The organism is Pseudovibrio sp. FO-BEG1 (assembly GCF_000236645.1).
GTDB lineage: Bacteria > Pseudomonadota > Alphaproteobacteria > Rhizobiales > Stappiaceae > Pseudovibrio.
This window is the reverse complement of record NC_016642.1, coordinates 2,822,415-3,053,100: the sequence shown is the minus strand read 5'-3', so window position 1 is coordinate 3,053,100 and position 230,686 is coordinate 2,822,415. Positions and strand designations below refer to the sequence as shown.

General features: G+C 52.6%; 185 protein-coding genes, 2 tRNA genes, 1 pseudogene and 1 riboswitch (2 of these 189 only partly in view). Of the genes and pseudogenes, 85 read left to right on the top strand and 103 right to left on the bottom strand.

The window, feature by feature from the left end:
* From tssG to PSE_RS13845, 16 genes are all read left to right on the top strand, one after another.
* Nucleotides 1-1,114 carry the 3' portion of a type VI secretion system baseplate subunit TssG gene (tssG, locus tag PSE_RS13920; protein ID WP_014285441.1) on the top strand. 53 nt of this gene lie to the left of the window's left edge, so 1,114 of the gene's 1,167 nt are visible here — the last part of the coding sequence; its start codon lies off the left edge, out of view; the stop codon is at nt 1,112-1,114.
* A gap of 8 nt (nt 1,115-1,122) precedes the next feature.
* The gene (gene tssH, locus PSE_RS13915) at nt 1,123-3,804 is read left to right on the top strand and encodes a type VI secretion system ATPase TssH (protein WP_041768501.1); all 2,682 of its coding nucleotides are present in this window, start codon (nt 1,123-1,125) and stop codon (nt 3,802-3,804) included.
* Between the two features lie 130 nt (nt 3,805-3,934).
* A complete protein-coding gene (locus tag PSE_RS13910; protein ID WP_008547162.1) occupies nt 3,935-4,822 on the top strand; it encodes an ion transporter in 888 nt (295 codons plus the stop codon).
* A complete protein-coding gene (locus tag PSE_RS13905; RefSeq protein WP_014285438.1) occupies nt 4,815-6,812 on the top strand; it encodes a type VI secretion system contractile sheath domain-containing protein in 1,998 nt (665 codons plus the stop codon). The genes PSE_RS13910 and PSE_RS13905 overlap by 8 nt, the downstream gene beginning before the upstream one ends.
* A gap of 21 nt (nt 6,813-6,833) precedes the next feature.
* Nucleotides 6,834-7,115, top strand: a complete 282-nt coding sequence (locus PSE_RS13900) for a hypothetical protein (protein WP_148266148.1) — start codon at nt 6,834-6,836, stop codon at nt 7,113-7,115.
* A 41-nt stretch (nt 7,116-7,156) separates the two neighbouring features.
* Nucleotides 7,157-9,265, top strand: coding sequence for a type VI secretion system Vgr family protein (locus PSE_RS13895; protein ID WP_014285436.1), 2,109 nt, complete (start codon nt 7,157-7,159; stop codon nt 9,263-9,265).
* A gap of 8 nt (nt 9,266-9,273) precedes the next feature.
* On the top strand, nt 9,274-9,867 hold the full coding sequence (locus PSE_RS13890) for a hypothetical protein (protein ID WP_008546483.1): 594 nt from the start codon (nt 9,274-9,276) through the stop codon (nt 9,865-9,867).
* Nucleotides 9,864-10,154 (top strand): PAAR domain-containing protein, encoded by a 291-nt coding sequence (locus tag PSE_RS13885; protein ID WP_037035904.1) that lies wholly within the window; start codon nt 9,864-9,866, stop codon nt 10,152-10,154. Before PSE_RS13890 ends, PSE_RS13885 begins: the two co-directional genes overlap by 4 nt.
* A gap of 4 nt (nt 10,155-10,158) precedes the next feature.
* Entirely contained in the window at nt 10,159-10,974 is an 816-nt protein-coding gene (locus PSE_RS13880; protein ID WP_208997937.1) for an FHA domain-containing protein, read from the top strand.
* Nucleotides 10,964-11,458 (top strand): type VI secretion system lipoprotein TssJ, encoded by a 495-nt coding sequence (gene tssJ / locus PSE_RS13875; RefSeq protein ID WP_041768498.1) that lies wholly within the window; start codon nt 10,964-10,966, stop codon nt 11,456-11,458. The genes PSE_RS13880 and tssJ overlap by 11 nt, the downstream gene beginning before the upstream one ends.
* On the top strand, nt 11,458-12,795 hold the full coding sequence (tssK, locus tag PSE_RS13870; RefSeq protein WP_014285432.1) for a type VI secretion system baseplate subunit TssK: 1,338 nt from the start codon (nt 11,458-11,460) through the stop codon (nt 12,793-12,795). Before tssJ ends, tssK begins: the two co-directional genes overlap by 1 nt.
* A gap of 28 nt (nt 12,796-12,823) precedes the next feature.
* Nucleotides 12,824-14,245: a type IVB secretion system protein IcmH/DotU gene (gene icmH, locus PSE_RS13865; RefSeq protein ID WP_041768497.1), complete on the top strand. Its 1,422-nt coding sequence runs from the start codon at nt 12,824-12,826 to the stop codon at nt 14,243-14,245.
* A complete protein-coding gene (gene tssM, locus PSE_RS13860) occupies nt 14,242-17,871 on the top strand; it encodes a type VI secretion system membrane subunit TssM (RefSeq protein ID WP_014285430.1) in 3,630 nt (1,209 codons plus the stop codon). Before icmH ends, tssM begins: the two co-directional genes overlap by 4 nt.
* Nucleotides 17,872-17,922: 51 nt before the next feature.
* Nucleotides 17,923-20,661 carry a hypothetical protein gene (locus tag PSE_RS13855; RefSeq protein ID WP_051125914.1) on the top strand — a complete coding sequence of 913 codons (2,739 nt, stop codon included), beginning with the start codon at nt 17,923-17,925 and terminating at the stop codon, nt 20,659-20,661.
* Nucleotides 20,662-20,707: 46 nt separating this feature from the next.
* Nucleotides 20,708-23,971 carry a hypothetical protein gene (locus PSE_RS13850; protein WP_041768495.1) on the top strand — a complete coding sequence of 1,088 codons (3,264 nt, stop codon included), beginning with the start codon at nt 20,708-20,710 and terminating at the stop codon, nt 23,969-23,971.
* Nucleotides 23,972-24,001: 30 nt separating this feature from the next.
* Complete coding sequence (locus PSE_RS13845; RefSeq protein ID WP_014285427.1) at nt 24,002-27,151, top strand: hypothetical protein; 3,150 nt, start codon at nt 24,002-24,004, stop codon at nt 27,149-27,151.
* Between the two features lie 81 nt (nt 27,152-27,232).
* Here PSE_RS13845 and PSE_RS13840 read toward each other — a convergent pair whose 3' ends face one another.
* The 10 genes from PSE_RS13840 to PSE_RS13795 form a co-directional block, all read right to left on the bottom strand.
* Nucleotides 27,233-28,321, bottom strand: coding sequence for an endonuclease/exonuclease/phosphatase family protein (locus PSE_RS13840; RefSeq protein ID WP_014285426.1), 1,089 nt, complete (start codon nt 28,319-28,321; stop codon nt 27,233-27,235).
* Nucleotides 28,322-28,474: 153 nt separating this feature from the next.
* The gene (locus tag PSE_RS13835) at nt 28,475-29,845 is read right to left on the bottom strand and encodes an L-serine ammonia-lyase (protein WP_014285425.1); all 1,371 of its coding nucleotides are present in this window, start codon (nt 29,843-29,845) and stop codon (nt 28,475-28,477) included.
* A 70-nt stretch (nt 29,846-29,915) separates the two neighbouring features.
* Nucleotides 29,916-31,193 carry an aromatic amino acid transport family protein gene (locus PSE_RS13830; RefSeq protein ID WP_014285424.1) on the bottom strand — a complete coding sequence of 426 codons (1,278 nt, stop codon included), beginning with the start codon at nt 31,191-31,193 and terminating at the stop codon, nt 29,916-29,918.
* Between the two features lie 580 nt (nt 31,194-31,773).
* On the bottom strand, nt 31,774-33,336 hold the full coding sequence (locus PSE_RS13825) for an indolepyruvate oxidoreductase subunit beta family protein (RefSeq protein ID WP_014285422.1): 1,563 nt from the start codon (nt 33,334-33,336) through the stop codon (nt 31,774-31,776).
* Nucleotides 33,336-35,489: an indolepyruvate ferredoxin oxidoreductase subunit alpha gene (locus tag PSE_RS13820; RefSeq protein ID WP_014285421.1), complete on the bottom strand. Its 2,154-nt coding sequence runs from the start codon at nt 35,487-35,489 to the stop codon at nt 33,336-33,338. The genes PSE_RS13825 and PSE_RS13820 overlap by 1 nt, the downstream gene beginning before the upstream one ends.
* 62 nt (nt 35,490-35,551) lie before the next feature.
* Nucleotides 35,552-36,073: a MarR family winged helix-turn-helix transcriptional regulator gene (locus tag PSE_RS13815; protein WP_008546380.1), complete on the bottom strand. Its 522-nt coding sequence runs from the start codon at nt 36,071-36,073 to the stop codon at nt 35,552-35,554.
* A 119-nt stretch (nt 36,074-36,192) separates the two neighbouring features.
* Complete coding sequence (locus PSE_RS13810; RefSeq protein WP_014285420.1) at nt 36,193-36,666, bottom strand: MarR family winged helix-turn-helix transcriptional regulator; 474 nt, start codon at nt 36,664-36,666, stop codon at nt 36,193-36,195.
* A 32-nt stretch (nt 36,667-36,698) separates the two neighbouring features.
* On the bottom strand, nt 36,699-37,985 hold the full coding sequence (locus PSE_RS13805) for a TRAP transporter large permease (protein WP_008546800.1): 1,287 nt from the start codon (nt 37,983-37,985) through the stop codon (nt 36,699-36,701).
* Nucleotides 37,985-38,494, bottom strand: coding sequence for a TRAP transporter small permease (locus tag PSE_RS13800; RefSeq protein ID WP_008546461.1), 510 nt, complete (start codon nt 38,492-38,494; stop codon nt 37,985-37,987). The genes PSE_RS13805 and PSE_RS13800 overlap by 1 nt, the downstream gene beginning before the upstream one ends.
* Entirely contained in the window at nt 38,491-39,519 is a 1,029-nt protein-coding gene (locus PSE_RS13795; RefSeq protein WP_014285419.1) for a TRAP transporter substrate-binding protein, read from the bottom strand. The genes PSE_RS13800 and PSE_RS13795 overlap by 4 nt, the downstream gene beginning before the upstream one ends.
* A gap of 199 nt (nt 39,520-39,718) precedes the next feature.
* Here PSE_RS13795 and PSE_RS13790 point away from each other — a divergent pair, with 199 nt between their 5' ends.
* From PSE_RS13790 to PSE_RS13755, 8 genes are all read left to right on the top strand, one after another.
* Nucleotides 39,719-40,678: a PDR/VanB family oxidoreductase gene (locus PSE_RS13790; protein ID WP_014285418.1), complete on the top strand. Its 960-nt coding sequence runs from the start codon at nt 39,719-39,721 to the stop codon at nt 40,676-40,678.
* Nucleotides 40,679-40,759: 81 nt separating this feature from the next.
* Nucleotides 40,760-42,115 (top strand): aromatic ring-hydroxylating dioxygenase subunit alpha, encoded by a 1,356-nt coding sequence (locus PSE_RS13785; protein WP_014285417.1) that lies wholly within the window; start codon nt 40,760-40,762, stop codon nt 42,113-42,115.
* On the top strand, nt 42,096-42,578 hold the full coding sequence (locus PSE_RS13780) for an aromatic-ring-hydroxylating dioxygenase subunit beta (RefSeq protein ID WP_008546673.1): 483 nt from the start codon (nt 42,096-42,098) through the stop codon (nt 42,576-42,578). The genes PSE_RS13785 and PSE_RS13780 overlap by 20 nt, the downstream gene beginning before the upstream one ends.
* A gap of 17 nt (nt 42,579-42,595) precedes the next feature.
* Nucleotides 42,596-44,215, top strand: a complete 1,620-nt coding sequence (locus PSE_RS13775; protein WP_014285416.1) for an AMP-binding protein — start codon at nt 42,596-42,598, stop codon at nt 44,213-44,215.
* Complete coding sequence (locus PSE_RS13770; RefSeq protein WP_014285415.1) at nt 44,212-45,390, top strand: thiolase family protein; 1,179 nt, start codon at nt 44,212-44,214, stop codon at nt 45,388-45,390. Before PSE_RS13775 ends, PSE_RS13770 begins: the two co-directional genes overlap by 4 nt.
* Complete coding sequence (locus tag PSE_RS13765; RefSeq protein WP_041768492.1) at nt 45,390-46,649, top strand: SDR family NAD(P)-dependent oxidoreductase; 1,260 nt, start codon at nt 45,390-45,392, stop codon at nt 46,647-46,649. Before PSE_RS13770 ends, PSE_RS13765 begins: the two co-directional genes overlap by 1 nt.
* A 2-nt stretch (nt 46,650-46,651) precedes the next feature.
* Nucleotides 46,652-47,458: a cyclase family protein gene (locus PSE_RS13760; protein ID WP_041768490.1), complete on the top strand. Its 807-nt coding sequence runs from the start codon at nt 46,652-46,654 to the stop codon at nt 47,456-47,458.
* On the top strand, nt 47,458-48,186 hold the full coding sequence (locus tag PSE_RS13755; RefSeq protein WP_014285412.1) for an SDR family NAD(P)-dependent oxidoreductase: 729 nt from the start codon (nt 47,458-47,460) through the stop codon (nt 48,184-48,186). Before PSE_RS13760 ends, PSE_RS13755 begins: the two co-directional genes overlap by 1 nt.
* 55 nt (nt 48,187-48,241) lie before the next feature.
* Here the strand turns inward: PSE_RS13755 and soxR are convergent, their stop codons facing one another.
* Entirely contained in the window at nt 48,242-48,709 is a 468-nt protein-coding gene (gene soxR / locus PSE_RS13750) for a redox-sensitive transcriptional activator SoxR (protein ID WP_083841570.1), read from the bottom strand.
* A 92-nt stretch (nt 48,710-48,801) separates the two neighbouring features.
* Between soxR and PSE_RS13745 the strand changes: the two genes are divergently transcribed.
* Complete coding sequence (locus tag PSE_RS13745) at nt 48,802-49,443, top strand: MBL fold metallo-hydrolase (RefSeq protein WP_014285410.1); 642 nt, start codon at nt 48,802-48,804, stop codon at nt 49,441-49,443.
* Nucleotides 49,444-49,497: 54 nt separating this feature from the next.
* Here the strand turns inward: PSE_RS13745 and PSE_RS13740 are convergent, their stop codons facing one another.
* The 4 genes from PSE_RS13740 to PSE_RS13725 all read right to left on the bottom strand — a co-directional run bounded on the left by PSE_RS13740 (nt 49,498) and on the right by PSE_RS13725 (nt 53,759).
* Complete coding sequence (locus tag PSE_RS13740; RefSeq protein WP_014285409.1) at nt 49,498-50,613, bottom strand: ABC transporter ATP-binding protein; 1,116 nt, start codon at nt 50,611-50,613, stop codon at nt 49,498-49,500.
* A gap of 5 nt (nt 50,614-50,618) precedes the next feature.
* Complete coding sequence (locus tag PSE_RS13735) at nt 50,619-51,500, bottom strand: carbohydrate ABC transporter permease (RefSeq protein ID WP_014285408.1); 882 nt, start codon at nt 51,498-51,500, stop codon at nt 50,619-50,621.
* Nucleotides 51,500-52,444, bottom strand: coding sequence for a carbohydrate ABC transporter permease (locus PSE_RS13730; protein ID WP_371260879.1), 945 nt, complete (start codon nt 52,442-52,444; stop codon nt 51,500-51,502). Before PSE_RS13730 ends, PSE_RS13735 begins: the two co-directional genes overlap by 1 nt.
* A gap of 64 nt (nt 52,445-52,508) precedes the next feature.
* The gene (locus tag PSE_RS13725; protein ID WP_041768487.1) at nt 52,509-53,759 is read right to left on the bottom strand and encodes an ABC transporter substrate-binding protein; all 1,251 of its coding nucleotides are present in this window, start codon (nt 53,757-53,759) and stop codon (nt 52,509-52,511) included.
* Nucleotides 53,760-53,965: 206 nt separating this feature from the next.
* Here PSE_RS13725 and PSE_RS13720 point away from each other — a divergent pair, with 206 nt between their 5' ends.
* A complete protein-coding gene (locus tag PSE_RS13720; protein ID WP_008546830.1) occupies nt 53,966-55,018 on the top strand; it encodes a LacI family transcriptional regulator in 1,053 nt (350 codons plus the stop codon).
* 3 nt (nt 55,019-55,021) lie between these two features.
* Here PSE_RS13720 and PSE_RS13715 read toward each other — a convergent pair whose 3' ends face one another.
* The gene (locus PSE_RS13715; protein ID WP_014285404.1) at nt 55,022-55,714 is read right to left on the bottom strand and encodes an HD domain-containing protein; all 693 of its coding nucleotides are present in this window, start codon (nt 55,712-55,714) and stop codon (nt 55,022-55,024) included.
* Nucleotides 55,715-55,866: 152 nt separating this feature from the next.
* A complete protein-coding gene (locus PSE_RS13710; RefSeq protein WP_014285403.1) occupies nt 55,867-57,363 on the bottom strand; it encodes an alkaline phosphatase in 1,497 nt (498 codons plus the stop codon).
* 211 nt (nt 57,364-57,574) lie between these two features.
* Here PSE_RS13710 and PSE_RS13705 point away from each other — a divergent pair, with 211 nt between their 5' ends.
* Nucleotides 57,575-58,885, top strand: a complete 1,311-nt coding sequence (locus PSE_RS13705; RefSeq protein WP_014285402.1) for a DUF3422 family protein — start codon at nt 57,575-57,577, stop codon at nt 58,883-58,885.
* A 41-nt stretch (nt 58,886-58,926) separates the two neighbouring features.
* Here the strand turns inward: PSE_RS13705 and PSE_RS13700 are convergent, their stop codons facing one another.
* The 4 genes from PSE_RS13700 to PSE_RS13685 all read right to left on the bottom strand — a co-directional run bounded on the left by PSE_RS13700 (nt 58,927) and on the right by PSE_RS13685 (nt 64,812).
* Nucleotides 58,927-60,588 carry an ABC transporter ATP-binding protein gene (locus PSE_RS13700; protein WP_371260878.1) on the bottom strand — a complete coding sequence of 554 codons (1,662 nt, stop codon included), beginning with the start codon at nt 60,586-60,588 and terminating at the stop codon, nt 58,927-58,929.
* Nucleotides 60,542-61,684, bottom strand: coding sequence for an ABC transporter permease (locus tag PSE_RS13695; RefSeq protein WP_014285400.1), 1,143 nt, complete (start codon nt 61,682-61,684; stop codon nt 60,542-60,544). The genes PSE_RS13700 and PSE_RS13695 overlap by 47 nt, the downstream gene beginning before the upstream one ends.
* Nucleotides 61,684-62,709: an ABC transporter permease gene (locus PSE_RS13690; protein WP_014285399.1), complete on the bottom strand. Its 1,026-nt coding sequence runs from the start codon at nt 62,707-62,709 to the stop codon at nt 61,684-61,686. Before PSE_RS13690 ends, PSE_RS13695 begins: the two co-directional genes overlap by 1 nt.
* A gap of 78 nt (nt 62,710-62,787) precedes the next feature.
* Nucleotides 62,788-64,812, bottom strand: coding sequence for an ABC transporter substrate-binding protein (locus tag PSE_RS13685; RefSeq protein ID WP_041768485.1), 2,025 nt, complete (start codon nt 64,810-64,812; stop codon nt 62,788-62,790).
* 222 nt (nt 64,813-65,034) lie between these two features.
* Between PSE_RS13685 and PSE_RS13680 the strand changes: the two genes are divergently transcribed.
* Nucleotides 65,035-65,922, top strand: coding sequence for a helix-turn-helix domain-containing protein (locus PSE_RS13680; RefSeq protein ID WP_208997934.1), 888 nt, complete (start codon nt 65,035-65,037; stop codon nt 65,920-65,922).
* Between the two features lie 28 nt (nt 65,923-65,950).
* On the opposite strand, the gene PSE_RS13675 is transcribed toward PSE_RS13680, so the two are convergent.
* The 6 genes from PSE_RS13675 to dctP all read right to left on the bottom strand — a co-directional run bounded on the left by PSE_RS13675 (nt 65,951) and on the right by dctP (nt 72,629).
* Complete coding sequence (locus PSE_RS13675) at nt 65,951-66,721, bottom strand: SDR family NAD(P)-dependent oxidoreductase (RefSeq protein ID WP_014285396.1); 771 nt, start codon at nt 66,719-66,721, stop codon at nt 65,951-65,953.
* Nucleotides 66,722-66,840: 119 nt separating this feature from the next.
* On the bottom strand, nt 66,841-68,211 hold the full coding sequence (locus PSE_RS13670; RefSeq protein ID WP_014285395.1) for an alpha-glucosidase/alpha-galactosidase: 1,371 nt from the start codon (nt 68,209-68,211) through the stop codon (nt 66,841-66,843).
* A gap of 185 nt (nt 68,212-68,396) precedes the next feature.
* Nucleotides 68,397-69,818, bottom strand: coding sequence for an amidase (locus PSE_RS13665; RefSeq protein ID WP_014285394.1), 1,422 nt, complete (start codon nt 69,816-69,818; stop codon nt 68,397-68,399).
* Between the two features lie 12 nt (nt 69,819-69,830).
* Nucleotides 69,831-71,093, bottom strand: a complete 1,263-nt coding sequence (locus tag PSE_RS13660; RefSeq protein ID WP_014285393.1) for a TRAP transporter large permease — start codon at nt 71,091-71,093, stop codon at nt 69,831-69,833.
* Nucleotides 71,090-71,578 (bottom strand): TRAP transporter small permease, encoded by a 489-nt coding sequence (locus tag PSE_RS13655; RefSeq protein ID WP_014285392.1) that lies wholly within the window; start codon nt 71,576-71,578, stop codon nt 71,090-71,092. The genes PSE_RS13660 and PSE_RS13655 overlap by 4 nt, the downstream gene beginning before the upstream one ends.
* Before the next feature lie 52 nt (nt 71,579-71,630).
* Nucleotides 71,631-72,629, bottom strand: a complete 999-nt coding sequence (dctP, locus tag PSE_RS13650) for a TRAP transporter substrate-binding protein DctP (protein ID WP_014285391.1) — start codon at nt 72,627-72,629, stop codon at nt 71,631-71,633.
* Between the two features lie 133 nt (nt 72,630-72,762).
* Between dctP and PSE_RS13645 the strand changes: the two genes are divergently transcribed.
* Nucleotides 72,763-73,431, top strand: a complete 669-nt coding sequence (locus PSE_RS13645; protein WP_014285390.1) for a TetR/AcrR family transcriptional regulator — start codon at nt 72,763-72,765, stop codon at nt 73,429-73,431.
* A gap of 59 nt (nt 73,432-73,490) precedes the next feature.
* On the top strand, nt 73,491-75,125 hold the full coding sequence (locus tag PSE_RS13640) for an AMP-binding protein (protein WP_041768483.1): 1,635 nt from the start codon (nt 73,491-73,493) through the stop codon (nt 75,123-75,125).
* A gap of 79 nt (nt 75,126-75,204) precedes the next feature.
* On the opposite strand, the gene PSE_RS13635 is transcribed toward PSE_RS13640, so the two are convergent.
* The 4 genes from PSE_RS13635 to PSE_RS13620 all read right to left on the bottom strand — a co-directional run bounded on the left by PSE_RS13635 (nt 75,205) and on the right by PSE_RS13620 (nt 80,038).
* Nucleotides 75,205-75,492 carry a DUF1330 domain-containing protein gene (locus PSE_RS13635; protein WP_008546710.1) on the bottom strand — a complete coding sequence of 96 codons (288 nt, stop codon included), beginning with the start codon at nt 75,490-75,492 and terminating at the stop codon, nt 75,205-75,207.
* Between the two features lie 77 nt (nt 75,493-75,569).
* Nucleotides 75,570-77,069 (bottom strand): NCS1 family nucleobase:cation symporter-1, encoded by a 1,500-nt coding sequence (locus PSE_RS13630; protein ID WP_014285388.1) that lies wholly within the window; start codon nt 77,067-77,069, stop codon nt 75,570-75,572.
* A 211-nt stretch (nt 77,070-77,280) separates the two neighbouring features.
* The gene (gene hydA, locus PSE_RS13625) at nt 77,281-78,735 is read right to left on the bottom strand and encodes a dihydropyrimidinase (protein WP_014285387.1); all 1,455 of its coding nucleotides are present in this window, start codon (nt 78,733-78,735) and stop codon (nt 77,281-77,283) included.
* A gap of 31 nt (nt 78,736-78,766) precedes the next feature.
* Entirely contained in the window at nt 78,767-80,038 is a 1,272-nt protein-coding gene (locus tag PSE_RS13620; protein ID WP_041768481.1) for a Zn-dependent hydrolase, read from the bottom strand.
* An 840-nt stretch (nt 80,039-80,878) separates the two neighbouring features.
* Here PSE_RS13620 and cofG point away from each other — a divergent pair.
* The 8 genes from cofG (at nt 80,879) to PSE_RS13580 (ending at nt 88,243) form a co-directional block, all read left to right on the top strand.
* On the top strand, nt 80,879-82,018 hold the full coding sequence (gene cofG, locus PSE_RS13615; RefSeq protein WP_193384367.1) for a 7,8-didemethyl-8-hydroxy-5-deazariboflavin synthase CofG: 1,140 nt from the start codon (nt 80,879-80,881) through the stop codon (nt 82,016-82,018).
* Complete coding sequence (gene cofH, locus PSE_RS13610; protein ID WP_014285383.1) at nt 82,015-83,289, top strand: 5-amino-6-(D-ribitylamino)uracil--L-tyrosine 4-hydroxyphenyl transferase CofH; 1,275 nt, start codon at nt 82,015-82,017, stop codon at nt 83,287-83,289. Before cofG ends, cofH begins: the two co-directional genes overlap by 4 nt.
* The gene (gene cofD, locus PSE_RS13605; RefSeq protein WP_014285382.1) at nt 83,286-84,260 is read left to right on the top strand and encodes a 2-phospho-L-lactate transferase; all 975 of its coding nucleotides are present in this window, start codon (nt 83,286-83,288) and stop codon (nt 84,258-84,260) included. Before cofH ends, cofD begins: the two co-directional genes overlap by 4 nt.
* On the top strand, nt 84,257-84,907 hold the full coding sequence (gene cofC, locus PSE_RS13600; RefSeq protein ID WP_014285381.1) for a 2-phospho-L-lactate guanylyltransferase: 651 nt from the start codon (nt 84,257-84,259) through the stop codon (nt 84,905-84,907). Before cofD ends, cofC begins: the two co-directional genes overlap by 4 nt.
* A complete protein-coding gene (cofE, locus tag PSE_RS13595) occupies nt 84,907-85,677 on the top strand; it encodes a coenzyme F420-0:L-glutamate ligase (protein WP_014285380.1) in 771 nt (256 codons plus the stop codon). The genes cofC and cofE overlap by 1 nt, the downstream gene beginning before the upstream one ends.
* Nucleotides 85,674-86,342, top strand: coding sequence for an NADPH-dependent F420 reductase (npdG, locus tag PSE_RS13590; RefSeq protein WP_014285379.1), 669 nt, complete (start codon nt 85,674-85,676; stop codon nt 86,340-86,342). The genes cofE and npdG overlap by 4 nt, the downstream gene beginning before the upstream one ends.
* 33 nt (nt 86,343-86,375) lie before the next feature.
* Entirely contained in the window at nt 86,376-87,410 is a 1,035-nt protein-coding gene (locus PSE_RS13585; protein WP_008547329.1) for a TIGR03842 family LLM class F420-dependent oxidoreductase, read from the top strand.
* Nucleotides 87,411-87,613: 203 nt separating this feature from the next.
* Nucleotides 87,614-88,243: a TetR family transcriptional regulator C-terminal domain-containing protein gene (locus tag PSE_RS13580; protein ID WP_014285378.1), complete on the top strand. Its 630-nt coding sequence runs from the start codon at nt 87,614-87,616 to the stop codon at nt 88,241-88,243.
* A gap of 9 nt (nt 88,244-88,252) precedes the next feature.
* Here PSE_RS13580 and PSE_RS13575 read toward each other — a convergent pair whose 3' ends face one another.
* From PSE_RS13575 to PSE_RS13555, 5 genes are all read right to left on the bottom strand, one after another.
* The gene (locus PSE_RS13575) at nt 88,253-89,014 is read right to left on the bottom strand and encodes an ABC transporter ATP-binding protein (RefSeq protein WP_014285377.1); all 762 of its coding nucleotides are present in this window, start codon (nt 89,012-89,014) and stop codon (nt 88,253-88,255) included.
* On the bottom strand, nt 89,014-90,012 hold the full coding sequence (locus PSE_RS13570) for an iron ABC transporter permease (RefSeq protein ID WP_014285376.1): 999 nt from the start codon (nt 90,010-90,012) through the stop codon (nt 89,014-89,016). Before PSE_RS13570 ends, PSE_RS13575 begins: the two co-directional genes overlap by 1 nt.
* On the bottom strand, nt 90,009-90,881 hold the full coding sequence (locus tag PSE_RS13565) for an ABC transporter substrate-binding protein (RefSeq protein WP_014285375.1): 873 nt from the start codon (nt 90,879-90,881) through the stop codon (nt 90,009-90,011). Before PSE_RS13565 ends, PSE_RS13570 begins: the two co-directional genes overlap by 4 nt.
* Nucleotides 90,882-90,980: 99 nt before the next feature.
* Nucleotides 90,981-92,792, bottom strand: a complete 1,812-nt coding sequence (locus PSE_RS13560) for a TonB-dependent siderophore receptor (RefSeq protein WP_014285374.1) — start codon at nt 92,790-92,792, stop codon at nt 90,981-90,983.
* Between the two features lie 174 nt (nt 92,793-92,966).
* A riboswitch (cobalamin riboswitch) is annotated at nt 92,967-93,180 on the bottom strand.
* A 176-nt stretch (nt 93,181-93,356) separates the two neighbouring features.
* Nucleotides 93,357-94,250 carry a DMT family transporter gene (locus PSE_RS13555; protein WP_014285373.1) on the bottom strand — a complete coding sequence of 298 codons (894 nt, stop codon included), beginning with the start codon at nt 94,248-94,250 and terminating at the stop codon, nt 93,357-93,359.
* A 332-nt stretch (nt 94,251-94,582) separates the two neighbouring features.
* Between PSE_RS13555 and PSE_RS13550 the strand changes: the two genes are divergently transcribed.
* On the top strand, nt 94,583-96,250 hold the full coding sequence (locus PSE_RS13550; protein ID WP_014285372.1) for a formate--tetrahydrofolate ligase: 1,668 nt from the start codon (nt 94,583-94,585) through the stop codon (nt 96,248-96,250).
* On the opposite strand, the gene PSE_RS13545 is transcribed toward PSE_RS13550, so the two are convergent.
* The 4 genes from PSE_RS13545 to PSE_RS13530 form a co-directional block, all read right to left on the bottom strand.
* Complete coding sequence (locus PSE_RS13545) at nt 96,247-97,371, bottom strand: heparin lyase I family protein (RefSeq protein WP_014285371.1); 1,125 nt, start codon at nt 97,369-97,371, stop codon at nt 96,247-96,249. The genes PSE_RS13550 and PSE_RS13545 overlap by 4 nt on opposite strands.
* A 116-nt stretch (nt 97,372-97,487) precedes the next feature.
* The gene (locus tag PSE_RS13540) at nt 97,488-98,021 is read right to left on the bottom strand and encodes a regulatory protein RecX (RefSeq protein WP_014285370.1); all 534 of its coding nucleotides are present in this window, start codon (nt 98,019-98,021) and stop codon (nt 97,488-97,490) included.
* A 156-nt stretch (nt 98,022-98,177) separates the two neighbouring features.
* Nucleotides 98,178-98,990: a ferredoxin--NADP reductase gene (locus PSE_RS13535; protein WP_014285369.1), complete on the bottom strand. Its 813-nt coding sequence runs from the start codon at nt 98,988-98,990 to the stop codon at nt 98,178-98,180.
* A gap of 341 nt (nt 98,991-99,331) precedes the next feature.
* Nucleotides 99,332-100,978, bottom strand: coding sequence for an EAL domain-containing protein (locus tag PSE_RS13530; RefSeq protein ID WP_014285368.1), 1,647 nt, complete (start codon nt 100,976-100,978; stop codon nt 99,332-99,334).
* 249 nt (nt 100,979-101,227) lie between these two features.
* Between PSE_RS13530 and PSE_RS13525 the strand changes: the two genes are divergently transcribed.
* Together PSE_RS13525 and PSE_RS13520 are read left to right on the top strand one after the other, a co-directional pair.
* On the top strand, nt 101,228-102,421 hold the full coding sequence (locus PSE_RS13525) for a hypothetical protein (protein ID WP_041768478.1): 1,194 nt from the start codon (nt 101,228-101,230) through the stop codon (nt 102,419-102,421).
* 250 nt (nt 102,422-102,671) lie between these two features.
* The gene (locus PSE_RS13520) at nt 102,672-104,576 is read left to right on the top strand and encodes a hypothetical protein (RefSeq protein WP_148266147.1); all 1,905 of its coding nucleotides are present in this window, start codon (nt 102,672-102,674) and stop codon (nt 104,574-104,576) included.
* A gap of 107 nt (nt 104,577-104,683) precedes the next feature.
* On the opposite strand, the gene PSE_RS13515 is transcribed toward PSE_RS13520, so the two are convergent.
* Nucleotides 104,684-106,489 carry an ABC transporter ATP-binding protein gene (locus tag PSE_RS13515; protein WP_014285365.1) on the bottom strand — a complete coding sequence of 602 codons (1,806 nt, stop codon included), beginning with the start codon at nt 106,487-106,489 and terminating at the stop codon, nt 104,684-104,686.
* A 155-nt stretch (nt 106,490-106,644) separates the two neighbouring features.
* On the bottom strand, nt 106,645-108,429 hold the full coding sequence (gene aspS / locus PSE_RS13510; RefSeq protein WP_008551974.1) for an aspartate--tRNA ligase: 1,785 nt from the start codon (nt 108,427-108,429) through the stop codon (nt 106,645-106,647).
* Nucleotides 108,430-108,726: 297 nt separating this feature from the next.
* Between aspS and rnd the strand changes: the two genes are divergently transcribed.
* Nucleotides 108,727-109,944 carry a ribonuclease D gene (gene rnd, locus PSE_RS13505; RefSeq protein ID WP_008551784.1) on the top strand — a complete coding sequence of 406 codons (1,218 nt, stop codon included), beginning with the start codon at nt 108,727-108,729 and terminating at the stop codon, nt 109,942-109,944.
* A 101-nt stretch (nt 109,945-110,045) separates the two neighbouring features.
* Here rnd and PSE_RS13500 read toward each other — a convergent pair whose 3' ends face one another.
* The 5 genes from PSE_RS13500 to PSE_RS13480 all read right to left on the bottom strand — a co-directional run bounded on the left by PSE_RS13500 (nt 110,046) and on the right by PSE_RS13480 (nt 116,096).
* Nucleotides 110,046-111,569, bottom strand: a complete 1,524-nt coding sequence (locus PSE_RS13500) for a Ppx/GppA phosphatase family protein (RefSeq protein ID WP_014285364.1) — start codon at nt 111,567-111,569, stop codon at nt 110,046-110,048.
* Nucleotides 111,547-113,760 carry an RNA degradosome polyphosphate kinase gene (locus PSE_RS13495; protein WP_208608752.1) on the bottom strand — a complete coding sequence of 738 codons (2,214 nt, stop codon included), beginning with the start codon at nt 113,758-113,760 and terminating at the stop codon, nt 111,547-111,549. The genes PSE_RS13500 and PSE_RS13495 overlap by 23 nt, the downstream gene beginning before the upstream one ends.
* Nucleotides 113,761-113,919: 159 nt before the next feature.
* Entirely contained in the window at nt 113,920-114,600 is a 681-nt protein-coding gene (locus PSE_RS13490) for a DnaA ATPase domain-containing protein (RefSeq protein ID WP_008551821.1), read from the bottom strand.
* Nucleotides 114,597-115,688 carry an AI-2E family transporter gene (locus PSE_RS13485; RefSeq protein ID WP_008551950.1) on the bottom strand — a complete coding sequence of 364 codons (1,092 nt, stop codon included), beginning with the start codon at nt 115,686-115,688 and terminating at the stop codon, nt 114,597-114,599. Before PSE_RS13485 ends, PSE_RS13490 begins: the two co-directional genes overlap by 4 nt.
* An 84-nt stretch (nt 115,689-115,772) precedes the next feature.
* On the bottom strand, nt 115,773-116,096 hold the full coding sequence (locus tag PSE_RS13480) for a hypothetical protein (protein WP_041768476.1): 324 nt from the start codon (nt 116,094-116,096) through the stop codon (nt 115,773-115,775).
* Here PSE_RS13480 and purM point away from each other — a divergent pair.
* Complete coding sequence (purM, locus tag PSE_RS13475; protein ID WP_014285362.1) at nt 116,095-117,180, top strand: phosphoribosylformylglycinamidine cyclo-ligase; 1,086 nt, start codon at nt 116,095-116,097, stop codon at nt 117,178-117,180. The two genes, PSE_RS13480 and purM, sit on opposite strands and share 2 nt — an antisense overlap.
* A complete protein-coding gene (gene purN / locus PSE_RS13470) occupies nt 117,177-117,830 on the top strand; it encodes a phosphoribosylglycinamide formyltransferase (protein WP_014285361.1) in 654 nt (217 codons plus the stop codon). The genes purM and purN overlap by 4 nt, the downstream gene beginning before the upstream one ends.
* 157 nt (nt 117,831-117,987) lie before the next feature.
* Here the strand turns inward: purN and PSE_RS13465 are convergent, their stop codons facing one another.
* Both PSE_RS13465 and PSE_RS13460 read right to left on the bottom strand, forming a co-directional pair.
* Nucleotides 117,988-119,250 carry a hypothetical protein gene (locus PSE_RS13465; protein WP_051125913.1) on the bottom strand — a complete coding sequence of 421 codons (1,263 nt, stop codon included), beginning with the start codon at nt 119,248-119,250 and terminating at the stop codon, nt 117,988-117,990.
* Nucleotides 119,251-119,477: 227 nt separating this feature from the next.
* Nucleotides 119,478-121,571 carry a molybdopterin-dependent oxidoreductase gene (locus PSE_RS13460; protein WP_014285359.1) on the bottom strand — a complete coding sequence of 698 codons (2,094 nt, stop codon included), beginning with the start codon at nt 121,569-121,571 and terminating at the stop codon, nt 119,478-119,480.
* 224 nt (nt 121,572-121,795) lie between these two features.
* On the opposite strand from PSE_RS13460, the gene PSE_RS13455 reads away from it, so the two are divergent.
* Complete coding sequence (locus PSE_RS13455) at nt 121,796-122,413, top strand: HAD family hydrolase (protein WP_014285358.1); 618 nt, start codon at nt 121,796-121,798, stop codon at nt 122,411-122,413.
* A gap of 9 nt (nt 122,414-122,422) precedes the next feature.
* Here PSE_RS13455 and PSE_RS13450 read toward each other — a convergent pair whose 3' ends face one another.
* Nucleotides 122,423-122,986: a TetR/AcrR family transcriptional regulator gene (locus PSE_RS13450; protein WP_014285357.1), complete on the bottom strand. Its 564-nt coding sequence runs from the start codon at nt 122,984-122,986 to the stop codon at nt 122,423-122,425.
* A 78-nt stretch (nt 122,987-123,064) separates the two neighbouring features.
* Between PSE_RS13450 and PSE_RS13445 the strand changes: the two genes are divergently transcribed.
* Nucleotides 123,065-123,463, top strand: coding sequence for a nuclear transport factor 2 family protein (locus tag PSE_RS13445; RefSeq protein ID WP_014285356.1), 399 nt, complete (start codon nt 123,065-123,067; stop codon nt 123,461-123,463).
* Nucleotides 123,464-123,516: 53 nt separating this feature from the next.
* On the opposite strand, the gene PSE_RS13440 is transcribed toward PSE_RS13445, so the two are convergent.
* The 8 genes from PSE_RS13440 to PSE_RS13405 all read right to left on the bottom strand — a co-directional run bounded on the left by PSE_RS13440 (nt 123,517) and on the right by PSE_RS13405 (nt 131,936).
* Nucleotides 123,517-124,107 carry a TetR/AcrR family transcriptional regulator gene (locus PSE_RS13440; protein ID WP_014285355.1) on the bottom strand — a complete coding sequence of 197 codons (591 nt, stop codon included), beginning with the start codon at nt 124,105-124,107 and terminating at the stop codon, nt 123,517-123,519.
* A 209-nt stretch (nt 124,108-124,316) separates the two neighbouring features.
* Complete coding sequence (locus PSE_RS13435) at nt 124,317-124,949, bottom strand: TetR/AcrR family transcriptional regulator (protein WP_014285353.1); 633 nt, start codon at nt 124,947-124,949, stop codon at nt 124,317-124,319.
* Nucleotides 124,950-125,066: 117 nt separating this feature from the next.
* Nucleotides 125,067-125,699: a TetR/AcrR family transcriptional regulator gene (locus PSE_RS13430; protein WP_008551892.1), complete on the bottom strand. Its 633-nt coding sequence runs from the start codon at nt 125,697-125,699 to the stop codon at nt 125,067-125,069.
* 499 nt (nt 125,700-126,198) lie between these two features.
* Entirely contained in the window at nt 126,199-126,786 is a 588-nt protein-coding gene (locus PSE_RS13425; RefSeq protein ID WP_041769007.1) for a TetR/AcrR family transcriptional regulator, read from the bottom strand.
* Nucleotides 126,787-127,020: 234 nt separating this feature from the next.
* Nucleotides 127,021-127,635, bottom strand: a complete 615-nt coding sequence (locus PSE_RS13420; RefSeq protein WP_014285351.1) for a TetR/AcrR family transcriptional regulator — start codon at nt 127,633-127,635, stop codon at nt 127,021-127,023.
* 507 nt (nt 127,636-128,142) lie between these two features.
* On the bottom strand, nt 128,143-128,751 hold the full coding sequence (locus PSE_RS13415; RefSeq protein WP_008551914.1) for a TetR/AcrR family transcriptional regulator: 609 nt from the start codon (nt 128,749-128,751) through the stop codon (nt 128,143-128,145).
* 238 nt (nt 128,752-128,989) lie between these two features.
* Nucleotides 128,990-129,562: a TetR/AcrR family transcriptional regulator gene (locus PSE_RS13410; protein WP_008551788.1), complete on the bottom strand. Its 573-nt coding sequence runs from the start codon at nt 129,560-129,562 to the stop codon at nt 128,990-128,992.
* A 382-nt stretch (nt 129,563-129,944) separates the two neighbouring features.
* The gene (locus PSE_RS13405) at nt 129,945-131,936 is read right to left on the bottom strand and encodes an inositol phosphate phosphatase SopB (protein ID WP_041768474.1); all 1,992 of its coding nucleotides are present in this window, start codon (nt 131,934-131,936) and stop codon (nt 129,945-129,947) included.
* Between the two features lie 161 nt (nt 131,937-132,097).
* On the opposite strand from PSE_RS13405, the gene PSE_RS13400 reads away from it, so the two are divergent.
* Nucleotides 132,098-132,535: a hypothetical protein gene (locus PSE_RS13400; RefSeq protein ID WP_014285347.1), complete on the top strand. Its 438-nt coding sequence runs from the start codon at nt 132,098-132,100 to the stop codon at nt 132,533-132,535.
* A gap of 76 nt (nt 132,536-132,611) precedes the next feature.
* On the opposite strand, the gene PSE_RS13395 is transcribed toward PSE_RS13400, so the two are convergent.
* Both PSE_RS13395 and ndk read right to left on the bottom strand, forming a co-directional pair.
* On the bottom strand, nt 132,612-133,085 hold the full coding sequence (locus tag PSE_RS13395; protein WP_041768472.1) for a heme-binding protein: 474 nt from the start codon (nt 133,083-133,085) through the stop codon (nt 132,612-132,614).
* Nucleotides 133,086-133,306: 221 nt separating this feature from the next.
* Nucleotides 133,307-133,729, bottom strand: a complete 423-nt coding sequence (ndk, locus tag PSE_RS13390) for a nucleoside-diphosphate kinase (RefSeq protein WP_008551976.1) — start codon at nt 133,727-133,729, stop codon at nt 133,307-133,309.
* A gap of 501 nt (nt 133,730-134,230) precedes the next feature.
* On the opposite strand from ndk, the gene PSE_RS13385 reads away from it, so the two are divergent.
* On the top strand, nt 134,231-134,764 hold the full coding sequence (locus PSE_RS13385) for a DinB family protein (RefSeq protein WP_014285345.1): 534 nt from the start codon (nt 134,231-134,233) through the stop codon (nt 134,762-134,764).
* A 107-nt stretch (nt 134,765-134,871) separates the two neighbouring features.
* Here PSE_RS13385 and PSE_RS13380 read toward each other — a convergent pair whose 3' ends face one another.
* Nucleotides 134,872-136,275, bottom strand: coding sequence for a YfcC family protein (locus PSE_RS13380; RefSeq protein ID WP_014285344.1), 1,404 nt, complete (start codon nt 136,273-136,275; stop codon nt 134,872-134,874).
* Nucleotides 136,276-136,414: 139 nt separating this feature from the next.
* Here PSE_RS13380 and PSE_RS13375 point away from each other — a divergent pair, with 139 nt between their 5' ends.
* From PSE_RS13375 to PSE_RS13360, 4 genes are all read left to right on the top strand, one after another.
* Nucleotides 136,415-136,855, top strand: a complete 441-nt coding sequence (locus tag PSE_RS13375; RefSeq protein ID WP_014285343.1) for a DUF1801 domain-containing protein — start codon at nt 136,415-136,417, stop codon at nt 136,853-136,855.
* Nucleotides 136,856-136,904: 49 nt separating this feature from the next.
* Nucleotides 136,905-137,939 (top strand): GTP pyrophosphokinase family protein, encoded by a 1,035-nt coding sequence (locus PSE_RS13370; RefSeq protein WP_008551804.1) that lies wholly within the window; start codon nt 136,905-136,907, stop codon nt 137,937-137,939.
* Nucleotides 137,940-138,111: 172 nt separating this feature from the next.
* Nucleotides 138,112-139,002, top strand: coding sequence for a DMT family transporter (locus PSE_RS13365; RefSeq protein WP_041769005.1), 891 nt, complete (start codon nt 138,112-138,114; stop codon nt 139,000-139,002).
* Nucleotides 139,003-139,134: 132 nt separating this feature from the next.
* The gene (locus PSE_RS13360) at nt 139,135-141,027 is read left to right on the top strand and encodes an ABC-F family ATP-binding cassette domain-containing protein (RefSeq protein WP_041769004.1); all 1,893 of its coding nucleotides are present in this window, start codon (nt 139,135-139,137) and stop codon (nt 141,025-141,027) included.
* A gap of 78 nt (nt 141,028-141,105) precedes the next feature.
* On the opposite strand, the gene PSE_RS13355 is transcribed toward PSE_RS13360, so the two are convergent.
* From PSE_RS13355 to PSE_RS13340, 4 genes are all read right to left on the bottom strand, one after another.
* Complete coding sequence (locus PSE_RS13355; RefSeq protein WP_041768470.1) at nt 141,106-141,558, bottom strand: hypothetical protein; 453 nt, start codon at nt 141,556-141,558, stop codon at nt 141,106-141,108.
* Between the two features lie 303 nt (nt 141,559-141,861).
* Nucleotides 141,862-142,554 carry a bifunctional 2-polyprenyl-6-hydroxyphenol methylase/3-demethylubiquinol 3-O-methyltransferase UbiG gene (locus PSE_RS13350; RefSeq protein WP_014285338.1) on the bottom strand — a complete coding sequence of 231 codons (693 nt, stop codon included), beginning with the start codon at nt 142,552-142,554 and terminating at the stop codon, nt 141,862-141,864.
* Nucleotides 142,551-143,000 (bottom strand): DNA polymerase III subunit chi, encoded by a 450-nt coding sequence (locus PSE_RS13345; RefSeq protein ID WP_041768469.1) that lies wholly within the window; start codon nt 142,998-143,000, stop codon nt 142,551-142,553. Before PSE_RS13345 ends, PSE_RS13350 begins: the two co-directional genes overlap by 4 nt.
* 720 nt (nt 143,001-143,720) lie before the next feature.
* A complete protein-coding gene (locus PSE_RS13340; protein ID WP_014285335.1) occupies nt 143,721-145,211 on the bottom strand; it encodes a leucyl aminopeptidase in 1,491 nt (496 codons plus the stop codon).
* Nucleotides 145,212-145,495: 284 nt separating this feature from the next.
* On the opposite strand from PSE_RS13340, the gene lptF reads away from it, so the two are divergent.
* From lptF to PSE_RS13305, 7 genes are all read left to right on the top strand, one after another.
* The gene (gene lptF, locus PSE_RS13335; protein ID WP_041769003.1) at nt 145,496-146,689 is read left to right on the top strand and encodes an LPS export ABC transporter permease LptF; all 1,194 of its coding nucleotides are present in this window, start codon (nt 145,496-145,498) and stop codon (nt 146,687-146,689) included.
* Complete coding sequence (lptG, locus tag PSE_RS13330) at nt 146,689-147,780, top strand: LPS export ABC transporter permease LptG (protein WP_014285332.1); 1,092 nt, start codon at nt 146,689-146,691, stop codon at nt 147,778-147,780. The genes lptF and lptG overlap by 1 nt, the downstream gene beginning before the upstream one ends.
* Nucleotides 147,780-150,182, top strand: coding sequence for an LPS-assembly protein LptD (locus tag PSE_RS13325; protein ID WP_014285331.1), 2,403 nt, complete (start codon nt 147,780-147,782; stop codon nt 150,180-150,182). Before lptG ends, PSE_RS13325 begins: the two co-directional genes overlap by 1 nt.
* Nucleotides 150,183-150,390: 208 nt before the next feature.
* Complete coding sequence (locus PSE_RS13320) at nt 150,391-151,332, top strand: SurA N-terminal domain-containing protein (protein WP_014285330.1); 942 nt, start codon at nt 150,391-150,393, stop codon at nt 151,330-151,332.
* Between the two features lie 34 nt (nt 151,333-151,366).
* Nucleotides 151,367-152,383: a 4-hydroxythreonine-4-phosphate dehydrogenase PdxA gene (pdxA, locus tag PSE_RS13315; protein ID WP_014285329.1), complete on the top strand. Its 1,017-nt coding sequence runs from the start codon at nt 151,367-151,369 to the stop codon at nt 152,381-152,383.
* Nucleotides 152,383-153,222, top strand: a complete 840-nt coding sequence (gene rsmA, locus PSE_RS13310; RefSeq protein WP_014285328.1) for a 16S rRNA (adenine(1518)-N(6)/adenine(1519)-N(6))-dimethyltransferase RsmA — start codon at nt 152,383-152,385, stop codon at nt 153,220-153,222. Before pdxA ends, rsmA begins: the two co-directional genes overlap by 1 nt.
* A 562-nt stretch (nt 153,223-153,784) precedes the next feature.
* Entirely contained in the window at nt 153,785-156,172 is a 2,388-nt protein-coding gene (locus PSE_RS13305) for a S8 family peptidase (protein WP_148266145.1), read from the top strand.
* A 74-nt stretch (nt 156,173-156,246) separates the two neighbouring features.
* On the opposite strand, the gene PSE_RS13300 is transcribed toward PSE_RS13305, so the two are convergent.
* The 8 genes from PSE_RS13300 to fabD form a co-directional block, all read right to left on the bottom strand.
* Entirely contained in the window at nt 156,247-157,626 is a 1,380-nt protein-coding gene (locus PSE_RS13300; RefSeq protein ID WP_014285326.1) for a multicopper oxidase family protein, read from the bottom strand.
* Nucleotides 157,627-157,832: 206 nt separating this feature from the next.
* The gene (gmk, locus tag PSE_RS13295; protein ID WP_008551826.1) at nt 157,833-158,525 is read right to left on the bottom strand and encodes a guanylate kinase; all 693 of its coding nucleotides are present in this window, start codon (nt 158,523-158,525) and stop codon (nt 157,833-157,835) included.
* 47 nt (nt 158,526-158,572) lie between these two features.
* Nucleotides 158,573-159,463: a YicC/YloC family endoribonuclease gene (locus PSE_RS13290; RefSeq protein ID WP_041768467.1), complete on the bottom strand. Its 891-nt coding sequence runs from the start codon at nt 159,461-159,463 to the stop codon at nt 158,573-158,575.
* Between the two features lie 323 nt (nt 159,464-159,786).
* Nucleotides 159,787-160,962 carry an endolytic transglycosylase MltG gene (gene mltG, locus PSE_RS13285; RefSeq protein ID WP_008551878.1) on the bottom strand — a complete coding sequence of 392 codons (1,176 nt, stop codon included), beginning with the start codon at nt 160,960-160,962 and terminating at the stop codon, nt 159,787-159,789.
* A gap of 192 nt (nt 160,963-161,154) precedes the next feature.
* Entirely contained in the window at nt 161,155-162,420 is a 1,266-nt protein-coding gene (fabF, locus tag PSE_RS13280) for a beta-ketoacyl-ACP synthase II (protein ID WP_041768465.1), read from the bottom strand.
* Between the two features lie 153 nt (nt 162,421-162,573).
* The gene (locus PSE_RS13275; RefSeq protein WP_008551920.1) at nt 162,574-162,810 is read right to left on the bottom strand and encodes an acyl carrier protein; all 237 of its coding nucleotides are present in this window, start codon (nt 162,808-162,810) and stop codon (nt 162,574-162,576) included.
* 274 nt (nt 162,811-163,084) lie between these two features.
* Complete coding sequence (fabG, locus tag PSE_RS13270; RefSeq protein ID WP_014285323.1) at nt 163,085-163,822, bottom strand: 3-oxoacyl-[acyl-carrier-protein] reductase; 738 nt, start codon at nt 163,820-163,822, stop codon at nt 163,085-163,087.
* Nucleotides 163,823-163,937: 115 nt separating this feature from the next.
* The gene (gene fabD, locus PSE_RS13265; RefSeq protein ID WP_041768463.1) at nt 163,938-164,891 is read right to left on the bottom strand and encodes an ACP S-malonyltransferase; all 954 of its coding nucleotides are present in this window, start codon (nt 164,889-164,891) and stop codon (nt 163,938-163,940) included.
* 514 nt (nt 164,892-165,405) lie between these two features.
* Between fabD and rpsF the strand changes: the two genes are divergently transcribed.
* From rpsF to PSE_RS13215, 10 genes are all read left to right on the top strand, one after another.
* A complete protein-coding gene (gene rpsF, locus PSE_RS13260) occupies nt 165,406-165,828 on the top strand; it encodes a 30S ribosomal protein S6 (protein WP_008551844.1) in 423 nt (140 codons plus the stop codon).
* Between the two features lie 6 nt (nt 165,829-165,834).
* Nucleotides 165,835-166,080: a 30S ribosomal protein S18 gene (gene rpsR, locus PSE_RS13255; RefSeq protein WP_008552033.1), complete on the top strand. Its 246-nt coding sequence runs from the start codon at nt 165,835-165,837 to the stop codon at nt 166,078-166,080.
* 150 nt (nt 166,081-166,230) lie between these two features.
* Entirely contained in the window at nt 166,231-166,836 is a 606-nt protein-coding gene (rplI, locus tag PSE_RS13250) for a 50S ribosomal protein L9 (protein WP_008551838.1), read from the top strand.
* 336 nt (nt 166,837-167,172) lie between these two features.
* Nucleotides 167,173-168,660 carry a replicative DNA helicase gene (locus tag PSE_RS13245; RefSeq protein WP_014285321.1) on the top strand — a complete coding sequence of 496 codons (1,488 nt, stop codon included), beginning with the start codon at nt 167,173-167,175 and terminating at the stop codon, nt 168,658-168,660.
* Between the two features lie 135 nt (nt 168,661-168,795).
* Complete coding sequence (gene alr / locus PSE_RS13240) at nt 168,796-169,947, top strand: alanine racemase (RefSeq protein WP_014285320.1); 1,152 nt, start codon at nt 168,796-168,798, stop codon at nt 169,945-169,947.
* Nucleotides 169,948-169,979: 32 nt separating this feature from the next.
* On the top strand, nt 169,980-171,383 hold the full coding sequence (gene radA / locus PSE_RS13235) for a DNA repair protein RadA (RefSeq protein ID WP_008551956.1): 1,404 nt from the start codon (nt 169,980-169,982) through the stop codon (nt 171,381-171,383).
* 81 nt (nt 171,384-171,464) lie between these two features.
* Nucleotides 171,465-172,091: a CvpA family protein gene (locus tag PSE_RS13230; protein WP_014285319.1), complete on the top strand. Its 627-nt coding sequence runs from the start codon at nt 171,465-171,467 to the stop codon at nt 172,089-172,091.
* Between the two features lie 47 nt (nt 172,092-172,138).
* Nucleotides 172,139-173,632 (top strand): amidophosphoribosyltransferase, encoded by a 1,494-nt coding sequence (gene purF / locus PSE_RS13225; RefSeq protein WP_008552038.1) that lies wholly within the window; start codon nt 172,139-172,141, stop codon nt 173,630-173,632.
* A gap of 5 nt (nt 173,633-173,637) precedes the next feature.
* A complete protein-coding gene (locus tag PSE_RS13220; protein ID WP_008551929.1) occupies nt 173,638-174,384 on the top strand; it encodes an SDR family NAD(P)-dependent oxidoreductase in 747 nt (248 codons plus the stop codon).
* 130 nt (nt 174,385-174,514) lie between these two features.
* Nucleotides 174,515-175,366 (top strand): DUF4238 domain-containing protein, encoded by an 852-nt coding sequence (locus PSE_RS13215; protein WP_014285317.1) that lies wholly within the window; start codon nt 174,515-174,517, stop codon nt 175,364-175,366.
* On the opposite strand, the gene PSE_RS13210 is transcribed toward PSE_RS13215, so the two are convergent.
* The 6 genes from PSE_RS13210 to PSE_RS13185 all read right to left on the bottom strand — a co-directional run bounded on the left by PSE_RS13210 (nt 175,363) and on the right by PSE_RS13185 (nt 182,018).
* Nucleotides 175,363-176,145, bottom strand: coding sequence for an inositol monophosphatase family protein (locus tag PSE_RS13210; protein ID WP_014285316.1), 783 nt, complete (start codon nt 176,143-176,145; stop codon nt 175,363-175,365). The two genes, PSE_RS13215 and PSE_RS13210, sit on opposite strands and share 4 nt — an antisense overlap.
* Nucleotides 176,146-176,920: 775 nt before the next feature.
* Nucleotides 176,921-178,327 carry a ribosome biogenesis GTPase Der gene (gene der / locus PSE_RS13205; protein ID WP_014285315.1) on the bottom strand — a complete coding sequence of 469 codons (1,407 nt, stop codon included), beginning with the start codon at nt 178,325-178,327 and terminating at the stop codon, nt 176,921-176,923.
* 129 nt (nt 178,328-178,456) lie between these two features.
* The gene (locus tag PSE_RS13200; RefSeq protein ID WP_014285314.1) at nt 178,457-179,803 is read right to left on the bottom strand and encodes a PQQ-binding-like beta-propeller repeat protein; all 1,347 of its coding nucleotides are present in this window, start codon (nt 179,801-179,803) and stop codon (nt 178,457-178,459) included.
* Nucleotides 179,804-180,475: a tetratricopeptide repeat protein gene (locus PSE_RS13195; protein WP_014285313.1), complete on the bottom strand. Its 672-nt coding sequence runs from the start codon at nt 180,473-180,475 to the stop codon at nt 179,804-179,806.
* 227 nt (nt 180,476-180,702) lie between these two features.
* Complete coding sequence (locus PSE_RS13190) at nt 180,703-181,281, bottom strand: NnrU family protein (protein ID WP_041768461.1); 579 nt, start codon at nt 181,279-181,281, stop codon at nt 180,703-180,705.
* 158 nt (nt 181,282-181,439) lie between these two features.
* Entirely contained in the window at nt 181,440-182,018 is a 579-nt protein-coding gene (locus tag PSE_RS13185; protein WP_014285311.1) for an NnrU family protein, read from the bottom strand.
* 278 nt (nt 182,019-182,296) lie between these two features.
* Between PSE_RS13185 and PSE_RS13180 the strand changes: the two genes are divergently transcribed.
* On the top strand, nt 182,297-182,605 hold the full coding sequence (locus PSE_RS13180) for a PilZ domain-containing protein (protein WP_014285310.1): 309 nt from the start codon (nt 182,297-182,299) through the stop codon (nt 182,603-182,605).
* Between the two features lie 105 nt (nt 182,606-182,710).
* Nucleotides 182,711-183,052, top strand: coding sequence for a TraR/DksA family transcriptional regulator (locus PSE_RS13175; protein WP_014285309.1), 342 nt, complete (start codon nt 182,711-182,713; stop codon nt 183,050-183,052).
* A gap of 9 nt (nt 183,053-183,061) precedes the next feature.
* On the opposite strand, the gene PSE_RS13170 is transcribed toward PSE_RS13175, so the two are convergent.
* From PSE_RS13170 to PSE_RS13160, 3 genes are all read right to left on the bottom strand, one after another.
* Nucleotides 183,062-183,748 carry a hypothetical protein gene (locus PSE_RS13170; RefSeq protein WP_148266142.1) on the bottom strand — a complete coding sequence of 229 codons (687 nt, stop codon included), beginning with the start codon at nt 183,746-183,748 and terminating at the stop codon, nt 183,062-183,064.
* Nucleotides 183,749-183,907: 159 nt separating this feature from the next.
* Nucleotides 183,908-185,455, bottom strand: coding sequence for a glutamine-hydrolyzing GMP synthase (guaA, locus tag PSE_RS13165; protein ID WP_008552051.1), 1,548 nt, complete (start codon nt 185,453-185,455; stop codon nt 183,908-183,910).
* Nucleotides 185,456-185,570: 115 nt separating this feature from the next.
* Nucleotides 185,571-186,065, bottom strand: a complete 495-nt coding sequence (locus PSE_RS13160) for a MarR family winged helix-turn-helix transcriptional regulator (protein ID WP_014285307.1) — start codon at nt 186,063-186,065, stop codon at nt 185,571-185,573.
* 310 nt (nt 186,066-186,375) lie between these two features.
* On the opposite strand from PSE_RS13160, the gene PSE_RS13155 reads away from it, so the two are divergent.
* Nucleotides 186,376-187,596, top strand: coding sequence for a lipopolysaccharide assembly protein LapB (locus PSE_RS13155; RefSeq protein ID WP_014285306.1), 1,221 nt, complete (start codon nt 186,376-186,378; stop codon nt 187,594-187,596).
* Between the two features lie 81 nt (nt 187,597-187,677).
* Here the strand turns inward: PSE_RS13155 and PSE_RS13150 are convergent, their stop codons facing one another.
* A complete protein-coding gene (locus PSE_RS13150; protein WP_014285305.1) occupies nt 187,678-188,970 on the bottom strand; it encodes an RsmB/NOP family class I SAM-dependent RNA methyltransferase in 1,293 nt (430 codons plus the stop codon).
* A 303-nt stretch (nt 188,971-189,273) separates the two neighbouring features.
* Between PSE_RS13150 and PSE_RS13145 the strand changes: the two genes are divergently transcribed.
* Nucleotides 189,274-189,570, top strand: coding sequence for a hypothetical protein (locus PSE_RS13145; RefSeq protein ID WP_008551962.1), 297 nt, complete (start codon nt 189,274-189,276; stop codon nt 189,568-189,570).
* Between the two features lie 66 nt (nt 189,571-189,636).
* Here PSE_RS13145 and PSE_RS13140 read toward each other — a convergent pair whose 3' ends face one another.
* The 4 genes from PSE_RS13140 to guaB all read right to left on the bottom strand — a co-directional run bounded on the left by PSE_RS13140 (nt 189,637) and on the right by guaB (nt 195,086).
* Complete coding sequence (locus PSE_RS13140; protein WP_014285304.1) at nt 189,637-191,667, bottom strand: methyl-accepting chemotaxis protein; 2,031 nt, start codon at nt 191,665-191,667, stop codon at nt 189,637-189,639.
* A 504-nt stretch (nt 191,668-192,171) separates the two neighbouring features.
* The gene (locus PSE_RS13135; protein ID WP_014285303.1) at nt 192,172-192,702 is read right to left on the bottom strand and encodes a GNAT family N-acetyltransferase; all 531 of its coding nucleotides are present in this window, start codon (nt 192,700-192,702) and stop codon (nt 192,172-192,174) included.
* A 210-nt stretch (nt 192,703-192,912) separates the two neighbouring features.
* Nucleotides 192,913-193,170: a YjhX family toxin gene (locus PSE_RS13130; RefSeq protein WP_014285302.1), complete on the bottom strand. Its 258-nt coding sequence runs from the start codon at nt 193,168-193,170 to the stop codon at nt 192,913-192,915.
* Nucleotides 193,171-193,583: 413 nt separating this feature from the next.
* The gene (gene guaB / locus PSE_RS13125; RefSeq protein WP_014285301.1) at nt 193,584-195,086 is read right to left on the bottom strand and encodes an IMP dehydrogenase; all 1,503 of its coding nucleotides are present in this window, start codon (nt 195,084-195,086) and stop codon (nt 193,584-193,586) included.
* 328 nt (nt 195,087-195,414) lie between these two features.
* Here guaB and PSE_RS13120 point away from each other — a divergent pair, with 328 nt between their 5' ends.
* A complete protein-coding gene (locus tag PSE_RS13120; protein ID WP_014285300.1) occupies nt 195,415-196,815 on the top strand; it encodes an MFS transporter in 1,401 nt (466 codons plus the stop codon).
* A 44-nt stretch (nt 196,816-196,859) separates the two neighbouring features.
* Here the strand turns inward: PSE_RS13120 and PSE_RS13115 are convergent, their stop codons facing one another.
* Together PSE_RS13115 and PSE_RS13110 are read right to left on the bottom strand one after the other, a co-directional pair.
* Nucleotides 196,860-197,561, bottom strand: coding sequence for an RlmE family RNA methyltransferase (locus tag PSE_RS13115; protein ID WP_014285299.1), 702 nt, complete (start codon nt 197,559-197,561; stop codon nt 196,860-196,862).
* Nucleotides 197,558-198,997, bottom strand: coding sequence for a Ppx/GppA phosphatase family protein (locus tag PSE_RS13110; protein WP_014285298.1), 1,440 nt, complete (start codon nt 198,995-198,997; stop codon nt 197,558-197,560). The genes PSE_RS13115 and PSE_RS13110 overlap by 4 nt, the downstream gene beginning before the upstream one ends.
* A gap of 546 nt (nt 198,998-199,543) precedes the next feature.
* Between PSE_RS13110 and PSE_RS13105 the strand changes: the two genes are divergently transcribed.
* The 3 genes from PSE_RS13105 to PSE_RS13095 all read left to right on the top strand — a co-directional run bounded on the left by PSE_RS13105 (nt 199,544) and on the right by PSE_RS13095 (nt 200,592).
* Nucleotides 199,544-199,617: transfer RNA gene (locus PSE_RS13105), tRNA-Gln, on the top strand.
* Between the two features lie 50 nt (nt 199,618-199,667).
* Nucleotides 199,668-199,741 (top strand) — tRNA-Gln (locus PSE_RS13100).
* Nucleotides 199,742-199,860: 119 nt separating this feature from the next.
* Entirely contained in the window at nt 199,861-200,592 is a 732-nt protein-coding gene (locus tag PSE_RS13095; protein ID WP_014285297.1) for an SDR family NAD(P)-dependent oxidoreductase, read from the top strand.
* Here the strand turns inward: PSE_RS13095 and PSE_RS13090 are convergent.
* Entirely contained in the window at nt 200,589-201,620 is a 1,032-nt protein-coding gene (locus PSE_RS13090) for a DUF2817 domain-containing protein (protein WP_014285296.1), read from the bottom strand. The genes PSE_RS13095 and PSE_RS13090 overlap by 4 nt on opposite strands.
* 216 nt (nt 201,621-201,836) lie before the next feature.
* Between PSE_RS13090 and PSE_RS13085 the strand changes: the two genes are divergently transcribed.
* Entirely contained in the window at nt 201,837-202,793 is a 957-nt protein-coding gene (locus PSE_RS13085) for a nucleoside hydrolase (RefSeq protein ID WP_041768458.1), read from the top strand.
* Nucleotides 202,794-202,840: 47 nt separating this feature from the next.
* Here PSE_RS13085 and PSE_RS13080 read toward each other — a convergent pair whose 3' ends face one another.
* On the bottom strand, nt 202,841-203,188 hold the full coding sequence (locus PSE_RS13080) for a hypothetical protein (RefSeq protein WP_041768456.1): 348 nt from the start codon (nt 203,186-203,188) through the stop codon (nt 202,841-202,843).
* Nucleotides 203,189-203,435: 247 nt separating this feature from the next.
* Here PSE_RS13080 and PSE_RS13075 point away from each other — a divergent pair, with 247 nt between their 5' ends.
* The gene (locus PSE_RS13075) at nt 203,436-203,783 is read left to right on the top strand and encodes a hypothetical protein (protein ID WP_008551973.1); all 348 of its coding nucleotides are present in this window, start codon (nt 203,436-203,438) and stop codon (nt 203,781-203,783) included.
* Nucleotides 203,784-203,789: 6 nt separating this feature from the next.
* Here the strand turns inward: PSE_RS13075 and PSE_RS13070 are convergent, their stop codons facing one another.
* From PSE_RS13070 to puuE, 4 genes and pseudogenes are all read right to left on the bottom strand, one after another.
* On the bottom strand, nt 203,790-206,948 hold the full coding sequence (locus tag PSE_RS13070) for an efflux RND transporter permease subunit (RefSeq protein WP_041768454.1): 3,159 nt from the start codon (nt 206,946-206,948) through the stop codon (nt 203,790-203,792).
* Nucleotides 206,949-206,971: 23 nt separating this feature from the next.
* Complete coding sequence (locus PSE_RS13065; protein ID WP_014285292.1) at nt 206,972-208,360, bottom strand: efflux RND transporter periplasmic adaptor subunit; 1,389 nt, start codon at nt 208,358-208,360, stop codon at nt 206,972-206,974.
* 305 nt (nt 208,361-208,665) lie between these two features.
* A complete protein-coding gene (locus PSE_RS13060; RefSeq protein ID WP_014285291.1) occupies nt 208,666-209,346 on the bottom strand; it encodes a L,D-transpeptidase in 681 nt (226 codons plus the stop codon).
* 371 nt (nt 209,347-209,717) lie between these two features.
* A pseudogene (gene puuE, locus PSE_RS13055) lies at nt 209,718-210,617 on the bottom strand (allantoinase PuuE); the annotation flags it as partial.
* Between the two features lie 422 nt (nt 210,618-211,039).
* Here puuE and PSE_RS13050 point away from each other — a divergent pair.
* From PSE_RS13050 to PSE_RS13040, 3 genes are read left to right on the top strand one after another with little or no spacing between them, the layout of a single operon-like run.
* Nucleotides 211,040-211,588: a PadR family transcriptional regulator gene (locus PSE_RS13050; protein ID WP_037037887.1), complete on the top strand. Its 549-nt coding sequence runs from the start codon at nt 211,040-211,042 to the stop codon at nt 211,586-211,588.
* A gap of 25 nt (nt 211,589-211,613) precedes the next feature.
* Nucleotides 211,614-212,717, top strand: coding sequence for an efflux RND transporter periplasmic adaptor subunit (locus PSE_RS13045; RefSeq protein WP_014285286.1), 1,104 nt, complete (start codon nt 211,614-211,616; stop codon nt 212,715-212,717).
* Entirely contained in the window at nt 212,714-216,190 is a 3,477-nt protein-coding gene (locus tag PSE_RS13040; RefSeq protein WP_014285285.1) for an efflux RND transporter permease subunit, read from the top strand. The genes PSE_RS13045 and PSE_RS13040 overlap by 4 nt, the downstream gene beginning before the upstream one ends.
* Before the next feature lie 224 nt (nt 216,191-216,414).
* On the opposite strand, the gene pssA is transcribed toward PSE_RS13040, so the two are convergent.
* The 4 genes from pssA to PSE_RS13020 all read right to left on the bottom strand — a co-directional run bounded on the left by pssA (nt 216,415) and on the right by PSE_RS13020 (nt 221,921).
* Nucleotides 216,415-217,362 carry a CDP-diacylglycerol--serine O-phosphatidyltransferase gene (gene pssA / locus PSE_RS13035; protein ID WP_014285284.1) on the bottom strand — a complete coding sequence of 316 codons (948 nt, stop codon included), beginning with the start codon at nt 217,360-217,362 and terminating at the stop codon, nt 216,415-216,417.
* Between the two features lie 11 nt (nt 217,363-217,373).
* Nucleotides 217,374-218,096 (bottom strand): phosphatidylserine decarboxylase, encoded by a 723-nt coding sequence (locus PSE_RS13030; RefSeq protein WP_256378189.1) that lies wholly within the window; start codon nt 218,094-218,096, stop codon nt 217,374-217,376.
* Between the two features lie 136 nt (nt 218,097-218,232).
* Nucleotides 218,233-220,173, bottom strand: a complete 1,941-nt coding sequence (locus PSE_RS13025; RefSeq protein ID WP_008551870.1) for an ABC transporter ATP-binding protein/permease — start codon at nt 220,171-220,173, stop codon at nt 218,233-218,235.
* Between the two features lie 293 nt (nt 220,174-220,466).
* Nucleotides 220,467-221,921 (bottom strand): Ig-like domain-containing protein, encoded by a 1,455-nt coding sequence (locus tag PSE_RS13020; RefSeq protein ID WP_244421312.1) that lies wholly within the window; start codon nt 221,919-221,921, stop codon nt 220,467-220,469.
* Between the two features lie 267 nt (nt 221,922-222,188).
* Between PSE_RS13020 and PSE_RS13015 the strand changes: the two genes are divergently transcribed.
* Nucleotides 222,189-222,779, top strand: coding sequence for a TIGR00730 family Rossman fold protein (locus tag PSE_RS13015; protein ID WP_008552018.1), 591 nt, complete (start codon nt 222,189-222,191; stop codon nt 222,777-222,779).
* Nucleotides 222,780-222,831: 52 nt separating this feature from the next.
* Here the strand turns inward: PSE_RS13015 and rarD are convergent, their stop codons facing one another.
* From rarD to cysS, 3 genes are all read right to left on the bottom strand, one after another.
* The gene (gene rarD, locus PSE_RS13010; protein ID WP_014285281.1) at nt 222,832-223,773 is read right to left on the bottom strand and encodes an EamA family transporter RarD; all 942 of its coding nucleotides are present in this window, start codon (nt 223,771-223,773) and stop codon (nt 222,832-222,834) included.
* 178 nt (nt 223,774-223,951) lie between these two features.
* Nucleotides 223,952-225,556, bottom strand: coding sequence for a citramalate synthase (cimA, locus tag PSE_RS13005; protein WP_008551760.1), 1,605 nt, complete (start codon nt 225,554-225,556; stop codon nt 223,952-223,954).
* A gap of 212 nt (nt 225,557-225,768) precedes the next feature.
* Nucleotides 225,769-227,220, bottom strand: coding sequence for a cysteine--tRNA ligase (cysS, locus tag PSE_RS13000; RefSeq protein WP_014285280.1), 1,452 nt, complete (start codon nt 227,218-227,220; stop codon nt 225,769-225,771).
* 278 nt (nt 227,221-227,498) lie between these two features.
* On the opposite strand from cysS, the gene PSE_RS12995 reads away from it, so the two are divergent.
* Both PSE_RS12995 and PSE_RS27320 read left to right on the top strand, forming a co-directional pair.
* Entirely contained in the window at nt 227,499-229,376 is a 1,878-nt protein-coding gene (locus PSE_RS12995; protein WP_014285279.1) for a murein L,D-transpeptidase, read from the top strand.
* A 496-nt stretch (nt 229,377-229,872) separates the two neighbouring features.
* Nucleotides 229,873-230,250 carry a hypothetical protein gene (locus PSE_RS27320; protein WP_158309189.1) on the top strand — a complete coding sequence of 126 codons (378 nt, stop codon included), beginning with the start codon at nt 229,873-229,875 and terminating at the stop codon, nt 230,248-230,250.
* A 173-nt stretch (nt 230,251-230,423) separates the two neighbouring features.
* Here PSE_RS27320 and PSE_RS12985 read toward each other — a convergent pair whose 3' ends face one another.
* A protein-coding gene (locus PSE_RS12985; RefSeq protein WP_208997932.1) for a serine hydrolase crosses the window boundary here: on the bottom strand, nt 230,424-230,686 show its 3' end. The gene runs 949 nt beyond the window's last position; 263 of the gene's 1,212 nt are visible here — the last part of the coding sequence; its start codon lies beyond the right edge, outside the window; the stop codon is at nt 230,424-230,426.

Here is a 230,686-nt window from a genome sequence, read left to right as displayed (position 1 = left end):
GCCTCCCAATGGTGCAAACAAGGTCCCTGCGGTAACACAGCAGCCTCCAACACAGGAAGCGCGCTGGAGGGGGCGTTTGCGTTCGGCTGAGAAAGACTTTCTCGACTACGAGTTCTTGCCTCTGGTCCGGCTTATTGAATGTGCCAATCCAGACAAGCCCCGCATCGGGACATCCCGCCGATGTCAGGATGACCCTGTTCGGTTCTCTCATGAGCCGCATTTGCAGTTTGAAGCTTCGACGATCACAGCTTTCAAGCAGGGTGTTGGCACTAATCCAAGTCGAATGACCAGCCGTTTCCTCGGTCTCTTTGGCCCGAATGGGCCGATGCCCCTGCATCTGACCGAATATGCGTTTAAGCGAGAGCATCAGCACCGCGATACGACCATGCGGGCGTTTGCGGATGTGTTTCATCACCGCATTCTCAGCCTGTTTTATCGGGCCGCAATCACCGGTGAACCTGCCTTCAGCTTTGATCGACCTGAACAGGATCGGTATTCAATCTATACCGGAGCACTGGCAGGCTTTGGGCCGACAGAATTCCGGCATCGAGATGATCTGCCAGACGTGGTGAAGTACCACTTTGCGGGACGGCTCGCACTTCAAACACGTGGTGCAGATGGTCTGCTGGCGATCCTCAGCTGTTACTTCAACCTCCCCGTTGAGCTTGAAGAGTTTATTGGTGAGTGGCTCTACTTACCTAAGAAGCAGGTGACTGCGCTCAATGGTTTCCGCAACGCTGGCCTTCTTGGAGTTGGTGCAGCTTTGGGTGGTCGTGTTTGGTCCAGCGACACCAAGTTTCGTGTTGCATTTGGACCGCTTTCTCTGCGCGATTACGAAGGTTTGTTGCCTGACGGCATTTCCATGCCGCGGCTGCTTTCTGCTGTTCGTGCCTATTGTGGTGATGAGCTGGAATGGGATGTGGCTTTGGTACTTAAACGCAACCAGGTGCCCACAACTCGTCTGGGTCAATACGGAAAACTTGGTTGGACCACGTGGCTCTCGCCCAAGAAACAGGGTGGCCCGGTTCGAGATCTCAATTTGCGCCCACGTCAAGTTACTGAAAAATCAAAAAAAGCGTCTGTTCATAGCAACGGTAGTGCGAAGGCTGCCTAGGAGTTCCCATGAGTGATATCAAACGAGCGTCCCTCTTCGGTAAATTAAATCCGACCTGTTATCAGGCAATCGACAGCGCTACGACTTTTTGTAAGATGCGCGGCAATCCCTATGTGGAGTTGGAACATTGGTTCCAGCAGCTTCTGAGTGCACAGGATTCAGATTTACACCGTATCATTCGCGATGCGGGTATCGATGAGGCACGGCTTGCGTCGGATCTCACCAAGGCTTTGGACAAACTCCCGCGCGGCGCAAGTTCTGTCAGCGACCTTTCCCAACACGTGGAGGAAGCGGTTGAACGTGGCTGGGTTTATGCCACGCTGATGTTTGGCGACAACGCCATCCGCAGTGGCTATCTCCTGATTGGCATTCTCAAGACCCCAGGCCTGCGCAACACCCTGTTTGGCATCTCTCGGTTGTTTGAGAACATATCTGCAGACGATACAGCAGCCCGTTACAAGAAGATTACGGAAGGCTCTCCTGAGGAAGGTAAAGCCAAGGATGGTACGCAACTGGATGCAGGTGAGCAACATGCTGCAGCTCCTGGATTAAAGACTGCAGATGAAGCCCTTGATGCTTACTGCACGGATGTGACTGCCAAGGCAAAAGAAGGCCAGCTGGATCCTGTTATTGGCCGCGAAGAAGAAATCCGGCAGATCATTGATACGCTGATGCGCCGCCGCCAGAACAACCCTATCCTGACGGGTGAAGCCGGTGTTGGTAAAACTGCTGTTGTTGAAGGTCTGGCGATCCGCATTGCAGAGGGCGATGTGCCACCGTCCATCAAAGACGTTCGTGTTCTGCTGCTGGATGTGGGTCTGCTTCAGGCCGGTGCTGGTGTTAAAGGTGAGTTTGAAGATCGTCTGCGCAAGATTTTGGATGCGGTTCGCTCCTCTGTACAGCCGATTATTCTGTTCATCGACGAAGCCCATACACTGATTGGTGCTGGTGGCGCCGCTGGTACCGGTGATGCCGCGAACCTGCTGAAACCGGCTTTGGCTCGTGGTGAGTTGCGGACGATCGCGGCGACCACATGGTCAGAATACAAGAAGCATATTGAGAAAGACCCAGCTCTTGCTCGCCGGTTCCAGAACATTCTGGTTGAAGAGCCAGATCCGGATAAAGCCGTTGCCATTATGCGTGGAGTAGCAGCAATGCTTGAAAAGCACCATCAGGTGCAGATCCTTGATGAAGCATTGGAAGCTGCAGTTCACCTTTCCATGCGCTTTATTCCAGCTCGGCAATTGCCCGACAAAGCAATCAGTTTGATTGATACGGCCTGTGCCCGCGTTGCCCTTTCCCAACACGCCACACCGGCAGCAGTGGATGATTGCCGAAAGCGGCAAGTGATGGTGGAGACAGAGCGAGACATTCTGGAACGCGAGTCTCAATCTGGTTTTGATGTAGGTGAGAAGCTCACCGACGTTAAAAAGAAACTGACCGAACTTGAGAAAGAACGCGAAGGTCTAGAAGCTGAGTGGATCAAAGAGCAAACGCTCGTTGGGGACATTCTGAAACTACGTGAGGTATTCCGCCAAACCAATGGCGATGAGAATGCCGATACAGCGCCAGTTAAGAAAGAGCTCGACGAGAAACTAGAAGAGCTGACGGAGCTTCAAGGCGAGCATCCGCTCATTTTGCCAGAGGTAGACGCTCAGGCGGTTGCCACCATTGTTTCTGACTGGACTGGCATTCCAACAGGCCGAATGGTTTCCAATGAAATCAACACCGTCCTCCATCTGAGCGATATTCTGCGCAAGCGGATTATTGGTCAGGACCATGCGATGGAAGTAATTGCACGCCGTGTGAAGACCTCCCGCGCCAATCTGGATAATCCAAGCCGCCCAATCGGTGTTTTCCTGCTTGTGGGTCCAAGTGGTGTCGGTAAGACTGAAACCGCTCTGGCCCTTGCCGAGACGCTTTATGGCGGAGAACAGAACCTCATTACAATCAACATGAGTGAGTTTCAGGAGAGCCATACTGTTTCGACTCTGAAGGGCTCACCTCCGGGTTATGTGGGTTACGGTGAAGGCGGCGTTCTGACAGAAGCTGTGCGCCGCAGACCTTATAGCATCGTGCTGCTTGATGAGGTTGAGAAGGCCCACCCAGATGTGCACGAGCTGTTCTTCCAGGTTTTTGATAAAGGTATGATGGAAGATGGTGAAGGGCGGAAGATCAACTTCAAGAACACGCTGATCCTTCTCACCGCGAACGTGGGCAGTGATCTCATACTGGATATGTGTGCTGACGAAGATCTGGTGCCGGATCCGGATGGCATTGCCAAGGCTTTGAGACCTCCGCTTCTCAAGGCCTTCCCAGCCGCCTTGCTCGGTCGTCTTGTGACTGTGCCTTACTACCCACTCAGCTCACCAGTTATTCATAAGATCATCAACCTGCAGCTTGGCCGCATTGGTGATCGTATTCTTGAGAACCACAATGTGAAGTTCACCTGGGATGACTCTGTTGTGAAGCTGATTGAAAGCAGGTGTGCTGAGATTGAGAGTGGTGGCCGCATGATTGATGCGATCCTGACCAACACGCTGCTGCCTGATATCAGCACCGAGTTCCTCAAGAACATGAGCGAAGACAAGAAGATCACAGAGCTCAAAGTGCATACAGATGGTGATGCCTTTGACTACAAGTTCAAGAAGTCACCTGTGGCGAAAAAGGATAAGCATAAGAAGAAGTGAGAGCCTGACCTGACAACCTAATAAACCTAAAAGAAAAATAGGAACATAGGCTTATCAGTTTTTTTACCACAGAAACTAACTGAAACAAAACACGTCGGAACTACTTTTCCAAGTGACGAGGAGTCCAACGATGCAGAAAGTCAAGCAATCGGCAAGGAGACGGTCGACGCGCATTCCTGCGTGGCGCCTCACTCTGCGCCGTATTGTTCGTTCTGATGCATTTCAGTACACTTTTCTCTTCCTGATTATTGTCAATGCCATCAGTCTTGGCTTGGCAACATCCCCCTCCGTGCGCCGGATCACTGGCGATGGTCAGGTGATCTTCGATGACGTGATCATCGGGCTCTTCATTCTGGAGTTTGTCCTGAAGATCATGGCTTTTGGCGTTCGCTTTTTCAAAAGCTGGTGGAACATCTTCGACATTTCGGTTGTCAGTTTCTCGCTCCTACCACAATCCGGCTACCTGAGCGTATTGCGTGCCCTTCGTGTCATGCGGGCCATGCGCGTGCTTTCCTTCCTGCCTCAGTACCGGCAGGTGATGCAGGCGCTGCTTGACGCTCTGCCCGGCATGTTCTCCGTGATGATCGTATTGGCACTGATTTATTACGTGTTTGCCGTGATGGCGACAGGTTTGTTTGGAGCAAGTTTCCCGGACTGGTTTGGTGATATTGGCCGGTCCCTCTACTCGCTCTTCCAGATCATGACACTTGAAAGCTGGTCCATGGGGATCGTGCGACCGGTGATGAAGATCTACCCATATGCTTGGGCGCTGTTCATACCCTTCATCTTCCTGACAGCCTTTGCGGTGCTCAACCTTTTCATCGGTCTGATCGTCAGCTCCATGCAGGGCATCTATCAGGAAGAACACAGTGAAGATGTTGAACGTCTTCGCCTCCTCGTTTCCGCAGAAAACCGCGCGATTGCTCACCAGCTGGAAGCTGCTCAGCTGCAAGTGATCAAAACCCTCGAACGTCTTGAAGAACAAATAGAAAATAACAAGAGAGATCGTGATGAATGACGCTGAAAAAGACGATGACCTTGACTCGCTGCTTAACGACATCATCGAGGAAAGTGACGCCCCTGCCGAAGGTGGAAGTGCCGAGAGCGCTTCTGCCAGCGTGTTTGAACCAGATTTTGGCGAGATCGACTGCGAAGCGCCAAAGCTGAACATTACGCTGGAAAGCCCCTTCCATCTGGCGGTCATTGGCGATTTCTCAGGCCGTGCCAATCGGATGGCGCTTTATACAGCAGATGAGCTTGCTGTGCTTAAAGGCCATAATGTTGATGTTGATACGGCAGAAGATCTCCCAGCCCGTTTTAAGATCAACATTGAGCTGGACCTTGCAGGTGATGACAAGGTTATCCGGTTTGAACCACGCTGCATTGAAGACTTCCATCCCGATGAGATCATCGAAGAGTTCGAGATCTTTGATGAGCTGAAAGCTCTGCGATCTTCTTTGAAGAACCCAGGGACCTTCAGCAGCGCAGCTGCAACCATTGATGAATGGCTGGAAAACCAGGGCGAGAAGCCTGTTTCTCAGCGGAACTCCCGCGGCTCTGTGATTGCCGTTGACAAGAAGCTCAGTGACTTTTCTGCTTTGATTGACCGGCCTGTCGAAGAGCATGAAGAAGTCGATGATCTTTCCGAAATGATCGGCAAAATGGTCTCGCCTTACATCAAAGCAGCCGACAATCCGCAGCTCGACGATTATCTTGAGATCGTTGAGGAAGTGATGACGACAACCCTTCGCAAGATCCTGCAAAATGCAGATTTTCAGGCATTGGAGAGTGTCTGGCGGGTTATTGATATGTTGTCACGCCGGATTGAGACTTCCACATCCTTGAAGATCACGCTCTACGACATTTCAGCGGAAGATTTTGCTCGTGACCTGAGCGCGACCAACAAGCTGGAAGAAACAGGTCTGTATCGTCTGTTCGTAGAAAATGCACTGCAGGATGAAGGTGTTGGCACGCCAAGTGCTATCGTGGGCCTTTACACATTCGACATGACACCTCCGCATGCGGAGCTTCTTGGTCGCATGTCAAAGATCTGTGCTCATGCTCATGCGCCGTTCCTGACTTCTCTGGATCGCAACAACGCAAACAGAAAATTTGAAGAGCTTCCTAAGATTACCGAAAAGACGTGGCAGAGTCTTAAGGCTATGCCAGAGAGCAATTACATTGGTCTGAGCTTGCCACGCTTCATGCTTCGGATGCCCTATGGAGCAAAAACCGATCCGATTGATGCATTCGACTTTGAAGAGTTTGACGAGAAGATTGGCCTGAAAGCCATGTTGTGGGGTAACCCGGCAGCACTGGTCGGCCTTGTGCTCGCAAAAGACTATGAGACCAATGGTGGCGGCATGCGGCCAGGTTCGATCCTGACCATCAACGATATGCCGTTCCATTACGTGCATGACCAGTACGGCGATCAAGTCGCCCTGCCCTGTACAGACCGCATGATCAGTCACCGCAGCGTTGAACCTTTGATGCGACAGCGGTTCATGCCGATTGTTTCCATGAAAGGACAGCCGGAAGTCCGGATCGCCTCTCTGAGTGGCCTTGCCGGAGATATTGTTTCCGGTCGCTGGTGTGATCAGATTGCGGTTTCCAAAGCAGCAGAAACCCCAAGCGCAAGTGCTGGTGCGCGCGTCAGCATTGCTGGCGGTGACGGTTATAACCCTGCCATTCAGGCAACGAAGGGTGCTGTGGTTGTTGAAACCATCCTGGATCCTAAGAAGACCCCGGAAACCGTCTTCAGGATCGAAACAGAAACACCTGAACCTCAAGTTAAAGAACCTGCGGCTGCAGAAGACGAGGACGAAGACGTCGAAGAAGCAGCTCCGGCACCTGCACCAAAACCTGCAGCAGCGGCTGCTCCACCTGAACCTGCCCATGACACATCTGAGCTGGACAACCTGCTAGCTGATCTATCTGCAGATGATGAAGACGAAGCTGACGAAGAAGGTATGGATCCAGAGCTCGAAGCTCTGCTTGCCGACCTATAACAATAAATAATGGAGTTCGATATGGCTGAAGTTGTTGAAATAGATAACCTTCCTGAAGTTTACGTCATGGAGTTCGGCGGCAATTACTACCTTGTGCGCGGTGCCCAGTACCTAGATCAAATCCTGTTTGGCAAAGAGCCATTGGGTTTCCCAGTCCTTATCAAATCCGTCAAAACCTGGGACGAGATTCTTTTGAACTGGGAAAACTCCGGTGGATCCATGCCCTGGATCCTTAATCCAGGCATCGTTGAACGGATGGAGCGGGACAACCGCAAACTGACCTCAGACAGCTTCAACGCCTGAGACCCGACTGTAACCCGATTTTGAGATAGGCAGGTCCTGGAATGTGTGCAAGCAAAGTAACTGAGAACCGGCTGTTCACGATCAATTTCGATGGCGGAGATGACAGCTTCCATCTTTGGAAGATGAAAATGACCAGCGAAATGAGTGAGCTTTATGAAATGGTCGTCGATTGCCGATCATTTGAACATGACCTGCCCCTCGATAAAATGCTTGGGCAGTCCCTCACTTTGGAAATGAAAAAGGTCTCTGGCACCAGTCTGTCTTCAGATCAATATCTGAACGGATTTGTGACCAAAGCAATCTATACCGGTCAGGATCACGGATACTCGACATATCGACTTTTAGTGCGCCCGTGGCTCTGGTTTTTGACACTGACCAGCAACTGCCGAATTTTTCAGGAAAAGTCGACACCGGATATTTTGAAGGAAGTGTTCCAGGATGCTGGGTTTACGGACTTCAAGAACAAACTGAGCGACAGTTACGATCCTCGCCCCTATTGTGTGCAGTTTCAAGAGAGTGACTTCAACTTTGTCTGCCGACTCATGGAACAGGAAGGTATTTACTACTACTTCGAACATGAAGACGGCCAGCACACTATGATTCTTGCGGATGCGTATAGTGCGCACGAGGACATCAAAGGCGAGTCAAGTCTTCCATTCTATTCAGAGGAAGATCACTTCCGCCGAGCAGCAGACCACCTTTGGGACTGGCGACATAACGAAGAGATCCAGACTGATGAAGTAGAGATCAACGACTATGACTTCACAAAGCCAACCAGTGATTTGAAAGCCAACGCAAGCGATAAGAAATCGCATCAGCTTTCTGGTCGCACGCGCTACATGTATCCCGGCGATTATGAAGAAGTCAGTGCAGGTGAAAAGCGTGCGAAAATACGCGTGGAAGAAGCTTCAGCCGCCTACGCCAAGGTTTATGCCCGCGGTAACGCGCGAGGCCTACGCCCCGGCTATCTCTTCAAACTGGACAAGTTCCCAGACGATCCAAGTCAGGAAAAAGAGTATCTGATTACCAAGGCTGTTTGCGAGGTCTCTATCGAGTTTGCGCGTGACGAGGAACAAGAGTTCTACGATGCAATCACCTATGAGATCGAAGCGATCGACTCCAGTGTTCAGTACCGCAGAGCCTCGACGACACCCTGGCCAAACATGAGCGGCCTGCAGTCTGCTGTTGTTACAGGTGCAGATGGTGAAGAGATCTGGACTGATGAGTATGGCCGGATCAAGGTACAATTCCATTGGGACCGTGACGGCCAGAACGACGACAAGTCATCCTGCTGGGTACGCGTTGCTCAGATGTGGGCCGGTAAGAGTTGGGGGGGCTTACACATTCCACGCGTAGGACAGGAGGTTCTTATCGACTTCCTGGATGGAAATCCTGACCGCCCTATTGTGGTAGGCAGTGTCTATAATGGCGAGCAGACTGTTCCCTATGACCTTCCCAGTGAAGCAACCAAATCCACGATCAAGAGTGAAACCTCCAAAGAAGGCGGAGGTAACAACGAGTTCCTGTTTGAAGACAAAAAGGACGAAGAACTCGTTCAGCTTACCGCTGAGAAGGACTACGAGCGAACCGTCAAGAACAACGAGACGGTCAAGATCGGGTTCGACAAGCAGGAGGATGGTGATCAGACCATCGAGGTTTACAACAACCGTAGCCTGACCGTTGATCAAGGTGACGAGACCTACACCATCAAGACCGGTGGCCGCACGACCACGGTTGAAAAAGATGACGCCCTGTCCGTCAAATCCGGCAATCACACCATCACGGTTGAGAGTGGTGATCAGTCGATCTCCATGAAACAAGGCGCGCAGACTGTTGAAGCAATGAAAGACATCGGTGTCACCTCGCAAACTGGTGATGTGAAAGTCGACGCCTCAGCCGGTTCGGTCAAAGTGTCTGGCACGCAGGCCATCGAACTGACGTGCGGCGGCAGCTCAATCAAAATGGATCCCATGTCGATCACTCTGACAGCTGGCCCAAGTTCTCTCAAACTGGAAGCGGCTCAGGCAGAGCTGAAAGGTTTGATGGTGACCGTTAAGGGTGATGTTCAGGCGACCGTCGACGGAACTCTGACCACCTTAAAAGGTGCTGGCATCACGACGGTACAAGGTGCCCTCGTCAAGATTAATTGAGGCGCATTATGGAAAATAGTGTGACAAATACTACATTGCTCCTCAATTCCTACAAGGAACTACTCGAAAAGAGACCTTTAGAACTTGGAGATGAGGCAACACCACTTGTAGAAGATAACAAGTCTTCTATCGAAGTTGTGGATACCCTGGCGGATGCAGAACTCCTGTCAGATGCCGTGAAGGTACTTGCTCACGCCCTGAGTAAACCGCGTGCAGTGTGGTGGGCCAGTCAAGTCAGCAGAGCGTCCTTTCCGGAAGGTACCGTGCCTACGGATGATGAGGAAATAGCGCTGAAAGCTGCGGAAGACTGGGTCCGAAAACCTGAAGAAGACCTGCGTCGTGCAGCAATGAAAATTGCCGATGACGGAGGATACAAAACTGCCGCTTGTCTGGCTGCTGCAGCAGCGGGATGGAGCGGTGGAAGTATGGGTTCCCCCGAGTTCGATCCTGCGCCTCCCCCAGAAAACCTAACTAGTATTGCCGTAGGGTCATCTATAGTTTTGTCTGTATATGACAGCAACGTGGAGGACCCCAAAGAGTTCTTAGTCAAAGCTTTCAAGTTGGGACGAGCACTCGCAGATAATGAAATAGAGGCCCTATGAGTTTCCCGGCAGCACGTATGACAGACATGCATGTCTGTCCAATGGTGAACGGTATCGTTCCTCACGTTGGAGGCCCGATATCCCTAGGAGCGCCAACCGTCTTAATCGGGAACCTTCCGGCGGCACGCATGTCGGATATGTGCGTCTGCGTTGGGCCTCCGGACACGATAATGAAAGGCAGTGTCACCACTTTGATCGTCGGATTGCCGGCGGCGCGTATGCTGGATGTCACTGCCCATGGCGGCACCATCATCCTTGGCTGGCCCACAGTACTTATCGGGGGCTGAGGATATGGCTGATAACACGAGCATCGTTTTAGTACTCATTTTGACCAAGGGGCATGAGTTGGTCGATACAGGAAAATGCACGCGCATATTGCGACAGGAACGCTGCGTTATAGGACGTGGCAGTACTGCGGATTGGATACTTCCCGATCCTGCAAACCAATTGTCACGCCGTCATTGCATTATTGAGTGGCATGAAGGCGGGTATCGCGTTGTTGACACTAGCTCCAACGGAACATTCGTCAATGACTGGGATGAGCCTATTCCGAACGGCGAAGCTTGTGGTTTGGAGGAAGGCGACATCATCCGCATTGGCGGCTATTACATCAGCACCCAGTTTCTGCCCGAAGGTGCCGATGCACGGCTGAAAACCGATGATTTCCTGGATGCTCCAGAAAATCCTGATCCACTTGCGGATCTGCTTCCCAAAGAACTTGAGAGTGAAGATGATGACTGGGTTGATGACCAGATTGTGTCTTCTGAGGACGAACTCTCTGAAGTTCTGAATGACCCGCTTGAGTCTCCTGAGTCCATCCTTCGCAAAGCTACTGAAACGCTGGACTCCTATCCTGCTAGCGAAGGAAAAGAGCCAATTCCACCAGTGAGTTATGGCTTTGAAGGTTACAAATACTCAAGCTCTGTACCTTTTGAAAGCGACAGCGGCATTTCCAGCGAAGAAGGTGCAAGTGCCTGGGACCACAATCGTACTGAATCTGACGCCTTTAAATTACCTAGAACGCATCACCAGACCATTCCGGAGGACTGGGATGTAGAACCGAAAAAAGACATTGAGAACAAAGCTCGTAAACCACATGACGATTAGCCACATCAAACGCATTGCGTACATTTTGCTTTTGAGTATCGGCCTGGCTTCCTGCTCCGCCGAGATGCCTATGCCTGTCATGATCACGACTACTGTCATCGCGGACAAGGAACTGAACCAGAACGCAGAAGGCATGTCGACACCTGTTCAGGTCAAGATCTTTTATCTTACTTCTGATGCCGAGTTTAAAACTCATGACTTTTTCACTCTGTTTGAAAAAGGAGACCAAGTTCTCGGCAAAAACCTGCTGGATATGAAGGAAGTTTTCATAGCTCCCGGAAAGATCATGAAGGTAGCAGTCAAGGTTGATCCGAGTGTGGCTTTCGTTGCTGTGCTTGGTGCCTTTCGGAAAGTGGATACAGGGACCTGGAGCTCGGTGATTATGGTTCCAAACAACAAACCATCGAGCCTCATCGCTTACTTGAGCAAGCTTGAAATTACTCTGCAGCCCGACAAGACAGTAAAAGAAGGATGGTTCTATTAATGACCACTCATAACAAAGTTGTCTGGTCAGAAGGCCTGTTTCTACAGCCGCAGCATTTTCAGCAGCATGATCGCTATCTGGAACAGCTGGTCAGTGACAGTATCTCGAGCATTCGCCCTCACCCATGGGGGCATACAGAGCTGAAAATCAATCAGGAAGCTCTGAAACTAGGACAATTCGCGCTCAATTTTGCCAGCGGCGTCATGCCGGATGGAACACCCTTCAAGATGCCACAGGAATGTGACGCTCCTGCGTCCATCCCAGTGCCTGAGAGCGTTAAAAACTCTGTCATCTATTTAGCTCTGCCCATTCGGCAACCCGGCGCTTATGAGTACGAGTATCCAGGCGTTCAGGAAACTGCAGCGCGTTATGTGGTGCATGAATCTGAAGCGCGGGATGCCATTACTGGCAGTGATGCCAGCGTGCAGATGGAAACCGGACGTCTGCGTTTTACTTTCAAGTTTGACTTTGAGGATCTGGATGGCTGGATCTGCCTGCCTATTGCACGTGTGATTGAGGTGCGGGCTGATAAGCAAGTGATCTTGGATGACGAGTACATCTCCACTTGCCTTGCCGCACATTCCTCTTCAGTGCTTTACGGCTATATTCGCGAAATCTGGGGCATGCTGAGTCACCGTGCAGATGCTTTGGCGGGCCGTGTCTCCAACTCTGGCAGCAAGGGTGTTGCAGAGATTTCTGACTTCCTGCTTTTGCAGACGGTCAATCGATACGAGCCACTTTACGCACACTTTGCTCAGACGCCCTCCCTTCATCCGGAAGCGCTCTATCGCATCTCCATTCAGCTGGTGGGTGAACTGGCGACATTTACAGCGGCGGCACGGCGACCCTCGACGCTTCAACCCTACCGCCATGAGGCTCTGACAGAGTCTTTTGCGCCGGTTATTGCCCATTTGAGGCAGCATCTTTCAGCGGTTCTGGAGCAGACAGCTGTTCCGATCCCACTGGAGGAGCGCAAGTACGGTGTGCGGGTTGGTATGTTGCTCGACCGCAGCCTGATCAAGTCAGCGCGCTTTGTTCTTGCTGTTAGTGCTGATCTGCCATCTGAGGTGATCAATCGTCACTTCCCAGGTCAGATCACGATCGGCTCAGTGGAGCAAATCCGCGACTTTGTGAACTCGGCGCTGGCAGGCATTGCGGTGAAGCAGTTGCCGGTTGCGCCACGACAGATCCCGTATCACACGGGCACAGCATATTTCGAACTGGATCCGGCCTCATCACATTGGGACGAAATCCGCGTTTCAGGCGGCCTTGCGCTGCATGTTGCGGGCGACTTCCCGAAACTTGTGATGGAACTCTGGGCGATCAGAGAGCAGTAGGCGATGAACGGACAGAGGAGCTGAGATTATGGCAAAGAAGGATTTCACTGCCCTTTCGGTGGACTCGATCGACACTGTCATCTCTACTGATGCCCCTAATCCGGATCATATGGAGCCGGGTGCCACCAATCTTCCGGCTCAAACCCCTGCAGGCTACTGGTTCCTCGGGGCGGATGACATTCAGTTCGTGCCCCTTGGTAACAATGCGCTCGTGAAAGCCGCAAGCAGCTTGCTTGCGCTTGCCGCACGCTTGCGGAACCATGCGCAGCACCGGGATGTAAATGCTCTTCGGTCTCACGTTATCTCTGAAATCCGCGCTTTTGAGCACAACTCGATGCTGGGTGGCCTCTCGTCCAAGACCATTCGCATTGCACGCTATGTTCTCTGTGCCACGCTTGATGACATCATTCTCAACACCCCCTGGGGGAGCCGCAGTATCTGGGCAACTCAGAGCCTTGTGAGCAATTTCCATAAGGACGTGTCCGGTGGTGACAGATTTTATGATCTATTGAGGAAGACGCAGGCCAATCCAAGTCGTGACAAAGATCTTCTGGAGTTGTTGTATCTTTGTATTTCACTCGGGTTTGAAGGTCGCTTGCGGATCATGCCGCAAGGCACCAACACCATGTCGCGGCTGCGCTATGGTATCTCTCGCCTCATTCGCTCCTTACGTGGAGATCAGGAAACTGACCTTTCCCCCCATTGGCGCGGTGTTGAGGATGCCTACAGGCCGCTGAAGTGGTCTATTCCGGTCTGGGGGATCTTCTTCGGTGCTGCTGTGCTCGGACTGCTGATTTACGGCATATTGCTGTTCTGGCTTGGTGAGAAGAGTGAGCGTATTGCATTTCAGTATGAATCCCTCATCAACACCAGTCCAATCGATCTGACGCATCAACCGGCACCACCACGCGCAGCATTGCCTAACCTGCCTCAGCAGCAGGCTACTCCGGGCACACCGGGTAGTCCTTCATCACCACAGGTTGTTCGCAGTTCAACGGCGTATCAGCAAATCAGTGCCTTCCTTGCCACTGAAATCCAGCAAGGCCTCGTGGTTGTGATGAATGCCAATGGGAATGTTGTTATCCGTCTGACCGGTTCAGGTATGTTTGCGACAGCACGCGATACGTTGACAGCCCGGTTTATTCCAGTTGTGAACCGTGTGGCTGAGGCGCTCAACACACGTCCGGGCAGGATCAATGTGGTTGGATACTCTGACAACATTCCGATCCGAAATGCCCAATTCAGAAACAATGTGGCGCTTTCCAAAGCTCGCGCGCAGACTGTGGCTGATCTGATCAAGGTTCGTCTGTCTGACAAGAACCGTGTAAGGGCCATTGGCAGAGGTTCTGCTGACCCTATTGCTTCCAATGCAACGGCTGAAGGGCGTGCGCAGAACAGGCGCATTGATATTACGCTGATCCCTAGCACTGGCCAGGGAGGTCAGCAATGAGTAGACTCAAACGCTTTTTCCCCTTCTGGTTCGTTACACTCCTCATCACACTGATCCTGTGTGCGGTTGTCTGGATCTATGGTCCAAGCCTTTCCATATTTGGTGCCAAACCATTTGCGATGGCTGTGGTGCGTATGCTGGTCGTGATGGGCCTGCTCATGATTTGGGCGGCTATCAACATTGCACGCTTATCTCGCCGCGCGCGGGAAGCTGAGGCGAAAAACGAAGAGGAAGAAGAGGAAGAAGAGCCTGAGGTCGACCCAGACGAGCTAGCAAAGAACGAGGCTGCTCTTGTAACCACCAAGGTGGAAAAGAGCCTGAACATTCTTAAAACAGCCAGTGTTGACGGAAAGCTCGGGCGCCGCGTTATCTACCAGCTTCCGTGGTATCTGATGATTGGTCCGGAAGAATCCGGCAAGACCACTGCCCTACTCCGGTCAGGCATGAAGTTTCCATTGGCTCACAAGCTGGGTCAGAAAGTGGATGCTGCGACCGTGGAGCCGACGGCGGAGTGTGAGTACTGGTTCAGCAATAACGCAATTATCGTGGACAGTGCTGGTCGTTACACGATGCAGGATCAGGACGAGATCATTGATGCGTCCGGCTGGAACACGCTTCTCACTTTGATCAAGAAAAATCGTCGTCGCCAGCCGCTCAACGGCATGATCATTGCGATCAATCTGGCAAAACTGGTTACGTTGAGGTCTGACCAGCGCCTTGATATGGCCCGGACAGTCAAGCAACGCGTCAAAGAAGCTGAGAAACAGCTGGGGCTTAGATTTCCGATCTATGTGATGTTCACCAAACTGGATCTGATCGCTGGTTTTACGGATTACTTCCAGATCCTTGGTCGTGATGAACGGCATCAGGTTTGGGGTATGACCTTCCCTGTTGATGACGGGAAATCCTCAGAGAATGCGATCAGTCACTTTGACGAGGAATACGAGCTGCTGATGGAGCAGCTCAACTCGCGTGTATACGACTACCTCAATAAAGAAACCGACATTCAACACAGAAGTCTGATCTTCAGCTTCCCGCAGCAAATGGCATCTTTGCAGACGGTGCTGAACGATTTTCTTACTGAGATGTTCCGGCCCAATCGTTATGAAGATCGTAGCTTCCTGCGTGGTGTTTACTTCACCTCAGCAACTCAAGAAGGGCAGCCTGTCGATCTGTTGGCGGGTTCTATTGCGCAGGCTTATGGGGTTGGCCGGCAAGCCCTTCCCTCAGCGCCATATGAGCGGCATTCCTATTTCCTCGAGCGTTTGTTCTTTGACCTGATTTTTGGTGAGGGCAACCTTGCAGGCGAAAGCAAGCAAGTAATGCGCAAGCAAAAGATCAGGAAACGTCTTTCACTGGCCGCTTGCTTTATAGCTCTGGCATTCCTAACAACCGTCTGGGTCATCAGCTATGAGCTTAATCAGGAAAACATCATCAATCGCGCGAATGCGGACCTGAAAGAGTTTCCAAAATTTGCAGATCGTATTGATGCGGTGCGTGTGAATGATGCGAACTATCTGGCTGTGTTGCCGCTGCTAAACTATCTTCGTGATCTGCCCGGAGGGTACTCTGATCAGCAGGAGAAACCACCGCAGAATGAGCGTTGGGGTCTTAACCAGATTCCGATTGTCGCTGAGGATGCTGACGCGCTTTATCACAACGGGCTAGAACGCTATCTCCGTCCCCGTATGATGTTGCGTCTTGAGCAGCAAATGGTTGCGAACATCGACAATCCTGAGTTTCTGTTCGAGGCTTTGCGCATCTATCTCGAGCTTGCTGATAAAGGACCGATTGAACCTGAAATCATTCAGCGTTGGGAAGAAACAGACTGGCAAACGCTCTACAGTGATCCACGTCAGGTCACGGAACGCGAACAGCTCTCCAATCACCTTGCCGCTTTGCTTCAACAACCTTTCAAGGTTCGAATTGATGTGAATACACAGTTGGTTAGCCAGGTTCGGGAAATCCTGAATGCGCAGCCAATTGCAGAGCTCGCCTACTCCTTTATCAAGGCCGGACAAGCTGCACAGAACCTACCTGAATGGCGTCCTGATGAAGCTGGCGGTTCTGCCACAACACGCGTCTTTACCCGCTCCTCAGGGAAACCGTTAACCGAAGGAATCCCTGGACTTTACACCTATGATGGTTTCCACGGTGTCTTCCTGCCTCAACTGGTGGACAGCATTCAGAGCTTCGTTCGAGAAAGCTGGGTGCTGGGTCCCAACGGGCAGCTTGAGAATAAGGAAGAGACGGTTACCCGTATCGAACGCGGTGTCCTTGGGCTTTATCTGGATGACTATGCACGTATGTGGGATGCGATGTTGGCAGACCTGCGGATCGTGAAATTCGGAAGTCTCGCACAAGCCACTGACGTCATTAACACCGCATCCGGTCCAAACTCGCCAATCCGTAACATGCTTGTTTCTGTTGCAGAACAAACCCAGCTAACCCGCACTGAAGCCCCTTCCAGCGCCACTGGCATTGCTCAGAACGTGGCTGGTGGTGCTGCACGGATTGCAGAGGAAGAAGCCCGCGCAACAACCAATCTGAGACAGCAGCAGCTGGTTGAAGTTCTTGGTCAAGCTGTCCCGACCCGTGAAGGTGGTCCAAGAACTGCACCTCCTGGGTCATCCGTTCAGTCCAGGTTTGAGGCCCTTGATAACTATACATTGGGCAGCGGCAGTGGCACGACGCCCTTAGATGCGTTGTTGATGCAAGTCACTGATCTTTATCGTGAACTGAACCGAATTCTACTTGCCAACAATAGTCAGCAGGATGCGCTTAGCTACATATTGGGTGGCGGTAGTGATGCGGTTAAGACGCTTAAGGACGAGGCTCCAAACCTGCCGATGCCATTGCAGAGCTGGATACAGGAGATGCTTCAGTTTTCATCTCAGGTGACGTCTAATGATGCACAAAAAGCAATCAATGCTGCATGGGATTCTGAAGTTTTGCCGCTTTGCAGTTCAGCTCTGACAAATCGGTATCCGGTGACAGATGGTCAACAAGCTGCTGTCATGCTGGATGATTTTTCGACCCTATTTAAACCCGGCGGTAAGATTGAAGCGTTTTTCAATACCAACATCAAATCCTTCGTCGATACCTCCAGTACGCCTTGGAAATGGAGAGATGGTGAGAATGCGCGGATTGGCGTCTCCAAAGACAGCCTTCAAGTCTTCGAAAAAGCTAACGATATTCGCAACGCATATTTCGCAAATGGGGGGGATAAACCATCTGTTGCATTCACGATGACCCCACTGGATCTGGATATCGGATCTACCCGTGTTGCGCTCACCGTGGATGGGACAACAGTAAGCTATGCACATGGTCCGTCTCGCCCCATTGAACTGAGTTGGCCCGGCGATGGCGTCCCTTCTGCTAGCTTGGCATTTTTTCCTGAGATTGCCGGAGAAGCAAACTCCATCAACCTCAGCGGACCTTGGTCCCTCTTTAGATTATTGGAAAAGGCACGCGTAACGAAGACCGATATACCTGATCAATACAAGGTGAGATTTTCGCTTGGAAATCGTTTTGCCACCTTCAATCTCATCGCGAACAGCGTGAACAATCCATTCTCCGCAAGGCTACTTCAGAATTTTACCTGCCCCAAGGAGCTCAACACCTAGAACACCAGGTTAAGTGGTTCTCAAAAATAACAATACTGAGTGGAGCCTCGAATGTCTGACGATCAACTAACACCCGAACAACTCCAATGGGTGCAAGCGGTTTATAAAGCTCTTGGCTGGACCTTTAAGGAAAAGGAAGAGGCTGAACGTGAGACAGCTGCCGCAATCAAAGAAAAAGAAGAAAAAGAGATTGCGCAGGCCACTGCGAAAACCAAAGCTGAAGACGACAAGAAGGTTGGCGCTGCAGTTACTGAAGCAACTGCTGAGCGCATTAAGCAAGAGAGTGATGAAAAACTCAAAGACGTTTCTGCTCAGCTGACGGACCTGAAAGCAGACGTCAAAGATCACTTTGTCCATGAGAATGAAGACACAGATTCAGACGCTATGGCGGCACTTGCAACTCAAAGCAAGCAGCTTTTGGAACGATTGAACTCTGTTTATGGGCATAAGAAGGATTTTGAGAAGTACCCAAGTGAAGCGATCGCTTTTGATAAGAGCTATGAAAACGCGAAGGCGCTTATCCAGGCCGCTGCTTTGGAAATCAAAACCAAAGATACAGACGGTGCGCACAACAGCCTATTGGATGCAGAAGCTGCCATTGATGACATGCAGACGCTTTGGCAAGGCGTTGTCGCTGCCGCCAAAAGCCAGCCTGCAGAGCCACCAGTTCCAGCAGAGCTAAAGGACTATGTGATGGATGTCGGTCATGGTATTAAAGCCATGACTGCTATCGGCTTTTCCGGTCCGGCAGAGCGACTTGGCAAGACCTTGAAGGATGTCAGAGCTGCCAAATTAGGCAAAAACGACCCAGCATGGGAAATCCTGCTTTATGAGACTGAGATGGCGGTGGCAGCCGTTGTTGAGTTCAATCAGCTTAAAACTCATATTCAGAAGCTTTCAACCAGTTTGAGAAACTCAGGTTTAACGGATGCTGCTGGGAATGTTGAGTCTGACCTCGACAAGTACATGGCCGACTCTGCCCATACAGTTCCAACCATTCGCAGTTTGTTGACGTCCCTCAAAGCTTCTGCAGCGCATAAGAACAGCATGCGGAAGGAAGAAAAGTGGGATACCGCTCAACTAAGTGAACGGACTGAGCGCTTCCGTAATGATCTGAAGAAACTGGTTCTTTATGACAAGGACGGCAATCTTGTCACTAAACCGGATGAGCGCCGCGCAGTTAAGCGTGCGGGGGATATTCCTGGTTTGGATAAGGATGTGATGATCCAGATCCCTCGGCGTCCGAAAGATGCCAAGGAGATACCTCGCAAGACCATCGATAGTCTGCTTGAAACCTTTGACTTCCTAGATGAACTGAAGGCCTCTGGTGTTACCGGTGTGGAAAATGTCGCAGTTGAAGAGTTTTTGAGAGCAGAAGCGATTCTGTCTGGAATTCAGAAAGATCCAGGTGGTTACAAAAAACTCACTAAAAACCTCGATAAACTTCGCGAGAAAATCGACAAAATCTCGAAAGGTAAAGAAGGCGCTTACTACATTGAAGAACGCCTGCGCCTGAAGGATGACATCGATGAGCTGGAGGACGAAGCTCTCTCAATGAATATTGAAAAGGCTTTGGCGGTTTGCACTGATATGGAAGCCAAGCAGCTTCATCCGCTTGAGGAAGGCGTTCGAAAAGCGGTGAAGAATCGCGAGTTGTTCGATAGTAAAGTCTATTTTATTGAGGGCCAGTTTATGGAGATACCTAAGCTGCTCTCTCAAATGGGCAAGGCTGACCCTAAACTTGCTAAGACAATCGGTTCTCTCTTTGCCCCCGATGAGATCAAGCAATATCATGGTGATCTGGATCTATACTTCGATCAGGCGAAAGACCTTGCCTATAACGCAACCACGAACGATGAACTCGCTCACTCGCTGGATCTGGCAAACCGCCTGATCTTCCGTGTTGATCGTTTCGTGCTTGAGTTGGAAGGCCAGCTGAGTCACCTACATAAGCTTGCTGAAATGGAAGCTAAAGGTGAGAAGATCACCGATGCAGATCGTTTCAGCGCTGAAGAGTTGAAACACTTCAAGAAGCTGGAAGACGACTACAAGAAGGGTGTTGCCCGCAAGAAAGAGCAGAAGGAAGCGAAGGAAGCCTTCCTTGCCAAGTCTGGCCCGCTCAAAGATGAGCTGGATATGATGACGTCGAAAGACATCTCCATCAAGCGTATCCTTGCCTACTACAAGGGTGTTGAACGTGTTGATCCAAGCAAGTTCGATACCTCACGGCTGAAGGAACTTCGGCTTGAAATTGCGGATCTTGAAGAGAACTCAGATGCGTCTCATTCGCATAAAGAGAACCTTGCTAAGCTGAAAGAGCTGGAAAGTGCTCTGGATGCAATGCGCAGTGAAATCACCGGTTTCCGCGAAGACATTGCCAAGGACATTTCCAAGTTCTCTGACAACTGCATCACATGTCTTGAGAAAGCCAAAAAGTACATTGACAACACATTTGTGAATGCGGTGATAGGCAAGCAAGATAAAGGTGAAGAAGTCGTGGATGTGGCGGCTCTGCGTAAGTTTACTTCAAGTATTTCACAGCCTCTGGCTCTTGCAGAACTGCCGAAGAATGTTGCTGTGATCGCTGACAAGTCAAAAGACCTGAAAGAGCGCAAAAAGGCCCGTGAGAACGCCCTTAGGCAGGTTCGTCCACTGATTGCGCAGCTCGATAACAGTAAGGCTATTCAGCTCTATATGCGGCATCCGTTCAGTGATCTGCCGAATGATCTGAACATTCTGCGCCCTGAGCTGGTCCAGCTTGAAGTGAAACTTCTGTCGCTTGGCGGCTAAAATATAAACAAGAAGGGCCGAAAACGGCCTCATCGTGGAGTTTGTTATGTCTTTAACTCCCTCCCAGATCGAATGGCTTTCTCAAGCCCAGGGCGGTGTTGAGAGCTTCGAAGCAGATAGCGAAAACGACGAGAAGAAATCTGCAGAACTGACCAATATTTTAGCCAAATTGGATGCAGACAAAGCAGTCATCCAAAAGGCTCAGGATTTCCAGATTGAACTGGCTCGTGATCCTGGTTTCTTCAAGCGGAAGCTGCAGAAAACCAAAATGGATTTTATGACGGGTGACATGCAGACAGAGGTCGACTCCTATGCCGATGTGACCTCCGAAACACCCCTGATCCCTGCCGAAAATGTTGATGCATTAAACATTGCATTCGACAAAATCCTTCAGAGGCAGGCAGAAATGCTTGCTGCCAAAAAGAAGGATGGAAAAACACGACTTTTCACGGATGAGGACATCACCCGTGAGCTGTGGACTCCTTTAGTTCGTCAAGGGATCATCCCTTCCAACCTGGTTCCGGATAAGTACAGCCAGTTTGTGCAGATGTTTCAGGGCGCTTCGGAGATTTACGAGAACAAGCTTGAACAGCACAGTGAAACAGCTTCCAGATATGAAAATACCCTCGAGGCTATTGGCTTTGCGCGGGATGTGGTCTCATTGGCCGGTACCGTTGGCAGCACTGCGATTACAATTGCAAACTTTGAGGACCAATCTCAGTCATTGGCAGAAAAGCGCGAGATTGCCGCCAAGCGTCAGGTTCTCAAAAGCAAGCAGGATCAGATTGCAGGTGATCTTCGCACTAAGTTGAAACTTGGACCGAATACAACAGATGGAGAAGTCCTGGATGCTGCTGCAGCGGCCCCAGATGGCAAGTACGCCTGTGAAATCCAAAGCTACCAGAATGTTGAACTCGCTCAAACACAGCTGGTTGAACAGCTGATGGGGCAAACCAAGCTCTTCGAAGAAGAGAAGGCTTTGCTGACCATGTCCACCTCTTTGTTGGATGGTGGTCTGGCCATGGCTGAGAAAGGCATCCAGTTCGCAGATAGGGAAAAGAATGCGAGGAACACTCTTGCATTTGCACAAGATGCGGCAGACGTCGTTGCCAGTCAGGTGAAACTTGCGTTGGAAGCAACCAGCAAAACCTATGAGCACGAAGAACATCAAACAACAGACAAAATTGAGTTTGCAGGCGCAGCTGATAAGGAAACTCTCCAGAACCTGTCTTACGCATCTGGCGCTATCACTGCAGCTATTGAGGCCAATCAGGTTGCGCGGAAAATTGTATTAGCAACACAAGCAAAAACCACTAAAGAAATAGAAAATGCTGTTTTACAGATTGCTGGTTCAGTTGCCGATACAATCGCTGAAGCGCTTTTTGCAGCAGGTGATGTTCAGGGATACGTCGATACCGGCAAAGAAGATTCCAAACACACTCTCAAAGATGAACGTAAGACGTTCGCCTATGGTGATCCCGATTCCGGTCCAGGTCCTGGAAATGCAGCTGACCAGACCGAGCTTATCGGTGTTTCAATCAAGGCATTTTTTGTAGCAGGCGTTAATGTCGGCACAGCCATCAAGGCGATAAAAGATAAAGATTACAAAGCCTTCGGAGAATCTCTAGTTCTGGGTCTCATGCAGGCTGCCTCATCTGCGACTACAGGCCCCCTCGCCGCTATGGCTAAACCTGACCTTGCTCTAAACACTGAAGAAGAAAAAGAAGAGCTCGGCAATCTCACTCCCCGCGAGTTGATGGCACGGAAACTGGATCGGTCTGGCTGTGCTTTTGTGCGAACGGAGCGAGAAAAATTTCTCGATGGATTTCAGGATCCAAGCTACCTGCACACAATCACCAACAATATGCGTGAGATGCAGGACGCTTTTCGCGAGGCGAATGAAAAGAAGAAGATGGATGCGGAAACGCTGAAGCGCACCAATGCCGCAATCCAGAAACTTGAAGCCAAGAAATCATGGGATGCTCTTGCTGACTTCAAAAAGAAACAATCAAAAAAGAAGGACCGCGAAGAGTTTATGGCGCAACTCGAAGCGGACGTGGAAGCTGAAACCAAGGCTCTCAAGAACCTAATCGCGGAAGCCTCCCCTCCTCCCGATCCGAAGGATGGCGAGGCGCTTGCTAAATCGATGGAAGCCGTTGAGAAGTTGATTGCAGACATCAAGGCTTCTGAGATGCAGTACAAGTTGATTGAGAAAATCGCCAAGGGCGGCGTTCAAGTGCTTGTGCGCGTTGTGCCAGCTACAGGGATGGTCGAGGCTTGTAGAAAGCTTGCTTTTGATGCAATCGCCCTTGGTAAGAAGGCAGCTGAGGTTGAGAAATGGCGCCGCAATGTGAAGATGGCACAAACCTCAAACTCACCCTACTACCACGCTTGTAAAGAACGCCATACGCAAGCAGCTGTTCAGGTGAGCCAGAAGACGATCAATACGTTCTTGTCCATGATTGGCGTTGCAACTGAAGCTGCTCGTCTTGCTGACTCAACACAGGCCGCCACCGGCATGTCGATGGTCAAGAACATGGGTCAGGCTCTTTCTGACTTCGGTTACAAGACCTATGGCCGTGCAAAGATTGTCTTTGGTTGGCGGAAGTATCTTGATGCGCGCAAAAACCCAGAGAACCGCAAGAAGGCTCGTGAAGCTATTGCATGGAACTCCACGCTTGCCAAGTGCGTGCTGGCCTATGGCATTGTTGAGGAGCGCGATCCGATTGCACAACAGGTTGGTCGGAACTGCGGCCTGACGCCTGAAGTACTTGTTTCCAACTCAGATGTTTGTGCAGCGGTGGTCCGCTACTTCGAGACACTTTATAGCGAAGACCCTGTTGTTCTTCGCCGCGTTCCAAAGGTCACCAACTGGCATCCAGGTACACCTGACCTTACCCTCAAGAGCTGGTTCAGCTTCAAGCGTGCGGCCTCCACAAAGGCTTACCCGCTGATGGCGAAGGCTTCTTGTAAGACACCGGCCATTGATCAGGCCTTGAAGGGACTTCACACGCTGTGTGGTGGTGACCCTTTCAATTACCCATCCGTACGTGATGATCTGATGTCCGATGAAGCGTGGCAGGCAAAGATCGTCACTTTGGCCACCGACGTGAAAAAGCATCTGGAAACCCTTGAGAAAGAGTTCAAAGGATTCCGGCCGGTCAACGCTGAGCCGAAAGATCCTAAAACTCAGGCGTGGCAAGGTGGAAAGTTGCATGTCGAAATGTCGGAAGTCGCTGATGCTTTGAAAGCGCAGGCCACACTGATCCTTCGAGATGTGAACTCAGATCTGAAAGCCTACACAGCTTAACCCGTTCTCCTCTGTGATTTGGAGTTTGTCATGACTTTTACCTCAAAGCAGCTTGATTGGCTCAAAACAGCGCAACAAGGCGCCGGTGAGTTTGAACAAAACTCCGAGCGTGTTGCCGCCAAAGCTGGCCGATTGAATGACATTATGACCAAGCTGGATGGGGACAAGGAAACCATTCGCGAGGCCCAGAATTTTGAAGTCACGCTGGCGCGGAATGAGAAGTGGTTCAAACTTCCCGGCTCTGGCACCAAGATGCCCTGGATGACCGGGGATATGCAGACAGAAATCGATACCCGTGCTGATATTCGCGCTGACAGTGGTGAGATCAATGCTGAAACGCTGAAAAAGCTGAATGCCGCTTTCGAGCGCATTCTGGCTCGTCAGGCTGAGATGATCGCCGCAAAAGACAAAGACGGTAACGATATGTTCTCTGAAGAGGACATTACACGAGAGCTTTGGACACCTCTGGTGCGTGAAGGGATTATTCCTTCCAATCTGGTGCCTTCCAGATACAGCCAGTTTGAGAAGATGTTCAAAGGCGGCTCCAAGATCTACGAGCAAAAACTCGAAGAGCATAGCGAGACAGCCTCCAAACATGAGAATGCGCTTGAGGCAATCGGCTTTGCGCGTGATGTGGTTACTCTTGCTACTTCCATCGGGTCCAATGCCATCACCTTGGCCAACCTGAACACAGTGGCAGAAGGTGCACCAGATAAAGACCAGATTTCTGCCAAGCAGGAAGTTCTGAACAATCAGAAAGGTCAGGTGACTGGAGACCTACGCAAGTCGCTCAATATGGATGCGAACGCAAGTTCGGAAGATGTGCTAAAGGCGGCGAAGGAAGCCGGATCTTATGGAGATCAGCTTCAGAAGGTTTCCAACATCGACAATGCCTTGAACTCTCTGAGTGACAACCTTTCCAAAGACGCGAACTGGGTTGCCGAGCAGCGGGCCCTGTTCACTGCAACAACCACTCTGCTCGATACAGGTCTGGCAGCAGCTGAGAAAGGTATCGTCTTTTCCGAACAGAAAGGTAAGACCGCGGCGGATAAGCTAAGTTTTGCCAATGAAGCGGGAGAGCTGATTGGTGAGCAGATCAAGAATGTTCTTTCTGTTGGTGCTGCCTTTGACAAATCTGCTTCAGATAGAAAAGGCGAAGACGATCACGGCAACATTTTTGAAGGCATATCCGGCCTGATTGACGTTGCCATGGCTGGTGGCCGCGTTTCTGAAAAGATCCTTCAGGCCACTCAGGCACCGGATAAAGAAGGTGCGCAGGAAGCTGTCATGTCCATTATTGGAACACTGGCAGATTCCTTGAGCACGACGATTTCATCCGGTGCACAATTGAGTGGAACAGAGTCCTCGACACCTGAAATTGTTGGTGAGGCTCTTAAAGCCGCGATGATTGCCACGACGGATGCCGGGGCAGCCACGAAAGCACTGATTGATGGTGACTATCAGGCCTTTGCTGAGGCGCTGACGGGTGGTCTTGCGAACCTTGCCAGTGCAACTGGATCTGATGCCATCGGTGATGCGATCTCCGGAAAGATCCAGCCTGACCAAGGTGAGCTGACGGAAGAAGGCGAAGCGGAAACAGAAGGCCTGACCCCACAGCAAATTCTTGAGAAAAAGCTGAAGCTTGCTGGTCCAAGTGCTGGTGTGCAAAGCGTTGAAAAGAGCATGGCGCTGCTTTCTGATGATGACATCATGGCAAACGTCAATGCTCTGCTGACTGGCGGTATCGGCAAACTGCAGAAGCCGGGCCGCGATGAGAAAGACGCAGAGATCGTCAAGAAGAACACGGCTGCTGCGCTGAAAAAAATCGAAGAACAAAAGACAGGCAACGCTCTTGCTGATCTGAAGACGAAACTCGCTGATCCAAAAGAACGCAAGGAGTACATGGATAAGATCGAGAAGGAAGCGGAAGAAGAGCATAAAGCGCTGCAACAGCTGATCGAAGAAGCTTCGTCTCCTGAAGATCCAAATGATGCGAAGGCCGTCGAGAAATCTTTGAAAGCGATCGATATTCTGCTTGCAGATATCAAGGCTTCTCAGATGAAGATGAAAATGATCGAAACCATCGCCAATGGTGGTGTGAAAGCGGTCACGACCATCTTCCCGGTCACAGGTCTTGCGGAAGCCATTCGCAAGCTGACCATGGATGCGATTGCACTGGCTAAAAAATCAGCTGAAGTTGAGAAATGGCGGAAGAACGTCAATCTCGCGGAAGCTAGTAACTCAGTTTACTACCATGCGATCAAAGAGCGCCATACGCAGGCTGCCATTCAGGTGAGCCAAAAGACGCTCAATACGTTCTTCTCTGTTGTTGGTGTGGCTGCCGAGATCGCGCGTCTGGCTGACGCAACCCAAGCTTCTGCCGGGATTTCTGCCGGTATGAACATGGGCCGTGCACTTTCTGACTTCGGCTACAAAACTTATGGCCGCGCGAAGATCATTTATGGTTGGAAGAAGTATCAGGAAGCCCGCAAAGACCCTGCCAACCGTAAGGCTGCCCGCGCCGCGATTGCCGGCAACTCTACACTCGCTAAGTGTGTGCTTGCCTATGGTATCGTGGAGGAGAAAGACCCTATTGCCCGTCAGGTTGGACGAAACTGCGGTCTGACACCAGAGGTGCTGGTTTCCAGCACTGATGTTTGCTCCGCTGTTGTCCGGTATTTTGAGACACTTTACAGCGATGACCCCGTGGTCCTACGCCGTGTTCCAAAAGTCGAGAACTGGCATCCTTGCACGCCGGATCTGACGTTGAAGTCCTGGTTCCTGTTCAAGAAAGCAGCAATTACCCGTGCTTATCCACGGATGTCGCAGGATAGTCGGCTGACACCGAATATCGACCGGTCCATCAAAGAGTTGCACAATCTGTGTCATGGTGATCCGTTCAAGTACCCAGAAGTACGCGATGAGCAGCTCAGTAAGCCTGATGGCATGAAAGCTGTTGTTGAGTATGCCACTCAGGTGGATACTGAACTGGAAAATCTGAAGAAGGCTTTGGATGCCTACTCACCTGTGGCTGCCAAGCCAACTGATCCGAAGGTTGAGAAATGGACCGCTGGTGAGCGTCACTCAGAGATGGAAGCTGTTGTAGATGCAATGTCTGCGCAGATTGAGCTGGTGCATCGTGAGATTACAGCGGACCTGAAGCTCTATAACACCGCATAGCAATGAAATAACTGGCATTGAAAAACCGGCCTGAGCATTCAGGCCGGTTCTTTTTTTGAGCTGAGCGATTAAGAGATGCTATCAGAAGCGTCTCAGGAACCGCATGAGGACTGGCCAGTGGTCACTGGCACCCTGATTGTTGTCGGCGTCAAAACGTTTTGGACGCACCTTATTGCGGGCATCCTGCGCATATTGGCTTGGGTGGGTGACGACTGTATGGAAGCTGCCCAAATCTGCAAACCATGTGCTGTTGCTGTCTTGATCAGGGCGCAAAGCGCTGGAGACAAGGATCATGTCCAGGAATGACCAGCTCTGGTCCCTGTAGTAGAACGCGCTACCGGGTGCTGCACAGCCTACGATCTCAGGCGGATAACTCCAGTGCCCTTCTCGCGCCAAGGCCTGAAACTCGCCATTTTGCACGTCGGTGCAGTTGAAGTTGAAGTCACCTGCAGCCACCACATTGGCGTCCTCAGGAAGCTTTGCCCGCTCTTTGTTGAGCACTTCCATCGCATCTTTGCGGCATTGATAAGCAGCACCTGATGGGAAGTGGACGCCGAAGACGTACATGCTTTCACCATCCGGCATTTCAAACTCTGCCTTCACGATGTCTCGGGTTGGCTTACAATCATGAGTGTTCTCATCCCCCTCCCCAAACACGGTGATGGTTTCCGGCTCGCCCTTCAACGGAAGGCGGGAGATGATACCGACGTCGATACCACGGTTATGCTCGTTGTTGGAGGTGTCGAGCTGAATGACAGACTTGTAATCCAATCCAGAAAGAGCTTTATCGAGCAGATCATCCAGCACTTGCTTGTTTTCTGTTTCAGGTAAAACAAGAATATCGGGCGTTTCCGGGAAGGATCGGATGACTTCACCAAGGGTCATCAGCTTTTTAGAGTAACTCTCTTCACCCCAGTTCAACTCGATGCATTGCTTGTAATAGTGGGAGCCCTTTTCATTGTAGCTTTCACAAGCCTCCTCATGTTCCTTGCCACGGGCTTCTTTCTCTTCCTTGGAGAGATAGGTGTCATCTTGTGGGTTGTTCTCGTCATCGATCGTGTCGAAAAGATTTTGGACGTTGTAGCTGACGACCGTGACGGGTTTGTCTTGGGCATAAGCTGCTGGCATTGCCAGCCCCAGGATCGTTGCGCCCAGTAACAAGGATTTCATGGGTTTCTCCCTTTTTTCTTTTGGGAGTACCAAACAGGAGTTAGTGGCCGGTTCCGAGTGCCCGTGCAGTTTTAAATGTTTCAGGAATTTGAAGGCTCAAACACAAAAAGCTGACCCGAGGGCCAGCTTTCTTCATAGGTTTGATTGCCGTGTTTACTCGGCTGCAATCGGCACCACTTTCAGCGCCAGACCGCCCTGAGAAGTTTCGCGGTACTTGGCCAGCATATCCTTGCCGGTTTCGTACATTGTCGCGATGACCTTATCGAGGGAAACGCATGGGTCTGAGTTTCTGCGCATTGCCATGCGGGTCGCGTTGATCGCTTTGACAGAGGCGATTGCGTTGCGCTCGATACATGGCACCTGCACCTGCCCCAGAACCGGGTCACATGTGAGGCCCAGATTGTGCTCCATGCCGATTTCAGCTGCGATGCAGACCTGAGCCGGGCTTGCACCCAAAAGCTCTGCAAGACCAGCTGCTGCCATAGAACATGCAACGCCAACTTCACCCTGACAGCCGACTTCAGCACCAGAGATGGAGGCGTTGGTCTTATACAGCGCTCCAATGGCACCTGCAGCGAGGAAGAACTTTGTGTAGTGCTCTGGCTCAAGGCGTTCGATAAACTTGTCGTAGTACGCGAGAACCGCAGGAATGATGCCTGCAGCACCGTTGGTTGGGGCTGTTACAACACGACCACCTGCTGCGTTTTCTTCTGATACAGCAAGCGCGAACATATTGACCCAGTCTACGGTTGCCATTGGGTCGTTGCTGCTGCGCTCTGTTGCTGTGAGCTGACGGCGCAAAGCTGCTGCACGGCGTGGGACTTTCAAAGGACCAGCCAGAAGACCTTCGGTGTTGCTGCCACGTTCGATGCCATCGCGCATGACGTTCCAGACACGGCCGAAACTTTCACGCAGTTCTGTTTCGCTGCGGAATGCTTTTTCATTTTCCAGAACCAGAGCAGAGATGCTCATGCCGTTCTGGCGGCAGTGGTCGAGCAGTTCAGCTGCGTATTTGTATGGGTAAGGGACAGCAACTTCGTTGGTTGCTTCCTTGCCGAAATTCTCTTCATCAACGATGAAGCCACCGCCGATGGAATAGTAGGTTTTGGAGAAGATCTTTTCTCCACCTGCAAAGGCATGAATGCGCATGCCGTTTTCGTGTAACTCCAGCGCTGGACGGTGGAATGTGATTGCATCATTTGGGAAGTCAACCACGTGGCAGTGCATGCCAACCGGAAGGCGTCCTGTCTGCTCTACGCGCTGGATGAACTCTGGAATACTGTCAATATCAACGGTTTCGGGAGAGTTTCCACCAAGTCCCATAATGATCGCTGTGTCTGTATGGTGACCTTTACCTGTCAAAGACAGCGAGCCATATATGTCGACTGCAATACGCGTCACATCACGTAGTTTATCCTGAGCACGCAGACTATCAATGAACTGCTTTGCCGCTTTCATAGGCCCGACTGTGTGGGAGCTGGATGGACCTACACCGATTTTGAAGATGTCAAAAACGCTGAACATAACGTGAACCTCAGTGGGAGAGAAAAACCGGTGTCCGAAGACACCGGTTCAATTTTGTTGGTCGACCTTCTTAGAAGAGGCCTTTTACGATCGCGGAGATTGCGATGACCCCCATTACGGTGATGAAGATGTTGGACAGCGCACCGTCGTACTTCTTCATGCTTGGGACTTTTTTGATTGCGTACATTGGCATCAGGAACAGGATTGCTGCGATGAACGGAGCACCCAGAGATTCAATCATGCCAAGAACGGATGGGTTGATGATTGCAACACCCCAGACGGAGAAGAAGAAGAATGCAACGAGGAGAGTGTTGAATTTCTTTTCGCCGAGGCCTTCGACAGCCTTTGGAGCAGCCTTTTTCGCAATACCTGCAAGACCTTCTTTTGCACCGAGGTAGTGGCCGAAGAAGGAAGAGAAGATTGCAAGGAACGCAACCAGTGGACCCATGAAGGAGATCAGTGGGCTGTCAAACACGTTTGCAAGGTAAGACAGGACTGGAAGGTTCTGCTGTTTTGCTTCCATCAGCTGTTCAGGAGACAGTGCGAGAACGCAGCTGAATACGAAGAACATAACGAAGCCAAGAAGCATCACAGAAGCGCGCTTCAGGATGATGTCGGACTTTGCAACTGCGTTATCGCCATGCGCTTCACGCTGAGCCAGAGCCATGGAGGAAACGGCTGGGCTGTGGTTGAAGGAGAAGATAAGCATTGGAATGGTGAGGTACACCACTGTCAGCAGAGTTCCAACTTCTGGAATGTTGTCGAAGCTCATTGCTTCAAAAGACCAGGATGGGATCAGGTAAACGGACATACCGAACAGGATGAGAACCAGTGGGTACACCAGAAGCTCAGTTGCTACGAGCATCAGGCGACGGCCCAGGATCATTACGCCCATCATCATTGCAACGAGAATACCAGACAGGAGCCAGCGTGGGATTGCAGGCATTGCGAGCTGGTTGACGATGAAGCTGTCGATGGTGTTGGTAATCGCGTTACCGTAGATCAACACGATTGGGTAAATCGCGAAGAAATAGAAGAAGGTAATCAGCAGACCTGCTGTTTTACCGAAGTGCTCTTCAACCACGTCAGTGATGTCTGCGTCTTTGTTCTTGGAGGAGAGAACAAAGCGAGCCAGTGCGCGGTGAGAGAAGTAGGTCATTGGACCTACGAGAGCTGCGATCAGGATCAGTGGCCAGAAGCCTTCAAGACCTGCACGGATTGGAAGAAACAGAACGCCGGCACCTACTGCAGTACCGAACATGGACAAAGACCAGGTAAGATCTTCTTTTGTAAACTTTACCGTTTCTTTAGGGGCGACTTCGACTTCGGTCGCATTAATGCTTGACATTTCTTTTATATCCCCATGTGCCACTCATGTGCCCTAGGAGAATTTCCCAGTCTCTCTAGGACGGGGACCTGATATACTTATGTTAAAATTTTAAGACCATACGTTTAAATACACATCATGCGCGCCATAATAACGCAGCGATACAAGATACGACTTCCGTTTAATAGCGCGTAGCACCATGAAGTGTGCAACAATCTGCCGCGGACGCGTAAATCACTCGATTAAATAGTATTTTTCACGGAAACCCGATTAATTGCCGTTTGCGTCACTGAAGACTTCACATTACTTAAACATGACGCCTTGCTAATATATGCAGTCAACACACTGTTTCACAACGGTATATCACTAACCTAGAGGTACTTTGGGGTATCTGAAGTATTGAAAATACGTATTATTGCATGCTGGTGTATGCTTTAAACCAGCGCGCTTACTTTCCTTCAAATGACGACAATATGCCTCTTGCGTGCGCATTCTGTGCGCCCGGCAAAATCGCCAAAATTCGCTAAGGCACACAAATGCATACATTAATTATAATCGGAGGAAAAATTTCAAATGCGTCATTCTTTCCCCCTGATTTCAATCAGAGGGTTTGAACTGTCTTCAATGCACCTTCCAAAGCATCCCCCTTTTCATCCAATAAAGCAGCTTCCCGAAGCCGTCTGAGCCAGTCTGAAGCGTCTTTTCGCCCTTTCAGCAGGGCAAGAGAGGATAAAACCCGGTCAAATTTGGAGTGACCGCGGATATGTGTATCTGAATACCCCTTGATGAGACGGCGGCATTTGAGGATTTCGACGGCGAGCTGGTAGTCTGAGTGGGCTGTCTTGAGCGCAATATCGCGCCAGCTTTGCAGGTGATCCGTCTCGATCTGATGGCGTAGGAAACTACGGCGCCACGGCTTTAAGCTGCTGATGAGCCAGAGACTTAGGAACCCGCGAACGGATCGGGTCCTGATGCGGCGACCTTTGTTGACGCGCCTGTCCAGCCAGTTGAAGACTGCAGGCCGCGCTTCGATCCATCTGCCAAGCCGTGTTGGCAGTGTACCGCAGATTTCCTCCATACGGGGGTGAAGATATTCAGTCAGCTCCAGTTGACTACCCGCCGCTGGACCCACTTCCCGATGAACGCGTTGAAAGCGTGTTTTTTGCGTTTTTATGTCGGCGACCCGGATCGTGTCGTCATAACACATAGCATTTGCGATATACTTAGCTGCTGTTCGGGTCAGCTCCCAACTCTCATTTTCGGTATCACTGGCGAGCACGATTTCGAGGTGGTTGAGATACTCTTCGCCGTACTCCAGATCCTGAAACTCAACTGTCTTACGAAGACCTGCCAGAGCTATGTCGCGAGCCTGATCCGGAAGCGCTTCGATGCGGGATAAGAGCAGTTGCCAGGCGGCCAGTTTTCGAGCTGGTCCGCGAGCTGTGAGCGAAGTTGCTGGCTTTGGTTGTTCTGGTCGCTTGGTAACAGGCGATCCGGCAACTCCAGCGGATTGAGCATGACTGAAACTGGCGTTGAAGGAGGCCAAACTAGCGTTGACGCCCTTGCCGCCTTTGCGGATGGTCTCTTCATATGTGCTTTTGGGGAACGGCAGTGCGCCGGAGCCTGCAAGTGCTCCAAAGAGGCTTGAGGAAATGACGCTGCCGTTTTCTGCGGCGACATCTTCCATGTTGAAGGCGACCAGCTTTTGCGAGGCGCTGCCAAGGCGGGAGAGAACGGCAGTACTGTCCTGCTCGCCTTTGCCCGGCACGATCTTTTCTGAGACTGCGAGGATACGATGGGAAGACGCGATGAGCGTTGTCTTGTCAGCGGTCACGAAACCACGGATGACAGCACGGCCTGCTTCCATGAGCTCGGCGCAGATGACGATGTCGACATCGCCTTGTGATGGACTGAGCGAGAAGACCGGGGCTTTGCCGTTATCAGGTGCCATTTCCACGTAGTAAATGGTCGCGCCGGTGCGCTGGGCGACCCCAGCGACGGAGGTGGACTGTGCTTTGTAGCCGTTGGCTTCGGCCAGATTGACGATCCAGTCCGTCAGAACACCGCCGCCCTGCCCGCCGACGGCGAAAATGGCGATCTTGGTGATGGTGCGGGTTGCGTCTTCGCCTGTGCCCAAGGCCTGCCATTGAGTGTCGATTTCCATCAGTTTACCTCCTCAATGATCAGGGTGCGGCGTTCACGCCAGTTTTGCAGGGCGCTGATGATACGGTCGCGTATCTTGCGGAAGAACCGCTCAGACTTGCTTGGATTATGGATGGTGTCGGCCTGATAGAACGATGGGCAGAGGATGGCGGCGTCTGCCACCTCCCCGCAGTTGCCACAGCCGACACAGTTCTGATCGATATGGGCGACCGGATCATCGCGCAGTGGATCATCCAACTCTTTAACTGTCAGGGACGGGCAACCGGACAGACGCATACAGGCGTGGTCGCCGGTACAGACGTCTTCATCGACACCGAAGCGGGTTTTCACCACGCGTTTTTGCTCTTTGACGGCCTGATTGATGATCGGCTTTTCGCGGCGCTGACGGTTTAGCATACATTCAGAGGAAGCAACGATCACCTTCGGGCCTTTGACGTCCGTCGTCAGCGCCTCTTTCAGGACAGACTGCATCTGAGTGACATCGTAGGTGCGATCTATCTGGCGGACCCATTTGACGCCGACGCCTTTCACCGCTTCCGTGATTGGGTGTTTGGTGGATTTGCTCTTGTTGTTAGCCCGCGAGGAAAGGATGTCCTGCCCGCCAGTGGCTGCTGAGTAGTAGTTGTCGACGACAACGATCACGCCGTCATTCTGGTTGAAGACCGCATTGCCGATGGAGGTGGTCAGGCCGTTGTGCCAGAAACCGCCATCGCCGATGAAAGAAATGGAGCGACGATCCGTTTCATCAGTATTAAAGGCTGAGGCTGAGGCCGGACCAAGTCCGTACCCCATGGTGGTGGAGCCGATTCCAAACGGCGGCATGATTGAGAACAGGTGGCAGCCAATATCGGAGGCGATGTGATGCGGGCCCAGCTCGTTCTCCACCAGCTTTGTCGCGGCAAAGATTGGGCGTTCCGGGCATCCGACACAGAACCCCGGCGGCCGCATGGGAACGACTTCTTTCAGCTGTTCTACATCTGGCAGCGGCCCTGGCGTGTTTGGGGCGCGCCCTTTGCCGGGCAGCGCATCTGAATGGGTGGCCAGGAAGGTTTGGATGCTGTCCAGCATCACCTGACCTGTATACTCGCCTGCTTCCGGGAATGGGCCTTTGCCTTCCAGCTTGGTGCTGAGACCCTCTTTTTGCAACATGGCGCCAATGGCTTGCTCGATGTAGTCAGGGTAGCCCTCCTCTACGACAAGCACGGCATCTTTGCCCTTGCAGAAATCCATGAGTTCTGCGGGGACCAGTGGGTAAGTCACGTTCATGACATAGAGAGGGATCTGGGTTTCACCGTTGATGTCTGCCAGCCCAAGGCGTTGCAGTGCACGGATCACGCCATTGTACATGCCGCCTTGCAGCACAATGCCAACCTTACGGTCCTGAGGCCCGAATAGTTCATTCAGTTTGTGCATTTGAATATAGTTCAGCGCTGCTGGCAGGCGTTTGGTCACCTTCTCCTGCTCATGAAGGAAGGACGCTGGTGGCAAGACGATGCGATTGAGATCGCGGCGGGGATTTTCCAGTGCGTCAGCCACTGTCATAGATGGGCGCACATTGTCTTTGGTGGTGAACTCCCCATGCACATGGCAGCTGCGGATGCGGACCTGAAGCATGACGGGCGTATTTGAAGCTTCGGAGAGCTCAAACCCATCGCCCACGGCTTTGACGATGGATGGCAGGTTGGGGCGTGGGTCGAGCAGCCAGATCTGGCTTTTCATGGCAAAGGCGTGGCTGCGCTCCTGCATGATGGAGGAGCCTTCACCGTAGTCCTCGCCCACAATCACAAGCGAGCCGCCGGTGACGCCGCCTGATGACAGGTTCGCCAGAGCATCGGAGGCCACGTTGGTGCCCACTGTTGATTTGAACGTGACGGCGCCGCGGATGGGATAATGAACTGAGGCGGCCAGCATGGCTGCTGCGGCGGCTTCACTGGCGCTGGCTTCATAATGCACGCCCAGTTCGCCTAGGATATCTTGCGCGTCGGCCAGTACATCCATGAGGTGGCTGATGGGAGAGCCCTGATAGCCGCCCACATAGCCCACGCCATTTTCCAGCAGTGCTTTGGTGATGGCGAGAATACCCTCACCGCGGAAAACCTCGCCCTCGCCTGCGCGAAGTTTCTCGACCTCTTTTACAAAGGATCTTTCTGCCATACTCCCTCCCGTGAAAGCATGACAGATCCCGTGAACGCGAACTTTGTTAGGAGTTCCGCGCCCTAGAAGTCGTGCTTTCGAATGTTTGTCAGTACCTTGCGCAGTGTCATCAGAAAGGCATCATGCTCGGCTTGCGAGACGCCTTCGAACATTGCGGTGTACTCGTCGCGCATATGCGGCCACATCTGCGCAAACGCTGCGCGTCCAGCTTCCGTCAGGAAGATATGGCGCACGCGGTTGTCCTGCTCGCTAGCCTTGCGATGGATCAGGCCTTCCTTCTCCATGGCGTCCAGCGTGCGACTCAGGGTTGATTGCTCAATCACCGAATAGACAGAGAGCTCGTTGATCATCAGTCCGTCCACTACTGACAACACAGCCAAGGCTCTCATTTTGGCGACCGACAACCCTGATCGTGTCAGTTTTTCACGCAAACTCTCATTGTACCTGCCCATGATCCGGTTCATCAGGTAAGGCGCAAAATGATTGAGCCCGACCTCGCCCAGAGTTCTTGGTGCAGTTACCGGTTTTGCGTGCTGTCCGTCCTGTTCAGTTTCGGGAGCTTGATCACCGAGAATCTCGTTCATGAGGTGCACTCTTTCTTTTTTGAACAAACTCCATCTGTTCCATGAAGCTTGAAAGTTATTATATGCATTTACATATTTATAGCAACTGCAATCCTGCAGATTATATCTTAAATATGTGATCATTCATTGTTTTCGAGAGTCTCAACCATATGAGAGAGAAAACTTTTGATCTGAGCAATGTCGCTTGCCCCCAGTTGCTGGACCAGCCGATCCTCATGGGCTTTGGCTTGTGACACCAGCCCGTTGGCCAGCTCCCTGCCCTTGTCACTGAGGAAGATGCGCACGCGGCGGCGATCCACCTCATCAGAGCGTCTTGTGACCAGTCCGCGCTCTGTCATCTGGTCAATGGTTTTGGTCAGGTGAGATTGCTCCATCAGGGCAAAGCGTGCGAGCTGAGTGACCATCTGCCCGTCTTCGTCCCGCAGACAGGCCAGTACACGCCATTCCGGGACGCGTATGCCTGCGCCCCGGAGTTCTTCATGAAATTGCCCGGAAGCCAGATGGCTTGCAGATGCCAACAGATACAAAAGGTATCCATCAACAAAGCCGGGCTCCTTTTCGTGAGCTTCGATCTCTTTCAGGTCTGCGTCCACCGGCCTACCTCTTCTTTTGTTTTTGCGCCGCGCTACATTGAGTACGGAATAATAAGTGCGAGTCCCGGAACTGCAATTAGCAGGATCAAGCGCACAACATCCATAGCTACAAACGGAACTACACCGACAAATATCTTCTCGACCGGCACTTCAGGGGCAACCGAGCGCATAACGAAGACATTCATGCCGATTGGCGGGGTGATGAAGCTCATTTCCGTAACGATGATGACGAAGATGCCGAACCAGATCGGGTCAAACCCAAGGCCAGTCACGATTGGAAAGAGAATCGGTACAGTGAGTGTCACCATGGACAGACTTTCCAGCAGACATCCCAGCACCAGATAGATCAGCACGATCATGGTGATGATGGCATATGGCCCCACACCCAACGCATTGACCCAGCCCCGCAGATCGGTGGTGAGGCCGGAAATGTTGACGTAGTTGAGGAAGTACAGCGCCCCAAACAGGATGAAGAACATCACTGCGGTGGTTTTTGCTGTCTCAAACAAAGTGTTGAGCGTGTCGCGATACGTCAGCTTGCCTCGTGCAGCGGTGAGCACCAGTGCGCCCCCTGCTCCGATGCCAGCAGCTTCAGTTGCGGTGAAGACGCCAAGATAGATGCCGCCAAGCACACAGATGAACAGCAGCAGCGCCCAGGAGACACCACGCAGTGCGATGATGCGCTCTATCAATGGCAGTTTACTCTGAACCTCTAGCTCTTCCTTATACATAACAAGGGACAGGCGCACGGCGAGCATGTAGCCGATGACGCCAACGAGGCCCGGCAGGATGCCAGCCAGGAACAGCGCGCCGATGTTTTGCTGTGTGAGGATGCCGTAGATGACGAGGATAACGGAGGGCGGGATCAGAATACCCAGCGTTCCGCCTGCAGCAATTGACGATGCGGCCAGACGGTCAGAGTAGCCGAAGCGGCGCATGGCGGGCAGCGAGACGCGGGCCATGGTCGCGGTGGTTGCCAAAGATGATCCGCAAACGGAAGAAAAGCCACCACAGGCCACGATTGTTGCCATGGCCAGACCGCCTTTGCGGTGGCGCAGCCATGCGTTCGCTGCCGTATACATGTCGCTAGCGATGCCGGACTGTACAATAAGATTGCCCATGAGCAGGAACAGCGGCACCACAGACAAGGTGTAGCTGCGGCCACTGTCAAAATAGACCTGCCCGACAAGGTGAAATGCCGGAGGAAGACCGATAATGGAGGCCACTCCGAAGAAACCAACGGCTGCCATTGCAAAGGCAATAGGCACGCCCACAAAAATCAATGCCATCAGGATGGCAAGACCCAAATACCATTCCATCAGGAACCGCCCCCAACACCTCTTGGAATTCTCAGAACTGCCAGCACAAATGTGATGAATGCGCAAAAGGCACTGATGACACCGGCTGCTTTGGAAAACGGCGCCAGCGGCACACGCAGATAGACCGTGACTTCCTGATAGCTCGCCAGCTGGTTTCCATGCTTCCACAGCTCCCACGCCACCACTGCTAGTACGATGGCGACGAAGATGCGCGAGAAGAACAGCTGCAGAGAGGCCAGACCGCCTCTGAACTTGGAGGTGAACAGGTCTACTGTGATATGGCCGTCATCCAGACAGACCGCAGGCAGACCGGTGAAGATCACCGCCATGAGCAGCAGTTCGGTGTATTCCGGCGCTCCGGGCAATGGGCTGGCAAACAGGTACCGACCGATTACGTCGATCACTGTTACAGCAACCAGCGCCAGAAGCAGTAGTCCGCAGAGAACAGAGGCGCCCGAGCGAAGTTTTCGCCGGGCGCGCGCTGCTATATCAACCAGATTCCCACTCATTTTTCAGAGGCAACCGCTGCAACTTCTTTCTGGAGCATGTCCATGGCAACTTCGAAGTCGATGCCTTTTTCGCCGTAGGATTTGGCAACACCGTCAAACATTGGACGGGTGGCTTCTTCCAACTGAGCACGCTCTTCTGCGGTGGCGTCGTGAATGGTCACCTTGCCCTGCATCTGCTCAAGACCCCAGGCATCAGCTGCATCCCAGGCCGCGCCAGCGAGGCGGGAGAATGCTTCACCAGAGATGGCCTCGATGGCCTTCTGGTCTGCCTCAGACAGGCTGGAGAACTTGGCGTTGTTGGCGATGAAGAAGAAAGAAACGTTGTAAAGTCCGCCATCCACGCGCAGGCCGTTGCTGAGCAGACCATCCAGCTTGAAGAACGGGATGGATTCTGTCGGGAACACGATACCGTCCGCAATGCCGCCTGAGAGGATTTCATAGGACTGCGGCGCTGGCGCCTGAATGGCAACCATGTTCATGGCTTGCACGAGCTGGTTGGTGATGCTGCCCGCCACGCGGATTTTTGCACCTTTCAACTCACTCAGAGGTGAGACGGCACGATCAGTGGTGTACAACAGGCCCGGGCCGTGGGTGAAGACGCCCAGCACCTTGGCACCGCGGTGCTCATTGGCTTTGGCCAGTGTGCTTTCATAGAGGCGCCAGTATGCCACGGACAGGCTGGTGGCATCTTTTGCGAGGAACGGCAGCTCGGCAATCTGTGTGAGCTTGAAGCGGCCCGGTGTGTAGCCGTGCACGCCGTAAGTGAGATCTGCGATACCGTTGGCAGCGAGATCGAAGTGAGCTGGTGGCGGGCCAAGCGGTGCGTCGAGGATCTGAACAGAGACGCGCCCCTCTGTCACTTCCTTTACTTTGGCAGCCCAAGGCACCATCATGCCTTTTACGATTGGGTGTGCCGGTGGCAGCCAGCTGGACATACGCAATACGGTTTCCTGCGCCATGGCAGATGCGCTGACGGAGAGCGCGGCAATAGTTGCAGCTGCAAATATCTTGAACTTCCTATTCATGTTCTCCCTCCCCAGAGAATACAGGATGAATGAGAAAAATGTGCACACATACCGTACGTTAATCAAGCACAAATATGAAATGGAAACTAATTCCGATTCATGCATTGACATCGTTTTATATGATATCGCATATTATATTTATCATTTATGCGAGAGGAGACTCTCCTTGTTTTGGCTCTGAGGGAGGACGCCAAAAAGCATGAAAACACTTATTATTGAGGGGGTTCGGACGGTCGCCCCGAAAATCAAAAGATTTGATTTAAAAGCCGAAGATAATGAGCCGCTCATGCAATTTGAAGCTGGTGCACATATCGCTGTTCAACTTAAGGATGACTCCTCACGCCAATATTCTCTGATCGATTTTGGTGAAAACTTACCTTACGAGAATCAACGATACACTCTTGGTATACTTTTGGAGCAAGACGGAAGTGGCGGTTCGGCTTTCATGCACTCTTTGCAGGTGGGCGATGCGATTCAGGCGGAGGCCCCTAAGAACGATTTTCCGCTGACTGAGGACGGCAGACCGGTTGTTCTGATTGCAGGCGGCATTGGTGTAACGCCGATCATCAGCATGGCAGCTGCGCTGAAGCGCGCGGGCAAACCTTACGCCCTGCACTACTCTGGCCGCTCGCTTGAAACCATGGCGTTTAAGGAGGAACTCTCCGAGCTGTGTGGTGAGGCTTTGACGCTCCACCACGATGATGATCCTGCGCGCTGTCTCGATCTTAGCGCCCTCATTCCGACGCTCGATACTTCCAGCCACATATATGTGTGCGGCCCTAAAGGCATGATTGAAGCGGTGCGCGAGCAGGCGCTGAGCGCTGGGTTCAGCAAAGAGCAGATCCACTTTGAGCTGTTTGCAAGCGCTGCCCCTTCCGGTGATGATGCCGGAGACGGGTTTGAAGTGGAGGTGAAGTCCTCTGGTGAGGTGTTCTGGGTGCCGCAGGATAAATCCATCGTGGACGTGCTGGAAGATGGCGGCGTTGACCTCGTTTACGACTGCCAGCGTGGGGACTGCGGAATTTGCCAAGTGGATGTGCTGGAGGGTGAACCGGACCACCGCGACGTGGTGCTGACAGATGATGAAAAAGCGGCTGGTGACGTGATGCATATTTGCGTATCGCGGGCCAAGTCCAAACGACTGGTGCTAGATTTGTAGAAGATCTTTTTCTCGCAGGCTTTGGAGGGATGCGATTTTAGCTCTGAGGCCTGTGATCTAAGCTTTTTGGGAGGGAAGCTTATGACCATGAAATACAAAGATAACCCGCAGGCGGTGGCTGATCTTGTACGCCCTGCCGAGGTGCATCGTGATCTATATATAGACGATGAAGTTTTTGACCTTGAAATGAAGCATCTGTTTGCCTCCACGTGGGTTTACGTGGGGCATGAAAGTCAGGTGCCGAATGCGGGCGATTACTTCGCAACCGAAGTTGCCGCACAGCCTATTTTGTTGGCACGGCATACGGATGGCGAAGTGTATGTGCTACACAATCGCTGCCCACATAAAGGCACCAAGATCGTCATTGATCGTGCTGGTAACACGGGCAAGTTTTTCCGCTGCCCGTATCATGCGTGGTCGTTCCGCACCAATGGCAAGCTGCTCGCGATCCCTTTGAAGAAGGGCTACAAAGACACCGGATTTGAGCAGAGCGAGGCCGGGCAAAGTGGCCTGCCGCCTGTGGGAGCGGTGAAGAACTACCGCGGCTTTATCTTTGTGCGCATGAAGCAGGACGGCATCAGCTTCGAAGACTTCTTCGGTGGCTCCCTCTCCTCTTTGGACAACATGATTGACCGCTCTCCGGTTGGAAAGCTGGAGGTGGCAGGCCCACCACTGCGCTACATGCACAACTGTAACTGGAAGATGCTGGTCGACAACCAAACGGACACCTGCCACCCGATGGTTGCCCACGAAAGCTCTGCGGGTACGGCGGTTGAGATCTGGGAGTCTCTTGAGAAGGACGAGAACACCAAAACGCCTATGGCGATGGAGGTGATTGCGCCGTTCATGTCGCCCTATGAGTTCTTTGAGGATATGGGCATTCGCACTTGGCCGAATGGGCATGGCCATACGGGCGCGCATCACTCCATTCACTCAGATTATTCCGCTATTCCCGGTTATCTGGAGATGATGGAAGAGGCTTATGGCAAGGAGCGCGCAAGAGCCATTTTGGGCGAGAACCGGCACAACACGGTCTACTTCCCGAACATCATGATCAAGGGCCCTATCCAACAGCTGCGTGTGTTCATTCCGCTGGCTGCCAACAAGACGCTAGTGGAGAGCTACATCTTCCGCCTCGTAGGGGCGCCGGACATGCTGTTAGAGCGCACGGCCATGTACAACCGTCTGATCAACGCACCGACCTCCATCGTGGGGCATGATGATCTGGAGATGTATGAGCGGGCGCAGGAAGGCCTGCATTGTCAGGAGCTTGAGTGGGTGAATGTGCAACGCCTTTATGAGGAAGGCGAAGACCTCGACCTTGAGGCCGTAGAGAACGGCACGACGGAACGACAGATGCGCAATCAGTTCCACGCCTGGAAGAAGTTTACCGTTGAAAGCATGGAGGCCGAAGCTCGTGACCTTGCCGACGCGTGATGATTTGATCGACCTTGTCTACCATGAAGCCCGTGTGATTGACGAAGGCCGCTTTGATGAGTGGCTGGAGCTGTGGGCTGCGGACAGTTACTACTGGATGCCGCTGGATTATCAGCAGGAAGATCCAAAAAACATGACCTCACTTATGTATGAGGATGCGTTTTTGCGGAAGCTTCGTGTTGAGCGCCTTAAGGGCCTGCGCACCTTCTCTCAAAAACCTAAGAGCCGCTGTTCTCACGTTCTGAATCGCCCGAGTGTTGAGGCATTTGATCCAAAGGCGGGTGAGTTCGTGACCCGTACTGCCGTTCATTATGTGGAGACGCGGCTGGATGACCAGTTTTTGCTGGCGGCGACCGTTCACCACCATTTTGAGATGGTTGAGGATGAGCTGAAGATTAAGCTGAAGCGGGTTGATCTGCTCAACTGCGATGCTGCCTTTGGCAACATTCAGCTGTTCATTTAAGAAAACAGGTTTTTTGAATGATTGAGCATAAATCTGTTTTCAGCGCGTTTTGTGCCGCTGCTGAAAAGTGGCCGGAGCGACCTTTTCTGAATGTTTTGCCGGAAACCGCAAAGGTCTACGGGATTGCTTCGGGTGAAACGTCTTACGCTGAGGTGTTGGCACAGACGCGAGATGCTCAGGAACGCTATTGCGCTGTGGGTTTGCAAGCTGGTGACAGGGTTCTGATGTTGCTTGAGAATCGCCCTGCCTTCTTCCTGCATTGGCTGGCGCTGAATGCGCTTGGCGTGGTGATCGTGCCGATCAATCCGGACCTGCAAAGCTCTGAGCTTGAGTATATCGGCAGACATGCGGAGCCAGTTCTGGCGATCTCAACGCCTGAACGCAAGGGCGATATGGAACAGGCTGCGCGCGACAGTGGGCAAGAGTTTGCCTGCGTGACATTGGCAGATACCCTGCCCGTTCTGCGTGCTTCTGACACTGCGAGTTATTCGGCTGTACAGGATGATCCGGCGGCAATGCTTTACACCTCGGGTACGACTGGTAGCCCAAAGGGGTGCGTGCTGGCCAATCGGTATTTTCTGGAAGCGGGTCACTGGTACGCCAATGCAGGTGGCACGTGCACGCTGAAAGAAGATGCTGAGCGGATGATCACGCCGCTGCCGATCTTCCATATGAATGCGATGGCATATTCGGCGATGGCGATGGTTGCGGTCGGCGGCTGTCTGACGGTTCTGGACCGTTTCCATCCGCGATCCTGGTGGCAGAATGTGCGCGATAGCCGTGCAACTTGCCTGCATTATCTGGGTGTGATGCCGTCCATTCTGATGAGCTTGCCGGAAGCGCCGGAAGATAAGAGGCATTCGGTTCGCTTTGGCTTTGGCGCTGGCATTGATGCCAAGCTGCACATTCCGTTTGAAGAGCGTTTTGGCATTCCTCTGGTGGAAGCCTGGGCCATGACAGAAACGGGTGCTGGCTCCGTGATTGCCGCCAATCAGGAGCCGCGCAAGCGTGGCATGAACTGTCTTGGCAAGCCCGGCCCAGAGATGGATGTGTGCATCATGGGCGATGATGGTGTGCCGATTGCAGGCACCGAGCCTGGAGAGTTGCTGGTGCGACGTAAGGGAGATGATCCGCGGGTCGGGTTCTATTCCCATTACTTCAAGGATGATGTTGCCACTAATGAGGCTTGGGCGGACGGCTGGTTCCATACGGGTGACATTGTTCGCCGTGATGAGGATGGTGATTTCTTCTTTGTGGACCGCAAGAAGAACGTGATCCGGCGTAGTGGCGAGAACATTGCAGCGGTGGATGTGGAGTCCGTGCTCATGCAGCACCCAGACATTGAAGCGGTGGCCGTTTGTCCGGTGCCGGATGCCATTCGCGGCGATGAGGTATTTGCCTCCATCGTCTGGCGCGGCGAGCAGAGCAAGGATGCAGCAGAGGCGATTGTGCGTTGGGGGCTGGAGCGCATGGCTTATTATAAAGTGCCCGGTTACATTGCATTTTGCAGCTCATTGAAGTTGACGGGGACGCAGAAAATCCAGCGGGCAGCACAAAAGCAGATGGCGTTGGAGTTGCTGGAGAAATCTGAGGCGTACGATACCATCCACCTGAAGCGGAGGCAGTTGGTTTCATGATCAAACCGCGCAAACGTATGGGGTATGACGGGGTTGTGGTGGCGGCACCAGCCAGCACGCCTTATGAGCGTTATTCGACTGAAACGGCCCATTGGTGGATTGCCAAGGCGCTGCGGCAGTCCATTAAAGCAGCTGGACTGACACCGCGCGATGTTGATGGGTTTTCTGTCGCCAGCTTTTCGCTGTTTCCAGATACCGCAGTGGGATTAACCCAGCATTTGGGGCTGGTTCCGCGATGGCTGGATCATATACCGCAGGGCGGTGCCAGTGGGCCGAGTGCGCTGCGCCGGGCTGCACGGGCGGTGCAGTGCGGAGATGCCTCTGTGGTGGCTTGCGTTGCCGGTGACACCAACCACGTGGACAGTTTCCGCCGCATGCTCTCCAGTTTTTCCCGGTTCGCACAGGATGCCTCTTACCCTTATGGCTCTGGCGGGCCCAATGCCTGCTTTGCGCTGCTCACCGACTATTACATGCGCGAGTTTGGAGTGAGCCGCGAGGACTTTGGGCGGATCTGCGTTTCTCAGCGTGACAATGCTTTGCGCAATGAGAATGCGGTGATGAAGAAGCCGCTAACCATGGATGCCTATCTGGCAGGCCGTGAGATCAGTGATCCGATCACCCTGTTTGATTGCGTGATGCCGGTGGCCGGGGCTGAGGCGTTTTTGGTGATGCGGGAGGAAGATGCGGTGGCTGCTGGCATTCCTTATGCGCACATCAGCGCAACCATTGAGCGGCACAATGCATTTCCAGAAGACCCGATCCAGATGCGTGGTGGTTGGGCGATGGATATTGACGAGTTTTATGGCATGGCGGGGCATGGACCGGAGTGCGTGGACCTTTTGCAGACCTATGATGATTATCCGGTCATCGTAATGATGCAGATGGAAGACCTTGGCTTTTGCGCAAAAGGTGAAGCGGCGCGGTTCATTGCTGACAAAGACCTGACGGTTTCCGGCGACTTTCCGCACAACACCTCAGGCGGGCAGCTTTCAGCTGGTCAGGCCGGCGCTGCTGGTGGGTTTATCGGGCTTGTTGAGGCAATCCGGCAGGTGACGAGCACAGCTGGTGCGACGCAGGTTACAGGTGCCAAGCGCGCGCTCGTTTCCGGCTTCGGGGTCATCAACTACGACCGCGGCGTTTGCACCAGTGCGACACTTTTGGAGGGGGCGAACTGATGGTGACACCACTCCAAAAGCCTCCAAGAAAGAACCCGCAGGTGCGCACCCGCGTGCCTACTTTGCCTTCCCATTATCGCAGCCGATCAGCGCTGTTTATGGCAGCAGCGGCCGCTGAGGGGCGGTTTATGCTGCAGGTTTGTTCGGAACCAGATTGCTCAACAGTTCAATACCCTGCGCGAGATGCTTGTGCCTGTTGTTTATCGGACCGACTGGTCTGGCAAGATGTATCGCCGCGCGGGAAGTTGATTGCGACATCTACAGTTCGCACGAGCACGAACACTTATTTCCGCGAACGTACGCCGTGGCGGCTGGGGACGGTACATCTGGATATTGGGCCTTCCGTTATATGCCATCTGCACAGTGAAGTGGCGGTTGGTGATGAGGTTCAGTTGATCAATCGGCTGGATAAATCCGGGCAAAGTGTCCTGCTTGCTTTGCCGTTGGAGAGAGCCCAGTTGCAGGAGGATGATATGCAGCTTCGTGAGCTTACCTGTGATCCGAAGTTCCGGCGCATTCTGATTACGGATGCACGCAATCCAAATGCCTATGCATTGGCAAAGAGCCTGCTGGAGGCTGGCGCCTCTACTGTGTTTGTGGGGGAAGCCGAGAGTTGGCGGCCCTACCCTGATCGCGCGAAACTGGAGTCGCTTCAAGATGTTGAGCTGGTTTCTTTAGATGTTACTGACACCTCCTCCGTTCAGGAGCTTGCTGGTGAGTTTGGTGGCAAGGTCGACATTCTGATCAACAATGCCCGTTTTGTGCGTCCCGGCGGCATTCAGGGTCGCGGCGATGTGGGCTTTGCCATGGATGAGATGCAGGTCAACTATTTCGGCATGATGCGGCTGGCACAGGCCTTTGCTCCAGCGATGGCGGGACGCAGTGCGGATGGTGTGAACAGCGCTGTGGCGTGGGTGAATGTGCTCTCGGCCTACTCGTTGGTGAGCAATCCCGGCTTTGGCAGCTTTTCTGCCTCCAATGCCGCCGCCCATTCTCTCTCACAGTGCCTGCGGGCGGAGATGGCCGCCTCTGGTGTGCGGGTGGTGAATGTGTATTGCGGACCGACTGAGGATGAGTGGCATCAGCCCTTGCCGCCGCCTAAGGTTCCTGCTGGTACGCTGGCGCGGGAGCTGGTGAAGGCACTGCAAGCGGGGCTGGAGGATGTGTATGTGGGCGACATTGCCAAGGATATCCGGCGCAAATTCATGGAAAGCCCGAAGGTGCTTGAAAAAGAAATGACAAGTCTGGAGGCGCTGTGACCATGGAAGCCTTGAAAGAGAAACTGGTGAACCCGGTTGAGCTGCTCAGCTCTGCTTTGCTTTCCGGTGATGTGGAGGTGGTGGACCTGACGCACACGCTTGATCCGGATTTTCCGGTGATCGTGCTGCCGCCCGAGTTTGGCCAATGCGCGCGCTTTCGGATGGAAGAGATTTCTTCCTATGATCATCGTGGGCCAGCGTGGAAGTGGAACACCTTCACCTGCTCAGAGCACACCGGCACCCATTTTGATGCACCGATCCATTGGATTTCCGGTAGGGATCTGCCCAATAACACTGTGGATTCCATTCCACCTGAGCACTTTGTTGGGCCTGTTGTGGTGATCGATTGCTCACAAGGTTCTGCGCAGGATGATGACTTTGAGCTGACACCGGAGATCATTGCCGGGTGGGAAGCTGAACATGGTCGCATTCCAGCGAACAGCTGGGTGTTCATGCGCACGGACTGGAGTAAGCGCAGCGGTGCGGCTTACCTGAATATGAGTGATGATGGGCCGCATTCACCGGGACCAACGCCAGAGGCGATCAAGCTTTTGATTGATGAGCGCGGCATACGCGGGTTTGGGACAGAAACTGTGGGGACGGATGCGGGGCAAGGCGCGCATTATACGCCGCCCTATCCGGCTCACTTTTATCTGCATGGTGCTGGCAAATATGGACTGCAATGCATGTGCAATCTGGATCAGTTGCCGGCAACAGGTGCCATGATCCTGTGTGCGCCACTGAAGATTAAGGGCGGGACTGGCAGTCCCTTGCGCGTGCTGGCGCTTGTGCCGAAGGAGAAACGTTGATGTCTGAAGAGTTCACTGCGGTCATCACTGGCGGCAACAAGGGCATTGGTGCGGCTTTGGCCAAGGAGATGCTGGAGGCTGGCTATACGGTGGTTTGCCTGTCGCGTCGGGAACCTGAGTTTGGGCACCCTAAGCTGCATTTTCATCAAACGGACCTGCTGGATCAGACGCAAGTGAGTGCGGCGGCGGAGGCGATTGCGGGGAAGCATGAGGTGACACACCTCATTCACAATGCAGGGCTTATCTTTCCCAACCTGATTGAGGAGGCTGAAGCGGATGATATTACGGGTCTGGCCCAGCTTCATCTGGGATCAGCTCTGACGCTGCTCAAGGCATTCTTGCCGAGCATGAAAGAGCGGCAGTTTGGGCGGGTTTTGTTTAATGGGTCACGTGCGGCTTTGGGTGCCAAGACGCGGACGGCTTACAGTGCCACCAAAGCAGGTATGATTGGTATGGCGCGGACATGGGCACTGGAGCTGGCGCAGCATCAGATTACCGTGAATGTGGTTGCGCCCGGTCCGGTGAAGACAGATAACTTCTGGGGCATTATTCCCAAGGGGAGCGAACAAGAGCAGAAGCTGGCTGATGGCATTCCTGTTGGCCGCATTGGCACGGTGGAAGACATCACCAATGCCTTTATGTTCTTTGCAGATCCCAAGTCCAGCTTCATCACCGGGCAGACGCTGTTTGTCTGTGGTGGCATGAGCGTGGGGACGGCCCTGCTCTAACTTAAAGTTCTGAATCAGATTCAGGTCATGCGCGTAGCTGATTGATGCCGCTGAGTCAGGCATCTTCGGTATATGGTTTTCTGCGCCATCCCAACAAGTGTGCGCCTGGGCCCTGACTTTTCATCTTATCTTCTGGGTTGAGGAGATGGCAGTCTGTCATCGACAAGCAGCCGCAGCCAATGCACTCGTTGAGGCCTTCACGCAGGTCCTGTAGTTCCGCGATGCGGTTGTCCAGATCCTTCTGCCACCACGTGGAGAGTTTGGCCCAGTCACCTGCTGAAATTTTCTTCTCATTGGGCAGCTGATCCATGGCTGCTTTGATCTCTTTAAGCGGCACCCCCAGCTTCTGAGCAGCCTTGATCACCGCGATCTTGCGCAGCACGGCTGCGGAGTATCTTCTGTGGTTCGCGTTGTTGCGCCAGGAGGTGATGAGCCCTTTTTCTTCGTAAAAATGTACCGCTGAGACGGCGATGCCACTGCGCTCGGCGACCTGCCCGACGGTTAGCCCTTGCAAGGAGACCATTGTCATTCCTTCATTTTTTGCCTTGACCTCAACATTACTTGAGGAATTAGAAGAGATCATGGCAACAATCAAGAGCTAATAAGGAATAGCTGATGAAGAAGATTTACGATGATCTGTGGCAGGTCCCTCTGGAGAAGCGATTTACGACATTGCTCTCCCACGCCTATTTTCTGAAAACACCAGATCGGAACGTCCTGATTTCACATTTTGAAAATCAGGATATCGCACATCAGTTACGTGAGATGGGCGGCGTTGATGAGCAGTATCTGACTCACAATCACGAAATCTCAGAGAGCCTAGGAGAGTTGCGTTTCGTGCTTGGCTCAAAGCTCATCGGGCATGAGAACATTGCCAAGTTCTTTTCTGGTGATGTTGCTCCAGATCGACTTCTTGAAGGCACCGGACCGTTTGCTGGAAACGACGGATTTCAGGCGCTTTATACGCCGGGGCATACGGACAACAATCTGTGCTTTTATTATGCCTCTCCCACTGGAAAGAACTACCTGTTTACCGGCGATACGATCTATTTGGACAATGGCCGTTTCAAAACGCTGGTGATGACCAGTGATGGGGGTAACAGGCAGGAGTTGGTCGCCACATTGCGCAGACTAAGAGAGCTGCCTGTGGATGTGATCCTTTGCAGCGTTGCCATGGGTCACTATGAGATCGTGGAAGTCACACAGTCTGAATGGCACGACCTGATAGACGAGAAAATCTGGGAGATCTTGGACTAACAAAAAAGCCGGAGTGAACCACTCCGGCTTTTGAACATGCTCTTACCTTTGAATTTACGCGATGCGCATTTCTGAGGATGGATCAAACGGGATGGCTTTATCCATGTTGATCGCGAACGGTACATCCTGACCAGCAGTTACCTGCGCATCGGCACGCATACGTGCGTTGCAGTCTTTTCCGCCCAGAGAAGACATCACGTAGGTGTCAGAGCCCGCTGGCTCAGTGACGATGACGCGATTGGTGATCTGTTCGATGTGGTTTGCCTTGCGGTCCGCCCCTTCAGGATCGGTGATCGCTTCCGGACGGATGCCCAGAACGATTTCCTTCTGATCAAAGCCCTTCAGAGCTTCTGTCGGGTTGGAGAACTTGAGGTTCACCTGATCGCTCAAACCGGTTGGCAGCTGCGCGAAGATACCATCGCCGTTGGCGACGACCTTTGCAGGCACCAGGTTCATGCTTGGAGAGCCCATGAAACTTGCCACAAACAGGTTTGCAGGCGTGTCATAGATCTCTTTTGGCGTGCCCAACTGCTGCACGTAACCGCCATTCATCACAGCAATGCGCGTGGACAGCGTCATTGCCTCAATCTGGTCGTGGGTCACGTAGACGATTGTGGTGCCAAGCTTCTGGTGCAGCTTCTTGATCTCGGTGCGCATATCTACGCGCAGCTTTGCATCAAGGTTGGAGAGCGGTTCATCAAACAGGAACACGTCCGGGTCACGCACAAGAGCACGGCCCATGGCCACACGCTGACGCTGACCACCTGAGAGCTGACCCGGCTTGCGGTTCAGCAGCTGCTTGATCTGCAGCATCTCAGCGACCTCGTTCATGGACTTGTCGCGCTCAGCCTTAGCAACGCCGTGCATTTCCAGACCGAACGTGATGTTCTGGCCTACGGTCATGTTTGGATACAGCGCGTAGGACTGGAACACCATGGCGATGTTACGTTTGGACGGGTGAACCCCGTTCATGGTCTGCCCTTTGATATCGATGGTGCCGGAGGTGATGTCCTCCAGACCAGCGATCATGTTGAGCAGCGTGGACTTACCGCAACCAGACGGCCCTACGAGTACAAGAAATTCCCCTTCCTGCACGTCGATATCGATGTTGTGAAGCACCTTGGTTGAGCCGTAAGACTTGGTCGCATTGTTGATTTTCAGAAAGCTCATAGGTCTTATCCCTTCACCGATCCGGCCATCAGGCCTCTTACGAAGTAGCGGCCAGCCACGATGTACACGAGCAGTGTCGGCAATGCGGCGAGGATCGCTCCGGCAAAATGAACGTTATATTCTTTGACGCCCGTTGAAGAGCTGACGAGGTTGTTCAGAGCCACGGTCATTGGCTGACTATCAAGGTCCGCAAAGGACGCACCAAACAGGAAGTCATTCCAGATGTTGGTGAACTGCCAGATGACGGAAACCACGATGATTGGACCTGAACTTGGCAGCATGATGCGCCAGAAGATGCGGAAGAACCCTGCCCCATCAATCTGTGCTGCGCGGATCAGCTCTGTTGGGAACACCTGATAGTAGTTTCTGAAGTACAGCGTGGTGAAGCCAAGGCCGTAGACCACGTGCACCAGAACAAGACCTGGTGTGGAGCCTGCGATGCCGAGGAAACCAAGCACACGCGCCATTGGGATCAGCACGATCTGGAACGGAATGAAGCAGGCAAACAGCATCAGACCGAACAGGATGGTATCCCCTTTAAAGCGCCATTTGGTCAGCACGTAGCCATTCAAAGCACCCAGAACAGTTGAAATCGCAACAGCCGGGAACACCATTTTCAGGGAGTTCCAGAAGTACGGTTTCAGTCCTGTTGGCTCAACGCCGATCTGCGCGCTGTTCCAGGCTTTCAGCCATGGTTCCAGTGTGAAGACCTGAGGCAGCGCCATCATGTTGCCGCCTGTGATTTCAGAGAGCGGCTTCACGGAGTTGATGACCATGATGCCGAAAGGCAGCAGGTAGAACGTGGCGAACAGGATCAACATCAGGTAGATGAACGCGCGCGTGATGCGCCCAGTGTTGATGGCATTATCTGTCGAGGCTACGGACATTATTTTTTCTCCCGCAGTTCGGCATAAAGGTACGGCACCATGATCGCGGCAATGGTCATGAGCATGATAACAGCGGAGCTGGCACCAATACCCATCTGGTTGCGCGTGAAGGTGTACGAGTACATGAAGGTCGCTGGCACCTCAGTAGCGCGGCCCGGTCCACCACCAGTCAATGCCACGACAAGGTCGTAGGACTTGATGGCGAGGTGTGACAGGATCACGAAGGCTGACAGGAATGCTGGACGCAGCTGCGGAATGATGATGCGGCGGTACATGTTCCAGTTGGACGCACCGTCGATCTGAGCTGCTTTGAGGATCTCATTATCGATGCCGCGCAAACCAGCCAGGAACATGGCCATCACAAAGCCAGATGTTTGCCAGACCGCAGCAATCACAACGGTGTAGATTGCAAAGTCGCGGTTTTTGATCCAGTCGAACTCGAAGCTTTCCCAGCCCCACAGGTGCATGGTGTGCTCAAGGCCGATGCCCGGATCGAGGAACCATTTCCACGCTGTCCCTGTCACGATGAAGCTGAGCGCCATCGGATACAGGAAGATTGGACGCAAGAAGCCCTCACCACGGATTTTCTGATCCAGAAAAATCGCAAGGCTCAAGCCGATGGCTGTACAGATTGCGATGTACAGACCAGCGAAGATGCCGAGGTTTTTGATGGCAATGGACCAATGCCGCAGCCGGAATAGCTTTTCATAGTTCTCCAGCCCTACCCAGTCATAAACCGGCAGGATGCGGCTTCCTGTGAAGGAGAGATATACGGAGAAAATGATAAATCCATAGACAAAGACTAAGATCAGAGCCAAGGAGGGTGATAGCACCAGTTTTGGAATGAGATTTTGGAGTCTTGTCCGCAGGTCCGGTTTTACTGCCGTTGGCGCCTGGTAGTCAGCGGCCATGGCAACGGATGAAGTGGTCTGGTCGACCATGATCCCTGCCCCCAGATTTTATGTTGTTTTGGGAAAAATGGGGCCGACGCATCGGCCCCACTTAAAATTACTTCGCGATGGAGACAGCGTCTACCAGCTCTTCAACAGCGGTAGCGGAGTCGTACTCACCGTTAAAGTGTGCAGTTACAACGTCATAAATGGCGTTTTTCACGGATGCTGGTGCAGAGTGGCCATGCGCCATGGAACCGAAGAGGTTGCCGCTTGCTGCAGCTGCTGCCAGGTCTTTCATGCCCTGCTTTGCACATGCATCAAACGCTTCGTCGGAAACGTCGGTACGTGCAGGAACAGAACCCTTCACTACGTTAAACGCAGACTGGAAGGTTGGCGAAAGGATCGCGCTTGCCAGAGCTGCCTGCTCTTTGGACACTTCACCGCCCTGATCGAACATTGCGAACTGATCAGCGTTGAAGGTTACTTTGTCCTGAGTGCCAGGGAAACGGAAGCAGAGGAAGTCTTCGCCCGGCTTTTTGCCAGCGCCGAGGAACTCACCCTTTGCCCAGTCACCCATCATCTGGAAACCAGCTTCGCCGTTGATGACCATTGCAGTTGCAAGGTTCCAATCACGACCGGAGAAGTTTTCGTCAACGTTTGCGCGCAGGACTGCCATGCGGTCAAACGCTTCTTTCATGGTGTCAGAACCAAGAGCAGCTTCGTCCAGATCGATGAATGCAGCTTTATAGAAGTCTGCGCCACCGGTGCTCATGACGATTGCGTCGAACAGGGTTGCGTCCTGCCAAGCCTGACCGCCGTGTGCCAGTGGAGTAACGCCAGCTGCTTTCAGCTTATCAAGCGCCGCAGTGAACTCTTCCCAAGTGGTTGGAGCTGCAATGCCGTGCTTGTCCAGCACTGCTTTGTTTGCCCATACCCAGTTGGTGGAGTGTACGTTTACTGGCGCGGAGATCCACTTGCCATCGTACTTCGCAAAACGCTGAAGAGCAGCAGGAACAACTTTGTCCCAGCCTTCTTTTGCAGCAACTGCGTTCAGGTCAGCCAGAGCGCCTTCTTTCGCCCAGTCCTGGATGTCGAAACCGAGCATCTGAACTGCAGTTGGCGCGTTGCCAGCTGTTACGCGTGCACGCAGAACGGTCATTGCGGATTCACCGCCGCCGCCTGCTACAGGCATATCAGCCCAACCGATGCCCTGAGATTCCAAGTCTTTCTTCAGTACGTTCAGCGCAGCCGCTTCACCGCCTGAAGTCCACCAGTGCAGAACTTCCACGTCTGCCGCTACGGATGTGGTTGCTGTTGCAGCCAGCAGTGCCAGAGCGGATGTGGTTTTCACTAGTAGTTTGTGCATGTGTTGCCTCCCGATCACAACTTAAAATTTCTACACAAAAATACGACTAACATAGTACTTATAACGTTACAAATATCGGATCTGTCAATGCCAAAAGTGAAGCCATTGACTTGAATGATCTTTTTTGTATCAAATGCTACTCACTGAATTTGTTGCATCGTTATAATGAAGATCTGGCTGACTTACGGGAGGTAAACTGGTTTCATATGCCGACGAAAAAACCAACAATTTCCTCCTCTCACTCCGCTTCGAAACCGACGCAGAAGACAATTGCGGAAATCACCGGTCTTGCGGTGACAACTGTCTCGCGGGCGCTTCAGGGGGATGAAAAGATTGCACAGGCAACCCGCCTGCGCGTAAGTAAAGTTGCTGAAGAAATCGGCTATGTTCCTGACCGCGCCGCTCAAAGGTTGCGTACGGGCAAGACCAAAGTTGTTTCGCTGATTCTCGATCCACACAACGAAATCCTCGGGTTTGGGAACTCCCTGATCACCGGTGTGGCCCATGCTTTGGCGGGGACGGATTATCATCTGAATGTGACACCGCAGTTTCTTGGCGGTGATCCGATTGAGCCGGTTGAGTACATCGTGCGCAATAAGCTGGCGGACGGAATCATCTTCTCGCGGACGCGGCCTTTTGATGAGCGGGTGCGGTTTCTTCGGGAGCGCAGTTTTCCGTTCACCACTCATGGGCGGACCGAGTTCGGCTATCAGCACTCCTATGTTGACTATGACAACGAGAAGTTTGCCTACGAATCTGTGCTGCGTTTGATGCAGAAAGGGCGGCGGCGGATTTGCATTATTCTGCCCCCTAACCAGTTCACCTTCCACCAGCATCTGAACTACGGCTATATGCGCGCCATCCGTCAGGAAGGGCTGCAGAGCTATATTCCGGGTGGGATCAGTCTGGATTCAGATATGCCGGAGGTGTTTGAATGGGCGAAGAACATCGCCAGTTCCCCGGAAGCCCCGGATGGGTTCATCTGTCCAGGTGAGACATCCTTCCTTGCGATTGCAAACGGCTATCGTCAGGCTGGGAAAGCCCGTGGGCTGGATTTTGATGCTGTGGTGAAATCAAGTTCGCAGACGCTGCATCAGATTGATCCGCACATCGACAACATCAGCGAAGACATTCAAGAAGCTGGCGTTCTGCTGGGTACCAACCTGCTGAAAACCATGGAACATCCGGATGGCCCATTCGAGCAGACCATCCAGGATCCGGATATCACTTTCCCGTCTCTCAAGTCCTTTCAGGACTGAGGTTCAGGAGACGACTTTCGGCGCTTCTTCTTCGATCCAGAGATCATGGCTTTCAGGATAGGTAAAGCCTGTTTCAGCGGCCAGTTGCTTCAGGAAACCAATCATGTAGTCGGTGCGTTCGCGGGCGACTTCACGGCCTTCTTTGGTCTGCATGGTTTTGTGCAATTTCAGCAGCTTCAGTGCGAAGTGATCGACACCGAAGGCTTTGTCATCAAGCTCACGCTCACTGGCGAACAGGTCACCACCATGGAACAGGTTGGAGTTCATGGTTTTGGCGATGTAGAACGTGCGCGCGATGCCGATAGCCCCGAGGGACTCCAGACGATCTGCGTCCTGCAAGATCTTGGCCTCGATGGTTTGTGGCTCAATTTCCGCTGAGAAGCTGTGCGCTTCAATCGCATGTTTGATCCGTTCGATTTTATCTGCAGATACGCTGAGTTCCTGAAGGATTGGCTCAGCGGCGTCTGCGGAGAGCTTGGAGGCTTTTGCGCGGTCCGGGGAGTTCTTGGGAACGTTGACCAGATCATGCAAATAGGCCGCAGCAACAAGCACTTCCTCGTCCCCTTCGCCACGACGGCCAGCGATATCCAGCGCAGCCAATTTTACGCGGCGGGCGTGGTAGAGGTCATGACTGGCATCATCGCTCTGATCATGCGCTTTCAGCGCGGCTTCCAACTTCTTTTCGAACTCAATCATCGGAACTCACTTTTGCAAAATGAGCCCGAAACCTACGTCAGGTCAGTGTGCATTTCGAGGTTAAACTGACCTGATCCCCCGACAAATTTTCGCAAGGTCCGAGAGATGCCAAAGTCGATATTGTGCATGATACACCAAGGTACCAGGCGCCTTCATTCCTCTTCTTTGGCGTTGGCGGCGTAGTTCATGACGTTGAAGATGTAGTTCTGCTCAATCGTGCCATCAAACAGGTGCGCCCATGGGCCTTTGGCATAGACAGCAACATCCGTTCCAGCATGTGTTTCCTTGTCCAGCGGAAGCAGCGATTGTTGCTTGTACTCCGAGTCCAGCGCTTCTTCCTGAGAGACGACAGGACGTGTGCCAAACCAGTTGTTTTCTTCTGTCAGAATTGAGCCTGTGCCGTTCAGATAACCAGCAACAGTGAAGGGCTTGCCATCCAGTCCCAGAAGCATTTCATCAGTGTGTTTGACGCCGTTGTTGTCGATGCCCATGCACAGGCCATTGATGGGTGAGCCGCGTCCACAATAGCCATTGAAAGAGAGCGTGTGGGCGTGGTCTGCTGTCACGATAATCAGCGTGTCCTGATCACTGGTCATCTGCTCTGCCATGGCGACTGCTTCAGCAAAAGCAACGCCATCAGTCAAAGCGCGGAAGAGGTTTCCGGCATGATTGGCATGGTCAACACGGCCTCCTTCCACCAGCATATAGAAGCCATTTTCATTATCCTGCAGCGATTCAATGGTCAGTTTCACCATTTCTGCGAGGGATGGCTGGTCTTTTCGGTCATAGTCGTAATCCATGTGACCTGAACTGAAAACACCAAGCACCGGCTTGCCCGCGGATGGATCAAGTTCGCTGAAAGACTTTTCATCCCACACATAGGTGACGCCAAACTCTTTGGCTTCGTCAATGAGATTGCGGCCATCTCTGCGGTTTCGATCTTTGCTGTCTTTGTCTGTTGCCGTTTCAGGGAGCATGTGGCGGCGCCCTCCTCCCATAGCGATGTCGATGGTGCCGTTTTTGATCTGCTTCAGCAGCTGTACAGCGATATCAGGAACATCACAGCCGTCCGGCACGCTGGCATCATCCTCATAACGCCTTGAGGCAACGTGAGCATAAGCTGAAGCTGGTGTTGCATCGGTCAGGCTGGCCGTTGTGATGATGCCAACAGCCTTGCCCTGGGCGGCCAGAACTTCAGCAATGGTCGCGACACGGCCCGCTTCCACTGCGGCGCAATCGGCGAAGTTCACCGTCTCATCGACACCCAGCACACCAGATTTGGTTTTGACCCCTGAATGGAAAGCAGTACCTGTTCCAGCTGAATCTGGTGTTTGCGCATTGACGTTGTAGGTCTTGACCAATGCGCTGTGAGGAAAGGCTTCCTGAGGCAGAACGTTTTCTTCCCCCAGCAAACCGTTTTGCTGGCCCTGAAAGATGCGTGTGGCGTAGTTGGTTGCGATGCCATTGCCATCCGCGATCATCAGGATGATGTTTTTGGCAGGCTTTGTGATGGGTTGTCGAGCCAGTTTGCTCTGGATTTCAGCTTCCGCAGCCTCGAACCATCGATTGTTTTTTTGAGGAAAATCAGGCTCTGCCCAAGCCAGAGCGGTAGAACAGGTCAACAGGACCGCAGCAAGTGGCACTCTCATATTCAGCCCTCAACAGGTGATGTTTTGGGCGCTGTGTTTAGTTTACAAGTCTTAGAGTTCACTGTGATGAACCCTAAGAATTCGACTTAGATTTCGTATTGTTTGCAACGACTGCCCTGCGACAATCGCGCGCAATACGTAGTTTTGTGTAGATCGCAAATGCTGTCTGCTTCACACTCAACCTTTCGGGCATGAAGATCATGAGGGCGCATTGAGTGAACTAGACGATCTGTTGGAGGCAATACCTGCAACTCAGCCATTTGCTGAACATCCGCTTCGACAAGCTATTCTTGCGGAAGTCCATGCACGCCCATTTGTGCCGATCCACGGTGAATGGCAGATTTTGCAGTATGCGTTCATGGTGGATCAGGACTGCAAACACGCGGAGCGACAGGCGCTTTCCACGTTTACTGGTGAGCATTCTGATGAGGCCTCAGAGCATTATTTGCACCATGCCTTTGAGGGCTATTCACTGCGCTGGGAGCAACATAGCGAGTTTTCGACCTATGCCGTTGAAAAGCCTCTGAAAGCAGCTCTCAGTTATGATCAGTCTATCAGCTCCTCTTTGTTCGCCAGTGGCAAACTCTCTCCTCCCGGCGAGCTGATTGCTGCTGTTCAGCTGACCGTAAAAACCGCTGCCTCCTCACTCTCAGAAGACCTGTTTGAAGAGTTCAACCAAGCTAGTCTAAGTGTCTCTGAAGTGATTGAAGGGCGCGCGACGTTAGTGACTGACTTTCGGGCCAATGAGGAAGGCATTGTTTCCTTTCTGCTGCTGGATCATGGGCTTTCTCCATTGGAACTCGGTGCAACTGTGCGGCGGGTGTTGGAACTCGAAACATACAAAACACTTTCTCTGCTGGGGCTTTATGAAGCGCGCAAGCAGCAGGTCATCGTCAGCCGGATTGAAGATGAGTTGGTTCAGATCACCTCGCAACTTCGCAGTTCCGGCAGTAAAGAGCCACAGTCACTGGCTCAAAACGAAGAGCTTTTGTCAGAGCTGTCCACGCTGGCCGCTGATCTGGAAGCCTCTGCGATGGAAAGCCTTTTCCGGTTTGGGGCGACGCGAGCTTACTCTGACATTGTGAGGCGTCGTCTTGAGACACTGGGAGAGGCCAGCGTTTCTGGTTACGACATGATTGGGCGTTTTTTGAACCGCCGGCTCGCCCCTGCCATGCAGACTTGCCGAGCCATTGAGGAGCGACAGGCCAACCTATCCCGTAAGCTGACGCGTGCAGTGGGTTTGCTGCGGGCCCGGGTGGATGTGGAGCTGGAACGGCAGAACCGGGATCTGTTGAGCTCGATGGATCAGCGTGCCAAGTTTCAGTTGCGCTTGCAGCAGACCGTAGAAGGCCTCTCCATCGCGGCGATCTCATATTATGTGATCAGTCTGATTGGGTATGCGCTGAAAGGTGCCAAGACGCTTGGGTCGCCGATTGATCCCGCTGTGGGCATGGCGGCATCCGTGCCGTTGGTGGTTGGGGTGCTTTGGTACTTCCTCAGAAAACTCAAGGCAGCGCACTGAAGGGACAGTGATGGCGACGATGCACGCCGCCATCGGAACTCTTAGAGATACGCCGCGGAAACCAGCCGCTGCGTGTATTCGGTTTGCGGTCTGTGCAGAACATCCAGCGTTTTGCCAGCCTCCACCACATTGCCGTGCTGCATGACCATCACGTTATGGCACAAGGCTTTAACGACTTTCAGATCATGACTGATGAAGAGATAGCTCAGCTTCAGCTTGTCGCGTAGGTCTTTCAGCAGGTCGATGATCTGCGCCTGAATGGATAGATCCAGCGCAGACGTTGGCTCATCCAACAGGATGAACTTGGGCTTTAAAACGATGGAGCGCGCAATGGCGATCCTCTGGCGCTGTCCGCCAGAGAACTCGTGAGGAAAGCGATCCATGGTGCTGCGCGGCATCTGCACAGCATCTAGAGCTTCTGCGACCATGGACTGACGCTCTTTATGACTGCCGCCGATGCCATTGACCTTAAGACCCTCGCCCACAATCTCACCCACGACCATACGCGGGTTGAGCGAAGAAAACGGATCCTGAAAGACCACTTGCAGGTCTGTTCTGAGCGGTTTCAGCTCCTTCTTGGTCAGGTTATCGATCCGGCTGCCATCAAAGGTGATGGCACCAGCATCAGCTTTCAGAAGCTGCAGGATCGACATGCCCAGAGTGGACTTGCCTGATCCAGACTCCCCTACGATCCCAAGCGTTTCGCCTGATTTGATTTTGAGAGAAATGTCATTGACCGCGACCAGTTCCTTGGTTTTACGGTTAAAGAAGCTGCCGTGTTTGGATTTGAACGTGACCCGCACTTTATCTGCCTGCAGCAGATCATACAGCCCCTCTTCCAGCTCATCCGGCGAGCCTGTTGGCTCACTGGCAATCAGATGCTGGGTGTACGGGTGGGATGGTGTTTCAAAGACCTCTTTGGTCGTTCCGGTCTCCACCAGTTTCCCTGCCCGCATAACACAAACACGATCACTCACTTGACGCACCACATTGAGGTCGTGGGTGATGAGGATGATTGCCATGTTGTGGCGCTGCTGTAGCTCTTTCATGAGCTTCAGGATTTCGGCCTGCACTGTAACGTCCAGCGCCGTGGTTGGCTCATCTGCAATCAGAAGATCCGGCTCATTTGCCAATGCCATGGCAATCATGACACGCTGGCGCTGGCCACCTGAGAGCTGGTGCGGATACTGGCTGAAGCGGACTTCGGGATCTGGGATCTTCACCTCATCCAGCATGCGGATGGCTTCGATTTTGGCATCTGCCTTCGAGATTTTGCGATGAGAGCGGATCATCTCGATGATCTGATCGCCGATGCGATAGACCGGATTGAGGCTGGTGAGTGGTTCCTGAAAGATCATGGAAATACGGTTGCCGCGGATCTTTTGCAGCTCCAGCTCACTCATCCTTGCAAGATCACGGTCATCAAACTGGATGTGCGAGCCTTTCGCCAAAGTGGCGTTTTCAGCCAGCATACCCATGATCGCGCGGGCGGTGACGGACTTGCCAGAGCCGGACTCGCCCACCACGGCCAGCGTTTCGCCCTTTGCCACGGAGTAGCTGACGCCTTTCACCGCCTCCACTGTTCCCGTCACGGTCTTGAAGCTGACGGCCACATCGCGGATGGTGAGAAGGTCTTTGTGTTGTGTTTGGTCGATACTAGGCATTGCTGTAGGGATCCATTGCATCACGAAGGCCATCGCCAGCGGCGTTGAAGGCGAGTACGGAAATGATGATCATCGCAACTGGTGCCATCATCCATGGCGCGGCGCTGAAGGACTGAAAGTCGAGGATCTGGTTGAGCATGCTGCCCCAAGAGACCATCGGCTGCTGAATGCCCACACCGAGGAACGACAGGAAGCTTTCCAGCAAGATGATTTCCGGCAGCTGGTAAGTCGCCCAGACGATGATGTGTGACGATGTATTCGGCACAATATGAGCACCGATGATACGGCTGTTGGATGCGCCAACAGCTTCAGCGGCCCGGACATACTCCAGATTGCGCATGGAGAAGACTTTACCGCGCAGCTCACGGCAGAGATCCGCCCATCTCAGCAGTACGAGAATGCATGCGAACATGATGAAGATGGTGATCGGTTCAGCGCGGCGCGGCAGCAAGGCAACCAGAGCCAGATAGAGCGGCAGATCCGGGAATGCTTTGATGAACTCCACCAGTCGCTGGACGACCAGATCATAAAGCCCGCCGAAGTAGCCTGAGCTGACGCCCATAATGATGCCAATCACGCAAGCGGAGCCCATCACCAGCAGTGCCATGAGCAGTGTGATTCGAGTGCCGTAGATCATACGGGAGTACACATCACGTCCCAGATTGTCCGTGCCCAGAATGTGGAACTTGCTGCCGTCTGTTGTGCCGAACAGGTGGGTGTTGAAGGTCATGCCCAGAAACTGCCAGGGCTCCCCTTCCACAAAGAGAGAGACATAGGAGATCTTATCGAGATCAGGTACGAATGTGATCTCGAAGGTCTGCATGTTCATTTCTTCTTTGAAGCCGGTGACGTATGGCGAGGTCAAACTACCGTCTGGTGTGAAGAAATGAAGTGTTTGCGGCGGTGAGTACAACGCCGCACGGTTGGCTGTCTGCGGTCCATATGGCGCGATGAAGCCCGCGAAAATGGCCGTCAGGAAAATCAGCATGCAGGCAATGAAGCCGACCATGCCGTATTTGTTGCGGACGAAGCGGCGAACGACGAGGCCCCAGTACGAAATGGAAGGCCGGTCTTCTGCCAGTTGCTGCGCATCTACACTGCCGTGTTCAATTGCATCGCTATCAATCTGGGTCATCACGTGTTTCCTTCCATTGCAGCCTGACGGACACGTGGGTCTACAACGGCCAGAAGCAGGTCAGCGACCAAATTTCCAACCACCATGATGGTGGCGACGAGCATGAAGATGGCAGCGACCACATACATGTCTCGCTCCGCAACTGAAGACAGGATCAGCGGACCAATGGTTGGAACACCAAGAACGATTGCAATCTCGATTTCGCCTTTGATCATATACTCAAAGCGGCTGCCGATGTTCATGATGACAGGGTGTAGTGCATTCGGGATGGCGTGCACCATGATGATGCGGCGGCGGGACAGGCCCTTAGCGCGAGCAGTTTCAATGTACTGGGATTTCATCACATCCAGCAGGTTCCCGCGCATCATGCGCAGCGTATATGCCTGCCCTGCCCAGATGGAGATGAGCAAGATTGGCCAGACGTGCTTGAGGAAGTCCCAAAGCTTATCAAGGGACCAATGATCCTGCAGAAGATATTCAGGCGACTGGAGCGCGCCGATGTAGGGTGAGTGCCAGACGAAGGCCAGATAATACAGAATAATCAGCGAGATCACGAATTTCGGGATGACGATGCCGAGAAAAGCAACGATGGTCGAAATGGTGTCGCCAAGTTTGTACTGGTTCATCGCTGCGTAAACACCAAGCGCACCACCGATGAACTGGGCGAGCACCATTGCGGTGAATGCCAGAGCCAATGTGCGTGGCAGACGCAGGCCGATAACTTCCGTGACTGGTTTGGAGAAGAAGAACGAGTCTCCGAAATTGCCAGCGGTGACAATGCCGACGATCCAGCGCCAGTACTGCACAACAACGGGCTGATCCAGCCCTAACTGCGCGCGAAGAATTTCTGCTTGAGGTTCCAAAGCTGCACGGGATTGTCCGGTTTGTGCGGCTGTGGTTGACATCCACATGTCAACGTAGTCGCCCGGTACGGCTTGTATGATTGCGAAGGATACAATGGAGATCCCAATCAACAAGACCAGTGTTGCAGCTGCACGTTGCGCCAAAAAGCGTAACAGGCCCATCTATCTAGCCCTCCCAGCTATGAGCATTTATTGCTTATTATTACGAGGGCGGGCCAGAAGTGGCCCGCCCTTTCTGCCTTAGTATTCAGCGATTGTTCCTGGGAGGAGTTCTTTCAACTGCTGATCCTTTGGTGTCCAGAGGCGCTCACGCACCACACCGTCTTCTGCCCATTCGAACATGTTGACTGGTGTGCCAGGGTGAGCGTTCTTGATGCGCTTGTTGACGAGAAGCGCAGCAGGAGCCTGAACGGTGCCAATGGTGTAGGCATTTTCGGTCCACAGTCGCTGGATTGTCTTGGCAGCTTCAGCTGCTTCAACGGCATCCCAGCTGGACAGGATGGTGTTGTAGGCGTCGACCATCTCAACTTCGAAGTCCATCAGATTGCGTGAGCCATCTGAGCCCGGCAGGTGCCGTGATGGGCAGCTGTTGGCGATTGGAAGCTGATAGCAGGTCTCGCGGGTTGGCAGGTTCCATTCCTTACGACGGATCAACATGTTGAAGTCGCCGCTCTTGGACGCGGTGTCGATTACATCCACGTTGCGGATGAGGACGCGGATGCCTGCTTCTGCCAGCATCAGGATGACAGCGTCTGCCTGCTTTTTGTCCGTTACCTGCTGGCGATCGGTCATCATATCGATTTCCAGATCAGCGCCAGTACCCGGCATGTTACGGATGCCGTTGCCATCTGTGTCTTTCAGGCCCAGAGCATCCAACATGGCGTTGGCTTTTGTCAGATCGTACGGATAGTAAACGGTGCTGTCGTAGTCGTAATACGGAGACCCGCTGGAGAAGCCGCCAGAGTATGGATACATGAACGGACCACGCGCAACGGACTGGCCGATTGCCTGACGATCCAGCGCATGACTGACAGCGACGCGGAAGTCTTTGTTTCTAAAGAACTTGCGCAGTTCTGCATCGACTTCATCCTGAACGCCGTTGGTCTCAGAGAAGTTGAACTCCAAACGCCAAGACAGAACGCGCGGACCGAAGTTGGCTTTAACTGGCGCATCTGCAGAAAGGGTCTGCTTGAGCGCTTCCACGTAGTTGCCCGGATTTTCCATGTTGGAAAAGTCGCCGGTGCCAGCCACCGCCTGTGTGGTACGGTCTGACCATGTGGTCAGCTTGAAGTGCATCTCGTTTAGGTATGGCAGCTGATTACCGGCTTCATCCGTTTTCCAATAGAACGGATTACGGCGCAGGATGACCAGCTCATCGGCTTTGTGGCGCACTGGCACCCAAGCACCCAGCACGGCTGGTGGCACCGCATCAGCTGGCATTGCGTTGCGATATTCTTCGTAGGATGCATCTTTGTTGTATTTCGGATGCTTTGCTTTTAAAGCGTGTGCAGGTCCAGGGCAGCCCTGAATGTAAGCCAGAGACTTCAGAATTTCCGGGCCTTGCGGCTTGGTAAAGGTGAACTTGAATGTGTAAGCATCAATCACTTCAAGAGTGGTGCCGTCGCCGAGACCACCTTTTGGCAAACGGGATGCAACGTTTTCATCCAGAACGTTGTCTTCCCACCAGAAGCGGATGTCCTCTGTATCAAACGGGTCGCCATCTGACCATTTGATACCTTCAACCAGATGCATGGTCAGCTCGGTCTTGTCTTCGCTCCACTCCCAGCTTTTAGCCAGATTTGGCAGCGGACCAGACTGTTCTTCAGCTTTAACCTGCCAGAGCGGTCCGTTGCGGACCAGACATTCCTGAACGGCCATGTTAATGCCGCCCCAGCCCTGATGCTGGCCAGCGAGCCAGTTCCAACCTTCCGGACGACCGCCGATCACATGGCGGAACACACCGCCGTAAACCCCGATACCATCGGACATTGCCATGGTCTTCATGACAAGCGGTTCTGCTGGCAAGCGCTCTTCGACTGGTGGCAACTTACCTGCTTTGACCAGATCATTCAGGAATGGTGCTTCGCTGTACCCATCCAGCTTTTTGTAGGTCCACAGATCACCGCGCGACAACAGCTCATATTCCAATGTGGACATGGACTGCTCAACCGGCATCTTATCGGCCAGTGCCGAACTTGCCATGACAGCGCAGAGGCTTACGCCTGCAGCTAAGCAAATTTTAGACACAAGGTTTGTTGAAGACATCAATTCCTCCCCCTTTTACGTTACTCCCAACACCATCATGGCCACCGGTGCAGTTCATTTTCCTCCGGCTTTCTACTCAAAAATTCCGATTTTCTTCGTAGATGCTTTTAAACTGCGTATTTCTCTATACTATACACATGGGAGAAAACAGAGAGCCGAACTCTCGTATAAATATCGATTCATTAGGCTCTTTGAATATTGACGTAAGAGGAGGATGTATAATTGAGTATTAGCGACGATCTATATCGCCAATATCTGGACCAGAGCGTTATCCCCTCGACAGATAATTTCTTAATTATGCGTCATAAACCTCATGTCTTCTCCAAAAGACCATACCACCATCATGCTTCTATTGAAGTCAATTTCCTGATCAACTGTGAAATGGACTATTCCTTCTCGGGAAGTCATGTGACGGTACATCCCGGTTACATGATTTGTTTCTGGGGGGCTGCGCCGCACGGTGTTGTGGATGTCCGCGGTGATGGTGATATGGTCAACCTTTACATCTCCTTTGCACAAATCTTGCAGTGGGGGCTGCCAACACGCATCACAGATGCACTCATTTCCGGAGATGTGATTTGCAACAAGGCGCCCTGCCCGATTGATGCTGTTCGCTTTGGACATTGGGCAACTGAGTTCAAAAGAGATGACATCAACTGGCGCAAGCTGGTGCTGAGTGAGATCTCATCGCGCTTTACCAGATTGGCACTGGATGGCTGGAACACTCTGCATCATGACTATCGTCAGTCGAGCACGGTGGTGGGTCGTGGAAAGTCCATGTTGCATGTGGAAGAGATGTTACGGTTCATATCCGAGAACCACACCTCCGATATTTCCGTCAGTGATGTTGCTGAATTTGTTGGCTTATCACCAAGCCATGCGATGACGCTGTTCAAGCGGATTGTGGGGCTGCCTATCAAGGAGCATCTGACCCGCGTGCGGCTTTCTCATGCGCGCATGTTGCTTGCAGAGTCTGAAATGAAGATCCTCTCCATTGCCATGGACTCCGGTTTCCGTTCGCTTTCAAGCTTTTATGAGGCGTTTCAGAACCACTTCAGCACGTCCCCAGCGGCGTTTCGCAAGCAGGCGCGGAACATAGGAAAAATATAGCGGGCAGTTTCCCACCCGCTCTTTGCTTTTAGCCAGTGACGACGACACCACCATCAATCACAAGCGCCTGACTGGTCATCATGCGGCTGGCTTTTGACGCCAAAAACAGTGTTGCATCAATGATATCGTCTGGTTCCAGATGCTCCTTCAGGCACTGACGGCCTAAATGCGCTTTCAGGTCTTCTGGCGTTGCCCAGAGGTCTTTCTGGCGCTGTGTGAGTACCCAACCCGGCATCAAAGCGTTGACGCGGATGTTGTCCGGTCCCAGCTCACGGGCCAGTGCGCGGGTCAAGCCGGTAATCGCTGCTTTGGAGGTCTCGTAGGCCGGATAACCTGCGTTGCCCATCATGTAGGAGATGGAGGAGAAGTTGATGATTGATCCACCGCCTGCTGCTTTCATACCAGCTGCAGCTGCCTGAGCGGTGAAGAAGTGCGGGCGCAAGTTTACGTTCATAGACGCATCCCATTGATCTTGCGTGAACTCTTCCAGGCGATGGCGGGTATCGTTTGCAGCATTGTTGACCAGCACGGTGACTGAACCATGCGCTTCTTCAGCCTGTTTAATGGCAGCCTGCAGAGCATCAATATCGGTGACATCACACTTGATGAACAAAGGTGCGATGCCGTGCTTTTCTTTCATCTGCTCTGCAAACTCGGAAGCGTCTGAGCGCTGTACGAATGCGACTTTGGCGCCCTGTTGCATGAAGCCGTCAGTGAGGCTCGCGCCGATCCCTGCTCCGCCGCCCGTGATGAATACACTTGCGTCCTTCAGATCATGAAAGGTGACATTCCCAGACATTTGTTCCCCCAGGGAGTGCTTGGCACTCTTCTTTGATATATCAGAATATACATAAGCGGCTGCCTCGTTCCAGACAACCGCTTATGTCATCGCATTACTCTAACAAGCACAGGTTCTTTTTACGCTGTTTCAAGCACTTGCTTCTGCGTCCATGCTGGCAACCAGTCCTTGTGCGCTTCCAGAAGCTCGTCCACCATTGCCCAAATCTGCTCCAGATCCAGCTCCGCAGCGGTGTGCGGATCCAACATGGCTGCGTGGTAGATATGCTCACGGTTCTCGGTCATGAGAGCTTCAACTGTCAGCTCCTGCGGGCCGATATTGGTGCGCATAAGTGCAGCCAGCTGTGCAGGCAGTTTGCTAATATGCGTTGGCTGAATGCCGTTGCGATCAACGAGGCAAGGCACTTCCACCGCGCAGTCCTGCGGCAGGGAGGTGATGTAGCCTTTGTTCTGGACGTTCCCGTAGATTACGGATGGTTCGCCAGTCCAGATGGAGTTCATGATTGTGGAAGCGTACTCTTGACTGCGCTCCACTTCGATACTCTCGGCGTTCTTGTAGTCTTCCACCTGAGACTTCCAGCGTTCGATCTGCTCGACGCAGCGGACTGGATATTCATCAAGCGGTATGGAGAACTTCTCCAGAAGATCAGGACGGTCGCGCTTGATAAACCACGGAACATACTCGGAAAAATGCTCTGAGCTTTCAGTCACGAAGTGACCAAGACGGGTGAGCATTTCGTAGCGCACGACGTTCTGACAGCGTGGATTCCAGGTAGACGGCTTCGGATAACGGCCTTCACGATAGCCCTCCATCAGACGTGGGTAGAGGTCTTCGAAAGTGCCGTCTTCCTTGATCTCTTCCAGATACAGATAGAACGCCATGTGATTGATACCTGCACATCTGTAGCGGATATTTGCAGGATCCAGATCAAGGTCGTGGGCCAGTTCTTTCACCGTACCCTGAACAGAGTGGCAGAGGCCTACCTGTTTGATTTGTGGGTACTTTTGCGCGATGGCCCAAGTGTTGATCGCCATTGGGTTCACGTATTGCAGCATGACCGCTTCCGGGCAAACCTTGAGCATATCTTCGCAGATGCTCCAGAGGTGCGGAACGGTGCGGAGGCCGCGCATGATGCCGCCGATGCCGAGGGTGTCGGCGATGGTTTGGCGCAGGTCGTACTTCTTCGGAATTTCGAAATCGGTAACAGTGCACGGCTCGTAGCCGCCGATCTGGAAGGCGACCACAACAAAGTCAGCGGAATCAAGTGCTTCCATCTGGTTGGTGTGAGTTGAAACAGTTGCGCTCACTCCCAGGGTCGCAATCAGTTTGCGGGCAACGATTTCAGATTCACCAAGGCGCTCTTCGTTGATATCCATGAGAGCAACATGTGCTCCAGACAGCGCGGGACGCTGCAGAATATCGCCGATAATGTTCTTCATGAAGGTGGTCGAACCGGCACCAACAAAGGTAATTTTGGGGTTTCGGGCCATGCTTTTCTCCCATTTCCCGAAGGGCTCGCCAGCGCTTCAGGTTGCATAGTTCTTGAGGGGATAACCGGAAAGCCTTGAGACGAACGTCCTGCAGCTCACCTTTGAGCAAAACCTATGGGGCGGCGGCGTCTATTTCTTCCCGTTTTCTATTCTAAATTTCCGGAAACCACGGCAAATGAGGGAAGTTACGCAGAATCGGCCATGCTTGACGCAGCGTCTTCACCTGCCAGCTGTGAAGAGATAAAGCCGTTTTGCTCCAGTACTTTAGCAGTTTTGAATAAATGCTCCTCGCCGTAGCGCGGGCCAATGAGTTGGATGCCGATTGGAACACCCTCATGTTTCTCTTTGCTTGGGATGCTCATGGACGGCAGGTCGAGGAAGTTCATAGATCCGAGGTAAGTGGTTGTTTTTATTATTTCTTCAAGGCTCTCAACTGATTTAACGTCGGCACCTGCCTCAAATGCGTTTTTTGTGCAAACGGGTGCGATGATTACGGGATATTTGCGTTGAAATTGGTCAATCAGGCGGTGGTAGTGGGATCTGGAGGCCAAAGCGCGCGCATAGCTGTGATAGTCCATGGGCGGGGATAATTGTGTATAGTACTCAAATACGGTGCGCAGCTGCTCTGAGGCGAACTTGTCGATGATTGTCTCTTTTTGCAGCGCCACTTCGGTGATCAGCAAAGAGGAGTAGCGGTCGAAGGCCTCCTGAATGAAGTCAATTGAGGTGCTCTCCACCTTGTATCCCCGCTGCGCCAGCACCTCTCCGGCCTGTTTCAGCACCTCGTTGATTTTCGGGTCAGCATCAGGCGGTGTGATGAGTGCGACGGTGTTGGGATAGGACTTATCCTCGTCCATGTCTGGCAGAGACCACGTATCCAGATCAGAATAACCACGCATGACATCATAGGCGAGTTTGAGGTCATCGACGGATCGTGCGAGCGGGCCTTGGGCGGAGGACAGCTGGATGGTCATGGGGCGCTCTGCCGGGCTGGTGGCGTTGTAAAACGGTATGCGGCCATGGGATGGGCGCAGGCCGAGGACACCGCAGCAAAAAGCCGGCAGGCGGATGGAGCCCGAAAGGTCTGAGCCGTGGGCGATGTAGCCGATACCTGCAGCCAGAGAGCTGCTTGCTCCGCCGCTTGAGCCGCCCGGCGTGAGGGCCGGGTTCCACGGGTTCAGCGTCTGGCCGAACAGGACGTTTTCTGTATGGAAGCGCCACGACATTTCCGGTGTGTTCGTGCGACCAATGGGAATGGCCCCTGCCCGTTTCAGACGCTCGACCAGAGGCGCATCCTGTTTGGCGATCAGGCCAGCAAAGGCTTTGACACCGTTGTTGGTTGAGGCGCCTTCCTGATCAACATTTTCCTTGATAGTCACGGGTACGCCGTGGAGTGGGCCGAGTTCATCGCCGCGTTCAACAGCCTGATCTGCCAGTTCAGCTGCTTTGCGGGCCTTATCGTCATATCGGGTGGTCACTGCATTCAGATGAGCTTTTTCATCTATGCGGGCCAGATGCTGGTCAATCACCTCAGAGCTGGAAATCTGGCGGTTGCGGATCGCGGCTGCGACTTCGGTAGCTGTCAGTTTGAAGATGTTGTCGGTCATTTTACAGGTTCCTCAGCTAACGAAAATCAGGGAGAGTTCTGGCAGGAAAGTGACGAGCAGCAAGACGATGAGCATAAGCAGGACAAAGGGCACGATAGATCTGGTGACTGTCCAGAAGCTTTCCTTGAAGGCCTGCGAGGCCACCACAAGGTTGATACCGACGGGCGGTGTGAGCAGACCAATCTCAAGATTGATGATCATGATGATGCCCAGATGCACCGGATCAATGCCGTAAGCGACGGCAACGGGTAGCAGGATTGGCGCCATGATCAGGAGTGCCGAGATGATTTCCATAAAGAAACCAACCAGCAGAAGCAGGATGTTGAGGCCAATCAGGAAAAGCCATTTTTCTTCAACATGGGCAGACAACCAATCTGCCAGCTGGCCCGGGACCTGCTCGGTGGTCAGCACCATGTTCAGGGTTGCGGCTATGGCAACGATAGGCAGCAGACCGCCGAGCAACTGAGTGGTGTGAATGACAGCATCCCAAAGCTGCGACAGCGTCAACTCCTTGTAGATGAACAGCTCAACAGCAAGCGCATATGCCAGTGCAATGGCCGCGCTTTCAGTTGCAGTGAAATAGCCGGAGTAGATGCCGCCGAGTAGGATGACGGGCATGAGCAAAGACCAGATGCCATTGGATATGGCTGAGCCCGCCTCTGCCAGATCAAAGCCGATGCGCGGTATGGTTCTGTTCACCCATGCGGAATAAGAGGCCAGAATGAGTGTGAGCTGCAAACCTGGAACAATCCCGGCCAAGAACATGTCGGTGATCGACGTTTCCGTGACCAGTCCGTAGATGATCATCGGGATGCTTGGCGGAATGACGACCCCCAGTGTGCCTGCGCTGGAGAGAGCTCCAAGGGCGTATGGGGTTGAATAGCCCTGCTCTTTCAAAGCCGGATAAAGGACGGTGCCCACGGCCAGCAGTGTGACCATTGAAGAGCCGGAAATCGCTGCAAAGAAGGCGCAGGACAAAATAGTTGCCACCCCAAGGCCGCCGGACAGCGAGCCGGTGAGCTGCTTTAGCACATTTACAAGACGCTCTGCGATGGCACCGCGGCTCATGATGGACCCGCAAAGCAGGAAGACCGGGATTGAGAGCAGCGCCTCACGGTCCAGTGCCGCCCAGAAGTCCTCTGCCATGAACATCAGCTCACCGTCGCTGTAAAACAGCTGCACAGCACCGCCCAGAACCATCAGGATCACGATCAGGTTCTGGCGCAAGACCAGCATGAGGATGACAGCGAGTGTTAGAAGGACAGCGGTGCTCATTCCAGATCAGCCTCCGCTGGTTTCAACGAGGGCATCACGGCAAAGCCAAAATGGCGGAGCGCATTGGAACAGAAGGCGTAGGGCATGATGGTTTGGAACCACCACAGTGGCCAATCCACAACGGGCACGAGAAAGCCAATCTCATAGGACGAGCGTACAAGCTCAAAAGAGATGTAGCCAGCAAGCAGGAAGAGGCATCCGCTCAAGACATCTCCCAGTTTTTGCAGCAGGGCCTGCCATGCGTGTGGCAGCACATTATCCGTGAACTTGGGGCGGATGTGGGTGCCGGAGAACGTTGCTAGCCCCAAGCCAAGCATGCCGGCGAAAATGGCGGAGAACAAAGCGATTTTGCTGCTGTGCATCAACGAGGTCTCAAAGAACTCGCGCGCAACTACATCTGCCAGCATAGCCACCACAACTATGATGTAGGCCAGAGCCGCGAAGGTCGCTTCAAAGCGGTAGAGCAGATGGAAAAATCGCTTCATGCAAAATGAAAAGAGCCCTTAAAACGGATGGGCTCTTCCTTTCTAGATCAGGTCAGAGTGTGCAGGCTTGTCTTGCCTCCAGAATTTTTGGCCAGATTTCTTCTGCCTGACCACCAATTGAGCTGACCAGCTGCTCTCGCAGTGGCACAACGGCTGTCTTCCACGCTTCGCGCTGTTCCGATGATAGCTTATGAACGTGACCACCGTTTTCCTGAAAACCAGCAACCATGCCCTCTGCCATATTGCGTACTTCGTCCCTCAGGCCCTGAACTGGCACCAGTGCGTTGGTGATGCTCTCCTGCTCCGTTGCGCTCAGCTTCCTCCAGGTGCGCATACTCATGACAAGCGCGCCAGACTGATGCAGGTGGGCAGAAAGAGTGAGATGGGGCGCTAGTTTGCCCATACCCATTGCTACATAGGTCATGGCTGGCAGGGTTCCGCCTTCCACCATTCCGGTCTGGATGGCAGATGGGGTTTCGGCCAGTGGCAACACGACCCCGTTTGCGCCCATGCCCTGCCAGAAGTTGGCGGAGTATTTTGCAGGAGCAGCACGGACTTTGACGCCTTTGACATCGTCCAGCGTGACCAGTGGTTTGGTTCCGAATGCATGGATCCAACCGAGTTCATTCCATTGGAGGAACTTCAGGCCCTTCTTTTCAAAAAGCGGCTCAAAAACAGATGTGAGGTGCTTGTCCATGGCGCAATCGATCTGGGCGTAACTGTCCCACAGGAACGGGACCCCCATGAGGGCCATTTCGGGCACCACAGTTGAAAATGCAGTCATGGAAGAGCCGAGAATATCAATGCGTCCGCGGATTGTTTTCTGGACCATCACAGGCTCTGTACCAAGCTGGCCTGCATGAAATAATTTCGCGCTTATTTTGCCTTCAGAATTTGTGCTGATCTTTTCGGCGATGGCATCAACATGTTTTACCCAAGGGGTACCCAGAGGTGCACTTGTTGCAAACTTCAGTTCTTTCGCGGCTTCAGCGCCCCCAGCTGACGCTACGATAGATACAGCGGCACCCAGCAATAATCCATGTATTTTCATCGTCCCCCCTATATGTTCCCAAATCACACATGCATTCTGCTATTATCGGTGGCCCCAACCTAAGAGATGCTATAGTTTGGCAACTCTATTCTCATTATCAAAAACAGAACTTATCGTCTAGTTTGAGTGTAAAATGAAATCTTATAAGCCAAAACAAAAACGAGGCTATGAGGCGGAGCAGAATTTCCTGCAAGCTGCAAAAACGATTTTTGCCAAGGAAGGTGTGGCACGGGCGCGGGTTTCAGATATCGTTCAACTCGCGGGCTCTTCAACGGGCAATTTTTACTTTCGATTCAAGAACAAAGAGATGTTGTTCGAGCGCCTTTTTGAAATATACGAGGAGCATGCGCAAGGCCTTATTCAGGACTTGCAGGACCCGTTGGGGTCTTTAGAGAGCACCATTTACTTTGTCACAGCCCTGAACCAGCAACTGCTTCAGGAAAATATCGGGCTTTACCGTGCTGCCCATGAAGTTTCCGCCAAAGAGCCTGAAACCTGGAAGCGATTCCAGCAGCTGACTCTTGCTACTGCAGAGCGCATTCTGACCCTCTGCGAGCCTTATAAAGACGAGATCCCCTTTGAGGATTGGGAGCTTCAGGTGCGTCAGGCGATTCAGCTGATCACTGGCTTTACAGCCAATCAGGCGATCCGCAATGCTGGCCCTGCCCATTTTGGGTCTCAAGCGATGGTCGACATGCTCTTCCTGGCCGCTATGGGTGTGCTGGGGCGTACTCCATCAAAAGAGTTTGAGAGTCAAAAAGAGAAAATCCATCAGATATTGAAGGATGACCGATATTCCTAAAGCGTAAGCTCAAAGAATATTCTAATATACGCGTATAAGTTTTAATTTTGGGAGGAATTATGACTGATACACTTAGTGCTCCAGCGTGGACACCTACTGTATTTACCAAGCCAATTAACGTGAATGGCTACAGATCTGTCGTGGAAATATTTGAGGAGGCAAATGGCCGCTTCGCAGATAATGTAGCCTTCACCAACTTTGGTCAGTCACTTACATTTAAAGAAGTTGATGAGAAGTCACGCGCAGTCGCTGCCTATTTGCAGAATGAGCTGGGGCTTAAAAAAGGCGACCGAGTCGCCATTATGCTGCCGAATATTCTGGCATTTCCGGTTATCATGTTCGGCATATTGCGCGCCGGACTGGTGCAGGTGAATGTCAATCCCCTCTACACTCCGCGCGAGTTGAAGCATCAGCTGAATGATGCGGATACGGACACCATCTTCATTTTCTCCGGCTCCAGCCCAACTCTGGCAGAAGTGGTTGCTGATACGCCGATCAAGAATGTGCTGATCGCGAATGTGGGAGATGCCACCGGAGTGGACATGCCCTCGCCGCCTGCGCATGAGATGTTTGCGGATCGTTTGACGGTCAAAGACGTTCTTGCGAAAGGCGAACAGCTGGAGTTTACGCCGCCGCAAATCAACCCAAGCGATCTGATCTATCTGCAGTATACGGGCGGCACGACTGGCCTTTCCAAAGGTGCTGCGCTGAGCCATGGCAACCTGGTGGCCAACATTGCGCAGTTTGATGCGGCGACAGATGGCTTTATGCGCGCGGGTGAAGAGATCGTGATTACGGCTCTGCCGCTCTATCATATCTTCGCGTTGATGGTGAACTGCCTGTCGTTCTACTGGCTTGGCTCGCAGAACGTTTTGATCACCAACCCGCGCGACATGCCGGGGTTTGTGGGTGAGCTGAAGAACTGGAAGTTCAGCGTGATCACTGGTGTGAACACGCTCTTCAACGGTCTTTTGCATACGCCGGGCTTTGATGAGCTGGACTTCAGCAACTACAAGTTCGCCATGGGTGGCGGTTCTGCCATTCAGCGGGCGATCTCAGATAAGTGGAAACAGGTGACCGGTCATCACATTATTGAAGGTTATGGCCTAAGTGAAACGTCACCGATCCTTTCTGTGAACCCGTTTGACAGCAAAGAGTTTACCGAGACTGTTGGTCAGTCCATGCCGATGACGGAGATTAAGCTGCTGGACGCGGAGGACAATGAAGTTCCGCTTGGCCAGCCGGGTGAGCTTTGTGCGCGCGGTCCGCAGATCATGCAGGGATATTGGCGCAAGCCGGATGCAACAGCTGCTGTGATGACCCCGGATGGGTTCTTCCGTACTGGTGACATTGCGATCATGGACAAGCGCAACAACTTCAAGATCGTGGACCGAAAGAAAGACATGGTGCTTGTGTCCGGCTTCAACGTTTATCCGGCTGAGGTTGAGGCAGTGATTGCCGAGATCAAGGGCGTGGTTGAAGTGGCCGTTGCAGGGACATCTGATGAGCGGACCGGTGAGGCTGTGAAGGCCTTTGTGGTGCGCAGCAGTGAGGATGTGACGCCGGAAGCGGTTCAGGAGTACTGCCATAAAGCGATGGCAGCCTACAAAGTACCGAAACACGTGGAGTTTCTGGAAGAGCTGCCGAAATCCACCGTGGGCAAGATCCTGCGCCGGGAACTGCGGGACAAGTAAGTTTCCTGTCAGACGACATAAAAAGAGCCGCAGTTTGATCGCTGCGGCTTTTTTCGTTTCATCAGATGCAGGTGACGCGTTATGCGCCTTCCACGATGATGATGTTGGCGATGCCAGCGTTTTCGCGATGTTTTTTGGCGGCCTGATACTCTTCGCTGTTGTAGCAAGCCATCGCGGTTTCCATATCGGCAAACTCGATCACCACGTTGCGGGGATGGTTGGTGCCTTCCAGATCCTCAAATTTGCCGCCGCGTGCCAGAACGTTGGCGTTGTACTTTTTGAAAGCGGCAGAGGCTCCGTCTGCGTACAGCTTGTATGGTTCAGGATCTGTGACTGTGACGTGAGCGACCCAATAGGCTTTTGGCATTTTCTCTTCCTTTAAAACAGGAGGAAGCGGCGCTTGATACGCCGCCCCCTCTTCTCGTTATTTAGCTTAGTTCGCTGTTACTTGTTCAGGATTTTTGCCAGAGCAAGGTAAGCGATGCCAGCCACGAACAGGCCGACAAACCATGCATATGTATAGATGGTTGCGAACAGTGGGGATGCCGGACCGGTGAGGCCTACGCCTGCCAGGAAGCCTGGAAGGTTTGGTAGGATACCGATGACCAGTGCCAGCACGCCTGCCCAGTTCCAGCCGTTGGAACCAGCATAGATGCCGTTGTGCTTGAATAGGTCTTCCACGTTGAGCTTGGTTTTGCGCAGCAGGTAGTAGTCTGCCAGCATTACGCCTGCGATCGGACCCAGCAGCGCTGAGTATGCAATTAGCCAGCCGATGATGTGGTTCACAAGGATCCACGGGAACATCACCAAACCGATCGCAGCGGTGATGTAGCCACCCATGCGCAGGTTGATCGCCTTTGGTGCCAGGTTGGAGAACCCATGCGCCGGAGCCACAACGTTTGCTGCCAGGTTGGTTGTCAGCGTTGCGACGATGAGTGCAAACAGAGCGATAATGATGCTCATCCCGCCCATTTTCTCAGCCAGTGCGATTGGATCCCAGATGGCTTCCCCGAAGATCACAACAGTTGCTGACGTCACAGCAGACGCGATGAACGCGAACAGTGCCATTGGGATTGGAAGGCCGATAGCCTGTCCCATGAACTGATCTTTCTGGCTTTTCGCATAACGGGTAAAGTCAGGAATGTTCAGTGCAAGGGTTGCCCAGAAGCCGACCATGCCTGTCAGGCTTGGCCAGAAGACGGACCAGAACTGGCCTTCCTTCGGCTGACCTTCAGCGAACTGGCTTGGTGTGGAGAGCATTGCGCCGAAACCACCTGCGTTGACGTAGGCCCATGCCAGCAGAGCCAGACCCATTGCGAGCAGGAATGGTGCTGCGTAGGTTTCCAGCCAGCGGATGGATTCTGTGCCATTTTTGATGAAGTACAGGTGCAGTGCCCAGAACGCCATGAAGCAGGCAAACTGGCCTGCGTTGATGCCGAGGATTGGCAACGGGTCACCAGCAAGGCCCCCACCCATAAGCGTGTTCAGGATCACGTAGATCGCGGAACCGCCGACCCATGTCTGAATACCGAACCAACCGCAGGCTACGATACCACGGGCAACAGCTGGAAATTTCGCACCAGCTGGACCGAAGGATGAGCGCAGCAGAACCGGGAACGGAATACCGTATTTGGTGCCTGCATGGCCGATCAAAACCATTGGAATGAGAACGATTGCGTTGGCGAGCAGGATTGTCATGACCGCCTGATCCCAGCTCATGCCTGCGCCAATCAGATAGGACGCGAGCAAGTAGGTTGGAATACAGACCACCATACCGACCCAGAGCGCGGCAATGGAAACCCAGTTCCATGTGCGTGCAACAGGCGCGGTTGGCAACTGATCTTCGTTGTAAAGATCGGCATCAATTCCGACAAGTTCCTGATGGATAATACCAAACTCGTCCGGTACTACATTCCCGGTTGAGCCTAGAGTTGAATCCGACATTGAGTTTTACCCCCTCAGCTTAAAAGCAGCAGATCCCCTCTAAAAATACCGCTGCGATTAATGACCAGCCCGCGTACCCCACGTGGGCCTGATGGCATATCGCAGCACTTTCAAGCCCGCGACATGCTCTAAATTGTTGCTTCCCGGCGCATCTGATTCCGAAAGCCAGTGCCCTCTTTTCGGAGATGCGCCGTTCGCTCTGTGGTCAGGCTTATACGCCTGCTGGCATCAATTCTGGCCGACGCTCAACTTTGCGCGGCGCTGTGATTTCTTTCCACTTTGACAGAGCTGCGCCGACCGGAGCATTTGGCTCGCGACCAACGAACTCACCGTGACCAGGTTCAGTCTTGACCGTGCTTTCCTCAATCGCGACTTTACCGCGGGTGAGTGTGAAGCGTGGCAGACCGACCACTTCCCTGCCTTCGAACACGTTGTATTCAACGCAGGACTGCTGGTTGGCTGCAGTGATTGTTTTTGAGCGGTTCGGATCCCAGACAACGATGTCTGCGTCCGCCCCTTCCAAAATCGCACCCTTTTTAGGATACATATTCAGGATCTTGGCGATATTGGTGGAAGTGACAGCTACGAACTCGTTCATGGTCAGGCGGCCAGTGCGCACACCGGTTGACCAGAGCATTGGCATGCGGTCTTCCAAGCCGCCGGTGCCGTTCGGGATTTTAGTGAAGTCGCCGACGCCAAACCGCTTCTGCTCCATTGTGAAGGCACAGTGGTCTGTTGCCACCACCTGCAAGGAACCAGACTGCAAACCAGCCCAGAGGCTGTCCTGATGCTGTTTGTTGCGGAATGGAGGAGACATGACGCGCTGTGCGGCATGATCCCAGCTTGGGTTGGAATATTCACTATCATCCAGTGTCAGGTGCTGGATCAGCGGCTCACCATAGACACGCATGCCTTTCTGGCGGGCGCGGCGAATGGCTTCATGGGCCTGCTCGCAGCTGGTATGCACGATATAGAGCGGCACACCGGCCATATCCGCGATCATGATAGCGCGGTTGGCTGCCTCGCCTTCCACCTCTGGCGGGCGGGAGTATGAGTGCGCTTCTGGTCCGTTGTTGCCTTCTGCCAGCAGTTTTTGCTGCATGGTAGCGACCACATCACCGTTTTCGGCATGCACAAGCGGCATTGCGCCAAGGGCTGCACAGCGTTGGAAGGATGCGAACATTTCGTCATCATCCACCATCAGTGCGCCTTTGTAGGCCATGAAATGCTTGAAGGTGTTGATGCCGCGATCAACCACTTCCTGCATTTCATTGAAGACCTGTTCCCCCCACCAGGTCACGGCCATGTGGTAGGAATAATCAGAGCATGCAGCGCCGGATTTTTGTTGCCAGATGGCAAGTGCTTCCATCATGGACTGGCCCGGCGCTGGCAGACAGAAGTCCACGACCATGGTGGTACCGCCCGCAAGGCCCGCTCTTGTGCCGATCTCGAAGTTGTCTGCGGAATGCGTTCCCATGAACGGCATTTCCAGATGCACGTGCGGGTCAATACCGCCCGGCATGACATAACAGCCGGAGGCATCCAGCGTTTCGTCACCGGAGAGGTTCTCGCCGATTTCGATGATCTTGCCACCATCCACGAGGACATCGGACTTGTAAGTTCTATCGGCAGTTACAATCGTGCCGCCTTTAATCACTGTAGACATTTTGGTCTCTCAACTCTTTCAGATCTAAGGGTTATTCGGCTGGCTCTGTGGTATCCTGCTCGATCTCGGCATACTCAAGCACTGCATGGAACAGCACATCGGCACCTGCAGTTGCCCACTCTCTTGAAATTTCTTCGTCTTCGTTGTGGCTCAGACCATCCACGCATGGGCACATGATCATGGCCGTTGGTGCAACACGGTTGATCCAGCAGGCATCGTGGCCTGCGCCGGAGATGATGTTGCGGTGGGAATAGTTCAGACGCTCAGCTGCGTTGCGAACAGCGGTGACACAGCCTTCATCGAAAGTGACCGGATCAAAGTGACCAACAGCTTCAATCTCGATATCAAGGCCGAGTTCTTCTGCGATTTTTGGCGCTTCCGCTTCCAGCTTGGCTTTCATACCATCCAGAACATCCTGATGTGGGGAACGGAAATCGATGGTGAAGACGGTTTTACCCGGGATCACGTTGCGACTGTTTGGATAGACATCGCAATGACCAATGGCGCCGACAGCCTCCGGCTGGTTTTCCATGGCGATCTGGTGCACCAGCTCAGTAATGCGTGCCATGCCGAGACCTGCGTTTTTGCGCATTGGCATTGGGGTTGAGCCGGTATGGCTGTCTTTGCCGGTGAGCGTGACCTGCAGCCACCAGAGACCCTGACCATGGGTGACAACACCGATGTCCTTTTCCTCAATTTCGAGGATTGGCCCCTGCTCGATGTGAAGCTCAAACATGGCATGCAGCTTGCGCTGGCCAACAGGCTCTTCCCCCACATAACCAATGCGTTTGAGTTCATCACCGAACTTCTTGCCTTCCGCATCTTCACGATCATAAGCCCAATCCTGCGTATGCATGCCTGCAAACACGCCGGAGGCCAGCATGGCCGGGGCAAAGCGGGTGCCCTCTTCGTTGGTCCAGTTGACCACTTCGATTGGACGTTTGGTTTTAATGCCGCGCTCACGGATAGAGCGGATCACTTCCAGACCTGCGAGTACGCCAAGCACACCATCATACTTGCCGCCAGTTGGCTGCGTATCCAGGTGAGAACCAATCATAATCGGATCGAGACTTGGGTCTTCCCCTTCTAGACGGGCGAATATGTTGCCCATTGTGTCGACGTGCATTGTCATGCCTTCGGCTTCACACCAGCTGGTGAAAAGCTTACGGCCCTCGGCATCTTCATCTGTCAGCGTTTGCCTGTTGTTGCCACCACGGACGCCGGGTCCGATCTGGGCCATATCCATCAGGCTACGCCACAGTCTGTCACCATTAATACGATGATTTGAGCCAAGTTTACTCATAGGTCTCTCCGATAACGTCTTTTCAACGCCGTTTTATTTAACTTACCCGAGAAATACTCTTCTGAAATACAACGGGTTAGCTGTCGTTATTTAATCTCCCGAGGGAGCATAAAACTGATAAAACCGATGAGGATATTCGCAGGATTCAAGCTCTATCTCTTTTTTGACATGCCTGACGGTCTACAACCGCGTAAAGACAGGTTGCAGGCAAATTATGTCAAAAATTCAATCTTCTAGATTTCCCGCAGGGTTATTTTTCCCATTTGGAACAGATAGATGTAGTTTGCAGAGATCTTTCGCTCTTGCAACAGCTTAACTCAGCTTAAATCTTGGATATTCCCCTCCCAAAACTTGGGGTAAATTGGACCAAACAGTCAATTATCTGTCAACCCACCTTCAAAAATGGATCAATTTCACCAGCCAACTTCAAAAATTCTCCTGATATTCCAATAGGTAAAACACTTAGAAGCCCTGCCAAATCCAGAGAATAAGCGTGTTGCAGACAAGAAAACTCCACAGGTTCCTAAGGTTTTTTGATGAAAAAATCCGATCTATCGGAATCAAAACCACTTCATTTGCTTACAAAAGAAAATAGCAATCTGGAAAGGTGCATATTTTTGCATGTACTGCTAAACTTTTGCGCAAATGAGCTTAAACTTCATAAATATTGCAGAGCAACTTTACAGAATGCGTTGCAAAATAAAGCTTTTCTTTGCTCAAATACGCCTTTTATTGTGCTTGTTTTATTTGCATTGCAGCATAATTATTCTACCCAGGAGATATTTCACGCTTGACTAACTGATAGTTGCAGATATTTTTTTGACCGAGAGGTAAAAAATTATGCTGACTGCTGACCAAGCGCGACACCTGGGGGAAGTGCGAGGCTCAGATCTTCGGGATCTGATGCAACAGGCCGCTACAGTAAAGCGCCAGTATTGGGGCGATACTGTCACCTACTCCCGTAAAGTTTTTGTACCACTGACAAACATGTGCCGAGATACATGTACGTATTGCACATTTGTCAAACACCCCAGCTCGCCCGAAGCCAACATCATGACACCTGAACAGGTGATGCGGACGGCGCAGCAGGGAGAAGAGACCGGCTGCAAGGAGCTCCTCTTCAGTCTGGGTGAGAAACCAGAGCTGCGTTACGAGCAAGCGAAAGCTGCTCTAGCACAGCTGGGTTACGGATCCATGGTCAGCTATCTGGCGGATGCCTGCGAGATGGTGTTGCGGGAGACAACCCTCCTGCCGCACGTGAATGCGGGCACACTGAGCGATGAGGAAATCGATCAGCTTCGCCCCTATGCGGCTTCTATGGGCATGATGCTGGAGACCACCAGCCGCCGTCTGATGAAGAAAGGCCAGCCTCATTTTGGTTGCCCGGACAAAGCGCCGGTTCAGCGATTGCGGACCTTGGAGCGGGCTGGTCAAAAGAAGATCCCGTTCACCACTGGCTTGCTGATTGGCATTGGCGAGACGTGGGAAGAGCGCATTGAGGCGCTGGAGGCGATCAACGAAAGCCATGCACGTCATGGACACATTCAGGAAGTGATCATCCAAAACTTCCAGCGCAAGCCTGGAATCGGGATGGAGAACCATCCAGAACCATCGCTGGATAACATGCTGCGCACGCTGGCCGTTGCGCGCCTGATCCTGTCCCCTGAGATCAGCCTGCAAGCGCCGCCGAACCTGAGCGAACGGCATATGGAGTACCTGAGCGCTGGCATCAATGACTGGGGCGGCATTTCTCCGGTGACCATTGACTTCATCAACCCGCAGCATCGCTGGCCTGTGATTGATGAGCTGGCCCAGTCAACACAGCAAGCCGGGCAGAAGCTGGAGGAGCGGTTGACCGTCTACCCGAGCTATCTGCGTGAGAAGAGTGAGTTTGTGGATCCTGTTGTGCTTTCAAAATCCAAGGGGCTTTGGGAGCAAATGGGTTCCTCCGCCGCAGTTCAGTCAGGAGGTTCCCTATGACGCTTCACAGTTTCCCTCGCTCAGCAAATGATGCATTGCGCTCACACGATTTGAGCACACCGACACACGATATTCTGAGCAAGGCGCTGTCTGGTATAGAGATTTCAGAGGCAGATGGTGAGCACCTGTTCCGCGCTCCTGCGCAAGAGTTTCCTGCCATTGCCTATGTGGCGGACACGCTGCGCCAGCGGGTGAATGGCGACAAGGTTGGCTTTGTGGTCAACCGGAACATCAACTTCACCAACATCTGCTACATGGGCTGCAAGTTCTGCGGTTTTGCCAAGCGGACGGAAGATCCCGACGCCGAATGGCTGGTGCCGGAGCAGATCGTTGCCCGTGCACAGGAAGCATGGGATCGCGGCGCAACAGAGGTTTGCATTCAGGGTGGTTTGCACCCGAAGATGGAAGGCACCTATTATCGTGAGATCGTTCTGGCGATCAAAAAAGCCCTCCCGGACATGCATATCCATGCATTTTCACCCTTTGAGGTGTGGTACGGCGCCGCCAAGACCAAACAGTCCTATCATGCGTTTTTACAGGATTTGAAAGACTGCGGCCTCGGCTCCCTGCCCGGCACGGCAGCGGAGATTCTGGACACCGACATCCGCCAGCAGCTGACACGCAACAAACTGAGCACCGAGAAGTGGGTGGAGATCATCAAGGCCGCGCATGAGGTGGGCATTCCGACCACAGCGACGATTATGTATGGCCATATTGATGGGCCGGAGCATTGGGCCGCTCACATTGCCTTACTGCGGGATATTCAGCAAGAGACTGGCGGTTTCACCGAGTTGGTTCCGTTAAGTTTCGTCCATTCAGAGAGCCCGCTTTATACGCTTGATCCAAAGAACGTGCGCCCCGGCCCGACAGATCTGGAAGTGCGCAAGATGCATGCGGTTTCGCGGATCATGCTGCACGGCTGGATCGATAACATTCAGGTGTCATGGACCAAGCTGGGACCAGAGTTTGCCTCTGATCTGCTGCAATGCGGGGTTAATGATCTAGGTGGCACATTGATGAACGAGAGCATCTCCCGTTCTGCCGGTGCAGCGCATGGTCAGGAGATCACCGCACACGAAATGTGCCAGATCATTCAGGATGCGGGCCGTCAGCCGATCCAGCGCAATACCGTTTATGATGTGATCAATGATTTTGCCGATGGCCTGCCAGAGCAACAAGCACCGCTGATTGCACGCGCCAACTCGACTCTTCTGAGCTTCCTGACGGAAGAAGATGGCGTTCCAGCAAAGGCGGTTGGAGGTGCCGGATGACGCAAAACGCACCTGTTAAAGTTACTCTGATTGCCGGTGGTGTTGGCGGCGCCAAGATGGCGGAAGGCCTTTATCATCTGGAGAATGTGGAGCTCTCCATCATTGGCAACATTGCCGATGATGATGCCTTCCACGGCCTTTGGGTATCGCCGGACATCGACACCCTCACCTACACACTGGCCGACGTAATTGACCGCCAGCAAGGCTGGGGTGTGGCGGATGAGAGCCACCGTGCGTTGGAGACACTTTCCAAATTTGGCGACGACACATGGATGTCTCTGGGGGATCGCGATTTCGGCCTGCACATCTACCGTACGCATCGTCGCCGTCAGGGCGATCGACCCACGTTGATTGCACAAGATATCGCCAGGAGTTTTGGGCTGAGCTGTAACCTTATTCTGCCGACGGATGATGTGGTGCAGACACGGGTGAAAACGGATGCGGGTTGGCTGAGTTTTCAGGAGTATTTTGTCAAGGAGCGCTGTGCCCCTGAGGTTCGGGAGCTGCATTACGACCATATTGAAGAGGCTCATGCGACTGAGGAAGCCCTGAAGGCGCTGGCAGAGGCTGATCTGATTGTAGTTGCACCGAGCAACCCACTGGTGAGCATTCTGCCGATCCTCAAGGTTCCCGGCATTCTGGAGGCGGTGAAGGCTGCGAAAGCCCCGAAGATTGGTGTTTCGCCAATCATCAATGGCGGCGTTGTGAAAGGTCCGGCGGACCGGATGCTAGCGTCCCTCGGCTTCGAATCCACGGCGTTTGGTGTTGCGCAGATTTATGCTGAGTTTCTGGACTGCTTCATCATTGATCATGCGGACGAGCAACACATCTCTGCCATCAACGGTTTGGGTCTGAGCACGTCACAGGATGCAATCCTGATGAAGACGCGAGAAGACAAGGTGCGGCTTGCAGCTGAGCTTCTCGCTGTTTCTGGTGTAGTTGATCGCTCTGGTGAGGAGCTGAGCGCATGACCGGGCTAGCTCCTAAAACACTTGTTGTTGTGCCCGTGAAGGACTTTGCCAAAGCGAAGTCTCGTCTTGGACCACATCTTGATGCCACTGAACGCGCAACTGTGGCGGCAAACCTGTTTGCACAGACACTTCGTTTTTTACAGGACGCACAGAAACCGTGTAGCACTGCCTTTGATATTGCTGTGGTGACCAGTTCACTTGAGATCGCAAGCACTGTGAACGAATGCTCTGTTCATCTGATCCTTGAAGGTCAGGAAGATGGGCTGAACTCTGCACTGACAACGGCAGCCCTTTGGGCCAAGGCTCATGGCTATGAGACGCTTTGCGTTCTGCCAGCGGATATTGCCGCGCCAGACTTCGATGAGTTTGAGCGGCTTTTGAGCCTTGCAGGTTCACCGCGTTCTCTCGTGCTGTGCCCGGCTCATGACTACGGTACCAACGTGCTGATTGCGACGCCACCGGATGCGATCACCTTCACTTACGGCAATGCTTCTTTCCAGAAACATCAGGCCCAGGCTGCAGAGCGCGGGCTGGACTGTGTGATTGCTCCCTCCTCCTCCTTTTCAAAAGATATCGATTATATGGAAGACCTCGCAGACCTTCAGCCCCGGCTTCTTGCAAAACATGGCGATCGGAGAGCTGTTTGATGCATACCCTATCATTACACGCGATCCCGAATATTCCGGAGATCAAACCGGGCGATGATCTGGCAAGCATTCTTGGTGATGCGATTGAAGCAGCTGGCCTTTCTTTACAGGACGGAGATGTTCTGACCTCGGCGCATAAGATTTTTTCCAAGGCCGAGGGGCGCATTGTCAATCTGGCAGATGTCACTCCCTCTGAGGAAGCCCAAGGCTATGCAAATGAGCTGAACAAAGATCCCCGCAAGGTCGAGGTGATCCTGCAGGAAAGCACGCGTGTGGTTCGTCATTTCAAGCGACCAACACAGAATGAAGGCACTATGATCTGTGAGCATCGTTTGGGCTTCATTTCCGCCAATGCCGCAGTGGATGAATCCAACAGCGGCGCGGATGAGACGCTGATTTTGCTGCCGGAAGATCCCGATGCCAGCGCTGCCTGTATGCAGGAAGCCCTTTCCAGGCGTTTCAATGCGCAGATCGGTTTTGCGATTACCGACACATTTGGACGTCCCTGGCGGCTTGGTCAGGTGAATGTAGCGGTGGGTCTTGCCGGTGTTCCGGCAACCATCAAAGAACAAGGCAACTCAGATGCACACGGGCGATTGCTTAGTGTGACGGAGCCTGCGTTTGCAGATGAGTTGGCAGCGGCCTCTGGATTGGTGATCAGCAAAGCCGGACAAACACCAGTGGTTCTGTTTCGCGGGCTCAACTGGTCGTTAGAAGCAAGTTCAGCACAGGATTTAATAAGATCGAAGAAGGAGGACATGTTCCGATGACATTAGCGATTATCGGAGGAACCGGGCCACAGGGTCAGGGGCTTGCGCTCAGGTTTGCCCGGGCTGGCGTGCCCGTTGCGCTCGGCTCTCGCGATGCTGCGCGCGGCAAGGACATTGCCGATGAGCTTATGACAAAGCTTCCGGAAGGCTCTGCTAAGATTGAAGGCATGGGCAATGAAGATGCTGTGGCTGCATCCACCGAATGTGTGATGCTGGCAGTGCCTTATGCAGCGCATGATGCGACGCTGGAAGCTCTGAAGCCGCATCTTTCCGGCAAGATCCTCATCGACATTGTTGTACCGCTGGCGCCGGGTGATCCAAAGACGGTTGAAATGCCGCCAGAAGGTTCTGCCACTGAGGCCGCTCAGGCGTTGCTCGGCCCAGATATTCCTGTTGTGGGTGCCTTGCACAATGTTTCTGCCACAACGCTGAACAATCTGGATTGGGCGATCAATTGCGACATCCTCGTGTGTGGTGACAGCCTTGCTGCCCGCAAGGTGGTGATGGAACTGGTCAATAAACTGGATGTGACAACCTACAACAGCGGCAATGCAAAAGCAGCGCGCTGCATTGAGGCGATCACCCCAATTCTCATTCGTCAGAATATTTCAAAAGCCGTGCCATTTACGCATGCGGGCATCCGCATTTGGGCACCGGATCATTAATTCCAGAACTTAACTTTCGTGGAGGAGAGACACATGGATTTTGGTATTTGCTTTAAAGGGTTCGTGGAACCTGATCGCGCAAAAGCGCTGGTTCGTCAGGCCGAAAATGCCGGCTTCAAATACTGCTGGTTCTATGACAGCCACATTCTGTGGCGTGAGAGTTTCGTGGCCATGGCAATGTGCATGGAACACACCAAAAACATGCGCTTTGGACCTTGCGTAACCAACCCAAACACTCGTGACTGGTCTCACGCAGCCAGCCTGTTTGGCTCCCTTGCCAAGCAATCCGGTGGTCGTTTTGATATCGGCCTTGGCCGTGGTGACAGTGCTGTGCGCGTGATGGGCAAAAAGCCTGCGCCGCTGAAACGTCTGGAAGAGTTCACCCACGTGGTTAAAGCGTTGGTGCGCGGCGATGAAGCGCAATACGGCGAGTGTCCGGAGCCAGTGAAGTTCCCATGGGCAGATGGTTATGAGCTGCCTGTTTGGGTTGCCGCTTATGGCCCAAAAGCGCTGAGTTCTGCTGGTCGTGTTGGTGATGGTCTTATTCTGCAGATCGCAGAACCAGGCATTTGTAAGTGGCTAGGTGATCAGGCTGTTGCTGCTGGTGAGGAAGCTGGCCGCGACATGAGCAACTTCGGCATCATGGCAGCTGCTCCAGCGCATACTGGCACTCTGGAAGAAGGCATTGAAAAGACTAAATGGTTCCCGGCAATGGTGGGCAACCACGTGGCGGATATCGTCGAGAAGTATGGCTCCAATACCGATCAGGTACCAGCTTCTCTAACGTCTTACATCGAGAACCGTCGTGGTTACGATTATTCCAAGCACGGTCAGAGCGACAACCCGTTCCTGGACTTCATCACCGATGATATCGTCGAGAGCTTTGCGGTGCTTGGCCCACCTGAGAACCACATCGAGAAGCTGAATAAGCTGAAGGATGCAGGCATCACGCAGTTCAATATCTATCTGGACAGCGGCGATGAAGAGAAGATCATCGCGGACTATGGCGAAAAGATCATTCCGGCTTTTAACGCGGACAACGCAAAAACACCGGAAGCTGTCAGCTGATAAAAACAGGCCGGGCTTCATGTGAGCTCGGCCTTTTCTCTATCTATTGCAGAAAAACAACAGTGATTAGAGTGAGCTGTCGCATCACAACTTTTCTACCAGAGTTTAGCTTGATAAGAGCACGTTGTTTTCGTAGGTGCTAACTTACTTATTAGCTGAGCGTGTATTTAAGGCTCGGCGCCTATGTAATTTTGGAAAAGAGTATGGCTAAAGCTTCTGAGGCAAAAGGTAAAACACGAATTCAGATGGAAAAGACCGAGAAGATCCTCGCTGCCGCGCTGGATGTGTTCTCAACCTATGGATTTCGTGGCTCCACTATTGATCAGGTGGCTCAGCAAGCTGGTTTATCCAAGCCCAACCTTTTCTATTACTACGACAGCAAAGACGCCATTCATGCAGAGCTGATCGAGCGTCTGCTTTATGTGTGGCTGGATCCGCTGCATCAGCTCAACCCTGAAGGCGAGCCGATTGAAGAGATTTGCGCATATGTGCGACGCAAGCTGGAAATGGCGCGAGATTATCCGCGTGAAAGCCGTCTGTTCGCCAACGAGATCCTGCAGGGTGCCCCGCGCATCAAATCCCTGATTGCTGGACCTTTGAAGTCACTGGTAGATGAGAAGACCGTTGTCATTCAGGGCTGGATGGATGCTGGCAAGATTGCAGAGACAGATCCTTATCATCTGCTGTTTTCTATCTGGTCCACCACACAGCACTACGCTGACTTTGACAGTCAGGTACAGACATTGCTGCCTGCGGACAAGTCCAAGGACCGGTTCAAAGAAGCTGCGTCTTACCTGGACCGGATGTTCCGCAAAAGCCTTGCAGCTGAATAAGTCACTGTTTTACAAGCGTGTCGTGGGGGTGATGACTGGCCCCTGCTCTGTTTCCAGAATATGCGCTTTGACACGGTAGACATCCTGAACGCGTTCCTGCGTCAGTACCTCCTCCGGTGAGCCGTAAGCAACCAGTCGGCCTTCTTTCAGCATTGCCAGACGCGTGCACAGGCGGGCGGCGTAGGTCCAGTCGTGCAGGCTAACCAGCATGGATGTGCCTTGTTGCTGTAGCTTCTGGAAGATTTCCTGAAGTTCCAGCTGGTGTTCCGGATCCAGTCCTGCAGTTGGTTCATCTGCAATGATGAGTGGCGTCTTCTGCATCAAAGCACGGCCCAGAAGTGCACGGGCTTTTTCTCCGCCAGAGACCTGAAGAATGGATTCTTTGCGGATTGGTTCCAGGCCAAGACTTGAGACGACTTCTTCCAGTTCTGCTTTATGTTTAGGAGTGCGAACGGAGCCACCAATGGCTTCGCAACCTAGCGCCAAGATGCGTTCTACAGACAGATCCCATGCCACATCCCGCTCCTGCGCCATGTAAGCAACATGCTTTGATAGCTGGCGTGCGGAGATGTTTTTTAGAGGCCGATTGTCGTAGCTGATCTCACCATTTGATGGGATGAGCCCAACCATCGCCTTCATCAAGGTGGACTTACCCGATCCGTTTGGTCCGATCAGGCCAACAATCTCGCCTTTCCCAATCTCCAGATTGATTGAAGAGAGGATGTTCTTTGGCCCGTAGTTGACGGAAAGGTCTTTGAGTTGCAGCAGCATCAGATCAACGCCCTCCGCTGTTTGATGATCAGCCAGAGGAAGAACGGCGCCCCGACGATTGCCGTCAGTACACCCAGCTTCAGGTTGGACTGAGGACCGAAGAGCTTTACCGTGATATCAGCGAGGGTCAGCAGGCAAGCTCCCGCAATCGCACTTGGAATGAGCAGGCGCTGCGGCTCTCCCCCTACCATCTTGCGCAGCAAATGCGGGACGATCAGGCCGATGAAGCCGATGGTGCCGGTTACCGCTGTCACAGCACCGACACTGGCCGCAGTTCCGGCAATAGCACAGAAGCGCAGGCGAGGCAGTGAGACGCCCATGGTGTGGGCAGTTTCTTCCCCCAAAGACAAGGCATTGAGGCCCTTGCCGGTGGTGAGCAACAAGCTCCAACCGACAACAATAAATGGAGCAATGATGAAAAGGTGCTGCATGGACCGGTCATTGAGCGAGCCAAGCATCCAGAACACAATTTCCATGGCTGCGAACGGGTTCGGAGACAGGTTGAGCGCTAAAGACGTGAGCGCGGTGGCGATGCTGGAAATGGCGACGCCTGCAAGGATCAGTGTCAGCGTCTGCCCTCTTCCCCCTGCCAACATTGGCAGTAGAACAGCAGCAATCGCAGCCCCCAGTAGCGCGAAAGCTGGGAGTGCGTAAGGCATGGTGATAGTCAGACCGGTGTAGATTGCAATCACAGCTCCAAGGCTGGCGGAGGAGCTGACGCCGATCAGGCCCGGCTCTGCAAGTGGATTGCGCAAAAGGCCCTGGAGGACTGCTCCAGACAACCCAAGCGTTGCGCCGGTGATCACCCCCAGCAGAGCACGCGGCACACGGATCTCCCAGAAGACGATGGAAACCGGCGTTTTCTCGGCAGCGAAAGCTGCTTCTATGAGCTGAGTTACTGTCAGATCAGCAGCGCCGATCATGAGAGAGGTCAGGAACAGCGTGATTGCGATCAGGCCGAGGATTACGATCAGAGGGGCATCAGGATGCTTTGTCATTCAGCTTGTGCCCCCAAGCGTTTGGATTGATTAGCCAGTTTCTCTATGGCTTCGGCGACAAACGGCAGGCCACAGATGGTATATTTGTCTTCCATCAAAACGCGTCCACTGTTGCCGAGTGTTCGTTTTAAGGCCGGATGAGCCAGCAGCTCAAATGCCAATGCAGGTTTGTCGGAAAACTGAGTACCCTCAACAAGCAACTGCGGGTCTTCCAGGATCAGCAGTTCAAGTGGCAGTTTGCTGGTGCCTTTGAGGCCGATATTGTTGGCGATGTTCTGCAGGCCTGCTGTCGTGATCAGCTCGTTGACAAGGCTGCCATCCCCAGCGGTGTAGCCGTTGGCGTAATAGACTCCTGCCCGTGCTTTCTCATCGGGCTGTGCTTCTACAAAACGCTGAACGGTAGCCTCAAACCGGCTGGCCAGTGCCTCAGCTTTTTGCTCTTGTCCCAGCACTTTACCGAGACGGCGGAGTTCTCTGGCGATATCCGGGATAGTGCGCACCGGCGGAACCTGCACCACGGTGATGCCAAGGCCGCGTAGCATCTGCACGGTGGTTTGATTGGTATAGGTGCCTGCGATCACCAGATCCGGGTTCATCAGGTAGATCTCTTCTGCCCCGCCGAAGTTGATCGGGTAGGCTTTTGCCTCTTCACTCATGACAGAGAGCGTTGGGTCTGATGCCAATCTGGAAACCGAGACAAGCTGCCCCTCACCTGCGAGCAACATGGAAAACTGGTCGGTGCACAGGTTCATGGATACGACCCGTCTGGGTGCACTCACTCCACTCACATCTGCATGGGCCGCTGCCGGGCTGATAACCAGCGTCATCAGCAGTGCGGTCTGCATGATCTTTTTGATCTTATTTCGCATTTAGACCTTTTGAGCAGCGTGAGAGTTTGGGACGCAGCATCGGGCAGTACTGAAGAAACCAGAGAATGCCGCCCAACCTTTGCTGAGCGGCATACTTAATCAGAAACTGGCGCTAACACCAGCGTAAACGGAAAGGCCCGGTGTCTGATAATCCTTGATCCGCTCATAGTCCTGATCCAACAGGTTCTCGCCGCGAACGTGGAATGTCAGATTATCATTGTACTGATAAGCCGCTTTTGCGTTGACCAAGACAAAATCGTCGAGGTCTCCGTTGTCTTCAATGCCAGAAACATAACTGGTGTTGAGGTTGAGAGACAAAACATCCACCGGCTTATACGTGGCGCCGACATTGACATCATGCAGAGGCACACGGCGCAGACGTTTTTTATCCGGCCCAACAGCCCATGTGTAGGTGTAAGCAGCATTGAAACTCAGGTTATCGAGCACATCCCAGCTGGCGGAGAGTTCTGCGCCCTGACTGCGGGACAAGCCGTCGATCTGTTCGTACTTGCTTGTGTACGCGATGAGATCTTCAGTCAGTATGTGGAAGTAAGTTGCTCCAAGACGTACTTTACCATCCAGGAAGTCCTGATCGATACCAGCATCAAAGCTCACGCTTGTTTCTGGCTTCAGATCTGGATTGGCTCCCCATTTGCCGAATAACTCGTTGAGAGAAGGTGCGCGGAAGCCATTGCCAAAACTTGAACGGAAGCGTGTTCCTTCCAGCAACTGGTAGGACGTGGTCGCGCGACCAGACCAGTATGTTCCAAAACGAGAATGGTGATCCAAACGGGATGACACAGAGAGACTAAGCTCGTCAGTCGGTTCAACCATTGCTTCAACAAAGCCACCAAATATACGACTGCTGCCATATTCAGCATAATCTTCATGCATCCAATCACCGCCAAAATTCAACGTGATTTCATCGGTTGCATCGAAGGTGTTCAACACATCAAACTTATAGCGATCGCCTTTATATGTACCAGGATTGTCACCGTAGTATTTACGAGTGGTATCAACAATCTGGAATGAAGCATCGGTTGTCATACGGTCATCCAACCAAGCAAAATTTGCTCCCAGTTTACCAATGTATTGGCGATAGTCCTGTTCGTTGCGGGCATCAGGATTATTAAAGCCATCATACTCGCTATGACCATCTGTACCGCGAGCGACAAAGTATAAGTTCAATGCATCTGTAACATCGACGGAGCCTTTTGCAGAGAAGGTCAGGTTTTCATATCCGTCTTCATCTGCAGCCCCGCCTTTGGGAGTTTGCGCGCTGAAACCATCGGTATGGTAACGCTGCACATTAACTGCAATGTCTGCTTTATCAGTAGCAGCCTGAAACCCATAGGACGCATTCACAGTCCCGTAACTACCACCCTCCACCGCAGCATTGTGTTTTACGGTGCCAGGCTCAGCTCGCTTGGTAATGATGTTGATGACACCACCAACAGCTTGTCCGCCATACAAAGCACTATGCGAACCTTTCAGAATCTCAATTCGCTCCACATCGTTTAACAGAATGTGCTCAAGACGCGCTTCGACTTGCGTTCCAGATGGGTCTGCAATATCGACCCCATCAACAAGGATTTTTGTGTAGTAGCCGCTCATTCCACGGATGCGTAGAGCACTTGCTTTCCCCGCCCCTCCGTTCTGCGAAAAGGAAATGCCTGGGAGTTTGATCAGGTATTCAGAGACGAACGTAGCGCCATCGTTTTTAAGGTCTTCTTCGGTGACGACATGGGTTGTGGAGCCGACTTTGCCGGCTTCGGTTTCCGTTCTGTTGGCGATGACGATGACTTCGTCGAGATCAGCTTCCTGCGCAGTTGATGCGAGGGTTGAGCTGAGGAGTGCTGAGAGAGCTACGCCGGATTTGAGGGTAGCTGCGATCCAAGATGTGTTACGCACGAGTTTGGTCCACCATTCACAGCAGCTTTCAGAACTGCTATGCTGTTGATTGCATTGTGCGTCTTTGGAGAAATCTACTCTAACCTCTTGAAAAGAGGTGTGTTTGATTGCCGGTCAGACGCACTGTGAATGTCACCTGAACGGAATACCGCCCCTTAGCACGCCCCGTGCTTTGGGTGAGTGACTGCATCTGGCAGGTCTCCTGGCTTGCGCGTCCTTATTGCTGCTCCGCCTTCCCAACACTGCTTTAAACAACAGCATCAGTGGCATGTGTGAGCAACAACTCTACGCTTACAGTTGCGGGGGCAGCCACGGCTTATCCAATAGGACCGTGTTCCCTTTTCATTTTCATCTGATCGATAAAAATACCAAATACCCGGCTATTGATCAGATTTCGGGGGCTTCCGTCAACTGCCTCTGCAAGGAACTTGATAAAATTCGACCAATTGCCGGGTAAACTCACAGAAATTGCAAGTGATTGTTCCACTACCAGATCTTGCGGTGCGGCCTTAGTCGGTCGCACCTGCTTGTGGTGGTTAGATAGAGTATGATCTTTCTCGCTGATTAGCTCATGAAGATCAGTGCACAGCCAACAATAACGAGGAGTGCTCCGATCCATGCACCGATGGCTGGGAACTCTTTGGTCTGCCACCAGAGAACTGGCAGCATCATTGCTGGTGTTGTTGCGGAAAGCGTAGAGACAATGCCTACTTCGCCGCCGCTGAGCGCATAGAGGATCAAGGTCATACCGATGCCCATGCCAAGCATGCCGGACAAGGATGCGAGTGCGACGATCTCTTTGTTGATCGGGTTTGCAAGGCGGAATGGACGGCCTGGCAGGTAGAACAGCGCCAGCAAGCCAAAGGCAGCGATAGTACAGCGCATGAGGGAGATCGCGACAGGATCAGCGCCGCTTTCCATGACGGGACGGATGATGATCGAACCCACGGACTGGGAGAGAGCCGCCAAAGTGCCGAAGAGGACGCCGACCACGACCGGACCTCTGATTGCTTCCCATTTATGCAGTTGGTCTTTGCGCTTTCCGAATGCGATGGCGAGGATAACGCCGACAAGAACGCAGGCAATGCCGATAACGGCCTGCAGAGACAGCTCCTCAGACAAGAACAACCAGCCCAGCAGAGCTGACATGGGTGCGTTCATAGAGAACAGAATGGCTGTACGGCGCGGCCCCATGCGATTGAGGGTGAGGAACAACAGTGTGTCCCCCATGAAGATGCCGATAAAGCCAGACAAGAAGATGAGTGATGCATGGCTAGAATCAACGGTATTCCATGTGCCGGTTGCAAACATATAGGCGCCCAGAAACAGCACAACGAACCACATGCGCACACAGTTGAAGCCGATGGCTCCTAAATGCGCAGCAGGTTTTGCAGAAATGAGACCACCGATGGCCCAGGTGGCAGCAGCACCGAGCGCGGCAACTTCGAATAAAAACATGGGGTGACCTAACCGACGAAACTACGGCCTTGGCGTAGATAATTTTGAAAACCCAAACAGCTCTAAAGCCCTTGGTTTTGTCGCGCAAGCTCAGTTTGGTGATATTTAGAACAGACCAACAGCTATTCAGGCAATAATGTTTCCAGTCTCAGCAAAAATGCAAATGACAGCCGTTAACTAAGTTGCTTTCAAGTGATCAGACACAATCTTGAACTTTCTACGTGCATTCGTTAGAGCTTCTACGTAGGGATTACATTGCTGTTCCTGCCTGATTTGCGTTTTGACGCTCTCTCCGGCTCCTTTGGTGACCTGTTCTAATCTGGAGTTTTTCCATGAAAGATATTGAAATTGCCCGCGCAGCAGACATGAAACCAATTGCGCGTATCGCTCAAAATCTGGAGATCCCGGAGGATGCTCTTGAGCCTTATGGTCGCTTCAAGGCCAAAGTGAACCTGGATGAGATGCCAGAGGTGAACAGCCGGCCACATGGAAAACTCATACTTGTGACTGCTGTTTCCCCTACTCCTGCAGGTGAGGGTAAAACAACAACGACGGTTGGCCTTGGTGATGCACTGAACCGCATTGGCCTGAAAACAACCATCTGCCTGCGTGAACCTTCTCTAGGCCCGTGTTTTGGCATGAAAGGTGGGGCTGCTGGTGGCGGTTATGCCCAGGTGGTGCCGATGGAAGATATCAATCTTCATTTCACCGGCGATCTGCATGCAATCACCGCAGCTCATAACCTGCTTTCAGCCATGATCGACAACCACATCTATTGGGGCAATGCGGAGAACATTGATCAGCGCCGCATCGTGTGGCGCCGCGTGGTGGACATCAATGATCGCTCACTGCGATCCATTACCACTGGCCTTGGCGGTGTGAGCAATGGATACCCAAGCGAGTCTGGCTATGACATCACCGTTGCCTCTGAAGTGATGGCGGTGTTGTGCTTAGCCGAGAACCTGCAGGATCTTCAGGACCGACTTGGCCGGTTGCTGATTGCGTATCGTAAAGACAAGACACCAGTTTACTGCCGTGACCTGAAAGCTGATGGTGCGATGACGGCTCTGCTGAAAGATGCCTTCCGCCCTAATCTAGTGCAGACACTGGAGAACAATCCGGCTTTTATTCACGGTGGCCCATTTGCGAACATCGCACATGGCTGCAACTCGGTGATCGCGACCAAGACTGCCTTGCGCCTTTCTGATTATGTGGTGACGGAGGCAGGATTTGGTGCAGATCTTGGTGCAGAAAAGTTCTTCAACATCAAATGCCGCCAAGCTGGTTTAACACCAAATGCGGTAGTGGTTGTGGCAACTGTGCGTGCCTTGAAGATGCATGGCGGCGTTGCCAAGAACGCGTTGACGGAAGAGAACATCGACGCACTTGAAAAAGGCATGAGCAATCTGGAGCGCCACGTCAAAAACTGCCAGAGCTACGGCGTGTCTGTAATTGTTGCCATCAATCGCTATGGCCCTGATACGGATCAGGAAATCGCCACCATAATGAAGCGTATGGAGAAACTTGGTGTAAAGGCCGTTCCATGCACACACTGGGCCAATGGTTCCAAGGGCACTGAGCAGCTCGCAACTTCAGTTTCTGAAATTCTGCAGACAACTGAATCTGACTTCAAGCACCTTTATGAGGATGATCTGGGTCTTTGGAAAAAGATCCGCCGCATCTGCAAGAAGATTTATGGTGCCTCCAAAATCACTTGCGATCAGTCTGTGAAGAATCAGCTGAAGGCCTATGAAGAGCAAGGCTACGGGCATCTTTCCGTTTGTATGGCGAAGACCCCCTACTCCTTCTCGACCGATCCTAGCCTGCTTGGGGCACCTACTGACTACAGCATTCATGTGCGGGCGGTACGGCTTTCAGCCGGTGCCGGGTTCATTGTGGCCCTGACGGGTGACATCATGGTGATGCCGGGTCTGCCACGCCATCCAGCTGCGGAAACCATTGGACTTGATGAGAACGGTCAGGTTGAAGGGCTGTTCTAATCCACATCTGATCGGTGTGGGCCTCTGCGAAAGCGGTCCAGATAGACGGTTGATTGCAGATCATCGCGATCATAATCCCGGTAATGCCCAAACTTGAAGTATTGGGTGTTACCGGAGAACTCATCATTGCCGATATAACCGGTAACACGGGCGATGAACCTATCATTGGCCCAGATCTCGATAATCCCCTGCCCGACGCGACTTCCCTTTACCCGATAGCGCATATCCACCCAGCCGTCAGTGGGGTCTGGCAGAACAGGATCATCGGAGAGTTCAATCTTGATGCCGGGGTAATCTGAATAGGTTTGTGGATCTGCCAGAAACGGGAACTTGGAGGTATCCTGCGTTTCAATCGCCTTCTTCAGCTCTTCCAGAGTGAGCCCGCTGCCAAGGAACTCGTCTGAGGTTCGGGTTGCGTCATTTCTGTTACGAAAACCCTGACGATCTAAACTCAGCATTTGCTGGAGTTCACGCGAGAAGCCTTTGAAGTCCTGTTGATAGCTACCCTCGGCTTGTGCCACTAACTTGCGTGTATCGTTGTGCTGCACCGTTATATGAAAGACGCCGTTGTCAAACCGTTGCGCGAGAAATGGACTGCCTCCGGAATCTTCTTTCCATTGACCGATCACCCATCGGGTTGAGCCTGCAGGCCAAACTGTTCCATCGATTTTGAAGCTGAACGAATACCAAACCTCATCTCCAAAATCGCAGCGCTTCTGGCGGGCTTCCCAAAGTTCGTTTTTGAGATTGCCTTCCGAATCCAGCTCATCATCACCGAAGACCGTGATTGCCAGCGCATGGCCGCCATCGCGCACCACATCACTTTCAATCTGGAAGTTTTCCGGCTTGTTCATCCGGTGGATGTCCCAGTTTTCCGGGCTGGGATACTCGTCGAAGTCATCGATGATAACAGCACACTTGGTTTGACGCATCTGGTCAACGTGTAGACCTCCACCTTGCTCGGGCGTAACGATGACATCCTTTTTTTCGGGGGGCTCATTTGCGGGTGTTCGATCATTTGCCAAGGAAGCAGCTGGCAATATCAGCAGGCTCACTCCGGCAAGCGCAGAAATCAGCAGATTGTGTTTTCTGAAGGTGGTGCGTCGATCTGAACCCGGCATCTTTTCTCCCAAAGGTGCGGTGCTGGATTAAGTACAGATCAGATCAATCTAGAGAAGAATTCTTGCTGCCTTTACAAAAGGCCCTTGGGATTTTTCAAAGGATTTGACGAAAATCCTCAGAGCACTGCCGCGTAGATGATGTCTTCGGCCTCTTCCAAAGTCATATCAACAATCTTTTGGGAGAGTGAATATGGGAAGCCAGCCCGCACAAGACTGGCCAGTTCCTTGTCGCGGCGCTCTTCTTTTGGCTTTGTGCGCCATGGGCCTAGTCTGCGACGTTTGGCATAGGAGATGGCGGCGCGCTGGTCGTCGTGCTCTTCATCATCAAAGGCAGTCTGGATGTTTTCGCCAGACACACCTTTAGCGCTGAGTTCCAGCTTGATACGGGACTTGGACTTGCCTTTGACCGTGCCAGACCTGATTTTGCTTTGGGCAAAGCGCAGGTCATCAATGAAGCTGTGCTCACGGCAAAACGCGACCACAGGCTCGATCAGCTCATAATACTCGTAGGGTTCTTCTTCTGCTTCTCTGGCTCGACGCTCAATCTTGCGTTTCAAAACACGCCGCAAGCTGTCTTCGGACGCGCTGTATCTGTTGAGATAATGTAGCGCGGCCCGGCGCAGATATTCAGAGGATATTTTCTTGCCCACGTGAGCCCATCTCCAATCCAGAGCAGTCTGCGCTCATATCTATTCGCGCATCTGGCTCTAAATCTTTTTCTTAGAGCGTATTCTCACCCGACAATCGAAACTCTTTTGCGGGAATACGCTGCAACAGAAATGAGCTATCACATATTTTGCGGCAGGTTAGCCCACGAACGCACGTTCAACAACAAAATCACCAGGATGGTTGTTGGCCCCTTCCGTAAAGCCGCGCTGTTCCAGCAGCGCTTTGGTGTCTGCGATCATGTGCATGGAACCGCAGATCATGGCTCGGTCTTCAGCAACGTCCAGTGGTGGCACTGAGAGATCATCAAAGAGCTTACCACTTTCGATCAGGTGCGTGATGCGCCCTTCCCGTTTGAAACGCTCACGGGTTACGGAGTTATAAAGGTGCAATTTGCCCGCTGCGACTTCACCGATCAGGGGATCATTGGTGATGTCAGCGACCAGCTCTTCCCCATAGCGTAGTTCAGCGATTTCACGAGTGGTGTGGGTCAGGATCACTTCCTCAAACTTCTCGTAGGTTTCTGGATCGCGGATCAGGCTGGCAAATGGCGCGATGCCAGTGCCGGAAGAGAACATGTAAAGACGCTTTGCCGGAGACAGTGCATCGAGGACAAGGGTACCGGTGGATTTCTTCTTCAGAAGAACATGATCCCCTTCTTTGATCTTCTGCAGATGCTGGGTCAGTGGGCCATCCGGAACCTTGATGGAGAAGAACTCCAGCTCTTCATCCCAGGATGGGCTGGCAATAGAGTACGCTCGGAACAGAGGCTTGCCGTCGATCATCAAACCGATCATCACAAACTCACCAGAGCGGAATCTGAAGCTTGTTGGGCGCGTGATTTTGAACCGGAAAAGACGGTCCGTGAAATGAGTCACTTCCGTTACTGTTTCTACAAAGACATTTGCAGGAACTGCGCTCTCCAATTCCGCACCCTTTATGATCTGGTTCATCGTTAGCCTTGCTCCGATTGATGAGTTTGGCAAAGGCTAACCCAAGCTGAAGGCTGTGCTGAGGCACATGCAGCTAATTAAACCCGTGCGAGTGAATATTTCTTTTCCAGTTGCTTTGTTCCGTAGAATGCTGTCTTCCACCTCCCCTACAGGAGCAAGAAATCAACCTATCCCCCTTGGAAGCCCTCGCAGTATAGTAATCTATCCAACATACGCCTTATTTAATTATGGAATAATTACTGATTATTCAACGGTACATGCAAAGTTGTGCATGCGGCGGCGTGATTAATGCCCTTCAACAGGCAATAAACGAAGGCTCTGTACGAACGAGATTGGGTGGATTAGTTGGTGCTGTCCTGAGACGCGACTTGCTCTAATGCAGCGTCTGAGGCTTCTTTCTTCTCTTCCAGCACCTTCACCGGATTGCGGCGATCTGTGAAGATATCTTCCGCAAACTCAAGGTACTTGCGAGCCGGTAGAGGTTTAGAGAAGATGTAGCCCTGTGCGGAAGATACGCCGAGCTCGCGTAGCAGAACGATTTGCTCGTACTTCTCTACGCCCTCTGCAATGATGCCCATGTTCATGGTGTCAGCCAGCTCAGCTATTGCATCAACCAGACGGAATGCATTTTCTTCACTGCCGAGAGGATCGATGAACATCTTATCGATCTTGACGATATCCATGCCAAGCTTTTGCAGGTATGCCAGACCACCGTGACCTGTTCCCACATCATCCAGCGCAACGCGAATGCCGTGCGCCTGCAGCTCCGCGATGATTTTTCTGGCCAGATCGATATCTTCCAAAGGCTGTCGTTCAGTCACCTCCATCACCACCTGATTAAGGGCGATTGGAGAATCCTCGTAGATATCGAGGAGATCATCCACGATGGACCGATCGTTGAAGTGGCCTGCAAACAGGTTCACAGAAAGCTTGAGTTCCGGATGCTTGGAATAGAGCTCTCCCAGATCATCAATGGACTGACGCATGATGCTGCGGGTCATCTCGAAGATGTGGCCTGAGGTCTCTGCATAGGTCATGAACTGGCCGGGAGGCACCATTTTACCGTTGGGAAGCTGCCACCTCATCAGCATTTCGCAGCCCTGTAGCTCACCTGTCACGATATCAACAACAGGCTGGTAATACGGAATGAACTCGTTGTTGCGGATGGAGGCGACAAAGTCGTCTTCTGCGTCCTTCTCCGGCTTCCAGGAAAGCCAGACGCCCAAAGCGATGAGGAAGATAGCAATACCAGAACAGGCGATCACAGCGACGATTTTGAGTTCTCCAACCAGGCTCATGACGGCATTACGGTCGCTTCTGATGCGCACATTAATTGGATAAATGGTGGAGGCTGCAAACTCTTCGATGAAGTTGCTGCCCATGATCACCGGCAGATTGCTGTTGGCCGGGTTCACCCAGACGTGGTCGCGGCCAAGACGCACTTCGATTTCAGAAGCGTGGCGCAGATAGTCAGGACCCGGTTCGATAGCCAGAACGGTTGGCGAGATGTTGGCCACCAAACGCCAGCCATTGCGCAGTTTCCATGAGACCAACGCTGTGCGGATGCCCTGATACTCCATCCAGGACATGCCAATTCCAACGCGGGGAGCATCGGGCTTCAGTGCGGGCAGAATGCTGCTGCCGCGGCGCACCTGAGCTGGGACATAGCACATGGGCACACCGCGATGATCCACGATGCCAATGGCGTTGATGATGACGTTTTCTGAAAGCGTCTTTTCAAACTCGCCCTGATTTTGGCGCGTACAGGACGTCAGCCCTTTCACCTGCATCTGGCGCAGAACTTCCACCACATCGGAGATTGCTGCTTCACTGCGAGAAATATACCGGTCTGCAATCGCGTTCATCTCGTTACGCGCCTGATGCATCGCGAAGTTCTCAAGGATCATATTTCCGATGAGCAGTGGCAGAAGCGCCAATCCCAAAGCAACCAAAATTGCGCGGACAAATACGAAATAATGGCGAGACACAACAACGACCTTAAATTGCAGACTACGGCTACCTATTTCTATGATTAAGGCTTACTTAAAACTGTAAAAATCATCCAAACACCCCAAACGATCCCCAGATGCTTTCAAAATTTGCATCCAAACGCGCAAATGCGACTTGTTTTCTCTTAGAGTGATTTGACTTTTTGCAGTGATATACACGCGCCCCTAACCCTCACTATGCCATTTTACGCTCCAACTGCCTTCAAACGGCAAACCTGGAGCCGAAACATGCACAGTTCTGAGTTACCACGTCATCGTTCTGCTTTTGCGTTCTTCCTTGCCCTCTTCTTTAGCTACATTTTCGCAACTGCGGCTTCAGCTCAGATCAATACTGACAATCCTGTTGCCAAGGCATTTTTGCAAAACCTGCAGGATCACGGACTGACGCTCACACATGTGGGGCCAGTAACGGTTGACAATGACGTGCTCTCAATTGGCGGCATTGAAGGTTACCCGACTGCGGATAAGACAACACGTTTTAAGATCGGTGATCTTGGTCTTGCGCAAGCATCGTTGGAAAGTGACGGCCGGATTTTTGTTGGCGCGTTTGCAGCCTCGAACTTTGAGATTGATGAAACAGATTTCGAGTTCTCAGCAGAAAGGATTGCGATTACGGATCTGTATCTGCCCAATGAAGATGATTTGAAAAATCCGGCATCAGATCTCCCTACTTCGCTTTATTCCACTGCCGAAGTCATGGGCTTGCTGTTTGAGGACCGCTCCAGCGGTCAATCCATGCCCATTGAGCGGGTGACGATTGACTTTGACATCAATAATGGCGGTTTTCCGATTGTTGCCAGCGTTCAGGTTGCAAACATAGTGCTGAACCGAACGATGTTTGCGCCTCCCCAACAGCAGCTTCTTGATGAGTTGGGATTGCCGCAAGTGAATGCAGATATTGATTTTGAAGGCGAATGGAATGGCGATACTGGCGAAGTGAACATTCCCAGCGCAGCCATTGTTTTGCGAGATCTCTTTTCCGTGCAGCTCTCTGTTCAGCTAGAAGGCCTCACAGATACCGTTGTTGAACAGATTGCCGAGCTGGCGACCAAAGACAACGTTATTGCATTGGACTTGCTGCAAAGCGCGGCAGTGGCAAACTTCGACCTGTCGCTGGTCAATGAAGGTGGCCTGGATGAGGTTTTAGAACAGCAGGCCCATCGGCAGGGTCAGTCCAAATCAGCGTATGTTCGCCAACTGACTGATCGGGCTGAGAAGCAGTTTAAGAGGATACCGGATCAAGCCAAGCAGCTGGAGTTCACAGAAGCCGTTTATAGCTTTTTGCAAAATCCGCAGAGTATCACGCTGAGCGCTACCCCTAAGGCACCAATAAGTGTAACACAAATTCTTGGGGTATCTGCAATTTCTCCCGTCTCGATCATTTCTTTGCTTGGCATCGCGCTTGAAGCAAATGTAAACTAGAGAGGAACCCTCCTACTGACCATTGAAGGTTTATTTAATGCCTTTCCAAAATTTTAAGCGGCAGGGATTTTTTGCCGTTTCAATCACTGTATTAGGTTTATCCGCCCAACCTGCCCTTTCCAGCCCAGCATCCGATCTTCTTGATAAGTACAATGCTTGGTTCCTTGCAAACGGTGCAGAGAAAGCATCTTATGCGCAGGCAGTTGACGACGGATCGAAAACTGAAATCCTGGATCATACAATCGAAGGAATGTTCACATTTTCGTTCGACGAGGACAAACCTAAAGCTGGCGTTTACTACATCATAAACACGCCTAAAGCAGTCTATGAAGGCTCATCGCGCGATGGTGAAACATTCAGTTTTGACACCGTTACCACTGATAAAGTGAATATCGAACTTGGCTTCTTTGATAAAACAGAGAACGTCAATAGCGTCGCTGAAGCTCAGGCCTCCAATGATGTCTTTAAGGTCACCAGCAGTGCGACAGGCTATGTGGTTTCAGGGTACACTGAAAACTGGATTAACTTGCCTGTTCTGGCCGATGGCATCACAGCAGATGAGTTTCAGCAACTACTCGTTGCGGCAACTCGTATTTCTTATGATCACAGCAGCATTGCTGAAGCAGCTGCAGATTTTGTTGTTGCCGACGCGGTTACTGGAACGTACTCAATCAAGAATGGCGTTTTTTCCGAAGCGAAAGACGGCGTAATCGCGTTGAACACCTTTGAAAAAGTCGCCTACTCTTCAACTACTTCAGTTGTTACAGACGGTCGTGATGTTTCGACAATATCTGAAACTGTCTACAATGACTTTAAAATCAAAAATCAAGACTTACGACCTTTGCTCGCACTGTTAGGTGCTGGCGACGCTCCATCTGACCTGTTGGTTGGTGAGTACAGTGTTGGCAGTTTCACAAGCTCAATGAAGACAGAGGGCGGGCCAGCATCTGCCCCATTTGGCGTCATGGAATCCAGCGCAGGCGCTTCTGTTACCAAAGATGTGCGCATGTCTGGAGGAGATGCCGGTAAGCTTTGGCAGGCATTTAACAATCTCAAGAGCAAACCAGAAGGCGAAGAAGCGGTAGAGCAGTTTTTTGGTCTTCTTGATGCTCTTGGGTCTTTCTCTATCGCCTATTCTGACGTGAATGATATGGCGGTTAAAGTCTGGGATCCAATCCGTGCTCGGATGAAAGACACTAAAGCGCCAAGCTTTGAAGCCACAATAAAGCACGTCTCAATGACTGATCTGACAAATAACAGTCTTGGGCAGATGAAGTTTGAAGGTTTGCATGGTGCCGTCGAAGGCGACGATGCGGTGTTTGATCTGGATACCTTTGAACTTGCGAATCTTGCATGGCCTAGCCTACGTACTATTGTTGAAAGCTCTCTAGTAGCAGAAGCTGATCCTGAAGCGGCGATGAAAGCCATTCCAACAATTGGTCGCATTTCTGCTGCTGGTCTAAACATACAGGCTGACGATCTGCCAACACCTGTTTCCCTTGATGAGCTCACCATCGAGATGGGCAACCATATCGGCCCTATCCCGACAAGCCTGTCTGAAGTTATTGGTGGCTTGAGCTTTGATGCTGTGCTCCTTCAAGAGCCAATGGTACTAGGTGTGCTTGACCGTCTTGGTATTGAGCGTGTCAATCTCACACAAGACTTCAAAATCGCTTGGGATGAGAGCACAGAAGATCTCACTCTTGAGAAGTTTGAGTTTGAGCTGGAGAACGGCCTGAAGCTGCGTGCTGACATTCAATTGGGCGGCATTCCTCGCTCCCTCTTTGAAAAGCCGCATGAAGCAGAAGCTGTGATTGCGCTGGCTACCTTCAAAGGCGCTCAGATTGAAGTGCTGGACTCCCCACTGATCCGTGAGTTGCTGGCGGCACAGGCTGAACAGGCAGGCGTTCCAGCTGAGATGCTGGCATCCATGATGATTGATGGTTCTCTGCAGCAGGCTGGCCCGCTGGCTGAGACTGAGTTTGCACTGGAACTGGCAAATGCTGCGAAGAAATTTGCTGGCAAGCCAACCAACATCCGCGTAACTTTGGCGCCACAGTCTGCGGTCCCACTCATGCAGCTTGGAGGTCTTGCAGCTCTGGCACCTCAACAGTTGCCTGAGTTGCTGGGTGCGACAGTGACTTACACCGAGTAAGTTCATCTGATCCAGAACAAGAAAAGCCGCTGTGATTGGATGATCACAGCGGCTTTTCTTGTTCTGGATCAGAGTTTTCTGCTCTGAGCCCAAACTTAAGAGGAACATCAGGCTTCTGAAGAGTCTTCCTGAGTTTCTTCTTTCGTGTTGGTGAACTGAAGCTCACACAAATGGCGGTAGTAACCATCCATCTCGTAGAGCTGATTGTGCGTACCACTTTCCAGAAGTTTGCCATGTGACAGAACATGGATTGTGTCTGCATCGCGTACTGTTGCGAGGCGGTGCGCAATCACCAATGTGGTGCGCCCTTTCATCAGCCTTGCGAGAGCCGTCTGCACTTTGTTCTCAGATTCAGCATCCAGAGCAGACGTAGCCTCATCAAGCAGCAGGATTGGAGCATTAGAAAGCATTGCACGCGCAATTGCCAAACGTTGACGTTGACCACCTGAGAGGCGTGTACCGCCCTCACCTGCATTGCTGTCATAGCCCTTCTCCATCTTCTCGATGAACTCATGGGCATTCGCATTCTTAGCAGCTTCGATGACTTCTTCATCTGTCGCATCCGGACGACCGATGAGGATGTTCTCTTTGATAGTCCGATCGAATAGGAACGTATCCTGTGTTACGATCGCGATGTTGCTACGCAGGCTCTCCATGTTGAAGTCACGGATGTTCTGGCCATCAATGATAATCTTACCAGAATCGACTTCATAAAAGCGTTCGATCAGAGAAAAGACCGTCGACTTACCAGCACCAGAAGCACCGACCAAAGCTGTAACGTCACCCGCTTTTGCAACGATATCCAGACCGTTCAAAGCTTTGGTTTCACCGTAGTCGAACTCAACCTTTTTGAACTCAATGCAGCCTTTCGAAACGACGAGGTCAGGCTTATCAGAGGTGACCTGATTTTCCTCTGGCATATCCAGAAGTTCGTACATCAGACGCACACCAACAAGCTTCGTATTCAAATTGACCTGGAACCGTGCAAGGCGTTTGATTGGCTCATATGCAAGCAGCAGCGCGGTAATGAAGGCAAAGAACGCACCTGGGTCCTGACCCAATGCAATCACACTATAACCGCCATAGAGAATGATGATACCAATTGCGATGCCACCCAAAGTTTCCATCAATGGCGACGTTCTGGCTGTTAGCTTCGCGATCTTATTGGACTGCTGTTCTACGCTGGATACCGCATCATCCATTGCTCCATGCATCTTCTCTTCATAGTTGAAAGACTTAACAACACGAATACCCAGAGCCATTTCCTTGACCAGCGAAAGGATCAATGTCTGGGAAACAAACTGGCTTTTTGCGATCTTCTTCACTCGACGTACAAGCTTTGACACCGCATAGACAGCTGGAGGCATGATTGCCAAGGAGATTAACGAGAGCAATGGATTCTGCCAAACCATAACGGTGACAAGACCAATTACGGACATAACGTCACGACCTGCGGACAAGATGATCAAATCCATAACACCGCGCGCAGCCCCAGTATTATGGCTGAAGCGCGTTGCTAGATCTCCAAAGGTCGTATGGTCGAAATAACTAACACCTAATCGCGTCACCTTTTCAAACATGTCGCGCTGGAGCTTGGCAACGATCGAGTTACCAATCTTGCTCAAAACGACTGTCTGCCCGTAGGTTGCCAATCCTTTGGTCAGGAAGATTGTCACCACTGCGCCTGAGATGATGTAGACCATGGTGATGTTGCGATCGATGAAGACCTGGTTGATCACATTCTTCATGATGGCTGCGCTGCCTGCACCTGCGGCTGCGGCTACCAGCATGAAAGCAAACGCGATCATGTATTGGAACTTGTATTGCCCGAAGTTTTCACGGAGAAGGCGGCGGATGAGGCTGGGAGCGCCTTCATCGTCCGCAAACAGCTTTTTGCTTATGGCGTCGAACACCTAAAACCCTCAGCTTTTCCAGCGAAATTAAGTATGGCTGCTTAATTTGCTACCGGTAGAAGATGAAAAGGCGACCGTAGATCTACGACCGCCCTTTCATGAGATTTATAACATTATGACGAGCTTCGCCATACCTGCTTTTCTGCCAGCGGCTCTTATGCTTCCGGCAGGTTCAGGCGGATGTGAAGATCGCGCAGCTGAGCTGGGAACACATCACTTGGAGCACCCATCATCAGGTCCTGTGCCTGCTGGTTCATTGGGAACAGGGTCACTTCACGCAGGTTCTTTGCGCCAACCAGCAGCATAACGATACGGTCAACACCAGCCGCCATACCGCCGTGTGGAGGAGCTCCGTACTGGAACGCGCGGTACATGCCGCCGAACTTTTCTTCCAGCAGGCTTTCGTCGTAACCAGCAATCTCGAAGGCTTTCTTCATGACTTCGACCTGGTGGTTACGGATCGCGCCGGAGCCGATTTCGTAACCGTTACAGACGACGTCGTACTGGTAGGCGTTCAGTTCAAGCGGCTCAACGTTGGTAAGGCCGTCCATACCGCCTTCTGGCATAGAGAATGGGTTGTGGCAGAAGTCAACTTTCTTGTTTTCTTCGTCCCATTCGTACATTGGGAAGTCAACGATCCAGCAGAGTGCGAACTGATCTTCGTCGATCAGGTTCAGCTCTTCAGCTGCACGGGTACGGGCTTTACCAGCAAAGTCAGCAAACTTCTTAGGATCGCCAGCAGCGAAGAATACTGCATCACCTTCATCAAGGCCAAGCTGTGTGCGGACAGCTTCGGTGCGCTCAGCGCCGATGTTTTTCGCAATTGGGCCTGCGCCGGCGATTGTGTCTTCTTCTTTGCGGAAGAAAATGTAGCCGAGGCCTGGCTGACCTTCGCTCTGTGCCCATGAGTTCATGCGGTCACAGAATGCACGGGAGCCGCCCTTAGGAGCTGGGATTGCCCAAACCTGAACCTTAGGATCGCTCTCGATCATACGTGCGAAGACTTTGAAGCCGGAGCCAGCAAAGTGTTCAGTGACTTCCTGCATTTCGATCGGGTTACGCAGGTCAGGCTTGTCGGAGCCGTACTTGCGGATCGCCTCAGCATAAGGAATGCGCGGGAATTCTTTGGTAACTGGCTTACCTTCAGAGAACTCCTCAAACACACCGCGGATCACTGGTTCCATGGTCTGCAGCACGTCTTCCTGAGTAACGAAGCTCATTTCCACGTCGAGCTGGTAGAACTCGCCTGGAAGACGGTCAGCGCGTGGATCTTCGTCGCGGAAACATGGTGCGATCTGGAAGTATTTGTCAAAGCCGGACATCATAAGCAGCTGTTTGAACTGCTGTGGTGCCTGTGGCAGTGCGTAGAACTTGCCTGGGTGAATACGAGATGGCACCAGGAAGTCGCGTGCACCTTCTGGGGAAGACGCGGTCAGGATTGGTGTCTGGAACTCGTTGAATTCCGCATCATTCATGCGCTTACGCATGGAGTTGATGATCTTTGTGCGCTTCATCAGGTTTGCGTGCAGTGTGTCGCGGCGCAGGTCTAGGAAGCGGTATTTCAGGCGGATGTCTTCCGGATATTCCAGTTCGCCGAAGACTGGCAGAGGCAGCTCCTGAGAGTCACCGAGAACTTCCATATCGCGGATAAAGATTTCGATTTCCCCGGTGCCGAGGTTTTCGTTGATGGTTTCGTCAGAACGTTTCTTCACGTCACCATCGATGCGAATGCACCATTCGGAGCGGACGGTTTCAGCCAGCTTGAAGGCTGCGGAGTCCGGATCAACAACACACTGCGTAATGCCGTAGTGGTCACGCAGGTCGATGAACAGCAGGCCGCCGTGATCGCGTACACGGTGTACCCAGCCAGAAAGGCGAGTGGTTTCACCTACATTGTTTGCCCGCAGCTCTCCGCAGGTATGGCTTCGATAACGATGCATAGCGTCCTCAGTGGTATTCAAGTGAATCATAAAATTCAGAAACTGGTTGACCCATTCAAAAGGTCATCCGGCTGGAAAAGACATGTCAGCATCCTAAAGTCAAGTAAGTGAGTGACTTTGGCGCTGTTTCTTGCGGACATTTCCCGAGTTTCCTCTACCTACGTGGTTTTCGCGAGGCTTTGACTGCGACCCCTTGGTCGCCAGAGAGCAAAAATCGACATTTACAACCACTTGATGAGAAAACGAGAAAGTTAGATAGGGACAAGCACCTTCGCTTGCGCTATAGACTTTGTCACCATGAAGATGATCACAACTACAGAAGAGCTTGCGCAAGCGTGTGCCAAGCTTGCTAATTCAGATTTCGTAACAGTTGATACCGAGTTTTTGCGGGAAACCACCTTCTGGCCAAAACTCTGCGTGATCCAAATCGCCAATCCAGATCACGCTGTGTTGGTTGATGCGCTGGCTGAAGATCTGGATCTTGAACCTTTTTTTGCATTGATGCGCAATACGGACATCGTGAAGGTGTTCCATGCAGCACGGCAAGATATTGAAATAATCTACCATCTGGGCGGTTTTGTGCCCTCACCTTTGTTCGACAGCCAGGTTGCCGCCATGGTTTGTGGCTTCGGAGATTCCGTTTCCTACGACCAACTGGTGTCCAAAGTGACTGGTGAGCGGATTGATAAATCCTCCCGATTTACCGACTGGTCCCGCCGTCCTTTGACCAACAAGCAGCTTGCTTATGCCTTGGCTGACGTGACCCACCTGCGCGAAGTCTACCTGTTCCTGAAAAAGCAGCTGGAACAGAAGGGCCGCAGCCATTGGGTAGAAGATGAGATGGCAACCCTGTCTTCCATCGACACCTATCGCAGTGACCCGGCAAAGGCATGGCAGCGCATGAAACTGCGTGTTCGCAAGCCGCGTGATCTTGCTGTGTTGAAAGAGCTGGCCTTCTGGCGTGAGCAGGAAGCGCAAAAGCGCGACATTCCACGCAACCGCGTCATCAAAGATGATGCGATTTTTGAAGTCTCCACTCAAAAGCCTCAGACATCTGAAGCCCTCGGCCATCTGCGCACCATTCCACGCGGTTTTGAGCGCTCTCGCCATGCGGAAGAGATCCTCAACGCTGTGAAGCGGGCTATGGCCATTGCTGAAGAGGATCTGCCTGAAGTTCCAAAGGGCCGCCCTTCTCCGGATGGGGCATCTGCAGCCGTTGATCTGCTCAAAGTGCTTTTGAAGATGAAGAGCGAGAGCTTTGGTGTTGCGCCAAAAGTGATTGCGACCGTGGATGATCTGGACAAGATTGCTTCCCATGATGAAGCAGATGTACAGGCTCTCTCCGGCTGGCGCAGAGAACTCTTTGGTGAAGACGCCCTTCGCCTGAAGAAGGGTGAGATTGGCCTTGCCTTTAATGGTCGTCAGGTTGTCATCTGCGAGCAAGGCGAGCCCGTTGAGCGCGTTGAAAACAGCTCTCGCCGTCGTGGTAGCCGTAACGGAAAAGCAAAATCCTGACCTGAGATTTTGAATCCAGTATTCAGTATAACCTACTGATAAATAAGAAAAGCCCCGGCAAGATTTGTCGGGGCTTTCTTGTTTGTATCAAACTTGATGGCTTAGAGCACTCTGACTTCAGCTTCCAGATCCATAACCCTTCCGAGTTGGTTCAGGCGTTTAGTCAGGCGGTCGCCCTGCATGTCTGCAAGTTCTGCCGGCAGTGCCAGTACGAGTTTGCCATTGACCAGAGACAGCTTGCTCTTAAGCAGTACGCCTTTCATGGAAGCGCTGATCAGAGCGGCAACACGCAAGGTCGCGCCAAGGATGCGCGCCAGCTTCATCAGGCGTGGGTTACTCAGGCTGCGGATTGCAGGAGACAGAGCATCATCCATCAGGCCTTCGTAGCGATAGAACACGGTGAGTGCCAGATAGGCCCTGCCCGCGTGATCGATGCCGACAAAGCCACCGTTGGAAATGATGTTCAGTGACTGCTGACCGCGATAGTCCGGGTGTGCCCGCCAGCCAATATCTGTGAGCTGACACGCTGATATGCGCAGGCGGCGTTCGCCCTCACTCTCATCAACACCAGCAACACGCATGGCTTGCTCACTCCACTCAACCACTTCGGCTGAATAGGATGGATCACGAGCCCGCAAAACCCCAAGCTCATGCGCTGCCGTGATCAAAGGATCCTGCTTCTTGCCTTCTTCATCAAGCTGATCATAAAGATAGCCTTCGCGCACGCCGAGGGCGGAGAAGACGACCTGATCGGCCTGACAGTGCAGCAGTGTTTGACGCATTACGGTTGCACCGTATGGCAGTAGCGCACGTCGAGCTTTGGAGATCACCTGAATGCTTGGCTCATTGCTCAGATCATCGCGCATGAGCTGCTCGCAGAAATCAACCATAACTTCCGCAGGTACGGTGTAGTCATGCATCACGTGCAGCGGATAGCCCTGTTGGTATAGGTGCAAACGTCCCAGAGAACGCCAAGTACCGCCAATTGCATAGAAGTTGCGGTCTTTGGCCTTGCCGAGCCAATCGGCTTTTTCCAGCTCTTCGCGGGCAATTTCATTAGCCAGTGCAAGGTCCTTTTCAGAGGACTCCTGCAAGCGAATGCCACCAAGCGGGAACGTGCGACCATCACCAATGCCATGGGCACTGATGTCGACCAGTTCCAGAGATCCACCGCCCAGATCGCCTACAAGACCGTCAGCACGCCAGAAACCGGAGTAAACGCCCATGGCAGAGTAGAATGCTTCGTCGCGGCCAGACAGGATCTGCACCTTAGCGCGGCAGATATTTTCTACTTTTGCAATGAAGTCAGCGCCGTTTTCGGCTTCACGAGCCGCTGCGGTTGCCAGAATGTGCAGTTTGATGACACCAACATGATCGCAGACACGACGGAACCGCACCAATGCACGCAGTGCAGTGGCTACATTTTCTTCTCCCAAGCGGCCTGTGGCGCCTACGCCGCGCCCCAGTCCTGCAAGGATTTTTTCATTGAACAACGCTGTCGGGTTACGCGCCAGTCTTTCATAAATTACAAGACGGACAGAGTTGGAACCAATATCAATGATTGCTATTGGTCCGGGTTCTGTAAATCGTCCTCGAGGCTCATCACTCGTCGAGATATCTGTCACTATTTGGCCGTTCTACAAAAAGTTTCGGGCTATCACCCTGTAGCGAGCTACCACGACCAGACAGAGATGGGTTCGTCATGAAGAACTTGTGTGCGTTGAACGGATCTTCGTCTGGTTCTGCAACAATGCGCTCATGACTACCGTCTGGAAGCAGACGCCAGCTTTGTTGATTATCTTCTAAGTTCGCAACCATGATCTGGTCGAGAATCTGCTTGTGAACTGTTGGCGTTTTAACAGGCACAAGTGTCTCAACCCGGCGATCCAGATTGCGCGGCATCATATCCGCTGAGGAGATATAGACATGGGCTTCATCTGAGGGCAACCCGTGACCATTGCCAAAGCAGAAGATACGGCTGTGCTCCAGAAATCTTCCCACAATTGATTTTGCGCGGATGTTGTCAGAAAGGCCCGGCACGCCTGCGCGCAGGCAGCAAATGCCACGTACGACCAGATCGATCTGCACCCCGGCCTGACTGGCCCGGTACAGAGCATCAATGACACCCGGATCCACCAGCGAGTTCATCTTCATCCAGATCTGGCCCGGACGGCCCGCTTTGGTGTGAGCGATCTCTTCTTCTGTATGCTGAATGATGCGGGCGCGCAGGCTCATTGGAGAGACGGCGAGACGCTCCAATTCGCCCGGCTCAGCATAACCGGTGATGTAGTTGAACACCTTGGCTGCATCACGGGCCATGGCTGGCTCAGCTGTGAAGTAAGACAGGTCGGTGTAAATGCGCGCGGTGATTGGGTGGTAGTTGCCGGTGCCGAAGTGGCAGTAGGTTTTCAATCCGCCCTGCTCGCGGCGCACGACCATGGAGACCTTTGCGTGGGTTTTCAGCTCCAGGAAGCCAAAGACCACCTGAACGCCAGCGCGTTCCAGATCTCGTGCCCAACGGATGTTGGCTTCTTCATCAAAGCGTGCCTTGAGCTCAACCAGCGCGGTCACAGACTTACCGGCTTCTGCCGCTTCTGCCAGTGCTTTCACGATTGGTGAGTTGTTTGATGTGCGGTACAGCGTTTGCTTAATCGCCACAACATCCGGATCCTGCGCCGCCTGACGGAGGAACTGGACGACAACGTCGAAGCTCTCGTAAGGGTGATGGATCAGAATGTCTTTTTGCTGGATCGCAGCAAAGCAATCACCACCATGCTCACGGATGCGTTCCGGATAGCGTGGGCTGTATGGTGGGAACTTGAGGTCGTCACGCTTGACGTTCACTGCCTGAGACAAGTCGTTCAGCGCCAGAAGACCGTTGGCAAGGAACGTTTCCTCTTCGGTCACTTCCAGCTCATTGGCGACGAAGGCCCGCAGGCTTTCTGGTGTGCTTTCTTCAATCTCCAGACGGATCACAGATCCGCGGCGGCGGCGCTTCAGTGCGGTTTCAAAAACGCGCACGAGATCTTCCGCTTCTTCCTCGATTTCCAAGTCTGAGTCACGCAGCACGCGGAACGCGCCTTTGCCGCAGACTTCATAGCCCGGGAAGAGTTTGCCGATGAACAGCGAGATGATGGTTTCAATCGGGATGAAACGGGTGGCTTTTGGCCCTGCATCACGCGGCGTTGGCAGAACAACGAAGCGGCCAATCTGGCTCGGCATGCGCAACAGTGCTGTCATGCCTGCCCCACCATCCACCGGGCGCAGATCCAGGATCAGCGAGAAGCCCAGATTTGGGATGAACGGGAACGGATGCGCCGGATCGATGGCCAGCGGCGTGAGAACCGGGAAGATGTGCTGGAGGAAGTACTCTTCCAGCCAATCGGTCTCTGCCTGACTCATGTTCTGGGCTTCCACGATGAAGATGCCTTCATCAGCCAACTCAGAACGCAACTGACGGAACCGTGCCTGCTGCTCACTTTGCAGCTTGCTGACCTCTACAGAGATCTTTTCCAGCTGTTCTGGCGGCGTCAGGCCGTCATCAGAGATGGTTGTCACATCTGCCCGTTGCTGGCCGCGCAGACCAGCCACACGCACCATGAAGAACTCATCAAGGTTGTTGGCCGAGATGGACAGGAACCGAAGCCGCTCCAGAAGTGGATGGCTCGGGTTCATGGATTCTTCCAGAACGCGGCGGTTGAACTGCAGCCACGAGAGCTCACGGTTTACAAAGCGCTCCGGCTTTTGCATCAGAGCCAGCCCTGTGTTCACCTCATAATCTGCGGTGTCGGTGGTCTCGTCTTCCAAAGCGTTCATTTCCGTAAACTCATTCATTCCGTGTACCTCCGCAGCCCGTGGACCGGGTTCGCCAGTATCGGCGCACCTCGCCTAAGATTATCTGGCGATTGCGCTGGCAATTGTATGATTCTGGTCATTTAGACCACACATTTTTGACGGGAAAATAAAGCCAATTGGCTACTCGCCCATACTCTCCAAGATTTTGGAGGCCATGACGCGAGAAATCTTCCGACCCGTCGCCAGTGCGTGCCTGTCCAGCATATCTACAACATTGCGCGCAGCATCCAGTGACCGTTCAATTCGTATCACGAGGTAATCTATCACACTGGAGTCAACAGTTACCTGACGATCTGAAAAATGTTTGGTCATGACCATTGCGAGCAGCATGTCATCCGGCTCTTCGACCTGTACAGGCGTTGCTGCGCGAAAACGGGATGCGAGATCCTTGGTTTTCAGATCAAATGTGTGTGGCCATTCACGGGTGGTCATCAGCATGTTACCACCAGTCAGACGCACCGCATTGAACAAGTGAAACAGAGAGGCTTCATCAAAGCCTGCGTGCAGATCTTCCACCGCAACCGGACCGGCTTCTGCCAGTGCTGTCAGGTCGAGGTATTCCAGTTCATCGCCGCCGACAATCTGTGCGCCGCTGAGCTCCTGCCAGGCGTTGACCAGATGTGTTTTACCCGAACCAATCGGCCCTTGCAGGGTTACGATTGGAGATGGCCATTCCGGCCAGTTGGTAACCAGATTGAATGCAGCCTGATTTGACGTTGAAACCAGATAATCATCAACCCCCAATGCCTCCTCATGGGGCAAGACCAAAGGCAATTGTTGTGGCCCTGTCGATCCTGTCATTCCAGTCCTTCCGTCTTATTGGTATTTTTGTAGTGACCTGCATAAAGCGAACTTGCAAGATATTGCCTGAGAGCAAATCTTGCTAGTACCCCAACCACTGCTGCGGCTGGAATTGCTATCAACATCCCCACAAATCCCATCAGAGAACCAAAAGCGAACAGTGCAAACATGAGCCAGACAGGGTGAAGACCGACACTTCCGCCCAAAAGTTTGGGCTGAAGGACGTTTCCTTCGAGGAACTGCCCCACCACAAAAACGGCAAGTACGGCACCGATCATGAATGGATCAGGCCAGAACTGGACCAGAGCAACGCCGATTGAGAGACCGAAACCGACGATCGCGCCCACATATGGAATGAAGCTGATGAGGCCGGCAGTGAGCCCGATCAGCAGACCGAACTTCAGGCCAACGATGAGCAGGCCGACGGCGTAGAACGTGCCGAGGATCAGGCACATGAGGACCTGTCCGCGCACGAAGCCAGCGACTACGGAATCCATATCCCGCGCAAGAGTGCGGATGGTCTGCTGGTAGTCGCGCGGGAGCCAGCTGTCGATGCGCTCGATCATGTTGTCCCAGTCGAGCAGCAGGTAGAAAGCAACTACAGGTGTGACGACTGCCAGACCGATGATGGAGATGAGGGCTTGGCCGCCGCTCCAGATGGAAGAGAGCAAGCCGCCGACGAAGTTGGCTGCCTGACCAACGAAAGCGCCCCAGTCGATCTTCTGGCCCTGGCCTGACAGGTTGGCGAGGCGGTCCAGCTGCGGGCCGAGGCCTTCGCGGAGTAAGGTTTCGAGGTTCGCGGCCAGTTCTGGCAGGTAGTCCAGAAATGCGATCAGCTGCTTACCGAGTATTGGCAAGAGGATCAGCAGGGCTGCGACGAAGACGATGAGGAAGATGAGCAGGATGGTGACCGTGGCCCAGATACGCCCGAAGCCGTGGGTTTCCAGATAATCAGCGATCGGATCAAGCAGATAGGCCAGTGCCATGCCGGCGACAAACGGCAGCAGGATGCCCTGAAATACTGTCAGAAACAGAATGAAGGCCGCTAAAGACAGCAACCAGAAGAACAACTGCTTGTTTACACTCATAAACGATCTCCAGGTGGAGGCAGGGAGCCCGGCGGCCAGCCGGATCTTCGGCGGTGCGGTTGCTCGCAAACTCATCTTTAAAATTTACGTTGGTTGTAGTTTCGATAGACTTATTACGTCAAGTCGCAGCATCAGGTTTGCCAGAGTAGCTACTCCACCATTTTGCCAGCGTGATTTATAGGGAACCTTCATAGGGGTGAAAATCTTTCCCTCAAATGAAGAGATTTTCAAAGCGTCATTTATTTGCAAAAGCTTAGCTGGTTCTGCACAGATCTGCGTTTTTCTGAGATACCAGCTGCGATTCCTCCCTGTTTCGGCCTTGCAATTCCCTGCAGTTTTGTTTTTATGCCGCCAAATTACATAGGCGGCCCCGCCGCCACACTCTTGATGATGCGGAGCAGTATCCATGAGCCAGGACCAGAACGGCAAAAACGGCCTTACCTATTCACAAGCGGGGGTCGATATCGACGCCGGGAACGCACTGGTCAAGCGTATCAGCCCATTGGTAAAAGCAACGCGTCGTCCGGGTGCTGACAGTGATATTGGCGGCTTCGGCGGCCTGTTTGATCTGAAAGGCGCCGGATTTAAAGACCCTGTTCTTGTGGCGGCCAATGATGGCGTGGGCACCAAGCTGAAAATTGCGATCGACACCAATGTTCATAGTGGCGTGGGGATTGATCTGGTTGCCATGTGCGTGAACGACCTTGTCGTGCAAGGCGCTGAGCCGCTGTTCTTCCTTGATTACTTTGCCACTGGCGCGCTGGACGTGGACATGGCGACCGATGTTGTTGCTGGGATTGCTGAGGGCTGCAAGATCTCTGGCGCAGCGCTGATCGGCGGTGAGACGGCTGAAATGCCGGGCATGTATGCGGCTGGTGATTATGATCTGGCCGGTTTTGCAGTTGGTGCGGCTGAACGCGGTACACTGCTGCCATCCAAGGATATTGGCGAAGGTGACGTTCTGCTTGGCCTCGCCTCCTCCGGTGTTCACTCCAACGGCTTCTCTCTGGTTCGCAAGATCGTTGAGGTTTCTGGCCTGACATGGGCTGACAAAGCTCCGTTTGACGCAGACAAAACCCTTGGCGAAGCGCTGATGGAGCCGACCCGTATTTATGTAAAGCCGCTGCTGGCAGCCATTAAAGAAACCAATGGCGTCAAAGCGCTGGCGCATATCACCGGTGGTGGTCTTCCTGAGAACCTGCCGCGCGTTCTGCCAAAAGGACTGGCTGCACGGATCGATCTTTCTGCGATTTCCTCCCCTGCTGTCTTCGGCTGGCTGGCTGATGCTGGTGGTATTGAGCAGTTTGAGATGCTGCGCACGTTCAATTGCGGTGTTGGCATGGTGGTTGCGGTTGCAGCTGACAAAGCGGATGCTGTTCGCGAAGTGCTTGAGCGTGAAGGTGAAACTGTTGTGACCCTCGGAACGCTGGAAGCAGCGCAGGACGGGGCTGAGCAGGTTGTGTTTGACGGCGCGCTGGGTTTTGCCAAATGAGCACGCAGCCTAAGAAACGCGTTGGTGTTTTGATTTCAGGGCGCGGTTCCAACATGCTGTCTCTTATTGAGGCCGCAAAAGCCCCTGATTATCCGGCGGAAATCGTCGTGGTTGGCTCCAACCGACCTGACGCAAAAGGTCTGGAACGCGCTGCTGACGAGGGCTTTGCGACGTTCGCGCTGGATCACAAGCTTTATGGCAAAGACCGTGAGGCGTTTGAGCGTGATTTGCACGCCATGCTTGAACAACACAATGTAGAGCTGCTTGTTCTGGCTGGCTTTTTGCGTTTGCTGACGCCTTGGTTCGTGAACCAGTGGCAAGGCCGGATGATCAACATCCACCCTGCTCTGCTGCCGAGCTTCCCGGGTTTGCATACCCATGAGCGGGCGCTCACCGAGGGCGTTCGCATTCATGGGGCGACGGTGCACTTTGTTACCGCTGAGATGGATGTGGGCCCGATAATCGCGCAAGGCGCTGTCCCCGTTCTGGACGGGGATAACCCGGAGGTCTTAGCGGCGCGTGTGCTGGCGGTTGAGCATCAGATCTATCCGAAAGCTCTGGAGGCTGTTGCAAGCGGCAAAGCGTCCGTAGACGGCTTTCGCGTGAAGATTAATGGCGCAGAGCAAACGGAAGAAAGCCTTATTTGCTAATAGGATAAGGTTCTTTTAAAGAGATAAACAAAAGGCCGAAGACGCATCTGTCTCCGGCCTTTTTTCGTTTGCGTTGCTATGTGCGTTCGTTTGCGCGATTTGCGTTTTTTCTGCGTTCAAAGCGAAGTTGGTACCAAGCTACCGCCTGTCAAAAGCGTCAGATCAGAACTTCGCCTTCTTGCAGAACCAAATCTTCGAGTTTCACCATTTTGGACTGGCTCGTCGCGCTGCGCTCGGTCTGAACTTCCGGCTGCTCGATCCCATCTTCGTCAGGCGCAATCTGCATATCAGCATAGTTCACAGTTGGCTCCGCTGGTGGCGTCACCTGCTGGGCTGACTGTGGGACTGGCCTGTTGAACTGGGCGAAGTATGACTCGAATGTTTTGAACTCTCCTGTCGTCTGCAATTGAGCCATATAGCCATCGATGTAGACTTCCTTCCCTTCCATGAATTTATTTAGTTCATCCAGGCTTTGGAAGTTGGTTCCGAAGTTGCGGTTTGTGATCTCCACAGTACGCCGTGCGGAGTAGCTCTCTGTGTTCTCACCCAAGCTCTGTGCTTCCACGTTCTGTAAGGCGGTGCCAGTGTGCACCTCGTCGTATATTGGCGCCACAGTGGCCTTTGGCTCCAGATGATCGTATGGGTTTTGCGGCCTTGGAGTATCGTAGTGATGCGGTTGTGGGCGCGGGGTATTATACAGAGGCTGCGCTGGTATACGCGGGGTATCGTATAGAGGCTGTGCTGGCAGACGTGGAGTGTCGTAAAGAGGGGTTTGCTGCACGCCGGAGCCCGAGACCTCAGCGGTTCGGGTGCTGCTTGCATAACCCAAAATGCGTCCCTGCGCGCTGGACACTGCAGAGTCCAGAGCTTTCAGGCTGCGGATATCAACCTTGGCAACGTCAGCGAGTTTGCGATGAGATCCATCCTGCTCATTATACTCAACACCTTCAAAAACGCTGGCCTGAATACCGGCCATCATTGCTTTCAGGTCAACGACAGGTTCAGCCTTGGTGGACGCCTGCTTTATTGTCTGAGCGATCGTCTGCTCTGCCAGCTCCATGAAAGGCGCCCAGTTGTCTTTCGCCTGTTCCGGAGAGCTTTGGGTTCGTCCTAAAAAATGACCGATACTTCTCGACGCATCTGACAGGGACTGTTTCACGTTGGCAAACTGACCGTGTGACAAAGCGCTTGCAGCAGATTTGAGATTATCTCCAAGCCCGCGCTTCTGCTGAGGCAGATCAACTTGAACAGAGTAGATCCGTTCTCCTGTCTTCGGATCCCCTTCACGGCGGCCAAAAGAAACGATCAGATCATCCGTATCTACATTTAACTGGGTCGCATGCTCGACACGCGCTCGGTTCACAAGATTTTCGACAGCACCGTGAAAGTTATTTGAACCACTAATACTTAATCCACTCATCCTAACACCCTTCACTACATCAGACTAACGCTGAGTCATAAAACTCAACCAGAACCCCTTAAGTAAAAATACCTTAGGTCACCTGACGAAGTTCGGAGTGTCGCTTAATACTATGAGGGCTCTTTTTCGTTCACATATGCGTTCAATATTTGTGAACTGAGGAAAACATCACTCACGCACATAACGGGAGCGGGATCACCGCTCCCAATATGTCAAGGATATCTGCCTTACGCTTTGCGCACAGCCACGTGGATGTCGTGGAAGGCGGCGCCGCCGAAGGGGGCGGTTTGGTCGGCGCTGGTGAGCGTATTGATGCCATTTCCACCTTCGTGCGCTGCATTGGGCCAGATGCCTTCTGCGACGATGGTTCCCTTTTGCGGGCGATAACCGACTGAGGCATGCAGGATGACTTCGCCGCGGTGATTGGAGAGCACGATCTTGTCGCCCTCTTCCACGCCCAGCGTGGCAGCGTCGTCAGCATGCAGCATGGCCGTTGGGCGGCCTTCCTTCTTCACGGAGCTCGGTGTCTCGTTGAACGTGGAGTTCAGGAAAGACCGAGACGGTGATGTGGCGAGGCGGTATGGATAGTCCTTGGTCGGCAGCTCATTGACATCCCAATGGTCAGGCAGGACTGGCATTTGTTGCCATGGGCCCATAGGGCCGTTGTTTGGCGCAGGTACTTTCGCCCAGTCCGGCTTGAAGCGGAAACTGCCGTCCTCATAACCAAACCCATTGATGTAGTGCGCCTCATCGAAGTCCGGCTGACAATCAAGCCAGCGCTTTTCTTCCAACTCTTTCAAGCCGCCCGAATACTTGGAGTTCCTGAGCATCCAGTCGATGTGCTCGCGCGAGGTCATCTTATGAGCTTCGTGCTCTTCTCCGCCAAGGCGTTCGATGAGTTCGTTCAGCACATAAAGGTTCGGCTTGGCTTCGCCGGGGGCGTCAACCAGTTTTGGACCAAACAGGATGTTCTGGTGTCCGCCACCTTTGTAAATGTCGTCGTGCTCCAGAAACTGGGTTGCTGGCAAGACGATATCGGCCATCAGGGCGGTTTCGGTCATGAATTGCTCATGGACCACGGTGAACAGGTCTTCGCGGGCAAAGCCTTCTTTCACGAGGGCCTGCTCCGGAGCCACGGATACCGGATTGGTGTTCTGGATCAGCATGGCGGTGACCGGAGGGCCGTCCATAAGCGCTTCTTTATCGCCAGTCAGAACGCGACCGACCTGAGACATGTCGAGCTTGCGGATGGAACTGTCGTGCAGCGAGCGAGCTTCGACCATATCCATGTTGAGACCGAAGATGGCACCGTTGTTATGGAAAGCGCCGCCGCCTTCGTATTGGTAATGTCCGCCCACGACCGCAATACAGCTGGCCGCATGCATAGAGACCACGCCGTTGCGCTGACGGGTGAAGCCATAGCCGAGGCGGAAGAAGGTCTTTTTGGTCTCACCAATCAGTTTTGCGAGTTCTTCGATTTGCTCGACGGAAAGGCCTGTGATCTCGCTGGCCCATTCAGGACTGCGGGTCTTCAGGTGTTCTTCCAGCTCAGCCGGTGCGTCGGCGTATTTTTCCATGTAGGCGCGGTCGGCATAGCCGTCACGGAACAGGACATGCATGACAGCGCAGGCGAGTGCAGCGTCGGAGCCCGGTTTCAGAACGAGGCCGATATCGGCCTGTTTCATGGTCTCGGTCTTATAGACGTCGATGACAACGATCTTGGCCTTGCGGGTTTTGCGCGCCTTGATGGCATGGGTCATGACGTTGACCTGTGTTGCCACCGGGTTGGTGCCCCAGATCACCACAGCGTCGGCAAGCGCCATTTCGCGCGGGTCCGGCCCAGCGAGCTTGCCGGTGCCTGCGATGTAACCTGTCCACGCCATATTGGTGCAGAAGGTCTGGTACATGCCGGAGTAGCTTTTGGCGTTGCGTAGGCGGTTGATGCTGTCGCGCTGGACAAGGCCCATGGTGCCGGCGAAGAAGTAAGGCCAGACGGTTTGCGGGCCGTGTTTCTTTTCAGCCTCTAAGAACTTCTCGGTAACTTCCTGTAGCGCCTCTTCCCAGCTGATCTCTTCGAACTGGCCGGAGCCTTTCGGGCCTGTGCGGCGCAGTGGCTTGGTCAGACGGTCAGGGTGGTGCAAGCGCTCAGCGTATCTGGCGACTTTGGCGCAGATGACGCCAGCGGTGTAATCGTTATCGCGGGTACCATGAATACGGCCAATGCGCCCGTCTGCATGTACTTCAACCTCGACTGCACATGTGGATGGGCAATCGTGAGGACATGCGGAGGCAAACCTTTGTGGCTTTTCGGGCTTAGACATGCTTGGCGTACTCGATAACTCTGGCGTTCTAGACTTGTTCTCTTTGCACAGACAGATCACGGGTAACGCTCAAATTGTCAAGAAAGCACGGGCAAAAAATTCTTGAATTGACGATTTCTTGAGGTTCCCCGTGGGTTTTGCTGCGTCCCCCTGAGTGCTTCGGCTTGCAAGAGGTGCCTGTTCTGGGGTTTCATGAGGTACGGTTTGAAGCATGAGGGCCATCCATGTTGCAGGATATCGACGTCATCGCCTGGGATTTTGACGGGGTGCTCAACCGCAATGTGGTCAATGATCGCTTTATCTGGATGCAGCAGTTCGAAGAGGACATGGGTATCTCTTGGAACACCTTTGCCAAGGAGATGTTTACCGAGGACTTTGATGAGGTTCTCGTGGGGCGTCTGGACCTGCGCGATTTGCTGGGCCGTTGGGCAGAGAAAGCGGCGTACACGGGCGATCTGGATGCGTTTCTGCTTTACTGGTTCGAAAAAGACGCCCATCCGGACTTCGATCTGCTGGCCTTAATGCGTAAGCTCTCCAAAACCCATGTGCGGCAAGTGATTGCCACCAACAATGGTGCGCGGCGGACCCGCTATATTGAAGAGCAGATGGGCTACAGGGACCGCGTGGAGACCGTGTTCTCCTCCGGGCGTATGGGTGTGGCCAAGCCCAGCGCAGAGTTTTTCATGCATATTATGGGGGAGCTGGATGTTCCGGCGCACCGGATGCTGCTGATTGATGATCGGGAAGAGAACATCATGTCCGCGCTGGATATGGGGTGGCGGGCGCTGCACTTTACGCCAAACACCCGAGAGCAGATCATCAAGGTGCTGGGTTCATTCTAGTCCCTGCCCTTACTTCTTCACCGCTTCCCACGCCATGTTGACGAGGAACTCTCTGTCCTTATCGGAAACAACGCGCTCTGTGCTGAGCAGTGTATAGGCTGGCCCGACAATCAGCGCGGAGGCAACGGACCAAGAGATTGGCTTAACGGCCCCCAGCACCTGCCATGTGGCGTAGAGGGCCTCTCCCTGCATGTGGACCTTCTCCATCTGCTGTCTGATAGCGGCGAAGTCTTCTTCTGACTGGGCTTTGACCTTCAGTTCCTCAAACAGGCGGAACAGATCCGGATTGGCGCTTCCCCAGCGCAGCAGGCCGTTGACCGAGGCTTTGATGGTGTCCTCAGCGCTTGGGCTTTGCGGGGTATTGCGCGTCTCTCTGGTCCAGCCAGCCACCGCCTGATCCCACAGGGCGACAGCTATGTCCGGCTTACCTTTGAAGAAGTGGTAGATGCTGCCTGTCGTGGCCCCGCTTTTACTGCGGATTTGCGCAATAGACGTGTTTGCGTAGCCCTGCCTGAGAAACAGCTCCAAGGCTGCATCCAGAATGGATTGATATCGATTGTTTTCGCTGGCCACTAGAACACCATTCTATTTTGACTAGAACATCGTTCTATTACCTGCTAGAACGATGTTCTAATATAGGAGATCTGCGATATGTCTGCAAACGAGAACCTGATTAGCGCGAAGAGATATTTAAAGGTACTGGAAGAATTTGACTTTGATGCTCTGAAAGGTTTCTACACGGAAGATGCGGAGCAGACCGAACTGCCCAATCAGCTAAAGCCTAAGGGTGATCACCGGACTTTGGAGCAACTGGTCGCCGACTTTACCCGCTCCAAAGACATCTTACGCAAGCAAAGCTACCGGGTTTCCAATGAACTGGCCTCAGATGACCGCGTTATGCTGGAGTTTATCTGGGAGGGAGAGCTTGGTATCTCCATCGGGACACTGTCACCGGGTGATACAATGCGCTCTCATTCTACGGTTTGCATGGACTTTAAGGATGGCCTGATCCATCGCCAACGCAACTATGATTGCTTTGAGGCCTTTTAGAGTTTGGCGTATTCTTATCCGAAAACCGGAACCACTTTTCGGGAATACGCTGTTTAGTAGTTGCTGCCCTTCTTGAGGTGATTGGCGAGCACTTCCATGCTGAAGTTGGCCATCTTATAGAGGTCATCATGGGACATGCCATGCTGCACCATGATGGAGATACCTTCAAAGATGGTGGCGAAATACTGGGCGAGAGCCCTCGCTTCACCAGGGTTGATCAGCTCTTTCTCGCACTCAGAGAACTTGTAGATGAAGTGCTCCAGACCTTCGAGCTTCATCTTGCGCAGCTCTTCGGAAAGGTCTGGATCGAGCCCAGCGATATCCATGAGGGTATGGAAGCGCATGGCCGTGCCAGCGACGTATTGCTCACGAGAGAGCTCGATGAACTCGTAGAGCACAGCCTCCACCGCCGGGTAGATCTCAGAATGGAGTGCCAGAACGGATCTGAGCTGGCGGTAGAACTTGGCGAAGTACCAGCGCAGGGCCGCGGCGCAAAACTGCTCCTTGGTGGCGAAGTGGCCTTCGATGAAGTCTCGTGACGTCCCGCTTGCGATGGCGAGATCTTCCAGCGTAGCGTGCTGGAAGCCCTGCAACATGAAGACCTTTACGCAGGAATCCAGTGCAGTTTCGAGTTCAGGTGACAATTCACCATCGTGTATGGGATCTAAAGAGGACATGAGGTCAGTATACGTTTTGGGTGAAGGCCAGCAATCTCGATCTCCCACTATGGGAAACGAGTGAAGAAGACCGGGTTCGCGTCTTGGTGGATTTAGTTCATCTTCTGGAAACCAGTGCTTACCCTGTCAGTAATGCTGGTATGGCCTAAGGAAGGACAGATAATCCCTGTTGCCATTCAAGTTCTGTCGAAGAACCTTTTTTGCTCTGGAGGCGGTGCAGTTTTCATCCGAGATTCAAGCACTTCCAAGCTTACACGAGCGAGTTGGTACATGACTTCGTCTGGGGTGTTAAACTTCACCATCTCGTAGAACCCCTCAATCACTGTACGAACATAGTACGCAAGGATTTCGACATCCTCCGGATTTTTGAGCTCTGATTGGCACTGTCTGAACTTGTTGAGCATCTGGCCCTGCCAGTCGGCTTCCAGGGCCTCGAATTCTTTTTTCACCTCATCATCGACATAGGAAATATCGACGAACGTTCTGAGAAAAAGGCCCTTGTTTGCATGTATCTGATCACTGCAGATTTCAATAAACGCAAAGAGAACGGCCTCCATGGCAGCATACAAATCAGAATGCATGGCCATTTCATCACGGACATGGCGACTGAATTTGAGGTAGTACCAGCGTAGAGCTGCGAATGTTAAATCATGCTTGGTTGCATAGTAGCCTTTGAGGGCCTCTGGAGAAATAGAGCACGCCTCGGCAATGTCTTCCATGGTCGACGTTTCATAGCCTTTCAGCAGAAAAACCCGAACACAGGTATCAAAGATGTTCTCGACTTCCGGCGATAGTTTTTCGGCATCCATATTTCGACGCGCTCTCACACTAAGTACACTGTACTTTCTTTAAATCCCAAGGCCTCCCAACCATACTCAAGGTCATTCTCATTATCCGTTTCAGACCAGCCATACTGGCCTGCAGACTTACTTAGCCTTCTTTTTGGAGCCCTTCTTTTTCTTGGGCTGACCGTGTTTCATGCGCACTTCCAGCGTATCCAGGCTCATGATCGCAACCTTGTACATGAGCTCACATGGCGTGCCGTATTTAATCAACTCATACAGACCTTCGATGACCGTCAGAAAGTAATGGGCGAGCGCCTCAACTTCAGACGGGTCTTTGAGTTCGTCCTTACATTGATTGAACTTATCAAGAACCTGCACTTCCCAATCATCCTGCAGATCCTCAAAGGACTTCTTCACCACATCATCGACATAGGCAATATCAATAAAGGTGCGCACAAAGAGGCCTTTGTTGGCGTGGACCTGATCGCAGCTGATTTCGATAAAGGCGAACAGGACGGCCTCCATGGCGGAGTAGATGTCCTGATGCATGGCCATTTCGGCGCGCATTTGACGGCTGTACTTGATGTAGTACCAGCGCATAGCCGCTGCGGTCAGCTCTTCTTTGGTGGAGAAATGTTCTTTGATGCATTCAGGCGTGCAGCCGCCGGCCTCGGCAATTTCTTCCAAGGTGCTTGTTTCGTACCCCTTAAGCAGAAAGACCTTCACACATTGATCGAACAGGTTTTCAATTTCGGGGGTTACCTTACCGTCCACTATCTTATCGCACGATTTCATGGCGCCGAGTATATGGTGTCAGAGGTGCTCCTCAACGCCGTTCTAATCACATGGAAAACAACATTGCAAAGACATCGCGCTTACTGCACCAATCCTTTTCATGTTCTGTAAAGGAATAAAACCTTCCGCTAAGCGACAACTGTTGACGTTCCATGTAAGGCAAGGTTTCAACAAGCACCCACCTTCCGTTTTCATCATTTAAAACAATGGATTATGTGAATGGGTGTGGTCTTTCTCAGCCCAGCGAAAGGGCTTGGCTAGCCTATTAAACTTTGTGCTTAGTCTTGTTTCGTGGCTTTGCAGGAGGCGTTGACAAACAGTCGTTTGACCTCGGCCATGAGGTTTTCAGGCAACGCAGGTTCACGCATACTCGTAGCGGGGCGTAGAGGCTCTACCAAGCGTCCTCCAGCCCGCAAACAGTGATATGTTCTTATTTTGTTCTCAGTAGCACCTATAGGGTGAGCACAGGCATGCTGTTTTAGTTTATGCGGTAGCAGTCCAGCACCTTCATGCTCATGTCGACGACGCGGTAGAGCTGTTCTTTGGTGGCGCCGTCCTTACACTGGCTGGCAAGGCCTTGCAGGGTGGCGGCGTAGAAACGGGCGAGCGTTTCGATATCGGTGTCTGGTTTCAGGCTGTCTTTGCAGTTGGTGAGCTTATGGGTGATCGCATCCACCATGGTGTTTCGCAGCTCTGTAATTTCTCGCGCCAGGATGCTGTCCTGAGTGGAGATTTCCAAAAGACCCGTCGACAGCAAACATCCATCGGAGTCGGTTTTATCGCAGAGCACGTCCACACATTCGTAGAGCGCAACGCGAATGGCATCGACACAGTTGGAGTGCATAGCAAAGCCAGATAGCAGACGGCGACCGTAATTGTGCAGGTACCATCTGGTGGCTGCCGTGTAGAGTTCTTCCTTGTTGGAAAAGGCCCCTTCTACAAATTCTTTGGGAACGCCCATGGCGTCTACGACATCATCAAAGGAAGTGGACTCGTAGCCGCGCTTCCAAAACATTCTGACCGAGGCCTCAAGCATGGCCTCTATGTCCGGAGATATTGTTTCCACGTGCAAGTCATCCTTCATAGGCATAACTACATATTACCCTGCATAAGACAAAGAACAACCGATTATTAATGCTAGGAAATTTACGCTTAAGGCGCTCTGCAAGAATTCCGGATAAATTGAAAAAATTACGATCTGACGGTTGCTGGGGATGTGGGTGGCTTTGGGTCGATTTTAAGGTGGGCTGTTCCTGAGGCACGTTCAGTCCACCTTTTACATTTTCGGATTGTGAGAGTTTCAGTGAATGACAGGTTGGTTCTCCAGTCTTTCCAGGCTGGCATCTGCAAGATTGTAAAGGGCTGTATGGTCAACGCCATCACAGGCCTGCTTGATGATGATGGACATAACTTCCGTATAGAAACTTGCCAGTTCTTCTGGATTAAAACGGGAAGAAAAGCGCCTTTTGCAACTCTCCAGCTTTTGGAAAATACGTGTGTGAACCTGATCCCGAAGATGTGCCATCTCTTTGGCAATCACACCGTCGGTATCCGTGATCTCCATCAGTTCTACGGAAAGGAGGCTCCCATGTGGGCAGTCATCTTCGCAGAACAACTCAATGCATTCATACAGGACTATGCGAATGGCTTCGATAGGATTGGAATGCATGGCAAAGCCAGAAAGGATCTGGTGCTCATATCTGGTCAGGTACCATTTGACCACATTTGAGAACAGATTGGCGGTGTCATGAAAGGTCTTAGACAAACGCTCTGTTGGCACGCCTGTCGCCGTGCTGATTTGCTCCAGCGACGTGGCTGTCACCCCAAAATTGGAGAACTCATGAATTGAGGCTTCAAAGGTTTTCGTGAGGCTAATCGGTACCGGTCGATCAGGATCAACTGTCTCGGTTTGCATTGTAAATCTCCCGTTCTTTATTGAACGAGTATTCAATGATAGGCCCTTTTACGTAGGCGGCAACTTACCCTCAAGCGAACGAAACGCATGCTTAACAAAGGACTGCAGGATCTTTTGATTTTGAGGAAAACTGATGTAACCAAGTGTTGTCATGTTATATTATTACGCTTGATTTTATCGATTCTTTATTCTGCTAAAGATGTATGACCTAACGTCTGCTGCTATCAATTGTGGCGAGATTTCGATGTTTTGTCGCAGCGATTTTCCGGTTTGTTACAAATGAAATCTGGGCTTTTGCGTGACCAGAATAAAGCGGCGCTATCAATACCGCCCAGATTGGCTTTATCCGCCCTGCCCTTAAAAACGGCGTTTTGAAAACTGCAACCTGTGGGAGGTGAAAAGTTGAAAGGCACGTTCCAAATTTAAGGCACCCCAAAGGGCAAAGAAAAGGGCCTGACAGAAGTTCATGTTCCATCAGGCCCTATGGTCGGGATTGGCTATCGATACTCATTTTCGATAGGCCTCCAGAATTTCAAGGCTTAGATCTGCCACACGGTACAGCTCATCGCTTGGGATACCATCAGCTGCCTGACTGGCGAGACCTCTGAGCGTGGTAATATAAAAGCGTGCCAACACGGGGATGTCCGCAGTGTCCTTCAGGTGGCGTTTGCTGCCATTCAGCTTGCACAGAATAGTGGCATATACCTTACGCCTCAGCGCCAGTAGCTCCGAGATGAGGATCCTGTCGCTGTTGTTCACTGCTGCCAGTGCGTAGGACAGCAGCTTGGCGTGCTCACACTGCTTGTTGCAGAACAGGCCGATACATTCATAAAGCGCACCACGCAAAGCCTCTGTCGGGTTGGAATGCAACGCGAACTCTGAGAGCAGCTGGCGTCCGTACTGGTCCAGGTACCACATCACTGCTGTGCGATAGAGATGCTCTTTGCTCTCAAAGTTCTCACGCAGGAAGTTATAGGACACGCCGGATTCCCGGCAGACGTCATCTATAGATGTACGATGCACTCCCAAGCGCCAGAAAACTTTAAGGGACGCTCTGAGGGCTTCTTGCATAGAATGCGGGAAAGTCTCGTTGAAGGTAATGGTCTCTGCTTCCATCGTCTGCCTCCCTTTGGCGGTGGATAACCTAACCAAAAGAATAAGAGACCAAGGGCTAAGAACAACAAACTCACGAGTGCATGGGAAACACCCTTAACACAATCATTCGCGATACTCGGAGATATTATGTAAATCACATTCTTTAGTTTGCGTAATATTGCAAAATAAAAAAGACGTGATCACGTAATTTTATTACGAAATCACGCCTCAAAACGTAATTTTAGAGCCTGAATTATGGTCAGAAACGACGACAGGCCTGCAGGACACTCAAACTGTGATCTGCGATTTTATGCAGTTCTGTCGGGCAGTTAACGTCTCTTGCCTGAACAGCCATGCCCTGAATTGTGGCGCCAAAGAAGCTGGCAAGGGCCTGAAGGTCAGTTCCTTCGACAAACTGGGTTTCGCAGGACTTGAACTTGTCTGCGATGATCTGGATGGTCTGCTGGCGCAGATCTGCCAATTTGCGCGCCAATGCGCCTTGAGCATTAGAACTTTCGACCAATCCGGTAGAAATCATACAACCAGAAGGATGGTCTCCGCCGACAAAAACCTCCACGCATTCGTAAAGAACGGTGCGAAGTGCCTCGTAAACGCAGGAATGAAGCGCAAGGCCTGACAGCATTTGCCGACCATAGCTGGCGGAATATCTGTCGATGGCAGCCAGATACAGTTCCTCCTTGGAGGAATAGGCTGCATACAGACTTGGTGGTGTGATACCCATTGCAGTGACTAGCTCATTTATCGAAGTCGCCTCATAGCCCTGTTGCCAAAACAGGTTGCTCGCGATCTCCAGTATTTTTTCTTTATCCAACCGACGGGGTCTGCCGCGGGGGGCTTTTTCCATTTCCATAGCGATCACTATATATATTGATTGAAATTTTAATCAATCATAGTTTTACCAAGGGTCTTCCTAGGGTTTCCTGCATTATATCACCCTCCCCACCCACGTATTACTGATGCATATCAAAGTGTTATGCAAAAACCCGTAGGGATGTTTTAGTGAAATCGCCGAGTGTCCATACCGCTAAGGTATAATGACAGATTGTCGCAGGGCCTTGCGGCGGGGCTTTGGGGCTCCAAGGCATGGAAGGCATGCTCTTAGTCTTCTTGAATGAGGTTCCGCTGTGCCAAATAAAAAGAGCGGCGCATTGGCCGCTCTTCGTGGTGTTTCGTTTTTTGCCTTGTTGGACGGATCAGGCTTTAACAGCTGCGGAGAGGCCCAACAGGCTCTTGGAGTCCAGCACGTTGTCCAGGTTGGCCTGAACTTTGAACATTCCGCCTTCACCGACTTTATAGCCAGCCACACCGGTACATGCCTTTTGTACGGTCTTGCCGCCCATGACTTCAGAAGACAGGCTCAACATGGCGTTCTGGGCTTCGGTGCGCTGACCGTAGATCTGCGGCACCTCTGTTTTTTCAGTGCGCCCTGCATTCAGGCTCTCCACTTCCATGAGGCGGGCTTTGACTGCAGCGTCCAGATAACCGGTGCGGTCTTTACCGGACATACAGTTGATCGCTGGCACGGCACCGGCTTCGTTGGCAATCAGGTTCACCAGAACCGCGACACCGTAGGCATTGCCTGCGGAGCGGCGCTGCTTGCCATCGTTGATCGCTTCATGCAGCTGGGTGCTGTAGTTCTCAAGACGGGCCACTTTACCTGTATCGCCTACCGCTTTTGCATCGGCTTTCGCCTGATCGACCATTTCATCCAGTTTTCCGATGAGCGGCTGGTTGTGATTGTCTGCCCATTTCCAGCCGGTGAGACGATCTCCCAGATGCTTGCCGATGGTGCCGGACAACATGCCGAGCTTGGCGAAGCCGTTCACGCCCATGCTGAATGGCAGGACTTCTACATCTACATAGACTTCGGTCGGCCCCTCACCCGGCAGGTCAACAGTGATGGTCCGCTCGCCCTGTGCGCGGCCCCATGCTTCCTGTTGGCCCGTCTCATATGTCTTTGCCTTAGACGCCGCAGTAAGCAATGAGGTGGAGACAATCTTCAACGGGAATGGCTCTCCCGGGTGCTGTTCTCGCCATGCAGCGATATCAGAGGCTTTTGTGGAGGCCGCTGCGGTGATGACTTCGTGGGTGCGGTTATCTGCACCTTTAGCTGCCAACTCGGGTTTGTTTTTGACACCGAACGGGAAGTTCACGCCATGACGAACGGCTGCATAATTGGTGGTATCCCCTTTCAGCTCGCTGACCCAGAGGTTGACGGCGTGATCGGTCTCCGAAGTCGCGGTGGAGCTGATGCCGTTTACATCACTGGTCTGGTAGCCATCTTTCAACACTTCCAGCTTTGCAGCAGGTGTGGATGTCGCAGTGAAGGACAGTTCTGGCAGTTCACCCGTGCCAGTTGCGCCCAGCTCCTTCTGCGTTGCAGCATCGAGCTTCACCGTCTCAGTCGTGGTCTGCCAGTTGGCCTCAGCCTTGTTCAAAGACTGGGTGATGTGGGCTGATAAAAGCTGCTGAAACTCTTTCTTCACCGCCTTAATATCACTTTTGGAGACTGTTGCTCCTTCTGTAGTTGCTGCCAGCTTGTAAGCTTCGACAACTCCTTTCTGAATATCTTTGTTCAGCGCCTTAGACGCTTTGGCGATACCTTTGATGTCCTCTGGATTGTCATCAATCTTGGCTTGCAGTCGATCGAACGCCTGCTCGACACCACCGCGCGCTGCGGCTTTAAACATGACCTGATGGGTGCTCAACCCTGCTCCACTCAACTCCCCAATAGCATCATTTGCAGCTGATCTTACGTGGGTTTCAGCGCGTGCCTTGATGTTCTCGACAGTGGTGTCCAGTCCGTTGTTGCTTGCTTTGAACTCAGCAACTTTGTTGTTGACCAGAGACTTCGTGGCGCCCGTCTGAGCCGGTGTGGCCTCAGTCTGAGTGGTGCGTGCGCTGCCGGTGAAGAACGCTTTGATACGGGTCAGGACACTCTGGGTCTCACGGCCTTCCGACGGTGTATTCACGCGTGCGGCCAGGCTGTTGTGGGAGGAGCTGGAGACTTTTTCTCTGACAAAAGCCACAATTTTGTAGAGGGTGCCATTGCCGCTGCGCACTTCCGATGTGCTTGTGGAGGTGTTTTCGGCAGCCGCTGTTGTGCTTTGATTTACAGCATTGATATCAATAGCTTGAGTGGCTGCCGGTGAAATTGTTGGTGAAGCTCCTGTCGCGATTCCCATATCTCGTCCCTTAAATTCGTTGTTTTGTGGCGCTTGATGCGCTTTGTTGAGACCAAGCATATGGAAAGCAGGAGGGCGTGTTGTGTCCTTTGGCACGCAAGTGGATGGATTGTCTCTGCTAGACAGGGTTCAGATCAATTATCACGCCTAAAGGAGCGCCCGTGTCGAACTTTCAATCAGCTGCCAATGAGTTTCTGGAGAGCATTGATCTGAGCCCAATGCTGGAGGACGATCTGGACGGTGAGCTCGTTCTTGAGATCAACCAGAATTTTTCTCTGGTTTTTGGATTTGATCAGGTGAGCGAAACCTGCGTGCTGCGCATCCTGTTCAATGACCTGCCAACAGATGTGCATGTGCTGAGCGAGCTGCTGCAGAACAGCAATACGCTGGATGTGGCAGGCTACAATCTGGCGTTTGGCATTGATGTGGGCCAGTCCACGGCTTATGGCGAGGTTCGCATTCCCGATGACGAGATTGAGGTCGGCCACTTGAAGCAGCTGTTCCCTGTCTTCCTGCAGGTTTCTGAATGGTATGCGGAGATTAAAGGCGGAGCGGCGACTGAACTGCCGAGCCAGGACCACACGCAGATGTGGCTCTGATCTTTTCAGCGGATACAACAAAGCCAGCTCCGTTTGGGCGGAACTGGCTTTGTGAAACTTTATAGGCTGGCTGAGATCAGCGCATGGCCTCAACAGCTGCTTTTGCGCAGGCTGCGTCGTTTTCCATGGAGCTGCCTGCCACGCCGACTGCGCCGACGAGTGCATTTTCACCTTTGATGACCGGCAGACCACCTGCGATGCCCAGAATGCCCGGGAACTGCTTGTAGACCGGTGCGTTCTCCAGAACCTCATTGACCTGCTCTGTTGGCATGCCCCAGGACAGAGAGGTGTTTGCTTTCAGCGTTGCGCCTTTGTAGCTGGCAGGCAGGGCCTGATCCATGCGCGCAGACGCCACCACATCTTCACCGCGATCGATGATGACGATGGACATGTTCCAACCGTTCTCTTTGGCCATAGCCACACAAGCGCTGACGCCTTTGCCAGCTGCATCAAGGCTCAAATATGGCCGGGTGTTTTCCTGAGCGGTTGCCGCGCTCGCCACCAGTGCCAGAGATGCGCCCAAGAGAAGAGATTTTGCATTAATATTCATGAATTTATCTCGCGCTCCAAATTCCCACGTGCGCGCGGACTTAATTTGAGAATTGTGTCAGAAGCAAGGGGCGCCCAGCGCAAAGCTGAGTTTATACAGTAACTTTTGATCAGCTCGGGCACTTCTATGAGTATTTTGGCAAACAAAAAGCCCACTTGGCGCAATCAAGCATCAAGCGGGCCTTTTGGATTTCAGCGATCAACCAAAATCATTCAGCTAAATTAGCCAACGATTTCGGTGCCGGAGAACCAGTAAGCGATTTCTTCAGCTGCTGTTTCAGGAGCGTCAGAACCGTGTACGGAGTTTTCGCCGATGGACAGAGCGAATTCCTTACGGATGGTGCCTTCTGCAGCGTCTGCTGGGTTGGTTGCGCCCATGACTTCACGGTTTTTCGCGATTGCGTTTTCACCTTCCAGAACCTGAACGATGGTTGGGCCGGAAGACATGAATTCAGTCAGTTCGCCAAAGAAAGGACGCTCTTTGTGAACTGCGTAGAAACCTTCTGCTTCACGCAGGGACATCCAAACGCGCTTGGATGCAACAACACGGAGGCCAGCTTCTTCGAGCTTAGCGGTGATAGCACCGGTCAGGTTGCGCTTGGTTGCGTCCGGCTTGATCATGGAAAACGTGCGTTCAATCGCCATCGTTATTACCTGCAGTTTCTGCGAGCTTCCAAAAGGCAGCTCTCTTTAAAAAAATCTTTTTCCTGTAACAGCTCAAAGCCGCCACAAAGGTTCGCGCGAGATATACTTAAACTCTCCCGTAAAAAGCAAGAGGGTATATCCGTATTCCCACGTTGTCCTGCGCAGAAACAGCAGAAAACGGGCAATTATGACTCATTGATGACGCTTGTGCTGCCTCAGGACGGGCTTACGGCAATGTGCCCCTGAGAGAGTTCAGCATGCTTTTGGGAAGCGTCCATTAGATTTTAGGGGTGATTTACACAGGACAGAGTGACGCAAATCTGGCCATTTTAGAAAAAGAACTGCTGTTCCAACAGGTTCGGGTGTTTGCATGGCAGATATGCATTTCAGGTTGCGACTACACGTCTCCCCCTGGGGCCGCTTTTGTTTGAGGTGGGTCAATTTATAGGCGTTCAAAGGCGTGCATTGTTCTTGCAACAGACATAGCAAGAGGACACCCCTATGAAAGCAGCATTTGTAATGTATGCCTCCTATAACAAGTGGGCAAACGATCTATTGCTTAAGGAATGCGATCAGATCACGTCGGAAGAATACCACCGCGATCTGGGCGTCTACTTCAACTCCATTCACGGCACCATGGATCACCAGTTTGTGGCCGATAAGGTCTGGCTCTACCGCTTTACCGGTCAGGGTGACCCGATCGACAGCATTGATGAGCAGTTGACCGGCGACTTTGCAACCTTGCAAGAGAAACGCCGTTTGCTGGATGACCGTATCTGCTCGGTGGTTGACCAGATGCAGGAAAAAGACTTCCTGCGCACCATGATCTATCGCACCGTTCGTAAGCCGCTGGTGATGCAGCAGCCTCTTGGCGCGGCGCTCTTCCACTTCTTCAACCACCAGACCCACCACCGCGGACAGGCACACGCCATGCTGACACAGCTTGGCCGGACTCCTGCAGCTCTGGACATGATCTACTTCCAGCGTGAAACCGGTCAATGGATGGCAAAAGAAGAGGATATGATCACGGCCTGATAGATCCCTCATAAAGTTCAGCGGAGGTCCTCTTGTCTCTCCCTGAACAGTTTCGCAAAGCAGCTTGCCTTTCTACTGGAATGGCAAGCTGCTTTTTTGTTGGGCCTTCAGTAGACACTCAAAGAGAGCGCCAGTGTAATCAGCACAAACAGCATGAGCACCAGCGGCATGCAGAAATGCAACCATGTGTGATACGGCACGCGCCCGATGGCCAGACCGCCCATGACGACGGCGAAAGTCGGGTTGAACAGGTTGAGCAATCCGCTGGCTGATTGGAAGGCCGTGACTACGAACTCTGCCCCAACATCGGAAAAGCCCGCCAGTGGGGCCATGATGGGCATGGAGAGAACGGCCAGCCCGGATGAGGATGGCACGAAGAACGAGAGCATCAGCTCCAGCCAGAACACCACATTGATGAAAGCGACTTTACCCAGTCCGCTTAAGAGCTGTTCGGACCAGTGGAGCACCGTATCCGTGATGGAGCCTGCATTCATGACCACCACAATGCCCCGAGCGACACCGATGATCAGGGCAACGCCCAGCAGATCCTTAGCGCCGTCGAGGAAGTTGTCGATATAGGCGTGCTCGCCCATGCGGGTGATGAGAGCGATCAGGATGGAAGAGCCGAGGAACAGGGTCGACATTTCCGCCATCCACCAGCCCAGCGCAGATACGCCGTAAATCAGCATGCCGAAGGACGCTGCGAAGATAACCAGAACTCTGGCGTGGGAATGTGTGAACTCCGGCAGTTCATCTATGGTTACGCCATGCAGGAAGTGCTTTTCGTTGTCCGTCTGAATATCCGCAATCAGAGACTTGGAGTGATCGGCCTTCACTTTGGCGGCGTAGCGCATGACCCAGAACACGCAGAAGACCCAGCCGATGCCAAGGATCGCCAGTCGCAGACCGATGCCCTTGGTGAACGGGATGCCCGCGGCATCCGATGCGATTGCGGTGGCGAACGGGTTGATGGTGGAGCCCAGCGTGCCCATCCCTGCCCCCAGCATGATCACCGCCACGCCAGTGAGAGAGTCATAGCCTGCGCGGATCATCATGGAGATGACAAGGGCATAGAAGGCCAGCGTTTCCTCCGCCATGCCATCCACCGTGCCGCCCAGCGCAAACAGCCCCATCAGTATGGGGATCATCAGTCGCTCTCGTCCCTTCAGAGCCATCAGCACATGAGCAATGCCTGCATCAATAGCGCCCGTGCGTTTGACCACCATGAGGTATCCGCCAATGACCAGCACAAAGACAGAGACGTTGATGGCGTTGGCCTGTCCGGTTTTGGGATTATAGAGCCCGGCGATTGGGGCCATCAGCACATCGATGGGGCCTTGCGGGTTTCGCTCCACCTGATGATAGCTGCCGGGGACCGGCACTTCCTTGCCCAGCTCTGCGTTCAATGTGCGATCGTATTTGCCCGCCGGGATGAACCAGGTTGCTATTGCAACCAAAATGGTTAGCGTGAACAGGATCGTAAACGCGGTGGGGAATCTGGATTTCGACATAAGAAGCGCCCGGGTGATGGTGGTGACCGTCCTTTGCGGTGCTTCTGATTAAACCTGCGATTTCTCCTGTTTGGCATTCCCCTATTCAAGGGGAGAACAAACCGCTTTGCTGATCTACGCCTTATTGAGACATGGGGAAGTGAGTTTGGAGCATTCAAAAGATGTTTCTGTGAAGGGGGATGACACTCCTCTTCCTCAAGATGTTGCTGCCGTCTTTGAAAGCTATCCAGCGGACAAGCGCGTTCGCCTTCTGGAGTTGCGGGGCCTGATCCTTGATTGCGCCCAGCGTCTCTTTGGCCCGGCCTCTGTGACTGAGAGCCTGAAATGGGGTGAGCCGTCCTATCGCCCGTTGCCTAAGCACGGCGGAACCACTGTGCGACTGCATTGGAAGCCCAAGTTTGGTGATCAAGTGGGGCTCTTCGTTCACTGCCAGACAACAGTGATCTCCGAGATGCGTGCCCTTTATGGCGACGTCCTCTCCTTCGACGGCAACCGCTGCCTCTGGATACCGGCGATGGGGGCTTATCCACGTGATGCGGTTGAGCATTTTGTGTCTGAGGCGTTCAGGTATGGGCGTTGACTTTTTTAGCATATAGCCCGAAAACCTATTGTTTTAATGGAGTTTTTCTTTGTCCGATATTTTTAATGAATGGCTAGAAGACAATTTACGTCATTACGAAAATCTTACAAACGCAGTGGTGAGCATCACTCAAAGCTTATTGGCAAATCATAAGGTCCCATACTTAACTATAACTGGGCGAACAAAAGATAAAGCGAGTTGTGTAGAGAAGGCTGCGAGAAAATCATACCAAAATCCACGCAACGAAATGACAGATATTTCTGGTGTTCGAATAGTATTGTTTTTCGAAAGCGATATTGATCGCGTCTGTAAGTTAGTCGAAGAACACTTTGCAGTTGACTATGACAACAGCTTAAACAAACAAGACCTTCTGTCCACGAACGAAGTGGGATACAGATCTGTCCATTTTGTTTGCGACATCGGAGAAACACGACATGATCTACCCGAGTATTCAGGTTTAAAGAAGCTTAAATTTGAGTTCCAAGTTCGAACAGTTCTACAACATGCTTGGGCTGAAATGGCACATGATAGAAGTTACAAATTTTCAGGCAAACTTCCTCAACATTTAGAGCGCGAACTTTACTTATTATCTGGATTACTCGAAAGCGCAGACAAAGGCTTCGATCGCCTCTCTAGGGAAATAGATGCTTATCAGAAAGAAGTATCGGAAGCGACTTCACATGGAATACTCGAAATACCAATTACTTACACTAGTTTACTAGAATATTTTAAGTCTTGGGCTAAAGCTAATAGCTACACTGTCAATATTTCAGAAAATTCCGACCATATAAACAACCTGATTTCCGAGCTATCACAATACGGCGTTACTACAATAGCCGAACTAGCAGACATTATCCCACCCAGTTACGTAAAAGTTACAAGCTCAATAAGTTCCTATATATTTGGCGTTGTTAGAGATTGGATGATTATTCATGACCCAGAAAGGTTCTGTCGAAGCGTAAAAATCGACTGGCTGATCGATTTAGACGATATCAATTTGTATTCTAAGTTCTTAAAAAAAGAGCAGATTGAATTTTTAAAAGAACAAGATTTTTTCACACCAGGTTTTCTTGATGAAAACTAGTTACCGTCATATAGTTGCTGCCTTAGATTTTTTCAGTTGCTTCCTGCTCCCACAGAGAAGCTTTTCATTTCAGCAAGTGTTCCAGTAGCCCTGACGGATGCGTTTCCGGCTCGCCAAAGTCACTTTTAATGCAGGCGTGCAGCGACTTCTGCTGTCTGCTGATTGGTGTGATATGACGAACGATCAAATTGGCATTTCCATGCGCATTGGCGCGACACTCTTCTTCACGCTAATGGTTTTGTGCGTGAAGCTGACGTCTGGAACGATCCCTCTTGGGCAGATGGTATTCTTCCGCAGTGCGATTGCTCTGATTCCGCTGGTGCTATTTTTGCGTCTGTCGGATGATTTCCCCGGCGGGCTCAGCACCAAGCGACCATTTGGGCATATCAGACGCTGTTTGCTTGGGGCGGCGGCCATGTTCAGTTCGTTCGCGACCATTCGCTATTTGCCCATCGCGGAGGCCACGATCATTGGGTATGTGACGCCGATTTTCACCGTGATACTGGCGCGCATCATTTTGGGTGAACAGGTCACCAGTGCCCGCTGGATTGGTGTTGCGCTCGGGTTTTCCGGTATCCTCACGCTGATCCTGCCGCAGCTGACGGGCATTCAAGGTAATGAAGACTATCTGATTGGCGTTTCTCTGGGCTTCCTCACCGCCATGCTGACCTCGGTGGCTATGATACAGGTGCGTAGCCTGACCAAGACTGAGAATGCCGGTGCGATTGCGTTTTACTTCGCCCTGACCTGCGCTGTGTTTGGAGGTGCGACACTGCCTCTGGGCTGGGCAACACCAAGTCTGGAAGAGTACGCCTTGCTGATCGGGGCCGGGTTTGCCGGTGGTGTGGCCCACATACTGATGACGCTTGGCTACAAGTACAGCGAGGCCTCCAAGCTGGCACCGTTCGAGTACCTCTCTCTTGTGTTTGCGGTGCTGGCCGATCTGCTCATCTTCAACATCATCCCCGGCAGCAACTTTTACGTGGCCGCTGCCTTCATCATCGCGTCCGTCAGCTTTGTGGCGATGAAAGACCGGCCAAAGGGGAAAGCGGTGCGGACGTGAGGGCGTTTTAGAGCTCAGTTTACCCCGCAAATCTTAGGGAGCGTTGCGCACGTGCCGATTGCGTGCACAATTTTGCGCGCAGCGGTGTTTCTCCCCTTGCACATCAAGAGGTTTGCGGGCAAACAGCTTGGCATGCTTCAGGTTTCTAATCTTACATACCGCATTGCCGGGCGTCTTTTGATCGACAATGCCTCCGTGACTATTCCAAGTGGTGCGAAGACCGGTCTCGTTGGTCGCAACGGGGTTGGCAAGTCGACACTGTTCAAGCTGCTGTGTGGTGAGCTGGCCGTTGAGAGCGGCAGTGTGCATATGCCACAAAAGGCGCGTGTAGGTCAGGTGGCGCAGGAAGCGCCGGGCACGCAGGACACGCTTTTGGAAGTGGTTCTGGCGGCAGATACAGAACGTACGGCTTTGCTGGAAGAAGCAGAAACTGCTGAAGACGCACACCGCATTGCCGAGATCCATACCCGCCTTGCGGATATTGAGAGCCACAGTGCTGAAGCGCGGGCCTCGGCCATCCTGAGCGGTCTTGGTTTTACGCCTGAGCAACAGCAGGAGCCGTGCGCCAACTTTTCTGGCGGCTGGCGGATGCGTGTGGCTCTGGCTGCCCTGCTCTTTTCCAAGCCGGACCTGATGCTGCTGGACGAACCGACCAACTACCTGGACCTTGAAGGGACCATGTGGCTGGAGAACTTCATTGCGCGCTATCCGTATCAGGTTGTTCTGATCAGCCACGACCGCGACCTGCTCAACAACGCGGTGGACAGCATCGTGCACATGGATGCGGGCAAGCTGACCTTCTATCGCGGTGGCTATGACAGCTTTGACCGTCAGCGCCGCGAGACCATTTTGCTGCAGAAGAAAGCAGCAGAAAAGCAAGAGAAGGCACGGAAGCACATTCAGAGCTTCGTGGACCGGTTCCGCGCTAAGGCGACCAAAGCGAAACAGGCGCAGTCCCGCATCAAGATGCTGGAGAAGATGCAGCCGATTTCCGTGCTGGATGAAGCCTCCGGTCTGGAGCTGCATATTCCGCAGCCTGAAGCCAAGCTGTCTCCACCGATCATCAAGCTGGAAGGCGCGTCCGTTGGTTATGACGGCACGGCCATCCTGCGCAACATCAACCTGAACATTGACCATGATGACCGCATCGCCCTTCTGGGTGCCAACGGTAATGGTAAGTCCACTTTCGCCAAGCTGATTGCGGGGCGTCTGGGGCTTATGTCCGGTGATATGACCTGCGCCAACAAGCTGAGCACGGCGTTTTTTGCGCAGCATCAGCTGGATGATTTGATGCCGGAGAGCAATCCGATTGAGCACGTGCGGCCTTTGATGCCGGATGCGCAAGAATCCAAGCTGCGTGCCCGTGTGGACCGATTTGGTCTGCCGACGGACCGCATGCTGACGCCTGCCAAGGATCTTTCCGGTGGTGAGAAAGCGCGTCTGCTGCTGGGTCTGGCGACGTTCCATGGGCCGAACCTAGTTATTCTCGATGAGCCGACCAACCACCTTGATATCGACAGCCGCGAAGCCCTCGTGCACGCGATCAACGATTATGATGGCGCGGTCATCCTCATCAGCCACGACAGGCATCTGGTGGAAGCGTGTGCGGACCGACTGTGGCTTGTAGCAGATGGTGGCGTTAAGCCGTTTGATGGCGACATGGCCGAGTATCGCCGCCTGATCCTGAAAGGCGAGCTGAACGCCAAGCCTCAGGGTGAAGCGGATGCTGAGCCGCAGAGCGAGCGCGGCAATGCGCAGGCCCGCCGCAAGGAAGCTGCTGAACGCCGCGCCAAGCTGGCCCCACTGAAGAAGAACATTGAGGCTGCGGAGAAGGAAATCTCCAAGTACCAGAAGTACATCAAAAAACTGGATGCTCTGTTGGCTGATCCGCGGATCTATACGGAAGCACCGGATAAGGCCAAAGAACACGCCATCCGCCGCGCGGCTTATGTGAAGGTTCTGGAAGAAACCGAAGAGAACTGGCTGGAAATGTCAGCCGAACTGGAAGAGCTGTCTGGAGACTAAGCTGGCTCGACCTTTGAGATTATTGGAACCCGGTGCTGATGATGGTGCCGGGTTTTGTTTTGGGTGGGCGGCAAAGCCTTATGCGTCTGTGTCTGAAGTGTCCATGTCCAGAAATCCGCCGATAGTGGGGAAATAACGTATCCCGAACGTTGTGGTGAAAGCCAAAAGCAATGCGATGAAGGTCACCAGAAACGTTGCGAAGTGGGCATCACTCGGTTGAGCCACGCATGTATTCTGCTTGCACTGCATGGTGACTGAAGCTGGTGTACGCCCCTCCTTTTGCAATGTCTGCAATTTTGAGAACCTGCGTTCGCTGAAGATGTGAGTTGCTTGCTGGTCTGATAATACAACTATAGCTTCGCCAGCGACCTTGACTGTCAGATCATCAAACTCGACTACTCGTTCTTCTATAGCACTTTGAGAGAAACCAGAATACGAGATGGCTGGCCACCAAACCTGCATCGGCACAAAGGTATGCAGAAGTATTGGTGTGACCGCTAACAAGCCAAGTTTCAACAATAGCTGCTTCAATATAAACTTTCCTAAAAAATATTATATTACAATAAATTACTGCAATTTTCTCGCAGTTAGATTCACGAGGTTCAGAAACTGATTCAAGTGCGTTGCCACACTACACTAGAGTGCTGCAGTGATTTTTTAAAGAGTAAGCAAACGTTCATTGCTGATGCCGGTGAGCACTGCGGTCTCCAGAAAATGCGCAGATCGCTGCGTGTGTCGACGCGGGCCCCTCTCAAAAGAAAAAGCGCCTCTCTCCAGCAATGGATTGAGACGCTCTGTTTTACGGATTGTCATCTGCTTAAGACCATGCAGCACTCAGATGCTGCGCGTCAGTTCCAGCCAGATGTGGGGGATTTTGCGGCCATCGTCTTTGTGTTGGACGAAGGTTCTTCTGGCGGTCTCTTTGAAGTCGTCGCCATAGTATGCGGCGATCTCTTCATCAGTCAGCGGCCAGGGTGGGCCGGAGCGTTCGCCGTTGCCGTCGTAATAGCGGCCCAGAATGATGAGCGTGCCCCCCGGAGCAATGAGGCTTTTGAGCGGTTCAACCACGTTGCCGCGCATTTCAATGCCAATGGCTTGCAGGGTGAAGCACTCATAGACCAGATCAAACTTGCCAACCCAATCCGCAGGTGGGTTGAACAGGTCAGCACAGCGGAACTCAATCTCACCAAATGGGAAGCGTTTCTTTGCCCATTTGATGGCTGTTGGGGCAACATCAAATGCAGATGCTTTCCAGCCAGCTTCATGGAGCGCGTTGGCGTTGTCGCCCAGTCCGCACCCCACATCCAGCGCGGTTCGCCCTTCCCCCTTGTTGGTCTCCAGCCATTCCACCAGCGGTGCTTTTGGCTTCAGCTCAGCCCACGGGATCTCGTTGGTGTCGCCCTGCGCCGTGGTGTAGACCTGCTCAAACCAGTTTTTCCGGTTTTCCCAGCCGCCCCCATTTGCGCCTTCCAGAGTGTCCAGACGGGCGCGGAGCTGCTTGCGATGATCAAGTACGTCCGTGCTCATGCTTTTCGATCCCACCCGCCGTTGTCGGTCTGCGCCCAGTAAGTGAGTTCGTGGTCGCTGTTCTTGACTTCCATCCAGCGCTGGCGGGCTTCCTGCAGCGCTTCCTGATCGTTGCCGTCAAACATGTACACGACACGTTGATACTGAGCCGGATCCGGCAGGGGCGCACGGTCTACCAGAAAGCGCACGATTGCCTCGTTCGGGTTGTCACTTTCTGTTGTCAGGTAGATGGGCTGGAACTCCGGATGGCCTTCCTTTTTAGTGCCGTGTGGCAGGAAGCCATCGTCAGAGTAAGTCCAGAGATAAGAATCAATGGCGTCGCACCGTTCTTCCGTTCCGAACTGAACTGTGACGACCCAATCTCTTTCCAGGCACTTTTCAAGAAGAGTGGGCAAAGCCCGTTCCAGCGGAAATTTAGAAAGCTGGTAGAACAGCACTTCACTCATATTCTGGTTTCCCGTTTATCCGGCAGGCTCACTTTCCTGCAGCCCGATGCACCTTGCGACGCATGCTTCCTCAGGCTGCGCATGGAATATGTAAACCCCAAATCGCAGTGTTTCTCACTTGACCACATTTTAATCTAAAAATTGTCGTGAATGATCCCAATTAGATCGGGATATTCATAGGAATCGTTGATAAACCCCGCCCAGACGCTTTAAAGGGCTGGACTTCACCGCATTCCTGGGGAATTTCGGTGTGGTGTTAAGCTTAGTGAAACCGACACCAAATTATGGAGGGTGAAATGCTCTCATCTCTGTGGTGTTGTGGGTCCGCAGGCATTGTATATTTAGGAAACGTCCAAATGGCAGCGCGTATTGTATTGTTCTTTGCTCTTGTATCCGGTCTTGTTGGCGTAACTGCTGCAGTGGGTGCAATGCTTCCAGCAACCACCAGTTCCTGTGCTCATTACCAGACCTGCTGATTGACTGGGTAGCCAGCTACCTCTTTCAAAAACAACAATTTTCTTAGAAAATAGCGTTTAACGCGTTAATCTCTTTTCATCAGTTTGGAGCCCTACTTCTGTTTGAAGCGGGGCTTTTTTTTGTGCAGTTTCAGAGGTTCATATCCAGCCGGCTTCAAGGCAACAAAAAAGGCCAGCCACACCTGGTGTGACCGGCCCTTTTTGGATTAGATCAATGCAGGCATTCTCATGCCCTTAACAAGGCTTAGCCTTCGTAATGATCTTTGATCATGCGGTTCAGAGCGCGCACGCCGAAACCAGATGCCCAGCCCTGAGAGATTGCATTTTTCTTAGAACCCATTGCGGTGCCAGCAATATCGATGTGAGCCCATTTGGTCTCGTTGGTGTGACGCTGCAGGTAAACAGCAGCGGTGCTCGCACCGCCCCAGCGTGCACCACCAGTGTTACGCATGTCTGCATTTGGGGTGTCGATCATTTTGTCGTACTCGTCACCCAGTGGCAGGCGCCACATTTTCTCAGCTGTGGTTTCACCTGCTTCGCAGATCTGCGCTGCCAGTTCATCATCAGCGGAGAACACACCTGCGCGGTGGCCACCAAGTGCAACCATACACGCGCCGGTCAGGGTCGCGAGGTCGATCATGAACTTCGGAGCGAAGCGATCCTGCGTGTACCAAAGCGCATCCCCAAGAACCAGACGGCCTTCCGCATCGGTGTTCAGGATTTCAACGGTCTGGCCAGACATGGTTTTCACAATATCGCCTGGGCGGATCGCGTTGCCGTCTGGCATGTTTTCAACCAAACCCAGCACACAGATTGCGTTGACTGGCGCCTTACGGCCTGCCAGCGCCTTCATGAGACCGATCACAGCGGCCGCGCCGCCCATGTCGCCCTTCATGTCTTCCATGCCGGCGCCTGGCTTCAGGGAGATACCACCGGTATCAAACACAACGCCTTTACCGACGAATGCAACTGGTGCTTCGCCTTCTTTACCGCCATTCCATTTCATGACAGCCAGACGGGATGGACGCACAGACCCCTGACCAACGGCCAGCAGAGCATTCATGCCCAGTTCCTGCATTTTCGCTTCGTCGAGGATCTCCACGTCAACACCAAGATCGGAAAGCTGCTGTGCTTTTGCAGCAAACTCAACAGGACCAAGAGTGTTTGCAGGCTCATCAACGAGTGTGCGTGCCAGCAAGGTGCCTTCCGCAACAGCTGCCGCCTCTGCCCAGAGTGGCTCAACAGCAGCTGCGTCCTGCACTTTCAATGTGATTTCGCAGGCTTTGTCGCCGTCAGCCTCTTTTTTAACAGTGCGGTAGGTGTCGAACTTGTAACCACGCAGGTAAGCGCCCTGCGCAAAATCTGCTGCCTGCTGCGCTGTCGCTGCTGCCGGGAATGTAATCTCAGCAGCTTCTGCCTTGAGTGCGAGCAGTTTGCCAGCAACTTCACCACCCAGATTGATCCAGTCCTGTTCTTTCAGCTCATCTGCTTTGCCAAGGCCAGCAACGATCAGACGATCCGCATTCATGCCTTCCGGAGCGAGCAGATGCATGATGCCAGATTTCTTACCGGTGAAATCAGCGGTTTTTGCAGCGCGCTCAACAGTTTTTCCAGCGGCGCCCATCACACCCTCAGCTTCTGCTGCAAAGCTGAGTTCTTCACCTGCAAAGACGACCTGAACGGGTGCGGTTGCATCAGAATACTGCGCGATCTTGATGGATGTGAATTGCGTCATTATGTGGTTTCTTTCCTCGGAATGACCTATGGCAGGCAATTTCTAGCAGATTATGCTAGCGACCACAGGCGGACGCGTGGTCCAGCTACTCGTAAAATTCATGGCAGAACATGGCGCGATAATGGTCCCGTTTCAAGGCTATGTGAAGAAACTTGCGAGTTTATTCATTAAAAGATCCAGTGAACCGACTTTCTGCCGCATTCCGTGCTATTGAGTGGTCTTGAATCAATTTGTGGCTTGGCCTCTCCCATAACGAACAAGAAAAGGTTCTGGTGCACGGCACAATGAAAACTATCGAACGCTACATCATCAGACGCAGCTTTACCGCCTTCATCGTAACATTGGCGGCCATGACCGGCGTTGTCTGGTCCACTCAAGCGCTGCGCCAGCTGGATCTGGTAACGTCGAAAGGTCAGACCCTGCTTCAGTTCGGTTACATCACCGCTCTGGCCCTGCCTTTCCTCATCCTGATCGTTGCCCCTTTCGCAATGATGCTGGCGTTTATAATCGTGCTGAACAGCATGTCCCGTGACAGTGAGCTTATTGTCATCAACGCGTCCGGCGCTTCCAAGTGGCTGGTTCTGCGCCCTATTATGACGTTTTCCCTCTGCGTCACAGCACTGATGTACTTCCTGTCGATCTATCTGTCCCCGACAGGATTGGCAGAACTGCGCAGTGAGCTGACGCGTGTGCGCGTTGACCTTGTGGCCAACATCATCAAGCCCGGGCGGTTCATTCCCATTGAAGAGAACCTGACCTTCCATATTCGCAACAGAAGTGGTGATGGTGTGCTTGAAGGGCTGTTGCTGGATGACGCAAGAGATCCGGAAACCTCCTTTACTTATACAGCTGAAACCGGGCGCATTATTGAAGCGGCAGACAAAACGCTGCTTGTGATGCTTGATGGCACAATCCAGCGCCGCCCCAAAGGTGGGCAGGATATGTCCATCGTGAGCTTTGAGAGTTATGGCTTCGATCTGTCCTCGATGATTCCCGAGGCGCGCGAGCCAACATTCAAGGCAAGTGAGCGTCCAACCTTCGAATTGTTGAGCGCAAACCCTGATGATTCTTACGCTGCAAAGCATTGGGACAAGCTAGTTGTGGAATTCCACGACCGTTTAAGTGTCCCTCTTTACCCCATTGCCTTTGGTCTGATCATCTATGCCTTCCTTGGCTCTCCCAAGACCACAAGGCAAGACCAAGGCCTTGCAATAACTACAACAATCGCTGTTGCGACACTGCTGAGAACAGCAGGTTTCGGCGCAACGCTCATCGTGAGTGCGGCTCCAGATATGTTCCCGTTGCTCTATGCAATCCCAATAATCGCAATTGCGCTTGCTGCGTGGTCCATTAGCCTGAACAGAAGACCTTGGTTTGTTCAGCGTCTGGTCGATTGGATATACACCCTCCTGAATGGAGTTGGGCGTGTGTTCTCCAAACTGGTAGGCCGTAAAAACCAAGGGACAGCAGGACTGTAATGACCGGAAGAACGCTTAGTCTTTACATATCCAAACGGTTCCTGAAGTCGATTCTGGCCCTGTTCCTGTTTGCAGCTGTGCTGATCCTGCTCTTTGACGTACTGGAACTTGTGCGTCGCGGCGGTGATCGTGAGGGCTTTTCGCTGCTGCGCATTGCAGCGATTTCCGCACTGCGCGTGCCTTTGCTGCTGGAACAGGTGATCCCATTTGCGGTGCTGTTTGGCTCAATCTGGGCTTTTGTGACCTTGAGCAGAAGCCTCGAGCTGGTTGTTGCGCGTGCTGCTGGCATTTCCGTTTGGCAGTTTACAGCCCCTGCTCTTCTCACTGGCCTGTTCATCGGGATTGCTGCGGTCATCGGATACAATCCCGGCGCCGTTTATCTGCAACAAAAATCGGATGAGGTGGCCGAAGGTCTGTTCAGCGTGGAGCAAACCTACCTGCTGGAAGGTTCTGGCGAGGTTTGGCTGAGACAGAACGGAACTGACGGTGAATCGGTTCTGCATGCCCGGCATATTGGTGGGCAAGGTGCGACATTGAACGGCGTGACGATCTTCTCCTTTGACCGTCAGGGCGAGTTTTCAGAGAGAATCGAAGCTCGCCGCGCAGTGCTTGCAGAAGGCATGTGGCGCTTAACTGACGCTGTCGTCTATGCTCTGGACACTGATCCACAACATTATGATAACTATAGTGTCAGCACATTTTTGACCCCTACAGAGGTCAAAGAGAGCATAGGTTCGCCGGAATCTATTAGCTTTTGGAGTCTTCCCCGCTTTATTGAGTTATCCCAAAGGGCTGGACTACCTGCGTATAGGTATTCTTTACAATATCAGACTCTTCTAGCCAAACCCCTGTTACTTGTGGCAATGATTGTCATTGCTGCTGCTGTTTCGCTGCGTGTATCGCGTTTTGGGGGGATTGGCCGCTTGATCATATGGGGCATCATTGCCGGTTTCGTGCTTTATGCCGTTTCCGAAGTCTCCAAGGATCTGGGCGGAGCCGGAATCGTTCCCACAGCGGTTGCGGCATGGGCACCTGGCGTATTTGGGGTTCTTATGGGTTTTACTATTCTGTTGAATCAGGAGGACGGTTGATGGGTTCGACCTTGATCCTGACACAGAAAATCAAGCGAGTTGGAGCTGGCTGCGTATCGCCAGACTATCTTCGCACTGTCTCTGCACTTGCTCTGCTGTGCGGCGCTGGCCTTATGGTTCTCAGCGCGCCTGCTGTTGCGCAGATCGACCTTTCACAGACTGCCAAGCAGTCAATCGATACTTCTCAACCAATGCTGCTTGAAGCAAAAGAGCTTCGCTACGATTTTGACAATGACGTCATAATCGCATCTGGCAGTGTTGAGATCTATTTCGATAACTACACATTGCTCGCAGATCGTGTGACTTACAATCGTAAGGATGGTAAGTTTTCAGCTCACGGTAATGTGCAGATGACTGAGCCAGACGGGAACCTTATTCTCGCCGACAATTTGACGTTGAGTGATGACTTTTCAGAAGGCTTCGTGAACGCGCTTCAGATCGATACACCTCAATTTACGCATTTTGAGGCCGAGAGCGCTGAACGCTCAGGCGATAATGTCACCACATTAAGAAACGGCACCTACTCCGTTTATAAGAAGGCTCCAAAGCCTCCCTTATGGCGGATCAAGTCCACAACGATCATTCACAACCAGCAGAAACAGCGCATCTATTTTGAAGGTGCATCGATTGAGTTGTTTGGGAATACGATCGCAAAGATCCCCTACTTCTCGATTGCCGACCCGTCTGTTGGACGTAAGTCTGGTTTTTTGCTACCGCGTTTTGTGACGAAGAACCGACTTGGGTTTGGTGCAGTCATTCCTTACTACTGGTCGCTTTCTCCGACATATGACTTAACAGTCACTCTCACACCGCTGACACAGCAAGGTGTTTTGGGGCAACTGGATTGGCGTCAGCAGTTTGATACTGGCTCTTACAATGTTTCATTGGGCGGAATTTCTCAAGCAGATCCTAGTGCATTTGATGGCTCCAGCGGTGATGTTCAGGGACGTTTCATTGTTAACACAAACGGCAGCTTCGACCTGAGCAAACGTTGGGAAACTGGCTGGGATATCACTTACGCAACTGATCGTGCTTTCCGTGAAGACTATGGCTTCGCGCGCTTTGGTACTGCTCAAGAAGTTTCAAAAATCTTTTTGACAGGTGAGACAAAGCGTAATCTTTTTGATGCGAACGCATATGCTTTCCAGATTTCTCAGGAAGACAACCCAAGCCCAACCCAACCTACAAATCCGAGCGCACCGTTCTCTGCCGTAAATGCTGACCTCCAAGAAAAGCAGCCTTATGTTCATCCTGTTATCGATAACTCAATCTATTTTGAAAAATCCATACTTGGTGGACAGCTAAACTATGATGGCAACTTAACCAGTCTGACACGTCAAACCACAGACGCCTTCTCAGTTAATGGACAAAACCGTTTCCGTGGTGTTGAAGGCACATTTACGCGCGTGAGTGCGAACCTCACATGGCAACGTACGCTGATTGACCCAATTGGACAGGTCTTTACTCCTTTTGCTTATGCAAAGACCAATCTGTACTTCCTCGCAAATGCCGATAACAATGTAACCGCCCTTTCAGACGAGTCCGTTGTCTTCCGTGGCATGCCAGCAGTTGGTCTGGAATATCGATACCCATTCCTTGCGACGTTTAACGGCGGCAATCAGGTTATTGAGCCGATTGCACAGTTGATCGTTCGTCCGAACGAAGCTGCGATTGGTGAGCTCCCGAATGAAGATGCGCAATCCATCGTGTTTGATGCATCTACTCTGTTCGAATGGGACAAATTCTCCGGCTTTGACCGAAACGAAGGTGGTACCCGCGCCAACCTTGGCCTACAGTACAAGCTTCAGTTCGATAAAGGCTCGTTCATCAGCGGCCTGTTCGGTCGTTCCTTCCAGCTGGCAGGACGTAACTCCTACGCTGTACCAGGCATCCTTGATGCGACAGGTGATTCAGGACTACAGACAACTGGGTCTGACTATGTCACCAGTCTTTACTTCGATACCAATACCGGTTTCCGCTTAGGCGGCAATGCGCGCTTTAGCGAGCATGATTTTGGGGTAGAACGTGCTGAAGTGAGTGCAAGTGGTCGTTATGGTCCAGCCTCCACGGTTCTATCTTATGCCTATCTGGCCGAGCGACCTGATGCTGGTATTGACCAACAGCGATCAGAGCTCGTTGGGGCGTTGAACCTGAACCTTGAGGAAAACTGGCGTGTCTTTGGATCGCTTCGTTATGACGTGATCAATGAGAATATCGTTCAGGATACGGTTGGTCTTGGTTATGACGACGAAGGCTTCTCAGCTTCGATCTCCTATGGTGAAGACAGAAGCCGAAATAATGGTGAACCGGTTGAGCGGATCTTCTTCTTCCGATTCGGCCTGAGAACCATCGGCGATACCAGCCTCTCAACCTCTACCTCTGACTCATCCCCGAATGATTGAGTAGGTATTTGAGCTTAAACCTCTGGCTGTACACAAGAAATAGCCAGAGGAATGACAGATTGTCGCCTTCATTTGCTATTATTAGTTTGAATAAATTTTTCCGGGCTGCACCCTTCTAATTTGAGGCAAGCTGTGCCAAATATGCATCAGTGCTATCTAGGGAGCGTCTAGAGAGGGCATGTGCCTTTGGGACGGAGAGCTTAACAAAATGAAACTTACTCGCTTCTGTGCTTCGCTTGTTGTGGCTGCCAGCATGCTGGCTCCGGTTGGTCCAATGCTGACTTCTGCGGAAGCTGCAAGTAAAATTGTTGCTGTTGTTAATGGCCGCCCGATTACGAGCTATGAGCTCCAACAGCGCTCCAAGCTGATTTCCCTGACCACACGCGCTCCTTCTAGCGTCGCAAAACGCAAAGCTAAAGATGAGCTGATCGATGAAGCTTTGAAGCTTGAAGAAGCAAAACGTGTTGGCGTTTCTATTTCTGACAGCAAAGTTGATGATGCGTTTGCAACCATCGCTCAGCGCGTAAAGCTGTCTCCTTCTCAGTTCAAGCAGGCTCTTTCTCAGAGTGGTGTGAACCCGCGTACGTTGAAAAACCGTTTGCGTGCAGAAATCTCATGGTCTGAAGTAGTGATGCAGCGTTTCCGCGCAACCGTCCGGATCAATGAATCTGACGTTATTGCTGCTCTTCAGGGCAAAGAAAGCAAAGATGACAACGGTGACACCAGTGTCGAGTATGACCTTCAGCGCATCATTTTTGTTGTTCCTAAGAACTCCAGCAAGTCCTTTAAAAACAAGCGCGTTGCTGAGATGAAGAAACTCAGAGCCCGTTTTACCTCCTGTGAGGAAGGTACCCGTATTGCATCTGGTTTGAATGAAGTTGTTGTTCGTCCAATTGGCAAGCGTCTTGAAACAGACCTGCCAGCTGCATTCGTGCAAAAGCTGAATAAAATCTCCATTGGCCGCGTCACAGCGCCTACCCCTGTAGACTCCGGATTTGAGATGATTGCTCTTTGTGGTAAAGAGACAATCGACAGTGATGCGACTGCGCGAAGCACAATTGAGGGCGAGTTGCGGAATAAAAAAGGGCAACAGCTTTCTCGCCGTTACCTTCGTGACCTGCGCTCCAATGCTGTAATCGAGCAGCGCTGATCGCCTGATCAGCAGCAGGAGATGTTTTTAAATCATGCGCAGAGTGAAATTGGCGCTCGCCCTGACAATGGGCGAGCCTGCAGGTATTGGCCCTGATATTACGCTAAAGACCTGGAAAATGCGCTTTGAACGAGATGTTCAGCCATTTTACGTTTTATGCGATCCTGAGCTTTTAAAAGCCCGCGCGAAGCATCTCGGCTTCAAAATTCCGATCAAGGTTGTTGAGCCCGAAGCTGCTTGTGATTGCTTTGATGAAGCCCTTCCAGTGGTTCCTCTCTCCGGCCCTGTCCAGGTTACTCCTGGAGCCCCTTCCGGAACAAACGCCGCACTTGTGATCGAGTCCATTGAAACTGCGGTCCGTCATGTGAAAGAAGGACGCGCATCTGCAGTCGTCACAAACCCGATTTCCAAGAAGATCCTTTATGATGGTGGCTTTCACCATCCTGGACACACAGAGTTTCTGGGTGATCTGGCGAAGACATATTGGGACAAGGATGTTGAGCCGATCATGTTGCTTGCCGGTCCTGAGTTAATGGCCGTGCCGCTGACCATTCATGTTCCCTTTGTTGAAGTCCCTAAGCTGGTGACAAAGGAACTGATCGTGGATCGATGCCGCGCCATCAACAAGGATATGGTTGAACGATTTGGCATTACCTCACCACGTATTGCGATTGCAGGTCTGAACCCTCATGCAGGTGAAGGCGGCTCCATGGGCACCGAAGAGATTGAGACGATTTCTCCAGCCATAGCCCAATTGCGCAGTGAGGGCATTGATGCACGCGGTCCGTTGCCTGCTGATACTATGTTCCATAGTGAAGCGCTGGATACCTATGACGTGGCGGTGGCCATGTATCATGATCAGGCGCTTATCCCTGTTAAAACTCTCGCCTTTGATGAAGCTGTGAATGTGACGCTTGGCCTCCCTTATGTGCGCACATCACCAGATCACGGCACTGCATTTTCCATTGCAGGCACCGACAAGGCCTCTCCAAACAGTTTGATGGCTTCTCTGCGACTTGCAGCAGCCCTCGCACAACCTGAGCTCGTTTAATGGCACAAATTGATGATCTGCCACCTCTGCGCGAGGTGATTGCAGAGCATGGGCTCGATGCCCGCAAATCTCTTGGTCAGAACTTCCTTCTCGACCTTAATCTGACTTCGCGCATTGCCCGCAGTGCCGGAGACCTGAGTGACTGTACCGTCATTGAAGTTGGTCCTGGTCCAGGTGGCCTCACTCGGGCGCTGCTAGCGGCTGGTGCGAAGAAGGTTATTGCGATTGAGAAGGATACTCGCTGTCTGCCTGCCCTTGCTCAGATTTCAGAGCACTATAACGGCAAGTTGGAAGTAATTGAGGGCGATGCGCTCAAGTACAATCCAGCAGAGCTTGCGGATGGTCCTATCAAGATCATTGCGAACCTTCCTTACAATGTTGGCACCCAGCTGCTTCTGGGATGGCTGACAACAGAGGAATGGCCGCCATTTTGGAGCTCTTTGACGCTGATGTTCCAGAAGGAGGTCGGACAGCGTATTGTAGCTCAGACAGGTGACAAAGCTTACGGACGTCTTGGCGTTCTTGCCAACTGGCGGTGTCATACGGACATTCTGTTTGATCTGAACCCAAAGGCCTTTACACCTCCGCCGAAAGTGACTTCTGCTGTCGTGCAGCTGCACCCACGTGAAAAGCCTCTGGATTGCCCGCTGAAAGCGCTGGAGCGCGTGACTGCTCATGCCTTTGGCCAACGCCGCAAGATGCTCAGAGCCAGCTTAAAAGGCCTTAAACCAGATGCAGAAACTCGCATTGAAGCAGCTGGCCTTAAACCAACTGCTCGTGCTGAGGAAATCGACGTGGCCGGCTTCGTTGCTCTGGCTCATGCGTTTGATAAAGATTAGAGCATTCGCGCACTCATAGAGACAATAAAAAGCCCTGAGACCTGGTTAAGTCTCAGGGCTTTTTTATTCGGGCTGCTGCGATGGTTTATTCAACGCGCATGAAGGCGGTCATGCGCTTCCCCGGTGCGCGATGATGTAGATGACGCATATGCAATCTGAGCCCCACATTTTATTGGGGTCAGACGCACGGTTTTGAGTGCCAGTACTGATTGCACGTTCGATTCGAAGGCTGCAGCTTACAAGAGCATCGAAAGCACATTTCCCAATGCATGTGGAGGAAATATCACGTGCAACGAGGCAACACTCAACTCTTAAACACCTCAGCGAAACTGTCGCGCGGCATGTAAGTTGCAAAAGTGGCTCAAAAGTAAATTTGCTGCATCAAGCAAACGAGTTCGTACTGATTACAGCATTGTACAGACGGATCTAAACGCAAGTGAAATAAACATTATTTCAAACTACACATCAAACATCTTCAACCCAACTCACTAATTGACAGTTTTGAAACGCTTCCTAACCCTGCGAGATGAGAGCAACTGAAGCTAATCAAGTTGGGGTTCTGATGAAGGTTTCCGTATATTGGGCTGGCATTTCGATCCTATTATTTGGCTTATCTGGATGCAATGGTGGGGGCGGAGGCTCTGGGCAGATCAGCAGCTCAAGTGCTCCAGTCATCCAAACTCAATCATGCAGCGGCATTTCAGGGAACGCTGACGCCTTTTCCTCATCTTGTACAACTTCATTCGATACGACGACGGCTAACCTCATTTCTAAGACGAATGAGTTTACAGTTCAAAAAATTACAATCAGCTCTGCTTTAAGTGGTCTTGGGTACACGATAAAAAGTAACGCATTTGCAGATATCAACCTGCAATATGCTCGCTCAGTTGGATTGACTGGCAAGGGTGAGACCATTGCTGTTCTTGATACGGGCTTTCTTCTTTCACATAAGGATCTGAAGAACAAGAACGTCACCCTTTACGGAAAGAACACAGCGCAAGACCATGGAACCTTCGTCGCAACAATTGCAGCAGGTGAAGAGGATGGATCGGGCGTAATGGGGGTCGCTGCTGGAGCAGACCTTCACCTGAGCACATTAGATGGTGGAAGCTCGTCTAGTACTGGCGTACAACACCTTGCGGCAGCAACCAACGATGCCTTCAACAAAGGAGCAATTGCTCAAAACAATTCCTGGGGCTACCAGTTTGCAAATGGAAGATCGATTACACTTGCCGATTATCATTTAGAAACAGATGGGTACCCCGGTCTCTCACCAGAAGCCATTCTTGCAATCAGCTCCGGTCAAAGTACTCAAGCATGGAAGAACTATAGAGCTGCCCTTAGTCAGTTCATTAGCCAAGGGATTGTTGTTTTCGCTCAATCCAATGATGAAAATGACTTCAGTTCATCTTTAACTGCCGCTTTACCTGAAATCTTTCCTGAGTTGAAAGGAGGGTGGGCCGTTGCTGTCAATGGGCTGCCCGAGTACGACTCTAATGGAAACATCTCCAAAGTACATCGCGTATCCGCCGGCTGCATTGAAACTGCGGAATACTGTCTGACAACGAACGGAACCACTCGCGGAGGCACCTCATCCTCTGACTCTTCTTATAGCGAAGCAACCGGGACCTCATTTTCTGCACCGCAGGTGTCAGGCTCAATTGCTCTACTTGCAGAAGCCTTCCCGACTTTACCTGCCAAAGACCTGTTGAACAGACTGTTCGCATCAGCAGATAACAGCTTCTTTACGGCAACTGGAAGTGTCGACTTCGGAAATGGAGTGACCCACGCCTATAATAGAGAGTTTGGCCATGGTTTTCTCGATCTGAGAGCAGCCTTAATGCCCATTGGTAATGTTGGCGCACCTCTTTCTGACAACGCTTATGACGGCGTCGTTCCCCTTTCAGAGGTAAGCATCACTGCTGGTACTGCTCATGGTGACGCCATATCAAATGCGCTCCAGGGAAAAACGATGGCGATTTACGACTCCCTTGGCGCAAACTTTGCCGTTGATGCTGGTGCACTTATTGGATCGAGTTCGCAGAATGTTGACATCCGACTTGAGACATTCCGGTCCAACAACAAGACTAGCGCACAAAGCACGCCATCCTACTCCTTCATGGGAAGTGGGCTGTCTTCAGATACTGGTGGTTTCCAGTTCGTCTCCGGTAGCACGTCAGAAATTGGCAAAGAACTAGGTTTCATTCAATCTGGAGACGGGCTGTTTTCAGGCGATTCTTCTATAATTGCGGACGGTCCCGGCACTATGGCCTTTGCGACCGTGAGTAAGACAGATGGAAGTGGTGTCGGCGCTCTGACCTATGTCGAGCGCACCAGCGACGGTATCGCCTCTGCTGGCTTTGGCCTTTCTATGGCAAAAACATTGCTTCCGAATCTGACCGGTGTGTTTGGGTTTGCCATCAATGGAGAGACAGGAACAGCGCTGGGGTTAACGGCTGAAAGTCAGAGGGATGAAGCTCTTTCAGCAGCCAGTTCAGCTTTTTCATTTGCAGGTGAGTGGACATATCAACCCGGCCTGTCATTTTTTGCAAATGCTGAGTTTGGTATGACGCTGTCTGGAGATGCGGGTTACATCGAGTCACTCGACCCAGCCTTACACAGTGCGTTTAGTGCAGGCATAAAATTTGAAGGTCTCTTCTCCGACAAAGATCTCCTCACCTTCTCTCTTCGGCAACCGTTGCGCATCGAACAAGGAAACGGGACTATTCGCCTTCCTTACGGGCGTGCAGCAGATGGTACTATCTCATATGTTGAACACGAAATTGAACTTGTCCCTAGTGCACGACAGATCGATTTCGGCCTTCGTTACGATATCAACTTTATGGAAGATACGGTGCTGGGCTTAGGTGGCGCAGTTTCTGTCAATGACGGACATACTCGTGGTGAGCTTGGCGCATCTGCACTTATGGCATTTAAGCATCGATTTTAAAGTGCCCAACAACAAAAAAGCCCTGAGATCATTTCTGGTCTCAGGGCTTTATTAATTAGATCCGCAGCGATGGTTTATTCCACGCGCATGAAGGCGGTCATGCCGCTTTCTTGGTGTTCGATGATGTGGCAGTGCATGAGCCAGTCGCCTTCGTAGTCGGGGCGCACGGCGACCTGGACGCGTTCGTCGGGGAGTACGAGTGCGGTGTCGGTCCACCAGGGGGCGAGTTGACGTTTGTTGCTCTTGAGGAGCTGGAACGTCATGCCGTGGATGTGGATCGGGTGCGTGTGCGGGGTTCGGTTGATGAACTCGAACACGTAGGACTTATCGCGCTTCAGCACGTCTACCGGGTCCAGCGGCCCACGTTCAGCACCTTGCCATGCTCTTTTATTCACGGCCCAGAATGAGAAGCCAAGACTTCCACAGATTGGGTTGGCGGGGCGTTTCTCGGCTGTGGCTGAGAATTCCAGCGGGATGTACTCGGCGTTCTTCAGATCCGGCTGAGGGATCGGGTTGGCTGGCAGTGGCTTGATCTCGCGCAGATCGCGGTTCAGGGACTGGCCAATGGCGCGCAGAGACAAGACTGACCACGGCGAGGATGAAGAGTAGTTGGTGAGCTCAATCTGCTCACCTTCCCCATCAGGAATGCGCATTGCGATATCGGCGCGCTGGCCCGGTCCCAGTGCAAGCTTGTTGACTGCGAATGGTTCTACTGGGTTGCCATCCATGGCGATGACTTTGGCGTCGGTGCCATGCGGAAAGGACAGTTTGTAGATGCGGGTTACATCGGTCACGCACAGGCGCAGGCGGACCAGAGAACCGGCTTTAACATCCATCACAGGGGCAGATTGCCAGTTGGAGGTGCGCAGAGTGCCGAAGGTCCCTGCCCGCGCTGATTTGCGGGGCTGGAACAGTTTGACGAACTGGCCATCACTGCCAAGGCGGAAGTCACGCAGGTTCACCGGGATATCGTGATCGAAGCCCGGATCTTCGTCTTCTTCCACGATCATCAGACCGGTCATGCCGTAGGAGAGCTGCTCCAGAGAGTTGCAGTGCGGGTGATACCAGAACGTTCCTGCATCATGCGGCGTGAAGCGATAATCGAAGTGGTCGTCGGTATAGACGTAGTGCTGGGTCAGGAAGGCAACACCGTCCATGTCGTTGGGCAGGCGCATGCCGTGCCAGTGGATGGTGGTTGGCTCTTCCAACTTGTTGATGAGGCGGCTGTGGAACGGTTGACCCTGCTTAACACGCAAGGTTGGCGGCATAGCATCGCCGAAGGTGAACATCCGTTTTGTGGCAGGTGCATCCTTCATCAACTGATGGTCGATGTTGCGGGCAATCATGTCATGGCGTTTTGGCACTGCCCAGAGACTGGACGCCCCTGCCAAGCCACCGGCCACGGCAGCACCGCCAAACAAGGCGCCTTTCAGCGCCTGACGTCGTGTGATCATTGCTCTTTGTCCTCAAGTTCAGCCCGTCTCTGTACTTGGCTGGTCAATGGCTATTCACGACGGCTGCTGTTTACAGGGCATCTGCTTCCTGCAAATGACGCCCTGCTTGTATCTGGCTCACAAATTGATTCAAGTAGCTAATAGTTTGAATCACGAAACTGCGTCAACGCTCTGAATTTACAGGATTTTGCAGTTTCCTTGTCTAATTATTCCGCTGTGGCAGTCTTCAGATCGGCAATCATGCCTTCCATTTTGCCGGAAAGTTTTGGCAAGCGGATCCGCTTCAGGCGCTCAGTTGTGATGATTGCCTGAACAGTTTCAACGGCCTTGTCCAGATCATCATTGACGATGATGTAATCAAACTCCTGCCAGCCGGAGACCTCATCAATGGCGGTCTTCATACGGCGCTTGATGGCAGCATCGTCGTCATCGCCACGGCCAGACAGGCGTGCGTGCATTTCAGCAATGGATGGTGGCAGCACGAAGATTGCGACCACGTCCTCACCAGCTTGATCCTGCAGCTGGCGAACGCCTGCGATATCGATATCGAACAGGATGTCCTTGCCCGCATTCAGGCTGGCATCCACTGGCTCACGCGGAGTGCCGTAGTAGTTGTCGTGTACCTTGGCCCACTCAAGCAGCTCATTGGCTTTGATCTTGCGCTCAAACTCGTCCGTTTCAAGGAAGTAGTAGTGAACGCCATGTTCTTCAGCCGCGCGGCGCTGACGGGTGGTTGCAGACACGGACAGGGCCAGTTTGTCATCGTCAGCCAGCAGACGGTTTGCGATGGTGCCCTTGCCTGCGCCAGATGGTGCTGCCAGCACCAGCATGAAGCCGCGGCGCACATCTTCGATGTCCTGAGCTGATACGGTTGTTCCGCTTGCGTTTTCTGAGGTCATTTCCAGATTGTCTTCTTTTGCTTTTCTGCGTTTACAGCGTCTGCATCTTATTCGATGTTCTGTGTCTGCTCACGAAGCTGATCGATCACAGTCTTCAGCTCCAGTCCAATTGCGGTCAATTCCACACTGTTGGATTTTGAGCAGAGGGTGTTTGCTTCGCGGTTAAATTCCTGTGCCAGGAAGTCAAGGCGACGTCCGATTGCCCCCCCCTTTACGAGCAGCTCGCCAACAGCTTCTACGTGGGCGTAGAGGCGGTCCAGCTCTTCGCGGATGTCTGCCTTTGTGGCAAGGATTGCTGCTTCCTGATGGAGCCGCTGCGGGTCCAGCTGGCTGCTTGCCTCAATAAGTTCCTGAACCTGCACCTCAAGGCGGGCGCGGATGGCTTCCGGGTTGCGGGACGGCAGAGTTTCAGCTTGTTTGGTGAGCGCGTCGATGGTGTCAATCTGGCCCTTCAGCAGCGTTGCAATGGCACTGCCTTCGCTGCGGCGCATATCCACCAGCTCATTCAGAGCTTCATCGAAGGAAGACAGGAGCGCTGCGATCTGAGCGTTTTTCTCTTCTTCGCTTTCTTCCGCCTCTTCAAACTCCAGAACGCCCTTATAACCAAGGATACCGTCGAGTGTTGGTTCCGGGGCATCCGGGAGGCGATCACGCAGGATGGAGATAGCTTTGAGCACCTGTTCCAGAGCTTCTTCATTGACCACTAGAGCGGTGTCGGACTGGGAGCGCTGCATTTGCAGGCCAACAGAGACGTTGCCACGCTTCAGTTTGGCAGCAAGACGTTTGCGAACTTCTGCTTCAACGCCATCCAGCCCCTGAGGCAGACGCAGGCGTGCATCGAACCCTTTGCCATTGACGGAACGAAGCTCCCACACCCAACGTGTCTCTTCGTAGCTGCTTTCCACGCGGGCAAAGCCGGTCATGCTAGCCAGTGCCATCCCTGAAACTCCTTTTGCGAGCACTCCCCATCTAGGCAATGCTCATAATAAATCTGTGTCGGAGCAAAGCATACTCATCGGACTGAAGATTCCCATGAGCTATGTCGTGCCTGCCCTCACGCGTATCCATAAATTATCGTTTGTCGATACGCGGGAGCATGCCGCGTTCATTACCATTCACGCATCATGCTCCATACTTACATTCTGAGCGAGTTCTTATCATTTGATCAGGTTCGATCAAATGGAACGCGCTCTAGCAAAAAGCCTGCCCGGTGTCATTCCTGGGCAGGCTTTTCTTGTTTTGGTCCTGCAGAGCTCGCAGATCAGTTGTTTTTCTTTTCTGCGGCCTGCTTTGCGCGGATCTCTTTTTCGACCTTGCGCCAGTTGGCGACATTGCGCTGGTGCTGTTTATAGGTTTCAGCGAATGCGTGACCGCCAGTTCCATCTGCAACGAAGTAAAGATCCTTCGTACGGGCCGGGTTAGCGACCGCTTCCAGAGCAGCCACACTCGGGTTGCCAATTGGCCCCGGAGGCAGTGCCTTGATCTGGTAGGTGTTGTACGGGTTCTTTTCCTTCAACATGGAACGGGTGATCGCAGAGCGGTCTTTTGTCCATGCATCACCGCCAAACAAGCCATAAAGGATTGTCGGGTCGGACTGCAGCGGCATGCCTTTACGCAAGCGATTGACGAAGACAGAGGCAACACGTGGGTGCTCATCAACCTTGGAGGTTTCTTTCTCCACGATGGACGCGAGGATCACGAGTTCTTCCGGTGTATCGATCGGCAGACCTTGCGAGCGCTTCTCCCAGATGCGGGCGATGTGCTCGTCCATGGACTTTTCCATCTGCTCGATGATACGCGCCTTCGTGGTGCCACGTGTGAAGGTGTAGGTTTCCGGCAGCAGAGAGCCTTCTGCAGGGATTGCAGAGATTTCGCCGGTCAAGATTTTGTTGGCATTCAGGCGGTTGATGATCTGAGCGCTGCTCCAGCCTTCCGGGAACGTCACGGAATGGTACACAGCACGGCCACCAACAAGGTCTTCCATGACAGTCTTCATGGAGATCCCTGCCGGGAATGCGTATTCCCCTGCCTTGATCTTGTTTTCGTTCTTGAACAGGCGTGTGCCCGCTTCAAACACGAGAGAATTGGTGATGACACCTTCGTCTTCCAGCTTGCCAGCAATCTGCGGCAGGCTCATTCCGCTCGCGACAATGAAGAGCTTTTCTTCTGTCAGCGGACCAGCGGCATCAAACTCGCCCTTACCCCAATACAGCGCAGCACCGGCAACGATGATGCCGAGGACTGCCATGGAAAGCAGGAAGTTGATGGTGATGACGATAGGATTACGCGCGTGACGTGAGCGCGGTGGAGGTGGTGGCGCAGCTTCCGGCTGAATGGCGCGACTTGGACTGCGCGGTGCAGACGGACCACCCGGCTGAATATGAAGATCAGACTGATCCTGAGGCCCATTTGAGTTGTCTTCAGGCGATTGAGCCATATTAACCCTCTATATGGGAGCGCAAAACAAGCGCTCCATCATTAGCGTACCTAAAACCGAGAACATGCCCTGTTTTCGGCGATACACTTTAAATACTCATTACAGAGCCTAACCCATTCGGGAGCCGCAATATAAAAGGCCAGATTCCGCCGTACGGAGTCTGGCCCTTTTTTCCATTATCAAAAAAGCGATTTATGCTTCGACTTTTTTGAGAACCAGAGACGCGTTTGTGCCGCCAAAGCCAAATGAGTTAGACAGAGCGTAGTTAATCTCCATCTTCTTGGCTTTATTAGGGACCAAGTCGATCTTAGTTTCAACTGATGGATTATCAAGGTTGATGGTTGGTGGAGCAATCTGATCACGGATCGCCAAAGCGGTGAAGATCGCTTCCACTGCGCCAGCTGCACCCAGCAGGTGGCCGATTGCAGATTTTGTGGAAGACATGGTCAGAGAACCAGCATCTTCACCTGCAAGACGCTCAACAGCACCCAGCTCAATCTCATCACCCAGTGGGGTGGAGGTGCCGTGTGCGTTGACGTAATCAACATCACCGAGAGAGATGCCAGCACGCTTCAGTGCAGCTTCCATGCAGCGGTAGCCGCCGTCACCATCGGATGCTGGCGCAGTGATGTGGTATGCATCGCCGGACAGACCGTAGCCAACAACTTCAGCGTAGATTTTTGCACCACGTGCTTTTGCGTGCTCGTATTCTTCCAGAACAACGATACCTGCGCCCTCACCCATCACAAAGCCGTCACGGTCTTTGTCGTATGGACGGGAACCTTTTTCAGGCTCATCGTTGTAGCCGGTGGACAGAGCTTTACAGGCGTTGAAGCCTGCGATGCCGATGCGGCAAACAGTGCCTTCTGCACCACCTGCAACCATCACATCCGCGTCACCAAATGCAACAAGGCGTGCAGCATCACCGATTGCGTGAGCACCGGTGGAGCAAGCTGTTACAACAGAGTGGTTTGGACCTTTAAGACCGTGTTTGATGGAAACGTAGCCGCTTGCCAGGTTGATCAGACGACCTGGGATAAAGAACGGGCTTACGCGGCGCGGGCCTTTTTGTTCCATCATAAGAGCTGTGTCAGCGATCCCCTGAAGGCCGCCAATACCAGAACCGATGAGCGTACCAGTGCGGCACTTGTCTTCTTCGGTTTCAGGCTTCCAGTCTGCATCTTCAATGGCCTGATCGGCAGCTGCAATCGCGTAGACGATGAATGGGTCTACCTTGCGCTGCTCCTTCGGAGCCATGTAGTCATCTGGATTGAATGTGCCATCGGTGCCATCACCGCGCGGGACCTGACAAGCAATCTTGGTTTGAAGATCTTCGGTCTCGAAGTTTTCGATGCGACCTGCACCGCTTTTGCCTTCAAGAATTCGTTGCCATGAAACTTCAGCCCCGTTGCCAAGCGGGCTGACCATGCCAATGCCTGTGATAACGACTCGACGCATATTTCCTGCACTTTAATTAGAATGGCGCTGCCAGCCTCATCTGTCGCTTTTTGGAGGACAAAGTGTCTCTCGCTGCGACGGGCATGCAGCTTAAAAGAAAACAGGCGCGGCGAGCGCTAATGACCCACCGCGTGCCTAGCTTTTTAAACAGGATTAGCCCTGCTTGGATTCGATGAACTTTACAGCATCGCCAACAGACTGAATGGTTTCAGCAGCATCGTCTGGAATTTCAACGCCGAATGCTTCTTCGAAAGCCATTACCAGTTCAACAGTGTCCAGGCTGTCTGCGCCCAGATCGTCGATGAAGCTTGCAGATTCGACGACCTTGTCAGCCTCTACGCCGAGGTGCTCGACAACGATCTTCTTTACCTGTTCTGCAACATTGCTCATTTTAAGTCCTCAATTGGTTTTCAAGGTAGTGTTTCGGTCCGCTTCGCGGGGCCTTATTTCACTCGGCACCCGTGTTGCACACTCTGGTTCTTTTGAAAAGACGCAACGGCCTATATGTTAAGCCGCTTCCAAAGAAAACCGCAGCTTTTCCGTTCCTCTTTCCAAGAGGTCACTTCTAATCGGCGGGTTCCTAGCACAATTAGCACTGGTTTACCAGCCGCCAGTAGTGATTGCCCCATTTGTACAAGGGACGGACCGGCTGCGTATTTCTTCGTTAAATCATCGCCATACCGCCATTCACGTGCAGTGTCTGACCGGTAACGTACGCTGCTTCATCACTTGCGAGATAAACAGCTGCACCTGCGATTTCATCAGCAGTGCCCAAACGACCCGCTGGAACGTTGCCCAGGATCGATTCGCGCTGCTTTTCGTTCAGCTCGTCGGTCATCGCAGTAGAGATGAAACCTGGAGCAATTGTGTTTACGGTGATCTTACGGGAAGCCACTTCCTGCGCCAAAGATTTGGACATGCCGATCATGCCAGCTTTTGCTGCGGAGTAGTTCACCTGACCTGCGTTGCCAGTGACGCCAACAACAGATGTGATACCGATAATGCGGCCCTGACGACGCTTCATCATGCCTTTGATTGCTGCGCGGCAGATACGGAAAGTCGCGGAAAGGTTCACTTCCAGAACCTGATCCCACTCTTCGTCCTTCATGCGCATGAAGATGTTGTCGCGGGTGATGCCTGCGTTGTTCACGAGGATATCGAGGCCGCCCATCATTTCTTCAGCAGCCGGGACAAGCGCGTCTACGCTGTCACGGTCGGACAGGTTTGCTGCCTTGATGTGAACGCGATCGCCCAGATCAGATGCCAGCGCTTCGAGCTTTGCTTCGCGGGTACCGGACAGGGTCACGGTTGCGCCCTGCGCGTGAAGTGCGCGTGCAATTGCTTCACCAATGCCACCGGTCGCGCCGGTTACAAGTGCGCTTTTACCTTCTAAATTGAACATGCCGTTGGTCTCCTCGGCTTTAAATCCGTTTAAAGAAAGCTCATAGGGAGGAACTATGGGTTCCGTCTATACGCGCGGCAAAATGCGGTGCCTATGAGCCTTCAAAATCTGTGTATTAGCTCTCAGCGCCTTCAAGACGCGCAACGAGTGCATCAATGTCTTCTGCTGTGTTGACTGCAACACCTTCCAGAGACTTCACGATGCGGCGCACCATGCCGGTCAGCACTTTGCCGGTGCCGATCTCAACCAGAGTGGTCACACCGTTGTCTGCCATCCAGCTTACAGATTCGCGCCAGCGCACGGTACCTGTGACCTGCTCAACCAGACGGGTGCGGATTTCTTCCGGATCGGTGATTGGAGCTGCCAGAACGTTTGCAACGAGCGGAACTGCCGGTGCCTTGATTTCGACTTCAGCCAGCGCCTTTGCCATTGCGTCTGCTGCAGGCTGCATCAGGGAGCAATGGAACGGTGCGGATACAGGAAGAAGAACAGCGCGGCGTGCGCCCTTGCCTTTTGCGATCTCACAGGCGCGCTCTACAGCTGCCTTGTGGCCGGACACAACAACCTGGCCGGTTGCGTTGTCGTTTGCTGCCTGACAGACTTCGCCTTGCGCAGCTTCCTGCGCCACTTCCATAGCCTGATCGAAGTCCAGACCAAGGAGAGCTGCCATTGCGCCCTCTCCTACCGGGACTGCCTTCTGCATTGCATCACCACGGACACGCAGCAGGCGGGCAGCGTCAGCGATGCTCAGGGAGCCAGCTGCTGCCAGTGCAGAGTATTCACCAAGAGAGTGACCAGCAACGAAGCTTGCAGCTTTGGACAGGTCAACACCTTTTGCCTCAAGCACACGCATGGTGGCGAGGCTGACAGCCATCAGAGCTGGCTGGGTGTTTGCAGTGAGGGTCAGCTCGTCTGCCGGACCTTCCCACATGATCTTGGTCAGAGACTGACCGAGAGCTGCATCAACTTCCTCAAATACAGCGCGCGCTTCCGGGAACGTGTCGGCAAGTTCCTTACCCATTCCAACCGCCTGGCTACCCTGTCCGGGAAATGTAAATGCAATAGTCATTTATAAATAGCTCCGTCGCACTTTATTGCGTCAATGTGGGCCAATCGCCTCAAATGTGGGTGTCCCACTTTGTATTCCAAGATGGGGCGGCTATAAATTCAGCAAATACGTGCAAATTATGACCGCCGCCAAAATAAGTAGCAGTCCAGATGCCCTATGGGTCAGCTGCCTGCATCTTCAAGAAACCTAGGGGAAACCTTGGTTGCCTGCGTATTCATCGGGGCGACATGAGCCGTCTTGCAAGCGCAATGTCAAGGCTGCATCTGGAAAAAAGGCATTTTTCCCCGACAGGACTTGTCTTTTACAGGGGATTGGCTATAAAGCCCCTCTCGTTTCCGGTATTTGGCCGGAGGCTTAAAGGGAGGCAGCCCTTATAAGGACTGTAGGAATCGAAGGATTTCCGGCTTCCCGTGTCTCCGCTCTTGTGAAACATCTTCTTGCGGCCTTTTTCTGAGGGCCATTCGAAGGGGCTTTGCGCCGATACCGGGATTGTTAAACTCAGAAAGGCAATCACATGGCGCTCTATGAGCACGTGTTCCTGGCACGCCAGGACATTTCTACCCAGCAGGTTGAAGCCCTCGTTGAGCAGTTCAAAACTGTTCTCGAAGAAAACGGCGGCAAAGTCGGCAAGATCGAATCCTGGGGTCTGCGCACCCTGACCTACCGCATCAACAAGAACCGCAAGGCTCACTACATTCTGATGAACGTAGATGCACCTCACGCGGCTGTTGCTGAGATGGAACGTCAGCAGGGCCTGAACGAAGACATCCTTCGCTTCATGACCATTCGCGTAGAAGAGCTGGACGAAGAACAGTCCGCTATGATGCAGAAGCGTGATCGCGATGATCGTCGTCGTGGCGATCGTAATGATCGTGGCCCACGTCCAGATCGTGGTCCTCGCCCAGATCGTCGCCCTGAAGCACCTGCAGCGGAGTAATTGAAAATGGCTGAATCTTCATCCGCAGGACGTCGTCCATTCTTCCGTCGTCGTAAGACCTGCCCATTCTCCGGTGCGAACGCTCCGAAGATTGACTACAAGGACATCCGTCTTCTGCAGCGCTACATCTCTGAGCGCGGCAAGATCGTTCCTTCCCGTATTACCGCAGTGTCTGCAAAGAAACAGCGTGAGCTGGCTCGTGCCATCAAACGCGCTCGTTTCCTCGGCCTGCTGCCTTTCGTAATCAAGTAAGTCTTGATTATTGGGTCAGGGTGCTTTGCATCCTGACCTTTTTCATGATTTCGGCCCCGCCGGAATCACGGTTGAGAGACTGATCGCGATCGCGACGCCTCTCTCTAACTGCGGAACACTCTTTCCGCAGGACAGCAAAGGAGAAATTCCATGAAAGTTATCCTTCTTGAGCGTGTGGCTAAACTTGGCCAGATGGGCGACACTGTAACTGTTAAAGACGGTTACGCTCGTAACTACCTTCTGCCACAGGCAAAAGCTCTGCGTGCTAACAAAGCTAACCTTGAGCGTTTCGAAAACGAACGCGCTCAGCTGGAAGCTCGTAACCTTGAGCGCAAGACCGAAGCAGAAGCAGTTGGCGCAAAGCTGGCTGGCGAAAGCATCGTTGTTATCCGCGCTGCTGGCGAAACCGGTCAGCTCTACGGTTCTGTTGCTACCCGCGACATCGCAGGTCAGCTGACCGAAGCAGGCTTCACCGTTGTTCGCTCCCAGGTTTCCCTGCGCGCGCCAATCAAGACCATTGGTCTGCACGAAGTATCCATCGTTCTTCACCCTGAAGTTGAAGTTGAAATCTCTGTTAACGTTGCTCGTTCTGAAGACGAAGCTGAGCGTCAGGCAGCAGGTGAAGACCTCACCGTACAGGACGACGACGCTTTTGAATTCGACGAAGATCTTGATGAAGATGAAGATCTCGAAGAAGGCGAAGAAGCAGCTTCTGAAGAAGCTGGTGAAGGCGAAGAAGAAGAAACTGAAGAATAATTTTTCTTCATTCCTCTATGAAAAAGGCGGGGTCTCTGACTCCGCCTTTTTTGATGCCTTACACCTGACAGAATCGGCAAAAACTCCTCTGATTCTGTTCCTCAAAAAAGAGTTTGTTAATAATTGTAGTTGGGGCGAAAATCCCTGAATACAGCTGATTTTAAACAAAAAATCTAAGCTTTTCTCGCGTTTGGAGAGTGTCGACTGTCAATTGGCAACCTGCAATTTTCCCCGCTGATTTAATTTTGTTAAAGAACTGGGCTTAAGGTGTTCAGAGCCTCTTTTCCTGTTCAACGAATGGCTGTACTCAGGGTGCCAAGCGGCACGAGGGGCGGAATGAAGGGCACAGTCCAAAAATTAGAAAAGGCTAGTGAGACCATGCGTGTGGTCCCACATAACGCCGAAGCGGAGCGTCAGCTTCTTGGCGCCATCATGGTGAACAACGAGACCTATTATCGTGTCTCGGAGTTCCTGGAAGCTCGGCATTTTTTCCTGGCACCCCACAAGGATATCTACGACAAGTGCGGGGCACTTATTAAGGCTGGCAAGATTGCCTCGCCTATTACGCTCAAAACGTTTTTCCCGGCAGATGAAAAGATCGCAGACCTGTCTGCAACTCAGTATCTGCTGCGTCTTGCTGGTGATGCGACTTCCGTGATCAACGCGGAAGACTACGGCAAGACCATTTACGATCTGGCAACTCGCCGTAACCTGATCACCATTGGCGAAGACATGGTGAACATCGCTTATGACGCGCCGATCGACATGCCACCTTCCTCTCAGATTGATGATGCAGAGCGTCGTTTGTTTGAATTGGCTGAAACCGGTCGTTCCGACGGCGGTTTTCAGGACTTTGGCAGCGCGCTGACTGAAACCATCGAGATGGCGGCGGCTGCGTTCCAGCGTGAAGGTGCGCTTTCCGGTGTTTCCACGGGCTTGCGCGATCTGGACAAGCTCATGGGTGGCTTGCAGTCTTCAGACTTGATCGTACTGGCTGGTCGTCCTGCGATGGGTAAGACATCGCTGGTTACGAACATCGCTTATAACATTGCCGAGAATTATCAGACTGAAGAGATGCCAGATGGCACTGTACGGACTGTAAATGGCGGCGTCGTTGGCTTCTTCTCTCTGGAGATGAGCGCCGAACAGCTGGCGACTCGTATTATCTCCGAGCAGACCGAAATCTCATCCTCCAAGATTCGCCGCGGCGACATCAACGAGATTGAATTCGAGAAGCTTGTGGCTGCGACTCAGCACATGCAGCACGTTCCACTGCACGTGGACCAGACTGGTGGTATCTCCATCGCTTCCCTCGTTTCCAAGGCACGCCGCCTGAAGAGACAAAAGGGTCTGGACATGATCGTGGTGGACTATATCCAGCTTCTGACAGGTTCTTCCAAGAACCAGGGCAACCGCGTTCAGGAAATCACAGAGATCACCACGGGTCTTAAGGCGTTGGCGAAGGAACTCAATGTTCCGATTATCGCCCTCTCCCAGCTCTCCCGTCAGGTTGAAAACCGTGATGACAAACGTCCTCAAATGTCTGACCTTCGTGAATCCGGTTCGATCGAGCAGGATGCGGACGTGATCATGTTCGTGTATCGCGAAGAGTACTACATGGGCAAAAAAGAACCGCCTGAAGGTACGCCTGAGTACGAAGAGTGGAACGCCAAGATGGAACAGCTGCGCGGCAAGGCGGAAGTGATCATCGCTAAGCAGCGTCACGGTCCGACCGGCATTGTGGATCTGCAGTTCCAGGGTGAGTTCACCCGCTTCTCTGATCTGGCAGATGACGCCCATATTCCTGACAGAATTATGGAGTAAGGCAGGATCATCCTACTGAATTAGCGATTGACCCGGAGTTACGCGCATCAGTTGTGCAGTGCTCCGGGTCTTGCTTTTTTATTGCTCTGATTTTTTGTAGGTTACTGGGCATTCAAAGAATCTGAAGGCATTCGCGTGACACATTCTGCCGCTCCTACATCTGACCGCCCTGCAGTTTCTGCTGGCGGCGCTGCAAAACTAACCATTGACCTTACTGCTCTACGCTCCAACTGGTGCTATTTGAACGGCAAGGTCGGAGACGGTTGCACCTGCGCAGTGGTTCTGAAAGCCAATGGCTACGGAACAGGTGCAGCGGAAGTTGGCAAAACACTTTATCACGCCGGTGCCCGCGTCTTTTTCGTTGCTCTTCCGGAAGAAGGCATTGAGCTGCGCAAAGAACTGCCGCACGCCGAAATCTACGTGCTCAACGGTTTGTTCCGTGATCGCGAGAAGTTCTATTACGATTTTGATCTGAAGCCAGTGCTTAACAGCCTTGAAGAAGTTGCGGAATGGTCCTCCTTTGCACAAAGCCTGCAAGAGGAGTTGCCAGCGGCGCTTCACTTCGACACTGGGATGCACCGGCTGGGCATGTCCATTGGTGACGCCCTGCAGATTGGTGAGTCGGCTCATCTTCTGAAAGGCATCCGGATTGATCTGGTCATGAGCCATCTGGCCTGTGCGGATACGCCGGGTCATGGGCTCAATGAAAAACAGCTTAACCGCTTCCAGCGCGTGTGCGAGTTGTTCCCTGAAGCACGCAAGTCTTTGAGCAACTCAGCCGGTATCTTCCTGGGTGACGATTACCATTTCGACATGGTTCGCCCAGGCATCGCGCTTTATGGTGGTAATCCGGTTCCGGACGAGACCAACCCGATGCTTCCGGTGGCACATGTGCAGGCAGAGATCATCAGTTTGCGCGAGGTTCCACATGGTGATCCTGTGGGTTATGGGGCTTCCCGCGTAACACCGCGAAAAAGCCGAATTGCAACCATAAATGCCGGATATGCGGATGGTCTGCACCGGCTGGTTGGAAGCTCTGATGATCAGCCCAATGGTGCGCGGGTTTACATTGGTGGGCACTTTGCGCCAATCTTTGGCCGCGTCTCCATGGACATGATTGCAGTTGATGTGACGGACATCCCTGAGGAGCATCTGTCACGCGGGGCCCCTGTTGAGATTATGGGGGCGCATGTAAACGTGGATGAACTGGCAGAATTTGCGCAAACCATCCCATATGAATTGCTGTGTAGCCTTGGAGCACGCTATACACGCCACTATAAACGCTAGCGAGAGAACACTGGCAGGAACCTGAATTCGATATGGCGAAACGCTCCCTTTCATTTGTCTGTCAGTCCTGTGGGGCAACCACACTTAAATGGGCAGGCCGCTGCGAATCTTGCGGCGAATGGAACACAATTCAGGAAGAACAGCAGGCCGGTGGCATTGGTGCTGGCCCTAAAACGGCTTCAAGAGCTAAAGGCCGGGTCGTACCGCTGGTTGGATTGTCTGGAGAGACAAAAGAAGCTCCCCGTATCATCACCGGTGTTGCCGAGCTGGACCGCGTGACCGGTGGCGGCTTCGTTAAAGGCTCTGCGCTGCTTGTTGGCGGTGATCCTGGAATCGGTAAATCCACCCTTCTTACTCAAGCAAGTGCGCATCTGGCGTTTCAGGGACACAACATCGTTTACATCTCTGGCGAGGAAGCGGTGGATCAAGTGCGTCTGCGTGCCGAACGCCTTGGACTTCGTGATGCGCCGGTTCAGCTGGCTGCAGAGACCAGCGTTGAAGACATTCTGACAACGCTGGAAGACAAGAAGGGGGACGAGCGCCCTCACCTTGTGATCATCGACAGTATCCAGACCCTCTGGACCGAGATGGCCGATTCTCCTCCGGGAACGGTGACACAGGTTCGCGCTTCTGCTCAGGCGCTTGTACGCTTTGCCAAGAAGACCGGCACCACCGTTGTGATTGTCGGCCATGTGACCAAGGATGGTCAGATCGCTGGCCCGCGCGTGGTGGAGCATATGGTTGATGCGGTGCTCTACTTTGAAGGCGACAACGCTCATCAGTACCGCATTTTGCGTGCGGTGAAGAACCGCTTTGGTCCTACGGATGAAATCGGCGTCTTTGAGATGTCTGATATGGGGCTACGGGAAGTAAAGAATCCCAGTGCTATGTTCCTGAGTGAACGTAGCGCAACTGCTCCAGGTTCAGCCGTGTTTGCCGGTATAGAAGGTACGCGGCCATTGCTGGTGGAAATGCAAGCGCTTGTGGCCCCTTCTCCGCTTGGCACACCGCGCCGGGCGGTGATCGGGTGGGACAGCGCGCGCCTCTCCATGATTTTGGCCGTGCTTGAAGCGCGCTGCGGTGTTAAGTTCGCTCAGCATGACGTTTATCTGAACGTTGCTGGTGGCCTAAGAATTAATGAGCCAGGAGCTGACCTCGCCGTTGCGGCAGCTTTAATCTCATCGCTTAGTGGGGTTGCTCTTCCCCTCGAATGCGTCTATTTCGGCGAAATCAGTCTGTCTGGTGCAGTTCGACCAGTGGCCCAGGCTGCTTCCCGATTGAAGGAGGCGCAGAAGCTTGGATTTGGTCAGGCGGTAATCCCTGACGGGAATATGAAGGAAGGCTCCAACGCTCTCGGTCATGTCAAAGGACTTGAGGAGCTTGGAGATCTGGTAGCAAATATTGCCGCCAGTGCGCAGAAAATGGAAAACGCTTAAGGGTTTAACCTAGGCTGATTTTAACCGGCAGGCATTTTTGTTGGTTTGCCTGCCAGTCAAACAAGGGACATGTGTCGACAGATGCCGATCACACTCTTAGACGGAATTCTACTGGTTATCATGCTGATCTCTGGCGTTCTTGCGATGATTCGCGGGTTCGTTCGTGAGGTGCTCTCCATAGCATCCTGGGTCGCAGCAGCAGTCGCCGCCTATTTATTCTACGGAAGTCTGAAACCATTTGTGCTGCAACACGTCGCCAATGACACACTTGCAACTGCGATCGCAGCAGGTGCTGTTTTCCTCGTGACATTGATTGTGGTGAGCTACATCACCATGCGCATTTCAGACTTCGTGCTGGACAGCCGGATTGGCGCGCTCGACCGTACGCTCGGTTTCGTATTTGGCGCTGCCCGCGGCTTCCTGCTTGTTGTTGTTGCGCTGCTGTTCTTTAACTGGTTTGTACCAGAACCACGCCAGCCAAACTGGATCATGGATGCAAAATCCCGTCACCTGCTGGTGACCAGCGGCCAGAGCCTTGTGGCGGCGCTGCCGGAAGATCCTGAGCGTGCTATTATGGATCAGATCCGTAAACAGGGCGGTTCAACCGGCTCTGCGAACGGAGCGTCCAGTGATGAAGAAGCCCGCTACTCCCCAAGTGAGCGGCGCGGACTGGACCAGCTGACGGCCTCTGGCGATGGCCGGAACTAAGCTGATATTTTGAGAATTGGCCTAAGGAAGAACCAAGGAGTGATGCCATGAGCAGTGGTGTATCAAACAATTCTGCCGACTTGAGAGAGTTGAGAGCAGATTTTGACGGCGATACCCTGCACGAAGAATGCGGTGTTTTTGGCATTCTTGGACATGACGATGCAGCAGCACTGACCGCTCTGGGGCTTCATGCGCTTCAGCACCGCGGACAGGAAGCAGCGGGCATTGTGACATTTGATGGCGATCAGTTCCGCTCAGAACGCCATATGGGCCTTGTAGGTGATCACTTCACCCAGCAAGAGACCATTGACAACCTGAAAGGTCCTTACGCGATCGGTCACGTACGCTACTCCACCACTGGTGAAGCAGCGCTGCGGAACGTTCAGCCACTGTTTGCTGAACTTGACGGTGGTGGGATTGCGATCTGTCACAACGGCAACTTCACCAACGCGCTGACCTTGCGCCGCCAACTGATCAGGGATGGGGCTATCTGTCAGTCCACTTCTGACAGTGAGGTGGTTCTGCAGCTGGTTGCTCGTTCGCGCGAGAAGAAGATCGTGGACCGTTTCATCGAGGCGATCAGCCAGATGGAAGGTGCATATTCTCTGGTGGCGCTGACCCGCAAGAAGCTGATTGGTGCGCGCGATCCTTATGGCATTCGTCCTCTGGTTCTGGGTGACCTGAACGGTGCTCCTATCTTTGCAAGTGAAACCTGTGCGCTGGACATCATTGGCGCGAAGTTCATTCGTGAGGTTGAGAACGGTGAGGTTGTTGTTTGTACTCCTGGTGGCATCGAGAGCTACTTCCCGTTTGGCAAGCGCCCTGCCCGTCCGGACATCTTCGAGTACATCTACTTCTCCCGTCCAGACAGTGTTCTGAATGGTCATTCCGTTTATGACGTTCGCAAGCGTTTTGGCCGTGTGCTGGCACAGGAAAGCGCTGTTGAAGCGGACGTGATTGTTCCGGTTCCTGATTCCGGCGTTCCGGCTGCGCTTGGCTTTGCAGCTGAGAGCGGTGTTCCGTTTGAGCTGGGCATTATCCGCAACCACTATGTTGGCCGTACCTTTATTGAGCCGACACAGCAAATCCGTACGCTTGGTGTGAAGCTGAAGCATTCTGCCAACAGAGCGCAGATTGAAGGCAAGCGTGTGGTGCTGGTGGATGACAGCCTTGTGCGCGGGACAACCAGCCTGAAAATCGTGCAGATGATCAGAGATGCTGGCGCGAAGGAAGTTCACTTCCGTCTGGCCTCACCTCCAATCAAGTTCTCCGATTACTACGGTATCGATACGCCAGTGCGCGAAAAGCTGCTGGCTGCCAAATATGATCTGGAAGGTATGCGCAATTACATTGGCGCAGACACTCTTGCCTTCCTGAGCATTGACGGCGTCTACCGTGCGATGGGTCATGAGAATGGCCGCGACAACGAGAACCCGCAGTTCACTGATCACTGCTTTACCGGGGACTATCCAACCCCGCTTACAGATCTGTCTGACGATGTGGACACACGTCAGGCTCCTCGCCTTGTAGAAACTGGTTAAGTTCAATGAGTTCGAAAAGACTTGAAGGTCGTGTTGCTGTTGTCACGGGAGCCTCCCGTGGCATTGGCTATTTTGCTGCAAAAAAGCTTGCTGAAGAAGGTGCGCACATTATTGCTGTTGCCCGCACCGTTGGTGGCCTTGAAGAACTGGATGATGAAATCCAGCAGTTGGGCAGCTCTGCTACCCTTGTTCCGCTTGACCTGACAGACTTTGATGCGATTGACCGTCTGGGCGCTGCGATCTTTGAACGCTGGAAAAAGCTCGATATTCTGGTCGGCAACGCAGGTATTCTTGGCCCAACTTCTCCGCTGGGTCACGTGGCTCCGAAGAAGTTCGATGAAGTGATGCAGATCAACGTGACTGCCAACTGGCGTCTGATCCGCTCACTTGATCCGCTTCTGCGTCAGTCTGATGCGGGTCGCACGGTCTTCCTGACCTCAGGAGCCCCACACAAGTGCCGTGCCTATTGGGGACCATACTCCATGTCCAAAGCGGCTCTGGAGGCTCTTGTACGCACGTATGTGAACGAGACACGCAAGACCAACGTGAAGTCCATGCTGATCAACCCAGGCCCAATGCGCACTGGTATGCGTGCGAAGGCTATGCCGGGTGAAGATCCAAAGACGCTGCCGCATCCTTCTGAGATCTCCGAGGACATCGTTCGTTTCTGCCTGCCAGAAAATGAAGAGAACGGTCGTCTCTACGATTTCCCAAGCAAGGAACTGCGCGACTTCGTGCAGCTGACAAGCTAATCCATTCCTGTTTCAAGAAACGAAAAGCCCCGGTCGTTGCCGGGGCTTTTTTGTTAGAAATAGAAACATGTGCGATAGTTACTTCGAAACTTCATTAATATGATTACGCTCACAAGAGAAATGAACTGAAATGGGCAGAAAGGCAAAACATCATTACATCCCTCGAGGATATCTGAAGGGCTTTACAAAAGAAGGCAAGAAATCATCACCTTTCCTATGTGTTCCAAAAAACAACAGCCAACCATTCATTACCAATCCCAATGACGCCTGCGCTCAACGTGATTATTATAAGGTCCAACATCCCAACCCTCTATTGATAGAAGACTGGTATGGAGAAACAATTGAGCCCAAAATTGAGCGAGTGATCTCCCGTATCAGTGATACGAGTGCTCTACCATTATCTTCAGAGCGTCCGGACCTAGATTTACTTTTGGCAACACTATTTTTGCGCGTGCCTTCATTTAGAGATACTTTGGAGGCCCCGATGAAGCGAGCAAAAGAAATAGTAGACAGTATCAGTGATGATGTGAACTTGGCCAATAAAAGTGAGTTTGAATACAATCAAACTGATCTCATTAAGACAGAGCTCAATTTAATAGAGACCGTTATAAAAAGTCTGTCCCAGAAGTACTATCAGCTACACATTATCGAAAGTGAAGAACCAAACTTTATTATGTGTGATCGCCCATTTGTTTTGAGCCACCCCAATGGTGGGGATGGTATGTACTTCGGGCTCAATACACCAAACATTGAAATCTGCGTACCAATCACAAGAAAAGTACTCTTAGTTGCTCAGAACAGAGCGGTTAAGGAAGAGGTGTTTGAAGCAAACGAGCAAATCGTAGGACTAGCGAATACAAAGCAAATGATATCTGCCAACAAGTTCTTCTATACTTGTGACAAGAGTGTTTTGCTAATCAATGAAGATCTATCAGTCCACAATCATGTTGTCCAAACACCTCTTACATGTTCATGGTTCTAGATGAAGCTTTTGTCTGTGAGGGCCTTGACCTGATTGAACACGTCCGGACCTGCTGTCACGACCTTACAGCCGTTCATGACAGCATCCTGAACGTTGATCTCTTGACAGATGCCGCCAGCTTCTTCCACGAGCAGCATGCCTGCCATACAGTCCCATGAGTTCATGTGCTCTTCGATGTAACCGATGAGACGGCCAGAAGCGGCATAGGACAGCATCAGACCGCCAGATCCATTGCGGAAGAAGATGCCACCTTCATCGAGCAGCATGTTCACGGTGTCTTTTACAGCCTGATTGCGGCCGCGCGCGCTGAAGCCAAGGCCAAGAGAGCCGTTGGACAGGGATGCGCTTTTGGACACGCTGATTGGCACGCCATTCAATGTGGCGCCTTTGCCCTTTTCAGCAGCAAACAGTTCGTCTGCACATGGGTCGTAAACTACGCCAATGTACTTCTCACCGTTCTTCACGCAGGCAATGATTACGCACCACTGCGGGATGCTGGAGACGAAATTTGCAGTTCCATCGATCGGGTCGATGATCCAAGTGTATTCAGAGGTGCCCTGCTTTGGATCGCCCTCTTCCCCCACAATAGTGTCATCAGGAAATGCTTCAGCAATTGCATTTCTAACCAGTATTTCAGTATCGCGATCAGCCTCAGAAACCATGTCCTGATGACCTTTGCTCTCGATGTTGAGAGTTTCCAAACGCGTATAGTATTCGTGCGCAAAAGCGCCAGCGCGCTTAACCAGTGCGTTGGCAAACGTAAAACGGTCTTGTGACATGAGATTCCTATTTAAAGTACGGAGTGCTGGAAACGAGCGCGATTAAAAGCAGATTCAGGACGAATTGCAACTTCTTAGCGGCGCTCGCTGATATTTCTAGAGAAAATTTCAAGTGGGTGACAGGTGGGGCTGTGGTTTCGACAGAGCGCTTTGCTTGTGCGAGAGACAATCATAGCATGTGATGGTGGTGCAAAACTTATCCCCTTCCCCGAAAGGCGTCTCATACTAGGTTTCATGTTCATACAAACGGGTGGTTTGAGGGAACGTCCCTCAGACTGGTGTGAACTGGGCGGGGCTACTGCGGAAGGTAACGTATTTCGCAGCAGGTCCGTGGAGGTTCCCCTTTCACCAACAGTGTTGAGGGATAGCGGATGTCCGGCCAGACCAGAGGGCGCCAGCACTGAGACCTGAGGCTTTCCAACGGCCTTAAGTCTTCCAAGTGTCTTCTGGATCCTGGCCTTAGCCTCCTGCAAAAACGCCCGGGCAAGGCGAGTAGCTGATGCCGAAGAAATTACTACCTACTAAATGCGCAGGCATTGCCTGTTCGCCTTGCTCATCCCGGTCATCGGGGTTGCTGGTTTCAACACTGCATGGAAAACCATACGGTGCTCTTGGTGTTTCATTCTCCTAAATGAGAAAGAGATTGTTTGTGAGTAAAGCCGAACCTGCAAAATCTCTAGTGGCCTGCCCCCTGACAGCTTCCGGTTCTCTACGATTTTGGCAAATAAAAAAGGGCAGCGCGGTGCTGCCCTTTCAAACTGATGGGAAACTGAAATCAGTTTCTCTTCTTGTGGTACGGGTTTTCGCCTTTTCTGTAGGACAGACGAACCGGCGTGCCTTTGATGTCAAAGCGCTCGCGAATACCGTTCACAAGGTAGCGGGTGTAGCTCTCCGGCAGATTGTCCGGTTTGGAGCTGAACACCACGAAATGCGGTGGACGTGTTTTAGGCTGCGTCATGAAACGCAGACGAACACGGCGGCCAGACACTGCTGGCGGCGGATGGTGGATCAGAACGCCTTCCAGCCAGCGGTTGAGGCTGGAGGTACCAATGCGCTTGTTCCACATCTCATAGGCGCGGAACACGGCCTGCATGAGCTTATCAAGGCCCTGCCCGTTGATACCGGACATGGTGACAATCTCAACGCCGCGCAGCTGGTTCAGATAACGTTCCTGAGAATCCTTGATGTGGCCCCAGGCGTCTTCACGATCTTCGATCAGATCCCACTTGTTGACCGCGATTACGATCGCGCGACCTTCGCGGGCACACAGATCGATGATCTGCAGATCCTGCTTTTCAAAGGAGATGGTCGCATCAAGGGTGACAACAACAACTTCCGCAAACTTCACAGCGCGCAGAGCATCTGCAACGGAGAGCTTTTCCAGCTTCTCCTGAACGCGGGCTTTCTTACGGATACCAGCGGTGTCGAAGACTTTGACGTGATGGTCCTGCCATTCCCACTCAACAGAGATACTGTCGCGGGTGATGCCAGCCTCAGGGCCGGTCAGCAGGCGCTCTTCACCCAGCATCTGGTTGATGAGAGTGGATTTGCCTGCGTTTGGACGACCAACAATCGCCATGCGCAGTGGACGCTCACGCGTACCGACTGGCTCGTCGATCTCTTCGTCTTCGACGTCAACGTCTGTGCGCGCTTCGGTGAACTCCTGAGAGGCTTCCAGCTCTTCAGCTTCATCCACGATCGGACGCAGCATGTCATAGAGCTCAGAGAGACCTTCACCGTGTTCAGCCGACAGCGCGATCGGATCGCCAAAGCCGAGCGTGAACGCGTCATAGAGCCCAACATCACCAGCCTTGCCTTCTGCCTTGTTGGCACAAAGGATCACAGGGGTGCTGTTGCGGCGCAGCAGATTTGCAAAATGTTCATCGAGCGGCATCAAGCCTGCGCGTGCATCAATAAGGAACAAGCATGCATCCGCTTCCCGGATTGCTTCTTCTGTTTGAGCGCGCATACGCCCTTCGAGGCTAGATGCCTCTGCTTCTTCCAAGCCGGCAGTATCAACGATCCTGAATCGCAGATCGCCCAAGCGCGCATCACCGGACCGACGGTCACGGGTCACACCTGGGGTATCATCGACAAGCGCGAGGCGCTTGCCCACAAGGCGATTGAAGAGCGTCGACTTGCCAACATTAGGTCTGCCAATAATGGCGACTGTCGCAGTCACGCGAATACTCCTCGTCTGGTCTACAGCACTTGGAGCATGGCGTTATCTGACACCATGCTCCAAGCTTTTGTTCTTAATCGTACCCATATCCGAAAACCGGGCTCAATGCCACAGTTGCGAAGGCACGTTTTAATTCAGCGCTGCAACCGCTCCGTCACTGGTGAGGACGACCATACGTCCACCAGCAACAATTGGTGATACAAATACGCCACTGGTCACTTTCCGCGATGCGGATGCCTGGCCGGTCTTTGCATTCACAGATGCAAGGTAACCATTGCTGGACATGGCGATCAGCTGGCCATTGGCCAGAATTGGACCTGCCCAGTTGACATTCTTGGCGTCACTTTCGCCAGTTGGCAACTTGGCACTCCAGATAAGGTTGCCGGTCTTACTTGAGATTGCATGCAATTTGTCATCCAAGCCGATCAGGAATACCGTACCACCGGAAACAACCGGCGTGTGTACGGCACCGAAATCAGACTCCCACAAACGCTCACCGTCTTTCAGCGAGATACCGAGTGTACGACCAGCAACGGAGGTTGCGATAACCTTGTTGCCATCAATAACCGGGCTTGCTGAAACATCTGTCAGGCCAGAAAGTGCGCGTGTACGGAAGGACCGTGCAACGGTATCGATCCATTTAGGCTCACCGCTGTTAATGTCAAGCGCCATAACCTCACCTGAGGAGAACGGCACAACAACAGTGTTGCCTGAAACTGCCGGATTTGCAGAGGAAAGCAGGCCTGCCTGCTCTGCGATACCGGCGAAGGACCATGCCTGCTCACCATCTGACTGGTTGAGGCCGATCACTTCATTGTCCTGGGTTACGACAACGACTTTGCCATTAGACGCTGCTGGAGCACCGCGAACCGGGGTTTCCAGCGTCTTGGTCCAGAGGATGTTGCCGCCCTTATCGAGAGCATAAACATTGCGGTATGCGGTTGCGACAAAGATCTTGCCGCCATCAAGCACAACGCCGCCGCCTGCAGCGACTTCGTTTTCGCCTTCCAGACCCAGGTTCTTTGTGAAGACCTTGGCACCGCCTGTTGTCAGAGCAACAAGATTGCCATCGGACTTATAAACGTAGATGCGCTGACCATCAGACACCGGACGCGCTGCAGTGCGCGGGTTGCTGGAGCCAATGCCGAAGAAGCCTGGAGAGCGAACCTGACCGATGCTGGAGGACCATGCAACGCCGCCGCCTACATTGACTGCAATATTGCCCGGGTCATTGCTCTTCGGACCAGCTGCTGTTGGCCATGTAGAGCCACCGGTTGCCGCTCCGATCGTGGCATCGCCACCGGTCGCAGCTGGTTTGAGAGCGCCCTGATACAGAGGCTGACGATCGCCTTCGAGGAACTCGTCATCGCCGCCGAATGGATTAAGACTGGAAAGAGAAGAACAACCAGCCAGCGTCAGCGCAAGCGCGCCGGTTCCAATCAAAGCCTTCCAAGACTTTCTTTTGGTCTCGCTCACTTATTCAGTCCCCTTTTCGTCTTTGCCCAATGCAGAGGTGATCAGTTCTAGATAAATCTGTGCGCGCCCGGAAATGTCAGATGGGGCGGCTGCATCATTTACAACTTCGCTAAAGCGTGTGCGTGCCGCTTCCAGGTTGCCTGCCTTATACTCAGCAGCACCCAGAATTTCCAAAGCGGAGAAGCGCCAGGTGTTGCCTGCAACAGCCAGAACCTCAGTGTGCTTCTTCACAGCAGCAAGGTCACCGCTGTCCAGCAGCAGGTAAGCTGCGCGGATGTTTGCGAGGCCCTTGTAGATGGTTGGTGTAGAGCTGTCTGCTGCGACGGCCTCAAAAGCCTTGATGGCTTCGTCAGACTTGCCTTCCAGCGCCAGCTCGGTGCCAACACGCATCTTAGCCATCATTGGATAGCCGCCGATTGCGCCTTCCATGGAGACAAAAGCAGCCTGAGCTTCTGCGTAGTTGCCTGCATCAGAAAGCTTAACTGCTTCCAGGAATTCTGTACCTGCTGCCTGAGACTGTTTGGTCTGCCAGTACTCATAGCCGCGGTAACCTGCGGTACCTACAACGATAAGACCTGCTGTCAGGTATACAACCGGAGCAAAGCGCTTCCAAAGCTTTGAAAACTGGTCGCTTCTTACTTCTTCATCGACTTCGCGAAAAATGTCGGACATAACTTCAAATGTTCCTGCAGCAACGATTCTTAGGTTTGTGGTATCCCAATGGGCGGCGTCACATTAAAACTAAGAGAGCCGCAGGCAAACCTCTTTCTCTACCTCTTTCAACCGATTAGTGGCTTAATTAGGGCAAGAAAAGAGTTTTCCCTGCCAACATTTACAAGAGTAAATGCCGGAGGGAACCACTTTGGTGTCTGTCTTGAAACCTTAACGCATGCAAAAGGTCAAGTTATGATCGGCACGCCAATCAAAATTGCATGTAGTTTCCACACGAACAGGCCGTAGAAAATCAAGCCAAGCCCTACAGAGATCACATCGTTCTTCATTGCGTTCGGATAGTCTCGGTTCGGTGGAGTGATACGTTCACGTTTGGCAATGGTAATCCTGACGATGATTGCCCAGATCAGGAACGAGCCAAACAACACCACAGAGTAAGGTTCACCATTAGCAAACAGGTGTGCAACGGCCCAGAGTTTGGTTGCATTGATGAGCGGATGTTTAGTGATGCGGGTGATGTTCCCTTTCAGCTGAGAGGCAAAGAACAGCGGAAAGACTGGAAGCATCAGTAGCATGGTAACATGACGCCCCCAACTCGGCGGCACATACCACGGCGTATAATCGCCATGCCATGCCGCGCCAAAACCGTAGACAACGGCAACTAGCCCGCCCAACGCGACAAGCGTGTAAATGCCTCTGTATCCGTTGAATGTAAGCCGCTGAACCAAACTCTCCCGCAGGCCAGTAAAGGACGGGATCAAATGCACCGTGAAAAATGCGGTAAGTCCTGAAATCAATAATGTCATGTCTTGCTCTCTCCCAAGATCAATTGAGAACAAGGTATTTCACGGATATCTCATTTGCAAAGCAATCTTCCGCATCGCGAAAGCGTCAACCCAAAAAGAAAACCGCCCGCATGGTTTGTTCATGCGAGCGGTTTCAAAAATTTAGTTTCAGAACCCGTTTAGGTCAGGATTGCCATACCGATCAATAACTCGTGCAGCTTCCAAACAAACAGGCCATAGAGCAGGAAGCCAAGGACAACGCTGATGATGTCGTTGCGAATGGCATGCGGGAACTGCTCAGTCTCGGTGTTCTTGCGGTCGAACTTCTTCAAAGAAATGCGTGCCCAGATCGCCCAGACAAGGAAACCACCAAAGAGAGCAACGGAGTATGGCTCACCATTCACCAGCAGATGTGAGATTGCCCAGATCTTGACGGCCAGAATGACAGGGTCTTTGGTCCACTTGGCGATATTGCCGCGGATAAACTTCGCGAAGACCAGAATAAAGACCGGCAGCAGCAGTGTCATAGCCAGGTGGCGCAACCAGAACGGTGTCACGTACAGTGGGAACAGGTCTTCTTCCCGCGCCAGAACGAAGCCGTAGATCATACAGAACAGGCCAGTCAGCACGATCAGCGAATAGACTGCGCGATATGGATTTAGTCCAATGCGCTGGACGACGGAATCACGAAAGCCCGGAAACGATGGGACAAAGTGAATTCCCAAAAAGATGAAAAGCCCGACAAGTAACAGCGTCATCGAGTGACCCTTTAGTTTTGTATTTTACGTTAAAGCCCTTAGCTGAGCTTGTGCACTGTGACCAAACGCCGTGAAATATCAATAAGCCTGATCGTCCCTGCGTAAGGTGTTTTCTACATTTACCCAATTCTTTTTCAAGGAACCCTTGAGGTCATCCTTGTTTTCTCGCTAAATCAGGGTGAGTGGTTTATCTGCATATATCATAACTTGACTGTTTGACTCCTATATTTGCGCAAGATCTAAGGATTCTCAAACAGAAACAGCGCCTGGAAAGTTCTATGTCCGAGAGTGACAGTGCAACAGAGATCACAGAACGTCGCCGAGTGCGCCGTCGGCGTACGCTCAAGGAAGGACGGATCGTCTTCGCGAGCCAGTCCATGGTTTTCGATTGCATTATTCGCGATTTGTCCGATTTCGGCGCCCGATTGAAGATGGAAACAACAATCGATATTCCAGATGAGTTCATGCTCTATCTGGTGCATTTGCGCCAACGCGTGAAGGCTGAAGTTCGCTGGAGAACGGCTGACACTTTAGGTGTCGAGTTCATTGGTGAAAAGGAAACCGTTTCCAGCCTGATGAAAATCTAGAGTACCTTCTTAAACGCCCACATTGATGGGCGTTTTTGTTTTGCTTGCACAGCTTCTCGTTTCCCGTTCATACTGACCCCAGAGTGTTGGGTGGGAGATGATCGGATGACACTTACTCTCAATGAAGCCCGGGATTTACTCCTGGCACGCAAAGCTGAACTTACGGAACTGACTGAAATTTCTGAGAGTGATCGCGCAACCGTTACGCTCGATCAACAGTCCGTTGGCCGCCTCTCCCGCATGGACGCCATGCAGCGCCAAGCCATGGCACAAGCCAATGATCGCCAACGCGCCCGCGAACTCCAACGCATCGACGGCGCACTTCAACGTATCAAAGAGGACGAATACGGTTACTGCCTGGAATGCGGCGAAGACATCCCCGAAGCCCGCCTGCGTGTTGATCCTGCTGCCCTTTACTGCGTGAGCTGTGCGAAGCTGTTTGGGTGAATGGTTTTCCTAGACGACCACTTCAACATTACGTTTCAGGACAAACAACCAAGCCTGCATGTCCATGTTGTCTTTTTTCGCGATCTCAAACGACGTACTGACCTGATGGCCAAACCAATCTGCAAATACATAGGGCATGACATTCGGCGTCACCCCAAATGGATCTTTGGCTCCTGCTTCTGAAGGGCCATGAGCGTCTGTGTGTTCTATAATCACAAGGCCGTCGCCATGTATTTGGTTGAGCCAAGTCGTTAGTGCTTGCCTTGGGTTCCAGCCTTGATCCAACGAGTTGGAGTAAACGAAATCAAAGGTATTTCGCCATTCCTCTTTTTCATCGTGAAAATCCCATTCTACTGAGCGGTTGAACTGGTTGGCTGTGGGAGAGATGTCCGTCCCGAAAACATCAAATGCTTTGTCCTCAACAAGATAGTTCTGTTCAAATCCGTTTCTCGATCCGTGGCAGATACCTCTAAACCGATCATGTTGGAAGTTTTCTCGAACAATGTTCTTCACTCGATCAAGCGTTGCCTTATCCGCCCAAATCTTTTGAAGCTTCTTCTTGTTGTAGAAGATCTGCGTTTCTTTGTAGGTTTCGTATGAATCGTAGCGATACAGATAAAAATCCAGCTCGTCCTTTGGAGTTTCCATTTTGGACGGCTTTTTCTTCTTAAACATACGCAAAATCGATGTTGTCATCGCAGCAACGCCTCTCAGTCGCATTTCCTGCGCCGATCATCCTACTGAACAGAGAAAGACACAAACCATATTATTTTAGTGTTTGAAATCTGGTCTATGCTTTACCTGCTGCTTAAACAAAAAAACCGGAGAAGCTCCCTTCCCCGGTTTTTGATTATCTTATTCCCACTCGATGGTTCCCGGAGGTTTGGAGGTCACATCGTAAACGACGCGGTTGATGCCGCGGACTTCGTTGATGATGCGGGTCGCTGCCCGGCCGAGGAACTCCATATCGTAGTGATAGAAGTCGGCTGTCATTCCGTCCACAGAGGTCACCGCACGCAGCGCACAGACGAACTCGTAGGTACGGCCATCGCCCATGACGCCCACGGTCTGCACTGGCAGAAGAACTGCGAATGCCTGCCATATAGCGTCGTAAAGACCTGCCTTGCGGATTTCATCGAGATAGATGGCATCTGCCTGGCGGAGAATGTCCAGCTTCTCGCGAGTGATACCGCCTGGGCAACGGATTGCCAGACCTGGGCCTGGGAATGGGTGACGCCCAATGAAGCTGTCCGGAAGACCCAGCTCGCGACCGAGATCACGAACTTCGTCTTTGAACAGCTCACGGAGTGGCTCAACCAACTGCATGTTCATCCGCTCTGGCAAGCCACCAACATTGTGGTGAGACTTGATGGTTACGGATGGACCGCCGGTGAAGGAGACACTCTCGATCACGTCAGGATACAGCGTACCCTGTGCTAGGAAGTCTGCGCCACCAAGCTTTTTCGCTTCTTCTTCAAAAACTTCGATGAAGAGCTTACCGATGGTTTTGCGTTTAACTTCTGGATCGCTTTCACCTTCCAACTGGCCGATGAACAGATCAGAAGCGTCTACGTGAACCAGCGGGATGTTGTAGTGATCGCGGAACATGGACAAAACTTGTTCCGTTTCACCCATGCGCATCAGACCGTGGTCTACATAGATACAAGTGAGCTGATCACCAATGGCTTCGTGGATCAAGACTGCTGCAACAGAGCTGTCGACGCCGCCAGAAAGGCCGCAGATGACTTTCTTGTCGCCAACCTGATCACGGATCGCCTGAATGGCCTGCTGGCGATACTCCGCCATGGTCCAGTCGCCTGAACAGCCTGCGATTTTGTGGGTGAAGTTCTCAATGAGCTTCGCCCCATCTGGCGTGTGCACCACTTCCGGGTGGAACTGAACGGCGTAGAAGTGGCGTTTCTCGTCTGCAATTGCTGCAAACGGCGCGCCTTCTGAAGTGCCGATCACTTCAAAACCTTCTGGAAGGGAAACAACACGGTCGCCATGGCTCATCCAAACCTGATGCTTGGAGCCCTGTTCCCAGCAGCCTTCAAACAGTGCAGAAGACTTTTCGACGGAAACAAACGCCCGGCCAAACTCTTTATGGTCGGATGTGGCAACTTCGCCGCCCAATTGGGCGCACATGGTCTGCTGACCATAACAAATTCCGAGGACAGGAATTCCAGCCTCGAATACGATCTGGGGTGCACGCGGGCTCCCCATTTCAGTCGTGGATGCCGGACCACCTGACAGGATCACCGCCTTTGGATTCATTTCCTTAAAAGCAGCTTCTGCAGACTGGAACGGAACGATCTCAGAATACACACCAGACTCGCGCACACGGCGCGCAATGAGCTGAGTGACCTGAGATCCGAAATCAATAATGAGGATGCGGTCAGTCATGCGCAGCTTCTACTCTGTACGCATTGATTTGGGAAGGTCTATTCCGAGGAAATTTTGGAGTTACGCTAAGAGCGCTAGGTGTTTTTCTGTGAGCTTTGAACAAAGCCGCGCCAAGCTACAAAATGGACTGCTCGTGCTCTTCGATATTGCTCATCATTTGACCCAGTCTGATGCGCTCCTGAACATCAAGCTGTGGCAGCAGGTTCTTTTCGAGCTGCTCCAACTGCGCCTCCAAAGAACGAAGAACAACACGCCCCTCTTCTGTCAGGCTGAGGCGAACCAGGCGCCGATCTCTTGGATGTTCCCGCTTCTTGATGAGGTTGGCTTCTGAAAGGCGCTTTACAGCACGGGAAACGGCAACCGTATCCAGACCAATGACCGGACCGAGTTCTCTTACTGAGACTGCTCCCAAACGTTCAGAGGCGCTCAGGACCAGCCAGGAAGGAAGAGACAGTCCGTAATTTGTCTGCAAGTGCTCAGAGAGGCGTCGCTCGATGAAGCGGCCTGTCGCAATGATGCGAAGCGGCAAATAGTTCAGCAGCTCGACGTTATGTTCGTCTTCAAACAGACTTGCCTGTGTCATTATGTTGGCACGGTACTTCTCGGCCATAACCCTTTTGCCCTGCGTCAAATGCTTTGCTTCACTCCATTGACCGATAAGAAAAACGGAAAATGGTTAAGCTGACTTGAATATTGGTGATTTTTCCCAGGCACTAGCCCCTGATTGTGGTTTTGATGCGTTCAAGATCATCTATCCACGCCTTCCTTCCCGATCCACTCGTTCCACCTTTGACGCTGATTTGCCAAGCGCTTAGGCTTCCTACTGCATAGATACGAATTTGATTCGCAGAATTGCCTGTCAGCAGATCCATCCGGTTGGATCTACGGACGGCACTGCCCAACAAGGGGGTCCGTAAAAGATGACAGAGACACTGCGTGGAACGCCGGAAGCCGATACCCGGCAAGAGAAAATCAACGCTGCACTGGATGCGATTTCCTATCTGGAACAGGACGAACGCTTTGATGAAGTGATCCCTGTTTATCAGGATCTCGTGGGTCGCTACCCGGATGATGTGGAACTTCTCTTCAAGATGGCAACAATCATGCTGCGCAATGGAGACCTTCGAGAGTCCGTTGCCCATTTGCGCAAAGTTCTGTTCATGAAGCCTGAGCATCTGCCAGCGCGCGCCAATATGGGCAACGCACTACTTTTGCTTGGCTATCTAGAGCAAGCTAAAGAGGCATTTGACGCTGTCGTAGAAGCCGAGCCAGAAAATCGCAATGCGCTTTATGGGCTGTCGACTATTCTGATCAAGATGCATGTGCATGCAGAAGCTGAGCCCTACGCCAGACGCCTTGTTCAGCAAATACCAAACAGCGCTGCTGCCCTTTCATTGCTTGGCGATGCTTTAAGCGCTGAGACGAACGCAGAAGCAGCGATCCTGAACTATCGTGCAGCCCTCAGATTTGATCCGCATTATGTTCCAGCGCTTCTTGGTCTGTCGAAAGTGCTGATTATCCGCAAAAAGAGCGAAGAGGCTCTTGCCCGCCTCAATGAGGCACATGATCTGCAACCGCGCAATGTGGAAGTGCTTGTCGCGATGGGCCATGCTTATTTGCTGGAAGACAGCACTGCCAGCGCCGTTGAAAGCTTTGAGCTGGCCCATGCATGCGAACCAGACAATGCGGCGGCTCTTGTGCACCTGAGCATCGGTAAGCGGAAGATGGGACTGGTGTATGCTGGCGTTTATCATGCTGCGGCAGCTTGGCGTCTCGCGCCCGGCAACAAGCAGGTTGCTAATGCGCTTGGTGCCGCACTTGCGGCAGCAGGTGCAAGCGATGCTGCCCGTGACGTGCTGACCTCTCACGCAAGAGGTCATGAGTTTATGGAAGCCACAATCGCAGCCATCAAAGAAATCGAGTACCTTGCAGAGCAAGGCTATGAACGTCCTGTTCGTGAAGAAAAGCGTGCGACTGAGATTGCGGAGGCAGATGAGCCTGACGGAACAGAGAATGTAGAGCAAGACGAGCCGGAAGCACTTCAGGAAGAAAGCAGCGAAGCAGCAAATGTGGAGCAAGCTGACGAGACTGAAGAAAAGCCTGAGCTTTCTGAAGAGCTCGAAGAGAAGTCTTCAAACTAAGCATTTTGCTTTTAGCAAAAAAGCCTGCCGCAGGTATGCTGCGACAGGCTTTCATTTTTATAGGCGTTGGCTGGCTTACCCTTAGTCTCGTTCCATCATCGCAATGAAGAAGCCGTCCGTTCCTGTGTGATGCGGTGTCAGCGTGATCATACCACCATCCTTAAACAGCGGACGGCGAGAGGAAACTTCACCAAAATGCCCTTCCCAGACTGGGGCCAGATCAACAAGCTTGAAGTCTGGATGCTTTTCGAGAAACGCTTGAACCTGAAGCTGGTTTTCTGCTGGTACAAGTGAGCATGTTGCATAGATCAGCTTACCGCCTGAGCGCACGAAACGGGTTGCTGTTTCCAGCACCTGCGCCTGATCTTCAATACGGCCATTCAGCGCATTTTCAGTTACACGCCACTTGGTATCCGGACGACGACGCCAAACACCGGTGCCTGAACACGGCGCATCAACGAACACGCGATCCATTTTGCCATCACAGATGTCCAGAGAGCCAGTCTGCGGATCAATTGTCTGGATGTTGCGCACACCGGCACGAGCCATTCGGTCGTAAAGCGGTGCAAGGCGGGTTTTGTGGGCATCATAGGCGTAGATCTGCCCTTTGTTCTGCATCTGCGCTGCAAGGGCGAGGCTCTTACCACCTCCGCCTGCGCAAAGATCCAAAACCTGCTCACCGGGCTGGGCACCAGAAAGGATGGAGGCAATCTGAGATGCTTCATCCTGCAGCTCAAACCAGCCTTTTCGGAAACTTTCTTCTGCCTGAACGTGCGGTGACTTACGCGGCCCCACTACAGGCTCCAAACGAACACCAACTGGTGAGAGACCACTTGCTTCGGGATGCAGGTGTGACAAGCGTTTGAGAACTTTATCCTGCGAACTCTTCACCGTGTTGACGCGCATATCGATTGGTGCGCGCTCAGAAAGAGAGCGACCAACAGCCAATGCATCGTCACCGAAGTTTTCCTGAAAGTGTGGCCAGAGCCATTCCGGGATGTTTGCGGAAATCTGATCGTTGTCGCCGACCTGCTTGTTTTCAATCAGCGCGGTGCGTTCTGCATCGGAGAGAGGCTCTGGCGCGTGACGGTCTTCTTCCATCACCTGCTCCAGCTTCTCGACCTGATTGCCCCAGCCCCAAATATAAGTTGCGAGCACAAGAGCGCGCGCACTCTCAGATCCCATCGCCTGTGCGTGGGAGAGTTTGTGGCGCAGCGCGTCAAAAACCAGATTGCCGATGGCGACCCGATCACCGGATCCTGCGAACCTGTGCTTGTTGCCCCAATCCTTCAGAGCTTCCTGCACAGGACGGCGGCGGTCATTAATTTCTGTCAGCACTTCAATTGCAGCCGCAATTCGTCCACCGTCGCGCATGAATGATCCCTAATTCCGTGAATTCTATTTTACGATTTATTCGTTTGGCTTTGCAGCGTGTATGCCAATACTCAAGGCATTTCAATAGTGCATAGCATCTGTGAGGCAAAGCTCACATCAACTCATTCAACAATTTCTTGGGTGTTGCATCGCTCACATATGCGGGATTTAGCAGATAACAGTAAAAATACAGATATTTATGGGATTCATCCGCTACCTCGTGACGCATAGCGCATTTTACTAAAAACATAGATGCTGTCTCGCAACTCGTCGCAATCCTGTAAACAACCCGTGTTGCGTTCTATGTTTTATCAGGTCTCCATCTTTCTGCTTGGCAATGCCATTCTGTTTCTTTTGAAGGCAGATCTTATTGGCGCTTCGATTGCATCCAACTCCCCGGTTAGTGCAAAGCAAAACCATTACATGTTCGCAGCTGGCGCTTTTACGACTGATGCGCTGCTTTCAGCCGTTCTTTCTTTGGGCAGCCTTGCGCTGTTGGAGCTAGTCTTTGCAGTCTCCACGACATGGTATTACTCAGTTGTTTGCCTGCTGACATACTTGAGTATTCTCAGCTTCTTCACTCTTCGCATTCATCGATAAGCTAAATACAAAAATGGCTCACCCGCTTCCGGAGTGAGCCATCTTTCTTTTTGTATCTGATCGCAGTTACGCGCTTTTTACATTGCGCAGGAAGCTTGCGATGTTGTCTTTCAAAATATCAGCCTGCTTGTTGAGGATCTGAGAGGATGACAGGACCTGACTTGCAGTAGCGCTGGTTTCAGAGGCAGCTGAAGAGACGCCTGCCATGCTCTCTGCAACATTCTGCGTACCAACAGCTGCTTGCTGTACATTCTCACTGATCTCAGTTGTTGCAGCGCCTTGCTGTTCCACTGCAGCTGCAATTGTTGCCGTGATATCATTCACATTAGCCATGGTTCTGGTGATGGCACTGATCGCCCCAACAGCTTCCTGAGAAGAGTTTTGGATGCCAATGATTTGGCTGGAGATTTCTTCGGTAGCTTTGGAGGTCTGATTGGCCAACTCTTTCACTTCAGCTGCAACCACAGCAAAGCCCTTACCCGCTTCGCCAGCACGTGCAGCTTCGATTGTTGCATTGAGAGCCAGAAGGTTGGTTTGCTCTGCAATTGCCTGAATGAGGGTCACCACTTCACCAATTCGCTGAGCAGCGCTGTCCAAACTGGAGACTTTGTCGTTGGTTATCTGCGCTGTTGATGTGGCATCAGAAACAACCTTCTGTGTTTGCCCGATCTGACGGCTAATTTCATCAATAGACGCTGCCAGCTCCTCAGCTGCAGACGCAACTGTCTGCACATTGGTGGAAGCCTCTTCAGAAGACGCAGCAGCGGTTGTTGACTGCTCTGTTGCATGCTCCGCAATACCTGTCAGTGCCTTTGCCGAGATTTCCATCTCTGTGGAGTTATCTGCCACAGTGGTCAGACTTTCCTGAATGGTATCGTCAAAGTCTGTAATAAGCTCATCAATATGCTTTTGACGCAGTGCGCGGGCTTCCTGCTCCTGCTCAGATTCACTTTGCAGCTTCAGGCGCTCAACAGCATTGCTGACAAACACTTCCAGCGCTTTCGCCATCTGGCCGATTTCATCTTTGCGGTCCGTGAAGGCGACAGGTTCGTCTACGTTCCCTTTTGTCAGGGAGTTCATACGCGCAGTGATACCAACAACCGGCTTTGCGATAGATGAGCCGACGAACCACAGAACAACCACACCCAGTGCTAGGCAGATAAGCGCCGTAATAATGGCGTTGGTGCGGGTGGTGTTTGCAGCGGCTAGGAGCTCTGCTTTATCGACGGTTACGATTGCAGACCAGACCTGCTCAGTACCACGCAGTGTCAGCGGATAAGTTGCAATCTCCTTGTCGCCCAACTCGATCACGGTCGGCTGCGTACCTGCATCAATAATAAGCTGTGCGATATCTGCCGGGATCTCCTCACCTTTTAGCTCGGTGTTGGAATGTGCGACCCACTTGCCGTCATCGCTTACGAGACCTACAAAACCGCTCTTGAACTTTCTGGACGCCTCAAGGCTCGCAATAAGGCCGTTGAGGAACACATCGCCAGTGACAACACCGATTGCCTTGCCGTTTTCATTAAACACAGGCGAGGACATGGAAACTGCCATGACGGTATCGCCCTGAGATTCAAAGCTGTATGGCGGCGTTACCACATCACGACCCAGTCTGAGGGGAAGGCCGTACCAGCTGTCTGCATCGGCCTCATCCGCACCAGCAATCCGCCAACCGGTTTTGCCATCCTTGCGGGAGAAGTAAGGAGAGAAGCGGCCTGCCTCACTGTTGTAATCCTGCCCAACATGAGCAGCATCTTCGCCGATGGTGTTGGGCTCAAAGGAGGTGGTCAGGCCATCAATAGTGGGGTTGTTTGAAAAGAAGTCGCGCGCAATGTTGGCGACCTGCTCACGGGACAAGTCTGCATGAAGGAGCGTTTGTTCCAGCTGATCTGCAAAACTTGCGGTGATGATTTGGGCTTCGCTGATGGTTTGATTGGCCAGATCTGCTTGAACCTGTGCGTTCTCAATAAGTAACTCCTGTCCTGCCTCTTCTGAAGAGTTGGACATAAGGACTGAAACAACTGTGATGAGGGCAATAAAGCCAAGCAAAAACACGGCATTCGCAGCAGCGAATATCCTGAGGCGCAGTGACATGGTTATTTTCCATTGAATTAGTTCAATTTATTCTCAACCTCTCTACCCCTCAAAAATTAATTGCAACTTAAGTCTAGTGTTTTCCAATGAAAACCTAGTAATACATTTTGCCGCACTTAATTTTTATCAATACAACTCATTGCTTTTTCTAAATTAATTGAAACATTCAAATAATCGACAAAGATGCAAAAATATTTTCTCTGCGTGAGATAAATTGCAATATAGCTGAATATTTCTATTCCATATGCAGGGATCATATATTTCGCGACTCAATCATGATCTCGATTTAAATGCTTCAAGTTACTTTGCCAGCTAAATTTATTCTAATATATCAACATGGAGCCAGTTGAAGCGAAACGACATCAACTAAGTGCATCAATTGTCCCCTCTTCATGATCTCAAACCCTTCCTCAAGCTCATTCCCCCTCCAATTTCAAAGTACATTCTTCCGAATTACTTTGTTTAGTAGAAGGGAGCTATGTCCCTTCTACACGCTTAGCTTTTCTAGTCAGGTCTTCCTGAAGTATCCCAGAACATCGGGTTCATGATCGGTGCGGCGGCGACAGAAGTGCCACCGATATCGTCCATGGATCCTGGATTGATCTCCAGCATTCTCCAGGCTTCCGTTTCGCCCACTAACTTATGATGAGGCGGGAGGACTCTGGCTGGAGCAAAACCTCTGGAGGCGTAGTATTTCGGGTAGCCGAGTACGAAGATTGCATCAGCACCTATGAGCTTGAGGTGATAGATGCCCTTCTCAATCAGCTCCCTGCCAATGCCTACGCCTTGGTACTCTGGTAAAACGCCAAGTGGTGCCAGAAGAAAGCATTTCTTCTCAGGATGATCATCCAGACTGAATGGTGAAAAGAGTATATTTCCAGCTATCCTCAGTCCTCGATAGACGTTTATCGAGATAGTTTCTGGTAGCTGCAAAAACTCTTCTGCCATCTTTTGAATGACTGGACCTTCTTGCTCACCAAAGGCGTGCAAGTGAAGATTTTGAATTTCTAGTTTTTCATTTTCAGCATGAATCATGCGAACTTATCCTTGTTGGTTTGGTGTTTTGCTTCACCAGATCCATCAGAATTTCAGATTGCGCACGTTATGCGGACCTGTGCTTCGCAGGCCTCAGCAGAGACTAAGCATCAGCCTCTGTTGAGTTATGGCGCTGAAAGATAAGTGTGAGACCGATAAATCGCGTTACTCATCGACGCCGAACACTCGACCTGGTCCGCTTGCGACGGCTTATCGGTTATCAGCCTGCGATCTCACAAGAGTAAGACCCTTTCTGGTGACACGATAAGGCGCGCTTTTCTTGGACGCGATCAGTTTTCGACGCTTGAGTTTGCGAAATAGCTCGTCGCTCAGGCCAGAAAACCTCCACCCCTCACGGGTGAATAATTCAATTTTGGAAATACGGCGGTGATCGTCTTTTTCGATGCGAATGCAACCGCCTTGCGCCAACATATGCAGAATTTTCTGCTCTTGTCTGGAGATGTCCATAAGAACTGGTTACCCAAATACATGCGTAGTCTCTCCCATTCCAACCGAGTTAGAGCGGGTGCATGGATTTCAGCTTCCTGCCGGGTCAGGCATCACTCGCATGCGAGCAATAGATCCAACCCTTTTTACAATGCGAACAACATGCGCGTCTGTAAAAAGGCAGTCAGCAAGGTTACCGATTCTCTTGTTTAAACAAAAACTCTCCAGATTTATGGCGATGAAGCAGCGGCTTCCTACATTACAACGCCCGCTGCTGGCAAGCATTTTTTTTGAAAAAGGGAGTACCTCAAGCAAATGACAGGCTCAGCCTAAGCATAACTCAGTCGAAGCAAGAGCAAGCTGCGTCCTCAAAAAAAACGCCTGCTTGAAACAACATCAAGCAGGCGTAAACATTTGTTTTTAAGCGACTAACTTTAAACCGCACCCGGATAGTTAGGGCTCTCACGTGTAATCGTCACATCGTGAGCGTGGCTTTCTCTTAGAGAAGCGCCGGAGATGCGGACGAAGGTGGCGCGTTCTTTGTACTCTGGGAGGTTTGGTGCACCGACGTAGCCCATGGAGGCGCGGACGCCGCCTGCGAGCTGGTGCAGGACGGATGAGAGTGGGCCTTTGTATGGCACCTGCCCTTCAATGCCTTCCGGAACCAGTTTGAGCTTGTCGGAGACCTCTGCCTGGAAGTAGCGATCTGCGGAACCGCGCGCCATTGCGCCGACGGAGCCCATGCCGCGGTAGGCTTTATAGGAACGACCCTGATGCAAGTAAACTTCGCCCGGGCTTTCTTCCGTACCGGCCAGAAGAGAACCGACCATGCAGGAGCCTGCACCTGCTGCGAATGCTTTGGCCATATCGCCGGAGAACTTAATGCCGCCGTCTGCGATGATCGGCACGTCTGCTTTGGCAGCTTCTGCAGCGCAGTCGAGGATCGCGGTGAGCTGAGGCACACCAACACCAGCGACGATACGGGTTGTACAGATGGAACCTGGGCCGATGCCCACTTTCACCGCATCTGCACCAGCATCAATCAGCGCTTTTGTTGCAGCTGGTGTAGCCACGTTGCCAGCTACCAGCTCCACGTTCGGGTAACGCTTCTTGATCGCTGCGACCTGATCAATCACAGCCTGAGAGTGGCCGTGTGCAGTGTCTACTACGAGAAGGTCCACGCTTGCTTCGATAAGCGCTTCTGCGCGGCGCATACCTTCTTCACCCACGCTGGTTGCAGCGCCTGCAAGAAGGCGTCCCTGCTCATCCTTGGATGCGTTCGGGTTCAGCTGTGCCTTTTCCATGTCCTTTACGGTGATGAGGCCAACACAGCACTGGTTTTCGTCTACCACCAGCAGCTTTTCGATGCGGTGTTGGTGCAGAAGGCGCTTGGCTTCATCCTGACGCACATTATCGCGCACAGTGACGAGGTTGTCGCGGGTCATCAGCTCACATACCAGCTGCTCTGGGTTGGAGGCAAAGCGGACGTCACGGTTTGTGAGGATACCAACAAGGCGACCAGTTGAGGTACCACCACGGCCACCGTTTTCGACAACCGGAACACCGGAGATCTTGTGGGCTTCCATCAGGTTGAGCGCGTCTTCCAGCGTAGCATCCGGGCCAATCACCAATGGGTTGACCACCATGCCGCTTTCGAACTTCTTCACCTGCCGGACTTCTTCAGCCTGACGCTCAAGAGGCATGTTCTTGTGAATGATACCCAGACCGCCAGCCTGTGCCATCGCGATCGCAAGGCGTGCTTCGGTCACCGTGTCCATTGCGGAAGAGAGGATCGGCAAATGCAAATGAAGATTGCGAGAGATACGCGAGTGCAGATCTACCTGCGCTGGCATGATCTCGGAATGCCCTGGGAGGAGCAGAACATCATCAAAAGTCAGCGCTTCGTGACCTGAAGATGGTTCGTAAAATGTAGGCATCGCCAAGTTCCCTTCGGATAGATATAGACCACCCTGATCCACTCCCTGCTCAAGTGGATTTGATTGCAGAGTTGCCTGAAATGATAGAGAAGTTGACGCGGGTCACTACCACGGCTTTTCCGATTTGAAAAGGGGTCATTTGTCAATTTCAGAAAGCAGATTGCATGTTTTCGCCCTACCCCATTGATTTTATTAAATTACGTGGTGGACCAATGATTGTTGGTAGACTGAGTTCCTCTAGGGTGAGCTTTTGACAGCAGATCACCAGTGCAGGGTGCTGAGCCTTTGACAAAGCCCCTCACCCTTTGGAAACCAGAAAGCCCAACGCATGCCACACCGCCTCCGCATGACGACTGTGATCGTTGGCATGACGCTGTTGCTTGTGCAATTGGATGCGACGGTGCTGGGAACTGCTATCCCGACCATAGCGCGGGATCTCAACATCAATCCGCTGTCGCTGCATTTGACGATTTCGCTCTATCAACTAACACTGGCGGTGTTTATTCCCATTTCAGGCTGGACCGCAGATCGGTTTGGCTCCAAGCGGTTGTTCGTTGCAGCCACGATCCTGTTCCTTAGTATGTCTGTTGCGTGTGCGCTTTCAACAAACCTCACCCACCTGCTGATTGCCCGCAGTGTGCAAGGTGTTGCTGGTGCGTTTTTGATGCCAATTGGACGCCTGACAGTTATTCGCATGGCTGGTACGAAGAACCTTGTGCAAGCGATGGTCTGGGTGGTGACGCCGGCAGCATTCGGGATTGCGTTTGGTCCGTTTCTGGGTGGGGTGATCGTTCATTATCTGAGCTGGCGCTGGATCTTTCTCATCAACGTCCCCGTTTGCATTGCTGTGGGAGCGATGAGCAGTTTTTACTTTCGAGACTACAAACGCAAAAACAAGGTCCCTTTTGACTTTCCGGGCTTCATCCTGCTTGGCAGCGCTGCCTCTCTCTTGCTTGCGGGCATAGCAAATCTCACCAAGGTAACGAGCGAGGCCTCTATTCCGGGAAGCTTGTTCACGGCCAGTCTTCTTTGCGCTCTGGCCTTCATCTGGCACGCAAAACGGGCGGCACATCCCGTGGTTGACCCAAAGCTCTTCACGAATGTGAGTTATCGCCTTTCCACTTTTGCAGCGGTGCCACTGCGCATTGGGGTGGCTTCCTTTGCGTTTGTGATGCCGCTTATTTTGCAGATACCAATGGGGCTTGATAGCTTGACCACAGGCCTCCTGATGGGAGCTGCAGCGGTGGGCGCCCTGCTATCCAGAACCGTTGCGCATCGCCTGATCAAGACGCTTGGCTTCCGCGGTGTACTGTTGCCCTGCACTGCTGCGCTTTCCATTTTGACACTGGCGGTGGGCTTTGTCTGGCTCACGCAGTCACTTGCAGCAGTCGCAGTGCTTATTCTGCTGATAGGCTTCACGCGCAGCCTTGTATTCACGTCCGCGAATACAGCGAGCTATGCGGATCTCACGCGATGTCTGGTCAATCAAGGCGTGAGCTTTGCGGGCCTTGTTCAGCAGCTTTCCATATCGCTGGCTGTGGGATTTGCAGCGGCAGTGCTGCATGTTCGTCAAAATGTGACGGGTGCAGATATGCTGACTGGGCCAGATTTCATCTGGCTTTCTGTTTGCACCGGATTATTTGCGCTGTTGCCCGCTGTGTTTTTCTGGTTCCTGCCGGTGAACCTTGGCAAAAACAAAGTGGATGAGCAGGCACACTTGCACCACTAGACTGCATGCAGCAAAAAGGCCGGTCAAGACCGGCCTTTTGATGATTACTTTTTGCCTCTGTAGCCACGGGCGAGAATGAACATCTCCGGGCTGCCTTTGCGGCTTGCTGGTGGCTTGATGTGCACCACGGACTTGAATTCTTTTTTCAAATCCTGAAGCAAGTTTGCTTCTGCACCGCCAGCAAACACCTTGGAGAGGAACGTGCCGCCCTCGTTGAGGTTTTGGCGCGCAAAATCAATTGCGATCTCGAACAGATAGGTCGTGCGCAGGTGGTCTGTCTGACGGTGACCTGTTGTTGGGGCCGCCATATCGGACATGACCAGATCAGGGCGATGTCCGCCAAGCGCTTTCATCAGCTCGTCCGGCGCATCGTCGTCCAGAAAGTCCTTTTGCAGGATCACCACGCCAGGGATTGGCTCAACTTCCAAATAGTCGATACCAACAACCAGCGGGTCATCATCTGTGGAACCAACGATTGGTGCGGTCAGCTGAGACCAGCCACCCGGTGCACAGCCCAGATCCACTACGCGCATGCCTGGCTTCAGAATCTCGTGCTTTTCGTTGATCTCAATCAGTTTATACGCTGCGCGGGAGCGGTAACCGTCTACCTTTGCACGGCGGACATATGGATCGTTCAGCTGGCGCTGTAGCCAGAGTGTTGAGGAATTGGACCGTTTACGCGCGGTTTTCACGCGCTGAAACATGCCACGATCACCTGATCCACGACCACTTGAGTTGCGGGTCATCTGTTATATTCCTTTCTAGGTGTGCGCCGGCGCTTATGGTTGGAGTTGCTCCAGACTTTGTCTGCCGCCATCATCTCCATAAGAATACCTTCACGCAGTCCTCTGTCAGCGACACGTAAACGCTGACACGGCCACCTGCGGCGTATCCCTTCCAAAATCGCACAGCCTGCTAGCACCAAATCGGCTCTGTCCTCACCAATACAAGGATTTTCCACCCGTTCCTGATAGGACATATTCAAAAGCTGGTTAATCATGGCTGAAACATCTTCCTGTTCCATCCATGCTCCATCAACGCGGCGGCGATCATAGCGTTTGAGGCCCAAGTGGACCCCGGCCAGTGTGGTCACCGTCCCGGATGTTCCCAGCATATGGACGTTGCCGCGCTCTATAGCACGGGAGAGTTCATTGCCAAGAGGGAAATTCTGCAATCTTTCTGAGACATCACCAACCATGGCCTCAAAAACCTCTGGCGTCACATGCACGCCGCCGTGCCGCTCAGCCAGATTGACCACGCCAAGTGGCAAGGAGGTCCACGTTCTGACAAAGCGGGTCAGAGCGTAGCCTCTGGCTCCGTAGCGGTTGCGCAGATCCAACCAGACGATCTCTGAGGAACCACCACCGATATCGAAGAGCAGAACTCCATCAGCTTCAGGATCGACCAGAGACACGCACCCTGCCACAGCAAGGCGTGCTTCAGTTTCCTGACTGACGATTTCCAGCTCCAGTCCGGCTTCTTTTTTGGCTCTGCTGACAAAGTCCTCGCCGTTTTCAGCCGCACGGCAGGCTTCCGTTGCAATCAGTCTTGCTCGTTGAACACCACGCTCAGAGATTTTCTGCTGACAGACCTGCAGAGCTTCGATGGCGCGAGAGATGGCGTCATCGGAAAGCCTCCGGTTCCGTCCGACACCCTCCCCCAAGCGAACAATCTTGGAGTAGGCATCAATCACGCGGAAGCCACGCTGTTCAGGCCTGGCAATCAGCAAACGGCAGTTGTTGGTACCCAGATCAAGCGCTGCATACAGCTCTTGCGGCCCTGCTGCATGATGTCTGTGACGGTTTGGGAAACGATGCGTGCCATCGCCCCGCATATCTGCAGGGTGTCGGCGCCGGTTGCTATCGTTGTCTCTGGTTTTGTAGCCTTGGGAAGACCGCGGAGATTTTCTGTCGGAAGTTCCATCCTGCCTTCCCGGCGTCGGCACATGCTTTTTGGCCTCCTCCTTTTTAGGAGCAGGTGGCAAAACTTCTACTGATGTGCCGCCCGGATCAATATTGACAACGGGCGGATGTAGCTTCTGGTTTAAGAGCGCACGTCTTTCAGCCCGATTAGGCTTTGCGCGACGTGCCTTCCTCTGCCGCTTGGCGCCTTCAGGACGAGAACTGCCAGTCTCTTCCGCCGCTACAGCAGAATGACCGGTTTCAGCGCGTTGCGGAGACACACTTTTGGCGTCTCCTGACTGGCGCTTTCTGTGGCGTTGCTTCCGTCTGCCCTTTTTGGAGCTTCCCGGGACGCCGGGCGTTCTCGTTCCATCCGAAGAGGACCGCTCACCCGTTTTTTTCAAGTGCTATGCCTTTGTGCAGTCCTGACGGCATCTGGATGCGATCCGGACCGAAGTCATTTCAAGTTGGCAACATTGTAACAGTTTAATGGCAAACAGCAATCGCCCCATTCGAATGGTACAGTCCTAAATTTAAACGGGTTCTCTCAAATTGCAGGAAACTCCAAGAGCTTACTGCCCGACTTGTGCAGGAAAGCAGCTGCCTTATTGTGGCCTCTCTGAGAGATGGGCTGCGCAAAAACACGCAGAGGCGAGATCCTTATTCACAAGTGAGGGTCCAGAAATCCGCTTAGACCACTGATTTTGTTAAAACTCACCAGAACCAAGTTGACAAGGTACGGTACGGACACTAAAAGCCCTCTCACCGACGAATTGAGCAGCTTGCTTCTGTTTGTCGGCGAGCAGTAGCTAACTTACTGTTATTGCTGGGGATTAGTTTAATGGTAGAACAGCGGACTCTGACTCCGTCGGTCCTGGTTCGAGTCCAGGATCCCCAGCCAATTTCAGTTTAAGCTTCTGCATTGCAGGGAACACCACCCTCCTGTTCTGCTGGGGATTAGTTTAATGGTAGAACAGCGGACTCTGACTCCGTCGGTCCTGGTTCGAGTCCAGGATCCCCAGCCATTCTCTTCCTGACATTGATGCTTATAATCGTACTCGCGGTTCTTCTTGTTTTCCGCTAGTTGACGTTTGTGCATGGCTCAAGAACACTTCCCGCGGTTTCAAACTGCGAAGGATGTGTCATGCCCTTTTCTCCCAAACGAATTGCAGTGTTTGGTGCAAGCGGCGCTATTGGCTCTGCTTTTGCGCAGGAATGCCTGGACCGATACGGCACAGCCAAAGTGTTTTGCTTTGCGCGCTCACCTGAACGCATTCCTAAACACGACAGGATTGAGAGCCACGCATTTTCCTTGGAAGATCTGGAAAGTCTGCAGGCCAATGCAGAAGCAATCAAAGCGGTTGGTGGGCTTGATTTGATTTTTGTGCCGACAGGGCAGCTTCACAGTGCCACAGCCAAACCAGAGAAAACTATGCGGTCGCTTTCCATCGCCAGCATGGAAGAAACTCTTCACACCAACACGATCTTACCAGCGATGATTATGAAGCATTTCCTGCCCCTGTTGTCGAAGCATAAAAAGGCGGTCTTTGCAGCAATCTCGGCACGTGTTGGCAGTGTCTCCGATAACTATCTCGGAGGATGGTATTCTTATCGCGCGTCGAAGGCAGCTTTGAACATGCTGATCAGGTGCGCGGCAATTGAGATGCAGCGCACGCATCAAAGCTCGGTTGTTATTGGTGTGCATCCGGGGACGGTCGACAGCGATCTTTCCAAACCGTTTCAGCGCAACATTCCAGAGGGGCAAATGATGCGCCCTGCCAAGTCTGCCGCAATGCTGCTGGATGTAATCAGCAAAGTGGATCAGTCCCAAACAGGCAAATGTCTGGCCTATGATGGGACTGAGATTTTGCCTTAAACTTCCGCGCCGACTTTCAGAACGTACTGCTCAAACACATCGCGGCTTTGAGTTAGCAACGCTTCACACCATTCCGGCGTATCCACGAAGAGTGCATCTTTGAGCTCCTGCCGGATCTCTGCTGCAAGTTCTGGCGCAACAGTATCGCGATTGCGTTTCAGCCAGTTGTCGCGGCGATGGGCATCAAGCACTTGCTCAAACGGGATCGTGCCAAACTCAAGAATGAGCTTTGTGGGTGGTTCGTCCAGATCCAGCAGATCGATGGCATCACCCATGAAGCCACCGATTAGGCTCCACTCCACCTCTTCTCCCGGTTTGGAACTCAGATCCATCACCTCACAGAAGCCGCTTGGCCCAACGCCTGTGTGCAGGTCGATAATCGTTGCGCGTTTTGCACCTTGTCCGTACCGCGAGATCACCTGCTTCAACGTTGTGGTGGACCAGGAGGTTTCGACGCCTCCGTAGAACAATCCCATTGGCACTGTGTACTGGCCTTTCAGGACTTTTTGGGTGAGTGCGCCAGCGCCGTTCTTGTCGGTGTAGGCTTTGATCTCAGCATTGGCTTTTGCCCATGGCTCACCGGTAATTTCGGGTGCACAAATGGCGGTGTGAAGCTCTTCGTAATCCGGATTTTGCGGCAGTTCCCCGTCAAAGCTGATGGAGTTGCGGTTGTTGTCGACGTTGTTCTCGTCAGTTCTGGTGAAGATCGCGCAGCCTGCCGGATTGACTGCATGTACCCAGACCACTTTCGTGTTTGACGGCACCTGATCCAGATAGCGCTGCATCAGGTCCAACTGTATGCCGGAGCCGGCAGTCAGCTCGGTTCCATGCACGCCGGATGTGATGAAGACAACATGCTCACATTCCTGCTTACCCTGCACTGCGACAGCCATCTGCACAGGCCCTTCCTCACTTTTGAAGGTGGGATGCGGGATCACTTCCATTTCGAGACCGAGGCGCTGGGATAAGTTGATGAAACGCTCTTGAGCTTCGAAATAGTCATCAGAGAAAATGGGATTTGCAGGCATGCTTTACTCGTCAAAAAATGGGATGAAGCTGTGATATATCGTCAGTTCCATTACACAGGTAATTGACCTTGCCAGAATAATCTAGTCTCTTGTTTCTTATCTCTTTTTTCATGCATCACACGCATGTACCCAATCATCCGCGATGATGCATCTGCATATAAGGCTGCCGCTGCGCACCCATGGCGTTAGCAGCGATCAGCTTTCCGGGAGCGAATAATGAAAAGAAAACTGATACTAGATGTGGACACCGGCACAGATGATGCCGTTGCCATTATGCTGGCTGCATTGCATGAAGATCTTGATCTGATTGGCGTTACCACAGTCAACGGCAACGCTGAGCTGCATTATTGCACAGATAATTCTCTGCGCGTGCTCGACTATATCGGCAAGCCTGAAATCCCGGTTTATGCGGGCTGCCGAAAACCTCTGGTGCGCAATGATTTTCCAGTACCACGCACCAAGAACGATCTGACCGAGAAAATCCACGGCAAGCACCTGCCCCTGCCTGAAACTGCGCTGAAAGCACAGGAGCAGCATGCGGTTGAGTATCTGGTTGAGACCTACCGGAATGCGACTGATCCAATCACACTGGTTCCGGTTGCTCCGCTGACAAACATTGCAGCTGCACTGGCTGCAGAGCCTAAGCTGGTGGATCTTATTCCTGAAGTTGTGATCATGGGTGGTGGTCACGATGTGGGGAACGTAACCCCTGCTGCTGAGTTCAACATTTGGGCGGACCCAGAAGCGGCCTATGCCGTGTTCAATGCTGGCTTTGAGAAGCTGACCATGGTGCCGCTGGATGCGACCCACAAAGCACTGGTGACTGCAACGCAGTGCCGTCAGTTTGATCAGCTGGGCACGCCAGCCGGTAAAGCAATGGCAGCTTGTACAGGTCACCGCATTGGGATTCACGACAAGATCCAGAAGATGGATGTAGAGCACAGTGCTCCGGTGCATGATGCGCTTTGTATTGCGCACCTCATTCAGCCTGAGGTGATTACGCTGGAAGAGTGCCCTGTCGACATTGAAACACAAGGCGCACTCACCGTTGGTCGCACCGTCGTGGACAAGAACCGCCGTGGCGGCAAGCCGGTGAACTGCAAGGTGGCATTTGATGCGAACGCACAGCTCTTCGTCGACATCATGATGGACACATTCGCGAAGAATAAATAAATCTGATGAGCGCCGAAGCTTAATGCAGTTTGGCGCTTTTCCTCCCCCTATTTGGTAAAGGCCATCTGGCCTGCGCTGCCCAGCATCCAGCGGGAGCCAAACTGATCGATCGCCACACAGCTGGCATGGGTTTCAGAGCCAAACATCAAGCACTTCACTTTTACCGCCGTCACCAGTTGCCTGCGCAAGGAATAGTGGTTCTTGGCAGGCCACATGAGCCCTACTCTGACGATGCCGTAGGTATGGTAGATATCAAGATGGCGTTTATCGACCACTTCAGCCCTGCCGCTCACTTCTGTTAGCTGTTGAATGCCCAGTGCCTGATTGGCTGAGACCGGCAGCAACAGGCCTGTAAGAAACGCAAGCATCAATGGAAAAAGCTTGAGTAAGCGCATGGTATCTCTCCGGGGTCGCACCTTTAATTCCGTTAGGGAAAAGTTAAGCATATCACAAACAAAGCGCACTCAATGCGCTTTATTGCATTTCTGTGACAATTGAGGGGTGATCCGGGACTAGTTGGGGAGGTAGAACGCAGTAAAGTGACGCTTGCCTTCAATTTTACTGTTTGGTTTTGAGGGGAAATCAGATCTGTGCGCTATACTTGCGCTGTTACCTGCATTTGAAGGTTTGGATTGGGTGTAGATGCTTCGTTCCACTGTGCATCAATTGTTTGACCAGCTGGTCTCCTGCGAGCAGTTTCTTGATAATTGCGGCGAGCTCATGTGGCGCGATAAGCTGCGCCAAACCCGCGTGGTCGACGCTGCGGGCAATGAAGCTCTGGATCTGGATTTGCTGCTCTCTTACTTCTCCCAGAGTGAGGCTTTCTTTGAGCTGGAGCTCTCTCAAGACCTCGGGCACCGGGTGAATGAGACGACGCAGCCGGGTGCAAACTCACATCTGGTCACACTGCGACTCGACATCTATTATCTTGCGCAGAGATGCCGAGACGAAGGCAATACGAGTATCGTCATCATCTCGGCCTGTCCGTAGCAGGTGTTACTCCGCTGGCGTGTTTGTGGTTCCCAGCGCTTCGTCCAGCTCGTTGTGCAGTTTCTCTTCACTGGCCTTACGTGGTTTCGTAAAGCGCATCAGCAGCAGATAGGCTGCAGGTGTGACAAACAATGTTGAGAGCGTTGCAAAGCCCAGACCGCCGACGATCACCCACCCCATCTCGATACGCGCTTCAGCACCGGCCCCAAACGCCATGACGAGCGGCACACCGCCTAACACGGTGGAGACAACAGTCATCACCACCGGACGGAAGCGGATGAGGCAAGCATCGTGGATCGCTTGAAACACAGAACGTCCTTCTTCACGCAGCGTATTGGCAAACTCTACGATCAGAATACCGTTTTTCGCCATGAGGCCGACCAGAAGGATGATGCCAATCTGGGAGTAGACGTTGATGGACCCTCCTGTCAGGCCGATTGAGATAATCGCAGCGGATACTCCGAATGGCACTGTGCAGAGGATCACAAAGGCGCTCATGAAGCTTTCAAACTGCGCAGCCAGCACGAGGAAGACCACAAGGATCGCAAAGAGGAACGTCATGTAGACGTTAGAAGTGGTCTTCTCCAAAACAGCTGCCTCACTGAGGAGCGTGACATTGTTTCCTTCGGGCAGGACTTCTTCAGCGACCTGTTTCATGTCTGAAATCGCCTGAGCCAGATCATAGCCTTCATTGATGGCGATGGTGACCGGGACTGCACGTTGTTGTTCTTCACGCGTCAGGCTTGGGGCAACTGCCTCTTCCTCGATGGACACGATGGAAGACATGGGCAGCATGGTGCCGTCTCTGCTCTTGATGAAGATGTTTTCCAAGTCGCGGGTTGAGCGCAGTGGCAGGCCACCTGCTTCCATGACCATCGGGATACCGTCGTCTTCCACGAAGAGGTCCGCAACGGAAGACCCATCCAGCAGCATGCGCAGGTTGGAGGCAATCCGGTCGGACGAGAGGCCCAGATCATTGGCGCGCTCTCTGTCCACGCTTACCAACAGCTGTGGCTGGGTCGTTTCGTAGGAGACAGATGCAAAGCCGACCTTATCACCGTATCGGGCCTGCATTTCTGCGACGATATCATCCGCGCTTTCCGCCAGCTCATCATAGTTGGTGCCCGTCACAGCAAAACGAAGGCCCTGCCCGGCTCCGCGGATGCCAAGCGTATTGGGCTGAGCCACCCGTACTTTGAGGCCCGGGATCTTGGAGGTTTTGCGTTGGAGTTCGTTGACGATCTCTTGCTGAGAGCGATCGCGTTCCGCCCAGTCCTTCAGGGACATAATGAGGAAGCCGCGATTGATCTGCCCGCCCATGCCAACAAGGCTCATGATGCTTCGCGCTTCGCCATTTTCTGCGTAAGGCTGAGCAATGATTTCCAGCTCCCGCATTTTGGCAGCCGTATAATCCAAGCTGGACCCCTGCGGTGCTGAGGCGATCATAAAGATCACAGAGCGGTCCTCGGAAGGTGTCAGCTGTCGCGGCAGCGATGTGAACTGTGAAGCACCAAGGATAACGAACAAGGTGGCCAGGCCCAGCAGTACGAATGGTCGGCGCAGAGACCAGTCCAACACGTTGGAGTAACCGCGTTCTATGGCAGTTCCCGCGCTGGAGATTGCTCTCCATGCGGCAGACGGCTTGTGTGTGTCCTCGTAGTTCTTCGTGCGCAGCAGGCGTGATGCCATCATTGGCGCGAGTGTCAGCGCAACGAAGGAGGACAGCATAACGCTGATTGCCAGCACGAAACCAAATTCGGAGAAAAGCTTCCCGACGCTGCCCGGCAGGAACGAGATCGGAATAAAGACAGCGGCCAATGTTGCAGTGGTGGTGATCACCGCGAAGAAGACCTCACGCGTACCAAGGATTGCAGCAGCGCGTGGTCCCTGCCCTTTGTGAACGCGCTTGGAGATGTTCTCCAACACCACGATGGCATCATCCACCACCATGCCGGTTGCAAGGAGCAGAGCCAATAGTGTGAGAACGTTGGCGGAGAAGCCTGCCAGCCAGATGCCGACCAAGGCACCGATCAAGGCTACAGGTACCGTGACGGCTGGGATGAGTGTGACGCGGATGGATCCAAGGAACAGCAACATCACACCAACGACGATGCTGGTGGAGAGGAAAAGTGAGAACACCACTTCTTTGATTGCGCCGCCAATGAAAGTGGCATCATCACTGCTGATGTTGACTTCTACATCCTTGGGCAGCTGTTCCTGCATCCGTGCAACTTCAGCACGGACATTATTGGAGATGTCGATGGTGTTGGAGTTGGCCGAGCGAATAATGCCCATGCCGACAGCACGTTTGCCGTTATAGAACGCACCAGAAGATGCTCTTTCTGGGCCGTAGCTTACAAACGCAATATCTCGGATACGCGTTGTGTCATTCAGTTTGACCATACCGATTTGTTCGGCGGTCTTCACATCAGAGTTGGCGCGAACGAAGAGTTCCTGATCGCCTGTTTCCAAAGAACCGCCAGAGGTATCCAAGGCCAGTTCTTGCAGAACACTGCGCAGGTTATCTGGTGTCAGGCCTCTGGATGACATAGCCTGCACATCAATCGCAACTTTGAAGACCGGTGTTTGCGAGCCGTAAACATCGACACTGGCCACTCCGGGCACCGAGGTGATGCGGTCGATGATCTCGTCATCAACAAACTTGCTGAGTTCCTCAATGCGCATCTCATCGGATGTCACCACGAGGCGCATGACCGGGTCAGCATCAGCGTCTGCTTTCACCACTACAGGCGTATCAGCGTCTTCAGGCAGGTTACGGCCTGCTCCACTGACGGCATCGCGAATGTCGTTGGCGGCTTCGCTGACATCTACACCGTCATTGAACTCAACTGTAATCCGGCTGCGGCCATACTTTGAGGAGGATGAGACAGATTCAATGCCAGCCGTTCGAGCGATGGCTTTTTCCAGAACGCTGGTGATTTCAGCGTCAGTGACTTCCGGCGGAGCGCCGGAATATGTGGTTGTTACGGTTACAACAGGTCGGTCTACGTTGGGCATCTCGCGCACTTCAACGCCCAGAAGCGCTGCAATACCAGCAACGATGATGAGAAGGTTCAGGGTAATCGCCAATACCGGACGTCGTACGCACAGGGCATACAATCCGCTCAGATGACTTTCCCGTTTGGAGTTTTTGTCAGTGGTCATAGAAACACCTTGGGGTCCGTCAATCAGGAGCTGGATTGGTTGGCATCATCACGGGATGCACCGGAGCGCGAGCCTGAACTTTTAACTGGCTCTCCCTGCTGAGTTTGCTCAGCATCTGCGGGCTTGTTTTTGCCTTTACCGCGGCCTTTGCCTTTGCGCTCCCCTTCTGCCTTACCCTCAGAGGTTTGGGTTTCGCTCACGAGCGGTGGTTTGTTGCCTTCCGGCTGAGTGAGTGTAAAGCCTGGTTCGGGGCTAAGCTGCACTTTGGTGCCTGGCCTCAAGTCGCGAACGCTTTCTGTGATAACAATATCACCCGGTTCAACTTCTCCTTCGATCAGTACGCGATCTGCACTGCGCTCGATAACGATCACATCAGTACGAAGAGCCTCGCCCCCCTCAGCCAGCCAGATATGTGGTCCGGAGCGATCCCATTTCAGGGCGATTGATGGAACAGACGGCCATTCGTCTCCCTCAAGCTGTACCCGTGCATCAAAGGCAATACCAGAACGCAGCAGGTCATCCGGGTTGTCGACGGTGGCTTGTACTTTCAGTGTGCGGGATTCTGAGTTTACGCGATTTTCCATGGCGGTGAGCTCACCGCTGAAAATGCGGCCCGGCATGGCTTCAGTGCGCAGCTCCACCTTGTCACCGCGCTTCACTTTGTTCGCGAAACGCTCCGGCACTACGAACTCCACCAGAATGCTAGAGCGGTCATCAAGGCCGGTGATCCGTGAGGATTGTGTGACGTAATCACCAATCTCAACATCCATGATGCCAAGCACACCATCAAACGGAGCTTTCACCAGTCTGCGATCCAGATCGATGCTGGCCTTGTCCAGATCAAGGCGTGCCTGATTTGTCGCCAGCAGAGCGTTCTGCATCTGCACGGTGGAGATAGTCTGAGAGGTCATGAGCTTTTCGTAGCGCTCGACCTGCTCTTCCGCGTCTTTCAGCGCCAGCTTAGCTCTGTTTACGGCCAGTTTCTCTTCAGCATCATCCAATCGCAGGACGATGTCTCCCTTAGAAACACGTGTGCCTGCTTTATGTGGAAGCTCCTGAATGCGGCCTGAGGCTTCCGGGTAAAGATCCGTCATCTTGGCCGCACGGCCAGTGCCGATGGCGCGGACAAATGTGTCGGTGACACCGGTGGTCACATTGCGGGCACGGGCGAGAATTTCCTGATTGCCGCCTCCACCAAATCCACGTTTGCCGCCACCTTTCTTGCCTTGCTGCTTATTGCCAGAACCCTGCACAGCAACTTCGGAAGTTTCCGCAGGCCAGAGCGTTAGTCCAATGGAAGAGAGAAATGGAACCGGCTTTGAGAACAGCGCTGGTTTGCCGATATACAATCCTGCAACGCCAATTGAGATGGCGATCAGACCAACTTTTACAGCCTGCCTAGAACGGGACATATACACCCAACTCCTACAAGAATTCGCAGTACTTACGGCTATGCAGGCTCACTGGATCAATGGGGAGCCTCTTGGCGAAACAAGTATGCTTGAAAGAACATATTAGTTGAGAGTGTTTTACATTGCTTTTGTGAGACATGTGCATTTTGAAGTTTGTAAAAACGTAATGACATTGTCTGAACCGGTGTTTTGCTACAGTTCGTTACACTTTCCTCAACCTTCCCTCGCGTTTTCCAAAGGCGGATACACAAAAGGCCTGATGGGGATATCAGGCCTTTCAGTCTTTTTCGCGATGATGTTTTTTATCAGACGCTCAACGGTTCCACCGGATTGCTGGCAGGACGAACCACAACGCGAGATCCGTTTGGTACGCGGTTGTAAAGATCGATCACGTCCTGATTGAGCAGACGGATACAGCCACTGGACACGTTTTTGCCGATGGACCAATGCTCGTTGGTGCCATGCAGGCGGTACAAGGTGTCCTTACCGTTCTGGAACAGGTAGAGCGCACGGGCGCCCAGCGGGTTTTCAATACCCGGTGCCATACCATAACGGAATTCTTCCAGCTCTGGCTGACGTGCGATCATTTCTGCCGGTGGTGTCCATTTCGGCCACTGGCGCTTGTACTGGATCACAGCATCGCCGTTCCAGCCAAAGCCTGCGCGACCTACACCAACGCCATAGCGCATCGCGGTGCCGTCACCACGCACCAGATACAGGAAGCGGTTGGATGGGTCGACGACGATGGTGCCGCCCGCTTCAGGTCCGGTGTAGTTGACGACCTGACGGAGATATTTGCCATCAGGAATTTCATTGAGGTTCACTGCCGGGACGGGGAATTTTTCTTCCGGCATCGGGCCGTAAACAGCCTTATAGTATGGGTCCTGACGAAGATCAGCGACCGTCTTACGTTTTGGTGCACTTGTGGTCTGACAGCCAGCCAACGCCAGAGCTGCTGTTCCGATGACAAAACCACGCCGGGACAAACTACTTTTGCTTGAATGCCTCGCCTTCTCGGCCGTTGCACTTAAAAAGCTCATGGTCACCCTATTATTGTTCCTTAAGTTAGATTGCCGAGGATGATGCAATAGGCATACCGCACAGCCGATTTGCGTTTCTAACTTGTCTCTATCAATAACTAATTGAGGAAGACAGATGGTCACGACAATTTGAACCTATGCATTATTCACTATGTGGATTCAAAGGGTGCGACCAACAAGGCAATATAGGGTGTGTCTGGCCTGCAAATGGCTGCATTGCGGCCAGTTCAAGAACAAAATGGCTTTTCTACAGATAGCGAGGCAACCTCCCTCACCTGCGGCAAGGAAGGCAATTGTCTCAGTTTTTGAAGAGTTTACGGTTTGTGATGCTCGTGCCAGTGGCGTGCAATATCGATGCGGCGCGGCACCCAGACGTCTTGTTTGGTGGAGATGTAATCCAGAAAGCGGGCCAGAGCAGCAGTTCGGCCAGGGCGACCAGCCAGGCGGCAATGGAGGCCAACATTCATCATTTTGGGCGCTCCATCCTCCCCTTCAGCGTAGAGTGTGTCGAAGCTATCTTTCAGGTAGGTAAAGAATTGGTCACCGCTGTTAAAGCCCTGCGGTGTTGCAAAGCGCATGTCATTGGCATCCAGCGTGTAAGGGATGATCAGATGCGGGCCTTTTGGTCCCTCCAACCAGTATGGAAGATCATCTGCGTAGCTGTCTGAACTGTACAGGAAGCCGCCTTCTTCCATGATCAGCGGTAGTGTGTTGACCGAGGTGCGGCCTGTGTACCAGCCGTAGGGGCGCTCCCCGGTGGTGTCCTCATGGATCTTGATCGCCTGTTCTATGTGCCAGCGTTCTTCTTCAGCAGAGAAATCCTTATACTCGATCCATTTGAGGCCATGAGAGGCGATCTCCCAACCTGCTTCCTTCATTGCCTCGACGGCACCGGGATTGCGTTCCAATGCTGTTGCGACACCATAACAGGTGACCGGAAACTTATGTTTCTGGAATAAACGCCACAAACGCCAGAAGCCAGCGCGGGAGCCATACTCGTAGATAGACTCCATATTCATGTGGCGCTGGTTCAGCCACGATTCCGCGCCGACAATTTCAGAAAGGAATGCTTCGGAGCCGGCATCTCCATGAAGGATGTTGTTTTCGCCGCCTTCTTCATAATTGATGACGAACTGTACCGCGATCTTCGCATTGCCTGGCCATTTAGGGTCCGGTGTGTTCCGGCCATACCCAATCATATCGCGTGCATAATCCATCATGAAATACCTTTTTGAAGTTGACCGGAGACACTTCACCTCAAAACAGCAAGACAAGACAAGTAGGTTTGTGCAGAAATCCAATGCACAACTGCTTCGTAAACGAAGAAAATTGGAACAACCTGTGATGGCAAACACATTCTTTTGCAGATTATTTATTAAAAATGAGAGAGACCCATTGAATTTTTGAGCACGTAACCAATCTGAACCCTATGTAGCAAGAGTGGGACATCCTGTTACATTTCTACATTTGACAGCGTTCAGAGCATTAAGTAGAAAAGTTTCACATATATCTAATCGATATATATCGAACGTGATCAGACTTTTGCTCTAGTCGAAATTAAGTCTTTTAAGTTCAGTAGTTTATTCGAGCTCATCGCAATATGGGCTCTGTTTTCAACACTCAGTGCCATGTGGTGGGTATGAGCACACGAAAATTTTGTCTTGCCATATTGTCCAGCGGAGACGCGACGGGATATGAAATTCGCAAGACTGCGCAAGAAGGTCATTTTAGCCATTTCATTGAAGCCAGTTACGGGTCGATTTATCCGTCACTTGCCAAGATGGAACAGGAAGGGCTTGTGACGTGGCGCGAAGAGACCTCCTCAGGCAAACCGTCCCGAAAAATCTATTCTATTACGCAAGCAGGGCGTGATGCTTTTGTGCAAGAGCTGACTGAGACCCCTGTCGAAGATCTGTTCAGATCCCCTTTCCTTCTTCTTGCTCTTTATAGCCGATGGGTTGGAGGCGAGTTCATCTCACGCGAGATCGACCGCCGCATCGAGCATCTTGAGCTGAAGATCGGGGGCATGAAACACGAGGTTGAGCTTTGTGAAGATCCGGCGAGCGCCTGGACGCTGGGATACGGAATTACCACACTGAGTGCTTCCCTTGATTACCTGAAAATGAACCGAAGCAAGCTTGAGCGCATCGCCAGCGAGCGTGTCTCCCACGCTCAAGCAGCTGAATAATCGCCTAGAACCGGCGGAGAGAAAAATGGCAATTCGATTTTCACATGTTCTGGCATTGGGGCTTACGGCCGGAATTGGTATTTGGATGGCAACTGGCACCACTGTTGTGATGGGTCAGGGTAACGGCGAAAATTCCACGCCGCCGCCAGCCGAACGCGTGAAAGCCCAAGCCTCTTTACCGTTTGCCGTAAAAGTGGAAACCCTGGAAGCGACAACGCGTACGCCGTTTCTGGAAATGCGAGGGCGCACGCAGGCTGATACTCGCGTAGAGGTGCATTCGGAAACCTCTGGCGTGGTTCGCACACGTCCGGCAACGGAAGGTATGTTTGTTCGCAAAGGCGATCTGCTGTGTTCTTTAGATCGCGGTGCACGTGAAGCGCGGGTTTTGCAGGCCAATGCCGCTCTGGCGCAGGCGAACATTGATTATGAAGCTGCCAGCAAGCTGAACAACAGGGGCTTTTCTGCAGCAAACCGTGTGATCGCACTGAAGGCAACACGTGATGCGGCCAAAGCACAGTTGCAAGAAGCGGAGCTGGAGTTGGGCCGCACCGAAATCCGCGCACCGATTGATGGCATTATTGAAACACCGCTGACTGAAGTTGGTGCAATGCTTGGCGTTGGCAAAGTCTGCGCAACAATCATGGCTCCGGACCCAATGCTTGCCATTGGCGCGGTTTCTGAATCCAATATTCAGGCGGTGAAGGTTGGTCAGACTGCGGTTGTTAATCTGGTGACCGGCCAGAGTGTTGAAGGCAAGGTGAGCTACATTGCTAGCTCTGCAGATCCTGACACCCGCACCTTCCGCGTTGAGGTAGAACTGCCAAATTCTGACTTTGAACTGAAGGACGGCGTCACCACCAGCACGCAGCTGCAGCTTGCGGAAGAGAAAGCGCACTTCGTTTCTCCAGGCATCCTGACCCTTGCTGACAATGGCGACATTGGTCTGCGCGGTGTTGATGCGGACAACAAGGTTATTTTCTACCCTGTTGAACTGATCGGCGGCGACACACAAGGCGTATGGCTGAAAGGCCTGCCAGAAAAGGTGACTGTTATTACTGTGGGCCAGGACTTCGTGAAAGAAGGCCGTACTGTTCATCCTGTTTTTGAAACCGCGGAGGTTTCACAATGATTTCCATGCTGGAAGGGGTGCTCCATCGCCCCAAAACAGTTTTTGTGATGATGCTCTTCATGGTGATCGCAGGCATTATGTCCTACATCGCGATCCCGAAGGAAGCAGCTCCTGATATTGACGTTCCTTTCTTTTACGTTTCTGTCAGCCAGTCCGGCATTTCTCCTGAAGATGGGACACGCCTGATCGGTCAGCCGATGGAAACAGAGCTCCGAGGCCTTGAAGGACTTAAGGAGATCACCACCATTGCCTCTGAAGGGCACGTGGGTATCTTGCTGGAGTTCGACATCAGCGTCGATAAAGACAAGGCTCTGACGGACGTTCGCGAGAAGGTGGATACTGCGAAAAGCAAGATCCCTGAGGACGCCAAAGAGCCTACTGTCAGCACCCACAACATGGCGCTTCAGCCAACCATGACCATCGCCCTTTCCGGTGATGTCCCTTCCCGCACGCTCTATCGGCTTGCTGATCGTCTGAAAGACGAGATCGAGTCCATTGCGTCCGTGAAAGAGGTTGAGCTGACTGGCCAGCGCGATGAGCTTTTGGAAGTGATCATCGATACGCTGAAGATGGAAAGCTATTCCATCAGCCAGAGTGAGCTGATCAACGCCCTTAGCCTGAACAACCAGCTGATTGCTGCGGGCTTTATTGATGGTGGTGCCGGTCGCTTCAACATCAAAGTACCGGGCCTGATCCTTGACGCTGATGATGTTTATTCGCTGCCCGTGAAACAATCCGGCGAAGGTGTTGTTACTCTAGGCGATATCGCGACCATCAAGCGGACCTTCAAAGATCCAAGCACATTCACTCTGGTGAACGGCCAACCAGCTGTTTCTCTGGACGTTGTGAAGCGTATTGGTGAGAACATCATCGAGAACAACGCAGCTGTGCGCACTGTTGTTGAGGAGATCACAAAAGATCTGCCACCAACTGTGTCGGTCAGTTACATGCTCGATGAGTCCGACAACATTTTCCAGGTTCTCAACTCCCTTGAATCTTCCATCATGACCGCGATCTTCCTCGTGATGATCGTTGTGGTGGCAGCTCTTGGGTTGCGTTCTGCGGTGCTTGTTGGTCTGGCAATCCCGACCAGTTTCATGCTCGGCTTCCTGACACTGACAACCATCGGCATGACCGTGAACACCATGGTGATGTTCGGCCTCGTGCTGACCGTTGGTATGCTGGTTGATGGTGCGATCGTGATGGTGGAATACGCAGACCGTAAGGCTGCAGAAGGTATGCCTCCGCGGGACGCTTATATCCGTGCAGCCAAGCTGATGTTCTGGCCGATTGTCTCTTCCACTGCAACAACACTGGCAGCCTTCCTACCGATGCTGCTGTGGCCGGGCGTTCCGGGCGAGTTCATGAGCTACCTGCCGATCATGGTGATCATCGTTCTGTCCGGCTCTTTGTTGACAGCTATGGTGTTCCTACCGGTGACCGGTGGCATCTTGGCTTCCGTGTTTGCGTTCATGAGCAAGTATGGTGAGCATCTTCTGGCTCTTATTATAGCGATGGCGCTTGCTGTTGTGGTTTCCAGCCTCACACCTGTCGTTGCGGTGCTTGGGCCAGCTTCTAAGTTGCTGGGTGCAGCAGTCCTCGCGATTGCCTACCTACCATTGATGAAGATGTTCAAGCCAATCCTCAACTACTCGCGCGCTCGTGTTGAGCGTCGCAAGACCGAAGAGTTGGCAGCAGCAAAAGTGTTCTCTGGACATGGTCCGTTCGACACCACCAAGCTGCGCGGTATCACCCGCGCTTACATAGCTGTTCTGGAGTTTCTGGTTCGCAGATGGTGGGCTGGTATGATGGCTATTGTTGCCATGCTGACTCTTTGTGCGGGTATCTTCATTACCTTTATGGGCAACAATGCCGGGACTGAGTTCTTCGTAGATGAAGAGCCAGAGCAAGGTAAGTTCTATGTAACAGCGCGTGGTAACATGTCTGCGCTGGAAGCATTGGAGCTTGTTCGTCAGGTTGATAACGTCATTCTGGCAGAGCCAGGCATTGAGAACGTTGTGACCCGTGCCTTCCCTGTTGGAGTACGTGGTGGTAGCGGCAACAATGCACCTGCGGATCTGATCGGTTCCATCGATATTGAGTTTGCTGATTTCTGCTGCCGTCGTTCGGCGCAGGAGATCTTCAACAGCGTTCGTGAGAAGACCACCCAGATTCCGGGCATCAAGGTTGAATCCCGTCAGGTTGAAGGTGGTCCTCCAACCGGTAAAGACATTCAGCTGCAGATCAGCTCAAACAACTACGAAGCTGCTGTTGCTGCTGCTGATCGTGTTCGCAACCACATCGACACCATCGATGGTTTGCGTGATCAGGAAGACAGCCGTCCGCTACCAGGTATCGATTGGGAGCTAACCATCAACCGCGAGAAAGCGGCACGCTATAAAGCGGATATCGCTGCTGTGGGTGCGATGGTTCAGCTGGTGACCAACGGTGTTCTGATTGGTGATTATCGTCCATCTGACTCTGAAGATGAAGTGGACATTCGCGTTCGCCTGCCAGTGGAGGAACGCACGCTCGACAAGTTTGATGAGCTGCGCCTGCGCACCTCTTTGGGCCAGATCCCTCTGTCCAACTTTGTGGAACGCACACCGAAGCAGAAGGTTTCCAGCATCACACGCCGTAATGGCATGTTCTCACTGGACGTGAAGGCTGGCGTTGATAAGGACCGCTTCCTCATTACTGAGAAAGAGGCTGAAATTCAGGCCTGGCTTGACACTCAGCAGTGGCCGGAAGGTGTGTTCATCAAGTTCCGTGGTGCGAACGAAGAGCAAGCCAAATCTCAGGCCTTCCTTATGAAGGCGATGATTGGTGCCCTCTTCCTGATGTTCATCATTCTGCTGACCCAATACAACAGCTTCTACCAAAGCTTCCTGACACTCTCGACCGTTGTGATGAGTGTGTTTGGGGTGCTGCTGGGCATGCTGGTGACCGGACAAAAGTTCTCGATCATCATGACCGGAACTGGCATCGTGGCTTTGGCTGGCATCGTGGTGAACAACGCGATCGTTCTGATCGATACCTACAATCGCTTCCGTGAAGACGGACAGAGCCCGGTAGATGCAGCGCTGCGCACCAGTGCACAGCGTATCCGTCCGGTGATGCTGACCACAATCACAACGATTGCAGGTCTCATTCCAATGGCGACGCAGATCAGCTTCGACTTTGCTAATCAGGTCACCACTTTTGGCAGCGTAACGGCCAGCTGGTGGGTACAGCTCTCAACAGCTGTAATCTCCGGTCTGGCGTTCTCCACGCTGCTGACGCTGGTGGTGATCCCGATTGCTCTGGTGATGCCGATGCACATGAAGAATGGCGTGACGCGGTTCTCCAGCCGTCGTCAGGGCAAAATGCCTGCGGATCAGTATGCCTTTGCTAATGGCAATGTGGGAACGAAAGAACCGAGCTTCGGAGACGAGGTTGAAGAGGTCAAACGCGTTCCAGAGGCTGCTGAATAAAGCTGGCTCAGATACGAGTAAGAAAGAGGCTGCTTCGGCAGCCTTTTTTGTTGCCTGCATTCTAAGGACAAAGCTGGGAGCTGGGAGCTGGGAGCTGGGAGCTGGGAGCTGGGAGCTGGGAGCTGGGAGCTGGGAGAGCGTTTGCATATGGCGCTGTCAGGTCAACAAAAAAGGCCGCGGAGTGTTCCACGGCCTTTCATAAATCTCAGTGCTTCCGCGAGACGTTAAGTCTTGCTGTCCTCCTGATCCTGTTTTGGATCAGGCACGCCTGCTTTGGCGATGTCTTCGAGGCTGACTTTCAAAGAGGCTTTGTCCTCTGACACGCTTTCCTCTTCAATCTCGGTTGTCATCACATCACAGTCCGCGTGTGGCCCCTTCCCTGTTACACAGTGGATTTTGTAGGAGCGCCATGCGAACGGGATAGAGATGAGGTAGCCGAGACTGATCACAGTCAGACACTCAAACGGATAGCTCGCGGCGAGTGCGACGATACCAACAGCAACGACGAACAGCGGCAGAACCCATTCACGGCGGATGTGAGTGCCGATCTGCTTGCCGGAGAAGGTTGGCAGCTGGCTGACCATCAGGAGGCCGATGAACATGGTGTAGAGCGCAACTGGCAATGCCAGCTCGTTCCAATGCGGTACGCCCAGACGCTCAAGATAGATCGGCAGCAGAACTGTCAGTGCGCCTGCCGGGGCCGGAACACCGGTGAAGAACTTGTTAGCCCATTTCGGCTTATTCGGATCGTCCAGCGCCACGTTAAAGCGCGCCAGGCGGAGTGCCATACAGATAGAGAACAGCAGTGAGGCGATCCAGCCGAGGGAGCTGGCGTCTTCCAGCATCCATGCGTACAGGATGATGCCCGGTGCTACACCGAAGTTCACAAAGTCAGCCAGCGAGTCCAGCTCGGCGCCAAACTTGGTGGTGCCTTTGAGCATGCGCGCAACGCGGCCATCCAGTGCATCCAGAATAGCAGCCAGGAAGATGGCAGCGATTGCCATATCCCACCTGTCTTCCATGGCCATGCGGATGGCTGTCAGGCCAGAACACAGCGCCAGCAGGGTGACGACATTTGGTAAAACAATACGAAGGGGAATGCGCTTGCGCGTACTCCCTTTTCCATTGGCGGGTTGACCTCCCGGTTCGTAGGGAGGAAATGGATTTGACACGCTATACTACCTTAAGAAACGCGGGCAACGACGTCGCCTGCTTCTTCATCTTTCAGATTTGCCAGAATACTCTCGCCAGCAATCATGGTCTGGCCCAAGGCAACTTGTGGCTTTGTACCCTGTGGCAGGTAAACATCAAGACGGGATCCGAAGCGGATCAGACCGAAGCGATCACCTGCAGAAATGTTTTCGCCTTCTTTGACGAAGCACACAATACGGCGTGCTACGAGGCCGGCGATTTGCACAACGCCGATGCGGGCATTGTCGTTTTCAATGATCAGGCCGTTGCGCTCGTTGTGCTCACTTGCCTTGTCCAGCTCCGCATTCAGGAACTTTCCGGCTTTGTAAGCAACGCGCGTGACGCGGCCTGCCATTGGCGCACGGTTTACGTGGCAGTTAAAGACATCCATGAAGATGCAGACACGCATCATCGGCTGATCACCCAAATCCAGCTCACGCGGTGGAACGGCGGAGCCCATCAGGCACACGGTGCCATCTGCGGGAGAAACAATCAGGCCGTCTTTAACAGGTGTGACACGTTTTGGGTCACGGAAGAAGTAACAGACCCATCCGGTGAGAAAGAGGCCTATCCAGAAAAGAGGTGACCAGAACCAACCTAAAATGATGGTCAGGACAGCAGCAATGGCGATGAACGGGTAACCTTCTCTGTGAATGGGAACCAGTGTCTTGGAAATGCTGTCTACCAACGACATCGTCGACCACCTTTGCTCAATTGAGGGGTTCAGCTATTGAACCCCTCAGACGTTAAGTTTCTGCTCATAGAGCAACTCAGAGAGTTCTGTGCAAGCAACTCTAGCTTATTTAAACAGAGATTCCCCTGATTGCGCGCAGAGCTTTCCCTTCAACCCACTATTTCTTGTCGTTTATGCCCTCAATTACGGCTTCTTCAGCACTTTTGCCTCTGGAAATGAAGCCCTGATCATCTTCACGCATTTCAGCCAGACGTGCTTCTGCTTCGCTGACTTCACGCTGACGGCTCCACATGGAGGCATAAAGGCCATCGTTGGCCATAAGCTCAGCGTGGGTGCCCTGCTCTACGGCTTCACCGGCTTTGAGCACGAGGATCTGATCTGCATTCACCACGGTTGAGAGACGGTGGGCGATGACGAGCGTGGTGCGGTCTTTGGAGACCACATCCAGAGCGGACTGGATTTCCTGCTCGGTGTGGGTGTCCAGAGCGGACGTTGCTTCATCAAGGATGAGGATTGGCGGGCTCTTGAGAATGGTTCGCGCAATTGCCACACGCTGTTTTTCACCACCGGAGAGCTTCAGGCCGCGTTCCCCCACTTCACTGTCATAACCATGCGGCAGTGCTTCAATGAAGTGGTCGATCTGGGCCAGCTTTGCTGCTTCCTTCACCTCTTCATCCGTTGCGTTCACGCGGCCATAGCGGATGTTGTATGCAATGTTGTCGTTAAACAGCACCGTATCTTGCGGCACCATGCCGATGTGATCGCGTAGGGACTTCTGAGTGACTTCACGCACGTCCTTGCCATCAATGGTGATGCGGCCTGAGGTGACGTCATAGAAACGGAACAGCAGGCGTGAGATGGTGGACTTACCAGCACCGGACGGTCCAACAATTGCGATGGTGCTGCCAGCAGGGACTTCGAAGTTTACGCCTTTGAGGATCGGGCGCTCTTCGTCGTAGTGGAAGTGCACGTCCTCAAACTTGATGGTGGCTTCTTTGACCTTCAGGTTCTCAGCCAATGGCTCATCCTGAATTTCAGGTTCAACAGCCAGAACAGAGAACATGGCTTCCAGATCAGCGATCCCCTGACGGATTTCGCGGTAGATGAAGCCGATGAAGTTGAGCGGAACAGACAACTGCATAAGCAGCGCGTTGATCATGACGAAGTCACCGATAGTCTGCTCGCCGCGTTGGATTGCCATTGCGGACATGACCATACAGGTTGTCATACCGACGCCCAGGATCAACGCCTGCCCGAAGTTCAGCCAGGATAGAGATGTCCATGTTTTGATGGCCGCGCGCTCATAGCCACGCATTGCCTTATCAAAACGGCCACGCTCCATCTCTTCGTTGCCGAAGTACTTTACGGTCTCAAAGTTCAGCAGGCTGTCGACGGACTTGCTGTTTGCGTCGTTGTCCGCGTTGTTCATGTCACGGCGGATCTGGATACGTTTATCGGAAGCCACAACGGTGTAGTAGACGTAGGCGAACACGGTGACGCCAACGACGACCACGTACCAGAAACCGAACTGGAACCAGATGACAACCGCCATCATGGCAAATTCAACGACTGTTGGAATACCGCTGAGGATCGTGAAACGAACGATGCCTTCAATGCCCTTCACACCACGGTCGATCACGCGGGTCAGACCGCCGGTGCGACGGGACAGGTGATAGCGCAGGGACAGCGCATGGAGGTGCTGGAAGGTCAGGTTGGCCAGTTCGCGGACAGCGTGCAAGCCGACGCTTGAGAAGATGGCATCACGGATCTGGTTGAAACCGACAGCCATGGTTCTGGCGACATTATACGCAATCACCAGCATGATTGGCGCAATGAGGATTGGTGGCAACCAGTTTGGCAGAACACTGTTGTCAGTCAGGGCATCGGTTGCCCATGCATAAAGGTAGGGTGCGAAAACGGTAATAATTTTTGCGACAATCAACGCCGCGAGGGCCAGAACGACACGCTTTTTCAGCTCCGGCCTTGCATCAGGCCACATGTAAACCCAGAGAGTTTTCAGTGAACGAAGCAAGCCTTTATCGTCTGCATCCAAAGCAGGGGCGGATTTTTCCTGCTGTTTTTTGCTTGTTGCAGTCATGCTAGTGCCTTGTTGCCCGGCACGCTTCTCAATACGCAGAAGCGGTTTGGCGAATTTGGAATGTCTTATCAGAAGAGCAATGGTCCTGAACGCGCCATTGTCATCAGATTGGAAAGGGTCTTATGCCCTCTTTGGGAACGCACCCTCATCCGAAAACCGAAACCACTTTTCGGGAGTGCGCAGTAGGTTTGCAAACCAGAGAAAGCGCTGGATTGCTCATCCAGCGCTTTCCGAAAGATTAATCTGGAAAGCTTTCTCTTCTTAAATAGGACGTTCGAAGAGAAGAATCCAGATCAGTTATTAATTGTTTTCCAATTCAGGTCAGCCACAGGCAACATGAACACCTGTCCCGGGAAGATCAGGTCCGGATTTTGAATCTGCTGGCTGTTTGCCTGATAGATGGTGGTGTAACGCGTTCCCTGACCATACAGGCGGCGGGAAATGGTCCAGAGGTTATCACCGCGGCGAATGATAACATTTGGCAGCTCACCAATACCGACAGATGCAGATGAGCCTTTAGAGCCGGAACCTTCTGCAACGAGGCGAACCGGGATCATGGCCACATCGTTCTCACCTTTGGTGAAGACGACTTGCGCACGGGCTTCCACTTTGCCTTCGGTGTTTTCTACCTTGTCGGCGCGCACTTCTACGTTGCCAGCCGGAATGGTCTTTTCAGCTTCCACCAGCCAACGGCCTTCTTTGCCTGCTTTAGCTTCGCCGACGAACTCTTCGCCAACGTAGACACGAACCTGCGCGCCCGGCTCACTTTCACCTGCCACAAAGACCTTGCCCTGCTCGGTCTCAACAGCCTTCACGGTCAGCTCAGGCTCTTCGTTTGCCTGCGCAACAGCAACAGGGGCTGGAGCGTCGGTTGGGGTTTCGGTCTGCGTTGCAACGGCAGCAGGTGCTTCTGGCTGAGGCTGTTCAGCAGTCTCTGCTGCTGTTGGTGCAGGTGTTTCAGAGGTTGGAGCTGGTGTCTCTGTGACAGCAACGGCGGTTTCAGCTGGTGCAGCTGCTGGCTTTTCAGCGGTGGCAACAGGTGCAGGTGCTTCTTCTTTTGCGCCCGGTGTTTCAGCGGCGGCTGTTTCAACCGGAGCATCCATTTTTGGCTGCTCTGTCTGGACGGTTGTTACTGGTTCAGCCGTAACTGGCGCTTCCGGAAGCTGAAGAATTTTGGATGGTGCGTTTGGCTCATTGAGGACAACGAGGACTTCACCGCTTTCATCCTCAGGCACGGAGACAGCAATGTGCTGCTCGGAGCCATTCTTTTCCTGAGTTTCCTGATTGGTCGCTTCCAGGCTGACATCGTGGTCGCCCGGTTTCAGCGGTTTATCGAGGACAATTGCGAACTCGCCGCGGTTGTTAGCGATGCCTTTGCCGATTACATCGCCATTGGAGATGAGCGCGACAATGGAGCCGGCTTCAGCGCGGCCTGCAACCACTGCATCACCTGATGGCTCAACACGCATCACATCGAAACTTGGGACATTGTCGTCGGCAACATCTGCTGTCTCCAGCTTGGTAGTCGCTTCAGGAGTTTTATCGGCCCCTGCATTATCTACCTGTGCGCCCGACGAGTTGAGCTGTACTTTGCCATTTGCAGCGGCCTCCAGCTTTGCAACAGCCTTTTCAGCTTCTGCTACAACCGAAGTGTCTTCCTTGCTCAGGTAGTACGCCCCCGCACCGATTGCGCCCGCAGCAACAGCTACAGCAACTGTCAGCAACCAGTTCATCCCCGATTTCGACATGGTTCTCAATTGCTCCTCAAGCAGACCATAGTTCACTCGACATGGCATGCTTTGACATTATATCAGATTGCTCGGATATCAGTTTATCCGGCTGTCTCTTTTGCCGAGTTTAGAGCAAAAAAGACAGACTTTAATCGTGTTTGTTATACATGTTTAACCCGAGGGGCAAGGTGCACCATGTCAGGCAAGTTGCACATGTTGGGTGAATTAACCTCATTTTACGAGCCTTGCTTGACGTTCCCCCTAGCCTAATGCGACAGAATACCTATGAAAACCTTGAAAAGCATCTGCGTATATTGCGGCTCCAACGCGGGGAGCCAGCCGCTGTTTGAACAAGCTGCGATTCAGCTTGGTGAATTGTTAGCCCGTGAAGGGATTCGACTCGTTTATGGCGGCGGATCCATTGGACTTATGGGAGCTGTTGCAAAAACCGTTCTTGAAAACGGTGGTGAAGTGACCGGCGTTATTCCTAAGTTCCTGAAGGAACGGGAAGTGATGCTGGAAGAAGCCCACGAACTGATCGTGACGCAGGACATGCATGAGCGCAAGCGCACCATGTTTGAAAAAGCGGATGCGTTCATCGCTCTTCCGGGCGGGATCGGCACACTTGAGGAACTTGTGGAGATGCTGACCTGGGCTCAGCTTGGCCGTCACGACAAGCCAATGCTGCTGCTCAATCTGGATCAGTTCTGGACGCCATTGGTTGAGCTGCTCGACCATATGCGAGGCCTTGGCTTCATTCGTCCAGACAGCGACATCACCTATGAGATCACCTCAGACGTTTCGCAGAGCGTCGATATCCTTTGCAAGGCCATTGAGGGCTGCAAAGTTGAACATCCGGATGTCAAAGACATGTAATGAAAAAGGCCGCTGATTGAGCGGCTTTTCTTAATTCTGAGTGTGATTGTTTTTACGCTATTTTCTCCATACGGCGGCGCGCCATAACGCCATCAATGGAGAAGACCACCAGCGAGAACCAGATCATGCCGAACGCAAACAGACCTTCCAGCGACAGTTCCTCTCCAAACAACCAGATTGCACTAAGGAAGTGAATGGAAGGCGCGATGTATTGCAGGAAGCCGATGTAGACCATTGGCAAGCGCCGTGCGGCAAAGGCAAAGACCACCAGCGGCACGGCTGTGATCACCCCTGTAAAGAGCAGCAAGGACAGGAACCATGGATGCTCGGTTGGGATGGTTGGATAGATACCGCCGGACCCCACTACGGTGAAGTACCAAAGACCGCCCAGCGCAAACGGCATAACCAGCAGAACTTCCACCAACTGACCGGCAACAGCACCTACAGGGGCTTTTTTGCGCACGAAGCCGTAGAGCGCAAAGCTGAGGGCCAGCACCACGGAGACCCACGGCAACTCCCCAACCTCATAGGTTTTGTAGAGCACCGCGAAGATGGTGATGGCTAGAGCCAGCATCTGCGCTTTGGTGAGGCGCTCGGAGAGCAGCACAACGCCCAAGCCCACACTGACGAGTGGGTTGATGAAATAGCCGAGACTTGCGTCCAGCACCCTGCCCGTTTCAACGGACCAGATAAAGACGGTCCAGTTGATGCTGATGACTGAGGCAGAGACCAGCAGATAGCGCAGGCGAGAGAAATCGCAGAAGATGGCGAAGACCTCTTTGCGCAGCTTGCTCATGACCAGAAACGCACCCAGGAACAGCACGGAGCCAATCACGCGATAGCAAATCACGATGATCGCTGGCATGTCTGCTGTGAGCTTATAGTACATGGGTGCAAAGCCCCACATGAGATAAGCAGATATCGCTGCAATCAAGCCAGCTTTGAACGCTTCCGGCGTGCTCAGCTGGTCAGCAGCGGATGCTGACTGGCTCATTAAACCCTCATACTACGAAATAAATGGGCGCCAGAGAACCTGACGCCGATGAAATAAAGGTAGGAATGGCCGCGCGATCGCGACCACAAATCTTTTAGCGCTTATTCCCAGGTATCTTTATCTGAAAACCGGTTCCCACTTTTCAGCGATACGTTTTAAGATGCCTTATCAGCATCTATCAGGCTGTTTCCAACTCATTCGCCTTGAAAATGCAATAGCGAACGGAATCTACCAGAGCCTGGAAGGAGGCGTCTACGATGTTTTCAGAGACGCCAACCGTGAACCAGCGCTTGCCGGTTTTCTTGTTCTGGCTTTCTATGAGAACGCGGGTGATCGCGCTGGTACCGCCGTTCAATATTCGCACTTTATAGTCGATCAGTTCAAGGTCAGCTATCAGGCTTTGGTATTTGCCGAGATCTTTGCGCAGTGACAGATCAAGTGCGTTGACCGGGCCATTCCCTTCCGCCACCGACATGAAGGTCTCGCCGTCCACTTCCACTTTCACGACTGCTTCGGAAACGGTCACCCGCTCACCCAGCGCGTTGTAGCGGCGCTCCACTCCGGTGCGGAAGGACAGGACGTCGAAGTAATCCGGCACGGAATGCAAACGTCTACGGGCGAGGAGTTCAAAGGAAGCGTCTGCGGCTTCATAGGCAAAGCCCTGTGCTTCCAGTTCCTTCACTTCTGCCAGCAGGCGATCAACACGTGGATCTGCTTTGTCCGCGTCCACACCGAGGCGTTTCAGCTCGTTAAGCAGGTTGGATTTTCCTGCCTGATCTGAGACAAGCACACGGCGCTGGTTGCCGACCATTTCTGGTGGAATGTGCTCGTAAGTGTCCGGGTTCTTCAGGATGGCAGAAGCGTGAATGCCTGCTTTGGTGGCGAAGGCATTTGCGCCAACATAGGGAGCATGGACGTTGGAAGATCGATTCAGGATCTCGTCAAAACTCCTTGATATTGCAGTCAATTCTGTCAGATCTTCAACCTTGATGCCAAGTTCCACCAGATCGCAATACGGCTTCTTCAGCAGCATATTTGGGATCAGGGTGATCATGTTGGCATTGCCGCAACGCTCACCGATGCCGTTCAGCGTGCCCTGTACCTGACGAACGCCAGCGACAACTGCTGCCAGCGTATTTGCGACGGCGTGGCCAGTGTCGTCATGAGCGTGGATACCCAGATTGCTGCCCGGCACCACCTGCATCACGGCGTTGACGATCTCAGTGACTTCGTGCGGAAGCGTACCGCCGTTGGTGTCGCACAGGACCACCCAGCGCGCACCGGCTTCATAGGCAGTCTTCGCGCAGGCCAGAGCATAGTCCGGGTTCGCTTTGTAGCCATCAAAGAAGTGCTCGCAGTCGATCATGGCTTCCTTACCAGCGTCGACGGAGGCTTTGACGGTGTCAGCGATGCTTTCCAGATTTTCTTCGTTGGTGCATTTCAGCGCGATATCGACGTGGTAATCCCAGCTCTTTGCCACATAGCAGGTGGCATCTGCTGCAGACTGCAGAACCATCTGCACGCCCGGATCATTGCTGACGGAGCGCCCTGCCCGTTTGGTCATGCCAAATGCGGTGAAGATCGCTTTTTGGGTTCTCTTTTCTGAGAAAAACTTTGTGTCTGTGGGGTTCGCACCCGGATAGCCGCCTTCAATATAGTCGACACCCAGTCTTTCCAATAAGTCGGTAATGGCAATTTTTTCGTCCACGGAGAAATCAATGCCGGAGGTCTGAGCCCCATCGCGCAATGTCGTGTCGAAAAGATACAGACGCTCTTTCGTCATAGTATGCCTACCCTGCTTATTGTCCTGAGCTTTGCCTCAGGCTCCCCTCATTTGACGGAGGCTTCCCTGTTGCCTCCGTAGGATCTCTCAAGGCACACACAACGCGCGCCTTGAGAAAACTTAGCAAGCCTAACGGGTTATCCCATTCAGAACCATGGAGCAGACTTCAAGTTTCCTTGTGGTATCTGCTTACTCCATTGTCCGCTTTTCCGTTAAGCGCAGGACCAGGTGGTTTCGATCTCACCTGTTTCCTTGTTTTTCATGTCTTTGAGCACGATGCCGTCAGCTGCCAGCTCATCACGGATGCGATCGCTTTCGGCAAAGTCTTTGGCCTTGCGGGCTTCCAGACGTTTTGCGATCAGCTCTTCCACCTTTGCCTTCAGTTCAGGAGAGACATCCGCTTCAGCTTTTTCTTGCGTTTGCGCTTTGGAAAATGATTCAAGATCAAAGCCCAAGAACTTGATAGAATTAGCTAATTTCTGAGCAGCGTCTGCATCGCCACCGCGTGCATCACGGGCGAGCTTATGAAGAGCGGCAAAAGCACGTGGTGTGTTCAGATCGTCCTTCAGGCCTTCCAGAACGGCTTCATCCGGTGCACCATTTTCCTGTGCGGTGACATCATGCTTCTTCAGTAGCTCTGCCCAGCGGGTGAGCTGCTTTTCGCCTTCTGCCAGACTTTTGAACGTGAAGTCGATTGGCTGGCGATACTGGGTCTGAAGCAGCGCGTAGCGGATGGCCTGACCGGACCATTTGCGTCCGCCGCCCTCTTCTGTATCCAGCAGCTGATGCACGGTGAAGAAGTTGCCCAGAGACTTGGACATCTTTTCGCCTTCCACCTGCAGGAAGCCGTTGTGCAGCCACACGTTTGCCATGGCATGGGTGTCGTGCGCACATCTGGACTGTGCAATCTCGTTTTCATGGTGTGGGAAGGTCAGGTCGACCCCGCCGCCATGAATATCAAAGACCTTGCCCAGATGCTTTTCAGACATTGCGGAACATTCGATGTGCCAGCCCGGACGGCCCGGCGTTTTGATGCCGCATGGGCTTTCCCAGCCTGGCTCTTCCGCTTTGGATGGCTTCCAGAGCACGAAGTCGGTCGGGTCTTTTTTGTAGGAGGCCACTTCCACACGGGCACCGGCGACCATCTCGTCCAGTGTGCGGTTGGAGAGCTTTCCGTATTCTGGCATGCTTGGCACGTGGAAGAGAACGTGTTCGTCCGCGACATAGGCATGGCCTTTGTCGACGAGCGTTTCGATCATCTCTTTCATCTCTTCGATGTGCTCGGTTGCACGCGGTTCGATGTCCGGAGCCTGAGCGCCCAGCGCTTCCATGTCCGCATGGTACTGACCGGCTGTTTTTTCGGTCAGCTCGCGAATGGAAATGCCTTCCCGTGCTGCGCGCTCATTAATTTTGTCATCCACGTCTGTGATGTTTCGCACATATGTGACATGGTCTTTGCCATAGAGTTGGCGAAGCAGCCTTGCCAGAACATCAAAAACGACGACAGGGCGCGCATTACCAATATGGGCGTAGTCATAAACGGTGGGACCACACACATACATGCGCACGTTAGACGCATCCATTGGCACAAAAGCTTCTTTTGTGCGTGTCAAAGTATTGGTGAGCAGAAGTCCCTTTTCGCCTTGGGCTGTGTCTGCGCTCATAGTGGTTCGTCTCCTGGCCAGCTGGCCGGGCGTTCATCTCACGCAGAAAATAGGCAGGATAGAACGGCCACAGCCAGCGTTGTCGCTAGCTGCAAATAATGATGGTGCAAGAAGAAGTGTGCATCGCCGTTTTCATATGTTGCTTTTCGCTGATTGTGGCTTACAGGTCAAGTCTTAGTCTCACCGGATCACCCACATTTCTAACTAAGTTAAATACAAAATTTCTACCCGAAGATGCAATTCTAAGGGAAAGCCAAGAAAAAACAGGGAAGTTACACGTGTCTCACAAGAGTATCTGTGCCACCATTCTCGCTGCAAGTCTGATTGGAATGATCTCGCCATCAAGTGCGACCAGTAATGCAACTTCCTCCGAGCGACTTATAGATCCGCTGAATTTCAACGAAGATCCGGCGGCCCTGCCTGACCTGCCAGCACCGGAAGACCTGTCCCCGCCTGTAATTGAGCCGCTGGTGATGCCAGAGAGTGAACCGCAGGCCCCTCCTCTGACTGGCCCTGCCGGACAGGTGGCCAAGCCAACGGGCTCAGAGCTTTCTGAGTTGGAGCAGACCATCCGGGATCTGATCTTTTCTGAAGCAGACATCCAGAAGGCTGGTTTCAGCCCCAAGCAGGTTGACGCCTTGGCTGAGGCGTATGCCTTACGTAAGTTCCGTCCTGTGTGGTTTGAGGACCAGTCTTTAACGCCGCTGGCCAATCATCTGGTCACTGAGATTCGCAAGGCGCCGGCCCATGGGCTTGATCCGCAAGCCTATGGTGTTCGTCAGCTCGCCTCCATTCTGGCCGTCATGGAAGCGTCCAACGCGACTGCAACCCTTCATGAGATTGCGGTTGTCGAGTTGCAGTTGACCCGTGCCTTTGCCACTTATGGCGCTCACATTGCAGGCGGTGTTGTGCGGCCGACCAAGGTGCTGAAGAACGTGTTCATCTCACCTCAGGTGCCAAAGCTGAACGACATGCTCACCCAGATGGAAGAAACCCGCTCATTGGCGCAGTTCTTCGACGGGCTGGAGCCGGAAGCACCTTCCTACGACATTTTGAAGGATCAGCTGGCCCGCTATAACGCGGCGCTGACTTCTGACTATCCCATTTACATTGAAGATGGCCCAAGCATCCGGCCCGGTGATACAGGAGGTCGTGTGGCTCAGCTGGAAAAGCGGCTGCAAGCTGAAGGCTATGCGCCTTACTATTCCGGTTATACGGGCACAAGTGAAACTGAGGTGCCACCAACCTTTTACAATGATGACATGGTTGAGCTGGTCAAGGACTTCCAGAAGCGCCATGGCCTGACGGTCGATGGCGTTGTTGGCAAGAAGACACGGGCCGCGCTCAATGCTTCCTTAGAGGATCGCCGCAATCAGATTCTCGTCAATCTGGAGCGCATGCGCTGGGATGATCCGCTGCCATCAGGTCGCTATGTGAAGGTGAACGTGGCTGAACAGATGGTGCGGGTGATGGAAGGCACGGATGTGCTTTATGAAACCCGCAGCGTGGTGGGCAAGCCGCGCAATGCGACACCGCTGTTTTCCGATACTTTTGAGTACGCTGAGATCAACCCGACCTGGGGTGTTCCGTGGTCCATTGCCACCAATGAGTATCTGCCGAAGCTTCGCAAGAACGCATCCGCCCTCTCCGGCACAGGCATCAACGTTTACAAGAACGGCAAACGGGTTGACCCCACAGCGATCAACTGGAGCAATGTGAGCAAGCGCAAGTTTGGGTATCAGCTGCGCCAGAAGGCAGGCCGGAAGAATGCTCTGGGGGCGGTGAAGTACATGTTCCCCAACAAGCACAACATCTATCTGCACGACACGCCGTCCAAGCGCCTGTTCAACAAAGATCAACGTGCCTTCAGCCATGGCTGTATTCGCGTGCAGGATCCCTTCACCTTCGGCGAGGTGCTGCTTTCCGGCTCCGGCCACAGCCGTGCAAAGATGGAAAAGCTGCGTGCGCGTGGCAAAACTGTTCGCCTGAAGCTGACGGAGACGGTGCCAGTGCATCTGCGCTACTACACCGCCTTTGCCGGTGTTGATGGGGAGCTGCAGTTCCGGGAAGACATCTACAAACAGGACAAAGCTATTTTAGAAGCGCTTTTGACTTCGCAAGATGCATTCAAAATGAAGATGGCCTCCACCTACTGACCTGATCGCACTGCGCAAATTGCCACGCCCCTTCTCAGGGTATGGTTAATAGTGCATATTTGAATTAACTGTGCTAATATATCCGACATAGAGCTGCGTTTCATAATTCAAACGGGGGTTGATTATGCTGAAGCAGGCTATGGGAGCTATGATTGTGGCTAGTGTGATCTCGAGCCCGATCATTTTCCTTGCGGTTTACCTGTTTATGAACTCTGCATGAGTTCCAGCCCATCTCTTCAGATGGTCCAGACAAAAGTGTGAGTTCCCGAAAATTTAAAGGCGGCGTTCTGCGCTGCCTTTTTCTTTGCCTGAATTTCACTCATCTAAACTGGTTAATTGGGTAAGCTGGCAGCTTTGTGTTTCTGGCGAGGTGATGTTGGGGTAGCTGTGGTGCTTTTGTGAGATCAGCACTGGTTGTGTTTCAAGAGGAGTGACTTCTGCTGTTAAACCGGAGGGAGCAAAGTTGATATCCGGCGTCCAGTGGAGAGGTTCTAGTGTGTGGCTCTGGGTCCCGCATCGCGCTGCGCTTGTGCGGGATGACGGCGCGGAGGGAGCACCTCTTGCCGTCATGCTGGACGAAGCGAAGCGGAGATCCAGTATCCAGTGGAGAGGTTCTAGTATGTGGCTCTGGGTCCCGCATCGCGCTGCGCTTGTGCGGGATGACGGCGCGGGGGGAGCACCTCTTGCGGTCATGCTGGACGAAGCGAAGCGGAGATCCGGTATCCAGTGGAGAGGTTCTAGTATGTGGCTCTGGGTCCCGCATCGCGCTGCGCTCGTGCGGGATGACGGCGTGGGGTGGAGTTTCTCGCCGTCATGCCGGACGGAGCAAAGCAGAGATCCGGTACCCAGTGTAACATCTGCGGAGATCGGATAATGAGTTTCTGGGTCCTGCATCGCGCTTCGCTTGTGCGGGATGAGGGCGCGGACGAGTACCTCTTGCCGTTATGCCGGACGAGCGAAGCGGAGATCCAGTATCCAGCACAACACCTGCGGAGATTGGTAAATGAGATCCAGGTTCCCACTTTTCAGCAATACGCATTAGCTGCTTTACTCCCGTGCGGCCATGATCAGCGACATGAGCTTTGTGAACTCACGTTTCGTGGTGAAACGGTGCTCAATGCAATACTCAGTTTCACGGGCTGCACGTTTAAGACATGAGAAAATAAGCTGCTCCAAGGCTGCTTCTCCTGTCATGTTTTCACTGCTGATCAATGGGAGAAACCGCTTCAAAAACTCAGTGGTGTCTGATTGGTGGACCACGATCGTATTCCATTCAGGGATCACCATGAGAGCCTGATTTCCCAGACCCC

What these genes read in the sequence shown, in the direction of transcription:
- rnd (WP_008551784.1), top strand. Translation starts at nt 108,727, where the DNA reads ATGAAGATGATCACAACTACAGAAGAGCTTGCGCAAGCGTGTGCCAAG.
- PSE_RS13455 (WP_014285358.1), top strand. Translation starts at nt 121,796, where the DNA reads ATGTTGCAGGATATCGACGTCATCGCCTGGGATTTTGACGGGGTGCTC.
- PSE_RS13565 (WP_014285375.1), bottom strand. Translation starts at nt 90,881, where the DNA reads ATGCGAAATAAGATCAAAAAGATCATGCAGACCGCACTGCTGATGACG.
- PSE_RS13230 (WP_014285319.1), top strand. Translation starts at nt 171,465, where the DNA reads ATGCCGATCACACTCTTAGACGGAATTCTACTGGTTATCATGCTGATC.
- cysS (WP_014285280.1), bottom strand. Translation starts at nt 227,220, where the DNA reads ATGAGCGCAGACACAGCCCAAGGCGAAAAGGGACTTCTGCTCACCAAT.
- PSE_RS13085 (WP_041768458.1), top strand. Translation starts at nt 201,837, where the DNA reads ATGAAAAGAAAACTGATACTAGATGTGGACACCGGCACAGATGATGCC.
- PSE_RS13460 (WP_014285359.1), bottom strand. Translation starts at nt 121,571, where the DNA reads ATGTCTAAGCCCGAAAAGCCACAAAGGTTTGCCTCCGCATGTCCTCAC.
- PSE_RS13850 (WP_041768495.1), top strand. Translation starts at nt 20,708, where the DNA reads ATGTCTTTAACTCCCTCCCAGATCGAATGGCTTTCTCAAGCCCAGGGC.
- PSE_RS13710 (WP_014285403.1), bottom strand. Translation starts at nt 57,363, where the DNA reads ATGAGAGTGCCACTTGCTGCGGTCCTGTTGACCTGTTCTACCGCTCTG.
- PSE_RS13825 (WP_014285422.1), bottom strand. Translation starts at nt 33,336, where the DNA reads ATGGAAATCGACACTCAATGGCAGGCCTTGGGCACAGGCGAAGACGCA.
- PSE_RS13190 (WP_041768461.1), bottom strand. Translation starts at nt 181,281, where the DNA reads ATGACATTATTGATTTCAGGACTTACCGCATTTTTCACGGTGCATTTG.
- PSE_RS13665 (WP_014285394.1), bottom strand. Translation starts at nt 69,818, where the DNA reads ATGACCGACAACATCTTCAAACTGACAGCTACCGAAGTCGCAGCCGCG.
- PSE_RS13575 (WP_014285377.1), bottom strand. Translation starts at nt 89,014, where the DNA reads ATGCTGCTGCAACTCAAAGACCTTTCCGTCAACTACGGGCCAAAGAAC.
- PSE_RS13570 (WP_014285376.1), bottom strand. Translation starts at nt 90,012, where the DNA reads ATGACAAAGCATCCTGATGCCCCTCTGATCGTAATCCTCGGCCTGATC.
- PSE_RS13620 (WP_041768481.1), bottom strand. Translation starts at nt 80,038, where the DNA reads ATGAGTAAACTTGGCTCAAATCATCGTATTAATGGTGACAGACTGTGG.
- PSE_RS13445 (WP_014285356.1), top strand. Translation starts at nt 123,065, where the DNA reads ATGTCTGCAAACGAGAACCTGATTAGCGCGAAGAGATATTTAAAGGTA.
- PSE_RS13890 (WP_008546483.1), top strand. Translation starts at nt 9,274, where the DNA reads ATGGAAAATAGTGTGACAAATACTACATTGCTCCTCAATTCCTACAAG.
- guaA (WP_008552051.1), bottom strand. Translation starts at nt 185,455, where the DNA reads ATGACTGACCGCATCCTCATTATTGATTTCGGATCTCAGGTCACTCAG.
- PSE_RS13045 (WP_014285286.1), top strand. Translation starts at nt 211,614, where the DNA reads ATGGCAATTCGATTTTCACATGTTCTGGCATTGGGGCTTACGGCCGGA.
- PSE_RS13645 (WP_014285390.1), top strand. Translation starts at nt 72,763, where the DNA reads ATGAAATCTTATAAGCCAAAACAAAAACGAGGCTATGAGGCGGAGCAG.
- PSE_RS13640 (WP_041768483.1), top strand. Translation starts at nt 73,491, where the DNA reads ATGACTGATACACTTAGTGCTCCAGCGTGGACACCTACTGTATTTACC.
- PSE_RS13305 (WP_148266145.1), top strand. Translation starts at nt 153,785, where the DNA reads ATGAAGGTTTCCGTATATTGGGCTGGCATTTCGATCCTATTATTTGGC.
- PSE_RS13670 (WP_014285395.1), bottom strand. Translation starts at nt 68,211, where the DNA reads ATGGCCCGAAACCCCAAAATTACCTTTGTTGGTGCCGGTTCGACCACC.
- PSE_RS13800 (WP_008546461.1), bottom strand. Translation starts at nt 38,494, where the DNA reads ATGAGTGGGAATCTGGTTGATATAGCAGCGCGCGCCCGGCGAAAACTT.
- PSE_RS13465 (WP_051125913.1), bottom strand. Translation starts at nt 119,250, where the DNA reads ATGAGTGGATTAAGTATTAGTGGTTCAAATAACTTTCACGGTGCTGTC.
- PSE_RS13095 (WP_014285297.1), top strand. Translation starts at nt 199,861, where the DNA reads ATGCCCTTTTCTCCCAAACGAATTGCAGTGTTTGGTGCAAGCGGCGCT.
- PSE_RS13725 (WP_041768487.1), bottom strand. Translation starts at nt 53,759, where the DNA reads ATGCACAAACTACTAGTGAAAACCACATCCGCTCTGGCACTGCTGGCT.
- PSE_RS13075 (WP_008551973.1), top strand. Translation starts at nt 203,436, where the DNA reads ATGCTTCGTTCCACTGTGCATCAATTGTTTGACCAGCTGGTCTCCTGC.
- PSE_RS13545 (WP_014285371.1), bottom strand. Translation starts at nt 97,371, where the DNA reads ATGCCGGGTTCAGATCGACGCACCACCTTCAGAAAACACAATCTGCTG.
- tssJ (WP_041768498.1), top strand. Translation starts at nt 10,964, where the DNA reads ATGACGATTAGCCACATCAAACGCATTGCGTACATTTTGCTTTTGAGT.
- PSE_RS13275 (WP_008551920.1), bottom strand. Translation starts at nt 162,810, where the DNA reads ATGAGCAATGTTGCAGAACAGGTAAAGAAGATCGTTGTCGAGCACCTC.
- PSE_RS13405 (WP_041768474.1), bottom strand. Translation starts at nt 131,936, where the DNA reads ATGGGAATCGCGACAGGAGCTTCACCAACAATTTCACCGGCAGCCACT.
- PSE_RS13715 (WP_014285404.1), bottom strand. Translation starts at nt 55,714, where the DNA reads ATGATTGAGTTCGAAAAGAAGTTGGAAGCCGCGCTGAAAGCGCATGAT.
- PSE_RS13175 (WP_014285309.1), top strand. Translation starts at nt 182,711, where the DNA reads ATGACACTTACTCTCAATGAAGCCCGGGATTTACTCCTGGCACGCAAA.
- PSE_RS13325 (WP_014285331.1), top strand. Translation starts at nt 147,780, where the DNA reads ATGGGTTCGACCTTGATCCTGACACAGAAAATCAAGCGAGTTGGAGCT.
- PSE_RS13900 (WP_148266148.1), top strand. Translation starts at nt 6,834, where the DNA reads ATGGCTGAAGTTGTTGAAATAGATAACCTTCCTGAAGTTTACGTCATG.
- PSE_RS13820 (WP_014285421.1), bottom strand. Translation starts at nt 35,489, where the DNA reads ATGGCAGAAAGATCCTTTGTAAAAGAGGTCGAGAAACTTCGCGCAGGC.
- PSE_RS13830 (WP_014285424.1), bottom strand. Translation starts at nt 31,193, where the DNA reads ATGTCAAGCATTAATGCGACCGAAGTCGAAGTCGCCCCTAAAGAAACG.
- pdxA (WP_014285329.1), top strand. Translation starts at nt 151,367, where the DNA reads ATGCGCAGAGTGAAATTGGCGCTCGCCCTGACAATGGGCGAGCCTGCA.
- purM (WP_014285362.1), top strand. Translation starts at nt 116,095, where the DNA reads ATGAGCCAGGACCAGAACGGCAAAAACGGCCTTACCTATTCACAAGCG.
- PSE_RS13585 (WP_008547329.1), top strand. Translation starts at nt 86,376, where the DNA reads ATGGATTTTGGTATTTGCTTTAAAGGGTTCGTGGAACCTGATCGCGCA.
- PSE_RS13180 (WP_014285310.1), top strand. Translation starts at nt 182,297, where the DNA reads ATGTCCGAGAGTGACAGTGCAACAGAGATCACAGAACGTCGCCGAGTG.
- PSE_RS13070 (WP_041768454.1), bottom strand. Translation starts at nt 206,948, where the DNA reads ATGACCACTGACAAAAACTCCAAACGGGAAAGTCATCTGAGCGGATTG.
- PSE_RS13080 (WP_041768456.1), bottom strand. Translation starts at nt 203,188, where the DNA reads ATGCGCTTACTCAAGCTTTTTCCATTGATGCTTGCGTTTCTTACAGGC.
- PSE_RS13015 (WP_008552018.1), top strand. Translation starts at nt 222,189, where the DNA reads ATGAAAACCTTGAAAAGCATCTGCGTATATTGCGGCTCCAACGCGGGG.
- mltG (WP_008551878.1), bottom strand. Translation starts at nt 160,962, where the DNA reads ATGGCTCAATCGCCTGAAGACAACTCAAATGGGCCTCAGGATCAGTCT.
- guaB (WP_014285301.1), bottom strand. Translation starts at nt 195,086, where the DNA reads ATGCCTACATTTTACGAACCATCTTCAGGTCACGAAGCGCTGACTTTT.
- PSE_RS13170 (WP_148266142.1), bottom strand. Translation starts at nt 183,748, where the DNA reads ATGACAACATCGATTTTGCGTATGTTTAAGAAGAAAAAGCCGTCCAAA.
- PSE_RS13340 (WP_014285335.1), bottom strand. Translation starts at nt 145,211, where the DNA reads ATGACGCAATTCACATCCATCAAGATCGCGCAGTATTCTGATGCAACC.
- icmH (WP_041768497.1), top strand. Translation starts at nt 12,824, where the DNA reads ATGGCAAAGAAGGATTTCACTGCCCTTTCGGTGGACTCGATCGACACT.
- fabG (WP_014285323.1), bottom strand. Translation starts at nt 163,822, where the DNA reads ATGTTCAATTTAGAAGGTAAAAGCGCACTTGTAACCGGCGCGACCGGT.
- PSE_RS13765 (WP_041768492.1), top strand. Translation starts at nt 45,390, where the DNA reads ATGGTGACACCACTCCAAAAGCCTCCAAGAAAGAACCCGCAGGTGCGC.
- PSE_RS13380 (WP_014285344.1), bottom strand. Translation starts at nt 136,275, where the DNA reads ATGTCGAAATCCAGATTCCCCACCGCGTTTACGATCCTGTTCACGCTA.
- PSE_RS13805 (WP_008546800.1), bottom strand. Translation starts at nt 37,985, where the DNA reads ATGGAATGGTATTTGGGTCTTGCCATCCTGATGGCATTGATTTTTGTG.
- tssK (WP_014285432.1), top strand. Translation starts at nt 11,458, where the DNA reads ATGACCACTCATAACAAAGTTGTCTGGTCAGAAGGCCTGTTTCTACAG.
- PSE_RS13480 (WP_041768476.1), bottom strand. Translation starts at nt 116,096, where the DNA reads ATGGATACTGCTCCGCATCATCAAGAGTGTGGCGGCGGGGCCGCCTAT.
- PSE_RS13895 (WP_014285436.1), top strand. Translation starts at nt 7,157, where the DNA reads ATGTGTGCAAGCAAAGTAACTGAGAACCGGCTGTTCACGATCAATTTC.
- PSE_RS13150 (WP_014285305.1), bottom strand. Translation starts at nt 188,970, where the DNA reads ATGCGCGACGGTGGACGAATTGCGGCTGCAATTGAAGTGCTGACAGAA.
- tssH (WP_041768501.1), top strand. Translation starts at nt 1,123, where the DNA reads ATGAGTGATATCAAACGAGCGTCCCTCTTCGGTAAATTAAATCCGACC.
- PSE_RS13880 (WP_208997937.1), top strand. Translation starts at nt 10,159, where the DNA reads ATGGCTGATAACACGAGCATCGTTTTAGTACTCATTTTGACCAAGGGG.
- PSE_RS13160 (WP_014285307.1), bottom strand. Translation starts at nt 186,065, where the DNA reads ATGGCCGAGAAGTACCGTGCCAACATAATGACACAGGCAAGTCTGTTT.
- PSE_RS13660 (WP_014285393.1), bottom strand. Translation starts at nt 71,093, where the DNA reads ATGAGCACCGCTGTCCTTCTAACACTCGCTGTCATCCTCATGCTGGTC.
- cimA (WP_008551760.1), bottom strand. Translation starts at nt 225,556, where the DNA reads ATGACGAAAGAGCGTCTGTATCTTTTCGACACGACATTGCGCGATGGG.
- PSE_RS13130 (WP_014285302.1), bottom strand. Translation starts at nt 193,170, where the DNA reads ATGGACATCTCCAGACAAGAGCAGAAAATTCTGCATATGTTGGCGCAA.
- PSE_RS13245 (WP_014285321.1), top strand. Translation starts at nt 167,173, where the DNA reads ATGAAGGGCACAGTCCAAAAATTAGAAAAGGCTAGTGAGACCATGCGT.
- soxR (WP_083841570.1), bottom strand. Translation starts at nt 48,709, where the DNA reads ATGGTCTCCTTGCAAGGGCTAACCGTCGGGCAGGTCGCCGAGCGCAGT.
- cofH (WP_014285383.1), top strand. Translation starts at nt 82,015, where the DNA reads ATGACGCTTCACAGTTTCCCTCGCTCAGCAAATGATGCATTGCGCTCA.
- PSE_RS13840 (WP_014285426.1), bottom strand. Translation starts at nt 28,321, where the DNA reads ATGAAATCCTTGTTACTGGGCGCAACGATCCTGGGGCTGGCAATGCCA.
- lptG (WP_014285332.1), top strand. Translation starts at nt 146,689, where the DNA reads ATGACCGGAAGAACGCTTAGTCTTTACATATCCAAACGGTTCCTGAAG.
- rpsR (WP_008552033.1), top strand. Translation starts at nt 165,835, where the DNA reads ATGGCTGAATCTTCATCCGCAGGACGTCGTCCATTCTTCCGTCGTCGT.
- PSE_RS13490 (WP_008551821.1), bottom strand. Translation starts at nt 114,600, where the DNA reads ATGACAGGATCGACAGGGCCACAACAATTGCCTTTGGTCTTGCCCCAT.
- PSE_RS13635 (WP_008546710.1), bottom strand. Translation starts at nt 75,492, where the DNA reads ATGCCAAAAGCCTATTGGGTCGCTCACGTCACAGTCACAGATCCTGAA.
- cofC (WP_014285381.1), top strand. Translation starts at nt 84,257, where the DNA reads ATGACCGGGCTAGCTCCTAAAACACTTGTTGTTGTGCCCGTGAAGGAC.
- PSE_RS13140 (WP_014285304.1), bottom strand. Translation starts at nt 191,667, where the DNA reads ATGTCACTGCGCCTCAGGATATTCGCTGCTGCGAATGCCGTGTTTTTG.
- PSE_RS13365 (WP_041769005.1), top strand. Translation starts at nt 138,112, where the DNA reads ATGACGAACGATCAAATTGGCATTTCCATGCGCATTGGCGCGACACTC.
- PSE_RS13905 (WP_014285438.1), top strand. Translation starts at nt 4,815, where the DNA reads ATGAATGACGCTGAAAAAGACGATGACCTTGACTCGCTGCTTAACGAC.
- PSE_RS13755 (WP_014285412.1), top strand. Translation starts at nt 47,458, where the DNA reads ATGTCTGAAGAGTTCACTGCGGTCATCACTGGCGGCAACAAGGGCATT.
- PSE_RS13495 (WP_208608752.1), bottom strand. Translation starts at nt 113,760, where the DNA reads ATGAACGCTTTGGAAGACGAGACCACCGACACCGCAGATTATGAGGTG.
- PSE_RS13855 (WP_051125914.1), top strand. Translation starts at nt 17,923, where the DNA reads ATGTCTGACGATCAACTAACACCCGAACAACTCCAATGGGTGCAAGCG.
- hydA (WP_014285387.1), bottom strand. Translation starts at nt 78,735, where the DNA reads ATGTCTACAGTGATTAAAGGCGGCACGATTGTAACTGCCGATAGAACT.
- PSE_RS13675 (WP_014285396.1), bottom strand. Translation starts at nt 66,721, where the DNA reads ATGTCTGGGAATGTCACCTTTCATGATCTGAAGGACGCAAGTGTATTC.
- cofE (WP_014285380.1), top strand. Translation starts at nt 84,907, where the DNA reads ATGCATACCCTATCATTACACGCGATCCCGAATATTCCGGAGATCAAA.
- PSE_RS13525 (WP_041768478.1), top strand. Translation starts at nt 101,228, where the DNA reads ATGCACAGTTCTGAGTTACCACGTCATCGTTCTGCTTTTGCGTTCTTC.
- dctP (WP_014285391.1), bottom strand. Translation starts at nt 72,629, where the DNA reads ATGAAAATACATGGATTATTGCTGGGTGCCGCTGTATCTATCGTAGCG.
- aspS (WP_008551974.1), bottom strand. Translation starts at nt 108,429, where the DNA reads ATGCATCGTTATCGAAGCCATACCTGCGGAGAGCTGCGGGCAAACAAT.
- PSE_RS13155 (WP_014285306.1), top strand. Translation starts at nt 186,376, where the DNA reads ATGACAGAGACACTGCGTGGAACGCCGGAAGCCGATACCCGGCAAGAG.
- lptF (WP_041769003.1), top strand. Translation starts at nt 145,496, where the DNA reads ATGAAAACTATCGAACGCTACATCATCAGACGCAGCTTTACCGCCTTC.
- PSE_RS13320 (WP_014285330.1), top strand. Translation starts at nt 150,391, where the DNA reads ATGAAACTTACTCGCTTCTGTGCTTCGCTTGTTGTGGCTGCCAGCATG.
- PSE_RS13135 (WP_014285303.1), bottom strand. Translation starts at nt 192,702, where the DNA reads ATGATTCATGCTGAAAATGAAAAACTAGAAATTCAAAATCTTCACTTG.
- cofG (WP_193384367.1), top strand. Translation starts at nt 80,879, where the DNA reads ATGCTGACTGCTGACCAAGCGCGACACCTGGGGGAAGTGCGAGGCTCA.
- PSE_RS13790 (WP_014285418.1), top strand. Translation starts at nt 39,719, where the DNA reads ATGAAAACACTTATTATTGAGGGGGTTCGGACGGTCGCCCCGAAAATC.
- PSE_RS13770 (WP_014285415.1), top strand. Translation starts at nt 44,212, where the DNA reads ATGATCAAACCGCGCAAACGTATGGGGTATGACGGGGTTGTGGTGGCG.
- PSE_RS13385 (WP_014285345.1), top strand. Translation starts at nt 134,231, where the DNA reads ATGAAAGCAGCATTTGTAATGTATGCCTCCTATAACAAGTGGGCAAAC.
- PSE_RS13630 (WP_014285388.1), bottom strand. Translation starts at nt 77,069, where the DNA reads ATGTCGGATTCAACTCTAGGCTCAACCGGGAATGTAGTACCGGACGAG.
- PSE_RS13020 (WP_244421312.1), bottom strand. Translation starts at nt 221,921, where the DNA reads ATGTCGAAATCGGGGATGAACTGGTTGCTGACAGTTGCTGTAGCTGTT.
- purN (WP_014285361.1), top strand. Translation starts at nt 117,177, where the DNA reads ATGAGCACGCAGCCTAAGAAACGCGTTGGTGTTTTGATTTCAGGGCGC.
- PSE_RS13210 (WP_014285316.1), bottom strand. Translation starts at nt 176,145, where the DNA reads ATGTCACAAGACCGTTTTACGTTTGCCAACGCACTGGTTAAGCGCGCT.
- PSE_RS13350 (WP_014285338.1), bottom strand. Translation starts at nt 142,554, where the DNA reads ATGAGCACGGACGTACTTGATCATCGCAAGCAGCTCCGCGCCCGTCTG.
- radA (WP_008551956.1), top strand. Translation starts at nt 169,980, where the DNA reads ATGGCGAAACGCTCCCTTTCATTTGTCTGTCAGTCCTGTGGGGCAACC.
- PSE_RS13185 (WP_014285311.1), bottom strand. Translation starts at nt 182,018, where the DNA reads ATGACGCTGTTACTTGTCGGGCTTTTCATCTTTTTGGGAATTCACTTT.
- PSE_RS13435 (WP_014285353.1), bottom strand. Translation starts at nt 124,949, where the DNA reads ATGGATGCCGAAAAACTATCGCCGGAAGTCGAGAACATCTTTGATACC.
- PSE_RS13655 (WP_014285392.1), bottom strand. Translation starts at nt 71,578, where the DNA reads ATGAAGCGATTTTTCCATCTGCTCTACCGCTTTGAAGCGACCTTCGCG.
- PSE_RS13420 (WP_014285351.1), bottom strand. Translation starts at nt 127,635, where the DNA reads ATGCAAACCGAGACAGTTGATCCTGATCGACCGGTACCGATTAGCCTC.
- PSE_RS13090 (WP_014285296.1), bottom strand. Translation starts at nt 201,620, where the DNA reads ATGCCTGCAAATCCCATTTTCTCTGATGACTATTTCGAAGCTCAAGAG.
- rsmA (WP_014285328.1), top strand. Translation starts at nt 152,383, where the DNA reads ATGGCACAAATTGATGATCTGCCACCTCTGCGCGAGGTGATTGCAGAG.
- rplI (WP_008551838.1), top strand. Translation starts at nt 166,231, where the DNA reads ATGAAAGTTATCCTTCTTGAGCGTGTGGCTAAACTTGGCCAGATGGGC.
- PSE_RS13685 (WP_041768485.1), bottom strand. Translation starts at nt 64,812, where the DNA reads ATGTCTTCAACAAACCTTGTGTCTAAAATTTGCTTAGCTGCAGGCGTA.
- PSE_RS13690 (WP_014285399.1), bottom strand. Translation starts at nt 62,709, where the DNA reads ATGGGCCTGTTACGCTTTTTGGCGCAACGTGCAGCTGCAACACTGGTC.
- PSE_RS13795 (WP_014285419.1), bottom strand. Translation starts at nt 39,519, where the DNA reads ATGAATAGGAAGTTCAAGATATTTGCAGCTGCAACTATTGCCGCGCTC.
- PSE_RS13345 (WP_041768469.1), bottom strand. Translation starts at nt 143,000, where the DNA reads ATGAGTGAAGTGCTGTTCTACCAGCTTTCTAAATTTCCGCTGGAACGG.
- tssM (WP_014285430.1), top strand. Translation starts at nt 14,242, where the DNA reads ATGAGTAGACTCAAACGCTTTTTCCCCTTCTGGTTCGTTACACTCCTC.
- PSE_RS13835 (WP_014285425.1), bottom strand. Translation starts at nt 29,845, where the DNA reads ATGTTCAGCGTTTTTGACATCTTCAAAATCGGTGTAGGTCCATCCAGC.
- PSE_RS13885 (WP_037035904.1), top strand. Translation starts at nt 9,864, where the DNA reads ATGAGTTTCCCGGCAGCACGTATGACAGACATGCATGTCTGTCCAATG.
- rarD (WP_014285281.1), bottom strand. Translation starts at nt 223,773, where the DNA reads ATGAGCCAGTCAGCATCCGCTGCTGACCAGCTGAGCACGCCGGAAGCG.
- purF (WP_008552038.1), top strand. Translation starts at nt 172,139, where the DNA reads ATGAGCAGTGGTGTATCAAACAATTCTGCCGACTTGAGAGAGTTGAGA.
- PSE_RS13745 (WP_014285410.1), top strand. Translation starts at nt 48,802, where the DNA reads ATGAAGAAGATTTACGATGATCTGTGGCAGGTCCCTCTGGAGAAGCGA.
- PSE_RS13695 (WP_014285400.1), bottom strand. Translation starts at nt 61,684, where the DNA reads ATGACCCAGATTGATAGCGATGCAATTGAACACGGCAGTGTAGATGCG.
- fabD (WP_041768463.1), bottom strand. Translation starts at nt 164,891, where the DNA reads ATGACTATTGCATTTACATTTCCCGGACAGGGTAGCCAGGCGGTTGGA.
- PSE_RS13065 (WP_014285292.1), bottom strand. Translation starts at nt 208,360, where the DNA reads ATGTCCCGTTCTAGGCAGGCTGTAAAAGTTGGTCTGATCGCCATCTCA.
- PSE_RS13050 (WP_037037887.1), top strand. Translation starts at nt 211,040, where the DNA reads ATGAGCACACGAAAATTTTGTCTTGCCATATTGTCCAGCGGAGACGCG.
- PSE_RS13910 (WP_008547162.1), top strand. Translation starts at nt 3,935, where the DNA reads ATGCAGAAAGTCAAGCAATCGGCAAGGAGACGGTCGACGCGCATTCCT.
- PSE_RS13785 (WP_014285417.1), top strand. Translation starts at nt 40,760, where the DNA reads ATGACCATGAAATACAAAGATAACCCGCAGGCGGTGGCTGATCTTGTA.
- PSE_RS13220 (WP_008551929.1), top strand. Translation starts at nt 173,638, where the DNA reads ATGAGTTCGAAAAGACTTGAAGGTCGTGTTGCTGTTGTCACGGGAGCC.
- PSE_RS13145 (WP_008551962.1), top strand. Translation starts at nt 189,274, where the DNA reads ATGTTTTATCAGGTCTCCATCTTTCTGCTTGGCAATGCCATTCTGTTT.
- PSE_RS13040 (WP_014285285.1), top strand. Translation starts at nt 212,714, where the DNA reads ATGATTTCCATGCTGGAAGGGGTGCTCCATCGCCCCAAAACAGTTTTT.
- PSE_RS13395 (WP_041768472.1), bottom strand. Translation starts at nt 133,085, where the DNA reads ATGAATATTAATGCAAAATCTCTTCTCTTGGGCGCATCTCTGGCACTG.
- PSE_RS13520 (WP_148266147.1), top strand. Translation starts at nt 102,672, where the DNA reads ATGTTCACATTTTCGTTCGACGAGGACAAACCTAAAGCTGGCGTTTAC.
- PSE_RS13290 (WP_041768467.1), bottom strand. Translation starts at nt 159,463, where the DNA reads ATGGCACTGGCTAGCATGACCGGCTTTGCCCGCGTGGAAAGCAGCTAC.
- ndk (WP_008551976.1), bottom strand. Translation starts at nt 133,729, where the DNA reads ATGGCGATTGAACGCACGTTTTCCATGATCAAGCCGGACGCAACCAAG.
- PSE_RS13025 (WP_008551870.1), bottom strand. Translation starts at nt 220,173, where the DNA reads ATGACTGCAACAAGCAAAAAACAGCAGGAAAAATCCGCCCCTGCTTTG.
- rpsF (WP_008551844.1), top strand. Translation starts at nt 165,406, where the DNA reads ATGGCGCTCTATGAGCACGTGTTCCTGGCACGCCAGGACATTTCTACC.
- PSE_RS13815 (WP_008546380.1), bottom strand. Translation starts at nt 36,073, where the DNA reads ATGAACGAGATTCTCGGTGATCAAGCTCCCGAAACTGAACAGGACGGA.
- PSE_RS13735 (WP_014285408.1), bottom strand. Translation starts at nt 51,500, where the DNA reads ATGTCCGTAGCCTCGACAGATAATGCCATCAACACTGGGCGCATCACG.
- PSE_RS13775 (WP_014285416.1), top strand. Translation starts at nt 42,596, where the DNA reads ATGATTGAGCATAAATCTGTTTTCAGCGCGTTTTGTGCCGCTGCTGAA.
- PSE_RS13580 (WP_014285378.1), top strand. Translation starts at nt 87,614, where the DNA reads ATGGCTAAAGCTTCTGAGGCAAAAGGTAAAACACGAATTCAGATGGAA.
- PSE_RS13740 (WP_014285409.1), bottom strand. Translation starts at nt 50,613, where the DNA reads ATGAGCTTTCTGAAAATCAACAATGCGACCAAGTCTTACGGCTCAACC.
- PSE_RS13535 (WP_014285369.1), bottom strand. Translation starts at nt 98,990, where the DNA reads ATGAACCAGATCATAAAGGGTGCGGAATTGGAGAGCGCAGTTCCTGCA.
- gmk (WP_008551826.1), bottom strand. Translation starts at nt 158,525, where the DNA reads ATGACCTCAGAAAACGCAAGCGGAACAACCGTATCAGCTCAGGACATC.
- PSE_RS13845 (WP_014285427.1), top strand. Translation starts at nt 24,002, where the DNA reads ATGACTTTTACCTCAAAGCAGCTTGATTGGCTCAAAACAGCGCAACAA.
- PSE_RS13300 (WP_014285326.1), bottom strand. Translation starts at nt 157,626, where the DNA reads ATGATCACACGACGTCAGGCGCTGAAAGGCGCCTTGTTTGGCGGTGCT.
- PSE_RS13360 (WP_041769004.1), top strand. Translation starts at nt 139,135, where the DNA reads ATGCTTCAGGTTTCTAATCTTACATACCGCATTGCCGGGCGTCTTTTG.
- PSE_RS13485 (WP_008551950.1), bottom strand. Translation starts at nt 115,688, where the DNA reads ATGAGTGTAAACAAGCAGTTGTTCTTCTGGTTGCTGTCTTTAGCGGCC.
- PSE_RS13120 (WP_014285300.1), top strand. Translation starts at nt 195,415, where the DNA reads ATGCCACACCGCCTCCGCATGACGACTGTGATCGTTGGCATGACGCTG.
- PSE_RS13415 (WP_008551914.1), bottom strand. Translation starts at nt 128,751, where the DNA reads ATGGAAGCAGAGACCATTACCTTCAACGAGACTTTCCCGCATTCTATG.
- cofD (WP_014285382.1), top strand. Translation starts at nt 83,286, where the DNA reads ATGACGCAAAACGCACCTGTTAAAGTTACTCTGATTGCCGGTGGTGTT.
- PSE_RS13760 (WP_041768490.1), top strand. Translation starts at nt 46,652, where the DNA reads ATGGAAGCCTTGAAAGAGAAACTGGTGAACCCGGTTGAGCTGCTCAGC.
- PSE_RS13195 (WP_014285313.1), bottom strand. Translation starts at nt 180,475, where the DNA reads ATGTCCGACATTTTTCGCGAAGTCGATGAAGAAGTAAGAAGCGACCAG.
- PSE_RS13215 (WP_014285317.1), top strand. Translation starts at nt 174,515, where the DNA reads ATGGGCAGAAAGGCAAAACATCATTACATCCCTCGAGGATATCTGAAG.
- PSE_RS13550 (WP_014285372.1), top strand. Translation starts at nt 94,583, where the DNA reads ATGAAAGATATTGAAATTGCCCGCGCAGCAGACATGAAACCAATTGCG.
- PSE_RS13555 (WP_014285373.1), bottom strand. Translation starts at nt 94,250, where the DNA reads ATGTTTTTATTCGAAGTTGCCGCGCTCGGTGCTGCTGCCACCTGGGCC.
- PSE_RS13115 (WP_014285299.1), bottom strand. Translation starts at nt 197,561, where the DNA reads ATGACCCGCAACTCAAGTGGTCGTGGATCAGGTGATCGTGGCATGTTT.
- PSE_RS13720 (WP_008546830.1), top strand. Translation starts at nt 53,966, where the DNA reads ATGCCGACGAAAAAACCAACAATTTCCTCCTCTCACTCCGCTTCGAAA.
- npdG (WP_014285379.1), top strand. Translation starts at nt 85,674, where the DNA reads ATGACATTAGCGATTATCGGAGGAACCGGGCCACAGGGTCAGGGGCTT.
- fabF (WP_041768465.1), bottom strand. Translation starts at nt 162,420, where the DNA reads ATGCGTCGAGTCGTTATCACAGGCATTGGCATGGTCAGCCCGCTTGGC.